At 55.9% G+C, this 230,686-nt stretch carries 174 protein-coding genes, 1 tRNA gene, 1 pseudogene and 1 riboswitch (2 of these 177 running past the window's edge); of the genes and pseudogenes, 97 read left to right on the plus strand and 79 right to left on the minus strand.

Annotated features, from left to right (window positions below; genetic code table 11):
* The 9 genes from phaC (RGW60_RS20990) to RGW60_RS21030 all read right to left on the minus strand — a co-directional run.
* On the minus strand, nucleotide 1 holds a 1-nt sliver of the coding sequence (gene phaC, locus RGW60_RS20990) for a class II poly(R)-hydroxyalkanoic acid synthase (protein WP_322206395.1). It extends 1,682 nt beyond the left edge of the window; just 1 of its 1,683 coding nucleotides falls inside the window; its start codon straddles the left edge of the window (only 1 of its three bases is visible, at nucleotide 1); its stop codon lies off the left edge, out of view.
* 174 nt (nucleotides 2-175) lie between these two features.
* A complete protein-coding gene (gene phaZ, locus RGW60_RS20995) occupies nucleotides 176-1,030 on the minus strand; it encodes a poly(3-hydroxyalkanoate) depolymerase (protein ID WP_322206396.1) in 855 nt (284 codons plus the stop codon).
* A 135-nt stretch (nucleotides 1,031-1,165) separates the two neighbouring features.
* A complete protein-coding gene (gene phaC, locus RGW60_RS21000) occupies nucleotides 1,166-2,845 on the minus strand; it encodes a class II poly(R)-hydroxyalkanoic acid synthase (RefSeq protein ID WP_322206397.1) in 1,680 nt (559 codons plus the stop codon).
* Between the two features lie 345 nt (nucleotides 2,846-3,190).
* On the minus strand, nucleotides 3,191-3,568 hold the full coding sequence (locus tag RGW60_RS21005) for a DUF971 domain-containing protein (RefSeq protein ID WP_322206398.1): 378 nt from the start codon (nucleotides 3,566-3,568) through the stop codon (nucleotides 3,191-3,193).
* Nucleotides 3,569-3,652: 84 nt separating this feature from the next.
* Complete coding sequence (gene hslU / locus RGW60_RS21010; protein WP_322206399.1) at nucleotides 3,653-4,990, minus strand: ATP-dependent protease ATPase subunit HslU; 1,338 nt, start codon at nucleotides 4,988-4,990, stop codon at nucleotides 3,653-3,655.
* Nucleotides 4,991-5,057: 67 nt separating this feature from the next.
* Nucleotides 5,058-5,588, minus strand: coding sequence for an ATP-dependent protease subunit HslV (gene hslV / locus RGW60_RS21015; protein WP_322206400.1), 531 nt, complete (start codon nucleotides 5,586-5,588; stop codon nucleotides 5,058-5,060).
* 187 nt (nucleotides 5,589-5,775) lie between these two features.
* On the minus strand, nucleotides 5,776-6,471 hold the full coding sequence (locus tag RGW60_RS21020; protein WP_322206401.1) for an SPOR domain-containing protein: 696 nt from the start codon (nucleotides 6,469-6,471) through the stop codon (nucleotides 5,776-5,778).
* Nucleotide 6,472: 1 nt separating this feature from the next.
* The gene (gene argS, locus RGW60_RS21025) at nucleotides 6,473-8,209 is read right to left on the minus strand and encodes an arginine--tRNA ligase (protein WP_322206402.1); all 1,737 of its coding nucleotides are present in this window, start codon (nucleotides 8,207-8,209) and stop codon (nucleotides 6,473-6,475) included.
* A 211-nt stretch (nucleotides 8,210-8,420) separates the two neighbouring features.
* Nucleotides 8,421-10,640 carry a primosomal protein N' gene (locus tag RGW60_RS21030; RefSeq protein ID WP_322206403.1) on the minus strand — a complete coding sequence of 740 codons (2,220 nt, stop codon included), beginning with the start codon at nucleotides 10,638-10,640 and terminating at the stop codon, nucleotides 8,421-8,423.
* Between the two features lie 165 nt (nucleotides 10,641-10,805).
* Between RGW60_RS21030 and rpmE the strand changes: the two genes are divergently transcribed.
* The 3 genes from rpmE (at nucleotide 10,806) to RGW60_RS21045 (ending at nucleotide 13,322) form a co-directional block, all read left to right on the plus strand.
* Nucleotides 10,806-11,048 carry a 50S ribosomal protein L31 gene (gene rpmE, locus RGW60_RS21035; RefSeq protein ID WP_322167238.1) on the plus strand — a complete coding sequence of 81 codons (243 nt, stop codon included), beginning with the start codon at nucleotides 10,806-10,808 and terminating at the stop codon, nucleotides 11,046-11,048.
* A gap of 21 nt (nucleotides 11,049-11,069) precedes the next feature.
* Nucleotides 11,070-11,873: a thermonuclease family protein gene (locus tag RGW60_RS21040; RefSeq protein WP_322206404.1), complete on the plus strand. Its 804-nt coding sequence runs from the start codon at nucleotides 11,070-11,072 to the stop codon at nucleotides 11,871-11,873.
* 180 nt (nucleotides 11,874-12,053) lie between these two features.
* Nucleotides 12,054-13,322, plus strand: a complete 1,269-nt coding sequence (locus tag RGW60_RS21045) for a malic enzyme-like NAD(P)-binding protein (RefSeq protein ID WP_322206405.1) — start codon at nucleotides 12,054-12,056, stop codon at nucleotides 13,320-13,322.
* 196 nt (nucleotides 13,323-13,518) lie between these two features.
* Here the strand turns inward: RGW60_RS21045 and RGW60_RS21050 are convergent, their stop codons facing one another.
* Nucleotides 13,519-15,963: a penicillin-binding protein 1A gene (locus tag RGW60_RS21050; RefSeq protein WP_407074130.1), complete on the minus strand. Its 2,445-nt coding sequence runs from the start codon at nucleotides 15,961-15,963 to the stop codon at nucleotides 13,519-13,521.
* Between the two features lie 210 nt (nucleotides 15,964-16,173).
* Between RGW60_RS21050 and RGW60_RS21055 the strand changes: the two genes are divergently transcribed.
* From RGW60_RS21055 to hemE, 12 genes are all read left to right on the plus strand, one after another.
* The gene (locus RGW60_RS21055; RefSeq protein WP_322206407.1) at nucleotides 16,174-17,238 is read left to right on the plus strand and encodes a pilus assembly protein PilM; all 1,065 of its coding nucleotides are present in this window, start codon (nucleotides 16,174-16,176) and stop codon (nucleotides 17,236-17,238) included.
* Nucleotides 17,238-17,804 carry a PilN domain-containing protein gene (locus RGW60_RS21060; protein WP_322206408.1) on the plus strand — a complete coding sequence of 189 codons (567 nt, stop codon included), beginning with the start codon at nucleotides 17,238-17,240 and terminating at the stop codon, nucleotides 17,802-17,804. The genes RGW60_RS21055 and RGW60_RS21060 overlap by 1 nt, the downstream gene beginning before the upstream one ends.
* The gene (gene pilO, locus RGW60_RS21065) at nucleotides 17,801-18,424 is read left to right on the plus strand and encodes a type 4a pilus biogenesis protein PilO (protein ID WP_322206409.1); all 624 of its coding nucleotides are present in this window, start codon (nucleotides 17,801-17,803) and stop codon (nucleotides 18,422-18,424) included. The genes RGW60_RS21060 and pilO overlap by 4 nt, the downstream gene beginning before the upstream one ends.
* A complete protein-coding gene (gene pilP / locus RGW60_RS21070) occupies nucleotides 18,421-18,948 on the plus strand; it encodes a type 4a pilus biogenesis lipoprotein PilP (protein WP_322206410.1) in 528 nt (175 codons plus the stop codon). Before pilO ends, pilP begins: the two co-directional genes overlap by 4 nt.
* A 55-nt stretch (nucleotides 18,949-19,003) precedes the next feature.
* Nucleotides 19,004-21,091: a type IV pilus secretin PilQ gene (gene pilQ, locus RGW60_RS21075; protein WP_322206411.1), complete on the plus strand. Its 2,088-nt coding sequence runs from the start codon at nucleotides 19,004-19,006 to the stop codon at nucleotides 21,089-21,091.
* A 4-nt stretch (nucleotides 21,092-21,095) separates the two neighbouring features.
* The gene (aroK, locus tag RGW60_RS21080) at nucleotides 21,096-21,614 is read left to right on the plus strand and encodes a shikimate kinase AroK (RefSeq protein WP_322206412.1); all 519 of its coding nucleotides are present in this window, start codon (nucleotides 21,096-21,098) and stop codon (nucleotides 21,612-21,614) included.
* Between the two features lie 159 nt (nucleotides 21,615-21,773).
* On the plus strand, nucleotides 21,774-22,880 hold the full coding sequence (gene aroB, locus RGW60_RS21085; RefSeq protein ID WP_322206413.1) for a 3-dehydroquinate synthase: 1,107 nt from the start codon (nucleotides 21,774-21,776) through the stop codon (nucleotides 22,878-22,880).
* Between the two features lie 10 nt (nucleotides 22,881-22,890).
* A complete protein-coding gene (locus tag RGW60_RS21090; protein WP_322206414.1) occupies nucleotides 22,891-24,480 on the plus strand; it encodes an AAA family ATPase in 1,590 nt (529 codons plus the stop codon).
* Nucleotides 24,481-24,848: 368 nt separating this feature from the next.
* Nucleotides 24,849-29,294, plus strand: coding sequence for a glutamate synthase large subunit (gene gltB, locus RGW60_RS21095; RefSeq protein ID WP_322206415.1), 4,446 nt, complete (start codon nucleotides 24,849-24,851; stop codon nucleotides 29,292-29,294).
* Between the two features lie 123 nt (nucleotides 29,295-29,417).
* Complete coding sequence (locus RGW60_RS21100; RefSeq protein WP_322206416.1) at nucleotides 29,418-30,836, plus strand: FAD-dependent oxidoreductase; 1,419 nt, start codon at nucleotides 29,418-29,420, stop codon at nucleotides 30,834-30,836.
* A gap of 258 nt (nucleotides 30,837-31,094) precedes the next feature.
* Nucleotides 31,095-34,466: a dermonecrotic toxin domain-containing protein gene (locus tag RGW60_RS21105; RefSeq protein ID WP_322206417.1), complete on the plus strand. Its 3,372-nt coding sequence runs from the start codon at nucleotides 31,095-31,097 to the stop codon at nucleotides 34,464-34,466.
* An 89-nt stretch (nucleotides 34,467-34,555) separates the two neighbouring features.
* Nucleotides 34,556-35,626 carry a uroporphyrinogen decarboxylase gene (gene hemE, locus RGW60_RS21110; protein WP_322206418.1) on the plus strand — a complete coding sequence of 357 codons (1,071 nt, stop codon included), beginning with the start codon at nucleotides 34,556-34,558 and terminating at the stop codon, nucleotides 35,624-35,626.
* A gap of 91 nt (nucleotides 35,627-35,717) precedes the next feature.
* Here the strand turns inward: hemE and RGW60_RS21115 are convergent, their stop codons facing one another.
* Nucleotides 35,718-36,980, minus strand: a complete 1,263-nt coding sequence (locus tag RGW60_RS21115; protein WP_416194839.1) for an MFS transporter — start codon at nucleotides 36,978-36,980, stop codon at nucleotides 35,718-35,720.
* Between the two features lie 115 nt (nucleotides 36,981-37,095).
* Between RGW60_RS21115 and RGW60_RS21120 the strand changes: the two genes are divergently transcribed.
* Nucleotides 37,096-37,995, plus strand: a complete 900-nt coding sequence (locus RGW60_RS21120) for a LysR family transcriptional regulator (protein ID WP_322206419.1) — start codon at nucleotides 37,096-37,098, stop codon at nucleotides 37,993-37,995.
* 17 nt (nucleotides 37,996-38,012) lie between these two features.
* Here the strand turns inward: RGW60_RS21120 and RGW60_RS21125 are convergent, their stop codons facing one another.
* The 19 genes from RGW60_RS21125 to RGW60_RS21215 form a co-directional block, all read right to left on the minus strand.
* A complete protein-coding gene (locus RGW60_RS21125) occupies nucleotides 38,013-39,239 on the minus strand; it encodes a beta-ketoacyl-ACP synthase (protein WP_322206420.1) in 1,227 nt (408 codons plus the stop codon).
* Nucleotides 39,239-39,967, minus strand: a complete 729-nt coding sequence (fabG, locus tag RGW60_RS21130; RefSeq protein ID WP_322206421.1) for a 3-oxoacyl-ACP reductase FabG — start codon at nucleotides 39,965-39,967, stop codon at nucleotides 39,239-39,241. The genes RGW60_RS21125 and fabG overlap by 1 nt, the downstream gene beginning before the upstream one ends.
* Entirely contained in the window at nucleotides 39,964-40,419 is a 456-nt protein-coding gene (locus RGW60_RS21135) for a hotdog family protein (RefSeq protein WP_322206422.1), read from the minus strand. Before RGW60_RS21135 ends, fabG begins: the two co-directional genes overlap by 4 nt.
* Nucleotides 40,416-41,612 (minus strand): beta-ketoacyl-[acyl-carrier-protein] synthase family protein, encoded by a 1,197-nt coding sequence (locus RGW60_RS21140; protein ID WP_322206423.1) that lies wholly within the window; start codon nucleotides 41,610-41,612, stop codon nucleotides 40,416-40,418. Before RGW60_RS21140 ends, RGW60_RS21135 begins: the two co-directional genes overlap by 4 nt.
* Complete coding sequence (locus tag RGW60_RS21145; protein WP_322206424.1) at nucleotides 41,609-42,097, minus strand: DUF3261 domain-containing protein; 489 nt, start codon at nucleotides 42,095-42,097, stop codon at nucleotides 41,609-41,611. The genes RGW60_RS21140 and RGW60_RS21145 overlap by 4 nt, the downstream gene beginning before the upstream one ends.
* Nucleotides 42,094-42,837, minus strand: coding sequence for a class I SAM-dependent methyltransferase (locus RGW60_RS21150; protein WP_322206425.1), 744 nt, complete (start codon nucleotides 42,835-42,837; stop codon nucleotides 42,094-42,096). The genes RGW60_RS21145 and RGW60_RS21150 overlap by 4 nt, the downstream gene beginning before the upstream one ends.
* Nucleotides 42,834-44,081 carry an NAD(P)/FAD-dependent oxidoreductase gene (locus RGW60_RS21155; protein WP_322206426.1) on the minus strand — a complete coding sequence of 416 codons (1,248 nt, stop codon included), beginning with the start codon at nucleotides 44,079-44,081 and terminating at the stop codon, nucleotides 42,834-42,836. Before RGW60_RS21155 ends, RGW60_RS21150 begins: the two co-directional genes overlap by 4 nt.
* Nucleotides 44,082-44,157: 76 nt before the next feature.
* A complete protein-coding gene (locus RGW60_RS21160) occupies nucleotides 44,158-46,485 on the minus strand; it encodes a hypothetical protein (protein ID WP_322206427.1) in 2,328 nt (775 codons plus the stop codon).
* A gap of 25 nt (nucleotides 46,486-46,510) precedes the next feature.
* Complete coding sequence (locus tag RGW60_RS21165; protein ID WP_322206428.1) at nucleotides 46,511-47,113, minus strand: outer membrane lipoprotein carrier protein LolA; 603 nt, start codon at nucleotides 47,111-47,113, stop codon at nucleotides 46,511-46,513.
* Entirely contained in the window at nucleotides 47,110-47,535 is a 426-nt protein-coding gene (locus RGW60_RS21170; protein WP_322206429.1) for an acyl-CoA thioesterase, read from the minus strand. The genes RGW60_RS21165 and RGW60_RS21170 overlap by 4 nt, the downstream gene beginning before the upstream one ends.
* On the minus strand, nucleotides 47,525-49,072 hold the full coding sequence (locus RGW60_RS21175) for an aromatic amino acid ammonia-lyase (protein ID WP_322206430.1): 1,548 nt from the start codon (nucleotides 49,070-49,072) through the stop codon (nucleotides 47,525-47,527). Before RGW60_RS21175 ends, RGW60_RS21170 begins: the two co-directional genes overlap by 11 nt.
* Complete coding sequence (locus tag RGW60_RS21180) at nucleotides 49,053-49,991, minus strand: glycosyl transferase (RefSeq protein WP_322206431.1); 939 nt, start codon at nucleotides 49,989-49,991, stop codon at nucleotides 49,053-49,055. The genes RGW60_RS21175 and RGW60_RS21180 overlap by 20 nt, the downstream gene beginning before the upstream one ends.
* Entirely contained in the window at nucleotides 49,988-50,722 is a 735-nt protein-coding gene (locus RGW60_RS21185; RefSeq protein ID WP_322206432.1) for a glycosyltransferase family 2 protein, read from the minus strand. Before RGW60_RS21185 ends, RGW60_RS21180 begins: the two co-directional genes overlap by 4 nt.
* Nucleotides 50,715-52,394 carry an acyl-CoA synthetase family protein gene (locus RGW60_RS21190; RefSeq protein ID WP_322206433.1) on the minus strand — a complete coding sequence of 560 codons (1,680 nt, stop codon included), beginning with the start codon at nucleotides 52,392-52,394 and terminating at the stop codon, nucleotides 50,715-50,717. The genes RGW60_RS21185 and RGW60_RS21190 overlap by 8 nt, the downstream gene beginning before the upstream one ends.
* Nucleotides 52,391-52,936, minus strand: coding sequence for a hypothetical protein (locus RGW60_RS21195; protein ID WP_322206434.1), 546 nt, complete (start codon nucleotides 52,934-52,936; stop codon nucleotides 52,391-52,393). Before RGW60_RS21195 ends, RGW60_RS21190 begins: the two co-directional genes overlap by 4 nt.
* A complete protein-coding gene (locus RGW60_RS21200) occupies nucleotides 52,933-53,187 on the minus strand; it encodes an acyl carrier protein (protein WP_322170669.1) in 255 nt (84 codons plus the stop codon). The genes RGW60_RS21195 and RGW60_RS21200 overlap by 4 nt, the downstream gene beginning before the upstream one ends.
* Nucleotides 53,188-53,211: 24 nt before the next feature.
* Nucleotides 53,212-53,472 (minus strand): phosphopantetheine-binding protein, encoded by a 261-nt coding sequence (locus tag RGW60_RS21205; protein WP_322206435.1) that lies wholly within the window; start codon nucleotides 53,470-53,472, stop codon nucleotides 53,212-53,214.
* Nucleotides 53,447-54,259: a lysophospholipid acyltransferase family protein gene (locus RGW60_RS21210; RefSeq protein ID WP_322206990.1), complete on the minus strand. Its 813-nt coding sequence runs from the start codon at nucleotides 54,257-54,259 to the stop codon at nucleotides 53,447-53,449. The genes RGW60_RS21205 and RGW60_RS21210 overlap by 26 nt, the downstream gene beginning before the upstream one ends.
* On the minus strand, nucleotides 54,235-54,957 hold the full coding sequence (locus RGW60_RS21215; RefSeq protein WP_322206436.1) for a beta-ketoacyl synthase chain length factor: 723 nt from the start codon (nucleotides 54,955-54,957) through the stop codon (nucleotides 54,235-54,237). The genes RGW60_RS21210 and RGW60_RS21215 overlap by 25 nt, the downstream gene beginning before the upstream one ends.
* A 319-nt stretch (nucleotides 54,958-55,276) precedes the next feature.
* Between RGW60_RS21215 and RGW60_RS21220 the strand changes: the two genes are divergently transcribed.
* On the plus strand, nucleotides 55,277-56,056 hold the full coding sequence (locus tag RGW60_RS21220) for a ParA family protein (protein WP_322206437.1): 780 nt from the start codon (nucleotides 55,277-55,279) through the stop codon (nucleotides 56,054-56,056).
* Nucleotides 56,057-56,062: 6 nt separating this feature from the next.
* Here the strand turns inward: RGW60_RS21220 and RGW60_RS21225 are convergent, their stop codons facing one another.
* Both RGW60_RS21225 and trxC read right to left on the minus strand, forming a co-directional pair.
* A complete protein-coding gene (locus tag RGW60_RS21225) occupies nucleotides 56,063-56,473 on the minus strand; it encodes a PAAR domain-containing protein (RefSeq protein WP_322206438.1) in 411 nt (136 codons plus the stop codon).
* A 131-nt stretch (nucleotides 56,474-56,604) separates the two neighbouring features.
* Nucleotides 56,605-57,039: a thioredoxin TrxC gene (gene trxC / locus RGW60_RS21230; protein WP_322206439.1), complete on the minus strand. Its 435-nt coding sequence runs from the start codon at nucleotides 57,037-57,039 to the stop codon at nucleotides 56,605-56,607.
* A gap of 285 nt (nucleotides 57,040-57,324) precedes the next feature.
* Between trxC and RGW60_RS21235 the strand changes: the two genes are divergently transcribed.
* Together RGW60_RS21235 and RGW60_RS21240 are read left to right on the plus strand one after the other, a co-directional pair.
* Entirely contained in the window at nucleotides 57,325-57,774 is a 450-nt protein-coding gene (locus tag RGW60_RS21235; protein WP_322206440.1) for a hypothetical protein, read from the plus strand.
* Nucleotides 57,775-57,857: 83 nt separating this feature from the next.
* Nucleotides 57,858-58,553: a hypothetical protein gene (locus RGW60_RS21240; RefSeq protein ID WP_322206441.1), complete on the plus strand. Its 696-nt coding sequence runs from the start codon at nucleotides 57,858-57,860 to the stop codon at nucleotides 58,551-58,553.
* Between the two features lie 161 nt (nucleotides 58,554-58,714).
* Here RGW60_RS21240 and selO read toward each other — a convergent pair whose 3' ends face one another.
* From selO to RGW60_RS21255, 3 genes are read right to left on the minus strand one after another with little or no spacing between them, the layout of a single operon-like run.
* Nucleotides 58,715-60,178, minus strand: coding sequence for a protein adenylyltransferase SelO (gene selO / locus RGW60_RS21245; RefSeq protein ID WP_322206442.1), 1,464 nt, complete (start codon nucleotides 60,176-60,178; stop codon nucleotides 58,715-58,717).
* Between the two features lie 49 nt (nucleotides 60,179-60,227).
* Nucleotides 60,228-63,587 (minus strand): mechanosensitive channel MscK, encoded by a 3,360-nt coding sequence (gene mscK, locus RGW60_RS21250; RefSeq protein ID WP_322206443.1) that lies wholly within the window; start codon nucleotides 63,585-63,587, stop codon nucleotides 60,228-60,230.
* Between the two features lie 36 nt (nucleotides 63,588-63,623).
* Nucleotides 63,624-65,366: a potassium/proton antiporter gene (locus RGW60_RS21255; protein WP_322206444.1), complete on the minus strand. Its 1,743-nt coding sequence runs from the start codon at nucleotides 65,364-65,366 to the stop codon at nucleotides 63,624-63,626.
* Nucleotides 65,367-65,635: 269 nt separating this feature from the next.
* Between RGW60_RS21255 and RGW60_RS21260 the strand changes: the two genes are divergently transcribed.
* The gene (locus tag RGW60_RS21260) at nucleotides 65,636-68,758 is read left to right on the plus strand and encodes a glycosyltransferase family 32 protein (RefSeq protein WP_322206445.1); all 3,123 of its coding nucleotides are present in this window, start codon (nucleotides 65,636-65,638) and stop codon (nucleotides 68,756-68,758) included.
* Nucleotides 68,759-68,795: 37 nt separating this feature from the next.
* Here RGW60_RS21260 and RGW60_RS21265 read toward each other — a convergent pair whose 3' ends face one another.
* Nucleotides 68,796-70,598 (minus strand): acyl-CoA dehydrogenase, encoded by a 1,803-nt coding sequence (locus tag RGW60_RS21265; RefSeq protein WP_322206446.1) that lies wholly within the window; start codon nucleotides 70,596-70,598, stop codon nucleotides 68,796-68,798.
* Nucleotides 70,599-70,710: 112 nt separating this feature from the next.
* Between RGW60_RS21265 and RGW60_RS23890 the strand changes: the two are divergent.
* A pseudogene (locus RGW60_RS23890) lies at nucleotides 70,711-72,211 on the plus strand (T6SS phospholipase effector Tle1-like catalytic domain-containing protein); the annotation flags it as partial.
* A gap of 103 nt (nucleotides 72,212-72,314) precedes the next feature.
* Here RGW60_RS23890 and RGW60_RS21280 read toward each other — a convergent pair.
* Both RGW60_RS21280 and putA read right to left on the minus strand, forming a co-directional pair.
* Complete coding sequence (locus RGW60_RS21280) at nucleotides 72,315-74,120, minus strand: putative bifunctional diguanylate cyclase/phosphodiesterase (RefSeq protein WP_322206449.1); 1,806 nt, start codon at nucleotides 74,118-74,120, stop codon at nucleotides 72,315-72,317.
* Between the two features lie 279 nt (nucleotides 74,121-74,399).
* The gene (gene putA / locus RGW60_RS21285; protein WP_322206450.1) at nucleotides 74,400-78,353 is read right to left on the minus strand and encodes a trifunctional transcriptional regulator/proline dehydrogenase/L-glutamate gamma-semialdehyde dehydrogenase; all 3,954 of its coding nucleotides are present in this window, start codon (nucleotides 78,351-78,353) and stop codon (nucleotides 74,400-74,402) included.
* 448 nt (nucleotides 78,354-78,801) lie between these two features.
* Between putA and putP the strand changes: the two genes are divergently transcribed.
* The 4 genes from putP to RGW60_RS21305 all read left to right on the plus strand — a co-directional run bounded on the left by putP (nucleotide 78,802) and on the right by RGW60_RS21305 (nucleotide 83,694).
* Complete coding sequence (putP, locus tag RGW60_RS21290) at nucleotides 78,802-80,295, plus strand: sodium/proline symporter PutP (RefSeq protein WP_322206451.1); 1,494 nt, start codon at nucleotides 78,802-78,804, stop codon at nucleotides 80,293-80,295.
* A 388-nt stretch (nucleotides 80,296-80,683) separates the two neighbouring features.
* Entirely contained in the window at nucleotides 80,684-82,813 is a 2,130-nt protein-coding gene (locus RGW60_RS21295) for a putative bifunctional diguanylate cyclase/phosphodiesterase (RefSeq protein WP_322206452.1), read from the plus strand.
* Nucleotides 82,814-82,855: 42 nt separating this feature from the next.
* On the plus strand, nucleotides 82,856-83,377 hold the full coding sequence (locus tag RGW60_RS21300; protein ID WP_322206453.1) for a M48 family metallopeptidase: 522 nt from the start codon (nucleotides 82,856-82,858) through the stop codon (nucleotides 83,375-83,377).
* 20 nt (nucleotides 83,378-83,397) lie between these two features.
* Nucleotides 83,398-83,694, plus strand: coding sequence for a winged helix-turn-helix domain-containing protein (locus RGW60_RS21305; protein ID WP_322206991.1), 297 nt, complete (start codon nucleotides 83,398-83,400; stop codon nucleotides 83,692-83,694).
* A gap of 7 nt (nucleotides 83,695-83,701) precedes the next feature.
* Here RGW60_RS21305 and RGW60_RS21310 read toward each other — a convergent pair whose 3' ends face one another.
* Nucleotides 83,702-84,160 (minus strand): GNAT family N-acetyltransferase, encoded by a 459-nt coding sequence (locus RGW60_RS21310; RefSeq protein ID WP_322206454.1) that lies wholly within the window; start codon nucleotides 84,158-84,160, stop codon nucleotides 83,702-83,704.
* Nucleotides 84,161-84,444: 284 nt separating this feature from the next.
* On the opposite strand from RGW60_RS21310, the gene RGW60_RS21315 reads away from it, so the two are divergent.
* Nucleotides 84,445-85,182: a substrate-binding periplasmic protein gene (locus tag RGW60_RS21315; RefSeq protein ID WP_322206455.1), complete on the plus strand. Its 738-nt coding sequence runs from the start codon at nucleotides 84,445-84,447 to the stop codon at nucleotides 85,180-85,182.
* Nucleotides 85,183-85,200: 18 nt separating this feature from the next.
* Here RGW60_RS21315 and yccS read toward each other — a convergent pair whose 3' ends face one another.
* From yccS to RGW60_RS21345, 6 genes are all read right to left on the minus strand, one after another.
* The gene (yccS, locus tag RGW60_RS21320) at nucleotides 85,201-87,384 is read right to left on the minus strand and encodes a YccS family putative transporter (RefSeq protein ID WP_322206456.1); all 2,184 of its coding nucleotides are present in this window, start codon (nucleotides 87,382-87,384) and stop codon (nucleotides 85,201-85,203) included.
* Nucleotides 87,385-87,511: 127 nt separating this feature from the next.
* A complete protein-coding gene (locus tag RGW60_RS21325) occupies nucleotides 87,512-88,690 on the minus strand; it encodes an NAD(P)/FAD-dependent oxidoreductase (RefSeq protein ID WP_322206457.1) in 1,179 nt (392 codons plus the stop codon).
* Nucleotides 88,691-88,797: 107 nt separating this feature from the next.
* Nucleotides 88,798-90,177, minus strand: a complete 1,380-nt coding sequence (gene dbpA, locus RGW60_RS21330; protein WP_322167297.1) for an ATP-dependent RNA helicase DbpA — start codon at nucleotides 90,175-90,177, stop codon at nucleotides 88,798-88,800.
* A gap of 54 nt (nucleotides 90,178-90,231) precedes the next feature.
* Complete coding sequence (gene mdtD, locus RGW60_RS21335) at nucleotides 90,232-91,662, minus strand: multidrug transporter subunit MdtD (RefSeq protein WP_322206458.1); 1,431 nt, start codon at nucleotides 91,660-91,662, stop codon at nucleotides 90,232-90,234.
* A 7-nt stretch (nucleotides 91,663-91,669) separates the two neighbouring features.
* Nucleotides 91,670-93,004 (minus strand): TldD/PmbA family protein, encoded by a 1,335-nt coding sequence (locus RGW60_RS21340; protein WP_322206459.1) that lies wholly within the window; start codon nucleotides 93,002-93,004, stop codon nucleotides 91,670-91,672.
* Entirely contained in the window at nucleotides 93,004-94,446 is a 1,443-nt protein-coding gene (locus RGW60_RS21345; protein ID WP_322206460.1) for a TldD/PmbA family protein, read from the minus strand. Before RGW60_RS21345 ends, RGW60_RS21340 begins: the two co-directional genes overlap by 1 nt.
* On the opposite strand from RGW60_RS21345, the gene RGW60_RS21350 reads away from it, so the two are divergent.
* On the plus strand, nucleotides 94,445-94,669 hold the full coding sequence (locus RGW60_RS21350; RefSeq protein ID WP_322206461.1) for a hypothetical protein: 225 nt from the start codon (nucleotides 94,445-94,447) through the stop codon (nucleotides 94,667-94,669). The two genes, RGW60_RS21345 and RGW60_RS21350, sit on opposite strands and share 2 nt — an antisense overlap.
* Here RGW60_RS21350 and RGW60_RS21355 read toward each other — a convergent pair.
* Entirely contained in the window at nucleotides 94,666-95,361 is a 696-nt protein-coding gene (locus tag RGW60_RS21355; protein ID WP_322206462.1) for an RraA family protein, read from the minus strand. The two genes, RGW60_RS21350 and RGW60_RS21355, sit on opposite strands and share 4 nt — an antisense overlap.
* 310 nt (nucleotides 95,362-95,671) lie before the next feature.
* Here RGW60_RS21355 and RGW60_RS21360 point away from each other — a divergent pair, with 310 nt between their 5' ends.
* From RGW60_RS21360 to RGW60_RS21385, 6 genes are all read left to right on the plus strand, one after another.
* The gene (locus tag RGW60_RS21360) at nucleotides 95,672-96,493 is read left to right on the plus strand and encodes a hypothetical protein (protein WP_322206463.1); all 822 of its coding nucleotides are present in this window, start codon (nucleotides 95,672-95,674) and stop codon (nucleotides 96,491-96,493) included.
* The gene (locus tag RGW60_RS21365; protein WP_322206464.1) at nucleotides 96,490-99,804 is read left to right on the plus strand and encodes a LysM domain-containing protein; all 3,315 of its coding nucleotides are present in this window, start codon (nucleotides 96,490-96,492) and stop codon (nucleotides 99,802-99,804) included. The genes RGW60_RS21360 and RGW60_RS21365 overlap by 4 nt, the downstream gene beginning before the upstream one ends.
* Nucleotides 99,789-100,148: a hypothetical protein gene (locus RGW60_RS21370; RefSeq protein WP_322206465.1), complete on the plus strand. Its 360-nt coding sequence runs from the start codon at nucleotides 99,789-99,791 to the stop codon at nucleotides 100,146-100,148. Before RGW60_RS21365 ends, RGW60_RS21370 begins: the two co-directional genes overlap by 16 nt.
* Nucleotides 100,149-100,237: 89 nt before the next feature.
* Nucleotides 100,238-100,780, plus strand: coding sequence for a hypothetical protein (locus RGW60_RS21375; RefSeq protein ID WP_322206466.1), 543 nt, complete (start codon nucleotides 100,238-100,240; stop codon nucleotides 100,778-100,780).
* 57 nt (nucleotides 100,781-100,837) lie between these two features.
* Nucleotides 100,838-101,830, plus strand: coding sequence for a sel1 repeat family protein (locus RGW60_RS21380; RefSeq protein WP_322206467.1), 993 nt, complete (start codon nucleotides 100,838-100,840; stop codon nucleotides 101,828-101,830).
* A 57-nt stretch (nucleotides 101,831-101,887) separates the two neighbouring features.
* A complete protein-coding gene (locus tag RGW60_RS21385) occupies nucleotides 101,888-102,880 on the plus strand; it encodes a sel1 repeat family protein (RefSeq protein WP_322206469.1) in 993 nt (330 codons plus the stop codon).
* Between the two features lie 683 nt (nucleotides 102,881-103,563).
* Here RGW60_RS21385 and betA read toward each other — a convergent pair.
* The 6 genes from betA to RGW60_RS21415 form a co-directional block, all read right to left on the minus strand.
* Entirely contained in the window at nucleotides 103,564-105,258 is a 1,695-nt protein-coding gene (betA, locus tag RGW60_RS21390) for a choline dehydrogenase (protein ID WP_322206471.1), read from the minus strand.
* A gap of 125 nt (nucleotides 105,259-105,383) precedes the next feature.
* A complete protein-coding gene (gene betB / locus RGW60_RS21395; protein WP_322206473.1) occupies nucleotides 105,384-106,856 on the minus strand; it encodes a betaine-aldehyde dehydrogenase in 1,473 nt (490 codons plus the stop codon).
* Nucleotides 106,857-106,934: 78 nt separating this feature from the next.
* Complete coding sequence (gene betI / locus RGW60_RS21400) at nucleotides 106,935-107,528, minus strand: transcriptional regulator BetI (protein ID WP_322206475.1); 594 nt, start codon at nucleotides 107,526-107,528, stop codon at nucleotides 106,935-106,937.
* 235 nt (nucleotides 107,529-107,763) lie between these two features.
* Nucleotides 107,764-108,942, minus strand: a complete 1,179-nt coding sequence (gene choV / locus RGW60_RS21405; RefSeq protein ID WP_322206477.1) for a choline ABC transporter ATP-binding protein — start codon at nucleotides 108,940-108,942, stop codon at nucleotides 107,764-107,766.
* A complete protein-coding gene (gene choW, locus RGW60_RS21410; RefSeq protein WP_322206479.1) occupies nucleotides 108,939-109,784 on the minus strand; it encodes a choline ABC transporter permease subunit in 846 nt (281 codons plus the stop codon). The genes choV and choW overlap by 4 nt, the downstream gene beginning before the upstream one ends.
* A 66-nt stretch (nucleotides 109,785-109,850) precedes the next feature.
* Nucleotides 109,851-110,798: a choline ABC transporter substrate-binding protein gene (locus RGW60_RS21415; protein WP_322206481.1), complete on the minus strand. Its 948-nt coding sequence runs from the start codon at nucleotides 110,796-110,798 to the stop codon at nucleotides 109,851-109,853.
* Nucleotides 110,799-111,285: 487 nt separating this feature from the next.
* On the opposite strand from RGW60_RS21415, the gene RGW60_RS21420 reads away from it, so the two are divergent.
* Nucleotides 111,286-112,662 carry an L-serine ammonia-lyase gene (locus RGW60_RS21420; RefSeq protein ID WP_322206482.1) on the plus strand — a complete coding sequence of 459 codons (1,377 nt, stop codon included), beginning with the start codon at nucleotides 111,286-111,288 and terminating at the stop codon, nucleotides 112,660-112,662.
* Between the two features lie 469 nt (nucleotides 112,663-113,131).
* Entirely contained in the window at nucleotides 113,132-114,241 is a 1,110-nt protein-coding gene (locus tag RGW60_RS21425; protein ID WP_322206485.1) for a GlxA family transcriptional regulator, read from the plus strand.
* A gap of 109 nt (nucleotides 114,242-114,350) precedes the next feature.
* On the opposite strand, the gene RGW60_RS21430 is transcribed toward RGW60_RS21425, so the two are convergent.
* Nucleotides 114,351-114,611 (minus strand): hypothetical protein, encoded by a 261-nt coding sequence (locus RGW60_RS21430; protein WP_322167316.1) that lies wholly within the window; start codon nucleotides 114,609-114,611, stop codon nucleotides 114,351-114,353.
* A gap of 180 nt (nucleotides 114,612-114,791) precedes the next feature.
* On the opposite strand from RGW60_RS21430, the gene RGW60_RS21435 reads away from it, so the two are divergent.
* The gene (locus tag RGW60_RS21435) at nucleotides 114,792-115,628 is read left to right on the plus strand and encodes a 23S rRNA (adenine(2030)-N(6))-methyltransferase RlmJ (RefSeq protein WP_322206487.1); all 837 of its coding nucleotides are present in this window, start codon (nucleotides 114,792-114,794) and stop codon (nucleotides 115,626-115,628) included.
* A 132-nt stretch (nucleotides 115,629-115,760) separates the two neighbouring features.
* On the opposite strand, the gene msrA is transcribed toward RGW60_RS21435, so the two are convergent.
* The 4 genes from msrA to aceE all read right to left on the minus strand — a co-directional run bounded on the left by msrA (nucleotide 115,761) and on the right by aceE (nucleotide 124,078).
* Entirely contained in the window at nucleotides 115,761-116,408 is a 648-nt protein-coding gene (gene msrA / locus RGW60_RS21440) for a peptide-methionine (S)-S-oxide reductase MsrA (protein WP_322206489.1), read from the minus strand.
* Between the two features lie 164 nt (nucleotides 116,409-116,572).
* Complete coding sequence (locus RGW60_RS21445) at nucleotides 116,573-119,281, minus strand: putative bifunctional diguanylate cyclase/phosphodiesterase (RefSeq protein WP_322206490.1); 2,709 nt, start codon at nucleotides 119,279-119,281, stop codon at nucleotides 116,573-116,575.
* Nucleotides 119,282-119,617: 336 nt separating this feature from the next.
* The gene (gene aceF, locus RGW60_RS21450) at nucleotides 119,618-121,279 is read right to left on the minus strand and encodes a dihydrolipoyllysine-residue acetyltransferase (RefSeq protein WP_322206491.1); all 1,662 of its coding nucleotides are present in this window, start codon (nucleotides 121,277-121,279) and stop codon (nucleotides 119,618-119,620) included.
* Nucleotides 121,280-121,432: 153 nt separating this feature from the next.
* Complete coding sequence (aceE, locus tag RGW60_RS21455; RefSeq protein ID WP_322206493.1) at nucleotides 121,433-124,078, minus strand: pyruvate dehydrogenase (acetyl-transferring), homodimeric type; 2,646 nt, start codon at nucleotides 124,076-124,078, stop codon at nucleotides 121,433-121,435.
* A 383-nt stretch (nucleotides 124,079-124,461) separates the two neighbouring features.
* Between aceE and glnE the strand changes: the two genes are divergently transcribed.
* The 6 genes from glnE to RGW60_RS21485 all read left to right on the plus strand — a co-directional run bounded on the left by glnE (nucleotide 124,462) and on the right by RGW60_RS21485 (nucleotide 133,125).
* Nucleotides 124,462-127,410, plus strand: coding sequence for a bifunctional [glutamate--ammonia ligase]-adenylyl-L-tyrosine phosphorylase/[glutamate--ammonia-ligase] adenylyltransferase (gene glnE, locus RGW60_RS21460; RefSeq protein WP_322206494.1), 2,949 nt, complete (start codon nucleotides 124,462-124,464; stop codon nucleotides 127,408-127,410).
* Nucleotides 127,411-127,537: 127 nt separating this feature from the next.
* On the plus strand, nucleotides 127,538-128,572 hold the full coding sequence (waaF, locus tag RGW60_RS21465) for a lipopolysaccharide heptosyltransferase II (protein ID WP_322206495.1): 1,035 nt from the start codon (nucleotides 127,538-127,540) through the stop codon (nucleotides 128,570-128,572).
* Nucleotides 128,573-128,583: 11 nt separating this feature from the next.
* Entirely contained in the window at nucleotides 128,584-129,645 is a 1,062-nt protein-coding gene (gene waaC, locus RGW60_RS21470) for a lipopolysaccharide heptosyltransferase I (RefSeq protein ID WP_322206992.1), read from the plus strand.
* Nucleotides 129,645-130,769 (plus strand): glycosyltransferase family 4 protein, encoded by a 1,125-nt coding sequence (locus RGW60_RS21475; RefSeq protein WP_322206496.1) that lies wholly within the window; start codon nucleotides 129,645-129,647, stop codon nucleotides 130,767-130,769. Before waaC ends, RGW60_RS21475 begins: the two co-directional genes overlap by 1 nt.
* Nucleotides 130,766-131,572, plus strand: a complete 807-nt coding sequence (gene rfaP, locus RGW60_RS21480) for a lipopolysaccharide core heptose(I) kinase RfaP (protein WP_322206497.1) — start codon at nucleotides 130,766-130,768, stop codon at nucleotides 131,570-131,572. Before RGW60_RS21475 ends, rfaP begins: the two co-directional genes overlap by 4 nt.
* A gap of 116 nt (nucleotides 131,573-131,688) precedes the next feature.
* Complete coding sequence (locus tag RGW60_RS21485) at nucleotides 131,689-133,125, plus strand: lipopolysaccharide kinase InaA family protein (protein ID WP_322206498.1); 1,437 nt, start codon at nucleotides 131,689-131,691, stop codon at nucleotides 133,123-133,125.
* A 27-nt stretch (nucleotides 133,126-133,152) separates the two neighbouring features.
* On the opposite strand, the gene RGW60_RS21490 is transcribed toward RGW60_RS21485, so the two are convergent.
* Nucleotides 133,153-139,203, minus strand: coding sequence for a membrane-targeted effector domain-containing toxin (locus RGW60_RS21490; RefSeq protein WP_322206500.1), 6,051 nt, complete (start codon nucleotides 139,201-139,203; stop codon nucleotides 133,153-133,155).
* A gap of 282 nt (nucleotides 139,204-139,485) precedes the next feature.
* On the opposite strand from RGW60_RS21490, the gene RGW60_RS21495 reads away from it, so the two are divergent.
* The 7 genes from RGW60_RS21495 (at nucleotide 139,486) to RGW60_RS21525 (ending at nucleotide 148,055) form a co-directional block, all read left to right on the plus strand.
* Complete coding sequence (locus RGW60_RS21495) at nucleotides 139,486-141,243, plus strand: carbamoyltransferase (RefSeq protein ID WP_322206501.1); 1,758 nt, start codon at nucleotides 139,486-139,488, stop codon at nucleotides 141,241-141,243.
* Entirely contained in the window at nucleotides 141,227-142,357 is a 1,131-nt protein-coding gene (locus RGW60_RS21500) for a glycosyltransferase (RefSeq protein ID WP_322206502.1), read from the plus strand. The genes RGW60_RS21495 and RGW60_RS21500 overlap by 17 nt, the downstream gene beginning before the upstream one ends.
* Nucleotides 142,357-143,253, plus strand: coding sequence for an antimicrobial resistance protein Mig-14 (locus tag RGW60_RS21505; protein WP_322206503.1), 897 nt, complete (start codon nucleotides 142,357-142,359; stop codon nucleotides 143,251-143,253). The genes RGW60_RS21500 and RGW60_RS21505 overlap by 1 nt, the downstream gene beginning before the upstream one ends.
* An 8-nt stretch (nucleotides 143,254-143,261) precedes the next feature.
* Complete coding sequence (locus RGW60_RS21510; protein WP_322206993.1) at nucleotides 143,262-144,668, plus strand: PIG-L deacetylase family protein; 1,407 nt, start codon at nucleotides 143,262-143,264, stop codon at nucleotides 144,666-144,668.
* A gap of 30 nt (nucleotides 144,669-144,698) precedes the next feature.
* On the plus strand, nucleotides 144,699-145,655 hold the full coding sequence (locus RGW60_RS21515) for a glycosyltransferase (RefSeq protein ID WP_322206504.1): 957 nt from the start codon (nucleotides 144,699-144,701) through the stop codon (nucleotides 145,653-145,655).
* 292 nt (nucleotides 145,656-145,947) lie between these two features.
* Nucleotides 145,948-146,829 carry a glycosyltransferase family A protein gene (locus RGW60_RS21520; protein ID WP_322206505.1) on the plus strand — a complete coding sequence of 294 codons (882 nt, stop codon included), beginning with the start codon at nucleotides 145,948-145,950 and terminating at the stop codon, nucleotides 146,827-146,829.
* Complete coding sequence (locus RGW60_RS21525; RefSeq protein WP_322206506.1) at nucleotides 146,829-148,055, plus strand: O-antigen ligase family protein; 1,227 nt, start codon at nucleotides 146,829-146,831, stop codon at nucleotides 148,053-148,055. The genes RGW60_RS21520 and RGW60_RS21525 overlap by 1 nt, the downstream gene beginning before the upstream one ends.
* A gap of 3 nt (nucleotides 148,056-148,058) precedes the next feature.
* Here RGW60_RS21525 and RGW60_RS21530 read toward each other — a convergent pair whose 3' ends face one another.
* Nucleotides 148,059-148,709 carry a toluene tolerance protein gene (locus RGW60_RS21530; RefSeq protein ID WP_322206507.1) on the minus strand — a complete coding sequence of 217 codons (651 nt, stop codon included), beginning with the start codon at nucleotides 148,707-148,709 and terminating at the stop codon, nucleotides 148,059-148,061.
* Between the two features lie 106 nt (nucleotides 148,710-148,815).
* Here RGW60_RS21530 and msbA point away from each other — a divergent pair, with 106 nt between their 5' ends.
* Complete coding sequence (msbA, locus tag RGW60_RS21535; RefSeq protein ID WP_322206508.1) at nucleotides 148,816-150,615, plus strand: lipid A export permease/ATP-binding protein MsbA; 1,800 nt, start codon at nucleotides 148,816-148,818, stop codon at nucleotides 150,613-150,615.
* A gap of 193 nt (nucleotides 150,616-150,808) precedes the next feature.
* Complete coding sequence (hldE, locus tag RGW60_RS21540) at nucleotides 150,809-152,230, plus strand: bifunctional D-glycero-beta-D-manno-heptose-7-phosphate kinase/D-glycero-beta-D-manno-heptose 1-phosphate adenylyltransferase HldE (protein WP_322206509.1); 1,422 nt, start codon at nucleotides 150,809-150,811, stop codon at nucleotides 152,228-152,230.
* A gap of 99 nt (nucleotides 152,231-152,329) precedes the next feature.
* On the opposite strand, the gene RGW60_RS21545 is transcribed toward hldE, so the two are convergent.
* The 4 genes from RGW60_RS21545 to RGW60_RS21560 are packed head-to-tail and all read right to left on the minus strand — an operon-like array spanning nucleotide 152,330 to nucleotide 155,696.
* On the minus strand, nucleotides 152,330-153,277 hold the full coding sequence (locus RGW60_RS21545) for a metal ABC transporter ATPase (RefSeq protein WP_322206510.1): 948 nt from the start codon (nucleotides 153,275-153,277) through the stop codon (nucleotides 152,330-152,332).
* 39 nt (nucleotides 153,278-153,316) lie between these two features.
* The gene (locus RGW60_RS21550) at nucleotides 153,317-154,126 is read right to left on the minus strand and encodes an aldo/keto reductase (RefSeq protein WP_322206511.1); all 810 of its coding nucleotides are present in this window, start codon (nucleotides 154,124-154,126) and stop codon (nucleotides 153,317-153,319) included.
* Nucleotides 154,123-155,313 carry an NAD(P)/FAD-dependent oxidoreductase gene (locus tag RGW60_RS21555; RefSeq protein ID WP_322206512.1) on the minus strand — a complete coding sequence of 397 codons (1,191 nt, stop codon included), beginning with the start codon at nucleotides 155,311-155,313 and terminating at the stop codon, nucleotides 154,123-154,125. Before RGW60_RS21555 ends, RGW60_RS21550 begins: the two co-directional genes overlap by 4 nt.
* Nucleotides 155,314-155,363: 50 nt before the next feature.
* A complete protein-coding gene (locus tag RGW60_RS21560; protein WP_322206513.1) occupies nucleotides 155,364-155,696 on the minus strand; it encodes a multidrug efflux SMR transporter in 333 nt (110 codons plus the stop codon).
* A gap of 92 nt (nucleotides 155,697-155,788) precedes the next feature.
* Between RGW60_RS21560 and RGW60_RS21565 the strand changes: the two genes are divergently transcribed.
* Both RGW60_RS21565 and waaA read left to right on the plus strand, forming a co-directional pair.
* Nucleotides 155,789-156,673 carry a LysR family transcriptional regulator gene (locus tag RGW60_RS21565; protein WP_322206514.1) on the plus strand — a complete coding sequence of 295 codons (885 nt, stop codon included), beginning with the start codon at nucleotides 155,789-155,791 and terminating at the stop codon, nucleotides 156,671-156,673.
* A gap of 14 nt (nucleotides 156,674-156,687) precedes the next feature.
* Nucleotides 156,688-157,965 (plus strand): lipid IV(A) 3-deoxy-D-manno-octulosonic acid transferase, encoded by a 1,278-nt coding sequence (waaA, locus tag RGW60_RS21570; RefSeq protein ID WP_322206515.1) that lies wholly within the window; start codon nucleotides 156,688-156,690, stop codon nucleotides 157,963-157,965.
* Between the two features lie 84 nt (nucleotides 157,966-158,049).
* Here the strand turns inward: waaA and RGW60_RS21575 are convergent, their stop codons facing one another.
* Nucleotides 158,050-159,489 carry a TolC family outer membrane protein gene (locus RGW60_RS21575; protein ID WP_322206516.1) on the minus strand — a complete coding sequence of 480 codons (1,440 nt, stop codon included), beginning with the start codon at nucleotides 159,487-159,489 and terminating at the stop codon, nucleotides 158,050-158,052.
* 141 nt (nucleotides 159,490-159,630) lie between these two features.
* Nucleotides 159,631-159,735, plus strand: a riboswitch (TPP riboswitch).
* Between the two features lie 157 nt (nucleotides 159,736-159,892).
* On the opposite strand from RGW60_RS21575, the gene thiC reads away from it, so the two are divergent.
* Together thiC and cytX are read left to right on the plus strand one after the other, a co-directional pair.
* Nucleotides 159,893-161,782, plus strand: coding sequence for a phosphomethylpyrimidine synthase ThiC (thiC, locus tag RGW60_RS21580; RefSeq protein ID WP_322206517.1), 1,890 nt, complete (start codon nucleotides 159,893-159,895; stop codon nucleotides 161,780-161,782).
* Nucleotides 161,783-161,867: 85 nt separating this feature from the next.
* Nucleotides 161,868-163,160: a putative hydroxymethylpyrimidine transporter CytX gene (gene cytX, locus RGW60_RS21585; RefSeq protein WP_322206518.1), complete on the plus strand. Its 1,293-nt coding sequence runs from the start codon at nucleotides 161,868-161,870 to the stop codon at nucleotides 163,158-163,160.
* Here the strand turns inward: cytX and RGW60_RS21590 are convergent.
* Complete coding sequence (locus RGW60_RS21590; RefSeq protein WP_322206519.1) at nucleotides 163,129-163,878, minus strand: DUF3298 domain-containing protein; 750 nt, start codon at nucleotides 163,876-163,878, stop codon at nucleotides 163,129-163,131. The two genes, cytX and RGW60_RS21590, sit on opposite strands and share 32 nt — an antisense overlap.
* Nucleotides 163,879-164,084: 206 nt before the next feature.
* On the opposite strand from RGW60_RS21590, the gene RGW60_RS21595 reads away from it, so the two are divergent.
* From RGW60_RS21595 to RGW60_RS21650, 12 genes are all read left to right on the plus strand, one after another.
* A complete protein-coding gene (locus RGW60_RS21595; RefSeq protein WP_322206520.1) occupies nucleotides 164,085-164,702 on the plus strand; it encodes an NUDIX domain-containing protein in 618 nt (205 codons plus the stop codon).
* Complete coding sequence (locus tag RGW60_RS21600; protein ID WP_322167351.1) at nucleotides 164,693-165,145, plus strand: DUF1249 domain-containing protein; 453 nt, start codon at nucleotides 164,693-164,695, stop codon at nucleotides 165,143-165,145. The genes RGW60_RS21595 and RGW60_RS21600 overlap by 10 nt, the downstream gene beginning before the upstream one ends.
* A gap of 201 nt (nucleotides 165,146-165,346) precedes the next feature.
* Nucleotides 165,347-165,826, plus strand: a complete 480-nt coding sequence (locus tag RGW60_RS21605) for an Hcp family type VI secretion system effector (protein WP_322206521.1) — start codon at nucleotides 165,347-165,349, stop codon at nucleotides 165,824-165,826.
* A 2-nt stretch (nucleotides 165,827-165,828) separates the two neighbouring features.
* Entirely contained in the window at nucleotides 165,829-167,301 is a 1,473-nt protein-coding gene (locus RGW60_RS21610; protein WP_322206522.1) for a hypothetical protein, read from the plus strand.
* A gap of 455 nt (nucleotides 167,302-167,756) precedes the next feature.
* The gene (locus tag RGW60_RS21615; RefSeq protein ID WP_322206523.1) at nucleotides 167,757-168,143 is read left to right on the plus strand and encodes a hypothetical protein; all 387 of its coding nucleotides are present in this window, start codon (nucleotides 167,757-167,759) and stop codon (nucleotides 168,141-168,143) included.
* Nucleotides 168,144-168,293: 150 nt separating this feature from the next.
* Nucleotides 168,294-169,103: a 3',5'-cyclic-AMP phosphodiesterase gene (gene cpdA, locus RGW60_RS21620; protein WP_322206524.1), complete on the plus strand. Its 810-nt coding sequence runs from the start codon at nucleotides 168,294-168,296 to the stop codon at nucleotides 169,101-169,103.
* Nucleotides 169,104-169,210: 107 nt separating this feature from the next.
* The gene (locus tag RGW60_RS21625) at nucleotides 169,211-169,816 is read left to right on the plus strand and encodes a YqiA/YcfP family alpha/beta fold hydrolase (RefSeq protein WP_322206525.1); all 606 of its coding nucleotides are present in this window, start codon (nucleotides 169,211-169,213) and stop codon (nucleotides 169,814-169,816) included.
* Between the two features lie 38 nt (nucleotides 169,817-169,854).
* Nucleotides 169,855-171,759: a DNA topoisomerase IV subunit B gene (gene parE / locus RGW60_RS21630; RefSeq protein ID WP_322206526.1), complete on the plus strand. Its 1,905-nt coding sequence runs from the start codon at nucleotides 169,855-169,857 to the stop codon at nucleotides 171,757-171,759.
* A complete protein-coding gene (locus RGW60_RS21635) occupies nucleotides 171,759-172,736 on the plus strand; it encodes an esterase-like activity of phytase family protein (protein ID WP_322206528.1) in 978 nt (325 codons plus the stop codon). The genes parE and RGW60_RS21635 overlap by 1 nt, the downstream gene beginning before the upstream one ends.
* A complete protein-coding gene (locus RGW60_RS21640; protein WP_322206529.1) occupies nucleotides 172,733-173,257 on the plus strand; it encodes a retropepsin-like aspartic protease family protein in 525 nt (174 codons plus the stop codon). The genes RGW60_RS21635 and RGW60_RS21640 overlap by 4 nt, the downstream gene beginning before the upstream one ends.
* A gap of 7 nt (nucleotides 173,258-173,264) precedes the next feature.
* Complete coding sequence (gene parC, locus RGW60_RS21645) at nucleotides 173,265-175,523, plus strand: DNA topoisomerase IV subunit A (RefSeq protein WP_322206531.1); 2,259 nt, start codon at nucleotides 173,265-173,267, stop codon at nucleotides 175,521-175,523.
* A 182-nt stretch (nucleotides 175,524-175,705) separates the two neighbouring features.
* On the plus strand, nucleotides 175,706-176,410 hold the full coding sequence (locus RGW60_RS21650) for a PqiC family protein (RefSeq protein WP_322206532.1): 705 nt from the start codon (nucleotides 175,706-175,708) through the stop codon (nucleotides 176,408-176,410).
* A 245-nt stretch (nucleotides 176,411-176,655) separates the two neighbouring features.
* Here the strand turns inward: RGW60_RS21650 and RGW60_RS21655 are convergent, their stop codons facing one another.
* The gene (locus tag RGW60_RS21655) at nucleotides 176,656-178,215 is read right to left on the minus strand and encodes a histidine kinase (protein ID WP_322206533.1); all 1,560 of its coding nucleotides are present in this window, start codon (nucleotides 178,213-178,215) and stop codon (nucleotides 176,656-176,658) included.
* A 130-nt stretch (nucleotides 178,216-178,345) separates the two neighbouring features.
* Here RGW60_RS21655 and serB point away from each other — a divergent pair, with 130 nt between their 5' ends.
* The gene (serB, locus tag RGW60_RS21660; protein WP_322206534.1) at nucleotides 178,346-179,560 is read left to right on the plus strand and encodes a phosphoserine phosphatase SerB; all 1,215 of its coding nucleotides are present in this window, start codon (nucleotides 178,346-178,348) and stop codon (nucleotides 179,558-179,560) included.
* A 38-nt stretch (nucleotides 179,561-179,598) separates the two neighbouring features.
* Here serB and RGW60_RS21665 read toward each other — a convergent pair whose 3' ends face one another.
* From RGW60_RS21665 to RGW60_RS21680, 4 genes are all read right to left on the minus strand, one after another.
* The gene (locus tag RGW60_RS21665) at nucleotides 179,599-181,386 is read right to left on the minus strand and encodes a molecular chaperone (RefSeq protein ID WP_322206535.1); all 1,788 of its coding nucleotides are present in this window, start codon (nucleotides 181,384-181,386) and stop codon (nucleotides 179,599-179,601) included.
* A gap of 187 nt (nucleotides 181,387-181,573) precedes the next feature.
* Nucleotides 181,574-182,437, minus strand: a complete 864-nt coding sequence (asd, locus tag RGW60_RS21670) for an archaetidylserine decarboxylase (RefSeq protein ID WP_322206536.1) — start codon at nucleotides 182,435-182,437, stop codon at nucleotides 181,574-181,576.
* A gap of 49 nt (nucleotides 182,438-182,486) precedes the next feature.
* Complete coding sequence (gene rhdA, locus RGW60_RS21675; RefSeq protein WP_322206537.1) at nucleotides 182,487-183,302, minus strand: thiosulfate sulfurtransferase; 816 nt, start codon at nucleotides 183,300-183,302, stop codon at nucleotides 182,487-182,489.
* A 168-nt stretch (nucleotides 183,303-183,470) separates the two neighbouring features.
* Nucleotides 183,471-185,006 (minus strand): HDOD domain-containing protein, encoded by a 1,536-nt coding sequence (locus tag RGW60_RS21680; protein WP_322206539.1) that lies wholly within the window; start codon nucleotides 185,004-185,006, stop codon nucleotides 183,471-183,473.
* Nucleotides 185,007-185,213: 207 nt separating this feature from the next.
* Here RGW60_RS21680 and motA point away from each other — a divergent pair, with 207 nt between their 5' ends.
* The gene (gene motA, locus RGW60_RS21685) at nucleotides 185,214-186,065 is read left to right on the plus strand and encodes a flagellar motor stator protein MotA (protein ID WP_322206540.1); all 852 of its coding nucleotides are present in this window, start codon (nucleotides 185,214-185,216) and stop codon (nucleotides 186,063-186,065) included.
* Between the two features lie 3 nt (nucleotides 186,066-186,068).
* The gene (gene motB, locus RGW60_RS21690; RefSeq protein ID WP_322206541.1) at nucleotides 186,069-187,100 is read left to right on the plus strand and encodes a flagellar motor protein MotB; all 1,032 of its coding nucleotides are present in this window, start codon (nucleotides 186,069-186,071) and stop codon (nucleotides 187,098-187,100) included.
* 98 nt (nucleotides 187,101-187,198) lie between these two features.
* Here the strand turns inward: motB and rsgA are convergent, their stop codons facing one another.
* Nucleotides 187,199-188,230 carry a small ribosomal subunit biogenesis GTPase RsgA gene (rsgA, locus tag RGW60_RS21695; RefSeq protein ID WP_322206542.1) on the minus strand — a complete coding sequence of 344 codons (1,032 nt, stop codon included), beginning with the start codon at nucleotides 188,228-188,230 and terminating at the stop codon, nucleotides 187,199-187,201.
* A 99-nt stretch (nucleotides 188,231-188,329) separates the two neighbouring features.
* On the opposite strand from rsgA, the gene orn reads away from it, so the two are divergent.
* Both orn and RGW60_RS21705 read left to right on the plus strand, forming a co-directional pair.
* Nucleotides 188,330-188,866, plus strand: a complete 537-nt coding sequence (orn, locus tag RGW60_RS21700; RefSeq protein ID WP_322206543.1) for an oligoribonuclease — start codon at nucleotides 188,330-188,332, stop codon at nucleotides 188,864-188,866.
* Nucleotides 188,867-188,956: 90 nt separating this feature from the next.
* Entirely contained in the window at nucleotides 188,957-189,571 is a 615-nt protein-coding gene (locus RGW60_RS21705) for a trimeric intracellular cation channel family protein (RefSeq protein WP_322206544.1), read from the plus strand.
* A gap of 118 nt (nucleotides 189,572-189,689) precedes the next feature.
* Here the strand turns inward: RGW60_RS21705 and queG are convergent, their stop codons facing one another.
* Nucleotides 189,690-190,769 carry a tRNA epoxyqueuosine(34) reductase QueG gene (queG, locus tag RGW60_RS21710; RefSeq protein WP_322206545.1) on the minus strand — a complete coding sequence of 360 codons (1,080 nt, stop codon included), beginning with the start codon at nucleotides 190,767-190,769 and terminating at the stop codon, nucleotides 189,690-189,692.
* Nucleotides 190,770-190,832: 63 nt separating this feature from the next.
* On the opposite strand from queG, the gene RGW60_RS21715 reads away from it, so the two are divergent.
* The 12 genes from RGW60_RS21715 to RGW60_RS21770 all read left to right on the plus strand — a co-directional run bounded on the left by RGW60_RS21715 (nucleotide 190,833) and on the right by RGW60_RS21770 (nucleotide 205,828).
* Nucleotides 190,833-192,332, plus strand: coding sequence for an NAD(P)H-hydrate dehydratase (locus RGW60_RS21715; protein WP_322206546.1), 1,500 nt, complete (start codon nucleotides 190,833-190,835; stop codon nucleotides 192,330-192,332).
* Nucleotides 192,320-192,787: a tRNA (adenosine(37)-N6)-threonylcarbamoyltransferase complex ATPase subunit type 1 TsaE gene (tsaE, locus tag RGW60_RS21720; RefSeq protein WP_322206547.1), complete on the plus strand. Its 468-nt coding sequence runs from the start codon at nucleotides 192,320-192,322 to the stop codon at nucleotides 192,785-192,787. Before RGW60_RS21715 ends, tsaE begins: the two co-directional genes overlap by 13 nt.
* An 18-nt stretch (nucleotides 192,788-192,805) precedes the next feature.
* On the plus strand, nucleotides 192,806-194,224 hold the full coding sequence (locus RGW60_RS21725; protein ID WP_322206548.1) for an N-acetylmuramoyl-L-alanine amidase: 1,419 nt from the start codon (nucleotides 192,806-192,808) through the stop codon (nucleotides 194,222-194,224).
* On the plus strand, nucleotides 194,221-196,131 hold the full coding sequence (gene mutL / locus RGW60_RS21730) for a DNA mismatch repair endonuclease MutL (protein ID WP_322206549.1): 1,911 nt from the start codon (nucleotides 194,221-194,223) through the stop codon (nucleotides 196,129-196,131). The genes RGW60_RS21725 and mutL overlap by 4 nt, the downstream gene beginning before the upstream one ends.
* The gene (gene miaA, locus RGW60_RS21735; RefSeq protein WP_322206550.1) at nucleotides 196,131-197,102 is read left to right on the plus strand and encodes a tRNA (adenosine(37)-N6)-dimethylallyltransferase MiaA; all 972 of its coding nucleotides are present in this window, start codon (nucleotides 196,131-196,133) and stop codon (nucleotides 197,100-197,102) included. The genes mutL and miaA overlap by 1 nt, the downstream gene beginning before the upstream one ends.
* 92 nt (nucleotides 197,103-197,194) lie before the next feature.
* Nucleotides 197,195-197,455 carry an RNA chaperone Hfq gene (gene hfq / locus RGW60_RS21740; RefSeq protein WP_299828917.1) on the plus strand — a complete coding sequence of 87 codons (261 nt, stop codon included), beginning with the start codon at nucleotides 197,195-197,197 and terminating at the stop codon, nucleotides 197,453-197,455.
* A gap of 12 nt (nucleotides 197,456-197,467) precedes the next feature.
* Nucleotides 197,468-198,769, plus strand: a complete 1,302-nt coding sequence (gene hflX, locus RGW60_RS21745) for a ribosome rescue GTPase HflX (RefSeq protein ID WP_322206551.1) — start codon at nucleotides 197,468-197,470, stop codon at nucleotides 198,767-198,769.
* A gap of 96 nt (nucleotides 198,770-198,865) precedes the next feature.
* Nucleotides 198,866-200,047: an FtsH protease activity modulator HflK gene (hflK, locus tag RGW60_RS21750; RefSeq protein WP_322206552.1), complete on the plus strand. Its 1,182-nt coding sequence runs from the start codon at nucleotides 198,866-198,868 to the stop codon at nucleotides 200,045-200,047.
* Entirely contained in the window at nucleotides 200,047-200,916 is an 870-nt protein-coding gene (hflC, locus tag RGW60_RS21755) for a protease modulator HflC (protein WP_322206553.1), read from the plus strand. The genes hflK and hflC overlap by 1 nt, the downstream gene beginning before the upstream one ends.
* 291 nt (nucleotides 200,917-201,207) lie before the next feature.
* Nucleotides 201,208-202,395 (plus strand): ATP phosphoribosyltransferase regulatory subunit, encoded by a 1,188-nt coding sequence (locus tag RGW60_RS21760; RefSeq protein ID WP_322206554.1) that lies wholly within the window; start codon nucleotides 201,208-201,210, stop codon nucleotides 202,393-202,395.
* Between the two features lie 54 nt (nucleotides 202,396-202,449).
* On the plus strand, nucleotides 202,450-203,742 hold the full coding sequence (locus RGW60_RS21765; protein ID WP_322206555.1) for an adenylosuccinate synthase: 1,293 nt from the start codon (nucleotides 202,450-202,452) through the stop codon (nucleotides 203,740-203,742).
* A 151-nt stretch (nucleotides 203,743-203,893) separates the two neighbouring features.
* Nucleotides 203,894-205,828 carry a methyl-accepting chemotaxis protein gene (locus RGW60_RS21770; protein ID WP_322206556.1) on the plus strand — a complete coding sequence of 645 codons (1,935 nt, stop codon included), beginning with the start codon at nucleotides 203,894-203,896 and terminating at the stop codon, nucleotides 205,826-205,828.
* Between the two features lie 136 nt (nucleotides 205,829-205,964).
* Here the strand turns inward: RGW60_RS21770 and RGW60_RS21775 are convergent.
* Nucleotides 205,965-206,051, minus strand: a tRNA-Leu gene (locus tag RGW60_RS21775).
* 236 nt (nucleotides 206,052-206,287) lie between these two features.
* Here RGW60_RS21775 and rnr point away from each other — a divergent pair.
* The 11 genes from rnr (at nucleotide 206,288) to RGW60_RS21830 (ending at nucleotide 223,201) form a co-directional block, all read left to right on the plus strand.
* Nucleotides 206,288-208,915: a ribonuclease R gene (rnr, locus tag RGW60_RS21780; RefSeq protein ID WP_322206557.1), complete on the plus strand. Its 2,628-nt coding sequence runs from the start codon at nucleotides 206,288-206,290 to the stop codon at nucleotides 208,913-208,915.
* Complete coding sequence (gene rlmB, locus RGW60_RS21785) at nucleotides 208,912-209,670, plus strand: 23S rRNA (guanosine(2251)-2'-O)-methyltransferase RlmB (RefSeq protein WP_297838593.1); 759 nt, start codon at nucleotides 208,912-208,914, stop codon at nucleotides 209,668-209,670. Before rnr ends, rlmB begins: the two co-directional genes overlap by 4 nt.
* Nucleotides 209,671-209,926: 256 nt before the next feature.
* Nucleotides 209,927-210,352 (plus strand): 30S ribosomal protein S6, encoded by a 426-nt coding sequence (rpsF, locus tag RGW60_RS21790; protein WP_322167388.1) that lies wholly within the window; start codon nucleotides 209,927-209,929, stop codon nucleotides 210,350-210,352.
* Nucleotides 210,353-210,380: 28 nt separating this feature from the next.
* Nucleotides 210,381-210,611, plus strand: a complete 231-nt coding sequence (rpsR, locus tag RGW60_RS21795; protein ID WP_002551829.1) for a 30S ribosomal protein S18 — start codon at nucleotides 210,381-210,383, stop codon at nucleotides 210,609-210,611.
* 36 nt (nucleotides 210,612-210,647) lie between these two features.
* Nucleotides 210,648-211,544: a hypothetical protein gene (locus RGW60_RS21800; RefSeq protein WP_322206558.1), complete on the plus strand. Its 897-nt coding sequence runs from the start codon at nucleotides 210,648-210,650 to the stop codon at nucleotides 211,542-211,544.
* A gap of 19 nt (nucleotides 211,545-211,563) precedes the next feature.
* The gene (rplI, locus tag RGW60_RS21805) at nucleotides 211,564-212,010 is read left to right on the plus strand and encodes a 50S ribosomal protein L9 (protein ID WP_322167390.1); all 447 of its coding nucleotides are present in this window, start codon (nucleotides 211,564-211,566) and stop codon (nucleotides 212,008-212,010) included.
* Between the two features lie 109 nt (nucleotides 212,011-212,119).
* Nucleotides 212,120-213,514 (plus strand): replicative DNA helicase, encoded by a 1,395-nt coding sequence (gene dnaB / locus RGW60_RS21810; protein WP_322206559.1) that lies wholly within the window; start codon nucleotides 212,120-212,122, stop codon nucleotides 213,512-213,514.
* Nucleotides 213,515-213,740: 226 nt separating this feature from the next.
* Nucleotides 213,741-216,041, plus strand: coding sequence for a YgiQ family radical SAM protein (locus tag RGW60_RS21815; RefSeq protein ID WP_322206560.1), 2,301 nt, complete (start codon nucleotides 213,741-213,743; stop codon nucleotides 216,039-216,041).
* Between the two features lie 386 nt (nucleotides 216,042-216,427).
* Nucleotides 216,428-219,718, plus strand: coding sequence for a transglutaminase family protein (locus tag RGW60_RS21820; protein WP_322206561.1), 3,291 nt, complete (start codon nucleotides 216,428-216,430; stop codon nucleotides 219,716-219,718).
* 94 nt (nucleotides 219,719-219,812) lie between these two features.
* Nucleotides 219,813-222,299, plus strand: a complete 2,487-nt coding sequence (locus tag RGW60_RS21825) for a circularly permuted type 2 ATP-grasp protein (RefSeq protein WP_322206562.1) — start codon at nucleotides 219,813-219,815, stop codon at nucleotides 222,297-222,299.
* Entirely contained in the window at nucleotides 222,299-223,201 is a 903-nt protein-coding gene (locus tag RGW60_RS21830) for a transglutaminase family protein (protein ID WP_322206563.1), read from the plus strand. Before RGW60_RS21825 ends, RGW60_RS21830 begins: the two co-directional genes overlap by 1 nt.
* Nucleotides 223,202-223,296: 95 nt before the next feature.
* Here RGW60_RS21830 and RGW60_RS21835 read toward each other — a convergent pair whose 3' ends face one another.
* Together RGW60_RS21835 and RGW60_RS21840 are read right to left on the minus strand one after the other, a co-directional pair.
* Nucleotides 223,297-223,482: a hypothetical protein gene (locus RGW60_RS21835; protein ID WP_322206564.1), complete on the minus strand. Its 186-nt coding sequence runs from the start codon at nucleotides 223,480-223,482 to the stop codon at nucleotides 223,297-223,299.
* 107 nt (nucleotides 223,483-223,589) lie between these two features.
* Complete coding sequence (locus RGW60_RS21840) at nucleotides 223,590-224,177, minus strand: TIGR00730 family Rossman fold protein (RefSeq protein ID WP_322206565.1); 588 nt, start codon at nucleotides 224,175-224,177, stop codon at nucleotides 223,590-223,592.
* Between the two features lie 362 nt (nucleotides 224,178-224,539).
* On the opposite strand from RGW60_RS21840, the gene azu reads away from it, so the two are divergent.
* Nucleotides 224,540-224,986 (plus strand): azurin, encoded by a 447-nt coding sequence (gene azu / locus RGW60_RS21845; protein ID WP_322206566.1) that lies wholly within the window; start codon nucleotides 224,540-224,542, stop codon nucleotides 224,984-224,986.
* 87 nt (nucleotides 224,987-225,073) lie between these two features.
* Here azu and RGW60_RS21850 read toward each other — a convergent pair whose 3' ends face one another.
* The 4 genes from RGW60_RS21850 to RGW60_RS21865 form a co-directional block, all read right to left on the minus strand.
* The gene (locus tag RGW60_RS21850) at nucleotides 225,074-226,093 is read right to left on the minus strand and encodes a 2-oxoadipate dioxygenase/decarboxylase family protein (RefSeq protein WP_322206567.1); all 1,020 of its coding nucleotides are present in this window, start codon (nucleotides 226,091-226,093) and stop codon (nucleotides 225,074-225,076) included.
* A 145-nt stretch (nucleotides 226,094-226,238) separates the two neighbouring features.
* Nucleotides 226,239-227,066, minus strand: coding sequence for an ammonia-dependent NAD(+) synthetase (gene nadE / locus RGW60_RS21855; protein WP_322206568.1), 828 nt, complete (start codon nucleotides 227,064-227,066; stop codon nucleotides 226,239-226,241).
* A gap of 3 nt (nucleotides 227,067-227,069) precedes the next feature.
* Nucleotides 227,070-228,329 (minus strand): nicotinate phosphoribosyltransferase, encoded by a 1,260-nt coding sequence (gene pncB / locus RGW60_RS21860; RefSeq protein ID WP_322206569.1) that lies wholly within the window; start codon nucleotides 228,327-228,329, stop codon nucleotides 227,070-227,072.
* A gap of 69 nt (nucleotides 228,330-228,398) precedes the next feature.
* Nucleotides 228,399-229,301: a LysR substrate-binding domain-containing protein gene (locus RGW60_RS21865; RefSeq protein WP_322206570.1), complete on the minus strand. Its 903-nt coding sequence runs from the start codon at nucleotides 229,299-229,301 to the stop codon at nucleotides 228,399-228,401.
* 192 nt (nucleotides 229,302-229,493) lie between these two features.
* Here RGW60_RS21865 and RGW60_RS21870 point away from each other — a divergent pair, with 192 nt between their 5' ends.
* On the plus strand, nucleotides 229,494-230,686 hold the 5' portion of the coding sequence (locus RGW60_RS21870; protein WP_322206571.1) for an aldehyde dehydrogenase family protein. 298 nt of this gene lie beyond the right edge of the window; only the first 1,193 of its 1,491 coding nucleotides appear in the window; its start codon is at nucleotides 229,494-229,496; its stop codon lies beyond the right edge, outside the window.

Here is a 230,686-nt window from a genome sequence, read left to right on the forward strand (position 1 = left end):
TCGCGACAACACTCCTTCGTCAGGCCATCAACACATAAACGCGCACATATCAGCCGCTGCACAAGCGTACTGGGTTGCGAGATTCTGCGCCGCAGAGCACTCCGGCCTGGGCGCGGTGGGTGAGCAATTTCTCCTGTAGAGCTACTTCAAGGGCAGTTGAGCCAAGGTGGTTCGGTTATCGCACCAGTGGTGCAGGCTGCGGATGCATTACCGCGCGCTGTCGTTCTTCTTGGAGGAACTTCATGATGATCGGCGCCACAGCTTCGGCCCGAGTGATCAAAAATAAATGACCATCGTCGATTATGTGTAGCTGGGCATTGGGTATCCGCCAAGCTAGCAGGCGCATATTTACCAACGGAATGAGGGGATCGTCATCGCCCGCCAGCACCAAGGTTGGCTGATGAATTTTGTGCAGCCAATGAATACTGGTCCAACCCATCCCAGCGAACAGTTGCCAGTAATAGCCGAGCTTTCCGGACGAGCGGACTTTGGCCGCGTGGCTAGCCGCTAGACTAGGATTGCGCCGAAACGATCCGCCGTAGATTTCCGGTGCAATTCGAATCACGTGGGAAGGTTGGATATAGCGCCGTGGGCTGGCCATCAGCCACAAGACACGCGGTTTACCCGGCACCATTACCATTCCTGCCGCCGTCGCCGCCAGTACCAGTTTTTTGCAGCGCTCTGGGTAGTCGTAAGCAAACTGCTGAGCCAACGCACCGCCCCAGGAAACGCCGATTACATTAACTTGGCCGTAGTTAAGGTAATCGAGCATACGAGCCGTCAGCTTGGCCAAGCCTGCAAAACGAAATGGCCTGTTGGGCGTTGAAGACCCGCCGACCCCAGGCACATCGAACGCGATCACTTCAAGGTCGGGATCAAGTGCGTCCACGAACGGAAATACCAGCTCCAGGTTGGCGCCAATACCGTTGAAGATCAGCAGCGGCGTCATATGTTTCTTGCCCGCGCGCACGGCGGTGCGGAGGGTATGGCCATCCAGGTCGACGGTACGAAAAACAAACGGTTGTGGCATGCGCGAAAGCCCTATGGGTTATACCGCTGACAAAGCTGTCCATCGCTTTGACAGATCAGGTCGGAGTTGTCCTCATGCTACTTGGTCACGTAATCGCGCATCGGAAGCCGAGCATCCGGCCCCCCTTATTGTTGTCTAGCGTTCGTGTACGTATGTGCCCGGTGACGCTTCGCCGGCCGCGTAAATCTTAGTACCCAGGCTCGTCGGCGACTTTTTCAATTTGCCTGAGCGGTCGGCCAGCCAAACCTGCCAGTGCAGCCACCATGAGTCCGTATGTTTGGTCCCGTTCTCTTGCCATTCTTTGGCATCGAGCGGCAGTTCTGAATTGGTCATGTAGCGTGACTTTGGATTGCCCGGCGGGTTAAGAATGCTTTGGATGTGACCGCTGCTGGACAGTACGAATTCGGTTTTTCCACCGAATAGACGTGCCGATTTGTAGCAAGACCCCCACGGTGTGATGTGGTCGTTGGTACCCGCGAGGCAGAATACGTCGCTGGTGATTTTCTTCAAATCGATGGGCGTCCCGCTGACTTCCAATGCATTTGGGCGAGTCAGCGGGTTGTTCTTGAACATCTCGATCAGATCGCCGTGGAAGGCGGCCGGCAGCCGGGTAGTGTCGTTATTCCAGAACAAAATATCGAATACCGGTGGCTCATTACCCAGTAGGTAGTTATTAACCCAGTAGTTCCAGATCAAGTCGTTAGGGCGCATCCAGGCAAAAATTTTCGCCAGATCACGACCTTCCAATACGCCAGCCTGATAGGAGTGACGCTTGGCTGATTCAAGGGTCTTTTCGTCAACGAATAGTGCGACTTCGGTCTCCATAGTGGTGTCGAGCACGCTGACCAACAATGTCAACGCGTGGACCTTCTGCTCGCCCAACGCGGCGTAATGGCCTAACAACGCGGTGCAAGTGATACCTCCCGAGCAGGCGCCGAGCATATTGATGTCTTTGCAACCGGTGACGGCGATAACCACGTCAACCGCCTCCTTGAGGGCATCAATATAGGTCGATAGCCCCCATTCGCGCTGTGCCTTGGTCGGGTTGCGCCAACTGATGATGAACGTCTGGACGCCGCCACGCAGGCAAAACCGTGCGAGGCTTTTTTCGGGGCTAAGGTCGAACACGTAAAATTTGTTGATTTGCGGTGGGACCACCAGCAGGGGACGTTCAAGCACTTGTTCGGTGATGGGCTTGTACTGGATCAACTCAAGTACGTCGTTGCGAAATATAACCGAGCCTTCAGTGGTGCCCAGGCTCTTGCCGACTTCGAACGCATCCATGTTGACCTGGCTCGGCATCCCGCCGTTGTGTACCAAGTCCTTAGCCAAATGCGATAGGCCGTCCAGAACGCTTTTGCCACCGGTTTCGAAGAAGCGTTTAAGCGCCGCTGGGTTAGCCACTGTGTTGGTCGGTGACATGGCTTCGGTCATTAGGTTGATGACGAAGTGACCGCGGCTAATATCTTGCGGCGAAAGGTCACTGTCGCCGATCCAGTCGTGCAGTTCTTTGCGCCAAGCAAGATAGGTCTGTAAATAACGGCGGTACAGCGGGTTCTGGCTCCACGCAGGGTCGGCGAAGCGGCGGTCGTCGGAGGCAGGTTGTAGAGTGGACTTACCGAGTAAAACGTTCTTCAACTCTATGCCGAAATGGGCCACATGCTTGACGCTATGGATAGGTTGTCTGAGGGCCTGGCTTAGCACCATGCGGGCAGTCGTCAGCAAATCTTTACGTCGCAGTCCCACAACAGGATTCAAATTCAACGTGCTTTCAGAGGCTTGACGCTGCAGGTCATCGTTGTTGTTGCTACTCATCTATGACTCTCCATTGTCCTGAGACGAGTACTGAGCATCCCCGTGAAAGGCAGCAACACAGGTCAATTCCAGTACTACTGCTCGGGTAATCGATGATGGCTAAACCAGACGTTCCCAGCTGGCATTTACAATAACGAACAGCCCTAAACGAACACGGCAGCGGGACTTCATTCGTTACGTATATGCACGCATTGGTGCTGCATGAAGTAAATGCAGGGAACTTGCCAGATCTATTGGTTACCCGAGATTTCACAAAATCGCAAGCAGGGCCAGTCATTGGCCTCTGCAAGGGACATTAGAACAAACAGAATTAGAATGGTCGCCCTAAAAGGCTAGACGGTTGAGCTAGAGCATCAGCTTGACGATTTGCTCGGAAGGGTCGCGGGATTTTCCAGCCGCTTTTAGCTCAGCAAGATAATCGTCCCATAACTGCTCTTGGCGTTGCGCCAATTGGTACAGATATTCCCAAGTGAACAGTCCGCTGTCGTGGCCATCGTCGAAGGTCAATTTTAGTGCGTACTGCCCGGCCGGTTCGATTTTACTAAGGCCAACACCCAGCTTGCCAAATTGCAGTATAGGATGACCATGGCCCTGAACCTCCGCCGACGGCGAATGCACGCGCAAAAATTCTGCGGGCAGTTGGTACTCTTCATCAGGCGCATATTTCAGCGTCAAGATTTTCGAGGCTTTGTGGAGATTGATAGCAGAGGGAAGTTTGAGCATAGGGGAGAGCTTAAAGGGGCAAGCTTCAAGCTACAAGAAGAACGCAATCCACTTGCAGCTTGCAGCTTGCAGCTTGCAGCTGACTCAGAGAATGTAACGCGATAGATCTTCGTCTTTGGCCAGTTCGCCCAAGTGAATGTTGACGTACTCGGCGTCTATTCGGATGGTCTCTGCGCCTTGAGCAGCAGCGAGGTCACCGGCGCTAAATGAAACTTCTTCAAGCAAACGTTCGAGCAGCGTGTGCAAACGACGCGCCCCGATATTCTCGGTCTTCTCGTTGACCTGCCAAGCAATCTCGGCGATGCGCTTGATGCCCTCGGGCAAGAACTCGATGTTCAGGCCCTCTGTCTTAAGCAGCTCACGGTACTGTTCGGTCAGCGACGCGTGAGGCTCGCTGAGGATGCGTTCAAAGTCTTGCGGCGTTAGGGCTTTGAGCTCGACGCGTATTGGCAAACGACCTTGCAGTTCGGGCACCAGATCGCTCGGCTTGCTCAAGTGGAACGCGCCAGACGCAATGAACAGGATGTGATCAGTCTTGACCATTCCCAGTTTGGTGTTCACCGTGCAGCCTTCGATCAGCGGTAACAGGTCACGTTGCACGCCTTCACGGGAAACGTCGACGCCACCCGTATTGCCGCGCTTGGCGACTTTGTCGATCTCATCGATGAATACAATGCCATGTTGCTCTACGGCTTCCAGCGCTTTGGCCTTGAGTTCTTCTTCGTTGACCAATCGCCCCGCTTCTTCGTCACGCACCAGCTTCAACGCATCTTTGACTTTGAGTTTGCGGCTTTTCTTTTTGCCTTTTCCCATGTTCGCGAACAGGTTTTGTAACTGATTAGTCATCTCTTCCATGCCAGGCGGCGCGGAAATATCGACACCCACCGTGTCGGCAACTTCAATATCTATTTCTTTGTCATCCAACTGCCCCTCTCGCAGTCGTTTACGAAACAGCTGACGAGTATTGGAGTCGGAGGCTGGCGCGGCATCTTCGTTGAAGCCCACTCGTGCAGGCGGCAGCAAGGCATCGAGGATGCGGTCTTCAGCAGCTTCTTCGGCGCGATGTTGAACCTTGGTCATTTCCTGTTCGCGCAGCAGTTTTATTGCGGCATCAGCCAAGTCACGGATGATTGATTCGACGTCGCGGCCAACATAGCCCACTTCTGTGAATTTGGTGGCTTCGACCTTGATGAACGGCGCGTTGGCCAGCTTCGCCAAGCGACGGGCAATTTCAGTTTTACCAACCCCGGTCGGGCCGATCATAAGGATATTTTTCGGCGTCACTTCAACGCGCAGCTCCTCAGGCAGTTGCATCCGGCGCCAGCGGTTACGCAATGCAATGGCGACGGCGCGCTTGGCATCGTCCTGGCCAATGATGTGCCGATTGAGTTCGTGGACGATTTCGCGGGGAGTCATAGACATGATAGTGGCGGACCTCTAGCTGAAAAAAACGCTCGTGCCGCACACTTGAGGCGGCTTGGGAATCGGCTTAGACGGCGAGGTCCTGCTCCTCAATGGTGATGTTGTGGTTGGTAAACACGCAGATATCGGCAGCTATGCCCAGTGCGGTTTCGGCTATCTCACGCGCTGAGAGTTCGGTTTTCATCAGCAGAGCGCGGGCAGCGGCTTGAGCGAAAGCACCGCCGGAGCCCATAGCAATCAAGCCATCTTCGGGTTCAACGACGTCACCGTTGCCGGTGATTATCAGTGACGCGTCCTTGTTAGCAACCGCGAGCATCGCCTCAAGGCGGCTCAAGGACCGGTCGGTACGCCATTCTTTGGCTAATTCAACAGCGGCGCGTACCAAGTGGCCCTGATGTTTTTCAAGCTGACCTTCGAAACGCTCGAACAGCGTGAAAGCGTCAGCGGTGGCCCCGGCGAATCCGGCGATCACTTCGCCGTGATACAAGCGCCGCACTTTTTTTGCGTTGCCTTTCATGACGGTATTGCCGAGGGAAACCTGGCCGTCGCCGGCCATGACGACTTTGCCGTTACGGCGCACTGAAACGATGGTGGTCAAGGGAGAGTCTCCACGCAGCGGGGCGAAAATGCCCTAGTGAAAACTCATATGGGGGTGGGGACTGGCATTTCAACCGTGGGGGATGAATGGTGACCCAATGATGAGCGTCAGACTGGATACCGAGCTTAAGTCAAACCGAAGCTCGGCGGGAGCAAGCTTCGGAATCTGACGCCATATCCTCCAGCCGTTATTTACCTTGGCGTTGCTGTAACAACAAGTTATTAAAACCACTGCCAGCCAATTGCTTTTGCGCAATGGTCAGCTGTTCGCGGTTGCTGAAGGGGCCGACCAGTACCCGGAACCAGGTTTCGTCTTTGACCGTGCCGGACTCAACTTGCACCGCTTGCCCGAGCAAAATTATCTGCGCGCGGACCTTATCTGCGTCGGTTTCCTTGCGAAACGAGCCTGCCTGTAAGAAGAACTTGGTCACGGCTGCCGGGCCGGGTTTGAGCACCGGTGGCGCAGGCGGTGGGACTACTCCACTGAGGGCCGCTTGAGCGCGGGCCGTGTCGATTTTCGCTGCCTGCTCCGGGGTGACCGGCGCGACAATTGGCGCAACAATCGGTGGGGTTTTTTCCGGCACCGCTTCGTTGGGCACTATGACTTCAGACTCAGGCAGCAAGGTATAGAAATCGTATTTTGGCTTCGCTGGCGCCTGAGGGCTAGGCGGTACTTTATTAGCTTCGGCGATTTTTGCGGCTTTTGTCTCTTCTTTGACGCGCTTGACCTCAGCGCCACTGGGTCCGATTTTCATTAGTACGACCACGAAGGCCCCTACCGCAAGGCCAATTGCAAGCCACAACCATCCTGGGATCGGCTTCTTTGCAGGTGCCTGATAACGGCTGGCGCCGCGCTTGGGAGCAGGTTTTTTCTTCACAGCCAACTTACATGCGCTCCAGAGTGTCCAGACCCAAGAGTTCCAGGCCTTGCTTGAGGGTGCGGCCGGTCAGCGCGGCAAGGCGCAGGCGGCTTTGCTGTTGTTCCGGGTTTTGCGCACTGAGGATCGGGCAGTTTTCGTAAAAACTGGAGAACAAGCCTGCCAGGTCGTAGACATAAGCGCACAACACATGCGGCGTGCCTTTTTCAGCGACGTTGTTCAAGGTTTCGCCAAATTGTGCCAACCGTGCTGCCAGCTCTGTTTCTTGCGGCGCTTGAAGGACGATTTGCCCCAGCGTGACGTCGAACGGCTTACCCAGTTTGCGAAAGATACCGGCCACACGGGTGTAGGCATATAGCAGGTAGGGGGCAGTATTGCCTTCGAAGCTGAGCATCTGGTCGAAGTTGAAGCTGTAGTCGCTGGTGCGGTGTTTGGATAAATCCGCGTACTTTACTGCGCTGATGCCGACGGCCTTGGCGATGCTGCGCAACTCGTCTTCAGCGACTTCCGGGTTCTTTTCTTTAACCAGCGTGTAGGCGCGTTCTTGCGCTTCATCCAGAAGATCGACCAGCTTCACGGTGCCGCCGTCACGAGTTTTAAACGGACGGCCATCGGCGCCATTCATGGTGCCGAAGCCCATGTGTTCCATCTGCATGCCATTGGTCACAAAACCGGCGCGGCGTGCGACTTCGAACACCTGCTGAAAGTGCAACGCTTGGCGTTGGTCGACGAAGTACAGTGCGCGGTCCGCTTTTAATAAGTTGCTGCGATAGCGGATCGCCGCCAGATCGGTGGTGGCATACAGATAGCCGCCCCCATTCTTCTGCACGATTACTGGCAGCGGGGTACCTTCGGCAGTTTTAAACTCTTCAAGGAATACGCACTGCGCGCCGTTGCTTTCAACCAGCAGGCCGGCAGTTTTGAGATCTCGGACAACCTTCGGCAAGTCATCGTTGTAGGCACTTTCGCCCATTACGTCAGCCAGAGTCAGTTTGACGTTGAGGCGTTCGTAGGTTTGCTGGCAGTGCAGTAACGAGATGTCTCTGAAGTGCGCCCACAACGCGAGGCAATCAGGGTCACCCGCTTGTAGTTTGACCACCAGTCCCCGAGCGCGATCGGCAAACTCCTCGGATTCGTCGAAGCGGCATTTGGCGGCGCGGTAGAAGTTTTCCAGATCTGATAATTCGTCGCTGGCCGCCGGTTTTTCCTGCAAATAAGCCAGCAGCATACCGAACTGCGTACCCCAGTCACCGACATGGTTCTGCCGAATAACGGTGTCGCCGAGAAACTCCAGCACATTAGCCACCCCGTCGCCAATAATGGTCGAGCGTAAATGTCCGACGTGCATCTCTTTGGCCAGGTTGGGTGCGGAAATGTCGACCACTACCCGTTGTGCAGCGCCGACCTTGCGCACCGATAGATGCGAATCGGCCAGCGCGCCATCGAGGCGTGCTGCCAGTGCTTTAGTGTTCTGAAAGAAGTTGAGGAAGCCGGGGCCAGCAATATCCACTTTGGTGACCTGCGGATCGGCAGGTATCGCGGCGACCAGTTTTTCTGCCAAGTCACGCGGCTTCATACCGGCAGGTTTGGCCAGCATCATCGCGATATTGCTCGCGAAATCACCGTGGGTTTTATCCCGCACGTTTTCCACTTGAATCGCCGGGGTCAGCCCTTCAGGCAGCACGCCTTCGTTGACGAGTTGTATCAGGGCTTGCTGGATCAACTGGCGAATAGTGTCTTTCATGATGCTCTCTTTCGACCGCAAGCGCGGCGGCGCTTGGATGCGCGGGTGGAAAAACTGGGCATTATCCGTTGCGACGGCGGGCTTGCCAACCATGATGGATATGCGGTCTCACAGATGACCCCGTTTGTTAGGGTTTAGCGAGACAATACCCGCACTGGCACACAGACCCTCACTAACCCGCTGACTATTAAAAAAAGATGTAGGGAGTCGCTCAATACAAATCCACCGGGTCCACATCCAGAGACCAGCGCACTTGTCGGCCACTGGGCATTTGTTCAAGCACCAATAACCACGCACTGAGTAGCCGGTGCAGCGGCGCACGGGCGCTGGCTTGCAACAGCAACTGCGCGCGGTAGCGTCCGGCGCGGCGCTCCATGGGAGCAGGAACCGGGCCTAGTAGTTCAATGGCGCCCAGGTTCATTTCCGCGAGCAAGCGCTCGGCTTCGGCGCAAGCGTTGTCGAGAAAGCTTTCGGCTTGGCCTGGTTTGTGCGCTTCAGCTCGCAGCAATGCCAGGTGGGAAAACGGTGGCAAACTAGCTGCACGGCGTTCGCTAAGCGCTTGTTCGGCGAAGGCAAAATAGCCTTGTTCCGTCAGTTGAATTAGCAGTGGGTGGTCGGCCAAATGGGTCTGGATGATGACTCTTCCAGGCTCTTCAGCGCGCCCGGCTCTACCGGCGACCTGGACGATTAACTGCGCCATGCGTTCGCTGGCGCGGAAGTCGCCAGAAAACAGCCCACCATCGGCATCTAAAATTGACACCAAGGTCACCCGTGGGAAGTGATGCCCTTTAGCAAGCATTTGCGTGCCGACTAAAATACACGGATGACCGCGCTGAATGGTGGCAAACAACTGATTCATTGCGTCTTTGCGCGAAGTGCTGTCGCGATCCACCCGCAACACCGGGAAGTCTGGAAACAAAATCCCCAGGCGCTCTTCAGCGCGCTCGGTACCCGCGCCGACCGGACGTAAATCGACCTTGCCGCACGATGGGCAGCGACGCGGCGTGCGCTCGACATGGCCGCAATGATGACAACGCAGTTCGCCGGAGCGTTGATGCACGGTCATTCGCGCATCACAGCGCGGACACTCAGACAGCCAACCGCAGTCGTGACACAGTAGCGTCGGCGCAAACCCACGACGGTTGAGGAACACCAACACTTGCTGGCCTGCCGCGAGGGTTTGGCCAATCGCCTGCTGCATTGGCCCAGAGATGCCGCTGTCCAGCGGCCTGCTTTTTACGTCCAAACGCAAAAACTTCGGTTGCTGCGCCCCGCCTGCTCGTTGGCTCAGACGCAAAAGCCCGTAGCGGCCGGTGTAAGCGTTATGCAGGCTTTCCAGTGAAGGCGTGGCAGAGCCGAGCACAATCGGAATGTTTTCCTGCCGCGCGCGGACCAACGCCAGATCACGGGCGTGATAACGCAGGCCCTCCTGCTGTTTATAAGAACCGTCGTGCTCTTCGTCAACAATGATCAGACCTGGATTCTTCATCGGTGTGAACAGCGCGGAACGGGTGCCAATAATAATGTCAGCTTCTCCGTCCCGAGCTGCCAACCAGGCGTCGAGGCGATCTCGATCATTGACCGCTGAATGTACCAACGCGATGCGCGCGTTAAAACGCTGCTCGAAACGCGCCAAGGTTTGCGGGCCAAGGTTGATCTCGGGGATCAAGACCAGCGCTTGCTTGCCGGCTTCAAGGGTTTCGCGGATCAACTGTAAATAGACTTCGGTCTTGCCGCTGCCGGTGACGCCCGCCAGTAGAAACGCATGAAAGCTGTCGAAGCCGGCACGGATGGCTTCATACGCGGCGCGTTGTTCCGGGTTCAGCGGCAACTCTGGCTGCGCCAGCCAGCGTTCGTGGCGTTCGCTGGGCGCATGGCGACGCACCTCGACCTTGACCAATTCTTTAGCTAGCAGCAGATTGAGGCTCTCGCGGTTCAGCATTAATTTGCTGAGCAACTGATGCGCGACGCCGTGGGGGTGCTGCGCCAGCGTGGTCAGTGCTTCCCGTTGTTTGGGCGCGCGGGCGATTCTCGGGTCGTCCAGTCGAGCGCCGGGGGTCACCTGCCAGAACCGCTCTTGGCGAGATTCCGCGGGTTCGCCCTGGCGCAACAATACCGGCAGCGCCCAGCTCAAAGTGTCGCCGAGGCTGTGTTGGTAATACTGCGCGGTCCACAGGCATAACTTGAACAAAGACGGCGGCAGCGGCGCTTCGTGGTCCAATATGGCCACGGCAGGTTTGAGCTTCTCAGCGGGCACCTCGCTGTGATCCACCACTTCGATCAATATGCCGATCATCTCCCGCCGACCGAATGGAACCCGTACCCGCATGCCGGGTTGCAACGCGCTGCGCAGCACGCCAGGAGGGGCGCGATAGTCGAATAAACGTCTTAGCGGCGAGGGCAGGGCGAGGCGCAAGATGGCGTCGGGCACGCGGAGGGTTCTCTGTAACGGTCTGTGACGAAGCAGCGATCTTAGCAGACGGCCGGTTTAAACGTTCGCTTGCGTCTTAGCAATTGTCTGGTAGTATCCGCAGCCTTATTACGTGCGGTATTCAACAATAGTGTTGGGTGGCGGCACGCTAGCCGAGGAAATACCATGAAAGCTGATATTCATCCAGTATACGAAGCCATTGTCGCCACTTGCAGCTGCGGCAATGTGATCCACACTCGCTCTAACCTCGCCAAGCCAATGAGCCTTGACGTGTGCAACGAGTGCCACCCGTTCTACACCGGCAAGCAGAAGACTCTTGATATCGGCGGCCGTGTCGACAAGTTTAAGTCGCGTTTCGGTGCATTCGGCGCTACAAAAGCTCCTGCCGCAGAAACTGCTGCAGAGTAAATGGTGGGTCTGGGAGGTCCGATGGGCTTCTCCAGACTGCTTAAAAAGGCGTCCCTCGCGGGCGCTTTTTTTATGCCTGCGATTTGGTTGTCTACGGCTCAGGCGCTATGTCCTGCACCTAATACCCTTCCGGTATTCGCCGTTCAGCGGGTGGTAGATGGCGACACCGTGCGCCTTAGTGACGGACGCAGCGTGCGGATGATTGGCTTGAATGCGCCCGAGACCGGTAAGAAAGGCCGTGCTGCCGAGCCATTCGCCGATGCTGCCAAGCGTCGGTTGCAAGCGCTGATCGACGCCAATGACGGTCAAGTCAGTGTGCGGGTCGGGCAGGATCCGAAAGACCATTACGGCCGTACACTGGCCAATATTTTTGGTCGTGAGGGTGAGAACCTTGAGGCGCAGTTGCTGGTCGAGGGGTTGGGCTATCAAGTGGCAATTACGCCGAACGTCGCTTTGTTGGCGTGTCAGCAGGCGGCGGAGCGGGTTGCCCGTCAGGCAGGATTGGGCGTGTGGCGAGTATCCCCGGTGCAGCGTGTCGGGCAAATCAACGCTGGTGGATTTACCCTGGTTACTGGCCGGGTCGCCGATGTTCAGCGTAATGGCGGCGGGCTGTGGATCGGGTTGGAGGGATCGCTGGTTTTGCGCATCGCGCCCAAGCTCCTGAGTCAATTCGATGTTGCGCGGCTGCTGCGTTCTAAAGGCCGAACCGTCGAAGCGCGTGGCTGGGTCATTGACCGTTCCCGCCGTGGTGGTCAGTTCGCAGGTCAGGCGCGATGGATGCTGCCCATCACTCATCCTTCAATGCTCTATCTCCCCGATAGATAAAATTGTAGACAGTCTTGATAGCGGATTGTGAACACTGCAGGCCTTGTGTTCCGTGGCCCTAGGCGTAAAGTCGTAAGCGCTGGGGCTTGACACAAGTGACTGACCAGTCTTGTTAGGACTTTCCATCTTGCGTATCCTCGGCGACCCGTCATCCAACAGTAAAAAAAGCGGAATGCCCACATGTCAGATCTGAAAACTGCCGCTCTCGAATATCACGCCTATCCTCGCCCAGGGAAACTGAGCGTCGAGCTAACAAAGCCAACCGCAACTGCCCGCGATCTGGCCTTGGCTTACAGCCCGGGTGTTGCTGAGCCTGTGCGCGAAATTGCCCGTGATCCTGAACTTGCCTACAAGTACACCGGCAAAGGAAATCTGGTAGCAGTGATTTCCAACGGCACCGCTATCCTTGGCTTGGGTGACCTTGGCCCGCTGGCTTCCAAGCCCGTGATGGAAGGTAAGGGTGTTTTGTTCAAGCGCTTCGCCGGGATCGACGTTTTCGACATCGAAGTCGATGCGGAAAGCCCGCAAGCCTTCATCGATACGGTTAAGCGTATTTCCATTACGTTCGGCGGCATTAACCTCGAAGACATCAAGGCGCCTGAATGTTTTGAAATCGAAAAAGCCCTGATTGAACAATGTGACATTCCGGTGTTCCATGATGACCAGCACGGCACGGCTATTGTGACTGCGGCCGGTATGATCAACGCTTTGGAAATCGTCGGCAAAACCCTTGAGAGCGCGAAAATCGTGTGCCTGGGTGCTGGCGCTGCGGCCATCTCATGCATGAAGCTACTAGTAAGCATGGGCGCAAAAATTGAAAACGTATTCATGGTCGACCGTACCGGGGTGATTCACTCCGGTCGCACCGATCTGAACCAGTACAAGGCTGTATTCGCTCACGCTACCGAAAAACGCACGTTGTCCGATGCCCTGCTGGATGCTGACGTATTCGTGGGCCTGTCGGGTCCAAACTTGCTTAGCGCCGACAACCTGAAGCTGATGGCGGCTAATCCGATCGTGTTCGCATGCTCGAACCCAGATCCGGAAATCGCGCCAGAGTTGGCTCACGCTACACGTGATGACGTGATCATGGCCACTGGCCGTTCGGACTACCCGAACCAGGTCAACAATGTGCTTGGCTTCCCGTTCATCTTCCGCGGTGCGCTGGACGTTCGCGCCAAGCGCATTAATGAAGAAATGAAAATTGCCGCCGCCAATGCCCTACGTGAACTGGCCAAGCTGCCGGTTCCTCAGGAAGTTTGTGACGCTTACGGCGGAATCAAACTGGAATTCGGTCGTGGGTACATCATCCCGAAACCGATGGATGCCCGTTTGCTGGGCGTGATTTCCGATGCCGTAGCTAAAGCCGCCATCGAGACCGGTGTTGCCACGCTTCCCTATCCAAAGAATTACCCGCTGAAAAGCGTGGATGACGTTTTCAACAGCTAGGTTCTCATCGCGATCCACAAAAAACCCTGCAGCGATGCAGGTTTTTTTGTAGGAGCAGATTCATCCGGCTGTAGGGGCAAACTTGGTGGCGAGAGGCTTGATCCCAAGAATCAGTCACCTGCCTTTACTGCAAGTTGGTTCTTAAGAGTCGTGCAATTATCCCGACTTTTTGGAGCTTGCCGCTCGCCGATGCTGTTTAGAATAAATCTATCGGCGCTGACTCATCCGCTGGCAACGGGCTGTTAGGCCCGGTGCCGCTGCCGCCGATTTCGTTCACGCTCGGTGGTGTGTCTTCGCTTTTGAACAGTTCAAAATAGGCGTTTGGTGTTCCAGGCGAGGCCGCGCGTCCGCTGATCGGGTCAACCCGCAAGCTAAGTATGCCTTCCGGTTCGGTCTGAACGTGCGGCGGCTTGTTTTTCAGCGCAGCGCTCATGTAGTTCATCCAGATTGGCAGCGCGACAGTTCCGCCAAACTCCTGACGGCCCAAGCTTTCTGGCTGGTCGAAACCGGTCCAAACGGTAGTGATGTAATCAGCGTTATAACCAGTGAACCAGGCGTCTTTAGATTCGTTGGTTGTCCCGGTTTTGCCCGCAATGTCTGGACGATTCATCGATAGCGCGCGGCGGCCGGTGCCTTTCTTGATCACGTCTTGCAACATGCTGTTAAGGATGTAGGTGGTGCGGCCGTCAACAATACGTTCTGCAACTGCAGGCACCTGAGGATCGGTCGGTGCGGGTGTGGTCGAAGGCACAATGCTCGGACTGTCTTTTGCCGCAAAGGTGGAGGTGTCGACCGCGACCTTGGCGTCGTTGGCCGGCACGCTCGGAGGATTAGCCTCGAACAGCGTTACACCGTCACGATTTTCGATCCGTTGGATCAAGTACGGGGCGACTTTGTAACCGCCGTTGGCGAAGGTGCTCCATCCCGTGGCAATTTCCATCGGCGTCAGCGTTGCGGTGCCCAACGCCAGTGACAAGTTTCTCGGCAAGTCCTGCTTATTGAAGCCGAAGCGAGTGATGTAATTAATCGCGTTCTCCACACCCAGGCTTTGGAGCAAGCGGATGGACACCAAATTGCGCGATTTATAGAGCGCTTCACGTAACCGGATCGGACCAAGGAACGTGTTGGTGTCGTTCTTTGGGCGCCAGACTTTGTCCAGGTATTCGTCGACAAATACAATGGGCGCATCGTTGACCAGGCTTGAGGCGGTAAAGCCGTTATCCAGCGCCGCGCAGTACAGGAAAGGTTTGAAGCTGGAGCCCGGTTGACGCTTGGCCTGCAAGGCACGGTTGTAGTTACTTTGTTCAAACGCGAAACCACCAACCAGTGCGCGAATGGCGCCGTTTTGCGGGTCAAGCGACACCAGTGCGCTCTGGGCTGCCGGGATCTGGCTAAACTTGAGGGCGTCATTGGATTGACGTTGGACGCGAATCAGATCACCAACTTGTGCAACGTCGGAAGGTTGCGAGGGTGCTTTGCCCAAACTATTAGTGTTTAGGTAGGGTCGAGCCCATTTCATGCTATCCCAGGCAACGATTTCTTCTTTTTCGCCGTTGCGAGTCAACACGTGTAGTCCGGCTTTATCAACTTGGGTCACGATGGCAGGCTCCAGCCCACTGACCGTGCGCTGTTTGGTCATTTCCAACACCCACGCTTGATGGGTCTTGCCCGCCAGACGTGTTTCCGGACCACGGTAACCGTGTCGTTGGTCGTAGCTGATCAACCCTTCCTGAACCGCTGTGTTGGCATCTTCCTGAAGGTTGCTTGGCACGGTAGTGGTAACGCGGAAGCCCTCTGTGTACGCTTCGCTACCATACCGACCGACCATTTCAGCTCGGGCCATTTCAGCGATGTAAGGTGCGTTCACTTCTGGTGTAGGGACGTGGTAGCTAGCATTGATTGGCTCAGCCAACGCAACTTGGTAAGCCTTCTGATCAATTTTGCCCAATTTGTACATGCGACCGAGAATCCAATCGCGGCGTTCTTTGGCGCGCACCGGGTTGGCTAGCGGGTTGAAGCGGGATGGTGCTTTAGGCAGCCCGGCGATCATGGCCATTTGCGCAATACTTACATCGCGAATTGATTTGCCGTAATACACCTGCGCGGCAGCTTCGATGCCGTACGCGCGGTTACCCAGGTATATTTTGTTGACGTACAGCTCCAGGATTTCGTCTTTCGTCAGTTGGCGCTCAATTTGCAAGGCCAAGAGGATTTCATTGGTTTTTCGTGAAAAACTGCGTTCACTCGTCAAAAAGAAGTTTTTTGCGACTTGCATCGTGATAGTGCTGCCGCCGGATTGGATATGCCCACTTCTGATTAATTGCGACGCCGCGCGCATTAAGCTACTTGGATCTACGCCGTAGTGATTCTCGAAGTTATCATCTTCGGCAGAAAGCAGCGCATTGATGAAGTTTGGAGGAATATCGGCGAAACGAATGGGCGAACGGCGCATTTCGCCAAACTCAGCGATCAATTTGCCATCGCTGCTATAGACCCGAAGCGGGATCTGTAGCTGAATGCTCCGCAGCGCGTCCACAGACGGTAGGCCAGGGGTCAGGTAGAGGTAGGCGCCGCTTAATACGAGCAGGAGCCCGCAAAATACCGCGACGAAGGACCACCAGAAAAACTTCAGCAGGCGTATCAAGGCTTTTGGATTTCCAGATAAAAGAATGGGTTAAGCGAAAGCATCAAAAAAGAGGTATGCCTTGAAGCTTGGCTTTACGAAAAAAACGCTGGGCATTATAAGCATTTTTCGTCTCCGAGCGTTATTTGCGCTACTGTCTCGGCAGGTGCAAAAGGCATAAGGCGCTAAACAGTCCGTAAGTGACGGAAACTCATAGGGAATCGGTTTGTGTTCGAACTCTTTAGTAAGAAGGCCAATACCCTTCTAGGGATCGATATTAGCTCCACCTCGGTAAAACTCCTTGAACTGAGTCGCTCCGGCACCCGCTACAAAGTTGAGTCGTATGCAGTTGAACCACTGCCGGCCAACGCTGTAGTTGAAAAAAATATTGCCGAGCTCGAAGGGGTTGGTCAGGCGTTGTCACGACTGCTGATCAAGGCCAAGACTAATGTCAAAAACGTGGCGGTTGCGGTGGCCGGTTCTGCGGTTATCACCAAAACCATTGAGATGGATGCCGGCCTTACAGACGATGAGATGGAAAATCAGCTGAAAATTGAGGCTGATCAGTACATTCCCTATCCTCTAGAGGAAGTCGCTATTGACTTTGAAGTCCAAGGTTATTCTGCGCGTAACCCTGAGCGCGTTGAAGTATTGCTGGCTGCATGCCGTAAGGAAAACGTCGAAGTCCGTGAAGCTGCCTTGGCGCTGGCAGGCCTGACAGCCAAAGTGGTTGATGTTGAGGCCTATGCGTTGGAGCGTTCCTTTGGCCTTCTTACCGCGCAGCTCGGCCATGATCACGACCAACTGACCGTTGCAGTGGTCGATATCGGCGCCACGATGACCACCTTGAGCGTCCTACATAGCGGTCGGATTATTTATACCCGCGAGCAACTGTTCGGTGGCCGTCAACTTACCGAAGAAATTCAACGACGCTATGGCCTTGTGGTGGAAGAGGCAGGCCTTGCGAAGAAGCAAGGTGGGCTGCCGGATGACTACGTCACTGAAGTGTTGCAACCGTTCAAGGATGCGGTGGTTCAGCAGGTGTCGCGTTCTTTGCAGTTCTTCTTCGCCGCCGGTCAATACAACTCCGTGGACTACATCATGTTGGCTGGCGGTACCGCCTCGATCGCGGGGCTGGACCATCTGATCCAGCAACGAATTGGCACGCCAACCCTGGTAGCCAACCCCTTCGCCGATATGGCGCTGAGCAGTAAAGTCAATGCCGGGGCGCTCGCCAGTGATGCGCCGGCATTGATGATCGCCTGTGGCCTCGCGCTGAGGAGTTTCGACTAATGGCGCGAATCAACTTACTTCCGTGGCGCGATCAGCTGCGTGAAGAACGGAAAAAGCGCTTTCTGACTGCCCTTGTCGGCATTCTGGTCATCGCTGTTGGCGTTATTTTTCTCTGCGATCAATACATCACCAAGTCCATCGAGCATCAGGCTGCCCGCAACGCCTATGTGCAAAAAGAGATTGCTCAACTCGACGAGCGAATCAAAGAGATCAGCGAGTTGAAAGCGCGACGCAAGCAGTTGCTGGAGCGGATGAAAATCATCCAGGACCTGCAAGGCAATCGTCCAATTATTGGTCGGATTTTCGATCAGCTGGCGCGAACGCTGCCGGATGGCGTGTATTTCACTGAAGTAAAAATGACGGACAAGCTCATTAGTATTTCCGGTGCTGCGGAATCGAACAACCGCGTTTCGGACCTGATGCGTAATCTTGAATCTTCTGACTGGCTTCAGGGTGCCAGTTTGACCGAGGTTAAGGCCACCACTGCAGGCGGCGTCGACCAGGCGAATACGTTTCAGCTGACCGTGCGTCAGACGCTGCCTAAGGTTGAGGGGGGCAAGCGATGAATCCTAGAGAGTGGCTGGACAGCCTGCGCAAGATAGATTTCAACGACCTGGACCTTAACAATCTTGGCTCGTGGCCTGCGGCAGTCAAAACCATCGCCGGCATGCTGGTTTTAGCTATCGTGCTGGGATTGGGTTACAACTTTTACCTGAAGGATTTACAGGACCAGCTCGACCAATCATTGGCCAGTGAGGTCACGCTCAAAGAACAGTTTTCCACCAAGGCCTATCAGGCGGCAAACCTGAATGCCTACAAAATACAAATGAAGGAAATGGAAAACTCTTTCGGTGCACTGTTACGGCAGTTGCCCAGCGACACGGAAGTTCCGGGACTGCTTGAGGACATCACCCGTACGGGGCTGGGCAGTGGTCTGGAGTTCGAAGAGATCAAGTTGTTGCCTGAGGTCACCCAGCAATTCTATATAGAGCTGCCTATCCAAATCACCGTCGTAGGGGCTTATCACGACCTTGCAACCTTTGCCAGCGGGGTTGCCAGCCTGCCGCGAATTGTGACGTTGCATGACTTCCAGATCAAACCAGTCGAGCCCGGCGGTACGCAAAAATTGCGCATGAGCATTCTGGCAAAGACCTACCGATACAACGATAAAGGGCAGCAGAAATGAGGGCCACTGGACTGTTGTGCATCAGCGTGGCCTTGATGAGCTTGGCCGGTTGCGACAACTCTAATCAGTTTAGTGACCTGCAGACCTATATGGACGAGGTACGCGCTCGTCCTACCGGCGCGATCGAACCTCTCCCCAAATTTCGTCCTTATGAAGCGTTTTCTTATAGCGCCGCCGCGCTGCGCAGCCCGTTTCAGCCGCCGATCAAGATTGACCTGACCCGGCGTCAAAAAAGTTCGAAACAGGTCAAGCCAGATGAAACCCGGGTCAAGCAGTTCCTTGAAGGGTTCAACATAGAGCAATTTGAAATGGTCGGCACGATGGCCAACCCTTCGGGAATCTTTGCCTTGATGCGTGGTGCCGGGGGCGTCTATCGGATGAAAGTCGGCGATTATCTGGGGCGCAATGAAGGACGCATCGTTGCGATCAGTGATTCGCAGGTCGACGTCGTTGAAATAGTTCCTGATGGAGAGGGCGCATGGCTAGAGCGGCCACGCATTATTTCCCTCAAAGAGAAATCATAAAAGGGTGGAGCCAAGCATGTACAACACCCTCGGATCAGCACAACGGAATTTGATCATGAACAGAATTCTCTCGGTTATTGGCGTTTCGCTTTGGGTCGCGATGATATCGCCGATGGTTGAGGCTGCCAGCTTGAAAACGCTGGATGTCGCGGCGTTGCCGGGAGATCGCGTGGAGTTGAAGCTGGCCTTCGACGGCCCTATTCCAGTTCCGCACGGCTACACCACTGAACAGCCCGCGCGAATTGCCTTGGACTTGCCGGGCGTGACAAGCCAGTTGGTGACCAAAAGCCGCGAATTGGGGGTGGGTAATGCTCGAAGTGTTGTGGTGGTCGAGGCGAAGGACCGTACGCGGGTGATCATTAATATGACGACGCTTGCGCCTTATAGTACGCGGGTCGACGGCAACAACTTATTCGTGGTCGTCGGTCAAGGTGCATCAACGGCTCAACGCTCCCAGCCAAGTACTGCCAAGGGGGCCGCTCGGGTTTCAGTGCCAGCTGCCGCTCCAGCAAAGACCTATGCCGCGATAGGCAAGGCGATCAAAAACATCGACTTCCAGCGCGGCGAATTGGGCGAGGGTAACGTTGTAATCGAGTTGAGTGACCCGAGCATCGCTCCGGACATTCAGGAGCAGGGTGGTAAGATTCGTGTGGATTTTGCCAAAACCCAATTGCCGGACCCATTGCGTGTTCGGCTTGACGTAAAAGATTTTGCAACGCCGGTGCAGTTCGTCACAGCCAGTGCGACGGGTGATAAAGCCAGTATCAATATTGAGCCAACAGGGGCATTCGATTACTCGGCCTACCAAACGGATAACAAATTGACCATCAGCGTGCGGCCGTTGACCATCGATGATGTAGAGCGTCGAAATCTCGATAAGCTGGTCTATACTGGCGAAAAACTCTCTCTTAACTTTCAGGACATCGACGTTCGGTCGGTTCTACAGCTGATTGCTGATTTCACCAACCTCAATCTGGTTGCCAGTGACACAGTGCAGGGCGGAATTACACTGCGTTTACAGAACGTGCCCTGGGATCAGGCGCTGGACTTAGTGCTGAAGACTAAAGGTTTGGATAAACGCAAGGTTGGCAACGTATTGTTGGTCGCCCCGGCAGAGGAGATTGCAGCACGCGAACGGCAGGAATTAGAATCGATGAAGCAGATTGCCGAGCTAGCGCCGCTGCGTCGCGAGCTGCTCCAAGTGAACTATGCCAAAGCGGCTGATATCGCCAAGCTGTTCCAGTCGGTTACCAGCGCCGAGGCTAAAACCGAGGAACGTGGCTCGATCACCGTGGATGAGCGGACCAACAATATCATTGCCTACCAGACTCAGGATCGACTCGATGAGTTGCGCCGCATCGTCTCGCAATTGGACATCCCGGTGCGCCAAGTAATGATCGAAGCGCGGATTGTTGAAGCCAATGTCGGTTACGACAAAGCACTGGGTGTTCAGTGGGGCGGTTCGACCAACGTTAACGGTAGTAGTGACGTGACGGTAGGTGGTCGCGGTTTAGTGACGAGGCCCTCAGGTACAGCGCCTAACCTTAACTCTCCGTATGTCGATCTGGGGGCAGCCAATGCGACCTCAGGAATTGGCATTTCCTTCTTGTCCGATAACGTCTTGTTGGACCTTCAGCTCAGCGCCATGGAAAAAACGGGTAATGGCGAAGTGGTATCGCAACCCAAGGTTGTTACCTCAGATAAGGAAACGGCGAAAATCCTTAAGGGTACTGAAGTCCCGTATCAAGAAGCCAGCTCTAGCGGCGCGACGTCCGTGTCCTTTAAAGAAGCGGCTTTGTCGCTAGAAGTAACGCCGCAGATCACCCCAGATAACCGCATCATCATGGAAGTTAAGGTCACTAAGGATGAACCGGACTACGTTAACACCGTACTCGGTGTACCGCCCATCAAGAAAAACGAAGTGAATGCCAAGGTTCTGGTGGCGGATGGTGAAACGATCGTTATTGGTGGCGTATTTTCCAACACACAAAGTAAAACCGTTGAAAAGGTGCCATTTTTGGGTGATGTGCCGTATGTTGGCCGCCTTTTCCGGCGCGACATCGTGTCAGAGGCGAAATCCGAACTGCTGGTGTTTCTTACCCCGCGGATCATGAACAACCAGGCGATTGCCGTGAGTCGTTGATTCTGTGCGAAATTTAATACTTGTAGGGCCGATGGGGGCGGGTAAAAGCACCATCGGTCGATTGTTAGCTAAAGAGTTGCGCTTGCCGTTCAAAGATTCCGATAAGGAAATTGAACTGCGTTCCGGCGCCAATATCCCGTGGATTTTTGACAAGGAAGGTGAGCCTGGTTTCCGTGATCGCGAGCAGCAAATGATTGCTGAATTGTGCGAATCAGAGGGAATCGTTCTTGCCACAGGAGGCGGCGCAGTGATGCGTAGCGAAAATCGCCACGCGCTGCATGCTGGTGGGCGCGTGGTGTATTTGCATGCTTCGGTAGAGCAGCAAGTCGGACGTACTGCCCGCGATCGCAACCGACCTTTGCTGCGAACCGCCGACCCTGCCCGCGTGCTACGCGAACTGCTGGAAATCCGTGATCCGCTCTATCGAGAAATCGCCGATTTAGTGGTAGAAACCGATGAGCGGCCACCGCGATTGGTGGTATTACACATCCTCGCTCGATTGGCCGAACTTGCTCCCCGTTAAAGCGTAGGGCGAAATGCGCTATTCTCCGTGGCTTAACCTGGACGTTAGAAAATAGTGTTGTGATATGGCTTAAAGCCATGATTTTTATAGCGGTCATGGTTTGATAATCAGATTTCAGAGATGGCGCAGCAGGCGCACTCTTCATCAGCGTGGGGATACATGCAGACACTTACGGTCGAGCTGGGCGAACGAAGTTACCCGATTCACATTGGCGAAGGCTTGCTAGATCGGTCTGAACTGCTGGCGCCATATATTGCCGGACGGCAAGTGGCGATAGTCTCCAATGCGACCGTTGCGCCCCTTTACCTTGAGCGACTGACTCGCACGTTGAGCAACTACAGCGTGTTGCCGGTGGTGCTTCCTGATGGCGAAGCCTTCAAGAACTGGGAAACCTTACAAACTATTTTCGACGCTTTGCTGACCGCGCGGCATGACCGGCGCACTACCGTTATTGCCTTGGGTGGTGGCGTGATCGGTGACATGGCTGGCTTTGCGGCCGCTTGCTATCAGCGCGGTGTCGATTTCATCCAGATCCCGACCACTTTGTTGTCCCAGGTTGACTCATCCGTAGGCGGAAAAACCGGGATCAATCATCCTTTGGGCAAAAACATGGTTGGGGCGTTCTATCAGCCTAATGTGGTACTGATTGACACCTCGACTCTCAAAAGCTTGCCTGAGCGTGAGCTGTCGGCCGGATTGGCGGAAGTCATCAAATACGGCCTTATTTGCGATGAGCCGTTTCTGACCTGGATCGAAGAAAATGTAGATCAGCTGCGCGCCCTCGACCAGGCAGCGCTAACAATTGCTATCGAGCGCTCGTGTTCGGCGAAAGCGGCAGTCGTCGGTGTAGATGAGCGCGAGACAGGCAGTATTCGTGCAACGCTTAACTTGGGTCATACGTTTGGCCACGCCATTGAGACCCACATGGGTTACGGCGTATGGCTGCATGGCGAGGCCGTTGCCGCAGGCACGGTCATGGCGCTTGAGATGTCCATGCGGTTGGGCTGGATTACCCAGCAAGAGCGTGATCGCGCAATTCGACTGTTCCAGCGGGCTGGACTGCCTGTGGTGCCGCCGGAAAACATGGCTGTCGAGGATTTTCTCGAACACATGGCCATTGACAAGAAAGTCATCGACGGACGTTTACGCCTGGTACTGCTGCGGCGGATCGGCGAAGCCATCGTGACTGCCGATTATCCGAAAGAAGTATTACAGGCCACGTTGGGGGCGGACTACCGCACCCTGGTGGACCAGCTTAGAGGTTAATGAAAAATCGATGACTAGTTTGCATGCCGACGAGGCCTTTCTCGGCCATTACCAGTTGAGTCATGACCCCTTTGCAACGCGGGTGCCTGGCTTCAAGTTTTTCCCGGCGCAGCGTAAACCGGTGCTCGGTCAGCTCCACCACTTGGCGCGCTATAGCGAATTATTGTTGGTAGTCACAGGTCCCCAAGGCAGTGGCAAGACGTTGTTGCGTCAAGCGCTCGTGGCCAGCACCAATAAGCAATCAGTGCAAAGCGTCGTCATATCAGCACGCGGTGCCACCGATGCTGCCGGTGTAATTCGTCAGGTCGCCCAGGCGCTTGGCGTGGTTCAGCCGGAGATCCGCGCAATCCTTTCACAGGTCTTGCAACTGGGGTTGACCGGGCAAGAAGTTTATTTATTGGTCGACGATGCCGAACAACTTGGCGAATCGGCACTCGAAGCCTTACTTGGTTTAGCTGTGGGGACGCCAGAAGGCCGTCCGCATGTTTTCCTGTTTGGCGAGTCGTCGTTGATCGACCGTCTGGATCAGCTCACTGCGGAGGAAGAGCAAGAACGCTTCCACGTCATCGAGTTGCAACCCTACACCGTAGATGAAACGCGCGAGTACCTGGCTCAGCGACTGGACGGTGCCGGACAAGGCATTGAACTGTTCACGGCTGATCAGATTGCCGATATTCACGAGCATTCCAACGGCTGGCCGGGCGCTATCAACCTGGTGGCCCGCGATGCAATGATCGAAGCCATGATCGCTAGCCGCACCGCGGTTAAGCGTCCAAGTATGGGGTTCAAGATGCCAAAGAAACATGTACTGGCCTTAGGAGCCGTGGTCGTTGTCGGAATAATGGCTGCATGGCTGATGCCGGGCCGTAGTGCCAACAACACAGCCACTGCGCCGGCCGTCACCTCACCTGCCAATGCCCAAGCGCAATTGCCCCTTGGTCAGGGACAACCCGGCGCTCAGCAGTCAAACAATCAAAGCGGGCCGGCGATTGAGTTCGCTGGTAACTCGCAGCCGATGCCGTTGCCCCTGGTGGGCAAGTCGCAGCCGGTAATGCGCGGCCCGCTAGCTGAGGCAGCGGGTAATAGCGATGGGGACGAAAGCGGCCCAGCGGGGAATCTTCAGCCCCCCACTGTGACCACCACCGCCCCACCGGTAGGCGTTCCTGCTGGCCCAGCCGCAGCCGTCGCGCCGGCACCTACTCGCACTGCACCGGTCGCGGCGACCAAGCAGCCGACGGTTCAAGTTGCTACAGCCAGGCCAACGCCAAAGGTGACCGAGAAGCCAGCGGTCTCTGCGGCCAAGCCTGCTCCTGGCAGCAGCTGGTACGCGGGTCAGGCGCCGGGCAATTACGTTGTGCAGGTTCTAGGTACCAGTTCCGAAACTACCGCTCAGACGTTTGTTCATGAGCAAGGCGGCGAGTACCGTTACTTCAAGAAAACCCTGCAAGGTAAACCCTTGTATGTGGTGACCTTTGGTAGCTTTTCGACCCACGCCGCAGCGAGCGCGGCAATCAAGGTCTTGCCAGCCAAGGTACAGGCTGGTAAACCTTGGCCTCGTACTGTCGCCAGCATCCAACAGGAACTGGCCGCAAGTCGCTGAAGTTCCGGCGGCCGGCGCCTTAAAAAAGGTGGGCCGCCAGTATTGATTCCCGGGATCTTTCGTCAGCGTGCTGCTTAAAGCAGCGCGCTTTTTAGTGCCTGCGTTACAGGCATTGGTGAAGGGTTAGGGCGCTCTGGTCGATTTCGAAAAAAAAGACTTTGACTACCACAACATCTGGCATTAAACCTTTCAATAATGCGACATAGATTTGCGACTGTTCGTCGCCAAGTTTGTGAGCCTTTGTGTCGGTGTGTACAATGACCTCCCTTTTTCCACCGCAAAGCTGGCAAACGTCTGGCGCGGCCGGTAACTGGTTGAATTAAAAAGAAATTTACCTCGAAATGAGGCAGCCTGGTGAGAAAGTGTCTATGAAAGCAGGTCTGTACCATCCAGATGAGTTCAAGGATAACTGTGGTTTTGGCCTGATCGCCCATATGCAAGGCGAGGCGAGCCATAACCTGTTGCAGACGGCTATTGAAGCGCTGACCTGCATGACCCACCGTGGTGGGATAAATGCAGACGGCAAGACCGGCGACGGCTGTGGACTGCTGATTCAAAAACCCGACACGTTCCTGCGGGCGATGGCCCAGCTACATTTTGATGTCGATTTGCCCAAGCAGTACGCGGTCGGCATGGTGTTCCTCAATCAGGACACGGCCAAAGCCGATGCCGCGCGCGCGAACATGAATCGAGAGATTCAGGCTGCCGGCCTGCAATTGATCGGCTGGCGTAAAGTCCCGATTGATACCAGCGTACTCGGGCGTCTAGCCCTGGAGCGTCTGCCGCAAATCGAGCAGGTGTACATTGGTGGCGAAGGCCTCAGCGATCAAGCATTCGCGATTAAGCTGTTCAGCTCCCGTCGTCGCTCTTCGGTGGCCAACGCCGCTGACACTGAGCACTACGTGTGCAGCTTTTCGCACAAAACCATCATTTATAAAGGCCTGATGATGCCGGCCGATTTGACGGCCTTCTTCCCAGACCTTCGCGACGAGCGCCTGCAAACCGCAATTTGTGTATTCCACCAGCGGTTTTCGACCAACACCTTGCCCAAATGGCCGCTGGCACAGCCTTTCCGCTTTCTCGCCCACAACGGTGAGATCAACACCATTACCGGCAACCGCAACTGGGCTCAGGCCCGTCGCACCAAGTTCGCCAACGAACTGATCCCGGACCTGGAAGAGCTGGGCCCGCTGGTCAATAGCGTAGGTTCGGACTCATCGAGCATGGACAATATGCTTGAACTAATGGTGACCGGCGGTATCGACCTGTTCCGTGGTGTGCGGATGTTGATTCCGCCTGCGTGGCAAAATGCCGACACCATGGACGCCGAACTGCGCGCTTTTTACGAATACAACTCCATGCACATGGAACCGTGGGATGGCCCGGCTGGTGTCGTAATGACCGACGGTCGTCACGCAGTGTGCCTGCTCGACCGTAACGGTCTGCGTCCAGCGCGCTGGGTTACCACCAAAAACGGCTACATCACTCTGGCATCGGAAATCGGTGTCTGGAATTACAAGCCCGAAGACGTAATTGCCAAAGGCCGCGTCGGTCCTGGGCAGATTTTTGCGGTGGACACCGAGACCGGTCAGATCCTCGATACCGATTCCATCGACAACCGCTTGAAGTCGCGTCATCCCTACAAACAATGGCTGCGCAAGAACGCCCTGCGTATCCAGGCCAACTTGGTCGATGACCAAGGTGAAGCCAGCTACGATTCGGACCAGCTAAAGCAATACATGAAAATGTTCCAGGTGACGTTTGAAGAGCGTGATCAGGTGCTGCGTCCTTTGGCTGAACAAGGTCAGGAAGCCGTCGGCTCCATGGGCGATGATACGCCGATGGCTGTGCTGTCCCAGCGTGTGCGTTCGCCTTACGACTACTTCCGTCAGCAGTTTGCGCAGGTGACCAACCCGCCCATCGATCCGCTGCGTGAAGCCATCGTCATGTCTTTGGAGATCTGCCTCGGTGCCGAGCGCAACATCTTCCAGGAATCGCCTGAGCATGCGTCCCGCGTGATTCTCAGCTCGCCGGTTATTTCCCCGCCGAAATGGCGTGCGTTGATGACTTTGGAGCGTCCGGGTTTCGAGCGTTATTTCATCGACTTGAACTACGACGAGAGCGTCGGTCTTGAGGCGGCGATTTTGAACATCGCCGATCAGGCCGAAGAAGCTGTGCGTGCCGGCAAAACTCAGCTGGTGCTGAGCGATCGCCATATCGCCCCGGGTAAATTGCCGGCTCACGCGGCGTTGGCGGTCGGTGCGGTCCACCACCGCTTGACCGAAAAAGGCCTGCGTTGCGACAGCAACATCCTGGTTGAAACCGCCACGGCCCGCGATCCGCACCATTTTGCGGTGCTGATCGGTTTCGGGGCGTCGGCGGTTTACCCGTTCCTCGCTTACGAGGTATTAGCCGACTTGATCCGTACCGGCGAAGTGCTGGCGGACCTGGACGAAGCGTTCAAGTATTACCGTAAAGGCATCTCCAAAGGGCTGCTGAAAATTCTGTCGAAGATGGGTATCTCGACGGTTGCGTCCTACCGTGGAGCGCAGTTGTTTGAAGCTATTGGCTTGTCCGACGAGATCGTTAGCCAGAGCTTCCGTGGTGTACCGAGCCGGATCAAAGGTGCGCGCTTCAGCGATCTCGAAGCCGAGCAAAAATTGCTCGCCGCCGAAGCCTGGAGCCCGCGAAAGCCGATCCAACAAGGCGGACTACTCAAGTTTGTACACGGCGGTGAGTACCACGCCTACAACCCGGAAGTGGTGACCACCCTGCAAGCCGCCGTGCAACAGGGCGACTACAGCAAGTTCAAGGAATACACCACACTGGTTGACACCCGTCCGGTGTCGATGATTCGCGACATGTTTAAACTCAAGACCCTCGACCAGCCGTTGGCGATTGACGAAATCGAGCCGCTGGAAAAGATTCTCAAGCGTTTCGACTCGGCCGGCATTTCCCTCGGCGCGCTGTCGCCGGAAGCTCACGAAGCCCTGGCCGAAGCCATGAACCGCCTGGGTGCGCGTTCTAACTCGGGCGAAGGCGGTGAAGACCCGGCGCGTTACGGCACGATTAAAAGCTCGAAGATCAAGCAAGTCGCGACCGGCCGGTTTGGCGTCACCGCGCAATACCTGGTCAATGCTGAAGTCATGCAGATCAAAGTCGCTCAAGGCGCCAAGCCCGGCGAAGGCGGCCAGTTGCCCGGCGGCAAGGTCAACGGTTTGATCGCCAAACTGCGTTATGCGGTACCGGGCGTGACCCTGATATCGCCGCCGCCGCACCACGACATCTACTCCATCGAAGACTTGTCGCAGCTGATTTTTGACTTGAAACAAGTCAACCCGGCGGCACTGGTTTCGGTCAAGTTGGTCGCTGAAGCGGGCGTCGGTACCATCGCGGCCGGTGTCGCCAAGGCTTACGCGGACCTGATCACTATTTCCGGCTACGACGGCGGAACCGGTGCATCGCCGCTGACGTCGATCAAATACGCGGGCGCTCCGTGGGAACTCGGCTTGGCCGAAACTCACCAGACCCTGCGTGGCAACGACTTGCGCGGCAAGGTCCGGGTGCAAACCGATGGCGGTCTGAAAACCGGCCTCGACGTGATCAAGGCCGCGATTCTCGGCGCGGAAAGTTTCGGTTTCGGCACTGCGCCCATGATCGCCCTGGGTTGCAAATACCTGCGTATCTGCCACTTGAACAACTGCGCCACCGGTGTTGCCACTCAGAACGAGAAGCTGCGTAAAGATCACTACATCGGTACCGTCGACATGGTGATTAATTTCTTCACCTTCGTCGCTGAAGAGACCCGTGAGTGGTTGGCCAAGTTGGGCGTGCGTAGCCTCGAAGAGCTGATCGGTCGCACGGACTTGCTGGAAATCCTGCCGGGCGAAACTGCCAAGCAGCAGCAGTTGGACCTGACACCGTTGTTGGGCAGCGATCACATCCCTGCCGACAAAGCTCAGTTCTGCACCGTGGACCGCAATCCGCCGTTCGACAAAGGCTTGCTGGCCGAGAAAATGGTCGAGCTGGCCAAACCAGCCATTGTCGAACTCAGCGGCGCCGAGTTTTCACTGGATATCTGTAACTGCGACCGCTCCATCGGCGCGCGGATTTCCGGTGAAGTGGCCAAGTTGCACGGCAACCACGGCATGGACAAGGCCCCAATCACGTTCCGCTTTAAAGGCACGGCCGGGCAAAGCTTCGGCGTGTGGAACGTCGGCGGCTTGAACATGTACCTCGAAGGCGACGCTAACGACTACGTGGGTAAAGGCATGGCTGGCGGCAAGCTGGTCATCGTTCCACCAGTTGGCAGTGCGTTCAAGACTCAGGACAGCGCCATCATCGGCAACACCTGCTTGTACGGCGCAACCGGTGGCAAGTTGTTTGCTGCTGGCACCGCAGGCGAGCGTTTCGGTGTACGTAACTCCGGCGCCCACGCGATTGTCGAAGGCACTGGCGATCACTGCTGCGAATACATGACGGGCGGTTTCATCTGCGTGCTGGGCAAAACCGGTAACAACTTCGGTTCCGGCATGACCGGTGGTTTCGCCTACGTGCTGGACCAAGACAACACCTTCGTCGACAAGGTTAACCACGAGTTGGTGGAAATCCAGCGGATCAGCGGTGAATCGATGGAAGCCAACCGCAGCCATTTGCAGCGTGTATTGGCCGAATATGTCGAGGAAACCAACAGTGAGTGGGGCCGTAACCTCTCGGAAAACCTCGATGACTATTTGCGTCGGTTCTGGTTGGTGAAGCCAAAAGCAGCGAGCTTGAAATCGCTGCTGTCCAGTACCCGAGCGAATCCGGAATAAAAGCAGCCATAAGCTTCAAGCCGCAAGCTGCAAGTTAGAAGCAGCGTGCGGCGTGTCGGCTTAATACGATTTTCTTGCAGCTTGAAGCTTTGCGCTTGGAGCTGCAATTTGGAGTTTTCAAGAATGGCTGACCGTCTGAGTAATGACTTCCAGTTCATCGACGTTGGGCGCAAAGATCCGAAGAAGAAGCTCTTGCGTCAGCGCAAGAAAGAGTTCGTCGAGATATATGAACCGTTCAAGCCCCAGCAGTCGGCCGACCAGGCCCATCGTTGTTTGGGCTGCGGTAACCCGTACTGTGAGTGGAAGTGCCCAGTGCACAACTTTATTCCCAACTGGCTCAAGCTGGTTGCGGAAGGCAACATTCTGGCCGCCGCTGAGCTGTCGCATCAGACCAACACGCTGCCGGAAGTTTGCGGCCGTGTGTGTCCTCAGGATCGTCTGTGTGAGGGCGCTTGCACCCTCAACGACGGTTTTGGTGCGGTGACTATTGGTTCGGTCGAGAAATACATCACCGACACCGCCTTCGCCATGGGCTGGCGTCCGGATATGTCCAAAGTCGTTTCGACCGGCAAGCGTGTTGCAATCATCGGCGCAGGGCCTGCAGGCCTTGGTTGCGCCGACGTATTGGTGCGCGGCGGCGTGGCTCCGGTGGTGTTCGACAAGAACCCGGAAATCGGCGGTCTGCTGACCTTCGGTATCCCTGAATTCAAGCTGGAAAAAACCGTACTGAGCCACCGTCGCGAAGTCTTCACTGGCATGGGTATTGAGTTCCGTCTCAATACCGAAGTCGGTAAGGACGTGACCATGGATCAACTGCTCGAAGAGTACGATGCCGTGTTCATGGGCATGGGCACTTACACCTACATGAAGGGCGGTTTTGCCGGTGAAGACCTGCCGGGCGTGCATGACGCGCTCGACTACCTCATCGCTAACGTCAATCGCAATCTTGGCTTTGAAAAGTCGTCGGAAGACTTCGTCGACATGAAGGGTAAAAAGATTGTGGTGCTGGGCGGTGGTGACACTGCGATGGACTGCAACCGTACTGCAATTCGTCAAGGCGCCAAGTCGGTGACCTGTGCTTACCGTCGTGACGAAGCGAACATGCCGGGCTCGCGCAAAGAAGTGAAGAACGCCAAGGAAGAAGGGGTGCGATTCCTCTACAACCGTCAGCCGATTGCTATCGTGGGTGAAGACAAAGTTGAAGGCGTGAAAGTGGTCGAGACGCGTCTTGGCGAGCCTGATGCTCGTGGCCGTCGTAGTCCCGAGCCGATTCCGGGTTCGGAAGAGATTATTCCGGCAGACGCCGTGGTGATCGCTTTCGGTTTCCGTCCAAGCCCAGCGCAGTGGTTCGAAGCGTTCAGCATCCAGACCGACAGCCAGGGCCGCGTCATCGCCCCGGAACAGGCGCAGTTCAAGCACCAGACCAGCCACCCGAAAGTCTTCGCCGGTGGCGACATGGTTCGTGGTTCTGACTTGGTAGTAACCGCAATCTTTGAAGGCCGAAACGCGGCCGAAGGAATTTTGGACTACTTGGGCGTGTAAACTTTTTCCCGCATTCGGCAGCTTCTTTTAGGCGCTGCCGAAGGCTGCGGAAAGGATCGGTATGCCTTCGACGGTCTCTAAAGACTGGGCGGTTTTCGATGGGTCGCAGCCCTCGACGGTTTCTACAGGGGATGTGATTTCCTGATATTTCAGTGTGTTTTTTAGTCCAAATTCAATGCTAGTGTTCACCGTTCACGGCAGGAGATTCACCGCAACCGGTGTACTCCCGCGATTAACGTTATTTGCAAGGATGCAAATATGACCACTTACAGCGCTTCACTTCATACTCCCGTATTTTTCGAAAACGCGTCCGCCACCGCCACTGAATCCGAAAGGTTCAGGCCCAGCTCGGTATCAGCACGCGAGCAACGCGCTCGAGAGAAGGCCGATCGGACGATCAATCAGTTCATCGAAGGGTTCACGGAAAAATGTTTTTTTCCGTTGGATTGCGAGTCACTGATTTTTTCGTTACTGCCTCAGTTGGCTGAATGGCCTGCAGTTTTGCAGCTCAAAATCGTTGACGAACACGGCGATGCTGTCGCGACCTATCTCAAAGGTAACAACCCCAGCGTTATCCAAAACAGCATTTCGGTAGTGCGAGATCGCTTTGGCGAATATGCCACGTCGACCGTCCATGGCGAGGAAACATTATTTCAAACCATAATTGACCAACTTCCCCAGGGCTCAAGACTGGGTATGGGTGGCAACTTCTCGAATAGTTCCAGTACCGCCGGGCGAATTGTCACGCTGCGCAAAGAGTTGTCCGAGTTGCTCAAGTCTGAGCAAGCAAACGCGTTTGAGGCATTGCTCGCCGACGATGATGCGATGAAGTGCGATCTAGGTTTCAGTCGGTACAACCGCCTTCTACCCCTTTGGAGGCGGCAAACTACCGAGCGGCCTCCTGCATTAAACCTGTTAAAGGCTATACATCCTGAAGTGCCGGTTGAGCGCCTCAATGTGCTGTTGGAGCGATTTCCTCTGTCGGAAGCGCAAGAACATGACTTTCTGGAAGACGAAGAGTTGCCAGCTGCGTTCATTGAGGCCTTGGATCAGTCCTTGGAGGAATGGCGCAAGGACCGAGGACTCGATGGCTTGTTTCATACCAGAACTTACAACATTGACGCGGATGTGCTGGCCAGAACCTTTGGCCAACAGGTGTTGAGAGCTCGATTGGGCTACGAGCTATTGATCGCTGAAGTGGACGCGACGGGTCAGTACCCCCGTGATCTTGAACTTTCGCAGACCTCAATTCTCTTGTTACATAGCGCCGATGGTCATTACGCAGTTAAAAACCTCAATGATGATCAGGTCAACCGTTTCAATGTGGGTACCGATAGCTTCTATCGGGCGATTGCTTCGGTGCTGCAACCTCATGAGCGTACCGCTTTGGGAATGCAGTCCGAGACGGATGTCGCAGGCTTTCGCAGAATACTCGGCGATGCGGCGGCTAACGCCAGCGGCGGCTGGTTTGACTCGCAAAGCCCGCTTCAGGCGAAGGTTGAACTGTTTCCTGATTGGTTAAGGGACGCTTCTTCTGCCGACAAACTCATGTGGAACACAGCGCTGCATAACTATCGGCAAGCGTTGATAGAGGCGCAGGCACCGGATCTTCCAGACGTCAGCGAATACGGCGATCTTGAGCAGCTGCGCGTCTATGCCGGGAATCAGCTTAAGTACCGGCTAGATCTTGATCTCGGTTTGCAACTGGAGCCCGAAGAAATAACTGTCGAGATCACTACAAACCAATGGACCGGAAATCAGGAGGTGCCACCCATTCTGGATCTGGACGTATACAGTCCAGAGTCTGGTGAAGATTTTGAGTACACCCCCACATACCGCAGCCTTCCCCAGCTCTGTTTGGAGAATATATTAATAACTGATGGGGACTTCTGGTTGACGGCGCGCTTTCTGGATAAGAACGGTCGTCCAATCGCGGGATTGAGTAAACGTTATATACATGGCCTAGTGCGTGAGTTGGATGTGGGTACCAGCTACACGGCGTTTCTCAAACAGCGCTTGCTAGCGTCCTCTTTTGGACAGTGGAGCCGCGATCAATATGCTCAGGTAATGGACACGCAGATGCGGCTGGACGTCATCGAAGCCAAGATGGCGAAGGATTTTCTCGATGACGGTAGCTTGCCATCTGCGCTCGCCGACCGAGGTTATAAATGGGTGATGGCGGTCCTTGACCGCGCGCTCGATAGCGCTACCAGCGCGGTGGTTGAAGGCCATCGTATTCAGGTGTGGACTCTTAAACTCTCCGATTCGGCGCCGACTAACCTGCATTATTACGGCCCGCCTGGCGTTTATTCTCCAGGCCAATTCGATGGTCTGACGTTGCGGGGCATACTGATGATCGCTCCCGAATCCAGGCAGAGTGTTCCGAGTGTGGTGGTCTATACACCTTTGGCTCCGGACGGCGTGAGTTTCCGTGAGTATGCAAGCGAGCAGGAAATGCTCGAGAAGCTATTCACTAACCCTCTGGTAGCTGACTACTTGATAAGCCGGCTGCCTATAGAGCAAAAGGCCTCATTGGGTGAAGTGTTCGGCACCCTCATCGTTGATGGTCACTTGAAGATCGTACCTACATTATTGCGTACGGATAACTTCTACTTCGCCAGTTACGAGGACGAAGTTCAGCGTGTGATCGCGCAAATCGATGCGCAAACGACCAGCACTGGCGAAGCCAACTGGCAGAGCGCATGGAATATTGCTAGTGCATTCGCCGAACTGGCGCTTGAGTTCACGCCATTCAAGGTGAGGTTGCCAATCGCCGCCGCTCGTAGTTTGTACGCGCTCTCACAAGGCGCCCGTGCGGTGGGTGAGCAAGACAGCAGCGCTGCATTGCATTTTGTACAAGCAGCACTGCTCCTGACGGATGGTCTGCCGGGAGTGAAGAAGCCTAAGGTGAAATCGGTGTCCTCTGGTGGTCTGAAATCCGCAATGGCGCTGGCATCTACACCACAGGGAATGAAATTGCGTACCGACGGCGTTTATAGCGGCGTGTACGAAAAAGTGAATGCTGCAAACTATTTGGATTTCTATGCCCAAAACGCAGGGAAAACCTTTGCCATTCGCTATGATGCGCAAAACGCGACGTGGCGAATGATTGATCCCCGACGGCCAGACGCTTATTACCAGATGCCGATTCGTTTCGATGAGCAGGGGCAATGGAGTTACGACAACATCGCGTTGCGGGGTGGGGGAAACGACAATAAACCCAAAGTACCTAAAAGTCGCAAAGGCGCTAACGCCAGCGACACGCCGGCAGCATCCAGTTCGGTCAATATCCGGCCACCGGGCATGAAGCGGGCAAGAGTTGATGTGAAAAACTTTGCTGAAACCGATGCGTTTGCAAAGGCTGTAAAGGATACAAAGGTCGATAAGAAGACGCTTGAAGATGCTATCGAAGCGGCCGCTGAAAAGTATATCAACGACCGTGCGGGCAGCTCCCATGTTCTGCTGGGTGCTTTCAAAGGGGCTGTAAGCATTGATCTTCCAGGCATCGGGGGAAGTACGGGGCGAGGTAAATGGCGCTTAATTTTACAAAAATCCAAAATTAAGGATGCCGATGGAAACTCTGAAACGGTGCTGATCTTCCATAGTGTGGCAAATACCCATAGAGGTTAATCGCCGTCATTGATAAAAGGCATGGCTCTGGCCGTGCCTTTTTCGTCTGGCTCTGAGAAAATGCCCGCACTTTTTAAACGGATACCGACATGACTGTCCTTAAGAATGATCGTTTCCTTCGTGCCCTGCTCAAGCAGCCCGTCGATGTTACCCCTGTGTGGATGATGCGTCAGGCTGGTCGTTATCTGCCAGAGTACCGCGCCAGTCGTGCCAAGGCCGGCGACTTCATGAGCCTGTGCATGAATCCGGAATTCGCTTGTGAAGTCACGCTGCAACCGCTTGACCGCTATCCACAGCTGGACGCGGCCATCTTGTTTTCCGACATCCTGACCATTCCGGACGCTATGGGCCTGGGCCTGTATTTTGAAACTGGCGAAGGTCCACGCTTCAAAAAAACGGTCAGCACCTTGGCCGATATCGAAGCGTTGCCCATTCCAGATCCGCAGAAAGACTTGGGTTACGTAATGGATGCGGTCAGTACCATCCGTCGCGAGCTCAACGGCCGTGTACCTTTGATCGGCTTCTCTGGCAGTCCATGGACCTTGGCAACATATATGGTCGAAGGCGGTTCATCGAAAGATTTTCGCAAGTCCAAAGCCATGCTCTATGACAATCCACAGGCCATGCACTTATTACTGGATAAGTTGGCGCAGTCCGTGACTTCGTACCTGAACGGTCAAATTCTCGCTGGCGCACAAGCGGTGCAGATTTTTGACAGTTGGGGCGGTAGCTTGTCGTCGGCGGCCTACCAGGAGTTTTCACTTGCCTACATGCGCAAAATCGTCAATGGCCTGATCCGTGAACACGACGGGCGTAAAGTGCCAGTGATCCTGTTCACCAAAGGCGGCGGCCTGTGGCTGGAGAGCATCGCTGACGCGGGCGCTGATGCACTGGGCCTGGACTGGACGTGCGACATCGGCGAAGCCCGTCAGCGCGTCGGCAACAAAGTCGCCTTGCAAGGCAACATGGACCCTACTGTGCTTTACGCAAACCCTACCGCGATACGCAGTGAAGTCGCACGTATCCTCGCCAGCTACGGCAGCGGCACCGGCCACGTCTTCAATCTCGGTCACGGTATTACGCCAGAGGTTGACCCGGCCAACGCGGGCGTCTTTATGGAAGCCGTGCACGAGATGTCTGCCCAGTATCACGCCAACTAAGTCGCGCCCAATCCTGCTGCCGCATTCGCCGTGGCAGGTTTTTGTTGGGTATGTCCCGTCCTGAATAAGGTTTACACCTTCTGACCTATCTTCAACCCTTAATACTGAGTTCCAACGGCTGCAGTTTCGCCAAACGTAATGCCACAGCCAATGCGACGAGCAACAACACTCCTATGAACCCGCCGATACCATTCCAACCTGCGTAATGCCAAAACGCCCCACCTGCGGTGCCTGCGATGCTTGAACCCGCGTAGTAGCAAAACAGATACAGCGACGACGCCTGCCCTCTGGCTTTGATTGCCCGGCGTCCGATCCAGCTGCTGGCTACGGAGTGCGCGCCGAAGAAGCCGAACGTGAATAACAGCACCCCGAATATGACCATCGATAACGGGCTGAACATGGTCAGAGCAACGCCCATTAGCATCAAGACGATGACCGACCAGAGCACTTTGCGTCGACCGAGCTTATCGGCCAGAGCACCAACTTTCGCCGAGCTATAGATACCCGACAGGTAAACCACTGAGAACAGTCCGACGAATGACTGACTCATCTGATAAGGCTCGGCCAGCAAGCGGTAGCCAATGTAATTGAATAGCGTGACGAACGCGCCCATCAGCAGGAATGCTTCCAGAAACAGCCACGGCAAGCCAGCGTCTCGAAACTGCAACGCGAAACCGTCAAGCAGGCTACGGGGGTGCATTGAGCGCGGGCGGAAGTTGCGTGACTCCGGAAGTATCTTCCAAAACACCCCGGCGGCGATCAACGCCAAGCCGCCGATGAAAAGCATTGCGGTATGCCAGCTAACGTAATCTACCAATACCCCGGTGATCACCCGACCACTCATGCCGCCGATGGCGTTGCCGCCTATATAAAGCCCCATCGCCAAGCCAATGTGTTGCGGGTGTATTTCTTCGCTCAGGTAGGTCATTGCCACGGCCGCCAAACCGCTGAGCGACAGACCAACCAGCGCGCGCATTAACAGAATACCTTCCCATGTCGGCATCAACGCGCCGAGTAAAGTGAATAGCGCGGCGCAAAACAGCGCCGTTACCATCACTGGTTTTCGCCCGAGTCGATCCGAAATCGGCCCGGTAATTAGCAGGCCAAATGCGAGCATGCCGGTAGCGACCGACAATATAAGGCTGCTTTGCGCTGCATTAATTGAGTATTCGTGGGACAGCACCGGCATTAACGGCTGTACACAATACAGCAGCGTAAACGTCGCAAAACCACCGGAGAATAATGCCAGCACCGTGCGCAAGAATAACGGGGTGCCTTTTTCGATATAGACATCTGCCAGCGTATCGACACCATCGCTGACGTGCGTGGGGGCTGGGGCAACAGCAGTTTTCAATATGAACCTCGATGAACGTGGCGGCGAACAATCTGAAAAGAATATAGTTCGCTAATTATTCTTTCCAATATATTGTTCGACCTATTTGATATTTAAAAAGACTTAATGGGGAAATATGGAGTTACGTCATCTGCGGTATTTTATCGCGGTAGCTGAAGAGCTTCATTTCGGCAGGGCCGCGCTGGCATTGGGTATTTCGCAACCTCCCCTAAGTCAGCAAATTCAGGTACTGGAAAAAGAGGTGGGCGCGCGATTATTTGATCGGACCAATAGACGGGTTGAGTTAAGCGAAGTCGGCCGGTTATTTCTTGATGAGGCGCGTTTGGTCTTGGCTCAGGTAGGCAAAGCCGCCGATGTAGCACGTCGTGCGCAGTTGGGGCAGCTGGGCGAACTGAAAATTGGATTCACGGCGTCGGCACCGTTCAACTCCAGCATCCCCCAAGCTATCTTCGCGTTTCGTCAGGACTTTCCAGCCGTCCATTTGGCACTGCAGGAAATGAGTAGCATGGAAACCGCGCAAGCATTGGTGGAAAACTCGGTGCATGTCGGGATCATGCGACCGTTGCCGTTGCCCGACTCATTGGTCGCCGTCGAGTTGTTCCGTGAGCCGTTGGTAGCCATTATTCGTGCCGATCACCCACTGGCGGCGGGTAGCGAAAAAGGCCTGTACCTCTCGGCCTTGGCTGCTGAACCCTTTGTTTTTTTTCCTCGCACCTACGGCAGCGGTTTGTATACGCAGTTAATGAGCCTGGCACGACAAGCCGGATTTAGTCCGTTGATTACACAAGAGGCGGGTGAACCGATGACCATTATCGGATTGGTCGCAGCGGGATTGGGCGTAACCGTGTTGCCGGCGTCTTATCAGCGCATGCGAATTGACAGCGTTGTCTATCGGACGGTGCTGGACGAAGGCGCTAACACGGCGGTGTGGCTGGTACAGCGTAAAGAGCAAAATTCGCCGATGGCCAAGGCGTTTGTTGAGTTGTTAACGCAGCGGTCAGTAGTCCAAGGCTAACGCTGCTCTGTGTCAACTCACGCCCAACGTTTGAAAATCAGCGATGTATTCACCCCGCCAAAAGCAAAATTATTGTTCATCACGTATTGATTACTCATTTGACGCATCTCACCGCGTAGGTAATCCAGTTCGCCGCACTGGGGGTCGATAACGTCGAGGTTGAGGGTGTGGACATAACGGTCGCGGTTCATCATTTCGATACAGAACCATGATTCCAACGCACCACAGGCGCCTAAGGTGTGCCCCAAGAAACTTTTTTGCGAACTGATGGGCATCCGCGCGCCAAACAGGCTACTAGTGGCCAGGGTTTCGGCCATGTCGCCTTGTTCCGTGGCGGTGCCGTGACCGTTTACGTAACCGATGGCATCGGGCGTCAGGCCGGCGTCTTCCAGGGCCAACTTCATGGCGCGGCGCATGGTGACTTGCTCCGGGCGGGTGGAGTGAGCGCCGTCAGCGTTGCTGCCAAAGCCCACGATCTCCGCATGGATGTGCGCACCGCGGGCCAAGGCATGTTCCAGCTCTTCGAGCACCAGCATGCCGCCGCCCTCACCAATCACTAAGCCATCGCGACCGCTGTCGTAGGGGCGTGGTGTAGTGTGCGGGGCATCATTTTTCAGGCTGGTGGCGTACAGCGCATCAAACACCATGGCCTCGGTTGGGCATAACTCTTCAGCGCCGCCGGCGAGCATCAATGGCAGGCGCCCGAATTTGATCGATTCATAGGCATAACCTATCCCCTGGCTGCCGCTGGTGCAGGCGCTGGAGGTAGGAATCAAGCGCCCGGTCAGGCCGAAAAAAATGCTGATATTCGCTGCGGTGGTGTGGGGCATCATCCGCACATATGAGTTGGCGTTCAGCCCTTCGGCCACGGAATTGAGCAACATGTTGCCAAAGGCTTTGATTTCGTCGGTGCTGCCGGTGGACGAGCCGCAGGCCACGCCCATCCGCCCGTCCCGAATGATCGCGTCGCCCAACAACCCGGCGTCCAGCAACGCTTGTTCGGCGGCACCCACGGCCAGCCGCGAGACTCGGCCCATGCTGCGTAGTTGCTTACGGTTCCAGTGTTTGGGCACGGCGAAATCATCGATGGGCCCCGCGAGTCGAGTGTTGAGCTCAGTGAAGCGGTTCCACTCATCCATCCGCCGAATGCCGCTGCGATTGGCGATGAAATTGGCCTCGATACTCGCCCAATCACTGCCTAGCGAGGTAATGCCGGCCATGCCGGTAACGACGACGCGTTTCATCAGCACAGGCCTCCGTTGACTGCCAATACCTGGCGGGTGATGTAAGACGCTTCAGCCGACATCAGAAAATTCACAGCACCGGCGACCTCTTCGGGGGTGCCCATGCGTTGTGCCGGGATCATCTTTATCAATTCCTCCACCGGCACGTGCTCGTCTAGCATCGCAGTATCGATCAAGCCGGGTGCGACGCAGTTGACGGTGATCTTGCGTTTGCCCAGTTCGATGGCCAGTGCTTTAGCCGCGCCAATGATCCCTGCTTTCGACGCGCTGTAGTTGACCTGGCCACGGTTGCCGATCATCCCCGACACCGAGGTGATGCAGACGATACGTCCGGCAGCGCGACGCCTAATCATCGGCATCATCACTGGATGCAGCACGTTGTAAAAACCATCGAGATTGGTACGCATTACTATGTCCCAGTCTTCATCGGTCAGTGCCGGAAACGCACCGTCTCGAGTCAAGCCGGCGTTGCAGACTACCCCGTAATACGCGCCGTAGGTCTCCACGTCGGCTTCTAAAACAGCTTTGGAGGCCGCTCGGTCGGCGACGTCGAATTGCAGGATGCGTGCGGAGCGCCCCATGGCCTGGATCTCAACCTGCACCGCTTCAGCTTCAGTTCGACCGTTGCGGCAATGCAGAATAAGGTCATACCCGGCTTGAGCCAGACGCAGGGCAATGGCGCGGCCGATTCCACGGCTAGAGCCGGTGACCAGTATCGATTCAGTCATGCAGGAAGTCCTTCGGCAAGATAGGCGGCGGCTTGAGGCGGGCAGTACACGTTGAGGCGCGCCGTGGCGTGAATGCCGAGGCCCGTCAGATGGCATTCAAATACCGCCATGCCATTGTCATCCTGCAAAGAGCGCAGGGCGTGGATCGTCAATTCAGTGCGGACGGGAAAGTGTTCGACGTTGCATTCAAACTTGCGTGTTCCCAGCAGAAACCCCAACTGCACCGGATTGCCTTGTTGCCGAGCTCGACAGCCGGCGAACGCGGCCACGCTCTGCGCCATGAGCTCAACGCCAACCCACGCCGGAAGGCTGCCATCGACGCGGTTGAACAATCCACTGGGGCGCACCGTCAACTGGGTGCGGATTTGCTCATCGTCGAACGACAGCACTTGATCGATCAGGATCATGTTCCCCGAGTGGGGCAGCAGTTCGGCAATTGGCCAGTCGATCATGGGGCGTCTCCAATAATCAGGCTGATGTTGTTGCCACCGAAAGCGTAGGAATTGCTCATCAAGTGGCGTGGGCGAGTAGGCGTCAGGCGCTGCCCTGATTCGACCCACTGCAACGCAGGCAACTGTGGGTCTGCCTGACCGTCCCATATGTGCGGGGGCAGCGCGTTTTCGCTATTTTCAGGGGCCAGGCACAACCAGCAAAACGCAGCTTCCAGTGCCCCGGCGGCACCGAGGGTATGGCCGCTCAACGGTTTAGTTGAAGAGCAGGGCACGCCTTGCGGGAAAACCGCGTCCATCGCGAAGCTTTCCATAGCATCATTGTGTAGCGTCGCAGTGCCATGCAGGTTCAGGTAATCAATGTTCTCGACCGTCAACCCGGCGTTGGTCAGCGCTTTATGCATGGCTTCGCGTGCGCCTCGACCGCTGGGTTCTGGCGCGGAAATATGGTGCGCGTCCGACGTGGCGCCCGCACCTAGCAGAGCAATCGAGTGGGTGTCGCTGGCTTGGCGAGTCATCAAAAACAGCACGGCGGCTTCCCCGATATTGATCCCATTGCGGTTGCTTGAAAACGGATTGCAGCGTTGTGCCGAGATCGCTTCCAGCGCGGAAAACCCACAGAGTGTCAGCTGGCACAAACTGTCGACGCCGCCGCACAACACCGCATCGCACAAGCCCATGTCGAGCAAGCGCCGGGCACTGAGTAAGGCTCTGGCGCTGGATGTGCAGGCCGTAGAAATCACATAGGCGGGACCGCTGAGGTCCAGCCACGCCGCGAGAAAGTTCGAGGGTGCGCTCAGCTCTTGTTGCTGATAGTCATAATCGGCGGGAAATTTCTGATCCCGCAGATAGGAGGCGAGGCCACGGCTTGCTTCATCGATACCCGAGGTACTGGTGCCGAGAACTACGCCAACCCGTGATGGGCCGAAATGTTTGATCGCCTGCCGGATTTCGTCTTCGATTTGCAGCGCAGCCGCCAACAACAGTTGATTGTTGCGGCTGCTGTGCTCGGCCAATTCGTTGGGAATAGATGGCAGCTCCCCCTGAACAGCCCCGATTGGGAAAGAGCGCCCAGTCCCCCGGCTACTGTCGTCAAGCATGCCCGAACAATCCCCCGAAAATAGAGTGCGCGCAACGTCGGGCTTGTTATTGCCAAGCGCGCAGATAACCCCCATCGCATTGAGGTATGCCGTCATGGGCTGACCTCGTCATCCAATGGGCTGACGTGATATACCAACCTTGGATCCATCCGCATCTCGAACACATCGGGTCGGCGGTACTCGACGTGCCAACGGCTGCCAAGGTCGCGCTGCCCGTCTTTAGTTCGCGCTTGCGGATAGTTAGTACGCAGTTCGGCGGCAGGCGTCAGGGCGAACAGCAATGCAGCAAACAGTTCGCGGGCTTGAGGGTTGGGCGGCAACAAACCATCGGCCTGCCACTTACCGTTAATCAGGCGTTGGCGCGCCACGGGAATCCCCAATGGGTCGATCAACGACCAACGCAAGCCGCCGCTTTCCTGTTGGATCACCAATAACCAGTCCTGACGCTGCTCAGCCTGTTCGCGCAAAATATGCAGCTGCATCGGCAGCGCCAGTTGTGGGGAGTGCTCAGGCAGTGGCGCATGGCTGGCGCAGGCACACAGCAGCAGAAGGCCAACACTGAGCAGCAGACGACGGATCATCCGGCAGCGCCTTGCATGGGTTTGCGCGCCACCACGTTGACCAGCGTTTCATCACGCTGGCCAAAGGGTGGAGGACGCTTAAGGCCGAAACGTTCTAACAAACCGAAATCCTTGGCGCGACTCCACCACAGGTACGGGTATGAAACGTTTTGCGGGCCGAACTCAAATCCTTGGCCGCGTAGCATGTCCAGGTATTGCGCCGCGCTTTTTTGTACCTGCATGGGATGGCGAAAAAGCCAACGGATGACCCAGGTATCGATGTAAGACTTGGTCGATTCAGCGAACAGCAGATAACCACCCGGTTTCAGCACCCGATAAAATTCGGCGAGGGCTTTTTCCTGTTCCACCAAATGGTGAAACGTCTGATGGCAAAACAGCAGGTCAACGCTGGCGTCCGGCATCGGCAGTTGCGCGCAATCACTGCCAGTCAGCTCGACGCTAATACCCTGCTTGCGCGCTTCGGTCCGGCTGAGGGTCAGGCTTTTCGGATCGGCGTCCACGGCCAGTAGGCGAGCCGGGGCGAACACTTGTTTCAAGCGCAGAAACGATTTGCCCTGACCACAACCCACATCAAGCAACACCGGGTCGGCGGGTGGGGGCGTGCCAGAGTCATTGAACAGACGCTGCAGGTCATTGATTGCGACGCGCAACACATGATGCTGCCACGTGTGGCTGCGTAGAAACCACAAGCCGAAACGGGTTTCCTCGACGTAGGTTTCGCTTAAGTAATCGGTGCTCATTGGGCAGTGCTCGCGCAAATTTCAGCGATCATGCGCAAACGGCGCTTGGGTTCGCTGACAAACGGGTTGCGTTCGTCCCAGGCATAACCCGCGAGAATCGAACTGATCATGCGTCGAATCTCATGAGAGCTGCCGGGATGGAAAATGACGTCTTGAAAGCTGCCGTCATACCAACCTTCCACGTAGGCGCGGAAGGTGTCGACACCGCGCTTGAGCGGCACAGCGAATTCGCTTTCCCAGTCGACGGTTTCGCCCTGCAACTGACGATTCAATACGGCGGCGGCCATGCTCGCGGAGCGCATGGCGATGGTGGCGCCCGACGAGAACACCGGGTCGAGAAATTCAGCGGCATTGCCCAGCAACGCGAAGCCCTTGCCATGCAGGGATTTCACGTTAGCGGAGTAGCCTGCGATGGTCCGTGCCGGGGTATCCCACACGGCGGCGTGCAGCAGTGTTTCCAACACTGGCGCTTCGGCGATGAACGCTCGTAGGCACGCATCGAAGTCTGCGGGTTTATCTTTGATCTTTTCGACCGCCCCGACCACGCCCAGTGAGCAGCGGCCGTTGCTGAAGGGGATCAGCCAAAACCACAGATCGCGATGTTCGGGATGGGTGGTGATAAGAATCTTCTGACGGTCGAAATGTGGGTCATCTATACGGTCTTCGATGTGGGTGAACACCGCGTGGCGAACCGGAAAGCTCGACGGTGCTTCGAGGTCCAGTAAACGCGGCAAAACGCGGCCATAACCGCTGGCATCGAGAACGAAATCTGCTTCTATGCTGTACACGCGGCCATCTTCACGGCGCGCACGAAGGGTGGGTTTTACTGCGTCGAAATCGACCGCAATGATTTCTTCCTGATAACGGATTTCCACCCCTTGCAGCGCAGCCTGATCGGCAAGTAGCTTGTCGAAGCTGGCGCGCTCTACCTGAAAGGTGGTCGGTTTGCCGTTGCTGAACGTGTCGCCAAAGTCGAAATGAGAGTAACGATCTCCCCAGGCAAAAGCCGCGCCGTTCTTGATTTGAAACCCGGCCGCGTTTACCGCGTCGAGCATGCCGGCTTCTTCGACGAAATCCAGGCAATGCGAAAGCAGGCTTTCACCGATGGAAAAACGCGGAAAAAGCTGACGCTCTATGATCAGTACGTCGTGACCTTGGCGTTTGAGCAGTGCAGCGGCAATTGCACCGGAAGGCCCCGCCCCGATGACCACAATCTGGCGTCGCTCCATTTCAGCTATTGGCACAGAGGCTCCCTTACCTGTTCGGCAATCTTGATAAAAGTTCGGTTCATGCCCGCCAGTGCAAACAGCCGCACGATCATCATATGGCGGGCTCATTAACAGTCTGGGTATCCGCTGGACGCCCGGCCCACGGCGCGAGCATGAAGCTGAAGGCCAGGCCGAGGCTGACCGACAGACCGAAATTGCTCACCGCAGGCGTACTGGAAATCGCCAGCAAACCAAATGACAGCCACGTGGTGACCGCCGCCAGCAAGGTTCCGAGCAAACTTACCGCTGCCCCGCCGATCTGCTCGCGCATCAAAATGGCGTAATCGACACTGATGGCGGTGACCAACAACAGCCCGAACACGCTGAACAGAGTCAGCGGCTGACCCATCCAGCCGAGACTCGCCAAACTGCACAGCGCCGCCAGCAGCGGAAGCGCGATGATCCGCAAAGCTCCTTTGAGACCAAACGGCAGAATCAGCAGCAGTACGATCAACGCGCAGGACAGCAATTTCAACTCCGCTGCACTGATTTGTGTGGCGGCAAAAACGTTGTTCAAGTCGCCGAGACGATCAACCAACTGTACGCCTTCGATGTCCAGCGTCTGTACGCGTAACAAGTTGGCATCGTTTAAGCCTCGCAGGCTGACCATGCCTGCAACGCCATCGGCGGTCGAACCTAGCCATAACGTGCGCCAAGGTTCGCCGAGTGGTCCGGCCAGCGCAGCGTCGATGTCTTGGTCCGGCAGCATCTGCAACCGGGTCAGTTCTGCTTGCAAGTTGGCTTCGGGAACACCGACGTCTATCAGCGGCTGCCAAAACAAAGGCAGTTTACCTAACGCATTCCGCACTCGATGTTGTTCAAAAGGCGAGCTCAGCAGCTGGTTCAGCGCCAAGTAACCCTGCAACTTGTCCAAGCTGACCAGTTGATCGAGGCGCTTGCTTAACTCGGCTTGACGTTCTAGCAATTGCTGTTGGTTGGCTGCACGCACCAAATAGAATTGACTGGTGGGTTGATAGCCGGTGATGCGCGCGATGGCCTGCGCTTCGGCCTGCAACTGCGGCGGTGCACCGACCCATTGGCGGATGTCATTTTTAGTGGTCAGTTGCCACAACCCTGCGGCACAAAACATCAGCAACAGGGTTAATAGCACGGGTGTGCCAACGCGGAGGAGCAAGGCTTCACGCCAGCTCATCAAGCGCTCGGCGATAAGTAACGGCCATCGGGCAGGGCGCAGTTCCAGGTTATTGAGCATTGCTGGTAACAGGCACACGGCGGTCAAATAAGCGCCTACCAGACCGGCTGCCGAGAACACTGCAATTTGCGTAAGTGCCGGAAACGGTGTCCAGGCCAAGGCCAGATAACCGATGCAACTGGTGGCTAAACTCAGGCTCAGGCCGCTTAGTGTAAGGCGCAGCGCGCCCCAACTGCGCCAGGGTTTCATGCTCCAGCTTTTCGACAGCGAGTGCAGCGGGTAATCCACCGCCACGCCGATCAGGCTTGAACCCAACACCAGCGTCATGACGTGCATATGACCGAACAGCGCGACACAGGCCACCGCGCCGAACAGCATGCCGACCGCCACCGGCACGAATGCCAGCAGCACTCGCCAACGACGGAACACCAATAAAAGCAGCAACAGAATTCCAAGCGTTGCACCGCCGCCTACCCAAGTGATTTCACGAGTGGCCTGACGCTGTCCATTAGCGGCATACAGCAGGCCGCTGGCAGCGAGCAATTGCGCATCGGCTTGATGGGCCTGCAAACGTGCAGCGCTGAGCAAGTCCGCGACCTTCATCGGTAAGTGCATGTCGAACGCATTGCCCTTGGTTCGTGCGCGCAGCAACACCCAGCTTTTGCCGGCTGCCGTGGCGATCAACGCACCGCTGCCGACGTCGAGCTGTACCGAACCCTGTTGTGGCTGGCTGTTTTGAATACGTCCAGTCAGACCCAGCCAGTCATCCTGACTTGCGACCAGGCTGAAACCTGTGAACGGGTCAAACAGGCTTTCCACACGTTGCTGAATAAACGCTTGAGGTTGTTCGATCAACTGGTTGCGATCAGCCGGCGCCAGCATCGCCAATCGCCCTTGCAGCAATTGTTGGCGTAGGCCCGGCAAGTCCGCCTGCAGGTTCCACTGGACCTTTTCGAACAGACCACTGGCCTGCCATTGTTCGCCGAGTTTGTGAGCGAGATCGATTGCCTGTTGGCGGTTGGTGTGGCCCACCAGCACCAGCATTTCGCGGTTGAGTGGCTCTTGCATGCGCTCTTGCGCACGCAGTTCCAAGGCGTCCGGGGTCGAGCCGGGAACCAGCTCCATCAAGTTGGCCGACAGCGGAGGACCGTCGCGCCATTGCCAGCCTGCGAGTGCTAGCACCGCCAGCAAGCCGAGCAGGAATAAGCGCGGCAGCCAGTATTCCATCGAGCTATGTTTTATCGGGCCGCGACTAGTCAACAAAGTCGTGGTGCTCCGTGTCGCTCAACGGCTCTGTGCCGGTGCTGTTGACCATCTGCAGTAACGTGCTGTCGCCTTGGGTTTCCAGCAGTTCAATACGCTGCACCAGTGCGCCGCCGTCGATATTTATTTGCTTGAACACCTGCTGCAGTAGCAGTGAGCGCGGGATCAAGGTCAGCTGCCATGCCTGGGCGTCACCCTTTAACTGCAAGTCGAAATCGCGTTGTAGGCCGCTGCTGTCGCCTTGCAGCACCGCTAGAAATAAGCGGTTCTGTTCCGCTCCGGCGTTTTTATTTGGCAACAATTGCCAGCCGTGGGCATCGCGTCGGGCAATACCGGCAGTGTTGATTCGATAATCCTGTTTCAGCGGCGTCGCCAGTAGCCAGAGCAGGCCAAAGTCTTTAGCCAGGACGAATTTGCCTTTGCTGGTCAAGGGGTGCGGCAGGGCACGCAGGTGTTTTTCCTGAATGAAATCGCCGTGAATGATCGAAGGTTTGCCCAACTGCGCGCTGAGCTGCTGCAGGTCGAAAGCATTAGCGACCGATGACAGGCAAACCAGCGCTGCGGCGCAGAGTATTTTTAAAACAACCGTCATGGCAGCGCTCTCAGTACCGCATCGATAAACACCTTGGGCGAGGCCAGTTGCATCTCGCGGCTGGCAACCTCAACGGCCACTTGAACTGTGGTGGCGCGGGTCAGGCGCTCACCGGTGAGGGCGTCGGAGATCAGGTAATTGATCTTCAGGCGGTTCTCCCATTCGATCAGGTTGGCCCGAACATTCAGTCGTTGACCGAACACCGCGCCGCGCACGTAGCGCAGTTGCAGGTCGATCACTGGCCAGGCATAACCGGATTCCAGCATCTGCATGTAGTTGTGGCCGAGTTGGTCGAGCAGTGCGCAGCGGGCGACTTCAAGGTATTTGATGTAATGGCCATGCCAGACGACGTTCATCATATCGATATCGAAAAAGGGCACCACTACTTCAGTGTCTGCGTAAATAGGGCCATTACTGCGCATGCAGCCTCCAATGGCGATCGGCGATTCGCTTGAGGCACAGGCGTAACTCACTCTCAAGCGCGCGGTCTTCGATCACCGGCGCAAAGTCTTCCTGCAACTGCTGATGCATTGTCGCAAGTGCAGGCGGCAGTGGCCGTGCGTCTGCTGCCTGACTGCGCAGCCATAGGCCTTGGTTCGCAGCAATCAAGGTGGCAGCCGCGACCTGTTCGGTCAGCTCCAGCACCCGAATCGCGTCGCGGGCAGCGATGGTGCCCATGCTCACTTTGTCTTGGTTGTGGCATTCGGTGGAACGCGAGAACACGCTGGCCGGCATCGTATTTTTCAACGCTTCGGCGGTCCAGGCACTGGTACCGATTTGCACCGCTTTGAACCCGTGATTAAGCATCGCCCGTTCAGCGCTGGCGCCTGACAGGTTACTCGGCAGTCCATGGTTGTAACGCATGTCCACCAACAGCGCCAATTGCCGGTCCAACAGATCGGCGACGTTGGCGACCAGCGTTTTCAGGCTGTCCATGGCGAACGCGATGTGGCCGCCATAGAAGTGTCCGCCGTGCAGCACGCGTTCGTCTTCGGCGTCGATGATCGGGTTGTCGTTGGCGCTGTTCAGTTCGATTTCAATGAACGAGCGCAACCAATTCAGGCTATCGGCCAATACCCCCAATACATGCGGCGCGCAACGCAATGAGTACCTATCTTGCAAGCGGTGCAGCGGCGCGGTCGGCGCATCAATGGCCAAGTCCCGGCGCAACCAGGCGGCAACTTGCATTTGGCCAGGGTGTGGCTTGGCGGCAAAAAGGCGCTCATCGAAATGCTCAGGGTTTCCTTCCAGCGCAACCACGTTCATTGCTGTGATGCGAGTCGCCAGTTGCAGCAAATAGTCGGCCCGGGCGAACGCGAGGCAGGCAATGCCGGTCATCACCGCCGTGCCATTCATCAGCGCCAAGGCTTCTTTGGGCCGCAGCACCAAGGGATCCCAGCCCAACTGACGATGCACGTCGCTGGCTTCACGGCGTTCGCCACGGAACATCACTTCCCGTTCACCGCACAACGTGGCGGCGACGTAGGACAGAGGGGTCAAGTCGCCGCTGGCGCCCACTGAACCTTCCTCCGGGATCAGCGGCAGAACGTCTTGGTCGAGAAACGCTTGCAGGCGTTCAAGTAATTCGACCCGGACCCCGGAAACCCCTTGGCACAAGGACTGTAAACGCGCGGCCAGCACGGCACGGGTGGTTTGTGCGTCAAGCATCTTGCCCAAGCCACAGCCGTGGAATGTGTACAAATGGCGCGGTAGCGCCTCAACGTGATGCAGTGGAACTGCCACTACGCACGAATCGCCATAGCCGGTGGTTACACCATAGATCACGCCTTCCTTGCTTAATAGGGAATCAAGAAATTGCGCGCCTTTGGCTATTCGCTGGCGAAAGGCAGCGTCATTTTGCAAGCGGGTTGGCGCTTGGCGCTTGGCCAGTGCCAGGACATCTTCGATCTGCAACGGCCGTTCGCCGAAGGTTACCGATTCAAGCGCTTGGGTCGTCATGGGTTTTCCAAAAGGAATAGAAATTGAACCACTGCTGTGGCGCCTCAAGGCAGTAAAAACCCAGGCGGTCGGCGTAGCGCTGAGTGTGTTCGGCGATGACCTGCTGGCGGTCGCTGCGACGCCATAGAATGGCCTCTGCGAACGGCTCGAGAATGACTCGATAGCCGTGGGCGCCTTTCAAGCAAAAAATCAGATTAATTGGGCATTTCAACAATCCGGCCAACAGCCATGGACCTTGCGGGAACAGTGCCGGGTGGCCGAGGAAATCCACTTGCACGTTGCGCCCGCCGCGCAGCGCAACGCGATCACCCGCGATGGCCAGCCACTCGCCACGTTCCAAGCGCTGGCTCAGTTGGAGCATGATCGCTGGGTCAAGTTCGCTGACTTGGATTAAACGCAGGTGGGGCGCGCCTGCTTCTCCCAGCAATCGATTGAAGTGTTCTGCGTGCTTGGTGTGCACTAACACGTTCATGGTGACTTTTTCGCCCAACTCGGCCAGTGCGCGGCAGACCTCAAGGTTACCCAAGTGAGCGCCCACCAGCATTTGCCCACGCTTACCACGTAGATCCTGGCGCAATAAGGCGGGGTCGACGATTTCAATGTGCTCGACTTTAAGTCTGCCGTTCCATATGTCGAGCTTGTCCAGCAGCGAGTCTGCAAACGCCCTGAATTGTTTGAACACGCGCCAGCGGGTGGGGCGTAGCAACGCTTGGTTGCTCCAGTCGGCCAAGTGTTGCTGGTATTGCCAGACACTTTTTCGCGCGGTGTGCCCGAACACGAAAAAGTAAAAAACAATCCCGTGCAGGACGGGGCTCAATACCCTCCGGCCGACATGACGCACGGCCCAGGCGGTCAGTTTCATCAGTAAAAAGCTGCCACGTTCCCGGTGATTAGCCCAATGGTGTTTGGTGTCGCTCATGGCAGCCACCGCCGCCAGAGGATCAACGGCAGCCGACCCAACATGCCGATGAACAGTTTGGCGTGCATTTTTGAAATCAGCGCATTGTCATGGAGCAGTCGAAAATGCGACACGCCGTCTTGGGGGTAATGCACCCGAACGGGCAGCCAGCGCATAGGCTGATTACGCCATGACAGGCGCACCAGGATTTCCGAGTCGAAATCCATACGCTGACCGATCTGTACCGAGTCCATCAGGTTGAGTACCGGTTGCAGGGGATAGATCCGAAAGCCACACATGGAATCGATAATCTCCAACGACAGGCTATTGATCCAGACCCAGACGTGGGTCAGGTAGCGTGCATACAAACGACCCTTTGGCACGCTTGCGTCGTACCGCGGGTAGCCACAAATCAGCGCCTGCGGATTGGCGCGGGAAGCATCGAGAAACAGCGCCACATCCTGCAGGTCGTGCTGGCCATCGGCATCGACCTGCAACGCATGGCTGAACCCCAAGCGCGCCGCTTCACGAAATGCGACCATCACCGCACCACCTTTGCCCCGATTGGTGGACAGGCGCAGCAGATAGACGTTGGGTTGTTTTGCCAGGGTCTGTAGTACCGCGGCGCAACGTGGGCTGCTGGCATCATCCACCAATACGCAGGGTAAACCAGCGCTTAACAACTCCTGCACGACAGCAGACACCGCCCGTTCGTGGTTATAGACCGGGATCACCGCGCACGGGTTATGCATGCGCGGCCTCCAACAAGATCCGGCCACTGGAGCAGGCCGCATCGGCGTTGCGGTAGGTGAAATACAATTTGCTGCGTTCGGCATCGAAACGCAGGGTCAGGGAAATCTCATCGCCGGGGCGTACCAGTTGTTGGAATTTCAACACTTCCATGCCTGCAAATCGGGTTGGAAGGCCCAGCAGGCGTTGGCCCATGCTTATCGCCCAATCCACTTGCACCACGCCGGGTAACACGGGGATCTGCGGGAAGTGCCCGCTGAAATACGCCAAATCGGGTGGGACGACCAATTCGAGGTGCCATTCGCTGTTTAGTTGGCGTTGACTGAGCAGCTCGGGCCCTAGTGGACGAGGAGCGTGCAGTAAGGCGTCCACATCAGCCTGAGCCAGTTTGCCTTGTGCATTGAAGGGCAATTGGCGCAGCAGCCGCCAGCGACGGGGCAGGGCGAGCGCTTCGCAATGTGGGCGTAAATGCTCGCGCAGTTGCTCGGTTAATGACCGTCGGCCTTGATTGCGCAAGGCATGCAGGCCGCTTGGGCTGAGAACCAATAACGCCCCCAGCGATGCCCGTCTCTCTTGAACGACGCCCAGCCGAGCTTCGCTGACCCAGCCGTGTGTTTCCAATGCGCGTTCCAGCAGCGGCAGTGAGATACGCTTTTCTTCGAGCTTGACGATGCGATCCAAACGGCCCAGCAGTTCGAAACGGCCGTCGGCGGCGAAGCATACTGCGTCGGCGGTCTGTTCGATGTGACCTGACGGGAGATAGGGCGAATCAATGCGCAGCGCGCCATCGCTGCTTTGGCTCAGGTTCACGCCCTCAAAGGCTTGCCACAGGCTATCGCTCTGACGCCAGGCAATACCACCGGTTTCTGAGCTGCCGAAAATCTCGGTCGGCCACTGCCCCAAGCGTCGATGAAGGATTTGAGCTGCGTCGGCCGGCAACGCGCCCCCGGATGAAAACACTCGTCGCACGGCGCTCAGTTCCGGCCAGTCCAGATTGTCGCCCATGCGCTTGAGCAGGGCAGGGCTGGCCACCCAAGCAAATGTCGGGTATTGGCGGCTAGCGCGCTGCAAGTCTTCAGGGAAGGGCAGTTGATGGCGGACAAAGGTGCGACCGGCACACAGTGGCCACAGCAGCCGAAACAGCAAGCCATAGATATGTTGGGTGGCGACGCTGCCGATGATGCAGGCGCTGCCCAGGTTTGCGCCCCACAGTTGCTCCAGCGCCTCGACTTCATTGGCTAACTGGCGCAAACACTTTTTGATCAACTTCGGTTCGCCACTGGAACCGGAGGTGCACAGGCTTAGATGGCAGGTGTCCAGGTCCAGCAGAGCAGGCGGCAGCGGTTCAGCCCGCAGATCGTTTAACTGGGTGTCTTCGACCTGATCGCTTAACCATAGATCGACTTCACTCGACCAGCGCGCCCGAGTTGGCGCTTGCAAGTCGGCCGGCATCAACACGCTAACGCCGGCACGCCAAGCGCCAAACAGCGCCACAGCCAATTCGCCCGCATCCTCCAAATGCACCGCCAATCGTTTGATGCCTCGGATTTCAAGCCCGGCAGCAAGGCTCAGCGCTTGTTCGCGGAAGTGAGCGTGATCAAGGGCTGGGGCCCGGGTCAGCTCACGGCCCGGCAAAGCGTCGAGTAACTGACGCTCAAGGGTTATCCAGTTCATGCGCGGCCTCTTACGCGCTGGCGTACTAACCATTCGCCAGCAAACAACAGGCCCATCAGCCCGTATGAAATCAATCCGTTGTACAGCGTCCACCAACTGAGCGGCGCCCACAGGGTCAATGCGCTCGCAATCAGCCCATTGCCGAGGAAAAACAGGCACCAGACTTTGGTCACTGTGCGGGTGTAGCGAACGGCGACGTCAGACAATTGCGGGTCGCTCAGGCGTGCCAGTCGCTCAACGATTGGCGGCTCATAGATCAGGCTTGCGCCAAACAAAGTCAACATGAAAGCGCTGCTCAGCACCGGATACCAGCTCAACAGCGCGGGGCTGTCGGCCCAACCCAATAACAAGCAAAAACCGATGGCAACCCCCGCCATCCACAGGCTTCCCGGTTTTCGTTCCCCGGTCAGCCCCCGGAGCAGCCACAGGCAACCCAGCAGCAAGGCGAACTGCCACGGCGCGATGTGGCCCAGACCGAAATAAACGGCGAACGGGTACAACATGCCTGCCAGCAACAGCACCAGGCCGATCAGCCGACTCATGCGGCGGGGTGAACCAGGCGATAGACAGCCTCGACCACATCGTTGACGGTGCGGACGGCTTTGAACTCTTCGGCAGCGATTTTTTTACCGGTTTTGCGTTTGATGTGATCAATCAGATCAACAGCGTCAATGCTGTCGATTTCCAGGTCCTGATACAGGTTGGATTCCAGGGTGACACGCTCGGGTTCAAGTTCGAACAGTTCAACCAGCGCAGTGCGCAGGGTTTCAAAAATGTCTTCACGTGTTTGCATCACATGCTCTTGAGTGGTCATGCCTCAAGCCGCCCGTCGGGCGCTGACGAACGCCGCTAGGCTGTCGACGCTGATGAAATGGTTGCGGGTGTCCTTGGCGTCGGCGTCGATCTTGATACCGTAGTGTTTCTGGATAGCCAGGCCGAGTTCCAGTGCGTCTACCGAGTCCAACCCCAAACCTTCACCGAACAGAGTCTGGTCGTTGCCGATGTCTTGGGTGCTGATGTCTTCGAGGCCTAGGGCATCGATGATCAGTTGCTTAATTTCCAGGTGCAGATCGCTCATCTATGGCGAGCTCCTTGATGAAGTATTGATGCAAATAGTCGTTTAGCTTGCGCGACGCCACGGGTGCCGGGCCAAGCGCAACAAAGGCTTGTGGGTCTATATCGGCACCTACTTTCAAACTGAAGTGAAAGCGCCGTTGTGGAATTCGATACCAGGGTTCAGCCTTGGTCAGGGTGCTGGGGTTAACTTGGATAGTGACCGGGGTGACGAGTTTCGCACCCCGCAGAGCAATTGCGGCACCACCGCGATGAAAGGCCGGTGCCTGTCCGGGTTGGGTGCGGGTGCCTTCCGGGAAAATGATCAGTGTCTGTCCGTCTTGTAGTGCGGCGGCGGCAGCATCAAGCATGTCCATGCTGCCGTCGTTACTGATGTAGTGAGTGGAATTTACTGGCCCACGGGTAAAGGGGTTTTGAAACAGACTTTGTTTGACCACGCAATTGGTGTCAGGCACTAGGCCGATTAAAAATACCACGTCGATCAGCGACGGATGGTTGGCGATGATTAGTTGTCCCGGCCGACCCAGGCGCTCAGCGCCTTGAACGTCATACGTCAACACGCCGGTTCGGGCCATGAGTCGAATAAACAGCCAGAACAGTCGGCTAACCGTGCGTCGAGCACGTCGCCGGTGGCTAATTACCGAGCCCGGCAAGCACCTGAGGATCGGAAAAATCAATAATTGCAGACACAGGCCTACGATCCCGAAAAGGGCAAAGCTCATGGCGGTTGCCAGTAGACGCCAATAATAGGCGTCGCGGCTTTTGCTTAAGTTTGTCGTTGCCAGTTCCACAGGCGGTTCTTCCATGAATGTTGGCAGCAGGAATGCTCGCTCAATAAAGTGCGCAGCAGGTTCAGGGTGTGCGGTAGCTGCACGCGCGGCTGTTCTGCCTCGCATGTGGTGCTCAGCGACAGTTGCCAGTCTGTGCCCGGTGTCAGTAACAGACCGACGGCGTAAGGAAAGGGCACGTCGTCGACCCAAGCGACGTAGGCCTCTGGCGGCTGTTCTTCGGTGATGATGAGCAATACCGCCGACGCACCTTCAGCGAGCAGCGCACCCGCTTCGATCACGCCATGTTCAAGGCCGTCGCCAGCCGCAGCCAATGCGGTCATTTCGCTGGTTTCGCCACGCATGATCGACCACAGGCCGATCACCGCGTTGTGCACCGATAGGCTGAACTGAGTCGGTGACAGCGGTTGCTCGGCAGCCAGTTCGCTAAGAATTTCGAAAGTGCGCGGGGTTTCGCCATGGCGGGAGACGAAGACGAGAGGCAGCTGCTCTCGCCCGTCGGCCAGTGGCCAGCCGACGCTGAACGCCATCCTTGCCAGACGGCTCAGGCGTCGGCGCTGCATGGCTGGCAAGAACGAGACGTCAGGCGCCGTGTCGCCAATATCGACATTGGCCTGGCCGATGTTCCACTGTTGCCAGTCCTCGGTCGTTTTCAGGCCGGGAGCCCAGGCACGCCACTGTGCGATGTTGAAGGTGATCACGATTCTCTTCCCGTCCCTGCGGACTACTTCTTGTACAGCTTCCCGAACGGGGCCAGCCTTGGCGCGACGTTTAGCCGAGTGGCGCGCATTATCCCGATGGCGATGATCAGTAGCAAATTCTGTTACAGATAGTTTATTTAAATCAGCTTTCTCCTACGTTTATTCGCTTTCTGTTCTGACGTTGTGCTGTAGGAAATTCGCTTTACGGGTGTCACTCTGTGCCACTACTGATGTCCTTAGATCATTCACTCGCCCTAGAGAGCTGCTTTGCATAGACTCGGGCGATTCTGGACTCATTTCAGAACCAAGGAGTTTTCGCATGCGGCGTGTGGTGTTCAATCAAAAGGGTGGCGTGGGTAAATCCAGCATTGCCTGCAATCTTGCGGCAGTCAGCGCCTCTGAAGGGTATCGGACGCTGTTGATCGATCTTGATGCCCAAGCCAATTCAACCCAGTACCTTACTGGTTTGACCGGCGACGATATCCCAATGGGGATCGCCGACTTTTTCAAACAAACCTTGTCTTCCGGGCCGTTCGCCAAGAAAAACAAGGTCGATATCTACGAAACGCCTTTCGATAATTTGCACGTAGTGACTGCCACCGCTGAGTTGGCTGACCTTCAGCCCAAGCTCGAAGCCAAGCATAAAATAAACAAGCTGCGCAAACTGCTGGAGGAGTTGGATGAGGACTATGACCGTATCTATCTGGATACGCCGCCAGCGCTTAACTTTTACGCTGTTTCAGCGTTGATTGCTGCGGACAGAGTCCTGATTCCGTTTGATTGCGACAGCTTTTCTCGCCAGGCGCTATATGGCTTGCTCAAGGAGATTGAAGAACTGAAGGAAGACCATAATGAGGGCCTGGAAATTGAAGGCATTATCGTCAATCAGTTCCAGTCTCGAGCCAGTCTGCCGCAGCAAATACTCGATGAGTTAATTGCTGAAGGTTTGCCAGTGTTGCCGGTCTATCTCAACAGCTCGGTAAAAATGCGTGAGTCGCATCAAGCCAATACGCCGCTGATCTACCTCGATCCTCGACACAAGCTGACTCAGCAATTCGTCGAACTGCATAGCTTGCTGGAGAGCGCTTCGCCGCATTGATAGGCGTTAGGGCTCAACGAGTGGCCGTAAGGGTGAAAACAACTGTGCGCGGAGCGTGCCGGCCTGAATGGCGCTCAACAGCTGTTCTGCAGCCATGCGTGCGACCTCGGCCAAGTCAGGCGGGATGCTAATGGTCGCGTCCATGTCTGCGGCAATACTGTCCGCGCTTGCCAGCAGCCGATGACTGCCCGGTGGGCACCCGCACTGTACAGCTTGGCCTTGGGTCGCGACGGCCACATAGTGGTCAATGCACGTCGGATTTCCTTCGGCGATGAAGCCGACTCGCTCGCAACCGGGACACCAGACGAGGTCTCCCATCCGCGCTAACTTGCGCGATTGCACGACGACCTTGCCCGAAGCGCTGATGACGAATCCGTCTGTGGTTGTGCGATCACCTTCCCTGATGACATACGTCATGACTGCTCCCGGCCGTTGCTCAATTTGAGTCGATAAGGCTAGAGCAGAAAAATGCCGGTGAGTATGCGAAAAAGCTGTTTGGGAAATGCCCTACGGAAAACTCAGCGCGTGCCACTGGGCCTGTGCAAGGCTCAAGTACCCTGGCTTTTCAACCAGGCCAGCAGTTGCGGCAACGGGAAGGCGCCGCTTTGACGTGCGAGTTCTCGGCCATCTTTAAACAGGATCAAGGTAGGGATTGAACGAATGTTCAACTGCCCGGACAACGTCTGATTGGTTTCGCTGTCCAGCTTCGCCAGTCGGCATCGCCCCAACAGCTGAGTTGCTGCTTGCGCGAAGGTCGGCGCAAATGTCTTACACGGCCCACACCACTCGGCCCACACATCAACCAGCAGCGGCAAATCGCCTTTAATCTGGCTGGCGTAGGTGGCTTGGGTCACCGCAAAGGGCGTGCTGAGCAATACCGGGTCCTTGCAACGCCCACATTTGGGCTGATCGCCAACGCGGTCGGCAGGAATGCGATTGAGCCCGTTGCAGTGCGGGCAAGGGATCGTTAGAGGGTGGGGCATGATGGTATCCGATAGTTGGCCAATAGGATTGAGTTGGAGTCCAATAGCGACGTTATCAAGGTGGGAACGCGTAGATATTCATTATGTGATGTGGGATCTACAAGCGTATTACCTCCGTATTTCTTATTTCTTTGGGCCTACTCGTTCGGGGAGTAGTGCTCACTGCTAATGCTCCGTAATCTCCAATGACTTATTTAGTTGACGAGATTGTTATCCGGCCAAACGACGAACTGTTCGATATTTTTAAATCGATTTTTTGGCAATTGTTAAGGTGGGGATCTCAACATGAAAATAGTTAAGCCTATTGCGTTTTCGATGGCGTTGGCTGCCTCGGCGCTGTCGACACTTGCGCACGCAGGGCCGCCCGTACAGGTCACCTTTAAAAATCAAGGTTCAGCAGGCGCTGTGTACTCGGCTTCTGGTCGTAATGAAATGGGTACTCATACTAATGCTTCGCCCAAACCTAGAGCCACTGTAAAGTCTGGAGGTAGCAGCAGCTACACGGTGCAAAGTGGCCTTTCTCCCGATTCAAATTACGCCACTGTTCGTTACCAGATAGGCCAAAAAAGTTGTCAGTTTACAACGACATTCGTCAACACGATGCTTCGGGGCGGGGTCAAAGTTCCGAAGTGGAAGAAAAACGCAATTGCTGGGGGCGGCGCTGTCTGCACCGCGACTATTACGGCTACTAACTATTCAAATTATGGATGGTCGGCCGAGTTTACGATGAAATAAGACGTGCCCATTGAACTCCATAACCTTGTTGGGTCCACACTTTCACTCGACAAGGTTATGGTTCGGTGCTCTAAGGAGTGGCAGTGATTAATAATATACAAGCCCCGATGTTAAACAGTACCGTGGTCGACTCCATCACTACGGCCCGCCTCAACCCGCAAAAGGCGGCAGACCCGACTGCAATTGATGGCGTTGCCTACAATTTGCCGACGATTTCAACACTTTCCCGTCAACTGAGTGATAGCGCAACGCGCGCTGAACTACGGGATGAGCGTTTGAGTCGAAAACAGCTCACCGAGTTGGGCAATACACTGACCAACACTTTTTCGGGTGAGGGCTATTTTTCTCACAAGGCCCAACATGACCGTGAAGCCCCCGATTCTAATGATCCTGAATTAATCGCTAGAGCCCAACAGGCCACTGAATACGTGAACAGTGCTGCTGTAGGGGGCAAGACAGTGAAAAACCCTTTTGATGGCCTGTCACGGGATCAGCTTGCTCTTATCACTTTTGACGACAGTGGCTTGTATACGGTGAATGAGCGACGTGCCGCTTCTTACTGTGCTGACCACATTGAGGAGGCATGGTGCAAAAAGGTTGCCGACATGGCCATGGAAGAATACAACCGAACCGGAACCGCGCAGACCCCCAAAGTGCTGGCTGAAATGCTCTCTCATTACCGAACCTTACCGCGTATTGAACAAGCGCAGTTTCCTGAGGGCTATGCGACCGACCTGCAGAGTAAAATTGGGCCCGGATCTATTGCAACTAATAAATAATATCGCGAAATTTTCGCGGCCTTCGGCAGCTCCTACAGTCACTCATTATTCTGTAAGAGCGAACTTGTTCGCGAGGCGGCTTAGCTGAAATACCGCGTCACCGGATCAGGCGCTTCGCCAACAAGTTGGCTCCTACAGAACGAACTGCGCCGCAGATGGGGTCACGACGAACAACTGATCTCCAAATGCTTGCCCCACTCCGGCGGCCGCTCAGCGTAGCTTTCCATTCCTGGCTGAGCCTCGAAGGGTTTGGTCAGGACACTGTGCAAACGACGGACCTCTTCGTAGTCACCGTTCTCGGCAGCGTCAATGGCCTTTTGTGCCAGGTAATTGCGCAGGATGTAGAGCGGATTGACGGCGTGCATCCGGGTTTGGCGTTCAAGTTCGCTGCCGTTGTTTTCCCGTCCGATTCGCGCTTGGTAGTCGCTGGCCCAGGCGTCAAAACCTTTAATGTCGATGAAGTCATTCCGCAGCCGACTGCACGCCACTTCAGCCGATTCATCACCCAGGCGCCGGAAGAACAGCGTGTAGTCGACGCCACCGGTTTGCATCAGTTTGAGCAGGCGCTCGATCAATGTGGCGTCTTCGTCTTCAGCGCTGGTCAGGCCCAGACGACGGCGCATGAGGTCAAGGTAATGAGCCTGGTACAGCGGTAGGAACAAAGCCAGGGCTTCACGCAATGCCTCTACGCTGATGAACGGCGTCAGGGCTTGGGCGAGGGCGCTGAGATTCCACTGACCAATGGGCACCTGATTGCTGAAGGAATAGCGGCCATCATGGTCGGAGTGGTTACAAATGAAGTTCTGATCGAAGTCATCGAGAAAAGCAAATGGGCCGAAGTCGAAGGTGATGCCTAGGATCGACATATTGTCGGTGTTCATGACGCCATGGCAAAAACCGTAGGCTTGCCATTTCGCAATCAACTCGGCGTTGCGCTCGACGATCTGGCGGAACATCGCCAAATACGGTTCGGCGTGCTCCAAGCATTCGGGGTAGTGCATCGCAAGTACATGCTCGCCCAGCGCCTTGAGTTCATCCGGCTGCTTGGTATAAAAAAAATATTCGAAACTGCCGAAACGAATGTGGCTCGGCGCCAGGCGCAACACCATGGCCGCGCGCTCCTGCTTTTCACGCCAAACGGGCGTGCTTGAACCGATCACGGACAAAGCGCGGCTTGTGGGAATGCCCAGCGCATGCAGGGCTTCGGACGCCAGAAATTCGCGAATCGACGAGCGCAATACCGCTCGACCGTCACCCATTCTTGAATACGGCGTTTGCCCGGCGCCTTTGAGGTGCAGGTCCCAATGTTCGCCTGCGTCGCTGTAGACCTCGCCCAGCAGCACGCCGCGGCCGTCACCCAAACGTGGGTTGTAAGAGCCAAACTGATGACCGGAATACACCATTGCCCGAGGCTCGGCGGTGGCCCACAGTTTATGGCCGCTAAAAATTTCGGCGAAGACCGGCAGTTCGGCTTGGGCCGGATCGAGGTCAAGCAACGCCATGGCCGCCGCGCTTGACACGACTAGCCGTGGGTCAGCAATGGGTTCAGGCAGCACCGACGTTGAGAACGCGTCCCCCAGTCGGGCGAAGCGGTTGTCGAAGGTCAGTTCGTCGAGGGCTTTCAAGGGCCATCTCCCAGCAGAATGTCCGACCATTCTGCTGGGATTAAAGCCATCAGTCGAGCTTAGCCTCTGGTGGCTCGGGTACGTCGCTGATCGCAGAGGGGGCTGGAAGCGAGGGTTTGCCTGCGTCGCCCGGTTCGTCGGTGGGCACCAACCTGTATTCCTGCCCATGCAGATTTTTGAGGTGAATCTCCATCTGCCGGAACGAAATGTTGATGTTGTTGGCTTTGAACTCTTTATTGATGAAGCGGTTAATCTCATCGACTGCCGGATTGCGGTCACCTAAGTCACGTACGTGAATGCGCAATTCGTGGTCGAGGGTGCTCTCGCCAAAGTTCAAAAAGTAAACTTGCGGCTCCGGTTCTTTCAGTACCCTTGGGTTGTCTTTGGCGGCCTGTAACAGCAGGGTGCGCACGAGTTCCAGATCCGAACTGTAATCGACGCCTACTTTGAGCGTCACGCGGGTGATGGTATCGGTCAGTGACCAGTTGATCAGTTGCCCAGTAATGAATGTTTTGTTCGGGACGATAATGTCTTTGCGGTCGAAATCAGTGATGGTTGTGGCACGGATGCGAATTTTGCTGACGGTTCCCGACAGGCTGCCAATAGTGATGGTGTCGCCGATACGAACCGGGCGCTCGAACAGAATCATAATGCCAGAGATGAAGTTGGCGAAAATTTCCTGCATGCCGAAGCCTAAACCGACCGAAAGTGCAGCCACCAACCATTGCAACTTGTCCCAGCTCACGCCTAATGCTGACAATGTCGAAACAAAACCAATGCCCGCGATGGTATATGACAGCAACGTGGTGGTGGCGTACGAGCTGCCTTGGGCAAGATTCAAACGCGACAGGACAAGCACTTCTAGCAGTCCGGGCAAGTTGCCAGCCAACACTGCGGTGGTGCCGATGATGATCAGTGCACCCACCAGGTCACCTAGGCTCAGGGGTACCATGCTCATCGTGGCGCCCGTGCCACTGGTGTATTCGTATAGCGTGATGTTGTCCAGGTACGAAAACACGCTGATCAGGTCCGACCAGACCCAATACAGGGCGGCGATAAAGCCAGCAAGCAGCGCTAGCCGAATCAGACGCAATGATTGATCGTTGACCTTTTCAATGTCCAGCGCTGGCTCTTCCACCACATCGCCATCGCCGTTTTCTCTTGCTGCCAGACGTTTGCTTTGGGCGCGCTGGTAAGCCAGTCGCCGGGCGGCAACGCTCAGCCCGCGAACGAACGCGGCTTCGATTACCAGCCACAACATCAATAAATAAAGGGTGTCGATCAATCGATCGCTCAGTTTCAGTGCGGTGTAGTAATAGCCAAAGCACACTGCGAGAAAGAGCGCTACCGGCAATGCGGTGAACAACACGCCGATGATTTTTCGAAAAAATGAGGCGCTATGCTGCGTGGGACTGCGGATCAGCAAGCGACTTAGTAGCCAAGTCATCAAGGCATAGCAGGCCAAAACCACAGCGATGCCAAGCACGTCATCTGCTAGCGCCGCCGGTTGGTGTTCTGCCACGGCCACTACGGCAACCAAGGCCAACACAACCAGCCCCAAGCGCCGAATCCAACCCTGAAGAAATTCAACCTGTGGCTTTTCCCAGCGGAAGTGCAGTTGGGCAACCCCACCTGGCGCCAGGACGCGATAGGCGGTGTAAAACATCAGCCACGCCAAGGCAATTTGCAGCAATGCCGAGCCCAAATTGACGTTTTGACCGCGTGCGTCTATCTGCAAGGCGTATCCACACAGCGCCAATCCGAGTGCTACCGGTACGGCAAGCAAAATATTGATAAGAATTGCCAGCGGCGTATGCCATTGGCTGTCGCGTTTGAAGTGGCCAATATCCGAATGCAATCGAGTGAGCTTTTCGTAAAGCGCCTTTCGTTTCCACACCAAAGCCCCGATCAGCACCAGCAGTGGCAAAAATAACAGGGGGCGTTGTGTCAGACCATCGGTCAGCTCACTCACGCTAGAGGCCCAGGGCAGGGTGGTGATTTGTTTGCTGAGGCGCGGTGGAATACCCTCAATCCAGTCCAGATCCAGTGGTTTGTTGCTCGGGATCCAGAACATTTGCTCGTCAAGGGTTGCGCGTAGGCCGACGGCGGTACCGACCAGTTGCTTTTGATTGAGCTGCAGGGTGATGGATTCGTTGAGCAGCGAGCTCAATTCTTTGTTCAGGCGTTCCAGCAAATCGGTGCGAGTCACCGCGAGATCGAGCAAGGTTTTGCGCAGCGCCGGGGTCGCGTCTTCAGGCGGTTGCGTAGCGAGTAATTTGTCGACATACGCGCCAGGGTTGCTCATCACTTCCCGTTGTTGGTTGACTTCGAATTGATACAAACGGATGTCAGCAATTTCGTCAGCCAGACCCCTGTCAAGGGTTAACAACGGCAGGGCTTGTTTCTGTTTATAGAGAATTTTGGACAGCAACAAACTGCCGCGAAGCACGTTGATTTGCTCGTCGAGTGCCTGATCGCTTTGAGTCAGGCTGTCCAGTTGCTGCTTGGTCTTGAGGTTCTGCTGTGTTAGCTCATTGAGCCGGTCGGTACCCCGCAACAGATAGTCGGACAGCTTGAGGTTGGTTGCGGTCTCGGTTGCCAGCAGGCTACTGCTGCCCGCTTTCTGAGCCTCCAAAGACAACTGGGTTACGGTCTGTTGTGATTGAGCACGACGCTTGTCGTTGATTAGCGTTTGCAGGTCTTGGATGTCCTGTTCTTGCCGGTTGACCTTCTCGGTAAGTAAGTCTCGCTGGCTGTTGCCCAAGTCTTGCAATTGACTGTTGCCTGCCAATTCTTGACGGCGAAGCAGGGTGAGCGCATTGAGCGAAGCTAATTCGGCGTTGAGTTGGTCGCGTTGATCGGCATTGATACTTTTGCCGCTGTCTTTGCCGGATTTCAGGATGTTATTGATTTGCTGACTGCGTGTCTGATTGGCGCTGATTTCGCCTTGAGCTCGCTCCGGACGAGTCTGTGCAGTAATGGTCAGACTGTTGGCATCGTTGAGTGCTTTTTGCAGATCGGCTAGCTGGGTGCCGCGTTCAGCGAGCATTTGTTCAAGTTGAGCCACGTTGAGGTTCGCGAAACGCTGAACAATCGGGACCACTTTGCTGACTTTCAATCGCGCTAAATCACGCTGATTGTCCGTGGTCTGGCGCGGTGCCTGGCTCAATTGCTGTTTGAGTTCGCTCAGCCGCTTTTCGGTGTCTTCTTTGCTCGAAATAAAAGAAAGGGTCTGCTCCAGGACTTGCTGCAGGGCTTTTTGATCAGCATCAGCCAATTTACGGTCAGCAATTTTGGCCAAGCTTTGCTGCACAGCGGCGCTTGTGGGTGGGTCGGCAGCCTGAACGGTGGTAATGAAAAGGCAAAGTCCAATTAAGGCGGCAGTAAAAAAAGGTCGCAAGGTCAACATAAATACCGGTCGAACCGAATGAAGAAAGAGGGGAGTTTAAAGGAACAATCCAGGGCCTGGGCGGCTTCCTTCGGGAAATTTGACGCCGACTTTAAGGATCTTGTTCCCGTCCATGACTGCGACAGTCCACAGGGTGCCATTCCACTCGATCTGGTCACCAACAACGGGCTCGCCACGATTCTTTTGAGTGATGAATTGGCTAAGCGGCATATTGGCGTCCAGTCCGTCGAGCTTCAATCCGTACAATGCCGCGACAGCCCCGAGCTGAGCGTCTCCCTGGAGAACGAAGTCGCCGAAGAATCGCAGATCGAGGCCGCGTTGTGGGGCTTGGCTGAACAACTTGCCCAAGGCCGATAAATTGTGTTCATGGCCGATTACGCACAGTAAATCGTCCACCTCCAACTTCGTACTACCCGACGGATGGAGCAGTTGCTGGCCACGAAACAGGGCTGCAATTCGAGTTCCTTCGGGCATTTTCAGTTCACGCAACGCTGCGCCGATGCACCATTTTTCAGCGCCCAGGCGATAAACGAACAGTTCCCACTCGCTTGTGACATGCACTTCCAGCGCAGAGCGGGAAATCGGTGCGGGCTCTGGGGGGACAGTAACTTTTAGCAGTTTGGCAATCCATGGCAGGCTCGTGCCTTGGACCAGCAGCGACACCAGTACGATAAAGAACGCCAGGTTGAAATACAGCTGAGCATGAGGAAGGCCGGCCATAAGCGGGAACACAGCAAGAATGATCGGCACCGCGCCGCGTAGTCCTACCCAGGCAATAAATGCTTTTTCTCGCGTGTGAAACGCTTTGAATGGAAGCAGTCCGACCAGCACCGACAGCGGCCTGGCCACTAGAATCATCCACAGGGCCAATCCCAGTGCAGGCAACGCGATGGGTAGCAAATCATGAGGTGTGACCAGCAAGCCCAGCACCAAAAACATGCCGATCTGCGCCAGCCAGGCCATGCCGTCGAGCATGTGCAAAATTCCGTGGCGGCTACGAATTGGCTGATTGCCCAAGACTAATCCGCACAGGTACACCGCGAGAAAGCCGCTGCCGTGAATGGCGTTGGTCAGCGCAAAAACCACCAGCCCCCCCGCTACTACCAGTATTGAATACAAGCCGGTTGCCAGGTGAATTCGGTTGACCAGTTGCAGCATTATCCATCCGCCGCCCAAACCAATGATTGCGCCGATGCCGAACTCTTGAATCAAATGCCCTAGCAGGCTCCAGTGCAAACCGGTTTCGCCGCTGTGCAGCATGTCGATCAGGGTCACGGTCAAAAACACCGCCATGGGGTCGTTGCTGCCGGACTCAATTTCCAGGCTGGCGGTTACGCGCTCATTGAGGCCTTTGCCGCCCAGCAGTGAGAACACCGCAGCAGCATCGGTCGAACCGACAATGGCGCCGATCAACAAGCCTTGAATCAAATTCAGGTTAAACAACCATGCGGCGACCATGCCGGTCAGTGCAGTGGTGATCAGTACGCCAACCGTGGCAAGTGACAATGCCGGCCATAACGCCACTCGGAAACTGGCGACACGGGTACGCAGTCCGCCGTCGAGCAGGATGACTGCCAGTGCGAGGTTGCCGACTAAATAGGCTGTGGGGTAATTATCGAAAACGATGCCGGCACCATCAACACCTGCCGTCATCCCGACTGCGAGGATGATCACCAGGATCGGGATGCCGAGGCGCGAGGACAGTGAGCTGACCAGAATACTTGCACTCACCAGCAACGCGCCGATCAAGAACAGGCTGTTGATGGTGTTTGCATCCAAAAGGCGGTACTCCAAATCGAAATCGAGAAAGCAAGGCGGGGACTGGCCATGCAGTCCGCGTGCCAAGGGATTCTAACCTGTTGAATTGGAGAGCTGTCAAAGCTTTGTATCTTGATCCCCGGTAATGGGCTGCTGCGAAGCCGTTGCCGTGATGCTCAGCGGGCATTGAAGACGCGAGCAATAAATTAATGAGGAGATAAGTATTTACCTCATCGAGGCAGCAGGCGTTATTTATGGTTTCTGTCCAACTAACGACAGGATGTCAAGTTATGTACGAAGTACACGCTCCGGATGCTCTCGCTGACGAGGTTTTTAAAAGCCTGAACATCAAGTACGAATCGCCAGAAGAATACGCGAAGGAAACAGTTCGCACTTACGCGCAGCAGAAATGGGGAGTTCTTCTTGATCCGGACGAAATGGTCATTGCCACGCTCTACATTGAAACGGCAGGCAGGCAAGCTCCGTTCAACGCAGACGTAGCGTTTTCCATGACGCTAACCCAAGCGATGCTGCGAAATTGGCAGCAAAAGGGCAGTGGCGAATTTTTTGAGCACCTCAGCAGGCTTGAGGGTTACAGGCCAGGAGGCTATGCAGTCAATCTCGTGAAGAGTCCGCTACCGCTTTGGGACTGCGTTGCCTATGAAGCTGTTTACCGCAAAACCACCCCACAGCGTTATGACGCTTCCACCCATCTTTATATTCGAGCAGACGAATTCAAGCAGTACGTGTGGGACTGTAATCTTCAGGCTCACTATAGAGCCAGGCTTGCCCAATTCTGGAAAGAACATGAGCCCCATTACAACCTTCTGATCAAAGGTTCGTTATTAAAGGTCGTTTATGCGCAGGCGACGGCGGGGGAATTAACGGTCGCGGACAAAAGTTTTTTATTGAATGCCTTGGGACTGGACGAAGGCCAGACATGGGAAAGCCTCACCTGGGATCAATTCGTTAACGCCCCCATTTCTAGTAATGCCACATTTCGCGAGATGATTGTTTACCGTTACACGGCCACCGACATACTGGCTATCAAAAACGAACTAACGGGTCGCGTCATTATTTATATTCCCGGTAATTCATCTCCATTACACGGTTTTGATTCGGAGCGCTTGGCCAAGGATTGGTTGGGGCGGCAGTGCCGGGATCCTCGGAAAAGGAAAGCGTTGGAAAGCCATTTCAGAATGGAAGATGACGGCGATGGAGTGTTTTTAAGCGGGTTGCATGCAGCGTTAGCCGGCATGGCGGTTTATCCAAAATTTTTGAACCAAGCCACGGGTTACTGGCCCCCTCAGTCCACCATCAAGTTTGGGGCCGCTATCACGCTCTGGCCGTTTAGCCATTTCCGGGAACGTCTCAAAGAGCGGCTCGGCTCTGACGCGGTGCAATCGATACATACCCAAAGTGATTATTGGAAAGCTGCGTCTGCTCACGGGATAACCGACGCTATTTTGGTTTTGGGAGGGGTCGTTATGGTGGCGCCTGAAGTTGCTCCACTTCTCGGCGCGTTATCGATCGCGTTAGTGGGACTGGGCGTCGACGAAGTGGTTGAGGGGCGAGATGAGGCGGAAAAAGAGCAAGGGCTTAGGCATATCCAATTTGGTGTATTAAACGCTTTGCCTCTTATCGGAGAGGGTGTTGTTAGCGTGATGGAAGCTGGGCGAGCGGTTAGGGATAGCGCCGAAGCCGTTAGGTGGGGGGCCAAGATCGACGTCGCTACTGTTAAATGGGGGGACTCAGTAGACGTAGATGCTGAGACCCCCGCAAGCCTCGCCGCCAGAGAAGAACAGGCGCGACTCGCAGAGCAAGCCCGGCATAAAACCATTGATGACACTGAGCGTAGTTTCGGTATTGAACCTGCAGGTCTACGTTCATTGCAACCGCAAATGCGATTGAAGCTTAAGGCGCTCGAGTATTCGCCACCGCTGAAAAACGGTGCATGGTCATCTGCTAACGGCACTAATGAGGTTTATCAGGCGTTCAATTTTCAGGCGAACACAACTGAGTATTTCATTCGGTTGCATTCCAGGATTTACCGGGTTGAATGGGTAGAAGCGGCCAGCCAATTTCGTATTCGTGCGCCGTATAGCGAAGGTCTCCCAGGGCCATATGTTAAGGAGCTAAGCCTTGGTCGATGGGACGTGGATTTGAAGCCAGGATTGCGCGGCGGCGAAAGTTTTGACGGTTCATCATCACTAGCGCCTCTTGATCCAGGTATTGCATCCGTTCAGCCGCTACCAGATGTGCCGCTCATTTTTCAGCCGGACATTCCAAAAATTCAAATAGAACTGCCCATGGATGGAGTTGAAAGCGCAGAAGATAAGTATTTTATCCACCTGAAAGGTAAAAGGACGCCGGTTTACTATGACGCTGATCCGGAGCTACCCGGCTGGACGTTGAATACGGGTGACTACGTTTGGAGAGATGCGAAAGGCGAATGGCGTAGCGTAGACGCGAAAGTGTATAGAAAACTCGAAGACAAGATTCCTCAAAGTAAGGAACACCAGATCTACACGTTTGCGCGACTGCCACGACTACCCACCAATACCACACCTATCGCACGGGAAGTTCACTACATTTGGATGGGTGATAGACTGCCCGGCGAAAAATTATTAATTAACCTTTCAAGAAACGCGGCAAAAAGTTCGGACCTGACTTTTATCCTCCATATCGATATAGATAGCGATCTGGCCTTTCATGATCTGTCTTCGCGTTTCACCAACCACCCTAATATTCATATTTCCAGGTTGAGAGATGAGGCTTTTTATTCGGACTTCCTGAAAAGCGAACTGGCACCAATGTTTAATTATTTCCGCTATGGAGACTATCAAAACCTGGCGGCGGCGTCCGATGTCCTCCGCTATCGATTGATTTACGAATACGGCGGAATCTACATGGATTGCGACGACACCATCGTGAGTTCTTTTGAAGGGATCAGCCTCGACGCGGGGCCTTGCGATGTGTTGATGGGGAACGAAATCAGTGCCCCATCAGTTAATTATGTCGGACCCAACACGAGTCACTTTGCCAGCCATCCTCGAAATCCGGTATTGAAAGAACTGATGCGGGAAATGCACGGGCGTTTCGTCAGTGAAGACCCTGTGTTTTTCACGACGCCGCGGCCCCATATAGACAGATCAACGGAAGAGCTGCGTGTTGGGTCGAAAGCGGCAATGGCCCCTTATATGACCAAGATCTTTGAATTGACGGGGCCAGGCTTATTTTCTGATGTCATCAGGAAGCTGCGGCCGGATTATTTTGATCTGTTGGCACGAAGCCTCAAGCCAGAGGTGATTATTTCCGCCGCCTATACCGAGCGTATGGAGGCTGCGCGGGACTTCTACTTCCCCTTCAAACGCAAAACCCGGATCCTGGCAGGGAGCGCAAACGAATGGTGAGTCGCCATACGATGAGCTCCACGCTTAGTCTTAAGGGCTAAAACCAGTCATCCTGCATAGCCAGGCACGTATCGTCGCGTGCTTCCAGTATCGTTAACTCATGATGGCAGCCCGGTATTTCCCATGTCAGAAAGTACCGGGCTGCCTGTAGTTTGCCTTTATAGAAACTCGCGTCAGCTGGGTTACCCTTGGTTAAACCTTCCTCAGCACGAATTGCTTGTTCCAGCCAGCGCCAGCCAATTACGGTGTGACCGAAAACTTTCAGGTACAAAGCTGAGTTAGACAAGCTGCTGTTGATTTTGCCTTCGCTCAGATCGGTCAGAAGGCCAATGGTTACCGTTTGCAAGCGCGCGACCAGTTGTTCCAACGGCTGGCGTAGCGGAGTTAATCCCTTGTACACCTGCGCCCGGGCAGTCGTATCGGCAATCAAGCGAATCAACTGCTGGAGTCCGGCGCCGCCGTTTTGCGCGAGCTTACGACCCAGCAAATCCAGCGATTGAATGCCGTGAGTGCCTTCATGAATCGGGTTCAGACGATTGTCGCGGTAATACTGCTCCACCGGATATTCACGGGTGTAACCATGCCCACCGAGAATCTGAATTGCCAGCTCATTGGCCTTGAGGCAAAACTCCGAAGGCCAGGACTTGACGATGGGTGTCAGCAAATCCAGCAACTCATGAGCCTGTTTCCGAACCTCGTCAGTTTCGCCGGTCGTTGTGTCATCGAACAAACGAGCGGCGTAGAGGCCAAGGTCAAAGGAGCCTTCGACGTAGGCTTTTTGCGTCAACAACATCCGTTTGATGTCGGCGTGTTGAATGATCGAAACCGGTGCGGTATCGGGATGTTTGTTGTCGGGCAGGCGCCCCTGTGGTCGTTCGCGGGCATATTCCAACGAGTACAAATAACCGGCGTAACCGAGCATTACAGCGCCCATGCCAACGCCGATTCGCGCCTCGTTCATCATTTGGAACATATAGCTCAGGCCCTGATGCGGTTTGCCCACTAAGTAGCCGATGCATTCGCCGTTGTCGCCGAAATTAAGCGCCGTTGACGTCGTGCCGCGCCAGCCCATTTTGTGAAACAGACCCGCCAAGAGCACGTCATTGCGTTTGCCCAAGCTGCCGTCATCGTTCACCAAAAATTTAGGCACGATGAACAGCGAAATGCCCTTCACCCCTGAAGGCGCATCCGGCAGTTTTGCCAAGACCATGTGCACGATGTTTTCAGACAGCGGATGGTCGCCACCCGAGATGAAAATCTTGTTGCCGCGCAGACGATAGGTGCCGTCCGCCGATGGCTCGGCCCGGGTACGAATGTCCGACAGCGACGAACCTGCATGGGGCTCGGTCAGCGCCATGGTGCCAAAAAAGCGCCCGTCGATCATGGGCTGCAAAAAGCGTTGCTTCTGCTCATCGCTGCCGAAGCTTTCAATCAGGTTGGCCGCGCCCATGGTCAAGAACGGGTAAGACGTTGACGCCGCGTTAGCCGACTGAAAGTGTGCAAAGCAGGCTTGAGACAACAGCGTGGGCAATTGCATGCCGCCCGCTTCAAAGCTGCGCGCGGCGTTCAGAAAGCCAGCTTCAAGAAACGCATCCACTGCCGGTTTTACTTCCGGGATCAGCACCGCTTCGCCGTTTTCATAGCGAGGCTCGTTTTCGTCACCCTTGCGGTTATGTGGGGCGAAAAACTTTTCGGCGATGGTCCGTGCGGTTCCGATCGCAGCATCGAACGTTTCGCGATTGTGCTCAGCGAACCTCTCGCGCTGGGTCAAGGCTTCGGCGTCCAGCACTTCATACAGCTCGAAAGCCAGGTTGCGTGAACTCAGAAGCATCTCGGACATGGCGGCCTACCTATTTTGGAATGGCTGAAGTCTAGGCGCAGACGCGAGAGGCTGAATAGCAAGATTGATGTGGGTGATGGAGGGGTAAAACGTGCAAGTGCGCAAGACCGTCCCGCGCATCATCGGCATGCGCCTGTGGATCTATGGTTTCTCTCGGGGCGCTGCCGAGGCCCGGGCGTTCGCCAACTGGCTGGAGGCACTGACCAAGGTCGAAGTGGAGGGCGAAACCTGTTACCTGTTCGCCGGAATCCCCATCAGCATTGGCTTCATGGGACTGTTCGATACCGTGGCCCCGTTTGCCGCCGGGCACATGGGTTGGGCCGATGACTCCATGCGTTTGCCGGATTCAGAGAAGTTTCTGGAGCGCTGCGTGCATTTGGTCGCGGCTCATGAACAGCGCGGCTGTTTTCCACTGGATTCGATTCGGCGCAAGGACAATCCTGACGATCCGAACGGCGGGTCAACCTACCGTAATGGAACGTTTGAATACCTGTACCCCGGCGTCCACTCGGATGTGGCGGTGGTTATGCGCCGGGTGAACAGGGGAAGGCGATAGCGGGAAGTCAGGATGTACTGTCGCAAATTCCGCTGCAGCATATGTATGCGGAAGCCTATTCCGTCGGAGCCCCATTGCAAGCGCCCTCGATTGCGCTCAGCGCTGAGCAGAAAGAAAACTGGCCATGGAACAGCTGGCGATCAAACTGGCCTACGAACAACGTATCGGTGCTGAAAAACCGACGACGTTCAACATGCGCAAAGCCTTCGAACCCAGCCTTGACCAAGCGCAAATGGACAACGCCATGGACGAGTTTCGCCGTGACTACGTGCCCTCTTTTTGGGGGCTGTCGTGGGACGCCGATACCGTTAGCCTTGCCACCCTCGCCCACGTCACCCTGGGCGGCTGGGTGTACTTGACCAACGAAGAGGACGAAGCCGAGGAATACATTCGAATGCGCCGAAAGGCCAATATCGTCTTCAACAAGCTCTACGCCCCCCGCAGTTTTGAAATCCTCAGCGATAGAGCGCAGACCCTGACCGATTTTTTCGACGAGCAGGTCCACGACTCCCGCGCCTGGTTCATGAACGCCGCCCTGGGCGAGCGCGAGTTATTCACCGATTACTTCCGCTACCGCTGCATTTTCTTCGACAACGAGTCGAGCAAGGCCCTGTCACCTCTGGTGTCCACTGAGCAAGTGATCGGCGTCGCTGTCGCGGTCGCCAGCATTGGCCTGAGCATCAAGCGTCATGACCCCCGTTATCTGGTGGGGTTGTTGGCACCGTCGTTTGGGATTCCGGTGTTTCGAGGCAAAGTCGGCCTGCCGGGCATCAGCGCCTTCGACACCCTGACCGGCATGGCCCTGCCCATGCTGAGCAACCTCGACAACCTCCGCGCCTTCACCCAAGACACCGGCGACGTACTGAAACTGGTTAACGCCTTGCCGATTCCGCCCACCCTCAGCGAAGAAACCGCCACCACGCCAGAGCTTAAAGCCCTGCTCAACGCCCACAAAACGGCGAAGGTCGCAGAAATGGCCAAAGACTTGTTCGACAGTCTTCCCGCCGAAGAGAAAACCAGTTGGCTGGACCAAATCAAAGGCGCCGTGGGTGGCTAATCCACCCACCTGTGGGAGCCAACGTGTTGGCCAAGGGGTTTGACGCGGTATGCCTGACAAAACGCCTCGCGAACACGTTCGCTCCTATAGGTCAACTGAACCTTCAACGCTGCGCAGCCAACAACTCTGCCAGCTGTTGCGGCGGCATTGGATACGCAAGCAGGTAACCTTGCGCCGAAGGGCAGCGCAATTCTTTAAGCCGCTCCAGTTGCGTTGGGGTTTCGATGCCTTCTGCCGTGATATCAAACCCGAGTTTTCGACCCAGCCACAAGATGCTTTGCACAATCGCCAGGGTCCGGCTATGGGTCATCATGCGTGAGACAAATGAGCGGTCGATTTTTATCGCGTCGATAGGATAACGATCAATGTAAGCCAATGAACTGTACCCGGTGCCGAAATCATCCAGCGCAACACGCACGCCTAATTCACGTACTTTTTTGAGTATCAAACCGATGGCTTCGGGCTCTTGGAGAAAAATATTCTCGGTAACCTCTATCTGCAGGCGGTTGGCAGGGAAGTGAGTATTGTGCAGAACCTGTTCCAGCTGGGCGATGAATCCGGAGTACTTAAGCTCTCGTCCGGAGACATTGACGTTGAGTTGTAAATCCATTTCCGGGTATCTGCTTTTCCATTCTTGAAGCTGCCTGCACGCTTCGCTCATGACCCAATAGCCAATTTCCTGAATGACGCCGATTTCTTCGGCGAAGGGGATGAACAGGTCAGGTCTCACCAGACCGCGCTGTGGGTTATTCCAGCGAATCAGTGCCTCGACCGCTTTCATATTGCCCGTCAGCAGGTCGTAGATCGGTTGGTAATGCAGCACGAACTCATTGCGAGCGATGGCTTGTTTGAGGGCACTCTGTAGCGATAGGGCTTCAATGGCTTTCTCGCGCATTGAATGGTCGAAAAGTGCGTATTGACCTCCGCCTTTGGACTTGGCGGTATACATGGCGACGTCGGCATCGCGCAGTAGCTCTTCGGGTGTCTCATGGCTTTTATTGATGCTGACGATGCCAATGCTGCAGGCGGTAAAGATGTCCTGCCCACAGATATGGAGCGGTGCCTGTAATTGCTCGATGATTCGCATCGCCAGAGCGGCAGCATCAGCGTCGGTTAATTGGCCCTCGACCAGAAGAACGAACTCATCGCCGCCGAATCTCGAGAGGATTTCAGATGGGCGCAAACACTGCTCAAGTCGACGAGCCACGGCAGAGAGCAGAAGGTCTCCAGTGCGATGCCCCAGGCTGTCGTTGACCAGCTTGAAGCGGTCCAGGTCCATGAACAAAATAGTGGCGTGAGGATGCCCTTTGAGTTGTCGCCGCTCGAACACCTGGCTTAGCCGCGCCATGATGAATGCGCGATTGTTTAGCTGGGTGAGGGCATCATGTGACGCGGCGTAGGACAACTCCTGCTCGATCTGTTGCCGCTCGACCAGCCTTATTTCCAACGCATTTTTTTCGGCCAATACCACGTGTGCTTTATGAGCGAGCTCTTCGGCCTCCTTTCGTTCGCTGATATCGCGTTGAACAGAGATCCAGTGGGTAAACCAACCGTGTTCATTGGCCACAGGAACGATACTCAGTTGAACCCAGAACTCGCTGCCATCGCGCCGCTTGTTCAGCAACTCGACTTCGATCGGTTGCCATCCTCCAAGGGCTGTCCTTATCTGGTTCAGGGTTTCGCGATTGGTGTTATCGCAGTGAAGTATGCGAGGTGTTTTTCCCAGCACCTCGGCTTCGCTGTAGCCGGTGGTGGCAGTAAAAGCGGCGTTGCAGTAGACGATTCGGGGTCCTGGTAGATCGACGGGTTCGGCCTCGGTGATCAGAATCGCGTCCTTGGCATGAACCACGACAGATTCCAGCAGCCGCAATCTTTCCATGATGTGTTCATCGAGATACGGTTGGGTCACGGGGGGGGCTCATTTCTTATGTACAACGTCCAGTTCGTACGGCGCGCACGATTCTCGATATCGAGTCTCGTCACGACAGGGTCACCCGGCCTAAAGACGCAACATCGCTGATGGCGCTTTGATGTGAGTGCATACCAACTTGTACATACTTACACGATAAACTTATACATAAATAAATCTATGTAAAAGCTTTGTATTAGTAAAAATCGCTGCTTCGTGACAGGGGAGGAGGGGCTAAACATGAAAAGGGGAGACGAAGCTCCCCTTTTTTCGTGCGCATCAGCCAATGGTCATTAAGCTCGCATTCCCTCCTGCGGCGGCGGTGTTCACACTCAACGCTCTCTCAATCACCAAACGTTCAAGCGCGATATTGGTTTCCCCGTGGGACAGTCCGTGAACCCCAATGATGGCACCATCGCGTTGGGCGATTTGCTGACAGACGGTCTGGAGCTGATCCGAGTCGCCATGATGCAGAACCGCATCAATGACCACGTCGTCTTTGTTCCAATCTGCTACCAGTTGGATGCGCGCTTGTAGGTCTTTAGGCAAACGAGTACGCAGGGTTTTGCCCAGTTCACTGTCAGGCCAGACAGCCGTGCTACCGACTGCCAAAACGGCTGCCAATTGAGTCAACAAGTCAGCTTCGCTTTCGGCCAGGCACAGCACATGCTCGCGCGGCAGAAGGCTGTAGCTGTTGCGTTCACCTGTTGGCCCGTTCAACACCCGAGTGATGCCGCTTTGCGACTGTGCTGCGAACTGATTGCACAGGGCGCCAAGCGGTTCAAGCTGTTGGCTGGCGGCCCAGGTTTGCAGTGCCTTGAGCGGTTTGCTCATGGCATCGCGCATTTGGGTGTTGGGTGTATTGAGCGCATCGCCACGGGCGAAGGATTGTTCGATGGCGTTCACGGGGCGCGTGGATAACAAACGATACAAGTACAGCGGGCCACCGGCTTTCGGGCCAGTGCCAGACAGACCTTCACCGCCGAAGGGCTGAACGCCGACTACCGCGCCCACAATGTTGCGGTTTACGTAAACGTTGCCCGCGTTGACGTTATCGATGACTTTGGCGATGGTTTCGTCGATGCGTGTGTGAACGCCCAAGGTCAACCCATAACCGGACGCGTTGATCTGACCTATTAACAGGTCGAGCTCTTTGCGCTTGTAGCGAACAACGTGCAACACCGGACCGAAGATCTCGCGCTGCAGTTCGTCGAAGCTTTCCAGTTCAATCAAGGTCGGCGTGACGTAGGTGCCACGTTTGATTTCATCACTGTCGGCAATGGCTAACTGATAAACGTTGCGGCCTTTGTCGCGCATGGCCTGAATGTGCCTCTCGATACCGGCCTTGGCTTCGGCGTCGATCACTGGGCCGATGTCGACAGACAGGCGTTCCGGATTGCCGAGACGGCATTCGGCCATGGCACCCTTGAGCATTTCGATCACGCGATCGGCGGAGTCTTCCTGCAAGCAGAGTACGCGCAAGGCCGAGCAGCGTTGACCCGCGCTGTCAAATGCCGAAGACACAACGTCGGTGACCACTTGTTCAGTCAGCGCCGAGGAGTCAACGATCATCGCGTTTTGTCCGCCGGTTTCGGCGATCAGCGGGATCGGTCGGCCTTGTGCATCCAGGCGTCCGGCAATATTGCGTTGCAGCAGGCGGGCAACCTCGGTTGAACCGGTGAACATCACGCCTTTGACTCGGTCATCACCCACCAGACGCGCACCGACTGTTTCACCGGGCCCTGGAAGCAATTGCACGACGCCTTCCGGAATGCCGGCCTCGAGCAGTAGCCGAACTGCCTGCGCAGCAATGAGCGGCGTTTGCTCGGCAGGCTTGGCCAGCACTGGATTGCCGGCGGCCAACGCAGCGGCGACCTGGCCACTGAAAATAGCCAGTGGGAAGTTCCACGGGCTGATACAAACCACCGGACCCAGCGGGCGGTGGGCGTCGTTGGTAAAGTCATTGCGTGCCTGTACGGCGTAATACCGCAGGAAATCTACCGCTTCGCGGACCTCGGCGATGGCATTGGCGAAGGTCTTCCCGGCCTCGCGGGCCAGTAGGCCCATCAGCGGCTGAATTTCGCCTTCCATCAAATCGGCGGCACGCTCAAGAATAGCGGCGCGTTCTGCAGGCGGGGTTGCTTGCCAAATAGGCGCAGCATTTAAAGCACTTTGAATGGCGTTGTCGACGTCTTCCAGATTGGCTTCCTGGACGTGGCCAACGACGTCGCGCAAATCCGAGGGATTCAGCACGGGAGCAAATATGCCAACGCTCGCAGGACTGCCCAGCATTGGTCCGGCTTTCCAATCGTTATGTGCGGTGGCCAACAATGCCGAAGACAGTGATGCCAATCGGTGTTCGTTGGCCAGGTCGATACCGCTGGAGTTGGCGCGGTCCGGGCCATAAAGATCACGCGGCAGAGGGATGCGCGGGTGCGGCAAGCCGAAGCCGCCTTCCTGCGTCGCCATCTGCTCGATGCTGTTCACTGGATCAGCCACCAATTCCTGTATGGAAATAGACTGGTCGGCGATGCGGTTGACGAACGAGGTGTTGGCGCCGTTCTCGAGCAAACGGCGGACGAGATAGGCCAGCAGTGTTTCGTGCGTACCCACCGGCGCGTAGACCCGGCACGGTCGATTCAACTTGCCGTCGGCCACTGTGCCCACCACCTGCTCATACAGCGGTTCGCCCATGCCGTGCAGGCACTGGAACTCGTATTGGCCAGGGTAGTAATTCTGACCGGCGATATGGTAAATCGCGGCCAGGGTATGGGCGTTGTGTGTCGCGAATTGAGGATAGATAACTTCCGGCACCGACAGCAGCTTTCTTGCGCAAGCGATGTAGGAAACGTCGGTGTAAACCTTGCGGGTGTATACCGGGTAGCCTTCCAGTCCATCGACTTGGGCGCGTTTGATTTCGCTGTCCCAATACGCGCCCTTAACCAGACGAATCATCAAGCGATGGCGGCTGCGGCGCGCAAGATCAATGACGTAGTCGATAACATACGGGCACCGCTTCTGGTACGCCTGAATGACAAAACCGATGCCGTTCCAGCCAATCAACTGCGGCTCGAAACACAAGCGCTCTAGCAGCTCCAGTGACAGCTCAAGGCGGTCAGCTTCTTCGGCGTCGATGTTCAGGCCAATGTCATAGTGTTTGGCCAGCAGGGTCAGCGATAACAATCTCGGGTACAACTCGTCCATAACGCGTTCGTATTGCGCGCGGCTATAACGGGGGTGCAAGGCGGAAAGCTTGATCGAGATGCCTGGGCCTTCATAAATGCCACGACCATGGGACGCTTTGCCAATGGAGTGGATGGCCTGCTCGTAGGAGGCAAGGTATTTCTGCGCATCGCGTTCGGTCAGCGCTGCTTCACCGAGCATGTCGTAAGAGTAGCGGAAACCCTTGGCTTCAAAGCGGCTGGCGTTAGCCAAGGCTTCGGCGATGGTTTCGCCGGTAACAAACTGTTCGCCCATCAAGCGCATGGCCATGTCCACGCCCTTGCGGATCATGGGTTCGCCACTTTTACCGATGATGCGGCTCAGGGATGAGGTCAACCCGGCTTCGTTGTGGGTGGCGACCAGTTTCCCGGTCAGCAGCAGACCCCACGTAGCCGCGTTGACGAACAGCGACGGGCTATTGCCCAAATGCGGGTGCCAATTACCGGTGCTGATCTTGTCGCGGATGAGCGCATCGCGAGTGCCTTTATCCGGGATGCGCAGCAGCGCTTCGGCCAGGCACATCAGGGCTACGCCTTCTTGGGACGACAGCGAGAACTCTTGCAACAAGCCTTGAACGATGCCCGCACGACCAGTAGCACTTTTTTGATTGCGCAGTTTCTCGGCAATGCTCGCCGCAAGCTTCTGGGTGGCTTCGGCCATGGCCCCTGGCAGACGCGCCTGTTCTAACAGCATGGGCACAACTTCAGGTTCGGGGCGGCGATAAGCGGAAGTGATCGCGGCACGAAGAACTGATTGTGGAAGGATGCTTTCGGCAAATTCCAGGAAGCACTGATGGGCAACATCGGCGTGATGGTCGACCAGTTCGTCGGGCTCTTTTCCGGTCAGGCCATTGAGCTCCATGAGGGTCGCGCCGCCCTCAAGCTTCTCAAGGTAGTTGAAGATGGCCTGCTTGATCAGCCAGTGGGGGGTTCGATCAATGGACTGCGCGGCGGCTTTCAAGCGCTCACGGGTAGCATCATCGAGTTTGACACCCAAGGTGGTTGTCGCCATTTCTCATCCTCTAATCGCCACCATCGTGTGGCATAGCCGACGCTCAGGTTAATCTCGAAATTCTACTGGTGCAACCCGGTGCAACCCGTTTTTTTTCAGAAATATTATTGATCCGTCCCTGCAACGCTTGACCCCATATTAAGGGCGCTAGAACGGTGCTTTTTAGCCCTTGATTACAGCGCGAGGCTCTGAAACGGAGCAAAACATGAGGTAACTAAAAATACCTTACAGGTACAACTTGATGGGAAAAATGGGTTGCACCCTATTTGCGTTGTTGACTAGGATTCCAGCCTTCGAGGTGATGCGTGTTCATTCTCGGTACATCAGCTGACGTTTTCCTGGGGAAACTTCAGTCCAGCGTGCGGCTAGTTATTCATCCGTGTGGAACGTTTTGATCGTTGCGCACCGATTGATTGCCGTGCAAATAATAACGCCAGGGCGCCATTTTATGACTGTCAGTAATCCCACTCTGATCACCTTCGTGATCTACATCGCGGCAATGGTTCTAATCGGCCTGATGGCCTATCGCTCTACGAATAATCTTTCCGACTATATTCTTGGTGGCCGCAGCCTCGGCTCCGTAGTCACTGCCTTGTCGGCCGGTGCATCGGATATGAGCGGATGGCTATTGATGGGGCTGCCAGGCGCTATCTATATGTCGGGCCTATCCGAAGGCTGGATCGCCATCGGCCTGGCCATGGGTGCTTATCTGAACTGGCTGTTTGTCGCCGGCCGCCTTCGCGTACAGACCGAGCACAACGGCGATGCACTGACTTTGCCGGATTATTTCACTAGTCGCTTTGAAGACAAAAGTGGGGTGCTGCGGATTGTTTCGGCCGTGGTGATTCTGGTGTTTTTCACCATTTATTGCGCTTCAGGTATTGTTGCCGGCGCTCGCCTGTTTGAAAGTACATTTGGTATGTCTTACCAAACTGCCTTGTGGGCCGGTGCTGCTGCAACGATTGCCTACACTTTTGTTGGGGGGTTCCTCGCTGTGAGCTGGACCGATACGGTGCAGGCCACTCTGATGATCTTCGCGCTGATCCTTACACCGATCATTGTGTTGCTGGCCACGGGCGGCATAGACGCCACCTTGCTGGCTATCGAAGCGAAAGCCCCAACCCATTTCGACATGCTTAAGAATACGTCGTTTATCGGCATCATTTCTCTGCTGGGCTGGGGCTTGGGGTATTTCGGCCAGCCGCATATCCTGGCGCGGTTCATGGCAGCCGATTCGGTCAAGTCGATTGCCAAGGCACGTCGTATTTCCATGACTTGGATGATTTTGTGCCTGAGCGGCACAGTCGCGGTGGGCTTCTTTGGGATTGCCTACTTCTCAGCGCATCCAGAGTTTGCCACGCCGGTCACGGAGAACCCTGAGCGGGTGTTCATCGAGCTGGCCAAATTGCTGTTCAACCCATGGATTGCCGGTGTGCTGTTATCGGCCATTCTGGCGGCGGTAATGAGCACGTTGAGCTGTCAGCTATTGGTGTGCTCCAGTGCGCTGACTGAAGACTTCTACAAGGCTTTCTTCCGCAAGCGCGCATCAGACTCCGAGCTGGTGTGGGTGGGTCGGGCAATGGTGTTGTTAATTGCCGTGATCGCGATTTTCATTGCGTCGAACCCGAACAATCGTGTTTTGGGTCTGGTGAGTTATGCGTGGGCAGGGTTCGGCGCTGCATTCGGCCCGGTAGTGCTGATTTCAGTGTTGTGGAAAGGCATGACGCGCAATGGCGCGCTCGCGGGCATTCTGGTTGGCACCGTTACGGTTGTCGTCTGGAAGCAATCCGCGTTGCTAGGGTTGTACGAAATCATTCCGGGTTTCCTCTTCGCCAGCGTCGCAATCCTGGTGTTCAGTCTGCTGGGTAAAGCGCCGACCGAGGGCATGCTGACACGCTTTGCGGCGGCGGAAAAAGAGTTCAAGGCCGCTACGCTTGAATGAGTGAACCGCTACAAACGGCCCATGCAATGAGCCGTTTTACTCGAGGTTATTGGTCCTTTACGTGATTAATAACCCTGTTGTAGAAAGTCGCTTATCTCCTTCGCCCTCCGACCCCAGAGGTACAAAGAGCGCTCGCGCTTGATTGACCGCTGGGCTGCTCGGGTTCAATGTTTTCGTCCAACAGCTAAGGTCTTTTTTTGTGAAAAAACGGATTTGGTGTGTAGTGGCCTTGTGCAAACATCTACCGTTAGTCGGGTGGACGGCATTTAGCCACCAGATGATGCGTGCCTCGCTTCTGCTTTTGTTTTGCCAGGGCTAGAGTAAGCCGCTAGTAGAATTCTGGCCTCGCCCTACGCCCTGGCGTAAGGGCTATAGGAAGAGAAGCAGCATGGAATGCCTGCAATTAAAGCCGTTGGACGCTACCTTTGTTCTGTTGGTAGTTGATGATTACCCTGAAAATCTGATCACCATGCGTGCCGTCTTGCATCGACAGGATTGGCATGTCGTCACGGCCGCTTCCGGGGCCGAAGCTCTGAATGTCCTGCTTACAATGGACGTCGATCTAGTGTTACTCGATGTTCACATGCCGGGCATGGATGGTTTCGAGGTCGCTCGATTAATGCGTGGCAGCCAGCGGACCCGTTTCACACCGATTATTTTCCTGACCGCCAGCGAATACTCTCAAGAATCTGTCCACAAAGGCTATGCCAGTGGCGCTGTGGATTATCTGTTCAGGCCTTTCGATCCGCAGGTGCTTAAGCCGAAAATCCAGGCGTTGCTGGAACATCAGCGTCATTGTCAAAACCTGAAAACCCTCACCCACGATCTGGAAGCTGCTCGCGCTTTTAATGCATCAGTGCTGTCGAACGTTGCCGAAGGTATCTTGGTTGTCGACGAAGGGGGAGTAATCAGTTTCGCCAACCCGGCGATTTGTCGATTGCTCAATGCAACCGTCGATGAGTTGCAGGGCGCTGAAGTGATTGATTACCTAAGCAAGCCGCACATTGTGCAATGGTCGGAATCGGATTTCTATCGCAGTTATCGCAACGCGGATACGTACCGCATGCACGACGCGGTACTGCGCACGGCTGATGGTTCTAAAGTACCGGTGGCCTTGTCCTGCGCGCCTTTGCCCGCTGAGCATCGGTCGATGGTGCTGAGTATTCTCGATATGTCGGTGGTGCGCGACTTGTGCCAGCAACTTGAGCAGCAGGCAGTGACCGACCCGCTCACAGGGCTACTTAACCGCCGCGGATTTTATCAAACGGTTGAAAACACGTTGGCGCGTTCCGACCGTGTGGAAAAATCACTGGTGGTGTTGTACTTGGATCTTGATGGGTTCAAGCGTGTCAACGACTCACTGGGTCACGATGCGGGCGACCGGGTGTTGCTCTGGGTTGCTGAACAGCTCCGGGATTGTCTGCGCCCTTATGACATTTTGGCGCGCGTGGGCGGAGATGAATTCACCGCAGTGATAGACGGTTTGGATTATCCAGAGCAAGCGGCGATCATCGCCGAAAAACTGATTGAGCGCGTGTCTGTGCGGCAGCAGATCGACGGTCTGGATATCACTTTGGGCGTCAGTATCGGTATTGCAACGTACCCGGACTGCGGCGCTGATATCGATGGCTTGCTGCGCGCCGCCGACATTGCCATGTACGAAGCCAAACGCGCAGGGCGTCAGCAATATCGTTTTTATGACCATGAAATGAACGGTCGCCCTCGCTCGCGATTGATGCTCGAAGACAGTGTGCGAAAGGCCATTGAGGGGAATGAGTTCTTGTTGGTGTACCAGCCTCAGGTCTCTATCGCGAGTGGCTGCGTGCGTGGCTTTGAGGCATTGCTGCGTTGGCAACATCCCGATGTTGGCGATGTGCCCCCCGGGCTGTTTATCCCGCTGCTCGAAGAGACGCGTTTGATCAATCAGCTAGGCAGCTGGATATTTGAGCAGGCTGCGCAGCAGCGCCAAGCCTGGAACGTCATTTTTCCGCAACATTTAGTGCTGGCCGTGAGCGTGAGCACAGCGCAGTTCAGCATGCCTAACCTGGCCACGGAACTTGAACGCGCTATCGACCGTTACGGACTCTTACCACATCAGCTTGAGGTTGAAATTACCGAAGGTTCGTTAGCGCAAAACCCTCATCACTCACGCAAGCAATTAAAAGCGCTACGTGACGTTGGGGTACGTATTGCGATGGATGATTTTGGCGTCGGTGAATGCTCGCTATCCCTCCTGCACACGCTTGAACTGGATACGTTGAAGATTGATCGCCAGTTTGTGGCCAGGCTATTCGATTCGCCGCGCGGGACAGCGGTGGCGCGCAGCGTAATTCAGCTCTGTCGTGAGTTGGGCATATTGATCATTGCCGAGGGTGTTGAGAAAGCAGAGCAGTATCACTGGCTGGCAGAAAACGGCTGTCACCTGGTTCAGGGTGCCTGGGTCGCACCGCCGCTGACGGTTGAAGATGCCCGACAATTTGTTAAGCCGTTCGACTGGAACGAGTGCAAGGGGATTTGAATTCGGTACACTGGCGCCCTTTGAAATCTTCGTTGCGCCCATATGATCGCGCCTGCTCTTGCTCCGTTGAAATACCTGCAAGCCTATCCGCCTGCTCTCCAGGAGCAGGTGCAGCAATTGATTGCGCAAAATCGACTGGACGCGTACTTAAAACAACGCTATCCCGAGCGCCACGCGGTGCAGAGCGATAAAGCGTTGTACGTTTATGCGCTGGCATTAAAGCAAGAGCATCTGCGCAACGCGCCGAATATCGATAAGGTGCTGTTCGACAATCGTCTGGACCTGACACACCGTGCGCTGGGGTTGCACACGACGATTTCTCGTGTTCAGGGCGGCAAGCTTAAGTCCAAGAAAGAAATTCGTATCGCTTCGCTGTTTAAGGACGCCGCGCCCGAGTTTTTAAAAATGATCGTCGTTCACGAGCTGGCGCATTTCAAAGAGTCAGATCACAACAAAGCGTTTTATCAGCTGTGCGAGCACATGCAGCCTGGCTATCACCAGTTGGAGTTCGATCTGCGCATTTACCTCACGTACCGTGATCTACAAGGCAAAGCTGCCCAATGAACCTCCCAAAGGCCCAGGCGATGGATGTTAACAAGACTAAAAGCAGTTTTTATCGCCGTCTGTACGTGGCGTATTTGATTGATAGCGGCACCGCCGTCAGTGTTCCGGCGCTGTGTGAAGCAACGGGAATGCCCCGCCGCACAGCCCAAGACACCATCGCGGCGCTGGCAGACCTTGACATTGTGTGTGAGTTTGAGCAGCAAGACGGCGCGCGCAATCATATCGGCAGTTATCAGATCAGAGAGTGGGGAGCCCTCGACAAAGGCTGGATCGCTCAAAATCTGTCCGCCATAAAAACGGTATTGGGCTACCCGTAAATAAGCACTAGTCCAGGTCGCGGCGCATGCCGATGTGAAGGATTTCGTCCTCCAGGTACACCTCGCCAACAGGCCTGAAGCCATAGCGTCCGTAGTAGCCCTGTAAATGAGCTTGAGCTGAGAGGTAGATCGGCTGATCAGGCCACTTCTTTTCGGCATGTAGCAATGCCTGAACCATCAATGCGTGGCCCATGCCCCTGTTACGCGCAACGGGTGCGGTGACAACGCGGCCGATGACGACATCACCGCCTTGTTGGATCGGATCAAGCAGACGCAAATAGGCCACCAGTATTTCGTTTTCCCACGCCATTAGGTGGCAGGTGTCACCCGCCAGATCCTGGCCGTCGACGTCCTGATACCAGCACTTTTGCTCAACCACAAAAACTTCTGCACGCAAACGCAATATGGCGTAAAGCTGTTCTTTGCTGAGGTCGGTGTGGTGTTTGCATAACCAGTTGATAGACATGTGACAGACCTAAGAATGAATTCTGGGCGGATACTAAAACCAGTGTCCGATTAGATGCCAGATAGAACTGTAGCGTTTTAATACAAAACGCTACGAGTGGGGCCGAAAAGAAAAAGTTTTTGATCGAGACGACGGGCCCTCAGGACTGTTGGTCGCAAGGTTTTCGATTGTGTAATCTGCACGCCGTCTCTGGATTTCGGTGGGGTAAAAGCGGGTATTAGTTCGGGCCGTGATCCAATGCGTCCCCCGTATGGCGGGCAGTTGTCCGCCTCAGGATTTTGAGCATGCCACGATTGCTTCGAGCCATGGGTTTGCTGGGATTGTTATTGATGGCACACGGCGCCCACGCGGCACCGTTGCGCTTGGTCGCTGATGCATGGCCACCGTTTACCGACATCAATTTGGTTAACGGTGGATTGGCTACGGACATTGTCAGTACGGCATTAAAGCGTGCTGGATACTCCACAGGTTTTGAACAAGTGCCCTGGGCGCGTGCGTTATTTGGGTTAGGCGAGGGGCGCTATGACGTGCTGGTCGATGCCTGGTTCAGTCATGAACGTACCCTTTTAGGCGAGTTTTCCAACGAATACCTGCTCAACCGCGTCCGCTTTCTTAAGCGTAAAAATTCCCCTATCGTCTTCGATAGCGTGCAACAGCTTCACTCATACCCCATCGCTGTCGTGCGGGGATATGCCTATTCGGTTGAGTTTGATAGCGATGTGCAGCTGCAAAGAGTCCCGGTCCACAGTTTTTCCATGGCGTTGCAAATGCTGCAAGCAGGACGGGTCGCGCTGACGTTGGAAGATGAATATGTCGCCCGTTACAACTTGAGTCACGAGCCACAGCAGGTGCGAGACAGCGTCGAATTTCTGCCCAAATCACTGCGCGAAAACAGCCTGCATATTCTGGTCAGCCTGAAGAATCCCGATCACACGCAAATCGTTGCGAACTTTGATCGCGAGATAGCCGCGATGAAAGCTGATGGCAGCTACGATCGTCTGTTCCGTGAGCACGGCCTGTAATTGAAACTGATGATCTTTTCAGGCCGCGATGGATTCTTTGATCAGGTGCGCGGCCAACGTTCGCAGTGGCCCCAATTGACGACCAATTAACGCGAGCTGGGTTTGTACCAATCGCTGACCGTCGTCTATTTCATCAGGAATCTGTTCAAGTTCATTAGCCAGTGCTTCCTCCGCGTCACTCTGAATCGCGACGGGTTGCTTGTTGGCCAAGCTTTGGGCGATTTCATCAATGCTCGCCGCCAGGCTGGCACCGGCGCCATTGATCAAATGCTCGCGGGTCTCGGACGGCAACTGCGTTTCGCGGTGCGCCCCCAGCCCTGATAGATAACTCAACAGCGTGTGGGACAGCACTAAAAAGCGGAAGCCTACATCAGCGTCTTTGCGAAAGTGTCCTGGCTCCATAAGCATGTTGGCCAAGGTGGTCGATAGTGCAGCGTCGGCATTATGGGCGTTACGACGGGCCAGGCGGTAAGCCAAGTCGTCATTCTTGCCGTGCGCATACTGCTGCATTATTTGCCGCAAATAAATACTGTTGCAGGTGAGTGTGTTCGCCAGCACCTTATTGAGTCGTCGCCCTTGCCAGTCCGGCAGAAAAAGGAAAACGGCGAGGCCGGCAATCAGACTGCCAAGTAAGGTATCGAGCAAGCGAGGCAGAAATAGCCCGTAACTATCACCGGTCTGGTTGAAGCAGAACAGAATCATCAAGGTCATCGCCGCGGTGGCCAGGGTGTAACGCGAGGTGCGATTCACGAAGAACACAATGCCCGCCGCAATGGCAAACATTGATTGAATCAAAGGGCTCGGAAACAGATCAAACAATGCCCATCCGGCTGTCAGACCAATGGCCGTGCCGCTGATTCGCTGCACCAGCTTACGCCGCGTCGCGCCATAGTTGGGCTGGCAGACGAACAGCGTCGTCAAAATGATCCAATACCCCTGCGATGGATGCACCAAATGCACCATGCCATAGCCGACGCTCAACGCCAGCGGTAGTCGTAAGGCATGGCGGAACAACAGCGACGTCGGCGTCAGTTGCAGCCGGACTCGGTTCCACACGTCCTTAAGACCGCTTGGAGAGCGGTCGAGCAGGCTGCTGTCAGAGGCATCTGCCAAACTGTCGGGATTGCTGGCGTCTCTAAGTAGACGGTCCAACGTTCCTAAATTTGCAGCCAAGGCACGCAACGAGCGCAATAGTCCACGCCACGCCGGATTACTCTGAATGCGCAGATGCTCTAGCGAGGCATGCAAGTCTTCCAGCGCATGGGCGAAGCCTTCGTCGTAAACAAAGGGCTGACGTAGCTGGATGGTTTCTGACAATCGACGGCATGCGATCCCTTGCTGGCGCAGCAATCGAAGGCAACGGAACAGCACGTCGCTGTGGAAAAATGCATCGGCCAGCGCGTTGTACGGGTAGTGGGACGAGCTGGCACGCTCATGGATGTCTTGTGCCAGAAAATACAGCTTCAAGTAGCGACTGACCTTTGCCCCAGGTCGACCATCGCCCACGCGGTGCAGGATGATTTCCTTAGCAGCATTGAGCGCGGCGACGACGCGACCATTTTGTTGCGCCAACGCCAGGCGCCGACCTTCGAGGTCCAATTGGCGGATGGGCTCAAACAGCGTCGACTTGAGTTCCAGATAATGTCCCAGTTCGCTAAACAGCTTGGCCAAGCTTTGTTGGACCGGCTGATTGGAAAACAACATCTGCCACAGCACGGACAATAAGCCGTACCAGGCAGCTCCAGCGACCAGCAACATTGGCTCATGCCAAACGTCCGTTACCTCACCGCCGCGCTGATCGACGCCGATCATGGTATACACCGACAAAATCAAGGTGGCGGACGCAATGGCGCCATAGCGCCCGCCCAAAGCGCCAAGCATGGTCAGGCAAAAAGCTGCGATGGCCAAGGCACAGACGAAAAATAGCGGGTAGGGAAACAACAGTTCGACCGATAGAGAGGCGATGCTGAAACACACTAGCGTCACGGCCAGAGCATTCAAACGGCCTTGCCAGCTGTCATCGGTCTCGGCCAACGCGCTGGCAATAATCCCCAGAAACACCGGGATCAAAAGAGCCATTTCGTTTTGATACCAACACAGCGCCATTGCTCCGGTCAGGGCAATGAAAACCCGCAGGCTATAGCTGAACTTATCCAGCGCCCACAAACGACGGAGCGTATGACGAAAAGTAGGTGACGGCATAAGGGGCTAACGGCCTTCTTCGCTGTTGATTCAGACCACATAAGTATCTACAGCGCTAAGTGTCAGCTGTACATAAGGTTCAGCAAAAATCTTTTTGCAGCCAACAGGTCACCACCCTCTGTTGTCTTCAGACAAACTGCGCAGCCGCGTAGGCCGAGGCCCAGGCCCATTGGAAGTTGAAGCCGCCCAAGTGGCCACTGACGTCGAGCACTTCACCAATGAAATACAGCCCCGGTGATTTCAGCGACTCCATGGTCTTGGACGACACCTCGCGGGTGTCGATACCACCGAGTGTCACTTCTGCCGTGCGATAGCCTTCGGTCCCCGCAGGCACCACATTCCAGCAGGCGAGCTTTTCAGCGATGTCGTTGAGTTCGCCCGGTGTGTATTGCTTCATCGGTTTGGAGGCGAACCAATGCTCGGCGATCAGGTTGGCCATCTTTTTGGTGAAGAGTTCACCCAGCAAGGTTTTGAGTTCGCTGTTAGGCCGTTCCGCTTGCTGCTGCAGTAACCATTCAAGCGCATCGTGATCCGGCAGCAGGTTGATTTCGACGGTTTCGCCGGGGTGCCAGAACGAGGAAATCTGCAAAATCGCCGGTCCGCTCAGGCCCCGGTGAGTGAACAAAAGGTTTTCGCGAAAGCTAATGTCATTGCAACTGACCAGACAATCCACCGAAGTGCCGGACAGTTCGGTACACAGTTCTTTGAGTTGGTCGGTGATGGTAAACGGCACCAGTCCGGCGCGGGTCGGCAGCAAGGTATGACCGAACTGTTTGCCGACTTGATAACCAAACCCGGTCGCGCCCAGCGTCGGGATCGACAGGCCTCCGGTGGCGATCACCAGCGATTGGCAATTCAACGTGCCCAGCGCCGTGCCGAGGCTATAGCCGTCGTCGGTTTTTTCGATGTCTTGTACCGATGTGTCCAGATGCAGGCTGACACCGGCTTGTTCGCATTCGTTAAGCAGCAGCTCAAGGATGTCGCTGGATTTGTTATCGCAAAACAACTGGCCGAGTTTCTTCTCGTGATACGGCACACCGTGTTTGGCGACTAGCGCAATGAAATCCCACTGGGTATAACGCGCCAGCGCCGATTTGCAGAAGTGCGGGTTTTGCGAAAGGAAATTTCCGGGTTCGGTGTACATGTTGGTGAAGTTGCAACGTCCACCGCCGGACATGAGGATTTTTTTGCCGGCCTTGTTCGCGTGATCAATCAGCGCCACCTTGCGCCCGCGATTGGCCGCCGTGAGGGCGCACATCAAACCTGCGGCGCCAGCGCCGATGATCACAACGTCAGTAACGGGCAAAGCGAAATCCTCAGGTAACGGTTAAAACTTTATGGTCCGACATGGCCCCTTCCCGAATTCAATCGCCCCCTGTAGGACCGAATTTATTCGGGAAGCTTTTTGGGGTCTTACAAAATCCGAACCCGCAACGAGCGACCTTTGATTTTGCCGTTGTTCAAACGCTCCAGCGCTTGCATGGCCACGACGCTTTCGACGGCCACGTAGGCCTGGAAATCAAAAATGGCGATTTTGCCGACCTGGGTGCCTGGAATGCCGGCATCGCCGGTCAAGGCGCCAAGAATATCCCCAGGGCGAACCTTGTCTTTACGGCCTGCGCCGATCACCAGCGTGGTCATGGTCGGTTGCAGCGGTGCGCCGCCTTTGCTTTTCAAATCGTCCAGTTGTTCCCACTTCAGCGGGGCTTTCTGCACGTCTTCGATGGCTCGGGCGCGGTGCGCTTCGGACGGAGCAACCAGGCTGATGGCCAGGCCTTTCTCACCAGCGCGACCGGTACGGCCTACACGGTGGATGTGCATTTCGGAGTCACGGGCCAGCTCAACGTTGAGCACCATGTCCAGCGCATCGATGTCCAGACCGCGAGCAGCGACGTCGGTGGCAACCAATACCGAGGTGCTGCGGTTGGAGAACATCGCCAGCACTTGGTCACGGTCACGCTGTTCCAGATCGCCGTGCAGGCCGACTGCGGAAATGCCTTTGGCGGTCAGGTGGTCGACTACTTCCTGGCACTGCTGCTTGGTGAAGCAGAACGCAACGCAGGACTGTGGACGGAAATGCCCAAGCACTTTAACCACAGCGTTGAGACGGTCTTCCGGGGTGATTTCATAGAAGTGCTGCTCGATCTGGCTGTCGGCATGCAGCGCCTCGACCTTGACCGTTTGCGGGTCTTTCATGAACTTCGAAGACAGCTGCTTGATGCCGGCTGGGTAAGTTGCCGAGAACAGCAAGGTCTGACGTTTTTTTGGTGTCTGATCAATGATGTTTTCGATGGCGTCGTAGAATCCCATGTCGAGCATGCGGTCAGCTTCGTCGAGGATCAGCGTGTTCAGGCCGTCCAATACCAGCGAGCCTTTGCGCAAATGCTGCTGAATACGCCCCGGCGTGCCAACGATGATGTGCGCGCCGTGCTCCAACGAACCGATTTGCGGCCCGAAGGAGACGCCGCCGCACAAGGTCAGGACCTTGATGTTGTCTTCCGAACGCGCCAGACGACGAATTTCTTTCGCCACTTGGTCAGCCAGTTCACGGGTAGGACACAGCACCAATGCCTGGCAACCGAAGAAGCGTGGGTTGATCGGGTTGAGCAAGCCGATGCCGAACGCGGCGGTTTTGCCACTGCCGGTCTTGGCCTGAGCAATCAGGTCCATCCCCTTGAGAATCACCGGCAGGCTCTGCGCCTGAATCGGCGTCATCTCGGCGTAACCAAGGGACTCCAGGTTAGCCAACATGGGGGCGGAAAGAGGCAGTGAGTTAAAAGCGGTGCTAGTCACGGGACGGGCCTGCAAAACAAAATGTCGCGCAGTGTATCAGGTCGCGGTCCCGTCCTAGTCGTGGATCTCGGGTTCCTGACGAGGAACACTTCGTCCGCCTTGAGGGGGTAGCTGTAGAAAAATCCCCGCAGCCAGCATCGACAGCACCCCAACGCTAAGGAACGTCTTTTGGAACGCCCCCAATAAGCCGCTCACTGCACCGCCGGTAATGTCGTCGGTGAAACCGCCGAGTAAGGCTGCGGCACAGGCCACGCCCAGGCTCAAGGACAGTTGCGCCACCACTGACAGTAGGCTATTGCCGCTAGCAGCACTCGCATCGTCAAGGTCTATCAGGGTTACCGCATTCATGGCGGAAAATTGCAGCGAGTTCACCGCACCCACAAATCCGAGGTGGATCAACAGCAACCAATACGGGGTCTGTGCATCCACCAGACCCAGGCTGGCCAGCAGCAAGCCCAGCAGAAACGTATTGCCGGTAAGTACGATGCGAAAACCCAGACGCTCAATGAGCGGCCGCGCCAATGATTTGGAAATCATCGCGGCAACCGCCAGCGGGATCATGCTCATCCCCGCTTGGGACGGCGAATAGCCCAGCGCCACTTGCAGCAACAGCGGTACGAGAAACGGCAGGGCGCCACTGCCGAGGCGCGAGAATAAATTGCCGAAAATACCCACGGCAAATGACCGCGTGCGAAACAGCGCGGGGGCGAACAAGGGATAGTTGATATTCCCGGCCCTTAGCCAGTAAGCCGCCAGGCACGCCATTCCGCCAAACAACAACAGGACCACGCGCATATGCGGCAGGTGCAATTCGCCCAAGCCTTCAAGTGCGATAGTAATCAGGACCATTGAGGCGCCGAACAATAGAAAACCAACCCCATCAAAACGCGTGCGACCGCCGCCCGGCAAGTTCGGCACCAGTGCGTTGATCGCGTAGCAACCGATCAGACCTACCGGAATATTGATCAGAAATATCCAATGCCAGCTCAGGTATTCGACCATCCAGCCACCCACGGTCGGGCCCATCAGCGGCCCCAATAAAGCGGGTACGGTGATGAAACTCATGATCCGCACCAGATCTGATCGCGGGTAGGCGCGTAACACAATCAAGCGCCCGATGGGCACCATCAACGCGCCGCCCAGGCCTTGAACCACTCGCGCCGCGACTAGCATGCCCAACGAACTGGACAGCGCACACAGCAGCGAGCCAAGGCTGAACAACAGGATCGCGCTAAAGAAAATCCGCTTGATGCCAAACCGGTCGGCGATCCAGCCCGAGGCCGGAATCAACAACGCCACGGTGAGCATGTAAGCAATGACCACCGACTGCATGCGCAAGGGGTCTTCATTCAGCGAGCGGGCCATGGCCGGAAGGGCGGTATTGAGAATCGTGCCGTCGAGGCTCTGCATGAAAAACGCGATGGCGACGACCCATGGCAACCAGCGCAGGGTTCGGGCGTCCAGAATCGGTGTGCTGGTTGGCATACGTTCCTTAGAGCGTGAGGGTCAAGCGACTGATCAACGCGCCTGGCAGCAGGCTTGAAGCGGTTTGACGTTGACTGTAAGTGCTGGCGGACAGAATCAGTTCCGTTTCGCGGGTTAATTGTTCGAGTGCGCTGCCCAGCAGACTGTAGACGCTGTCGTCGAAACGCATGGTATTGACCGGCGCTTGTATTTCGCCGTTTTCGACCCAGAACGTGGCAAAGCGGGTCATGCCGGTCAAGCGTGCAGCGGATTGATCAGAGAAATTCAGGTACCACAAATTGCTGATGTACAGCCCGGTGCCGAGTTGCTTGAGGATATCTTTCAGCGCCAGGGTTCCGCCGGCCATGCTCAGGGCGCTGGGAGATTCGCCGCCGCCCGCACCATTGGCGGTCAGGCCATATTCCGCCGCGCTGCGCGAACCGACCAGTTGTTCGTGGGCGCGGCCTTCGCTGATCAGCGACAAGTCACTGCGCGGATAGCCTTCGCCGGAGAACGCAGGCGACAACGAGCCGGTGACCTGTTCGTTCAGGCTCACCAACGGGCTGAGGTGCGCGTCGCCGTTGTACAGCCGCTGTAACGGGCTGGTTTTACTGGCGATGGCGTCGGCGGAAAAGCCACCCCAGCAGAGCATGCCGATCACTTCTTCAAGTGCCGCAGGAGCCAGGTACGCGCGGTATTCGCCGGGCGCTAAGGCATGCAGGGGTCGACCAAGAAACTCGAGTTGTTTCCGGGCTTGCTGGAAGCGCTGGGCGAACGTCTGGTCGTCCCAGTGATCCCCGGCATAGCTCGCTTTCACCGCCTGACCGTTGGCGTGAAACAGGCTCCAGTCGAAGTTGAAACTATTCGCCTGATGCCAACCCAGCGCGCCCCATGAACTGGCGAAACCCCGGTACAACGGGCCTGCGGCATAAAATCCCACCAGGTCCAGGCCTTCGGCCAATTCGCTGATTTGCGCCAGCACCCGCGCGCTGTCTGGCAGGGGTTGATGCTGAGTGTTGCTGATCTGCCAATCGTCAGTGTTGGGCAGCAAGTACGGGTCTTGCGGCAACAACACCAGGGTTTCCCGTAACTGTTGCAAGGCCGCCGCCAAGCGACTTTGATCAACCTCGGCGTCCCCCGACAAGGTCAAGCGCAAGTCAGCATGACGGCCATCGTTGATCAACTTGAGGTTCAAATCAGCCTGCTGCACATGCCCGGCCTGACGCACTTTGGCATGGTTGAAACGAATGAATTCTGAGGCTTCGGCGTTGTAGCCCAAGGTGAACGCTTCGGGGGCGGCAATCGCGCCACGCAGCCAATCGACCAGCGCGGTGAATTGTTGTTGCTGAGTCAGGTGTTCCATTAAGCGTCCCCTCCGAATACATCAACCTGCGAGAACACGCAGGCGGGTGAGGCGTGGCCGACACGCACCACTTGGTTGGGTTCGCCTTTGCCGCATTTAGGCGTGCCCAGGACCTCGAAGGTGCTGGCATCGCCCACGGCGGCGAGGTTGCGCCAAAACTGCGCGGAGATCGCTCGATAGTTCGGATTTTTCACCACGCCTTTGAGTTCGCCGTTCTCGATCAATTGGCCCCACTCGCAACCGAACTGGAACTTGTTGCGTGCGTCATCGATGGACCATGAGCGATTGGTTGACATCATGATACCGTGCTCAATGTTGCCGATCAGTTGGTGAAGGGGCGTGTCTCCGGGTTCAATGTTCAAGTTGGCCATGCGGTCGATGGGAGGACGGTTCCAGCTGCATGCGCGGCTGTTGGCAACGCCTTCCATGCCAGATCGAAATTGCGACAGCGCACCGCCCAATGGTCGGACCAGCACACCGTCGCGGATCAGAAATTGTTTGCTGGCGGGGGTGCCGTCATCGTCGTGGCTGTAACTCGCCAGCTGTTCGGGGATGTCTGGATTGAACGTCACGTTGAGCAGTTCGGAGCCGTATTGCAGGCTGCCAAAATCACTGGCTTTGACGAAACTGGTGCCAGCGTAATTGCGTTCATCACCGAGAATCCGGTCCAGCTCCAGGGGGTGACCAATGGACTCGTGGATTTGCAGGATCATTTGGTCGGGCGTCAACAGCAGGTCTCGCGGCCCGGACGGGGTATTCGGCGCCATGATCAGTTGCAGCGCTTGATCGGCGACCTGTGCAGCGGCGCCGATCAATCCGCAGTTGCTGATGACCTCTGCGCCGCCCTGTTGGCCGAAATTATCGCGGCCCAGGCTTCGGGTTTGGCTGTCGCTGCCGTCATACGCCGTGACGCTCATGCCCGGATAAACGTAGCGCTGGGCCAGACGAACCTCGGCGCCTGCGGTGTTCAAGTAGATTTGCTCGACGTTTTCCAGCCCAAGACTGACTTGCCAGCTCACCAGGCGTTTGTCGCTGGGCACCGCTGACGATTCGGTTGATAGCAGTTGATAGCAATCGCCCAATGATGGAAACACATCGGCCAGGTGCGGCGACAGGTAATCGGCGCAGCTGTTGGAGACCGGCTGATCGCGGAGGTCGAGCAGGGCGTAAGGCGCCAAACGCCGGGCGTGTTGCTCGGCCTGCTCAAGTGCTGCTTGCAGCCCGCGTTGCGAGAGATCGTTGGTCGCCGCATAGGCTTCGACGCCATTGACGCGCACGGTCAGCATCGCGCCTTCATCAGTACTCAGGTAAGGCGGCTCGGCGACGTTCTTGCGCACGGACAAGTGCTGACTGGTGTGTCGGACGTAACGCAGGGAGAAAAATTCGGCAGGGCTGCGCAGCGCGCTAAACCGCTGCTTGAGCTGAGCGGAGAAATCGAACATGCAGAATGGCTCCGTCAAATGGGCTGATGCCGTCGCGGATGAATTGGTTTCACAGGGGCTTACGCTGATCTGTGGGAGCGAATTCATTCGCGAAGGCCGCGACGCGGAGTATCAGATACACCGCGTTGACCGTTTCCCGAATAAATTCGGTCCTACAGTGTCCCCCGCAATTGCGCAAATCTACTGTGGGAATGAGTTCATTCGCGAAGGCCTGATCGCTTAAACCGGGCAACCCTTGCTGCGCAGAATGGCGTCAAAACGATCCGGGTCCAGCGTGCCTGATTCGATGGCCGCCAAGGTCGCTTGTTCCCGCGCCAGCAAATCTTTGCAGCGCTCCAGCAACTCAGGCAGCTCGGCACGGGCGGCAGCAACAACGCCATCGCCGTCACCAATCATCAAATCACCGGGCATGACCAGCATGCCTGCGCAGGAAATAGGTACGTTGATTTCGCCGCCGCCGTCGGTGCTCGGACCCCGATGCACGCCGCCGATGGCATAGGCCGGAAGCTCGCCGGTTTGCCATTCGTCCAGGTCACGCAGGGCGCCGTTGATGACCACGCCAACAATACCGGCCTTGAGTGCCATGGCGCGCATGATGCCGCCGAACACTGCGCGGGTCAGGTCGGCACTGCCATCAATCACCAGCACATCGCCGGGACGGGCCATCTGCATGGCTTTGAGAATCATCAAGTTGTCGCCGGGACGAACGCGAACGGTCAAGGCGCTGCCAAGCATTGGCGCGTTGCCGTGGAACGATTTGAGTCCCAGGCCGCCCACATTGCGGCCCAAGCAGTCACTGACGGCGGCGGCGGGAATTTTGCTAAAAGCTTGAAGCCACATCGGATCGAGGGGTTCAGCGTTTGGGTTGATCAGATAGCCCGTGGGCCATGTGCTCGAAGACACTACATCAAACATGGAGAAAGCCTCGTGGCCAGTCATTGCCGGCTTGTCGAATAGAGCGGGGGGTGATCGTTTGCGTGGCGATAGATTAGGCCCGCGCACCCGTCGGGATCAAGCTTGACTCGTTTGTTGCGCGCCAACCGGGCCTGCGAAATCCTAGCGAGCAGCCCATACGCTGTGGGTGCGCTGTCTTTTCTTTATCTTTGTAAGACTAATCCTCAAGCCATACAGGAAACGTCTCTTTCGTGTCCCCCCGCATTGAAGCGGCGCTTTATTCACGGCATGTTTCGCCCTTTCTGACACTTCATAAGGACGAACCGTTTTTATGCCTGACGCGATCCCCCGGTTTCTTAACCGCCCCACTCTGGACTGTCCTCGCCTGGAACATGGGCAGAAGATGGCGTTCCTTATCGAAGCTGCCCACGCCACTGCCGCATGGGCGGTACTGATGCAAAAAGGTGCGCAGTTCAAGGTTGAGCCCCTGTGGTCCGGCACGCCGTTTCAGGCGCAGATGGCCCAAGGGCCTTCCTGGTTTGTGGTCAATGCTCAGTGCGTCGATGGGCTGGCGAAGGTATGCCATCAACGTCCAGCCGGTATAGCCCTTGCCTGCGCCGACCCGGTTCAGGCACTGGCGCACGCTCGCACATTGTTGAGCATGACCCCGTCCGGTGTATTGGCCATTCACGACCCCGTTATCTGGGCCGCGCTGGCCATGGAGAACGTTGGGCAACATGCCTGCCTGTTTGGTCCGTGGCATGAGGTCTACACCCCGGTCCCTGCCGTTGATCCCACCGCCCATCAGTGGCATGTCTGGGAAGCCGAAACGCCGGCCACCGGGCCTTGCCAATACCCCCTCACTTTCCCTGACACCCTGTACTCGACCTACACCGACATCCGCTGGCTGCACTGGCTGCGGCAGTACCCGCAGCACTTTGCTCAGGTGCCAGACCCCGAGCTGCCCCGCGTTATCAGCAACCTCGATTTTTTCGTGAAGCACGGCATCGGCGCTGACGGTCACCTGTTGCAGCTGTCTGCGCTGGTCACCCATGGCGATCTGCGTGAGCGCGAAGACCTGCTCCCCATACTCACCTCGCACCAACGGCCACACCATCGGGTCGAGCAATTGCTTCAGGAGTTACAGCCATGACCACGCGTCTTTATACCGTCCAGCAAGGGGACACCCTCAGCGCTATCGCGCAACGATTAAGTAGCAGCGTTAACGAATTACGGCGCCTCAACCCCTTTATCAATAACCCGAACTACCTCCGCACCGGGTGGACGCTGAACGTGCCGGACACTACCGACGTGCCCGTGGCGCCTGTGCCGGACAGCCCACCGCCCGCAGCAGATAGCAACGCCCAGGGGGTGTTGCACCTGGACCCCATTGCCGCGCCGCCTGAACAGTGCAGTATCAATTTCTGTGGCGAGCAGGCGTGTAAAAGCCCCGGGCACTACGCGGATATTATTTATGAGGTCGGCCAGGAGCGCTTCTGGCTGCTGCGCGAACACACGTTAAATACGCTGGTCGAAGCCGCCGATGACCTGAAAAAGAAACTGCTGACCAGTGATCCGGATTCGCGGGTTAGCGCGTTGAATGACGCGGACTTACTGGAACCCTTTCTGGAGCCCAAAACCAGCAGCTTTCTGGATGCGCAGGACAGCCAGCGGTATTTGCAGATCGAGCATGAGTTGGAGCAGATAGGGCACGACCTCGGGCGTTTCGGGGTCCGCGAAGAGGGCTTGCAGGACGTCAAGCACGTACCGAATCTCACGGTTGAGCAGCTCAAGCACGTCAACCAACAGCAACAGGCCGCCTTGCCGTTACGCCGCGAGCAGGCCGTATTCGACGCTCTGGGCCATAAAATCGCCCTAGAACGCGGCTACAGCTTTGAAGGCGGGCGTCTGTACAGCGCCGAGGCGATGAATGCGCGCGAAATTATTCAACGCTACCTCAAGCAGCGCCAGGTCTTCGTCGATCAGGGCAAAGCACACTTTAGTCCCGCAGAACTGGAGAAGTATCAACAGGAATACACGGAAATCATTGCTGAGTTGCAGTACGCAAATGCCCACCGCACCGAGCCGCGACGGGACGTTGAGCTGTGGCTTCTTCAGTCCAGAGGGCAATTCCACTATTCCGAACTGGTTAAAACCTTTCTCGAAGCCGCCGCTTACGGCCTGGCCTTGCCCGAATACGCCCTGCAAGGCGACCACGGGAATATTGAGCAAGGGTTCGAAGCGTACGAGAAATACCACGCGTTGCTCAGGCAAAAAGCAGCCCTGAATCAACACGTGGAAAAATCCTTCGACAATTGGGTCGACGTCGCCAAACAACAGCCGCCGAGCAGCCTGTTCACCACCGAAGCCGTGCAGTGGCAGGCGCTTGACGCCCAGGAACAGGCGCTGAAGAAACAGGCCCAAGCATTCGTCAGACACTCCAGCCCCCAACGCCACCTGCTTTGGAACCCTGAGAACTTCGCGCCACAACCGCAACAACGGCTGGTGCGCACAAACTTCCCGCTGCGAGAAATCAGCGTCCCCACCGAGCGCACGCGCCTGCGCCACTTGAGCCTCACCGACGTATTCAAACACCTCAATCAACGCACCCGGGACCTGCTCAAGGAAGACCTCAAAAAAACACTGGCCCAAGCCAAAGATCCCACCTTAAAACTGGCGGCGGGCACTGCCTCTGCCGACCCGGACCTGTTCACCTCGTGGCTGAGAATGAACGACGCTCGGCCCCTTGACATCCAGGACGGCTGGTTCGACCGCAACGGCTTCTTTCAGCCTGAAACGTTCAAGCGTTACATCAACACCGAAAAAATCTACATCGAAAACCTGCGCGACGACGCCACCTTCGACGCGTGGGGTAAAGACCTGCGGCAAATGCTTTTCAAACACAGCACCCTCGGCCCCCTGCGCCTTTACGACAACAGCCCGCAAGCGCGCTTGATCCGGTGCTTGACCCAGGGCCAGAGCGACGTGCAACTTGCCAGCCAAGTACTGGCCCCCAGCGTCAGCATGAAAAAAGGCCTAGGCGCGTCGGCCAACGTGACGCTGGACGTCAACCTGGCGCAGGGCGAAATCGAGGTGGCCTCGTTTGAGCTGCCAAGCCGGGCCGAGGCGAAAGCGTTAACGCTGAGTTACACAAACGAGAACGACGACCAGGGCCAGAAAGTCGCGAACGGCACTGTCTCGATCGGGGCGTTTTGCCTGAGCGGCAGCCTCAAAGCCTGGGGCTTCGCCGGCGCCTCAATGATGCTCAGCGCCAACCTGCGCGTGGGCCCGAACAAACAGGAAAACGACGAACTCGGCCTCGACACCGGGCGTGATGCGGAACGCCGTCTCAGTCGCGCAGAATCCGGCCTGAGGCCCCACATCCGCCACGACGAGGTGCTTGGTGGACAGTTCAACCTGTTCGCCGGCGCGCAAGCCGGGATCAAAATCAACGGCTCACTGCTTTGGACCCCGCCCGACGACTTGCTGACCCTGCGTCACCCGGTCTTCAAAAAGCACGTAGACAACGACGGTTGGCTGGAACTCGCCACCCTCGGGATTGACGCCTCCGCCGCCTTGGGTGTCGGCACCAATGCCGGGCTAACCCTGTCCCTGCAAAACGGCTACGTGATCCTGCGCATGAACGCCACCATCATCGCCGGCCCCGGCGTGCAGGGCGCCTTCAACTTCATCGTGGGCTACAAGGCAATTATCCAGATCCTGGACATCTTCAATAAGGCACTGGTTGAAAACAACTATAAAAAAATGGTCTGGGTACAACCGGAAGCTTTCGCTTACTTCAGCAAACTGCAACTGCTCAGCGCGCTGGGCGTGGACATACAGTGGGTGTTCTTGAGGGGGTATAACATTGTTAATCGGATGTATGACGCGATAAAGGCCGGCGGGCGGGCGGGACCGATGGCGCGGGAGCTTGTAATAAACGTAAAAAACGTCGATTTTAAACAGTGGTATTCCAGGTTGACGCCCGAAGGATTGGGGTCGTTGCTGGATACGCTGCTTAGCACACCGACAGCCTTTACTGTCGAACAGGGAGGGTACAAAAAAGAATACAACCGTCGAGAGGCTCACTTAGTTCAGCAGCAAGCGATCGAAATCATTTTAACGTCCATCTATGAGAACGCCACGGCAAACGCACACAACAAGATCGGCTATGAAAGCCTGGCGTCGGCGCAGGAGCGGTTTGGCAAAGCAGTATTGCGTTTTGCATCTTTTGACAAACCTGTTCGCTCCGATCGGATTTATTGCCGGAATGTATACCGAATGAGTAATTTTATGGCGGCAAATGCTGGTGAAAAAATAGAAGATAGAGGTATGCAAGAACGTTATATAAAAGTGCGGCGTCGATTGGGCGAGGCGATGGATAACACCTGTGGATTTTCAACAACGACACAATTCTGGAAACCAGAGGCGGGGGCGGAGTTGGCACCATGGCCAAAGTATTGATTGTCGCGCGAAAAATATCCGGCCTATTATTTCTATTAAGTAATTGTGCATGGGCTGAATTAACATCAGAGCAAGAGGCGGCTCGGGTTAAGGGCATCTTTCTTTACAATATGAATGATGGCTATACGTCGAAGCCGTTTCTTGAAATTGCTGCCAGGGCTGGCGATGGAGAGTCGCAATATTATTTGGCAGAACTTATACGGCTCCGAAAAAAATATATCACCGCCGAGGCGCAAGCATTGTACGAAGCTGCCGCCGAAAAAGGCGATATTTACGCCATGATGCGGTTGGCCGAAAAAAAGATGATCTTTGTCACATTATGGAGAACTGCCCGCCTGATATAAAAACACCTCAACAGTGGTCGAAAGCTGCTCTTGAACTTGCTAAGGAACGGGCAAGTCGAGGCAATGCCGAAGCGATATACCAGCTTTTTTTGCTGACCGGTAAAATCGACTGGCTAACCCAAGCAGCAGAGGTCGGTTTTCCAAGAGCTCAATACAGGCTCGGGGGTATATACGAAGATGGGTTTGGCACTTTCCTGATTCCCGGTAACCGGGAAAAAGAAATTGAGAAATGGTACAAGGCCTCGGCGGAAGGTGGCTATGTGCCAGGGATGAGTAGTTATGCCGATAAGCTAAAAAAGCTTAAAGATCTTCAAGGGGCTGGTTACTGGACGGAAAAAGCAGCGGAGGCCGGTCACTTTGGCTCCATGTCCGACTACGCTGTCTGGACCGCGCACATGCCCGACGAAGTCGGCTACCCGCTTGATCTGGTAAAAGCCTATGGCCTGACACTGCTCATGGCAGAAGCGGACCCCGGCAGTGGGCCGTCATCGCCCGGGTACGGAGGGCGGGCACTGCCAAAGGTCGCCGCTAAAATGACCCCCGAACAAATCGAAGCCGGCAAAGCCTACGCCAAAGAATGGGCAAAAACCCATCCGCCGCTGTCGAGATTTCCACCTAAGTTCGGGTTTTAATAGTTGCTGGGCGCTTCATTTGAAAATGAAGCGTCCATTACTGTGGAGGGTAACTGCATGCATAAACTGTTTGTTTACATCACAACGTCGATCTTCACGTTGTTCATTGTCTGTAACAGTGCTTGGGCTGAATTAACGCCCGAGCAAGAAGAGGCGCGCAGCCAGGGTCTATTTTTCTTGAATATGATCAGTAGTGCAAAGGCAAGCCCTTTCCTTGAAATATCAGCCGAAGCTGGGGACACGGAATCGCAGTATTATTTAGCTGAAATTCTTAGGCGGAACAACAAATTCATAACGCCGAAGGCACAAGCGCTGTACGAAGCTGCCGCCGAAAAAGGCGATATCTACTCGATGATGCGATTAGCCAATAAAAAAAACGACCTTTGCCACATTATGGAGAACTGCCCACCGGATATAAAAACACCTCAGCAATGGTCGGAAACCGCTCGCGCACTGGCCAAAGAGCGAGCCGCTCAGGGGGATGGTGAAGCCATGCAGCAGCTTTTCTTGATGACCACTCATCTTGATTGGTTAATCAAAGCAGCGGAGGCTGGTTTCCCTGAAGCGCAGGAGTTTCTCGGTTCTTTATACAAAGAAGGTGTAGGCACTTTTCTAATCCCCGGCAACCGAGAAAAAGAAATCGCTAAATGGTACAAGGCCTCGGCGGAAGGCGGTTATCCACCGGGTATGAACCGTTACGCCGATCTGCTGAAAAAGCACGGAGACCGCCAAGGGTTTGCTTATTGGATTGAGAAATCGGCCAAAGCCGGTGACTTTGGCGCCATGTCCGACTATGCCGCATGGGCCGCGCATATGCCCGACGAAGTCGGCTACCCGCTTGATCTGGTAAAAGCCTATGGCCTGACACTGCTCATGGCAGAAGCTGACCCCGGAAGAGGACCGTCATCGCCAGGCTACGGAGGGCGGGTACTGAAAAAGGTCGCCGCCAAAATGACCCCCGAACAAATCGAAGCCGGCAAAGCCTACGCCAAAGAATGGGCAAAAACCCATCCGCCGCTGTCGAGATTTCCACCTAAGTTCGGGTTTTAATAGTTGCTGGGCGCTTCATTTGAAAATGAAGCGTCCATTACTATGGAGGGCAACTGCATGCATAAAGTGTTTGTTTATTTAATAAAGTCGATCTTTACGTTGTTCATTGTCTGCAACAGTGCATGGGCTGAATTAACGCCAGAGCAAGAGGAGGCACGGGTTAAGGGTGTCTTTCTTTACAATATGGATGATGGCTATACATCGAAGCCTTTTCTTGAAATAGCAGCCGGGGCTGGCGATGGAGAGTCGCAATATTATTTGGCAGAACTTATACGGATCCGAAAAAAATATATCACTGCCGAGGCACAAGCGCTTTACGAAGCTGCCGCCGAACAAGGTGATATTTACGCCATGATGCGATTGTCCGATAAAGGTGATGACCTTTGCCACATCATGGAGAACTGCCCGGCGGATATAAAAACACCTCAAGAGTGGCTGGAAAGGGCCCGCTCGTTGGCTAAAGAAAGAGCTGCTCAGGGGAATGGTGAGGCCATGCAGCAACTTTTCATGATGACCGGTCAATTTGATTGGTTGATCAAAGCTGCGGAGTCCGGCTTCCCTGTTGCACAGGAATGGCTCGGCTCGTTATATAAAGAAGGTGTCGGCACTTTTCTGATCCCCGGCAACCGGGAAAAAGAAATCGAGAAATGGTACAAGTCCTCGGCAGAAGGCGGCTATCCACCCGGCATGAACAGTTACGCCGATCTGCTGAAAAAGCACGGAGACCGCCAAGGGTTTGCGTATTGGATTGAGAAATCGGCCAAAGCCGGTGACTTTGGCGCCATGTCCGACTATGCCGCATGGGCCGCGCATATGCCCGACGAAGTCGGCTACCCGCTTGATCTGGTAAAAGCCTACGGTCTAACACTGCTCATGGCAGAGGCGAACCCCGGCAGGGGGCCGTTATCGCCAGGCTACGGAGGGCGGGAACTGCCAAAGGTCGCCGCCAAAATGACCCCCGAGCAAATCGAAGCCGGCAAGGCCTACGCCAAAGAGTGGGCGAAAACCCATCCGCCGCTGTCGAAATTTCCACCTAAGTTCGGGTTTTAAGGCCGGCTGACGGATCGCTTCCGTGCGCGAAGGCTTGACGCGGTGTGCGTGGCTCGCCGCATCAAGCCTGTCGCCAACACATTGGCTCTTATCAAACTACTTTTTAATCTTTTAAAAACAATGGGTTGGTGCTGGGTTTGGCGTGTATATCCGGCATTTGTGAGGGCTGAAATTATGGTTTCGCTTTTACTGCGAGGAACCTTTTTCAACCGTCGGGGCGCCGAACCGCAAAAAGGTCCCGCCAAAAGAGCTTGCCCCACCACGCGGGCCCTCGCTTAGGCTCGGTCTTCCCTCACTCCGGCGTCGCTCCGGGGGTCGCCGTGAGCGGCCATCCCTGGCCGCGCACGGCTTACTTGGCATCCTTGCCTCGTTACCCCCTGCGCAACGCCTGCGTTCGGCCGCATGGTTTCACGGGGCCTCTTTCCGCAATTCGATATTCAATTCACAGACGATCTGCGGGCAGGCGGCCATCTGTAGGAGCCAACTTGTTGGCGAAGGTCCTTCGGACCTGATCGCAGCCTTCGGCAGCTCCTACAGAATCTGTGCAGCGCCAAAATGTGGGACCGAATTCATTCGGGAAGGCTTCAGTCTTGACACCCTGCAACCTCAAACCACACAAAGTGCCACACAGTTTGCTGCGCGACAGCGCGGCGTCGAAGACGTGGCGGACCCTCCTACAGAGGTTAGCGGCTCACTTCCCGCAGCGGTTTGCCACGGGCGGGCGCATTGCCGGCCACGTAGTAATCCGCTGTGCTGCGCGGCAAGGGTGTACGACCCCGGATGTTATCGGCGATTTTCTCGGCGATCATGATCGTCGGTGCATTGAGGTTGCCGGTGGTGATCAGCGGCATGATTGAGGCATCGACCACGCGTAATCCTTGCAGACCATGCACCCGGCCTTCGCCATCGACCACGGCCATGTCATCGCTGCCCATTTTGCACGAGCACGACGGATGGAACGCGGTTTCGGCGTGTTCGCGCACGAACTGATCAAGTTGCTCATCAGTCTGCACCTCAAGCCCTGGACTGATTTCGCGACCCCGGTAGGGGTCCAGTGCCGGTTGCTGCATGATTTCCCGGGTCAAGCGGATGCCGTCACGAAATTCCTGCCAGTCCTGTTCGGTGGCCATGTAATTGAACAGGATGCTTGGGTATTCGCGCGGGTTTTTGGACTTCACCTGAACCCGGCCACGGCTTGGCGAGCGCATCGAGCCGACGTGCGCCTGGAAACCATGCTCTTTAACGCCATTGCTGCCGTTGTAGTTAATCGCCACTGGCAAGAAGTGGTACTGAATATTCGGCCACTCGAATACGTCGCTCGAACGGATGAAGCCGCCCGCTTCAAATTGGTTGCTGGCACCAATGCCTTTGCCAAGGAACATCCACTGCGCGCCGATGGCTGGCTGATTCCACCACAGCAGCGATGGGTACAACGAGACCGGTTGAGTGCAGGCGTATTGCAGGTACATTTCCAAATGGTCTTGAAGGTTCTGACCCACGCCGGGCAGGTCATGAATCACTGGAATATCCAGTTGGCGCAGCACCTGTGCCGGGCCGACGCCGGAGCGTTGCAGGATTTGTGGCGAGGCAATCGCGCCGCTGCACAGCAGCACTTCCTTGCGTGCGGAGGCTTCGATGCGTGCGTCGCTGTCGCCGACCAGGTAAGCCACGCCCACCGCCCGTTTGCCATCGAATAAAATTCGGTCGGTCAACGCGTGGGTAACGATGGTCAGGGTCGAGCGTTGTTTGGCTTGATCAAGATAGCCGCGAGCGGTGCTGGCACGCCGGCCCTCGGGGGTCACGGTGCGGTCCATTGGGCCGAAGCCTTCTTGCTGATAACCGTTGAGGTCGTCAGTGCGTGGGTAACCGGCTTGTACGCCCGCTTCAACCATGGCCTTGAACAGCGGGTTGTTGCCGGCTTTGGGTGTGGTCACGCTGATCGGACCATCGCCGCCGTGGAAATCGTTCGGGCCGATATCGCGGGTTTCGGCTTTGCGAAAATACGGCAGGCAATCGAGGTAGCTCCAGTTTTCCAAACCTGGGTTTTTCGCCCAGCCGTCGTAGTCCATGGCATTACCACGGATGTAGCACATGCCATTGATCAGCGAAGAACCGCCCAGGCCCTTGCCACGGCCACATTCCATGCGCCGGTTGTCCATGTGCGGTTCCGGGTCGGTTTCGTAGCCCCAGTTGTAGCGGCGACCTTGCAGTGGGAAGGCCAGCGCAGCAGGCATTTGTGTGCGGAAATCGAAGCGATAATCCGGGCCTCCCGCTTCCAGCAATAGCACGCTGACGCCGTGGTCTTCGGTCAGGCGGGCGGCCAGGGTATTACCAGCGGAGCCAGCTCCGATGATGATGTAGTCGAATTCTTGGGACATTAAATGCACCCTCGATGAATGGGTGGGGTGGGTCAGTTAGGCTATCTTTGCCAATGAGTTTTCTCCCACAGGTGATATTCATTTCTCTGTGGGAGCGAAATCATTTGCGAAGATGCCAGTAGGGATCAAAACACCGACGTGTATTCCCCAAGCTCTACCTGCACCGACTTGATACGGGTGTATTGCGCCAACGAGCTGATCCCGTTTTCACGGCCGACACCTGATTGTTTGTAACCTCCTACCGGCATTTCTGCCGCTGATTCGCCCCAAGCGTTGATCCAGCAGATGCCGGCTTCAAGCTGGTGAATCACGCGGTGGGCGCGGTTCAGGTCTTTGGTGACGACGCCCGCCGCCAAACCGAACTCGGTGTCGTTGGCGCGGCGGATGACTTCTTCTTCGGTGTCGTAGCTGAGGATGCTCATGACCGGGCCGAAAATTTCTTCGCGAACGATGGTCATGTCGTCAGTGCAGTCAGTGAACACCGTGGCCGAGACGAATGCGCCTTTGGCGAACTCACCGTCAGTCAGCCGTTCGCCCCCGCACAGCAGGCGGGCGCCTTCTTCTTTGCCTTTGGCGATATAGCCGAGCACGCTTTCCATGTGCGCAAAACTCACTAGCGGACCAAAGTTGGTGTTCTCATCTTGCGGGTTGCCAACCCGAATGCGCTTCACGCGTTCGAGGATTTTTGCCTCGAAAGCGGCCTTCAACGAGCGCGGTATGAACACCCGTGTGCCGTTGGTGCAGACTTGGCCGGAGCTGTAGAAGTTGGCCATCATCGCCGTATCGGCGGCGCGATCAAGGTCGGCGTCGTCGAAGATAATCAGCGGTGACTTGCCGCCCAATTCCATGGTCACGTCTTTGAGCGACGAGCTCGACGCGCTGGCCATGACTTTTTTGCCAGTGTCGGTCCCGCCGGTGAACGAGATTTTTTCAATGCGCGGGTGTTCAGTCAGCCATGTGCCTACTTCACGGCCGCTGCCGGTCAGCACGTTGAACACGCCATCTGGAACGCCGGCTTGGGTGTAGATCTCCGCCAGCTTCAGCGTGGTCAGCGACGTGACTTCGCTGGGTTTAAAGATCATCGCATTGCCCGCCGCCAGCGCCGGTGCGGATTTCCACAGGGCGATTTGGATCGGATAGTTCCAGGCGCCGATCCCGGCCACTACACCCAGCGGTTCGCGACGGGTGTACACGAACGAGGTGCTGCGCAGAGGAATTTGCTCGCCTTCGATGGCGGGCACCAAGCCTGCGTAATATTCCAGCACGTCAGCGCCGGTCACGATGTCGACGTAACGGGTTTCGGAAATCGCTTTGCCGGTGTCGAGGGTTTCCAGGTCGGCCAGCTCATCGTTGCGTTCACGCAAGATGTCCACGGCGCGGCGCAAGATCCGCGAACGCTGCATGGCGGTCATGGCGGCCCAGATTTTTTGGCCTTTTTCGGCACTGACCACGGCGCGTTCGACGTCGTCTTTGCCTGCGCGCTGCACGGTAGCCAAGATTTGGCCGTTAGCCGGGTTGATGGCGTCGAACGTAGCGTCGCTACTGGAATCGACGTAACCGCCATCGATGTAGAGTTTTTGAAGTTCGAATCGGGGCATGGTGTCCTCGCAAGTGCGGTATGTCTGGGTTTCAAGGCTACTGAGCACAGGGCTGATATGCAGATGCGCAAGAACGCACTAGCTCGCCTGTTTTGCCAGTTGGAAGTCCATATATTCGTAAGCGATTTGCTGCGCTTGCTCGGTGTCGAATGCATCGCCTGACAGCGCGCCGCGTAACCACAAACCGTCGATCAATGCCGCCAGGCCGCGAGCAGCGGTGCGCGCCTCGCTCAATGACAGCACTCGGCGAAATTGGCAGCACAGGTTTGAATAAAGCCGGTGATCGTTGATCCTCTGCAACCTGTGCAATGACGGCTGGTGCATGCTGGTGGCCCAGAAGGCTAACCAGGTTTTCATTGCCGGGCCGTTGACTTGGCTGGCATCGAAGTTACCTTCGATGATGACTTGAAGATGAGCCCGTGGGTTGTCGTCGCCGAGTGCCAGACGGCGGTCGTGAACGCTCTGGCTCAGGGCATTCATCAAATGACGCATGGTCGCTGCGATCAGGCCGTTTTTGTCCTGAAAGTAGTGACTGATGATGCCGTTGGACACACCCGCCAAGCGAGCGATCAGCGCAATGCTGGCGTCTCCCATTCCAACTTGATCAACCGCCTCTAGAGTGGCGTGGATCAGCTGTTGACGGCGGATGGGTTGCATACCGACTTTGGGCATATCAAGCGTCTCCTTTGGTCGCTCAATGGTCCTGAAGTGACCGTTTCTGCGATGGCCAGTCTATTTAGTTTTAATTGAACGTTCAATCAATAAAAAATGATGGGCGGATAGTTGGGCAGCTTTGCGAAGGTCGATAAGGGGAAACTGCAGACACCCACTTGTTGGCAAGGCGATGTAATCGGTACACCGCCCAAAGCCTCTCGCCTACAAGTTGGCTCTTACAGAGAATAAGGTGTCAGCCGAGACTTTTGCCTAGCAATGCGTGGTATAGCTCGCTGTCACCCAGGATACCGACCACTTTGTTGTCTTCCTGTAGGACCAGTTTATTGCCGGTCTGGTAGCGGATTTGCAGCGCGTCGCGCATGCCGATGTTGGAATGCACCAAGGTTGGACGGCGGCCTAGGGTTTCCACCGATTGTCCCGGAGCCCAATTTTGAAGGTCGATATTGGCTGCACCTTGTCGAGCGCCAGTGACGGAATTGCCTTCACCCAAGCCAATCCACGAATCACCGCCCGGATCGAGACACACTTCACCGTTTACGCGAGTGCAGTTATCCAGTGTTCGCATCAGGCTGCGGCCGCACAACACGTTGAGGGGATTGGTGTGAGCAACGAAGGTTCTTACGTAGTCATCGGCCGGGTTGAGGACGATTTCTTCAGGCTTGCTGTATTGGACAATCCGACCGTCTTTCATGATCGCGATCCGGCTGCCTAGCTTTAGGGCTTCATCAAGGTCGTGGCTTACGAACACGATAGTTTTGTTCAGCTTGCGTTGCAGTTCCAGCAGTTCGTCTTGAAGGCCTTGGCGGATCAGCGGGTCGAGCGCGGAAAACGGCTCGTCCATCAACAGAATATCGGCGTCCATGGCCAGCGCGCGAGCTAGACCGACACGCTGTTGCATGCCACCGGAAAGCTCGTTGGGTTTCTTATTGCGCCATTGGACAAGGCCTACTAGCTCGAGTTTTTCATCTACCAACTTGTTACGTTCTTGAGGCGCACGGTGCTGCATTTCCAAGCCGAAACTGATGTTCTCGCGAACCGTAAGCCAAGGCATTAGCGCGAATTTTTGGAAGACCATGGCGATACGCTTAGTACGCATCAACTTCAGTTCAGCGGGTGTGCACGAGGCGATATCGATTTGCGCGCCCTCGTGTTCAACAAATAGCTTGCCGCGGCTGACCGTGTTCAGGCCATTGATGCAGCGCAGCAAGCTGGATTTGCCAGAGCCGGAAAGCCCCATCAAAACGCAGATTTCACCTTTCTCAATGTCCAGGCTCGCATTTTCAACGCCGACGATCTGCCCGGTCTTCTTAAGGATTTGGTCGCGAGTCATCCCATTGTCGAGAAGCTTCAGGGCTTCACGGGGGTCTCTGGCAAAAACAACATCTACGTTCTCAAAGCGAATTATGCTCATGCGTCACCCGGTATTTTTGCATCAGGTTGTTTGCAGATACGATCGAGCATGATCGCTAGCAATACGATTGCCAGGCCTGCTTCGAAGCCCAAAGCGATGTCCGCCGTGTTCAGCGCATTGACCACGGGTTTGCCCAGGCCGTCCGCGCCCACCAGTGCCGCGATTACCACCATCGACAATGACAACATGATGCATTGGGTGATGCCTGCCGCGATGCTTGGCATAGCGTGGGGCAATTCGATGCGAGAAAGCAGTTGGCGACGTGAGCAGCCGAAGGCTTTGCCAGCGTCCAGCAACTCTTGCGGTACGTCGCGAATACCCAGGTAAGTCAGGCGGATCGGCGCGGCTATCGCAAACACCACTGTCGAGATCAGGCCAGGTACTACACCCAGACCAAATAGGGTCAGAGTAGGAATAAGGTAAACGAAGGTTGGTACGGTCTGCATTAGGTCCAGGACCGGACGCATCAGGGTGTAGAACAAGGGTCTGTGAGCAGCGACAATGCCTAATGGCACCCCAATGATGACGCACACAAAGGTCGCGAATAGCACCTGTGCCAAGGTTTCCATGGTTTCTTGCCAATAACCCAGGTTGAGGATCAGCAAAAACGAAAGGATGACGAATGCGGTCAGGCCCCACTTGCGCTGAATATAGTGCGCGAGCAGCGCGATCAGGCCAATCAATGCCAGCGGATTGAACCACGTCAGGGCAAATGTTACCCCGTGGATCAATGATTCCAAGGTCGAGGAAATCAAATCGAAATAGTTGGCGCCGTGTTTTGTCAGCCATTCAACAAAGGCGGCGATGTACTCGCCCAGAGGGATTTTGTGTTCAGTCAGCATGGTATTGAATGTCCGCATGCGGGGAATAATTACAACAGCAGACGGGCGAACCCGTCTGCATACCAGTTACTTGGCCAGCTTGGCTTTAACGGCCTCCAGGCCTGGTTTACCGTCTACTGTGGTTACACCGGCTAACCAGGCATCCAGCACCTGGGGGTTTTTCTTCAGCCAAGCGGTAGCCGCTACATTGGGTTTCATCTTGTCGTCCAAGACATTGCCCATCAGCGAACTTTCCATATTCAACGTGAACTGCAGATTCTTCAGCAACTGACCGACGTTGCTGCATTCCTGGGTATAACCTTTGCGGGTGTTGGTGTAGATGGTTGCTTGACCGAAGTTCGGGCCGAAATAGTCGTCCCCACCGGTCAGGTACTTCATTTTAAAACGAGTGTTCATTGGATGCGGTTCCCAGCCCAGGAACACTACTGCAGTGTTGCGGCGCTGAGCGCGATCCACCTGTGACAGCATGCCCGCTTCGCTGGATTCAACGACTTTGAAGCCCGCATCTTTGAGGCCGAAGGCGTTTTTGTCGATCATGCTCTGGATCAGGCGGTTACCGTCGTTGCCAGGTTCGATGCCGTAGATTTTGCCGTCGAGTTCTTTCTTGAATTTGGCGATATCGGCAAAGTCATGTAGACCCTTGTCGTAGAGCTCTTGAGGAACGGCCAAGGTGTATTTGGCGTTTTCCAGGTTGGCGCGAACGGTTTCCACGGTGCCTGCGTCGCGGTAAGCCTTGATGTCGTTCTCCATCGTTGGCATCCAGTTGCCAAGGAACACGTCCATGTTTTTACCGTCGGCCAACGACTTATAGGTCACTGGAACGGAAATCATCGTGGTCTTGGTTTTGTAGCCTAGAGCGTCGAGGATCACGCTGGTGGTCGCGGTAGTAACCGTAATGTCAGTCCAGCCGACATCTGAAAAGTTGACGGTGTCGCACTGGGCGGGTTCTGCGGCTTGCGCCAACAGGGGGAGACTCAGTGCGGCGGCCAACAGCAACGTTTGAGAACCTTTCATCGATGCACTCCTAGGTATTTTCTTCTCGTCATCAGCCTGTAACGACTGACGCTGTTCATGTGGTTTAGCGTGTTACAGCTGAATGGCGAGGCGTTTCACGCGACAGCTCTACCACTGCGCCTGGCAATCGAGTCGAGACTGATCATGTAACAGGGGAAAACAAACGCCTACAGGGGTAGTCGTATCCAGTACATAGTGGGTCGCATCCAGTGTCGGCAAGGTCGCTTACAGATTTATTAGCGGGCGAAAAGACCCTTTTCAAGGGTCACTGCGCAGTTCGAGTGGTCAAATCGGTCGGAAATCCTGTTGCGTGAAAACTCCTGGTCAATACGACGTTGGTGGGTATGGGTGAGTCGGTGTCAGACGACGTGCGCCTGGGCAAAAGCCCGATGATGCGCCCATCTCGGCGGATAGCAGCTTCAGCGTAGCAGCTCCGTCACCGGACGCTTTGGGCGTCGGGAGTCTTGACTACAGAGGGTTTGCGATAATGGCTATCAGCGTGTTCGACCTGTTCAAGATCGGTATCGGTCCTTCCAGCTCTCACACCGTAGGACCGATGCGCGCCGCCGCGCTGTTCACCCAAGGGTTGCGTGAACGCAACGAGCTGGAACAAGTTCGTCGCATCGAAGTTCGCCTGTATGGCTCCCTGTCCGCTACCGGTATCGGCCACGGCAGTGACAACGCAGTGATCATGGGGCTGATGAACCAGTGGCCAGACTCGATTGATCCGTCTCAAATCGGCTTGAGCATTAAGACGCTGAAAGAAACCGGAACGCTATTGCTCAATGGCGACCTGCCGATCCCTTTTGAGTGGCAGCGCGACATGTTGCTCATCGATGAAAACCTGCCGTTTCACCCAAACGCCATGACCCTGATCGCCGAGGGCGAGAGCGGCGATGTGCATCGCGACACGTATTACTCGGTCGGTGGCGGTTTCGTCGTCGATGAAGCGCAGGCCGCCAGCGGAGTATTGGACATGGACTCCACCGTATTGCCTTACGACTTTTCCAGCGCGGACGAACTGCTTCGGCTTTGCAATCAGCACGGTTTGCGCGTTTCGCAATTGATGATGGCCAACGAAAAGGTCTGGCGCAGCGAAGAAGAAATCCGTAGCAGCCTGATGCGTTTGTGGGCAGCCATGCAGGATTGCGTCGAACAGGGTCTCAAGCACGAAGGTATTTTGCCCGGCGGTTTGAACGTTCGCCGTCGCGCTGCACGTTTGCACCGCAGCCTGCAAGAATTGGGTAAACCTAACGTGATCGGCTCGACGCTTAGTGCCATGGAATGGGTGAATTTATTTGCCTTGGCAGTCAACGAAGAAAACGCCGCTGGCGGCCGCATGGTGACGGCTCCGACCAATGGTGCCGCAGGGATTATCCCGGCAGTCCTGCATTATTTCGTCAAGTTCAGCGACGAAGTTAGCGAGGCCAATGTGGTCGACTACCTTCTAGCGGCGGCAGCCATTGGCATTCTGTGCAAAAAAAACGCCTCGATTTCAGGGGCTGAAGTCGGTTGTCAGGGCGAAGTCGGTTCCGCCTGTGCCATGGCCGCAGCGGGGCTCGCGGATATTTTGGGCGCAACACCGGAGCAATTGTGCAACGCGGCGGAAATCGGTCTTGAGCATAACTTGGGCCTGACCTGCGATCCGGTCGGCGGTCTGGTCCAAGTACCGTGTATTGAACGCAATGCAATTGCCGCCGTGAAAGCAATCAACGCCGCGCAGATGGCATTGCGCGGCGACGGTCAGCATTTCATCTCGCTGGACCGGGTGATTCGTACCATGCGCGACACTGGTGCTGACATGCACGACAAGTACAAAGAGACCTCGCGCGGAGGTTTGGCGGTAAGTGCGGTTGAGTGTTGAGCCCTTACTGATGCCTTTGTGAATGAATGGGTTCCCACAGCTGATTTCTCTGTGGGAACCTATTCATTCGCGATTAGGAGTTGTTTAAAACACGGCTGCCCGGTTATCGATCATTTGCTGAAGCCAGCGCCACCTTTTGGCGCGCAATACCTCAAACGCTGACCGCCAGTCTGTTCGTGCACCGCAGTGACACTCTTTTAGTCAGACCCGGTACGCGCTTCACACATGTGATACCGAACTGCTCAACCTCCCTAAACCCTTGCTTTACGCGGCGTTTGTCGCCTTATAGCCTGTGGTGGTAAACCTCCTTATATAGACACATCACGACGTCGTTTTCAGGTTTTATTGAATGCCCATTCAACTTAGGCATGGCAATTGCGTTGTGATATCCAAAACCCTCCACGAATGGGGGAAATAACAAGAGCCTCTTCCTGAGGCCATTAACCGCCTAGTGTGAGGAGATACCGCGATGACTTCGTTCAACTCTGGTGCTCAGTCCCAGAACCAGAACCGCACGCCTCAATCCATCGGCTTTTTGCTGTTGGACAACTTCACGCTGATCTCGCTGGCTTCAGCCGTAGAGCCGCTGAGAATGGCCAATCAGCTGTCTGGTCGCGAGCTATATCGCTGGTCCACTCTGAGTGCGGATGGTGGCCAAGTCTGGGCTAGTGATGGTTTGCAAATCACCCCCGATGCTTCTATGCATAAAGCGCCAGTCCTCGATATCGTGATTGTCTGCGGCGGTGTGGGCATTCAGCGCACGGTAACCCGCGAACACGTGAGCTGGTTGCAGAGCCAGGCACGCCAATCCCGTCGTCTAGGCGCGGTTTGCACTGGCAGTTGGGCGTTGGCATGCGCGGGTCTGCTGGATGGTTTTGATTGCAGCGTGCATTGGGAATGCTTGGCGTCGATGCAGGAAGCTTTCCCGCGCGTTTCCATGAGCACTCGTTTGTTCACCCTCGACCGAACTCGCTTTACCAGTTCGGGCGGCACCGCACCGCTGGACATGATGCTGCACTTAATCAGTCGTGATCACGGTCGCGAGTTATCGGCAGCGATCTCCGAGATGTTTGTCTACGAGCGTATTCGCAACGAGCAGGATCACCAGCGTGTGCCGCTCAAGCACATGCTCGGCACCAATCAGCCCAAGCTTCAGGAAATCGTCGCGTTGATGGAGGCTAACCTCGAAGAACCGATTGATTTGGACGAGCTGGCGGTGTACGTCGCGGTGTCCCGTCGTCAGTTGGAGCGACTGTTCCAGAAATACCTGCACTGCTCGCCGTCGCGTTATTACCTCAAGCTGCGCTTAATCCGTGCCCGGCAACTACTCAAGCAAACGCCGATGTCAATCATCGAAGTGGCTTCGGTCTGCGGTTTTGTATCCACCCCACACTTCTCCAAGTGCTATCGCGAATACTTCGGGATTCCACCACGCGACGAGCGCGTAGGTTCAAATACCGCACAGCAAGTGGCGATGATGCCTATTCCACAATCACTGCTGCTGACACCTTTGTCTGGCCCTCTATCAGCGCTGAGCCAGGCGCGGAATGAATCTACCTTTGCGAGTGTGAGGTTGTAGTTGATGTAACGACAAACTCACACTGTGGGACCGAATTCATTCGGGAAGGGGGTGTGTCAAATACGGCCCTTTCCCGAATGAATTCGGTTCCACAGGTTTGCCAATGCGTTTACCCTCGGCTCTGTTTATAGACCGCCAACGCCGGTAATAACTGCTGATCAATCGCCTGGCGCACGGCCGGTAAAATCATTGCGCTGCCTGTCAGCATTTGCTCGATCATTCGGCGTAATGCCGTGGCGCGGGCCTCTGTTAGGCCGCACACCGCTTGGGCGCACGCTTGTTCAGCGGTGGCGCCAGGGGGCATATCGAAGCCCAATGCCCTGAGTTGGCCGAGCAGGTCTTCTTGGTCAATTAAATCCGCATGCATCATGTGATCTGCTCCTTTATTCGGTATGGGTCGATTCTGGTTCTGCTCTTGCTCGGCGGCAAGGCCCAGTGAGTGCAATGGCCGGTATACCTATAAACAGGTCGTTTTCAGTTAACTCGCTGCCTTTGCGTTTTTTTGCCTGAGGCAAATTCATGTAGACTTTGCGGCCTTCCAGGAGCCGCCATGAATTACCGTCACGCTTTCCACGCTGGCAACCACGCCGATGTGTTCAAACACTTGACTCTGACTCGCTTGATCGCCCTTATGGCGCGCAAAGAGCAACCGTTCGCTTACATCGACAGCCACGCCGGGATTGGTCTGTATGATCTTAAGGGCGATCAGGCCAGCCGCACGGGTGAATGGCTTGAAGGTGTTGGTCGTTTGTGGGGCGCCTCGGACCTCCCGGCGCTCACTGCCGATTACATGCAAGTGCTGCACGACATGAACCCGGATGGCGAATTGCGCTATTACCCGGGTTCTCCGGAAATCGCCCGCCGCCTGACCCGTGAGCGCGAGCGCATCCTGCTAAACGAGAAGCATCCGCAAGACGGTCGCTTGCTCAAAGAGAACATGCGTGGTGATCGACGTGTTGCCGTGCACTTAGGCGAAGGCTGGCACGTGCCGCGTGCGCTGCTGCCAGTGGCGGAAAAGCGTGGACTGCTGCTGATTGACCCGCCGTTCGAGCAATTGGATGAGATGAAACGCTGCACGGTGGCCTTAAAAGAAACCATCGGTCGTATGCGTCAGACGGTGGCGGCCATATGGTACCCAATTAAAGACACGCGTCTGCTGCGTCGTTTCTATCAGGATTTGGCCGAGACGGGCGCGCCGAAGCTGTTGCGTGTCGAGTTGTTCGTGCATCCGTTGAACACGCCGCAGAGTTTGAACGGTTCGGGTTTGGTTATCGCTAATCCGCCATGGGGATTGGAGGAAGAGCTGCTCGAGTTAATGCCATGGCTGGCCCAGACCTTGGGGCAAACCCAAGGTGGTTGGCAGATGGATTGGTTGATTGCGGAGTAGCGCGTAACCAGACAAATCGTTGGTGCTTGATCGGCCCTTTCGCAGGCTTGCTGCTCCCATCGATGTGTGCAGGGCAAAACCTGTGGGAGCCGGCTTGCCGAAAAAATGCGGGTTATTGGGCGCCCCTGGCTCTCACGCCGGCAAACAAACCCCGGTCCCACCCAGCCCGCAATAACCCGCCGGGTTCTTGGCCAGGTATTGCTGGTGATAGGCTTCTGCGTAGTAGAACGTCGGCGCTTCTTCGATTTCAGTGGTGATTTTGCCCAAGCCTGCTTTATCTAATTCAGCTTGAAACGTTTCTTTGCTGGCTATCGCTGCTTCCAGCTGTGACTCTTTTGTGCAGTAGATAACCGAACGGTATTGCGTGCCGATGTCGTTGCCTTGGCGCATACCCTGAGTTGGGTTGTGGGCTTCCCAGAAAACTTTCAACAACGCTTCGTACGTCGTTTGTTCGGTGTCATAAACCACCAGCACCACTTCGCTATGGCCGGTCAGGCCGGAGCATGTTTCTTCATACGTTGGATTCGGCGTAATACCGCCGGCGTAACCCACTGAAGTGCTATAGACGCCGGGTTGCTGCCATAGCCGACGTTCGGCGCCCCAAAAGCAGCCCAGACCAAAGATCGCAAAATCAACACTGCCAGGGAATGGACCCAGCAGCGGATTGCCGTTGACGAAATGTTTTTCCGGAACGCTCATAGGAGTTTCGCGACCCGGTAGTGCTTGTTCGGAGGTAGGCAGTACGTTTTTGTTCACAAGTATCTCCGAGCGCAAAGCCATGATTCATGTCCTCTTGTCAGCGCGAGGTAACAGAATGGGGATGGTCGATGACGTCTTAATGGGGGTGATAGATGAAAGACCGACAGTTTGCCCGACAGTTCAGCTATGAGGGAAGGGGAGAAGGAGGAATCAGGACGAACGTAGTATTCAGAGCGGCAGCGGTATCAGCAGGACTGGAGATCAACCAGTGGGCCGCGAGGGTAACGTCGGAGCTTTTCGATTAGATCACTGCCTGGAATGGGGCGGTCGAACAAATAGCCTTGGCCGACGTCACATCGGTGTCGGCGCAGGAATCTCAGTTGTTCAACGGTTTCGATCCCTTCGGCGACCACTTTGAGTTTAAGGTTGTGAGCCATGGCGATCACCGCGGATGTGATCTCCATATCGTCTTGGTTATCGGGTATGTCACGGATGAAACTGCGATCAATCTTGATCACATCAATCGGAAATTTTTTCAAATAGCTCAGTGATGAATAACCAGTGCCAAAATCATCCATGGCAAGACTCAGGCCCAGCTGTTTCAAAAAGTCGAGTTGTTGGCGAGTGTCATCGGTCGCTTCCAGCAGCAGCCCCTCGGTAAGCTCAAGCTCAAGCATGGTTGCAGCCAAGCGTTCTTCCTTGAGGATGTTGGCAATCGAAGTCACTAAGTCTGGATCAGAAAACTGTTTGGGTGAGACGTTGATTGCTACGTGCAGGTGGTGCAGCCCTGCGGCAGTCAGCTCTTTGCTCATGCGGCAAGCTTGGCGCGCAACCCATTTCCCGATAGGGATAATCAACCCGGTTTCCTCCGCAACGCTGATGAACTGGTCCGGGCGGATCATGCCTTTTTCCGGATGATTCCAGCGTAACAGCGCTTCCATTCCTAGCAAGCGGCCGCTGCGCAGGCACAGTTTGGGCTGGTAGAAAACTTCCAGTTCATTCTGAGTCAGTGCACGACGCAGGTTGTTTTCGACGAACAGCTTATAGCTGGCTTCTGCGTCCAGTGCTTCGGTAAAGACCTGCACCTGATGCTTGCCGTTTGCTTTGGCTTTGTGCAGCGCCAAGCCGGCGTTCTTCATCAATGTTTGTGGATCGCGCCCGTGAATCGGCGCACTGGCCAAGCCTACGGAGCCGGTGACGCTGATCAATTGGTTGTCGACGAACATTGGTTTGTCCAGGGTCTTTAGTACCTGGACAGCGATTTGTATACCGGCCTCGACATCAGTGTCATCTAGCAGCACGGCGAATTCATTGCTGGCGAAACGCGCAAGGCTGCCACGGGGGCTCAGGCTATTGCGCAGGCGCCGGGCAAGACTGATCAGCAATTTATCGCCGGTCTGGTGGCCAAGGCTGTCATTAATGCGCTTGAAGTTGTCGATGTCCACCAGCAAGAGGCTGATCGGCGTGTCGCTGTCTCTGGCAAAACGCTCATCAAGGTTGCGGATGAACGCCGGCCGGTTACCCAGGCTGGTGAGATTGTCGGTGTACGCCAAGCGTTCAATGCGCTGTTGTGCCGCCTTGGTTTGAGTAATGTCTTCGTAGATGCCGATGTAGTGGGTCAACTCTCGGTCGTCGCCATACACCTTGGAAATTGAAAGCTGACCCCAGTAAGGTTCGAGATTTTTTCGGCGGCTCTTGAACTCACCCTGCCAGCTGTTGCTTTTGTCGAGGCTGGAGTTGGCGTCGATCAGCAGTTCATTGAGATTTTCTAACGCCGGAAGCTCGGACAGTCGGTGACCATGTACTTCTTCAGTGGTGTATTGAGTGATCGCGGTGAAGCTAGGGTTGACGTACTCGACCACACCGTTGCAGTTGACCAGCAAAAACGCGTTGGCACTTTGCTCCACGGCACGCTGAAACAGGTGCAGGGCGCTGGTAGCGGTGCGTCGGTTGTGGTTGTTGATGACTTGGGCAAACTGGTCAGCCAGCTCGCCAGCGAATGCAATTTCATCGGATTGCCACGGGCGCGCTATGCCGATCTGTTCAAGGCACAGTACGCCAACCACCAAGCCATCAATGCGGATGCTTGCGTCAAGTATTGCATTGATGTCTCTGGGCCTCAGTTTGTCGGCTAATTCGCTTGTGCGCGGATCGTGCATGACATCGTTGGCATCAATGGCTCGACTGGTGTGCAGCGCTTCGAGGTAATTCGGGAAATGGGCAAGATCAATCGCTTTGGGCTGTACGAAATCACCAGTGTCGAGGTGGTACGCCGCGATGGGCTCCAAATGACTGCCGCTGAGATTCCAGATACTTGCACACGAGATATCGTATATCTCGCAGGCGCTTTGGGTGATCAACTTGGCTGCTTCTTGTACTGAGTCATGTGTGCTGTAGCGATGACGGGCCAGCCGTAGAATCAGGCTTTGCTGGGCGCGTACCCGCTCCAGGTGCTGCAACTGTTCATGCTGAGCGCGCTGGTTAAGTTCAAGCGCGATGTGCAAACGGTTGTTTTGAGTGTCCAGATCTTGGGCGGCGCTCGGATCGTTGTTGTCGAATAGTCCTTGCACCACCATCAAGTAACCGCGCAGCAAGTCGCGGTTGTGTTGTCGGTATCCTTCACCAACCTCTAGCAGGCTTATCTCGCCTTTTGCAGTGTGCAGTGTGTAGCGAATCAGATAGAACGGGCTGTCTTTCAATTGTGCTTGTACGGCTTCGTGCATCTGATGGCGCGCTTGCGGCTCCATCAGGTTTGCATACGGCGAGCCAACCAGCGCACACAGCTCTACTGCGGGCAAGCCGAACTGTTTTTCGCAATTGGGATCAAGGTACAGCAGCGCCCAGTTAGCTTCGTTCAGCCGTTCGAAACGCAACATACCGAGCCGAGAAGGCACCGGTAATTGCGTCACTACCTCGGCCGCGGTTCGACCGACGGCATCGGGTTGGCTTTTCATCAAGGGCTCGCTTTCAGAATGCTGATCGCGCACGGGCTAAAGCCCTCTTTTATGTCGCGTGCCGCAAGGTTGCATCATGCAGCTCTGGCTGACAAGTGAGCGCGGTGGCTTAGTGCTATAAATCTATCGGTTTAGTGCACGAGATCTGACGTAATACTGTTTAGCGCTTCTTTTTAGGCAAAAAAAGCCCCGCCAAGTTGGCGGGGTTGAGGTACGAGCGTGGCAGCTCGGAAATAGTGCCTGTCGGAACCAACTTGTTGGTGAGGCGAGTTTTCAAGAAAACCGCATCAATCCTCCCACCAGTAAGTTGGCTTCTACAGGTTTTTGCACCGTTTGTTACAGCAGCATCGTTCGGATGTCCGCTAGCAGCTCGCTCAAGCGTTTGGTGAAGCGTGCAGCAGCAGCGCCGTTGATAACACGGTGATCGTAGGACAATGACAGCGGCAGCATCAGTTTCGGCTGGAAGACTTTGCCATCCCATACGGGTTGGATGGTAGCTTTTGATACGCCAAGGATCGCCACTTCTGGTGCGTTGACGATTGGCGTGAACCCGGTACCGCCAATGTGCCCAAGGCTTGAGATCGTGAAACAAGCGCCTTGCATGTCGTCAGCAGACAGCTTCTTTGAACGGGCTTTTTCGGCCAGTTCAGCGGCTTCAGCCGCCAGTTGCAGCAAGCTTTTCTGATCGACGTTCTTGATGACCGGGACAAGCAAACCTTCCGGTGTGTCCACGGCAAAGCCGATGTTCACGTATTTCTTGCGGATGATGGCCTTGCCGCTTGGCGCCAACGAGCTGTTGAAGTCCGGTAGTTCCTTAAGCAGGAAGGCACTGGCCTTGAGCAGCAGTGGCAATACGGTCAGCTTGACACCGGCCTTTTCTGCAACGGATTTTTGCGCGATACGGAACGCTTCAAGCTCTGTGATATCAGCCTGATCGAACTGAGTCACGTGCGGAATATTCAACCAGCTGCGATGCAGGCTGGCAGCACCCAGTTGCATCAGGCGCGTCATCGGCACTTCTTCGGTTTCGCCATAACGGCTGAAATCAACCACCGGAATCGGCGGAATACCTGCGCCGCCGGTAGCACCGGCAGCGGGTGCAGCCTTAGCTTTCTGCATCATGGCCTGGACGTAAACTTGCACGTCCTCCTTGAGCACGCGACCGTGTGGGCCCGTTGCTCCGACAGCGCCCAGCTCTACGCCCAATTCACGGGCCAATTGGCGCACAGCCGGTCCCGCGTGAGTCTTGGCCCCGTCTTTAGCAGGTGCGGGTGCAGGCGCTTGAGAGGCAGGTGCTTCTTCCGTTTTTGCTACTGACGCAGGCGCCGCGTCAGCCTTCGCTGGAGCTGCTGGTGTTGCGGCTTGAGCCGGTGCGGAGGGTGCAGCTGCGCCGGCCACTTTCAACTTCAGGATCAGGTCACCGGTACCGACTTCATCGTCCAGCTTGATAATGATGCTTTCCACTACGCCGGCGGACGGCGAAGGGATTTCCATACTGGCCTTGTCAGATTCGAGGGTGATCAGTGATTGATCCGCCACGATGGTGTCGCCGACCTTAACCATTACTTCGATGATTTTGGCTTTGGCGGATGACCCAATATCAGGAACGTGGATGTCCTGAATGGTTTCGCTGGCCGCAGCCGCAGCCGCAGCCGCAGGAGCAGCTGCCGGTTCAGCCGCAGCTGGAGCGGGCGCTGCTTTTTCTGGAGCCGCGGCCGCAGCGGGTGCGGCGGCAGCTGCTTCGGCGGCAGGCGCAGCTGCGTCACCTTCTACTTCCAGCTCAAACAGTTCGTCGCCTTCTTTAAGGCGGTCGCCCAGTTTCACTTTCATACTTTTGATGACACCGGCTTTAGGCGCAGGGATTTCCATGCTCGCCTTGTCCGATTCCAGCGTAAGAATGCTCTGTTCGGCTTCGATGCGATCGCCGACCTTGACCATTAACTCAATGACTTCGCCTTCACCGTTGCCGATGTCGGGTACTCGAATTAGCTCACTCACAATGTCTCTCCTTCGGAGAACCTGTTCACTCTCGACTGCACTGTGTTGGTTGCGACGAACACAGCGTCGGACGCTCATTTACGTGGGTAAATTCCGCATCCTCAGCTGTTCCGCGCTTCTTGTCAGCGCCCTTTGCGATCTTGAGACAGACTCTTAACAGTCCAGTGGGTTACGTTTTTCAGGATCGATGCCGAACTTGGCAATGGCTTCAGCCACTACTTTAGGTTCGATGTCGCCGCGATCAGCCAAGGCTTCCAAAGCCGCCAGCACCACGAAGTGGCGGTCAACTTCAAAGAAGTTACGCAGCTTCTTGCGGCTATCACTGCGGCCGAAACCGTCAGTGCCCAGGACTTTGTATTCTTTGGTCGGTACCCACTGACGAATCTGGTCAGCGAACAGTTTCATATAGTCGGTCGATGCAATCACCGGACCCTTACGGCCAGTGAGGCATTCTTCCACGTAGCTCAGGACAGGTTTCTGACCTGGGTGCAGACGGTTACTGCGTTCAACGGCAAGACCGTCGCGACGCAGTTCGTTGAAGCTAGTGACGCTCCAGACATCTGCACCGACGTTGAACTGCTCGCGCAGAATCTTCGCCGCTTCGCGTACTTCACGCAGGATAGTGCCCGAGCCCATGAGTTGGACGTGGTGCGCCGCTTCCTTGGTGTCCTCCTCAAGCAAGTACATACCCTTGATGATGCCTGCCTCGGAACCCGCCGGCATGGCCGGGTGCGCGTAGGACTCGTTCATCACGGTCAGGTAGTAGAAAACGTCCTGCTGCTCTTCGAACATCAGGCGCATGCCTTCACGGATGATCACCGCCAGTTCATAGCCGTAAGTCGGGTCGAATGTGCGGCAGTTCGGGATGGTCGAGGCCAGAATGTGGCTGTGACCGTCTTCGTGCTGCAGACCTTCACCGTTGAGCGTGGTTCGACCGGCCGTGCCGCCAACCAGGAAGCCACGGGTGCGGCTGTCGCCAGCGGCCCAAGCCAAGTCACCGATCCGTTGGAAACCGAACATCGAATAGAAGATGTAAAACGGAATCATCGGTTGGTTGTGGCTGCTGTACGAGGTACCGGCAGCAATGAAGGAGGACATAGCGCCTGCTTCGTTGATGCCTTCTTCGAGAATCTGACCTTTCTTGTCTTCGCGGTAGAACATCACTTGTTCTTTATCGACTGGCTCGTAGAGCTGGCCGACGGACGAGTAGATGCCCAACTGACGGAACATGCCTTCCATACCGAAAGTACGGGCTTCATCCGGGATAATCGGCACGATACGCTGGCCGACTTCCTTGTCCTTGACCAATTGCGACAGAATCCGCACGAAGGCCATGGTGGTGGAGATTTCGCGGTCGCCAGTACCGTCAAGCAGTGCTTTAAGGCTTTCCAGCGGCGGCGTCGGCAAGCTGAAGCTCTTGGCGCGGCGCTGAGGGACGAAACCACCGAGTGCAGTGCGGCGCTCGCTCAAGTAACGGGCTTCGGCGCTGTCTGGTTCTGGTTTGAAGAACGGCAGGGTATCCAATTGATCATCTTTGATCGGAATGTCGAAACGGTCGCGAAAGCTTTTCAGGCTGTCGACGTCAACTTTCTTGGTGTTGTGCGCGGTGTTTTTCGCTTCGCCGGCGCCAGTGCCATAACCTTTGATGGTCTTGGCCAATACCACGGTCGGTTGACCCTTGTGGTTGACTGCCTGGTGGTAGGCCGCATACATCTTGTACGGGTCATGACCACCGCGGTTGAGCTTCCAGATTTCGTCGTCGGACAAATCAGCAACCATCGCCTTGAGTTCAGGCGAGTTGAAGAAGTGTTCGCGAACGAATGCGCCGTCTTTGGCTTTGTAATTCTGGTATTCGCCGTCGATGACTTCATCCATCCGGCGTTGCAGGATACCGTCGGTATCTTTAGCCAGCAGTGGGTCCCAGAAACGGCCCCAAACGACTTTAGTCACGTTCCATTGAGCGCCACGGAACACGCCTTCGAGTTCCTGGATGATCTTGCCGTTGCCGCGAACCGGACCGTCAAGACGCTGCAGGTTGCAGTTGACGACGAAAATCAGGTTGTCGAGTTTTTCACGACCGGCCAAAGAGATTGCGCCCAGCGATTCTGGTTCGTCAGTCTCGCCATCTCCGAGGAAGCACCAGACTTTTTGCTTGCCTTCAGGGATGTAGCCGCGATGTTCCAGGTACTTCATGAAGCGTGCCTGGTAGATCGCCTGAATCGGGCCCAGGCCCATGGAGACGGTCGGGAACTGCCAGAAATCCTTCATCAGCCACGGATGCGGGTATGACGACAGGCCTTTGCCATCAACTTCCTGACGGAAGTTGTTCATTTGGTCTTCGGTAATCCTGCCTTCCATGAATGCACGGGCGTAAACGCCTGGTGATGCGTGACCCTGGAAGTAGATCAGGTCGCCGCCGTGTTCATCGGTCGGAGCCTGGAAAAAATAGTTGAAACCGATGTCATACAGGGTTGCGCTTGAGGCGAAGCTGGAAATATGGCCGCCCAGATCGGGGTCGTTCATGTTGGTTTTGACCACCATGGCCAAAGCGTTCCATCGCACCAACGAGCGAATGCGGCGTTCCATGAACAGGTCGCCAGGCATGCGTGCTTCGTGGGTAACGGGAATCGTGTTGCGATATGGCGTGGTGATGGCGTAAGGCAGCTGTGAGCCACTTCTGGTGGCAAGCTCGCCCATACGGGTCATCAAATAGTGGGCGCGGTCTTCGCCTTCTTTGTCGAGAACCGATTCCAGGGCGTCCAACCATTCCTGGGTTTCGACGGGATCGAGGTCTTGCATGGCTTGCTCCAGGGCGGAAAGGCTTCCAGAATCGGTTGCCTGAGTTAGCGACTGGCCTTGTGGGCAGACGACATAAAATTCTTGGATGACCGGAGGTTGTACCGGCGTTGTGTAGTTTTACTACAAATCGTCGGCCATTTCAGCCTTTCGACTTTGTCTCCTAGTAGTAAAACTACAGAAGAGCGTAAGTGCAGCTCCTATTGTGTTGTGATGTAAATCGATAATGTGAGTGCGAAGTGAACTGTAACAGGTTAAAAGTTGATGTTAGCTGCCAATAAATTCTGGTTTTTAGCTATTTCTAACTTTTGTTCGACGATTCTGTCAGTTATGCATTTGTTCCTGCCACTGCGGCGGTCCCTCCCCACGCCGACCAAGGATAGCCCATGAGTCTCCCTTTGCTGGCCGAACTGCCGGCCATCCTCCTTCCGTTTGTCGGTCGTGCGCAACTGACTTTACGCACTAATGCCACCGCTTTATCGGATGCCGCCCTGGCTCAACTTGATGCATGGCCCGACTCCCGCCGTGTAACGTTCGAACGGGTGTGCGCGGCCAGCGATTTTGTGGCCGAGCAAATGTCTCGCGACACCTCAATGTTTTTGGACTTGATGGACTCCGGGCAACTGGATCGCAGTTTTTGGGCAGGGGAGTTACGCGAGCAAATAGCCGCCGCCGTGCAGACCGCCGAAACCGAAGACGACTTGGGCCGCCTACTGCGCAGACAGCGCACCCGCCACCAAATTCGCATTGTCTGGCGTGACCTGAGCCGCCAGGCCGACCTTATAGAAACCTGCCGTGACCTGTCAGACATGGCGGATGCCTGCATCGATTTGGCTTATCAGTGGTTGTACCTGCGTCATTGTCAGCAGTTCGGTACGCCGATGGGTCGTCGCAGCGGGGAGCCGCAACAGATGGTGATCCTCGGAATGGGCAAGCTAGGCGCGGTGGAGCTCAACCTGTCGTCCGACATAGACCTGATCTTCGGCTACCCCGAAGGTGGCGAAACCCAAGGGGTCAAGCGGTCTATCGACAACCAGGAATTTTTTATCCGGTTGGGTCAACGGCTAATCAAAGCCCTAGATCCGATCACGGTGGACGGCTTTGTGTTCCGCGTTGACATGCGTCTGCGGCCTTACGGTTCATCCGGCGCGCTGGTGCTTAGCTTCAATGCGCTAGAGCAGTATTACCAGGACCAGGGTCGTGACTGGGAGCGCTACGCCATGATCAAGGCGCGAGTGGTAGGCGGAGATCAACAGGCCGGTGCCCTGTTGATCGACCTGCTACGGCCCTTTGTATATCGGCGTTATTTGGACTTTTCAGCCATCGAAGCGCTGCGCACGATGAAGCAGCTGATTCATCAGGAAGTCCGCCGTAAAGGTATGGCCGACAACATAAAACTGGGCTCTGGCGGTATTCGAGAAGTCGAATTTATCGCCCAGGCGTTCCAACTAATCCATGGTGGTCGCGACCTCAGCTTGCAGCAACGACCTTTGTTAAAAGTGCTCAATACCTTGGAAGGCCAAGGTTACTTGCCGCCGGCGGTGGTCGGTGAGTTGCGCCAAGCTTATGAGTTCTTGCGGTACACCGAGCACGCAATCCAGGCAATCGCTGATCGTCAGACCCAGATGCTGCCCGATGGCGAAGTTGATCAAGCGCGTATGGCTTTCATGCTGGGCTTTGCCGACTGGGCAAGTTTTCTCGAGCGACTAATGTATTGGCGCGGCCGAGTGGCGTGGCATTTCCGTCAGGTCATCGCCGACCCGGATGAGGAGGACGGCGATGAAGGCCGGGTAGTAGTGTTGGGCACAGAGTGGTTGCCGTTATGGGAAGATTCTCAGGATGAAGGCGCAGCCTGTCGGCAGCTGGAAGATGGCGGTTTTGCTGACGCCGCTAATGCGTTGAAACGTCTGTCGGGATTGCGCAATAGCCCGCAACTGCGTGCCATGCAACGCCTGGGTCGCGAGCGTCTTGATGCGTTTATTCCGAGGCTGCTGGCCCAAACGGTTGAGCACAGTGATCCGGACTTGGTGCTGGAGCGCGTGCTGCCGCTGGTCGAAGCTGTTGCTCGACGTTCGGCGTATCTGGTGTTGCTAACTGAAAATCCGAGAGCTTTGCGGCGCCTGTTGACGCTATGTGCGGCCAGTCCGTGGATCGCCGAGCAAATCGCGCGTTTTCCACTATTGCTCGATGAGCTGCTCAACGAGGACCGTCTGTTTAGCCCGCCTTTGGCCCCGGAGCTGGGCGCTGAGTTACGCGAACGGCTGACGCGTATTCCTGAGGACGACCTGGAACAGCAAATGGAAGCCCTGCGCCATTTTAAGCTGGCGCACAGCTTGCGGGTGGCGGCCTCGGAGATCAGCGGTAATCTGCCATTGATGAAAGTCAGCGACTACCTGACCTGGCTGGCGGAAGCGATTCTTGAACAAGTACTGGCGCTGGCTTGGCGACACACCGTGGCTAAACACGGTACACCTAAGCATTCTGATGGCACGTTGTGTGATCCGGGCTTTATCATCGTAGGCTATGGGAAGGTCGGCGGTATCGAATTGGGTCACGGCTCGGACCTGGATCTAGTGTTCATCCATGACGGTGATCCCCACGCGGAAACCGATGGCGCCAAACCCATCGACAGCGCGCAGTTCTTCACCCGACTGGGTCAGCGAATTATTCATTTGCTGACCGCCCAAACTAATTCTGGCCAGTTGTACGAGGTTGATATGCGCCTGCGACCCTCGGGCGCATCTGGATTGCTGGTCAGTTCATTGGGCGCGTTCGATCGCTATCAACAAAGCGAAGCCTGGACCTGGGAACATCAGGCGCTGGTTCGTGCGCGCGTATTGGTTGGGAGTCATGAGGTCGGCTCGGCGTTTGAGGCAGTGCGCGCAGCGGTGCTGAGTCGTGAACGTGATTTAACGGCCTTACGGACCGACGTCAGTGAGATGCGCGCCAAGATGCGCGGCACCCTCGGCAGCAAGGCTACCGTGGCCGGAACCGCCGCCAACGCCTTTGAAGCCACGGCACCGTTCGATCTCAAGCAGGATGCCGGAGGTATCGTCGATATCGAATTTATGGTGCAATACGCCGCCTTGGCATGGTCCTGGGAGCACCCGGAGCTGCTGCGCTACACCGACAACATCCGCATACTCGAAGGGCTGGAACACGCAAGTCTAATCCCGAGCGCAGATGCAGATCTGTTGCGGGAGGCTTATAAAGTCTATCGTGCAGCCGCGCACCGTCAGGCTTTGCAGAAGCAAGCCGGGGTGGTCAGTGGTGATCAGTTTCATGCCGAAAGGCGCGAAGTGCTGCGGATCTGGGCGGGGTTGGGTTTGAGTTAACAGTCTTATCCGGCGTGCCAAGGGTGGTATGCCTTTATAGCTATGACAGGGAGGCGTCAGGTTGTGTGGAACCGCTCCGCAACCTGATAAGCCTCCCTGATCGTTTCTGATGGTTTTTGGATTAAGCATGAGAATTCTGATCGTAGGGCCAAGCTGGGTCGGCGACATGGTGATGGCACAAACACTGTTTCAATGCTTGAAGCAGCGTCATCCCCAGTGTGAAATCGATGTGCTGGCGCCCGAATGGAGTCGGCCCATCCTTGAGCGCATGCCGCAAGTGCGTAGGGCCTTGAGCTTTCCGCTCGGCCACGGCGTACTTGAATTAGCCACTCGGCGCCGGATCGGCAAGTCACTGAAGGGGCAGTACGACCAGGCGATACTGCTGCCCAACTCCCTGAAGTCAGCGCTGGTCCCCTTTTTTGCGGGCATCCCCAAGCGCACCGGTTGGCGTGGCGAGTTTCGCTACGGATTGCTCAACGACGTGCGCACCCTGGACAAACAGCGTTACCCGCTGATGATTGAGCGGTTTATGGCGCTGGCCTTCGAAGCTGACGCTGAGATTCCACGGCCTTATCCACGCCCGAGCCTGCAAATCGATGCCGCTACCCGCGACGTCGCACTGCAGAAGTTTGGCTTGAGCCTGGATCGTCCGTTGTTGGTGCTGTGCCCCGGCGCTGAGTTCGGCGAATCCAAGCGCTGGTCAGCCGAGCACTACGCCAAAGTGGCTGAGGCGAAGGTTCGAGAGGGATGGCAAGTGTGGCTGTTTGGCTCAAAGAAGGATCATCCGGTCGGCGAAAGTATTCGCGAACGGTTGATTCCGGGTTTGCGTGAAGAGTCAATCAACCTCTGCGGCGAAACCTCGCTGGCCGAAGCCATCGATCTGATGTCTTGCGCCGACGCGGTGGTGTCCAACGACTCAGGGCTGATGCACGTGGCTGCAGCGCTCAACCGGCCATTGGTGGCGGTCTACGGCTCTACCTCGCCAGCTTTTACGCCACCACTGGCTGAACACGTCGAAATCGTCCAATTGGGCATCGAGTGCAGCCCTTGCTTCGAGCGTACCTGCCGTTTCGGTCATTACAATTGCTTGCGTCTGCTTGAACCCAAACCTGTGGTCGAGGCGCTGAGTCGCTTGGGCGGCACCCCGGTCGAGGTTTCCTGATTTTGTGTAGTTTGCGGGTACTGTTGATTAAGACTTCCTCTTTGGGGGATGTGATTCATGCGTTGCCAGCGTTGACCGACGCTGCTCGTGCGTTACCGGGCATTCAGTTCGATTGGGTGGTTGAAGAAAGCTTCGCCGAGATCCCGTCTTGGCATCCTGCGGTGGCTGAGGTCATTCCGGTGGCGATTCGTCGCTGGCGTAAAAACCTCTGGCAAACCTTCAGGAACGGCGAATGGCGCGGCTTGAAGAAACGCTTAAGCGAAACCCGTTACGACTTGGTAATTGACGCCCAAGGGCTGGTAAAAAGTGCCTGGCTTACTCGTTACGTCAAGGCGCCGGTAGTTGGCCTTGATCGGCTGTCGGCCCGCGAACCATTGGCGAGCCGATTCTATGATCGGCATTTCCCCGTCAATCCTGAGCAGCATGCGGTGCAACGCTCGCGGTTGTTATTTGCCCAGGCGTTGGGCTATGAGGTGCCGGACGATATCGGCGATTACGGCCTTGATCGTTCGCGCTTGATTGATGCGCCGGTGGACGAGCCGTTTGTGCTGTTTTTACATGGCACCACGTGGGCCACCAAACACTGGCCGGAGCTCTACTGGCGGCAGTTGGCTGAGATCATGAGCGGGCGTGGGCTGCAAGTGCGCCTGCCGTGGGGCAATCCCGCCGAGTTGGCCCGCGCAGAACGCATCGCACTTGGGCTCGATAACGTTGTGGTGCTGCCCAAACTCAACTTGGCGGGTGTCGCGCGGGTGTTGGTTGGCGCTCAGGCATGTGTGGCGGTGGACACCGGCCTCGGCCATTTGGCGGCTGCGCTGGACGTGCCGACCCTGTCACTGTTTGGTCCCACTGACCCGGTATTGACCGGTGCTTATGGTAGATCCCAGGTACACATGGCCAGCGACTTCCCCTGCGCGCCCTGCCTGCAAAAGAAATGCACCTATCGCCCGACCGTTGAAGAACAGCGTCGTTTCGATCTAAGTAGCGAGTGGCCGTTGTGCTTCACTCGTTTGAATCCCGAGCGAGTAGCGAGCCAGTTGGGCTCGCTGTTGCTGGCAAAGGAACCCAACTGATGCAATTGGCGTTTGTGTTGTACAAATACTTTCCGTTCGGCGGTCTGCAACGCGACTTCATGCGCATTGCCCTGGAGTGTCAGCAACGCGGTCATGATATTCGCGTTTACACGCTAACTTGGGAAGGTGAAGTACCGTCCGGATTTGAGGTGGTGATGGTGCCGGTCAAGGCGCTGTTCAATCACACGCGTTACGAAAGGCTCAGCGCGTGGGTCGAGGCGGATCTGCTCAAGCGTCCGGTGGACCGTCTGATCGGCTTCAATAAAATGCCGGGGCTGGATGTGTACTACGCCGCTGATGGCTGCTTCGAAGACAAAGCGCAAAACCTGCGCAGTTCGCTGTATCGCCGCTGGGGCCGCTATCGTCACTTCGCTGCTTACGAGCGAGCGGTATTTGCCAAAGACGCTAAAACCGACGTGCTGATGATCTCCGAAGTACAGCAACCGTTGTTCGTCAAACACTACGGCACCCCTGCTGAGCGCTTTCATCTGCTGCCGCCGGGGATTGGGTTGGACCGTCGAGCGCCTGCGGATGCGCCGCAGATTCGTGCCGAGTTCCGTCAGGAGTTCGGCCTTGCCGATGACGACTTGCTGGTCGTACAAATTGGTTCAGGGTTCAAGACCAAGGGCGTGGACCGCAGCCTTAAGGCGTTGGCCGCATTGCCGCCTGAGCTGAAAGCGCGCACGCGACTGTTTGTAATCGGTCAGGACGACCCCAAAGTATTCCAGGTGCAAAGCGCCACGTTGGGGATCAGCGAGCAGGTGCAGTTCCTCAAGGGGCGCAGCGACATACCCCGCTTCCTGATGGGTGCCGACCTATTGATTCACCCGGCATACAACGAAAACACCGGTACTGTTTTACTCGAAGCCTTGGTCGCGGGCCTGCCGGTACTGGTCAGCGCTGTATGTGGTTATGCGCATTACATTGCCGAAGCTGACTGTGGGCGGGTGCTGACCCACCCGTTCGAACAGGCGCAACTCAATCAATACCTCGCTACCATGTTGGCTGATGATTCGGCGCGTGCAGCCTGGAGCCAGCACGGTTTGGTCTTTGCCGATACAGCGGACCTTTACAGCATGCCGCAGCACGCGGCCGATGTAATTCTGGCGGAGCACCACGGATGAAACTGATTCTCGCTGAACCGTTCAAAAGACTTTGGGATGGTCGCGATGCGTTCGCCGAAGTCGAGGCTTTGGACGGTCAGGTTTATCGTGAGCTAGAAGGTCGACGCACTTTACGTACTGAAGTCGAGGGTCGCGGTTATTTCGTCAAGATTCATCGGGGAATTGGCTGGGGCGAAGTGGCCAAAAATCTGGTAACCGCCAAGTTGCCGGTGCTGGGTGCCGGTCAGGAGTGGCGGGCGATCAACCGTCTGCATGAAGTCGGCGTGCCAACCATGACCGCCGTAGCCTACGGTGAGCGCGGGAATAACCCTGCCGCACAGCATTCGTTCATCGTCACCGAGGAGCTGGCGCCTACTGTCAGCCTGGAAGATTTCAGTATTCATTGGCGTCAGGAGCCACCGGCACCGCGCCTCAAGCGTGCGTTAATAGCCGAAGTTGCGCGCATGACCGGCATCATGCACCGCGCTGGTGTCAACCACCGCGATTGCTACATCTGCCACTTTCTGTTGCACACCGACAAACCGGTGACCGCCGATGACTTCAAGCTGTCGCTGATCGATCTGCACCGCGCCCAGACGCGCAAGACGATTACCTTGCGCTGGCGCAACAAGGATCTGGCCGCCCTGTATTTCTCGGCTTTGGACATTGGGCTGACCTCGCGCGATAAATTGCGCTACATGTGCGGATACTTTCAACTTCCGTTGCGTCAAGTCGTCGCACAAGAGTCGGCATTGCTCGCTTGGCTGGAGACTAAAGCCAGTAAGCTTTACGAGCGCAAACGACGTTACGGTGATGCACTCTGATGGCCGCAGGCAAACGTGGATAGCTGGACTGACCTGAGCACGTGGATACAGCGGCGGCCGATGCTGTTCGCCCACCAGGGTCTGACAAAGTGCAGTAGTTATAAAGAGGTATGTTGATGCAGTTGTCTGATCTGAAATTCGCCGGACGTACGCCGATACTGCCCATCAACCTGGCGCTGGCCGATGCTGCTGGCCCAGCCGAACTGCAATTGTTGACGTTACTGCGTGTTTTGCCGGGGCAACGTTATGTTGGCGCCGGTATCTGGCGCGGCCGTACGGTGCTGGCGAAACTGTTGGTCGGCTCTAAGGCGGCTCGACGCTTTCAACGCGAGCGTGATGGTGTCCACCACCTAGCCGAGCAGGGCATGACGACCCCGTTATTGTTGGTCGAAGGCCTCAAAGAAGGTCAGGGCGGCTGGCTATTATTCGAGTTTCTGGAAGGCGCGCAAAGCCTCGGCGATAGTTGGGCTGAGGTCGAAACATTGCCCCCCCTCGCGTATGAGCAGCAAACGGTATTGGGGGAGGCACTGTCAATAATCGCAACGCTACACAGCAAAGGGTTGTGGCAAGAAGACCTTCATTTGGACAACCTGCTGCGTTATCAAGGGCAGTTGTATCTGATTGATGGGGCGGGCATTCGCGCCGAACAGGCAGGTAATCCGTTGTCGCGGCAGCGGGTGTTGGAAAATCTGGGTGTTTTTTTTGCTCAGTTGCCAAAGGCCTTGGAACCGTTCACCGAAGAGCTGTTGGTGCATTATTTGCTGAGCAATGGCGAACACGCCTTGCCCATGCAAGCACTGCAAAAACAGATCAACAAGACCCGCAACTGGCGTTTGAAAGACTTCCTGGGCAAAGTCGCGCGCGATTGCAGTTTGTTTAGCGTCTACGATGGTCCTTTCAGTCTGCGCGCTATTCGTCGCGAAGAAGAGGCCGCAATGTCGCCGGTGCTGGCTGACGCCGATGGGTTGCTTGATCACGGTCATTTGTACAAGACCGGAGGAGCGGCCAGCGTAGGGCGAGTTGAGGTGGCAGGTCGGCAGCTTGTGATCAAACGCTACAACGTTAAAAATTTCGCTCACTGGCTCAAACGTTTTTGGCGTCCGAGCCGCGCTTGGCATTCATGGCGCGAAGGCAATCGGCTGGCGTTTCTTGGTATTGCAACACCTAAGCCGCTGGCGATGCTGGAGCTGCGATTTTTCTGGCTGCGGTTCAAGGCATACCTGATCACTGAATATTTGCCGGGGCCGGACATTATTGAGCAGTTTGCGCCGCATGTGGCCTCGGGCGATGTTCCGCAAGCGGAGTTGTTGGCGCTTGACCACCTGTTCGCTCGGCTGATTGACGAGCGAATCAGCCATGGTGATCTCAAAGGACACAACGTGTTCTGGCATCAAGACCGTTGGGCGCTGATCGATCTCGACGCCATGTGTCAACACACCTCAGCTTCTTCTTTTTCATCTGCATTTGCGCGAGATCGGGCACGATTCATGCGCAACTGGCCACCCGAAAGCGCGCTGCACCAATTGCTGGAGCAGCGCTTGCCTCGGTGTTGATTTGCCTACACGTTATCTCTGGATTAATCAGGCGACCCGGATCAAATTCAACCCCTCAAGCGCCTGAATCAAATCCCACAGATCAGCGTAAGCATGCTGATGAACCGATTCCCACGCCGGATGCTCGACGTACAACTGGCCGTGTTCATTCCGGTCAATGAGCATGCGCTCAACGCCGCCCTCTTCTGATCGATATACGATCACCGGGCGGTCCGATACTGACTCATCGATGAGGAACATTCCTGGCTCGGTCAGCTCTGCTTCAGCGGGCAAAGCGAGGGGCGGTCTGTTTACGATTATCGACTCGGCCGCACTATCTAGCGTCGGTATATCCAAGCGGTAGTCGCTCTGCAGAAAGACGCTTGTGCTGGCATGGTTTTCGACCAGTTGTTCGCCCAGATCCCTGAATGGTGCACGTCCCTGCCCCGGGCCGACGTCGACGACACGAACCCCGATAGCTCCCTCGAGCTCGGCAACGCCGGGCACGATTTTTTGGAAGGTATTGGCATGGGTATTACCCACCAACGCAATCCAGTTGTGCGGCCCCATTACCTCTTGATGCTTGCGAATGGTCCGCGAGGCGAAGAAATTCATCATTTGCTGGCGAGTGGTGGGTGCCGAACGACTTAGCCCTTCCAGGTAGTAACTGGCTGAACAATCGATGGCCCTGACTTCCAGACCTTGCTTGCGCGCGCTAATGACCAGGTTTTCAAAGGTATAGACCTTTTTTGGATCCGTGCGGTAATCCTGATCCAGTTTTTTCAGGTCGTGCAGCAGGGTCTTGCTCATCTGCCCGGTGTCGGCGAAGCGATCGAGATCTGCTTGATGCAGGTCCGTCAGCAGATGCTCCATGTATAAGGTTTTTACCTGCCTGCGCGAGAGTTGCGGCAAGTGGTCGATGATAAATTTTTTACTGCCAATGGAGGCATGCGCTTCGCCGACCACCACGCCCGAGGTGTTCTCGTACAGGTTATCTATGAAGTCTGGAATCGTTGTGCCCGCAGCTACCTCGGGCAGGGTTGGACGCGGCGGTAGGTCGCCGGAAATGACCTGTCGTGAATCTTTTTGCAGTTGCCTGCGCAGGTCGAAAAATACTTCCCGGGCCTGAGTCAGATGGTCGGCGGTAAAACCATAGTCTTCATGAATACCTCCATCACGGAAGTTCGCCAGCTCATGCAGCGTCGGTCGCAGTTCAATGGGCAGATCATATCGGGTGTCGAGTAACGAGTGTTGAATGGCTGTTATAGAGTGTTCCGTCGGCCATGAGTCAGGGTCCGCTCGTTGCCAATGACCGGCCTCATCCAATTGAAAGCCATGAGCATCGACATACGGGTGAACACTGTCCGCAGTCGTTCTCATCCTGCCTTCGAGCAACGAATATAAAGCATCGTCCAGACGCGTAATTGAGGTCGTCGTGGGGAAAGCCGCGAGTGCTGCAATCCTGAAATCAGCCATTTGCAATGTAAAGTCGGCCTTGGCCAGCGGATCACCCGCAATTGATCCAGCGGTATCTCGACGCACCCGCGAAAGACTGCCGGTGGGCAGGCCTTCAAATCGTAGGCTGATTGCGCCGCTCAAGTCAGCTATACCCGGAACCTGTCGCCAGGTGTTCGCCATTTTTTGGTCGAGCAACGCGATCCAGCGCTTTTCTGGCCGTGCCCTCATGTCCGCACTGATCAGCTTGTGACCGAAAAAGTTACTCATTTTTTGTGCGGCTGCAGGGTCATTCGCTGCAATCGCTACCGGGTTGTTATTAAAGGGGTAGCTGACCGCTGAGTTCAATGGTTTAACCTCAATACCGTATTTGTGCGCCGCTTTTATCAGGTGGTAGTAGTCGTACTCCTTGCTCTGGTTATCCAGTGCGCCACCACCAAGATGTTTAAGGTGGAATTTGATTTCCCTCGATCCAGATTTTGTCTTGTTGCCCACTTTTTTGTACTTGGCCAGCTTGCTCTGATGGAGATCAGTGAATAGATGTTCGATGTACAGGATCTCGATTTTTTGCTCGGCGAGCAGGGGCATGTTGTCGATCAGCCATTGTTTGCTGACAACTGCCCGGGGCGCCTCGCTGATGACCAAGCCATTGGTTTTTTCGAAGATGCTGCTGAGTAGCTTCTCAGGGCGCACCGTTTCGTCAAGCATGGGCAGTTCGGGCCGAATAGGAGGTGTTACCTGATTAAAAAACGCGTTGGCGTCGCTGTAGAGGATTTTCCTGAATTCGGCGTAAGTTTTTCGCAGGTCCGTCAACATCGGCCCCATCCATTGCTCAATTCCGAGGCCGCTGACGCCAAGATCGTCTGCTGCCGTGGGGTCGACGATGCTGTGGGTGTAAGGCCGCATTGCCGCGGGCAGTTCATAGTTGCTCAAGTCGCTGGCTGCAGAGTTTTGGCCGGCAATTTCCTCCTCAAACGGATGATATTTCGGCCGGCCGCCGCCCCGCAGGTTTAGGTCCACCAACTGCCATTGACCTTTGTTATTGAGGCAAACCGGCTGCTTGCCGAAAAACGCAAAAGGGTTGTTGCTATCAACGATGTGCCAGCAACGAATTCGAGCGTCGAACTGGACCTTGAACGTCAGCCCTTCCAGTTCGATGTAATGCTGACCCTGAAGCAGCGTGACGCCTTTGGCATGTCCGTTGGCGATAGGCGCGGTTTCTCGCAGCGACACGCCCACGGCATAGCTCCGATTGAGCGTGCCTTGGGGAGTTGCCTGGTCGGTTTCGCGGCGTAACGGTTGCCAGACGCCGGCGATATCCTTCTCCGCGAATTGACCGCTGGGAATCAGCGTGTCGGGGTGCCGGACATTTACTCTGAACAACGGCGCGTGTCCGTTCGTTGTCGAGGGGGTGGTCCAAAACACCTCGCCATGAACCTGCATCGGACGAAGGTTTTTCAGGGGTGGCAAAATTCGTTGGAGGTGTGTGGCGCTGTCGAGAATCTGACTTTTTCCCGCGTTGCGGGACGCGGTGCGCAGAACATGGGCAAAACCCTTGAGGCCCGGATGCAGATCGCCCGCCGCACCGAGGCCATTGAGCAGGGAACTAAGAATGTAGCCACTGGCGGCTTCCTGATCGCCATCGCTGAATGCTTCTAGCGCGTGGAGGCTGTCGCGCATCGACAATAAGGCACCTACCGCGAAACTGGCGGGGGGGAACGGCAGGGTGACTGCGGTGGCGATCAGTTCGACACTGGTCCAGATCAGCTTCTGAAGCATGTCGTTGCGTCCGGTGGTGGCGTCTTCGACGTCGTGGATTTTGCGTTGGATGATTTGGTTGAAGTGCTGATCGTGAAGGTCTGTCAGCGGTGAGTCTGGTAGTGCTGGCGGCTGACTGTTGCCGCCTGCTTTCATGTCTGCCAGAAAAAACGCCAGCTTGCGGTTGGCGCGAATGCGGCAGCGATCCTTGTAGTAGTCGCTCATGCCTTCGCGTTTGAGCGTGTCGACGAAGTTGCCGAAGGGGCGAAAGTCCACGTCATCCGGTGCATTTGGCGTATAGAGCAGGGCGTCTCGAGTATTGGCGGAGAGCTCGGGAGTTAGCACATGGCAGCCTTGTACAGTTTCTATCTGGGTGCCAGGCAGCGGCAGAAAATCCAGTAAGCTGCCAAGTTCAGCTACGTTGGTGGCGATCAACGGGTTGTCCAATTTGAACTGCAACGGGTATAGGGGGTAGCGACGACGGGTTGCCGGGTCGCTTACATGCATCTGCTCAATGGATGCCTTGAGCCATTGATACTGCTGAGCATTGATCTCGCTTTTAAGATAACTGCGCAGGGCAGCGGCGTTCATCTGCAGTTGAGCAATAAGCAGGCTGGTACGGCGACGGTATGTGTATCCCGTGGTGTCCGCGTTGAGCAGGGTGTTTTTGATGTGGGCCACGTATTGATCACTGAGCCACGCACCGTGTACCGAGCGCGCTACTTTCTCTGCAGTCAACGGAGTCAGGTCGATACCGTCTGGACCCTTGAATCGTGCATCGGCAACAGGGTTAGTGTTGACCGGGTTGATGCTGTCGTCATAGCCGTTGCGCAGCATCTGGGTGTAGTTCAGCGTTTCTCGGTTCGTGGTGATGATGATCTTGTCGGGGTCGACCTGGCCTTCGGCGGTGCCGAGCAACTCATTAATCTTCTGCATAGCTCTTTTATGCACGTAGTCATCAAATGTCTGAACCTGTGCATGGGCTTTGGCCTGGTAATGTGCTTGCGCGGCATTGATAGCATCCTCCAGAGCAACCAACTGTTGACGTTGGTTTGTATTGGCATTCAAGTACCAATTTGGAGTGTGATGTTCCTGGTCGGAGAGAATCACACCAATGCGCTTGTTCACCAAAGCGCGTAACGCTTCCTCATAAGGCAACGGTGGAGCAAGGTTAACGAAGTCGGCCGGCGGTTGAGGTTTTTGTTTCAGCGCTGATAACTGCTTTGCCAGGGCGGTACGGTGGGTGGAGCTGACTTGCGTGAGCAGGTAGTCGCTCATGTCAGCAAAGGCGCTCCAGCCCACCAGTTCCTGACACAATTGGCGTTCGTTGTCGAATCCCTGAAATTGGCGGCCTCGCGGGTTGTCGGACATGAACATCACCAAACGTTCGAGCCGACCTTGGGCATCCTCTTGACGAAACAGCAGCACGTTGCTCAACACATGGCGATTGTTCAACGTCACCTGTTGCACACGGGTCGCGCCGCCTGTTGTTTCGCGCTCGGGTTGGCTCAAAGCGCTTATCAGGTCGTAGTCCCGAGGTGAAATGTGCCCTTTCAGCTTTGCAGCGTAGGCCATGGCCTTCACCTGCTGTCGAGTAACGTCGCGCATGATCCTTTGGGCGTGAGGCGAGCCGTAGGCTTCGCGCTGAGCCGGGCCAAACGCCCTGCGTAGATCCAGTGTCTGGATCAGTCCACCAATATAGGCGTTGGTCAGTCCTGGGTAGTCAGAGGCCAGTGGCTGCCCCTGAAGGTTGATGGTGCTCCAGGTCAGGAAAACCGAACCAGTGTCCATGTCGCCGGGGTGCAGTCCGTAGAGCGCCAGCTGAGTCAACGAACGGGTAACCTTATATGGCTCGTTGCTGAGCGGTAACTGGCGCCATGTGGAAATCATCAAATGTTCCGGGCTCAGATCATGGCCCAGATCATTTTCGATTTGAGCACGCAGGCGCTGAGTGGCGAATTGTTCTGGTGACGAAGCGCCGCCGAGCATGCTCGATAATGCGCCACGTATTTGCTCGTACGCTCTCAAGCTTTCAACGTAGCACTGGAGTTCCTCCCGGCTAGCGATCGAGAGCCAGTCCGGCAGAGCTTTGCGCTGCTCGCTTGCGTTATGGCTGACCTCACGCAGTTCGAGCATTGCCGCCGGGCCAAATCTTCCGCCCATGCGTATGGCCTGATTGATCTGACGTGCATTGCCCTCGAACGCATAGCTAATATCAGCGCGTTGTTTGTCCAGTTGTCTTTCGAAAGCGTGCTCGAAGGGCTTATCAGCGATAAAGGTCAATTGCCAATCCAGCGCATCATCGGGTTCAAGAAACAGGTCAGGATCGGCTTCAATGTCGAGGAGCATGTTCTGCACGCGTTGCTCGGCGTTGTTAAGCAGCAGACTGCGCAGGGCGGAGTCGTTGGCCCAATTCGTAAGGGTCTCAACCAGCAACGCATGGCTGGCAAAACCTTCCACGCCATACCCCGGCAGTACCAGTAAAGTCGGGCCTTGATGGTTGATGATCACGAGGGCGCCGGCTAACTCAATGGTGTTTTGATCATTCAACTTCAGTTGCAGGCTGTGGAATGCAGGTGCGAGGCGCTCGCCACTGTCCGCTGCGGGCAATGGCAAGCAGTCTCGGTAGGCAGGGTGTAAGCACCCGTCGGAAATCTTGAGCGCGACTTCATCGCGCAGGGCTTGCTCGATACCCGCAATAAACACTTCCCGTCGTGGCGTGCCTTGGGCGCTCGGCGCGACCCAGAAAAAATCGATGCGGTTCTGCATTTCTTGCAGTGTCAGGTCTTGCGCCTCAGGCAAGTACACAAGTTCTTTAGTCAACGTGGTGCTTAGCGCTGTCAGACGGGTGAGGAGTGTTGAGCGATTATTCGATGGTGTTTGCATGCGGAACTCTTTTGATGGCTGTATGGGTGTTCGCCTCAATCCAACCAAAAAACGAGCCTGTGTAGTGTTAGATAGTTATCAGGGTTTGGGGGCGGAAACCTGAGCGAGAAAACCGGCCAGACAACTTAAGTTCTCCTCGGTATTCCGATGCTGTCGCCACCCGACCACATACAGTCTCATTACGCTATAATCTCGCGCTTTAGCTGTTCCTCGCGCCTGTTGCGAGGGCATATTTTCTCAGGCGCACGTCGCCTGCATACAGACTCATGAGGCTAGACCCCTTTGGCATTGACGATTCTTGGCCTGTCCGGCGCCCTTAGCCATGATCCTTCCGCAGCCCTATATATCGACGGCAAGCTGGTAGCGGCCGCTGAAGAAGAGCGCTTCGTTCGCGATAAGCACGCAAAGAACCGTATGCCGTACGAGTCGGCGAAGTTCTGTCTGGAGCAAGCGGGTATCAAGCCGTCAGACGTTGACGTGGTGGCGATTCCGTTCGCGCCGGTCAGCCTGTTTGGCAAAGCGCGTTGGCATTACGCCAAGCGCTATTGGTATGCGCCTGACCGTGCCCTCGACGCGCTGTTGATGGGTAACCGTCGCTACAAACGCTATCGCAACAAGATTGTGTTCTGCTTGGAGCAGCTCGGCTTCGATCCAAAGAAAATCAAGATCGAACCGGTTGAACATCATTTGGCTCATGCCTCTAGTGCTTACCATTGCTCAGGTTTTAAAGAAAAAACCGCGATCATGGGCATCGACGGCAAGGGTGAATACGCCACTACGTTTTTCGGTTACGGCGAAAACGGCAAAATTCACAAGATCAAAGAATTTTTCGATCCAGATTCCCTCGGCGGCCTGTACGGGGCGATTACCGAGTTCCTCGGGTTCGAAATGCTCGATGGTGAATTCAAAGTGATGGGCATGGCGCCGTATGGCGATGCCAGCAAATACGATTTTTCGCGTCTGGCGACCTTTGAAAATGGCGAGCTGGTGATTAACACCGATTACGCCAACGTCGTCGGCCTGCGTCGCTATAAAGAGAATGGCAAGGGTTTCTACTTCTCGCCGAAACTAATCGAATGGCTAGGTCCGCGCCGTCAGGGCGACGTCGCTGACGAACCGTATATCCACTACGCGGCCAGCATTCAAGCGCTGTTCGAGAAGCTTTCGTTGCAGATGATGGATTTCTATCTGGGCGACATCCTCCGGGAAACCGGTAAGCTGGCCTTCGCAGGCGGCTGCGCGCTGAACGTCAAACTGAACCAGAAAATCATTGCTCGCCCGGAAGTCAAAGAGCTGTTCGTGCAGCCAGCGTCCGGTGATGCCGGCACCGCAGTGGGTGCTGCTGCTTATGTATCTCACGCCCGTGGTGTACCGGTCGAGAAGATGGAGCACGTTTACCTCGGCCCGGAATACAGCAACGAAGACGTGATCGCTGCCTGCGCCCGTCATCCGAGCAAGCCGGTGTGGCGCCAAATCGACAATACCCCGCAGCGCATCGCCAAGATCATGGTCGAAGGAAATCCTGTGGCTTGGTTCCAGGGACGTATGGAGTTTGGTCCGCGTGCACTGGGCGGCCGTTCGATTATTGGTTGCCCGAGCATTCCTGGCGTGGCCAACCGGATCAATGAACAGATCAAGTTCCGCGAGCGCTGGAGGCCTTTCTGCCCGTCTATGCTCGATACGGTTGGCCCACAGATGATCAAAGTCGATCATCCCGCGCCGTTCATGACCTTCACCTTCGAAGTGGCTGACGAGTGGAAAGCCCGCGTGCCGGAAGTCGTCCATGAAGATGGCACTTCTCGCGCACAGGTGCTGGAGCGCAGGTTCAATCCGCGCTATTACGACATGATGAAAGCGCTGGAAGAATTGACCGGCAACGGTGTGTCGCTCAATACCTCGCTCAACCGACGTGGTGAAGCGATGATCTGTTCTCCGACTGACGCGTTGAACATGTTCTTCGGTTCCGATCTGGAATACCTGATTATGGAAGACATCTTGGTCCTCAAAGACGGTGTAGAGGCTTATGACACGTTCGGCTGATCGCCATGTGCTGCAGTTTTGTCACGGCTATGACGGGCCGTTTCTCGACTGCGCCCGGCAATACGCCAGCTTGTTTGCCGGTAAAGGGTATCGAGTGACCACGGTATTCCTGACCGGAGCCGCTGATCCTGAGGTGGCAATTGCTTGTGCTTCGGACGAAGTGTTATTTCTCGAATACAGCTCCAAGGCCATTCGTGGCCTGAAGCTAGGGGCGATCCGCGATCTGCGAAAAATCGCCGCTACGCGTTCTTTTAGTTTTTGCATCGCCCATCGTTTCAAACCGGTTTACATCGCATTGTTGGCGACGCGCTTGCCAGTGATCGGTATCCACCACGCGTTTGGCGACTATCACCGCCGTACCCGCAAGCTGTTCGCGTATATCTTCCGCCGGCGCTTGAGCCTGCTGGGCGTGTCCGACGCAGTGCGCGATGACATGCGTAAAAGCTTGCCGAAGTGGCCAGTCGGGCGTATTCAAACCCTGTACAACCGTATCGACGTTGAGCAGTTACAGGTTACTCAGTTGTCTGCCGCCGAGGCGCGTGTTGAATTGGGCTTGCCGCTCAGTGCATGGATCGTCGGCAACGTCGGTCGTCTGCACCCGGACAAAGATCAAGCGACGTTGCTGCGCGGTTTCGCTTTGGCGCTGCCGAACCTGCCTGCCGAGAGCCAGCTGGTAATTCTCGGCACCGGGCGGCTGGAACAAGACCTCAAAGCGTTAGCGCTGGAGTTGGGCGTTGGTTCGCAGGTGCTGTTTCTTGGGCAGATCCGTGAAGCTCACCGTTATTACAAAGCGTTCGATGTGTTCGCGTTGAGCTCGGATCACGAACCGTTCGGTATGGTGCTGCTTGAAGCCATGGTCGCGGGTGTTCCACTGCTGGCAACGGCGGCGGGTGGCGCCAAGGAAGTGGTTGAAGGCGTCGGCATCCTGTTTCCGTTGGGCGATGACCAGCGTTTGGCCCAAGGGCTTATTCATCTGGCGACACTGGATGAGGCACAGCGAACGGCTTGCGCCGAGTTGATGCTGCTGCGATTGCAAGAGCGGTTCTCCGATCAATCTGTACGCGAGGTGTTCTGGCGCTTGCCGCAAGTCACCAGCCTGATCGCGGAGTCCTGATGCTCAACCGATTTCAACGCTGGCGTGAACGTGGTTGGACTCTTATCGATGCCCCAACCTATGCCCAGGCTTGGCAACGCTTTGGCGGCAGCGTCGCAACCCATCCCTTGGTTGTCGAACGCTTGGCTGCGCTGGCTGATATCCCGGTGCGTTATTTAGGCTGGGAGCAGAGCGGCGAATTGCAGGCCGCGATCCCGACGTGGGGCCGCTCATTGGCCCTCTCAAAAGACGTGCTCAAGCGCCAGGGCAAAAAAGGTCTGTTCGATTTGGGCAATGCCGAATTGATTTTGCCTGTGGCTGCTGGCGCGCAGGTTGCGTTGCGCCATAGAGCGCGCTATCTATCGGCCCTGAATGAAGGCCGGGTCAGTACCCTGAAACCTCAGCCAGAATCGCTGGCCATGTCCCGTGCGCCGGAAGAGCTGTCGAAAAAATTCCGCTACAACCAACGCCGTGAGTTGCGTCTGTTGGAAGAAGCGGGCGGCGTAGCGCGCCCTGTGGCTGAGTTCACCAGCGCTGAATTAGCCGCTATGTATTGCGACCTGTTCCAGCGCCGCTGGGGGTTCCCTGCTACCGGCGCCGAACGGATGGCGGACGTGATTGAGTTGTTGCGTGAGCTGATGATTGGCTCGGTGCTGTTCCTTAACGACTCACCTATCGCCATCCAGTTGGTGTATCGGGTCGAAGCGCCGGAGTGGATCAGCGTGGAATACATCAACGGCGGTGTCGATCCGGAAAACCGCGGTTTTAGTCCTGGCAGCGTCCTCAGTTTTCTTAATACTCAAAGTGCTTGGGAACAGGCGCGTGCTAATAACAAACCGCTGCGTTTCTCTTTTGGGCGTGCTGATCGCGAATACAAGGACCGGTGGTGCAGCCAGGTGCCGGTGTTTCAAGTATGAATTCGGGCGTGAACCGCAAGCAGCAATTGCTTAAGCGCCATCGTCGCAACAAACGCGCGGTGCTGCTGATCGGCCTGTTATTACTAGTCGTAATAGGCATTCTGGTAGCGTGGTGGTTGCCGCTGCTGTTGGCGGTCCTCGCATGGGTGGCCCATGAAGCCTGGTTTGCCGACCATTTGTTTTACTCCCCCAAAGACGATTATCACTACCGTTTTCCGGATGACTGCGAACAGCCGAATGTCCGTCTGGAGGGCGAATTTTTGCAAGTGGGTCAACCGTTGGCGTTGACCGGCGATGAAACCTTGGTCCTTGGGCTACGGATTAAAAGTTCGTGGATTGGACGCTTTCTTGACCCTGCCATCAACCTGCTGGGCACTGACCTACGCGACCAACAAGCCTTCGAGCGCGGGGTCGACGGTTTGCGCTACCTGAATCTGACTGGCCTTGGCGCCGCGTTGGCGGATGGTTCGCTTCGTGTGCGCGGTCGGTTTTGCCGTTTGCAGGGGCTGCCGAGGTTGTGGGTGTTTCGTCACACTGACGTCAGACGCCAGCGAGTCATGGTGATTGCGCCTCACGCTGACGACGCCGAATTGGCCGCGTTCGGCTTATATAGCCAAGCCGCCGAAGCCTGGATCGTGACCCTCACTGCTGGCGAAATCGAAGCCGAGCATTATCGGCAAATGGGCATGCAACCTGCCGAAGCCGCCCGAGTCAAAGGTCGTTTGCGTGCATGGGACAGCGTCGCCGTGCCGCGTTGGGGTGGGGTGCCGGAAGCGCACTGCGTACAGCTCGGGTATTTCTGTCTGCAGCTCCCGGCAATGCAGGCCGCGCCGGAGCAACCTATAGCGTCCCGCGAAGCCGAGTTAAGCGATACCCGACTGTTTCGGCAGTTCAATCCGATGCTGCTGCCTGGCGATTCGGACGGTGCGCCGACTTGGAACAACTTACTCGCCGATCTGCGAGCTTTGTTGTTGACGGCTCGTCCTCAAGTGTTGGTCATGCCGCATCCATCAATTGATCCGCATCCCGATCATATTTGCGCTCAGGCAGCAGTGCTTGAGGCGCTGCATGGATTGGAATGGCAGCCGCAGACGATTCTCGGCTATGCCAATCATCTTTATGATAACGACCGTTGGCCCATGGGTAACGCCTACACTGGCGTGAGTTTGCCGCCTTATTTTGCAGGCGTCGATTTGATCCCTTACAGCCTTGAGCTTTCGGCCTCGGCACAACGTGACAAGGCCATGGCGCTGGGCATGATGCACGATTTGCAGCCGTTACCGCCGTTCAAGCGCCGGGTTCGCCGTTGGTTGCAACAGTTGCTGGCTGGCCGACGTTGGCCGGCTGAAGGTGAAAATGAATTTTTTAGAAAAGCTGTTCGCCGACACGAATTGTTCTGGCGCAAAGACCATTGATTTAGCCTGCAGCGCGCGTTGGGGAAAACGATGAAAGTTCTATTTTTGGTGCAAAAGGAACAGCGTGCCATTCTGGATCGTCTATATGAAGGCGTCGCGGAGCATTGTGAGTGTGATTTACGCTGGCTGACCTCTGCTGAACAGCGAAATCTGCGAGGCTACTTTCGGCGTGAAGTGGATATCACACGCTACGATCGCATCGTTTTCTTTCTCCGCTTCAAACAAGAGATTCGCCAAGTCCCGTTCATTCGTACGGTACCTAATCTGGTCATTCTTGAACACGATGCCTATCAAAATTATATTCCCTGCAAATACACCGGCAAATTTAGCGCGCATTACCGCAAGCTGCCGTGGGCGCGGGTTATAAGTTCAGGGTTTATGGTCAGCAAGCGCCTGCGCGAAGAAGGTTTCGACGCAGTGTTCGTCCCCAAAGGCTACGATCAGAACTTATTGCAGGACCAAGGGCGCGAGCGGGATATCGAACTGGCCTTCGTCGGCAGCACTGACAGCATTGCCTATAGCGGCCGCAAGGCTCTGCTTGAAGAGTTAGGCCGAGTTGAAACACTTGTGGTGACCCGTACCAAATCCGGTGAGGAATACTGTGACACGTTGAATCGGATTCGGTTTTTTGTAAGCGCTGATGTTGGCATGGGCGAATACATGATCAAGAACTTCGAAGCTATGGCGTGTGGCTGCGTGCTGTTGGCCTTCGATCAAGGGGCGGCCGAAAACGACGCATTAGGTCTGCAAGATATGCATAACGTGGTGTTTTACAGCACTATTGCCCAGTTGCAGCAAAAGCTCGCATTGTTACGCGCTGACCCCCAAATGGCTGGGCGCATAGCGATCAGCGGTAGAAATCTTGTCTCATCCCAATTCAGTTTCGCAGCTATTGGTAAACGCATTGTCCAAGAGCTCGAGCCTGCGTTGGGTGCTCAAACGCCGCTCACCTGGGTCGACCGTCTACGTGGGAAGTTTGGTATTTAACGCGTCGGATGAACTCTACATTGGTTTGACGGGCACCGTTTCTAAGGGGATGCTGCTTTGGTTTTACGTGCTTTGCATGGAGACGCAAATGCGTGGGCGAGGGTGGTTTGGCGTAAGCATGCAGTCTTTTATATGAAATGTCGGCTTTAACAATAATGATGGCAATAAGCTGTGCGCTGCGTGAGGATGCGCACTTATTTCCAGGCGAGATTGCTGTTTTTGCAAACTCCAAGCAGATGCGAACCACCACTGCAACCAAGCAGCGGCATTAAGCGAAGGATTGGATGTAAACATGAAATGGCCTTTGGTCTCGATTTTGGTGCCGTGTTTTAATCACGAGCGATACATCGAAGAGTGCCTGTTGAGCATCCTGCGGCAGGACTATGACAACTTTGAATTGATTGTCGTTAACGACGGATCTACGGATTCCAGCGCTCAGAAAATCGAGGCGTTGCGCCAGATCCATGGCTTCCAGTTCTATCAGCAGGAAAACCAGGGTGTCAGTGCCGCGCTGAATACGGCTTTGAGCCATGCCGCTGGCGAATTCATCATTACCCACGACTCCGATGACGTGATGCTCGAAGGCCGTTTGCGTCGTCAGGTCAGTTATTTGCAAGAGCACCCGGACGTTGGCCTGCTCGGTGCCAGGGTCATCTATATCGACGCCGAAGGGACGCTCCTCAAACACAGCGAGGCCCCCAAAAAATCGGTGCAGCGCTGGACGTTCGATCAACTTCTCGCAGAGGCCTACGCGGTAGGTGCGCCAGTTGCCATGTACCGCCGTGCAGCAATCGACAGGGTTGGCGGCTACGATCCATCCATCAAGGTCCAGGATTTTCAGATGACCCTGAAAATTGCGCATTTGGATTATCGCGTTGATATCCTGCCTGACTTCGTCACCTTATACCGTCGACACGATACAAACATTTCGAAGGTGGCTTACAAGAGTCAGTTGATTTACGACTTGCAGGTCATTGAGTTATACAAAGAAAACCCAGCTTATGCGTCAGCTAAATTAGCAATCGTCAATAAAGCGTTAAAAGAGTCGGTGGTCGCCGACAAGGCATTCGCTCGCGGATTGTTTTCCAGCATTCCGGTTTACCGCTGGAACAGGCTCACGTGGAAACGCTTTAGGCATTTTCTCTTCAAAACTAATAAAGTTAAGGGTGTTTAGTGAGCCGCAATATTCAACATTCCAGTAATTTCATCGACGGCTTCAGCGACATCCAAACGCAATTGAGGGCGCTCCGCAATCATTTCGGAATCGCTGGCCTACTGCTTGGCTTTGGTTTGTTTTGGAGCATCGCAGGGGTGCTGTTGACACCCTCAATGAAGCTTTTTGATTGGTTGTTAACCGCGTTTGTGTACTTACCGTCTATCTATTTGCTAATCAAACGTTTTGGGGATTTTCGCGATACCGTCCAAGGTCGGCATGAACTGTGGCTGTTTCTCCTTTTGTTTTGCTGGTCAGTCATCTCCCTGAGCTGGAGTGTTACGGGTGAAAATTATCTGACGTTGATCAAGCGCGAACTGCTTTTTCTGTCGCTGGTATTGGGCTGGATCGTTTGGGGTCGGATGTTCAATAGGCAGTTGCAAAGTCTGCTTATTATTTGGGGCGCGATGGCTGGCGTATACGCTCTGGTGTCGATCATTGCATTTCCAATGCGCGGTCTGTCGAGAATGTATGGCTTCGGCAGCTATATGGATAATCCCAATCCAGCCGGTTATACCATCGGGTTTTTGCTGGTTCTAAGTTGCACTTGGTGGCCTCAACGCATGTGGGCACGGCTGGCGTGGGCCGCTTTGCAAGCATGCTCACTATCATTTGTGATCATGACCGGCAGCCGTGGCCCGCTTCTTTCATTGGTGGCGGTTGCTGGTGTGGTGATGTTGGCGGGAGGAAGACCGCTCTACAGAACCCTTGCAGTGGTATTGGTGATCGCTGCAGGTTTTCTGTTTTTACTTGAGCCTTCCTTGTTACAGCGAGGTGATTCCGAACGGCTGGCGTTAATAAAGAGCGCAGTAGAGCTTACTGCGCAGCACCCTTGGCTCGGCATAGGTCTTGGCGCCAGTTATGCCGTATCTGCCGGTGGTGTGATCTTCGACCACTGTCATAATTTCGTGCTGGATACGACGTTGCAATATGGCGTGATTTTTACCGCGCTTTGGGTGTTTCTCTGGGGCTGGGTTGGACTGCGCGCCTGGCGTTGTCGCGATCAGGCGCTTGGCATGGCGGTGCTGCTGGCGTGGGTCTTTGCCTCGGTGGCCTTGCAGTTTGATGTGTTTGTATTGTTCGGGCGCGCGCGCGCGATGTGGATGGTGGTCTGGGTGCCGTTTCTGCTCAGTTTATGCCTGAGTAGGACGCCGGTCAGCGAGCGGACATTGAGTAACCGCCTCTGAATCCTAAAGCGCTAGCTTTTCTGCCAAGGTACTGCGCTCCCAGCCATGACTGCTGTGGGCGCTGTAACTGTTAAAGAAATGTGCGCCGTGCTCTTGAAGTAACCACTCATGGTCGCTCCGATAGCGGCGCATATGCTGGAAGTTTCTTAGGCACATGCTCTTGCGCAATGGACCGCGCAAGGTCCGCAAATCGGCAATATCGATCAACCCCAGTTCGTTGTCTGGCGTCATCACCACGTTGCCCAAGTGCAGTGAGCGGAAATAAATCCCCAAATTGTGCAGTTTCGCGACGAAACGGCCAAACGCCTGGAGTAACTCAGGATCGCTGAAGTGCGCGGGATCAGCGATTATTTGCCGTAATGTCAGGCCGGGTAATGGTTCGTAATGCACTACGTCACGGGCGATATTAGCGACCCGGTAGGTGGCAAGAATATCCGGACAGCGCACGCCACGCTTTTTTAACTCAAGTGCGTTATCGGAAAACCGTTGGGCATAGGGGAATAGCGCCGCGGACGAGATCAGCCGTTTGCGCCGAAATAATTTCATGAAGTTGCCGTCTTCGAGGCGCAACACCTTGTCTCCAAAAAAATCAGCCTCGATCACCTCCGCATCTTTGCGTAAGGCCTGGTAGTCAGCGTAAGCGAGTGCGAGCATGCGGGCTCCTTCAAAATGGCGGCCATCATACCCCAGCCGGGTGGCCTAGGGTTTAATGGCTCCGGGCTGTGATAGTATTCCGGCTCTCTTTTCTGTACCGATGACTATGAGCAACCCAGAACAAAGCTCCAGTATAAAAATCTATTTCCGACTGCTGACCTATGTCATGCCTTATATCGGCATCTTTGTCATCAGCATCATCGGTTTCGTGATCTTTGCTTCAACTCAGCCGATGCTGGCCGGTATCCTCAAGTATTTTGTCGATGGCCTGAGCAATCCGGAAGCCGCATTATTTCCCAATGTTCCGTATCTGCAAGACTTGCAGCTTTTGCAAGCGGTGCCGTTGTTGATCGTGTTGATTGCTGCCTGGCAAGGCTTGGGTTCGTACTTGGGCAACTATTTTCTGGCCAAAGTCTCGCTAGGCTTGGTGCACGATTTGCGCGTCGAATTATTCAATAAGCTGTTGGTGTTGCCCAATCGTTATTTTGATACGCATAACTCGGGTCACCTGATTTCACGCATTACGTTCAACGTCACCATGGTTACCGGCGCGGCTACCGACGCAATTAAAACTGTAATTCGTGAAGGCTTGACGGTGGTGTTCCTGTTTATCTATTTGCTGTGGATGAACTGGCACCTGACCATTGTCATGTTGGCAATCCTGCCTGTGATCGGGATTATGGTGGGCAGTGCCAGCAAAAAATTTCGCCGTCAAAGTAAAAAGATTCAAGTCGCCATGGGCGATGTGACCCACGTGGCCTCGGAAACCATTCAAGGTTACCGCGTGGTCCGCAGCTTTGGTGGCGAGCACTATGAAGAAGCGCGTTTTCGGGCTGCTAGCCAAGGCAATACCGATAAGCAACTGAGGATGAACAAGACCAGTGCCGTGTATACGCCAATGTTGCAACTGGTGATTTATACCGCCATGGCGGTGCTGATGTTTTTAGTGCTGTACCTGCGTGGCGATGCGACCCCCGGTGATCTGGTAGCTTACATAACTGCTGCGGGCCTGCTACCCAAACCGATCCGCCAGCTGTCGGAAGTCAGTTCGACCATTCAGAAAGGTGTGTCTGGCGCTGAAAGCATCTTCGAGCAATTGGACGTTGAACCAGAACTCGATACCGGGACTGTTGAGCGTGACCGTGTTAGCGGCCATCTTGAAGTGCGGAACTTGAGCTTTACCTACCCTGGTACAGATCGGCAGGTGCTAAACAACATCAGCTTCACGGCAGCACCTGGGCAGATGGTTGCATTGGTTGGGCGTTCGGGCAGTGGTAAGTCAACGTTGGCGAGTCTGATCCCGCGCTTCTACCATCATGGTGGCGGTGAAATCTTTTTGGACGGCGTTGACATTGAAGAGTACCGCCTGCGCAATCTGCGTCGGCACATTGCTCAGGTCACTCAGCACGTCACGCTGTTCAACGACAGCATTGCAAATAACATTGCTTATGGTGACCTGGCGGGTGCACCGCGTGCGGACATCGAAGCCGCTGCCGCCGATGCTTATGCGCTGGAATTCGTCGAGCAGTTGCCGGAAGGTTTCGACACTCAAGTGGGTGAAAACGGGGTGTTGCTTTCCGGTGGGCAGCGCCAGCGTCTGGCGATTGCCCGGGCCTTGCTCAAAAATGCGCCGCTGCTCATTCTGGACGAAGCAACCTCGGCGCTTGATACCGAGTCAGAGCGTCATATTCAGGCGGCGCTGGATCAAGTCATGAAAGGCCGGACCACGCTGGTCATCGCGCACCGTCTATCGACTATCGAAAAGGCTGATATGATTTTGGTTATGGATCAAGGCTGCATTGTCGAGCGCGGCACTCATGCGCAATTGCTCGCCCAGAATGGCTACTACGCTCGTCTGAATGCTTTGGGTCTGGATGATCCAGTAGTGGTAGCGGGTATCGCCTGACCGTCAAATCCTTCGCGAATGAATTCGCTCCCACCGGGGCATATGCAATCCCCACTGGGAGCGAATTCATTCGAGAAGCTTTATGCCTCGCGCCTCGAGCATCCTGAGTCATCGGCCGTTCAGCCATCTAGAGTCCCCTTTCCAACCCTGTGCTAAGATTCCGCCCTTGTTCATTCTAGTAACGGGTTGTTTGATGAAGTTGTCCATGCCGCGTTTCGATCAGGCGCCTGTCTTGGTGGTTGGCGATGTCATGCTCGACCGTTATTGGCATGGCGGAACCTCAAGGATTTCACCTGAGGCGCCTGTGCCAGTGGTCAAGGTCGAGCAAATCGAGGATCGCCCAGGCGGTGCCGCTAACGTTGCCTTGAACATTGCTGCCTTAGGCGCGCCGGCCTCTTTGGTCGGGGTGACAGGGGAAGATGAGGCGGCCGACAGCCTCGCCAATAGCCTTAAAGGCGCAGGTGTAAATGCGCGTTTCCAACGCATTGCCCATCAGCCGACCATCGTCAAGTTGCGGGTCATGAGCCGTCACCAGCAACTGCTGCGTATCGACTTTGAAGAACCGTTCGCCACTGATGCGCAAGCGCTGAGCACCGATGTTGAAGACATGCTCGACGGTATCAAAGTCATGGTGCTGTCCGACTACGGCAAAGGTGCATTGCAAAACCATCAAGTCCTGATTCAGGCGGCACGGGCGCGAGGTATTCCGGTACTGGCCGATCCCAAAGGCAAGGATTTCTCGATTTATCGCGGCGCCAGTGTGCTTACCCCGAACCTCAGCGAGTTTGAAGCGATTGTTGGTCATTGCACCGACGAGGCTGAACTGGTCGCCAAAGGCGCGCAGTTGATGAGCGAGCTGAACCTAGGAGCGCTGTTGGTCACCCGAGGCGAGCACGGCATGACCCTACTCCGTCCTGATCAGCCCGCCTTGCATTTGCCCGCCCGTGCCCGTGAGGTTTTTGATGTCACCGGGGCTGGCGATACGGTGATCTCTACTCTGGCGGCTGCCATTGCCGCAGGCGAAGAGCTTCCTCACGCTGTTGCACTGGCTAATTTGGCTGCGGGGATTGTGGTCGGCAAGCTAGGTACTGCGGCCATCAGCGCACCGGAATTGCGTCGTGCGATTCAACGCGAAGAGGGATCTGAACGAGGTGTTCTTAGCCTCGAACAACTGCTGCTAGCAATCGATGATGCGCGCGCGCACAAAGAGTCGATCGTTTTCACCAATGGCTGCTTTGACATTCTTCATGCCGGGCATGTGACTTATCTGGAGCAGGCCCGCGCTCAAGGTGATCGCTTGATCGTAGCGGTTAACGATGACGCGTCTGTCAGCCGCTTAAAAGGGCCGGGTAGACCCATCAACAGCGTTGACCGGCGCATGGCCGTATTAGCTGGCTTAGGGGCGGTGGATTGGGTGATCAGCTTCTGCGAGGGAACGCCGGAAAATCTGTTGTCGCAAGTGAAGCCGGACGTATTGGTCAAGGGCGGTGATTACGGTATCGATCAAGTCGTTGGCGCCGAGATTGTTCAAGGGTACGGCGGCACGGTCAAAGTGCTGGGCCTGGTCGCGAACAGCTCAACCACGGCGATCGTCGAGAAAATTCGTAACCAGTGATTTGAAGGGTTATCTGGAGCTAACTTGTGGCGAGGCGGTGTATCAACCGCGTCAGGGCATTCGCCAACACGTTGGCTCCACAGACTATCGGCGCGTAAATTACAAACGCCCGCGGGCGAGTTGCATCAGTTTGCCGGTCAAGCGTTTAAGACCGGTCTTTCTCGGCGGCGGTGTCATGCCTTGCTGCCTTAGCCAGTCCTTCCAGCGAATTCGTTCTTCTCTTACAACCCAGCCCTGTTGCTCTGCAAAGCTTTCTGCCAAGTAAAGTCCGCGGGTTCCTGCCGGTTGCAGCTTGTCGCGCTTGAGCGTGTACAACTCGGCTTTGGGCACGCCGTCTTCTAGCGGCATTAAATACAGGTCCGGCTTGCTGCGGTTCAGACGTGCCACCAGTTCGTCGTTTTCCAAGCTCTCATCGACATGGAACAGGCTAAGCGGCCGTGCATCTTTGGGCACTTCCAGGCGCATGTCATAGATCAATTGCAGTGATGAAGTGGGTAAATGCACGTATGCGCGCGGGCGTTCCATCAGCATCATGTTGCCACAGCGCACTGGTCTTGCAGCCCCGGATAACGGACTTAAGCGAAAGGGTAGGGCCTCACGGTAGTGCAACGCCGAAGCATAGGGCGCCGGCAGCCACGTGTCGCCGAATCGCCCGCTAAGCCAGCCCTGCGGGGTTTCGATCAGGCATTCTTCGGCGACTTCTTGAATGGCGGTGTGTAGGGGCAAATTTAATTCATGGGCGGGCACATAGCCGGAAATTAACTTGAGCACTACGTCGCCACGGTCTTGCCGACGCTGGCGGACCAGCACCCAGTAATCGCGATTTTGCCAATTCAAGGTCAGCCGTACTGAGACCCCAAGATTGGCCAGCTCCACCGAAAATCGATCGGCATCGGGTACGTCGATCTTGCGACGACGCTGCAGTGTCTGGGAGAAATTCAACGGCATGCCGACGCTCTGGTAACTCAAACCTTCAGGTGTGGCATCGACAATTAATGGCAGGGTTTTAAAGTTGCTGGGGTTTTTCCGAATCAACGTTCGCGGCATTGCGGCTCCTTCGTTCGTTGGGGTCGGCTGTCGCCAGACTCAGGTTTTGCCAAGAATCACGGCGGCAGCAATTGCCACGTTATGGGCCAAGTGCAGAGGATTAATCGTTCCGACAATAGCACTGGCGACACCTGGATGTGCAAACAGCAGCTCGAAGCTGGCCCGAACCGGATCAATTCCCGGGCTTAGACAGGCATGCCCGCTGGCCAACGCTTTCTTTACCAGAACGGCTTTTCCATGGCTGGTGGCATAGTCCAGAACCGGCCTTTCAGTTTGCTCGTTGAGATTGTAGGTGACCATTGCGCAATCGCCTTCGCGCAACGCCAGCAAGGCGCCCTCGACGGTTTTTCCGGAGAAACCAAAACCGCGAATTTTGCCCTGTTGTTTCATTTCGGCCAGCGCTTCATAGACACCAGAGTCATTAAGTACGGCTAAATCATTGCCGTCGGAGTGAACCAGCACTAAATCGATGAAGTCGGTTTCGAGGCGTTGGAGGCTGCGTTCAACTGACAGACGGGTATGTGCCGCGCTGAAATCATGACGTGACCGGCCGCTTTCGAACTCTTCACCGACCTTGCTGACGATGACCCACTCATGACGTTGTCCGCGCAACAGCGGCCCGAGACGTGCTTCGCTGGAGCCATAAGCCGGTGCGGTGTCGATCAGGTTGATGCCTAAATCCCGCGCCAATTTAAGCAGCATCCGTGCTTCATGGTCATCCGGGATTTTGAAACCGTTGGGGTATTTGACCCCTTGATCACGGCCCAACTTCACGGTACCCAGACCCAGCGGAGAAACGCTCAAGCCCGTGCTGCCCAATGGGCGATGCAGTTCGTGCAGGGTTTTCATGGCAGTAATTGATCCCACACAGGTATCGCCATCGGCGGTTTTGGCAAGCCAACCAAAGGCAGCTGCGGCGTTGGGTGAACACCATCGCGTGCCAGCGCTGCCAGTACTCGATCTGCAAAGTCAGGGGCCAGGGCGAGTTTGGTGGGCCAACCCACCAGTAGGCTTTTTTGTGTCGATAAGTAGGCGTTGTCTGGCCTGACAAGGCCTGACTGCGAGGGCTCTGCGCGATCAACACGCAGAGTCGCCCACTGTGCCTGGCTCAAATCGACCCACGGGAGCAAATTGCCTAGTTCTTTTTTTGCCGCCGCAATCTGTGCTTCCGGTTTGCGAGCAACGCCATCAGCTTCAGATAGATCGCCGCCCAGGTACCAAACCCACTGACCGTCAGCTGCCAAATGAGTCGTGACTGTGATCCGAGGTTTTGGCCCTGCGCCGAGGCAGTGGGCGTACAGCGGTTTCAACGTTGGACCTTTGACCATCACCATATGCAGTGGGCGGCGTTGCATGATCGGGAAGGTGACACCCAGAGATTTGAGCAGCTCTGCGTTGCCTGCTCCTGCGCTCAAGACCACCCGCTGAGCATGAATCTCCCGGCCATCGACCCGCAGTCCGACTAACTCCTCCCCTGCATACAGCGGCTCGATTTTTTCGCCGGCCAGCAAGCTGTCGCCCGACAGCTCGGCAAGGCGTTCAATCAGGCTGGGCACGTCGATCACTAGCTCAGCCAGCCGATAGACCTTGCCTTTAAATGCGGGGTTTTGCAGCGCAGGTGGCAAGTCAGCGCCGGTGACTTGGTCGACGCGGCCACGCACGGCTTTACTGGCAAAAAAACTGGTGAGGTTGCCCGCGAGGGTGCCTGGAGACCACAGATAATGGGCTTCGGACAGCAGGCGCACGCTGGACAGGTCAAGCTCGCCTTTGCCTGACAATGCTTCACGCCAGCGGCGAGGCATGTCGGCGATTGCTTCCGATGCCCCGCTCAAGGCGCCATGCAGCGCGTATTTGGCGCCGCCGTGGATGATCCCTTGGGATTTTGTGCTTTGTCCGCCGCCCAGGCTGGCGTTTTCCACTACAACGGTCGAGAACCCTTGGCGCCGCAAACGCGCATTCAGCCAGAGACCGGCAGCGCCAGCTCCGACAATCAGTACGTCAGTGGTCAGGATGGAGGGAGTGGACACAGATGGCATGAGCGACCTCAGTGGCTATACGAATGCCGCCATTATAGAGGATCGCGTTTTCAATGCCCGGCGGTTTTTGAGAACAGCTGAATCACAACCACACCAGCCACAATCAGGCCCATGCCAAGCATGGCGGGCACATCGAGTTTTTGTCCGTAAACGAACAGTGCAGCGATGCTCACCATGACAATCCCCATGCCGGCCCAGACCGCGTAGGCAACGCCCACTGGAATGCTGCGAACTACCAAGGTCAACATCCAGAACGCAATGCCATAACCCACGATGACTAATAGCAGCGGTACTGGTGTGCTGAGACCTTTAACCGCTTTCATGGAGACGGTTGCAATAACTTCGGCGCAGATGGCAATGGCCAGATAATAATAAGCGGTCATGGTGTACTCCTTTTCATAAGCTGCTCATTCTAGAGCTTCAACAGATGGGGTAAAGTCATTACCCATCTTCAAAATCGATAGGCTGAACAGTCTTGCAGTGGAATCTTGAGCAAATTCGATTGTTCGTCAGCGTCGCCGAACAGCGTTCGTTCTCCGCGGTGGCGCGTGACATGAAGCGCGCGCAATCAGCCGTCAGCAGCGCCATTGCATTATTGGAAGCGGACTTAGGTGTCAGCCTGTTCGACCGCAGCAGCGGCCGACAACCCCGGTTGACCGAAGCTGGCGGGGCATTGCTGGAAGAAGCGCGGGAGTTGTTGCGCCAGTGTGATCGCCTCGATGGCCGGGCGTTGGCGTTGATGCGCGGTCAAGAGGCGCGCTTGCGGTTGGCCCACGATGAAGCCATGCCATATCAACCAGTGCTGGACAGCCTAGAAGCCTTGGCCGAACGTTTTCCGACGTTGGAAATGCAGCTGGCCAGCGGCGCCCAAGGTGATGTGGCGCGCAAGCTGGTTGAGCGTCGGGCGGATTTGGGCCTGCTGTTCCATCATGAGCAAATGCCCGAAGCCTTGGAACGACGGGCATTGGGTAGCGTTGAGATGGTCACGGTATGCGCGGTAGGGCACCCATTGGCCAGCGAGCTTCGCGTGAGTCGCCAGTTGCTAGGTCGTCACCGTCAGCTATTGATCGCGCCGCAGCAAAGCGGTTACCCCGGAGGCGAACAGATCAGCGCGCAGGTCTGGCGTGCCGACAGTTTCTACGTGATGGCCGAACTGTTGATGCGCGGCCTCGGTTGGGCTTGGCTACCAAGACATGTGGTGCAGTACCCGGCGTATCAAAATCTAATGGTCGAGCTGATCAGCGACTGGACGCCGCCTGCGCTGGTCGTGGAAATGGTCTGGCGCCGGGATGAGCCTCTGGGCCCTGCGGCGAGGTGGCTGGCCGATAGCTTTGCCCAGCATCTTCAAGCGATTGGCTGATAAACTCCGCCGCCATGAATAGATTCCTTTATAGCGTGTTGTTTCACGTGGGTTTGCCGCTGATAGCCCTGCGTCTTTGGTTGCGGGCGCGCAAGGCGCCTGCCTACGCGCAGAGGATCGGCGAGCGTTTCTCGTTCGGGCTGGCGCCTATGCAAACCGGCGGGATCTGGGTGCATGCCGTCTCCGTTGGAGAAAGCATCGCTGCAGCCCCAATGATCCGAATTCTGTTGGCGCGCTACCCGCACCTGCCGATTACCCTAACCTGCATGACGCCCACTGGCTCAGAACGCATCAAGGCGTTGTTCGCAGGCGAATCCCGGATTCAACATTGTTATTTACCCTACGATTTGCCTTGGGCGGCTGGGCGCTTCCTGGATCACGTGCAGCCTCGGTTGGCTGTGATCATGGAAACCGAGCTGTGGCCCAATCATATTCACCAGTGTGCCAAGCGTAGAATTCCGGTAGTGCTGGCCAACGCCCGATTATCTGAGCGTTCGGCACGTGGCTACGGACGTTTCGCCAAGCTGACGCGGCCGATGCTGGCTGAAATGAGTGGTTTCGCAGTGCAGACTGAAACGGAAGCGCAGCGCTTTCTTGATCTGGGCGCCCGACCGGAATGTGTCGAAGTCACCGGATCGATCAAGTTCGATTTGAGTATCGACCCGCAGTTATTGCTTCGAGCGGCAGATTTGCGTGAGCAATGGCAATCCAGGGAACGCCCTACATGGATCGCGGCCAGCACCCATGCTGGCGAAGACGAAACCGTGTTGTCCGCTCATCGGCAACTGCTGATCAGCCATCCAGACGCATTATTGATTTTGGTACCGCGCCATCCTGAGCGTTTCAACAGCGTTTACGATTTGTGTCTGCAGCAAGGGTTCGAAACGGTTCGCCGCTCAACCGCGCAGCCCGTCACCTCCACCACCTCGGTGTTGCTGGGCGACACCATGGGCGAGTTGCTGTTTCTTTACGCAGTGGTCGATTGTGCGTTTGTCGGCGGCAGCCTGGTGCCCAACGGCGGGCATAACCTGCTGGAACCGGCTGCTCTGGCGAAGCCGGTGTTAAGCGGTCCTCATCTGTTCAATTTTCTGGAAATAGCAGCACTGCTGCGCTCTGCCGGAGCGTTAGAAGAGGTCAGCGATGCGACGGGACTGGCAGCTGCGATCCAACAGTTAGTCGATCAACCCGCTAAGGCCCAGCAAATGGCCGTCGCCGGGCTGAAAGTGATGGGCGCCAACCAGGGCGCGTTGCAGCGGTTGTTGGACATGTTGACGCGTGTGGGAGGCCTTTGACAGGCCTGCCTGCCCAAATCCCTTCAACGTTGTGAAGAGCTTTGGGATGGCGGTATTGGGCACACCAGCACGTCATTCAGCCAATCACTTCTGCGTAGGCTTTTGAAAGTTTTTCGCCGCTTCTGTAGCCAAGTCGGGCGGCAGGAAGTCTTTGTCCGGGTTGTAGTCAGCTTTCAAGTAGCGCGACAAATCCTGCAAATCTCCAGGGTTCAAAGTGCCTGCTGCCTGTTTCAAACGCAGGTTGTCGAGAATGTAGTCGTAGCGCGTGTTGTTGTAATCGCGCACTGAACTGTAGAGCTGACGTTGGGCGTCAAGCACGTCGACGATGTTGCGGGTGCCCACCTGATAACCGATTTCAGTGGCTTGCAGCGCACTCTGGTTGGAGATGATCGACTGCTTGCGCGCCTGAACTTGCTCAACATCGGTGTTCACCGCGCGGTGCAGGTTTCGGGTGTTCTCCACAACCTGACGGCGCAGGCTTTCACGACGTTGTTCGCTCTGGTTTAGCCGTGCGTAAGCTTCTCGCACTTGGGAACTGATCAATCCGCCGCTGTAGATCGGAATGTTCAGTTCTACACCGACGCTGCGCTGCTCAACGTTGCCGCCATAGTTCTGGCCGGTAAAGTTCGGATTGCTGAAACCGAACGCATCATTATCACCGCGCTTATAACTTGCTACCGCATCGAGGGTGGGAGCGTGACCGGCCTTGCGCTGGCGCAGGGTTTCTTCTGCAGCCGTCACTGCGTAGTTGCTGGCGAGCAGATTCAGATTCTGTTGCGAGGCCGTGTCGACCCACGCTTTTGCGTCATTTGGAGTCGGCGCAAGCACCGGCAGCGTATGCACGATGCCTTCGATGGAGTTGTACTCGCGGTTGGTTAATGTCACCAGTGCTTCGAAGGCATTGTCTACCTGTCGTTTAGCAACGATGCGGTTGGCTCGTGCTGTGTCATAGCTGGCTTGCGCCTGCAGCACGTCGGTCTTGTCTGAAAGGCCGACATCGAAACGCTCATTGGACTGATCTAGCTGACGTTTGAACGCCGCTTCTTCGGCCTTGGTAGACGCCAGATTGTCTTCGGTACGCAAGACCGTAAAGTAGTCTTGAGCGCTTTGCAAAATCAGGTTTTGCTCAGTGGCAGAAAGCTCCAACACCGCTTGCTCATTGACGTCCTTGGCTGCTTGAAACTGGTACCAGCGGTCCGCCCGAAAGATCGGTTGGCTCAAGGTGGCCTGATACACCGTGCCGCTACGGGTGAAGTTTGTCGAAGGCTGGTCGATTTGGGTGCGGGTGGTTTGAACGTTAGCACCTGCCGACAAGTTCGGTAGCAGGCCAGCCCGCGCCTGAGGCACGATTTCTTTGCGAGCCTGGTAGTCAGCGCGGGCAGCGGCCAGGTCTGAATTGTTATCCACAGCCTCCTGGTAGACGTTGACCAAGCCCGTCTTGGTCGGCAAAGGCACGTCAACGGCCCAGACCATTCCATTGGAAGCACAAGACACGGCGAGAGCCAGTGAAAGTTTGCGCAGCATGAGGCGTTTCCTAGAGAGAGTAATAATTCGCGTAGCGAGTGTAGTGCCCGGTGTAGTTCGCAACAATCCTGCATATCAGCCATTTATCGAGTGATATTCAACGTTATTGGCGTTCTGCCCATCTCTTGCACTAGACTGGCGACGTTCTTGTCGGGGTGCCTTGCTATGAGGCTGAGATCGGTTAATCCGGATCCCGTTGAACCTGATCAGGTTAGCGCCTGCGTAGGGAACAAGATTTCTCGTCTCCCGGCGAGTCCTCTTGAGTATCGTCCGGGGTCTATTGTTCATGAAATGAGCAGCAGCGCTTCCTTTCTATGCTCAGCACCGTTCTTGGTGCACCCGTGCCTTTCAGGTTTCACTCCGACAATAAATCCGCCGCTGGATGATGTCTGGAGTGCCTGTGATGAGTACAAAATCAAAAAACACCGCTAACTTGAGTGAGTCGGCCCAAGTCGATTCAGGATCAGTTCAGCCGTTCACCCGTTCGCAAAAAATCTACGTTCAAGGGTCGCGCCCAGACATTCTGGTGCCGATGCGTGAAGTCAGCCTTGACATAACACCGACCGATTTCGGCGGCGAGATTAATGCGCCCGTGGTCATCTATGACACCTCAGGCCCCTACACCGACCCCAACGTGATTATTGACGTGCGCAAAGGCTTGGCTGACATTCGTTCGCCGTGGATAGACTCGCGCGACGACACCGAGCGCCTGTCGGGTTTGAGTTCTAACTTTGGCCAACAGCGCCTCAGCGATGCCGAACTGACCAAACTGCGCTTCGCCCATGTACGCAACCCGCGTCGGGCTAAAGCCGGTGCCAACGTCAGCCAGATGCACTATGCGCGTCAGGGCATCATTACTGCCGAGATGGAATACGTCGCCATTCGTGAAAACATGAAGCTGCAGGAAGCCCACGCGGCGGGTCTGCTGACTCAGCAACACGCCGGTCACAGCTTCGGGGCCAGCGTTCCGAAACACATCACCGCTGAATTCGTCCGTGACGAAATCGCCCGCGGTCGCGCCATCATTCCGGCCAACATCAACCACGTTGAGTTGGAGCCGATGATCATCGGCCGCAACTTCCTGGTGAAAATCAACGGCAACATCGGCAACAGCGCACTGGGCTCTTCGATCGAAGAGGAAGTGGCCAAGCTGACCTGGGGCATCCGCTGGGGTTCGGACACGGTCATGGACTTGTCCACCGGCAAGCACATTCACGAAACCCGCGAATGGATAATCCGCAACTCACCAGTGCCAATTGGTACCGTGCCGATTTATCAGGCGCTGGAAAAAGTCGATGGCGCGGCCGAAGACCTGACCTGGGAATTATTCCGCGACACGCTGATTGAGCAAGCCGAGCAGGGCGTCGACTACTTCACTATTCATGCCGGCGTGCTGTTGCGCTACGTACCGCTGACCGCCAAGCGCGTCACCGGTATTGTTAGCCGTGGCGGCTCAATCATGGCCAAGTGGTGCTTGGCGCATCACCAGGAAAACTTCCTGTACACGCATTTCGAAGACATCTGCGAAATCATGAAGGCCTATGACGTCAGCTTCTCGCTGGGCGATGGCCTGCGTCCGGGTTCGATTGCCGACGCTAACGACGCAGCACAATTCGGCGAGCTGGAAACCCTTGGCGAGCTGACCAAAATCGCCTGGAAGCATGACGTACAAACCATGATCGAAGGCCCAGGCCACGTGCCGATGCAGTTGATCAAAGAGAACATGGACAAGCAGTTGGAGTGCTGTGACGAGGCGCCGTTCTACACCCTCGGGCCGCTGACCACAGATATCGCGCCTGGCTACGACCACATCACGTCGGGTATCGGCGCGGCCATGATTGGCTGGTTCGGTTGCGCGATGCTCTGCTACGTCACGCCGAAGGAACACTTGGGCCTGCCAAACAAGGATGACGTCAAAACCGGGATCATCACCTACAAAATCGCGGCCCATGCGGCGGACTTGGCCAAAGGACACCCCGGTGCCCAAATTCGCGACAACGCCTTAAGCAAGGCACGGTTTGAATTCCGTTGGGAAGACCAGTTCAACCTGGGTCTCGACCCCGACACCGCACGCTCGTATCACGACGAAACCCTACCGAAGGACTCGGCTAAAGTCGCGCACTTCTGCTCCATGTGCGGGCCGAAGTTCTGCTCGATGAAGATCACTCAGGAAGTCCGCATCTATGCGGCTAACCAAAAGATCGACACCGTGGATGCTGCCGTGCAGGAAGGTTTGCGCGAGCAGGCCGAGCGCTTCAAGCAGGAAGGTAGTCAGTTGTATAAGAAGGTTTGATTTGAACCGATGAAAAATCCCCTGTATGAGCCAGCGTGTTGGCTCCTACAGGTTTTGGATAAACCGCTCCTCCGAGATCACACCCGTGACTATTGCATCCAACACCTACTCTCCCGACATTCCTGTGCCTCTGGGCAAGCGTGTGTTCGGCGGCCGAGATCTGTTTTCCCTGTGGTTTTCCCTCGGCATCGGCCTGATGGTCCTCCAAACCGGTGCGTTGTTGGCGCCGGGGCTGGGCATGTCGGGTTCGATGCTGGCTATTTTTCTCGGTACGCTGGTTGGCGTATTGCTGCTGGCGGCCGTTGGCGTGATTGGCAGCGACACCGGACTTTCAGCCATGGCGGCGCTTAAGCTCAGCCTGGGCACTCACGGCGCATCGCTGCCGGCGATATTGAACCTGGCGCAACTGATTGGCTGGGGCGCTTTCGAGATCATTGTGATGCGCGACGCCGCTAGTTTGTTGGGTGCGCGGGCATCTGCCGAAGGCAGCTTGTGGGCGAATCCACTGGTCTGGACCGTAATTTTCGGTGCGCTGGCGACCTTTCTGGCCGTCAGCGGACCATTGACCTTCGTCCGCAAGGTGCTGCGTAAGTGGGGCATTTGGCTTTTGCTGGCGTCGTGTGTGTGGCTTACCTGGAACCTGTTGACCAAGACCGATCTGACCGCGCTGTGGGCGCATGCCGGTGACGGGACGATGCCGTTTGCCGTCGGTTTCGACATCGCAATCGCCATGCCACTGTCTTGGCTGCCGTTGATTGCCGACTACTCACGTTTCGGCAAGCGCGCCAGAGGCGTGTTCGGTGGTACTGCGTTGGGTTTCTTCATCGGTAATTTCTGGCTGATGAGCTTGGGCGTCGCCTACACCTTGGCCTTCGCGCCAAGTGGTGAAATGAGTCCGCTGTTGCTTGCCTTGGCTGGCGCCGGGATGGGCATTCCGCTGCTGCTGATTCTGATCGACGAATCGGAAAACGCTTTCGCCGATATTCACTCGGCGGCGGTCTCCAGCGGAATTCTGTTGCGGATCAAGGTCGAACACCTGGCGTTGGGCATTGGTGTGATTTGCACATTGATCGCCTGTTTGGCGCCGTTGGCGCAGTATCAGAATTTCTTGCTGCTGATTGGCTCGGTATTCGCGCCGTTGTTCGGCGTGGTATTGGTTGATCACTTCATTCTGCGCCGTCGCAACCTACCGACCGCCACCCTTGGTTTGCGTGGAATGAGCCTGTTGGCGTGGTTGGGCGGCGTCAGCACTTATCACCTGTTGGCGAATCTCTACCCAAATGTGGGTGCAACACTGCCAGCGCTGGTGGTGTCTGGCGTGCTGCAATTGCTGCTGGGTCGCGTATTTAACCGCGGCGCGGGAACAGCTCCGGCTTGAGGATGCCATTGAGCTGGAGGTAAGACATCTTCAGCTCAATGTGGCCCATGTCGTACGGCGCTATCGTAGTTACGCCATATTTGAGGATGACCCCGCCATACGTCAGTGCGACGTTTGGCGTTTTCTGAAACGTCCAAGCGTGCACGAACGCGGGATCTTGAGCGACTTTGTTGTTGATCATCCATTCTTTATGCGCTTGCTGCGCCGTTAACCAGAACGCCTCTTCCTGACCGGGCAACAACATGTCTTGTAGCGTCAGGGCTTTGTGCAGCGGGCGGGAATAGTTGATGAACGCGCGCCCCGGCGTGCCATGTTCATTGCCGTTTTCCAAATAGCTGGACAGTTCGATGATCACCAGACCGTCATGCTGCTCACGTACTTTGGCCTGCAAATAGCTGTTGGTACTGTTCGGTGCTTGCTGCAGGAATTGCTGTTCATAGGCTTTGAGCGATGCCGGTAATGGCGTAGCCCCCGGTGTATTGCGGGCCATCTGCAGCAAGGTGTTCTGGATCAGGCTGTCCAGGTTCGGTTCGTCAGGAAAATGCACGGTGTCGACATTCACCAACGGGCAGTCTGGCGTTGCGCAGCCCGGTTTGATCTGTTCCGAGGCGTCACGCTGTGCTTCCAGCGGTGAGTTGTAGTTGGGTTGAAACAAGCTTTGGCAGGCGCCCAGCGCCAGTGCGAAGCAAGCCAGTGTAGTGATCCTCAACAATGACATGGTGATCCTTGGCAAAAACAAAAAAGACGGGTCGACGTGCTTGGACTGCAAGCGGCTCGATCAGTTCGCCACTACGCTAACCTGAAGTCGTCTGCGGGCAAGCAGTCTACCTTGGTTGCTTCAATGGCAGTGTTGGGGGGCTGCATCTGGCGGTAGGGCGCGTTAGGATGTTGCGAAGCCGGTTCAGGCTCTGTAGCGAGAAACTTATGACTGACACGAACAACTCCGTCCCTTCGGCGGTAGAGATTACTCGACGCGAAAATTGCTATCAGGGGTTTTACCGCCTGGACCGCGTACACCTGCGCCACGAGCTGTTCAACGGGGGCATGAGCAAGGAAATCAGTCGTGAATTGTTCGTTCGCCATGATGCGGTGTGCGTGCTGCCCTACGACGCCAAGCGCGACAAAGTGGTGTTGATCGAGCAGTTTCGCGTGGGTGTTCTGGGCAAAATCGACAATCCCTGGCTGATTGAATTGGTCGCCGGGCTGATCGACAAGGATGAGCAGCCGGAAGAGGTTGCCCACCGCGAGGCAGAAGAGGAAGCTGGTCTGGTCTTCAGCGAAATGGTGCCGATTACCAAGTACTTTCCTTCCCCGGGTGGCAGCAGTGAATACGTTCACTTGTACTTGGGGCATTGTGACAGTGAAGGGGCGGGTGGCTTGCACGGTCTGGAAGCGGAAGGTGAAGATATTCGCGTATCGGTGTGGGCATTTGACGATGCCCTAAAAGCCATAAACGATGGACGAATTTTTAATGCCGCTACGCTTATTGCTTTGCAATGGCTGGCATTGAACCGAACTGAAATCAGGGGGCTATGGTCGTGAGACTTGTGCGCGAGCGCTACCGGGTTGACCTCGTCGGGCTGCAAGCCGCCTGCGAGGCCAACTATGCGCGCTTGATGCGGTTGCTCCCGGACATGCGCAATCAACAACGTTCGCGCCGGGTCGCGGTTACCCAGGGCGATCAAATGCTCGGCGTGTTGGCGGTGGAAGTCCTGCTGGATTGTCCTTACACCACCACCTTACAGGTCCGCCAGGAGCACAGCCTGCCATGGCTGCCGGTGCCCAAGCTGGAAGTTCAGGTGTATCACGACGCGCGCATGGCCGAAGTCATCGGCGCCGAACATGCCCGCCGTTTTCGTGGCATCTACCCGTATCCCAATGAAGCGATGCACCAGCCGGATGAAAAGGCTCAACTCAACTTGTTTTTGGGTGAGTGGCTGAGTCATTGTTTGGCGTGTGGGCATGAGTTTGAAGTGGTGCGTTGAGAGTTTCCATTTTTATAAGTGGGTTCTTGAGTTGCGCAATAAGTTGCGCAACACCGTACGAAGAATTGCCCAACATAGTGCTGAAAGTCGATGTGATATAAATCTGAGTCTATTTGTTATCGCTTGATTTTCAGACGCGTCCTACAGCCTGCCGGGTTCACTTTCCAATAAACTACCCTCCAATCAAAAGGAGAGGTAATTATGGCTAACCCTGCATACATGACGATTACCGGCAAGGCTCAAGGATTGATTTCGGCAGGCTGCTCCAGTAAAGAGTCGATCGGCAACAAACACCAGTTAGCGCATACCGACGAAATAATGGTGCTTTCTTATACTCGTAACCTGGCCAATTTTGAAAATAACAACCAGTCAACTCATGGCCCTATCATTATCTCCAAATATGTTGATAAATCTTCGCCTTTATTGGAACAAGCCCTGACCCGAAGAGAGGAGCTAGACTGCACGTTTGATTTTTATCAAACAGCTGCCTCGGGCACGCAGGAGAAATTTTATTCGATATCGATCAAGGGCGGACTCATTGTCGACCTGACGCAGGATATGCCCGATGTGATTTTTCAATCTGACGGTGAAATGCGAGAACAAGTCGCTTTTCGTTACCGTGAGATTAATTACACGAACCTCAAAGCGGCTACCAGCGGCTATAGCTTTTGGGGTGAATAACGATGAGCGCCAGCCGTGATGATATCTGGGATGTCCACCAAGCAGCAGGACAACTGCAAGGACAAGCCATTAGTGTTAGCGCCCGACACCTTGATCAAGGTAATGGGCGCGTGTGGTTTATTCGGGAAGTGTCCTATTACGCCAAGCGTATTATTGATGACGTTGAACTCGGTCGTAAAACCCCCACCCAGGGCATAGACGCCCTATTGAAAGAGCACCGCAGTCTCGCGAGTCAATCGCAGGCGTTGGCGCGTGATCGCCAGCGTGCCATAAGCAACAGCGTCAAACGCATTCCAGTGCCACGGCTCATCCAACCGGTTATGCGACCTGATCCTGAACGCTTACTGCGATATGTCTTTGCTCAACATCTCAAGGTAAGCAATGAAAAGACCCTGGCAACCCTGCACCTGCCCGTCCCGACGTCCATTTATAAACGTTACAGGCTTTTTCCTCCAGAGCTGCAATCAGAACCCATCGAACTGCACGACCCCGGGTTCTATATTGTCCCCAGAAGCACCACGGTTGAACGACTGGAAGCGCAGTTGTTCACCTCAGCCAGTTCTGCGGTCATTGCTAAATTCAGGATCCTAAACCCTGGGTTGGATCAGATAAAAGCCGGGCAAATGATCGTGCTCAGTGATCCCAATAATGGACAATGCACTGAGGAAGAAGCGCGCCTGATGGACGCGGCAAAAGTGGTGAATATGGCGTTGGAGGATCTTAGTCCTGAAGAAGCCGACTTCATGGTTCGCCACCGCGACGAAATCGAGTCTTTAATCAAGTACGGCTCTATTGGGACCAGCATGGCCGCGGCGGTTTACAAGGACAACATAGACGCGGTAGGAGAAATCCTGGAAGCCATAGAAGACCTGCACAAGCGCACCTTCAACCAACACGGGCACCTGCGATCCCCCGAGTTCTTTGCTGAACGCAAAGAACTGTTTGCTCAACTCGACACCCATCTCACCAAACTGACCAAACATACCATCGACTACCCTGACCACCCGAAACTGAAAACCGCCCTGGGTATTTCCAGCCGTAGTTTGGTGCATCGCTGGGGCCGGGCCGGTGCCCATGACATGAACCCTGGATATGCCACTCATCTGGCCAAAGTGGCCAAGGCCTCCAAGTACATAAATTACGGTGGTTGGGTGGGCACCGCTATTGGCGGCGGGGCTTCTTATATGAAAGTGCAGGATGTATGCCGTGCGGGGGATGCTGAGGCGTGTGAGAAGGTGAAGTTTACGGAGGCAGGGGGTTTTATCGGCGGGGCTGCGGGCGGTTTTGTCGCAGGCGGAGTTTTAAGCGCCGTCGGAACTGGAGCGATCTGCTTTGCTATCGGGGTTCCGACTGCTGGGGTGGGAACACTTGTATGTGGTCTTGTGGTAGTGGGGGGAGGGTCTTTCGCCGGAGGGTATTTTGGTGGAATGACTGGTGAAGCGCTAGGCGAAGTGATTTACGAGGTCAATAAATGAATGTGAGTACCGCTGACAAAATTTTTCTTTGTGTGGGCCTAGTAAATTTTGGAGGTATTTTCGTTTGGCTTGGAATAGCGTCGCATCTCGCTTACACCAAAATGGATCTGATGCTGGGTCATATGAGGAATAGTTCAATAGTTATGATTCGCGTGTTTTTGATACGTGCGGGTTTATGGGGGCGGCTTCATGTCTTTGGGTTAATAATGGGGCTGATGGTCATTCATGGTATAGCGCTCCGGAAGGGAGTCGTTAGTGCCGAGGATCTGAAGAATTTTCCCGCCGATCTGAAACGTAAACTAATTGTTATGCAGTGGGTTAATTGGGGACTGATATTGATTATGTGTGGACTTGCAGCGTATGCTAAGTTCGGCCGTGGCTAGCTTTTGCGGTTACTTACTCGCCCTCATCAACCGCATTGAAGCGATAAGCGAAGTGATTTACGAGGTCAGTAAATGAGCGTGAGTACCGCTGACAAAATCTTCCTCTGTGTTGGCCTGATTGATTTTGGAGGTATTTTCATTTGGATCGCCATAGCGATGTATCTCGCCTACACCAAAATGGACCTGATGTTGGGCCACATGAAGAATAGTCCGATAGTTATGATTCGCAGGTTTTTGATACACGCGGGTCCTTGGGGGCGGATGCATGTCTTTGGGTTAATAATGGGGATGATGGTCACGCCTGGTATGGCTCTTCGGAGGGGGGCGGTTAGCGCCGAGGATCTTAAGAATTTCCCCGCCAGTCTGAAGCGCCAACTGATTGTTATGCAGTGGGCTGGTTGGGGGCTGCTATTGGTTATGTGTGGACTTGCAGCGTATGCCAAGTTTGGTCGTGACTAGTTTTGATAACTGCCGGAGCGCACGCACAATGATCTATGACCGATACGAGCCATCGGCTTACCCATGATGTGACCCATTCGCCACCCCAAGGTTTGCCGACCCGTGCGCTTACGACCATAATCGCCTGACTTCGCTTTAAGGAGACGGCCTTTGCCGAGCGCATCCCATCCAGCATCGTCGGTGCTAGTAGTCCAACTGTCCGACAGCCACCTATTTGCCGACGCGGACGACAAGCTGCTGGGCATGAAGACCCGCGACAGCCTGAATGCCGTGATCGAGCGTGTCTTGGCCGAACAACCGGCTGTTGATTTGCTAATAGCCACGGGTGATTTGTCCCAAGACGGGAGCGTTGAGTCTTACGAGGCGTTTCGTCAGGTCAGTGCGCAAATTTCGGCACCCACTCGCTGGATTCCCGGTAATCACGACGAGCTACCGGAGATGGCTGAGGCCGCCCGTCACAGTGAGTATCTGGAGCCGATCATCGATCTCGGCCATTGGCGCATTACCTTGCTGGATTCCGCCGTCCCCGGCTCAGTACCCGGTTTTTTGCAGGACGCGCAACTGCAATTGCTGGCCCGCTCATTGAGCGAAGCGCCGGAACGCCATCATCTGGTGTGCCTGCACCACAATCCGGTTCCCATTGGCTGTCAGTGGATGGACCCCATTGGCCTGCGTAATCCTGAGAAGCTGTTTGCGGTGCTTGATCGATTCCCCCACGTGCGTGCGGTGCTGTGGGGGCACGTTCATCAGGAATACGATCAATTGCGTAACGGCGCGCGCTTGCTGGCATCGCCCTCGACCTGCATACAGTTCGCGCCGGGCAGTGTCGAATTTAAGGTCGACACGACAGCGCCGGGTTATCGCTGGTTGCGCTTGTATGCCGATGGCCGACTCGATACAGGGGTTTCCCGGGTGGAGGGGCTGGATTTCGAGGTGGACTACAGCGGCGAAGGTTATTGAGCGACTTCTCCTTAATTTAGCGGGAAATGTCTGAGAGTGAGTCATCGGGCGATTGTCCCTGTAAACTCCGCGTCTTTACGTGTGATCAATTGTTTACAGGAGCGATTATGACCGGCGAACCCTCCACACTGTTGTATATCCACGGTTTGAACAGCTCGCCGCTGTCGAAAAAAGCCAGTCAGTTATCAGCGTTGATGCACAAGCTGGGACTTGCCGCACAGCTGCGCGTGCCTGCACTTCATCATCATCCGCGTGAGGCCATCGCCCAGCTTGACGCTGCAATTGCCGAACTGGGTCGGCCACTGCTGGTCGGCAGCTCCCTCGGCGGCTACTATGCGACTCACTTGGCTGAGCGCCATGGCCTCAAGGCCGTACTGATCAATCCAGCGGTCAACCCGCATCGATTGTTCGACGGTTTACTCGGCACCCAGCAGAACCTGTACAGCGGCGAAAGCTGGGAACTGACCCACGATCATGTGACGGCCTTGGCCGAGCTGGAAGTACTGCCTCCGCAAGACCCGCAGCGTTTTCAGGTATGGCTGCAAACCGGGGATGAAACCCTTGACTACCGCCGCGCTCAGACGTTTTACCGAGCCTGTGCTTTGCGCATTCAGGCGGGCGGCGACCACAGTTTTCAGGGCTTCGCCGAGTGCTTGCCGGTGTTACTGATACTGGCCGGTTTCGCGCCAGAGCTTGTAAATGTAAACAGGTAAGATCCCGAATTTTAATGAATAACTGACGACGAGACCCCATGGCCAATCCCAGCGCTAGCTCTTATAACGCAGACGCCATCGAAGTCCTCTCGGGCCTCGACCCGGTTCGCAAGCGTCCGGGCATGTATACCGACACCACGCGGCCAAACCACCTCGCCCAGGAAGTCATCGATAACAGCGTCGATGAAGCCCTCGCCGGGCACGCGAAGTCAGTTCAGGTCATCCTCCACGCCGACAATTCGTTGGAAGTGTCCGATGATGGTCGCGGCATGCCGGTAGATATTCACCCGGAAGAGGGTGTTTCGGGCGTCGAGCTGATTCTCACCAAGCTCCACGCTGGCGGCAAGTTCTCAAACAAGAACTACCAATTTTCCGGCGGTTTGCACGGCGTAGGTATTTCCGTGGTGAACGCGCTGTCAAATCACGTTCGGGTGCGGGTAAAGCGCGACGGCAACGAATACGAAATGACCTTTGCCGATGGCTATAAGGCCAGTGAGCTCGCGGTCATTGGTGCCGTCGGTAAACGCAATACCGGGACCAGCGTGTATTTCGCGCCGGACCCTAAATATTTTGATACGCCGAAATTTTCGGTCAGCCGCCTCAAGCATGTGCTCAAAGCGAAAGCGGTGCTGTGTCCGGGACTGTTAGTCAGCTTCGAAGACAAAGCCACCGGCGAAAAAATCGAATGGCATTACGAAGATGGCTTGCGCTCCTATCTGGAGGACGCGGTCAGTGGTTTTCTGCGCCTACCCGACGTGCCGTTTTGCGGCAGTTTTGCCGGCAATAAAGAAGCCATCGATTGGGCGCTGCTGTGGTTGCCCGAGGGTGGCGACAGCGTTCAGGAAAGCTACGTCAACCTGATCCCGACTCAGCAGGGCGGTACTCACGTCAACGGCTTACGCCAGGGGCTGCTGGATGCGATGCGCGAATTTTGCGAGTTTCGTAGCCTGCTGCCGCGTGGCGTCAAGCTTGCGCCGGAAGATGTGTGGGAGCGGATTGCGTTCGTCTTGTCGATGAAAATGCAGGAGCCGCAATTTTCTGGCCAGACCAAAGAGCGGTTGTCCTCCCGTGAGGCTGCGGCGTTTGTTTCCGGTGTCGTCAAAGATGCATTCAGCCTGTGGCTCAACGCCAACTCCGAGCTGGGCATGCAACTGGCCGAACTGGCGATCAACAACGCTGGTCGCCGCCTGAAGGCCAGCAAGAAGGTCGAGCGTAAGCGCGTCACCCAAGGGCCTGCGTTACCGGGCAAACTGGCTGATTGCGCTGGTCAGGACCCTATGCGCTCTGAACTGTTTCTGGTGGAAGGCGATTCCGCTGGCGGGTCGGCCAAGCAGGCGCGGGACAAAGAGTTTCAAGCGATTCTGCCGTTACGCGGGAAAATCCTGAACACCTGGGAAGTCGATGGTGGTGAGGTGCTGGCCAGTCAGGAAGTGCACAACATTGCCGTCGCTATTGGCGTGGATCCGGGTGTCGCCGACATCAGCCAATTGCGTTACGGCAAAATTTGCATCCTCGCCGACGCCGACTCAGACGGCCTGCACATCGCAACTTTGCTCTGTGCGTTGTTCGTTCAGCATTTCCGTCCGCTGGTTGATGCGGGTCATGTTTACGTTGCAATGCCACCGCTGTACCGGATCGACCTTGGCAAAGAAATTTATTACGCACTGGACGAAGCCGAGCGCGACGGGATTCTTGACCGTCTGGTGGCTGAGAAAAAGCGCGGCAAGCCCCAAGTCACACGCTTTAAAGGTCTGGGCGAAATGAACCCACCGCAGCTGCGGGAAACCACCATGGACCCGAACACTCGTCGTCTGGTCCAGCTTACGCTGGATGATTACGCGGCCACATCTGAAATGATGGACATGCTGCTGGCGAAAAAACGCGCGGGTGATCGCAAGACATGGCTCGAATCCAAAGGCAACCTGGCTGAGGTTTTGACTTGATGCGACGTTGGTTAACCGGATTATTGTTGATCGCGCCGTCTGTGTTCGCTGCCCCTGTGCCACAGCTGAAAATGCTTGCCGAGCATGCGGTTGACGGCATGGTGGGCGGTAACTTATCAGGGTTGGCGTCTTGTAATGGCGTGCTGTGGACCGTCTCGGACCGCGACGATGCGTTGCTCTATCGCCTCGACACGTCGGCTACCGTATGGAAGGCAGAAGGTCAGGCGATTCAGGTGCCCCCAGTACCAGACAGCGGTCTGCCATTTACCTTGGTTTCGATGGCCAAAGCCTCCTCGCTGGTTCGAGGCGGTAGCCTGGATTTTGAAGGCGTGACGTGTGATGCCGCAGGCAATCGATACCTGGTTAGCGAAGGCTATGCCTCTGTATTGCAAGTGCCGGTGACAGGGGCGCCGAACTGGTTGCCCCTTCCCAAGAGCGTGGTTCAACAGGCACGGGACAGCGGCCTGTTGCAGAATTTCAATGCGATCTTCGAGGGCATTGCGATCAGTCCGGGTGGTGATCAACTTTGGCTTGCAGCAGAGCGTGAAAAGCGCGGCTTGCTGTTGGTGCGCCGCGAGCAAGGTGCCTGGGACTGCAAAGGCAGTTGCGTGGTGCTCAGCGAGGGCGGTAAACAGACCATGCCTGCACAAATGGGCAGTCGTAGCGCTTCGAAAGATTTCTCCGATATCTCGCTGTATGAAGGGAAGCTATTTACCTTGGAACGTGCGGCTTACCAAGTGTGCCGCCGTGATCTCGACACCGGGGCAGTCGAGCGCTGCTGGTCGTTCGCTGACGACGCGCTGGTGCCGGAAAAACGTTACGCGCAGAAATTCGGCTTGGCTGAAGCGTTGGTCATAGATGCCGAGGGCGCCTGGATCGGCGTCGATAACAACTTTGGTGCGCGGGCAGATGGTGAGACCCGGCCGATTGTCTGGCGGTTCGCGGCACCCAAGGAAGGTTGGAGCGCCAAGCCTTGAACCAGTCGCCTCCGGGCAAGCGCGCCGGGCGTGTGCTTCTGATTCTTGCGTGGTGTGCCGGTTTGTTTTTGGCGACCCGCTATTTTGGGTTGTGGGAACAGCGTCAGGAAAATCCGAATCCGGTCGTGACGTCGCAGCACGGTGATGGCTATATCCAGGTTTTATTGCAGGGCAATGCCCAGGGCCATTTTGTCGGCAACGCCCAGATTAATGGCAAGACCGTGGAATTCTTGCTCGATACCGGCGCCACAGATGTTGCGATCCCTGCGGAGGTGGCTGACACCTTGCAGTTGAAACGCGGCATGCCCGTGACCACCAGCACCGCCAACGGCATGGCTCAGGGCTTTCGGACTTCGCTGGAACGTTTGCAGATTGGCGACATCGTCCTGCATGACGTGCGTGCCATGGTGTTGCCCGGCCTTGACGGCGAACAGATACTGCTCGGTATGAGTGCAATGAAACAACTCGAATTTACCCAGCGCGGCGGCACCATGCTGCTGCGCCAGACCACACAACGATGAGGCTTGCATGAGCGATTCCCTTGACCTCAGCCTGGATGGCGTAGAACGTCGATCACTGGCTGACTTCACCGAACAGGCCTACCTCAACTACTCCATGTACGTAATCATGGACCGTGCCTTGCCACATATTGGCGACGGTCTGAAGCCCGTTCAGCGGCGCATTATTTACGCCATGAGTGAGTTGGGCCTTGATGCCGACTCCAAGCACAAAAAGTCAGCGCGTACTGTCGGCGACGTCCTTGGTAAGTTTCACCCCCACGGTGACTCGGCCTGCTATGAAGCCATGGTGCTGATGGCCCAGCCGTTCAGTTATCGCTATACCCTGGTAGACGGCCAAGGAAACTGGGGTGCGCCGGATGATCCCAAATCATTCGCCGCCATGCGTTACACCGAAGCCCGGTTGTCTCGCTATTCCGAAGTGCTGCTCAGCGAGTTGGGCCAAGGCACAGCGGATTGGGTGCCCAACTTCGACGGCACCCTGGATGAACCCGCCGTTTTGCCGGCACGTTTGCCGAATATTTTGCTCAATGGCACTACGGGTATTGCGGTAGGCATGGCCACCGATGTACCGCCGCATAACCTGCGGGAGGTCGCGTCGGCGTGTATCCATTTGCTCGACGAACCTAAAGCCACCATTGAAGAGCTTTGCGAGCACATCAAGGGTCCGGATTATCCCACCGAAGCAGAGATCATTACTCCGCGTACCGACCTGCTGAAAATGTATGAAACCGGCAAGGGGTCGGTCCGCATGCGGGCGGTATACCGTATAGAAGATGGCGATATCGTCGTGACTGCGTTGCCGCATCAAGTGTCCGGCGCCAAGGTGCTGGAACAGATCGCCGCGCAGATGCAGGCCAAAAAACTGCCGATGGTTGCCGACTTGCGCGACGAGTCAGACCACGAGCACCCGTGCCGGATCGTGATCATTCCACGTTCCAACCGTGTCGAACTCGATGAGCTGATGCAGCATTTGTTTGCCACTACCGAGCTGGAGTCCAGCTACCGGGTGAACATCAACATCATCGGCCTGGACGGTAAACCCCAACTCAAGAACCTGAAAGCGCTGCTCAGTGAGTGGCTGGTGTTTCGCATCGGCACGGTTCGTCGACGCTTGCAGTTTCGCTTGGACAAAGTCGAACGCCGCTTGCATCTGTTGGACGGCTTGCTGACGGCTTATCTGAACCTGGATGAAGTGATTCACATCATTCGGACTGCCGAACATCCTAAACCCGAGCTGATCGCACGGTTTGGGCTGACCGAAATTCAGGCTGATTACATTCTCGATACGCGCTTGCGGCAGTTGGCTCGTCTGGAAGAGATGAAGCTGCGGGCTGAGCAAGACGAATTGCGCAAAGAGCAAACGCGTCTGCAGTCGTTGTTGGGCAGCGAAACCAAGTTGCGCAAGCTGGTCCGCACTGAACTGATCGCCGATGCTGAAACTTACGGCGATAACCGTCGCTCGCCCATCGTTTCCCGTACCGAAGCCAAGGCGTTGTCTGAAAACGAGCTAATGCCGACCGAGCCAGTGACCGTTGTGTTGTCGGAAAAAGGCTGGGTGCGTTGCGCTAAAGGCCACGATATCGACGCCACAGGGTTGTCCTATAAAGCTGGCGATGGTTTCAAAACCTCGGCAGCGGGGCGTTCTAACCAATTTGCAGTGTTTATCGATTCTACCGGGCGCAGCTATTCCTTGGCGGCCCACACATTGCCTTCGGCCCGCGGCCAAGGTGAACCGCTGACCGGCAAGTTGCAGCCACCGCCGGGCGCGACCTTTGAGTGTGTGCTGCTGCCTGATGACGATGCGTTGTACGTCATTGCTTCTGATGCCGGTTATGGCTTCGTGGTCAGAGGCGAAGACTTGCAGGCCAAAAACAAAGCAGGTAAAGCCTTGCTCACCTTGCCTAAGGGCGCAAAAGTCATCCTCCCCCGTCCGGTTTCCGATCGTGAACGGAATTGGCTCGCAGCGGTAACAACCGAGGGTCGTTTGCTGGTCTTCAAAGTCAGCGATTTGCCGCAGTTGGGCAAAGGCAAGGGCAATAAGATCATTGGCATCCTCGGTGAGCGTGTGGCTAGCCGCGAAGAGTACGTTACTGATCTGGCTGTCGTACCAGAAGGCGCAACGTTGATTCTGCAAGCGGGTAAACGCACGCTGTCGCTCAAGGCTGATGATTTGGAACACTACAAAGGTGAGCGCGGTCGTCGCGGTAACAAGCTTCCACGTGGTTTCCAGCGCGTAGATGCGTTGCTGGTTGAAAGCGCATCATAAAGGCGATATTGGGCGTCTGATCTTCGTTTTGACTGGAAGATCGACGCATAATCGCTGGAGTCATGATCAATATTCACGGATGATATGGCGTCTCGCCTCGTCAGCATGGCTGAGTGCCTTCATATTTATTGTGAATATTTTTAGACTGTGGCCCGCGTTGTGGCGGCTATGTGGATGTGATGATGAATTTTGCGCGCCTATCTTTTGTAGTGTTAATGACCAGCGTACTGGGCCTGGTCGGTTGCAGCGTTCAGCAGCCTACTTCTCTTTATCAACTCGATGCCGGGCAACCGGGTCAGCCTAAACAAAGCGCTGGAGTGGCCGTTTTATTGGGTCCAGTTTCAGTGGCCGATTACCTGCAACGGGAAACTTTGTTGCAGCGTCAACCAGATGGCAGCCTGACTGCATCGACTGACGGTCGTTGGGCGGGCAGTCTGTCTTCAGATATCGATCAATTGCTTTTGCGCCAACTGGCTTGGAAACTTGACAGTCAGCGCGTGGTACTGGCCCCGGCTACCACCAGTTTCACTCCTGATGTGCAAGTGGTGCTCTCCATCACCCGGCTTGACTCAGGCGTGAACCAACCTGCAATTCTGGACGCTCAATGGCGTTTGCTGGATCGCAGGGGTCAAGTTCGTGACAGCAAATTGGTGCACATGGAAGAGCCGCACTTGGGCAGCTCAGCCGCTCAGGTGAAAGCCCAAGGCGTATTGTTACAGCGATTGGCCGATCAGTTGGCTGTTGCAGTTAAACCCTTGGCAAGCCAGCCGTTAGACGAACCTAAAAAAGCAGCTCCCGCTCAGGTCCGAAATATTAAAGACCACGACAAGCCAAAGATGCCCATGGCCTCGCCGATTCGCACAGATATGGAAATATTCCGCTTTTAGTCGAACGGACGGAAAGTCTGCATACGCAGTGGGTTGATCAAAGCGTTCAAAAGCGCAATTACGGGACGAAAAACCCCGACGCCTCGGGTTCATCATGCCTGCTCTGATCGATATCAGCGAATGCCCTGCGACCACGGGATCACCTGTTCGATGACAGATGCTATGACAGCATGTCAAGTCTAGACACCCCATAGCCTTAAGGCTGCGCGACGGGGGTAACTCTTTAAGGCATAGCGGCGTTGCGGTTAGACCTTGCCGCGACTCTCGTGCATCCGTGACAGCTGGCGTTCAAGCATCGAGGGGTACGGCTCCATCAGGCGTTCGACACAGCAGGCGCCTTCCGGATTGGCGATAGGGCGTATTCGGGCGCGTTGATGTACCAGCGGGTCATCAATGATCCTGCGTTCTACCAACAATAAGTTACGGCTGTGTTGCGAAAGGGCCAATGCGCTTTGCGCCGTGTCGGTGAGCAGCAGGTCGATTTGGCTGAGGTCTGACAAGTCATCACCTTGGGTCAGGCCTAATTGCAGTTGCAGCGTAATACCGCTATCAGCGACTTCTATTTGCAAGGCATGACTAAGCGCCCTGAGCAGTTCGCCGCAGCAAATCGCATTAGTCAGGTAGTCATCACCGCTTTGTTGGCTGTGAAACAGCATCAGCGTGCTGCCGTCATTCAGCGTGTGCACTTCGCTCTCATAGAGCGAGGCGGCCTGATCGATACAGTCGCGGTAGCGTTGCAGCAGGTCTGTCAATCGTGCACGGGGTAGGCGACGTAGCTGATCTTGCGCCCCGAGTTGCACTGCCAGGACCGCGCTGTGCAGTGGTTGAACCGGTACAGCGGGCGCTATCACGATAGGTCTGATCATTGGGGCTGACACGGAGTGATCACGCAGATCAGCAAAAGGATCTTCTTCGTCCTCTTCATCTTCGTCTGCGAGGATGCGCCGCGGCACTGTGCCTGTCACCCGAGTTTTGGGTGCTTTGTCAAAGCCTCGGTCGTGTAGTTCGTTGCTGGCGAACATTGGTTCAACGTCGTCTTGCGTTTCTAGGTACGGATCGTGGCCTTCACTTTCGTTATGCTCAGGTTCGCGTATTGGCGGAGGCTCAGGTGGTTCGGGCGCGAATGACGCGTGCAGCTGCCGAGCCAGATCACCGATTTCATCCTGACGGTCAGTGGCTGGCGTGTGTTCGTCAATATCGCGAAGCCACACGCGCAATTGCAGCAGCGGCGTAGAAATATTTCGGCCAAGACGCAAACTCAGCGCCAGCGCCAGCGCCAGCAAAATTCCGCTGAGAATCGCCATGCTCTGCAAGCTGATGGTCATCGGCTGCTGGAATTGAGTCATGTCCAGACTGATACGCAAGTGCCCGGCCGTTACATCCTGGAAGGTGATTTTTATCTCGTACAACCCGCCCGCTTCACCCAGTAGGCCATTTTTCGGACGATTTCCGGCTTCGGCGAGAATGCGATTGTCCACACTGTAAATAGCGGCATGGGCTACCAACGGGTTCTTCACCAGGTTGCCCAACAGCACGTTTAGGCTGAGGATATCGTTGGACACCAGCAGTTCAGTGGCGGAGGTGGCTGTCTGCGTTGTCAGCGCTTGGCCAAGTGCGTCGGCCTGTTCGTGCATGGCCTGCTTGAATTGCAGGCCCATGACACAGGCGTAGATCAGCAGCGCCAAAGCGACAAGGATCACGTTATGGCTAGCGATACGCAAGGCAAGCGGTACACGGCGATGGCGCAATGCCCGAAAGATCAGCAGGAAGAAGTTATCGGTTTTAACTGGCGTGGGCCGGTTCACTGAGCACGGCTCTTTTGGTGAAGTTGCCGGGCAGTATAACGATCGACCCTTGAGCGGCAAAGCGCTTGCTGTGCCCGATGGTCACTGAAAGTGGTTAGAATGCGGTTTTTTTCCACTGCGGGGGTGCGCCTTGCGCGAAATCGTCCTGATAAACATCACGGGTGAAGACCGTCCCGGTCTCACTGCGGCCATCACTGGGGTACTTGCCCAGGGTGGAGTCAACATTCTTGATATTGGTCAGGCGGTGATCCACGACACGTTGTCGTTTGGCATTCTGGTTGAGATTCCGAGAACTGAGCAAGGTTCTTCAGTGCTTAAAGATATTTTATTCACGGCCTACAAACTCGATCAGCAAGTGCGCTTCACGGCTGTCTCCGAAGAAGACTATGAGCAGTGGGTTGACGGCCAAGGCAAGGCGCGGCATATCGTGACGTTGCTGACACGCAAGGTGACGGCGGAGCAGTTGCAGCGTGTCAGTTCGATCACGGCTAAATACGGTTTGAATATTGACCAGATAGATCGACTGTCCGGGCGGATGCCTTTAAACACGCCCGCCGACAAAGGCAAAGGTTGTATTGAGTTTTCGGTGCGGGGCGAGCCTGCAGATCCGAAGGCGATGCAGGCTGAATTTTTGAGTGTCGCGCAGGAGTTGAATGTCGATATTGCTTTCCAACAGGACTCTTTATTTCGGCGTAATCGGCGTCTGGCGGTGTTCGACATGGACTCGACATTAATCGAGGCCGAAGTCATCGACGAGCTGGCCAAGGCCGCCGGCATCGGAGAGTTGGTGTCTGAAATCACAGAGCGCGCGATGCGCGGCGAGCTGGACTTTCGCGCCAGTTTCAAAGAGCGTCTGGCGTTGCTCAAAGGTCTGGATGTCAGCGTGCTGGATGAAATCGGCGCCTCGTTACGCTTGACCGAGGGCGCCGAAACATTGTTCGCGGAGCTCAAGCGACTGGGTTACAAAACCGCGATTTTATCGGGTGGTTTCACGTACTTCGCAAAACAGCTGCAAGCGAAGCTCGGCATCGACTATGTGTTTGCCAACGAGCTGGAAGTGGTCGACGGTAAAGTGACTGGCGTGGCCATTGAGCCCATTGTCGATGCACAGCGCAAAGCTGATCTGCTGCGTGAATTGGCGCAAAAGGAAGGCTTGAGCCTGGAGCAGACCATTGCCGTTGGAGATGGCGCCAATGACCTGCCGATGCTGGCGATCGCGGGTCTAGGCGTAGCATTCAGGGCCAAACCGTTAGTGAAACAATCAGCAAGGCAGGCGATCTCTACATTGGGCCTGGACGGAATTCTTTATCTGCTGGGCTTTCGGGATCGCGACGGGCGAGGTTGATAAAATATTGCGGTGCTTTGGCCACGCCGCATGACCGATCATAATAATGTCCACAACGAATCAAATTCTTCTTCGGGCACCGTATCGAGCGATGGCGACTTACGTGGCATTTCGATGGTTTTATATTCGAACTGGTTGAAACTGCCCGTGCCTGCGCGGCGTTTACCTAGAGCTGCGCGATGCTCATCGCCGCTGTTGTTGATCATTACGCTCAGGCCTTCCTGAAACGGTAATCGTGGCGCAAGCAAGGTCGCTGGCTGATCGATTGCCCGCACTTCGGGCAGCAATAACGCGCGCAGATAGGGGCTGGCGGGGTCAGTGTTACGCATCAACTGCAAGCCGCAGGGCTGGGCAAACGGTGCCACCAGCTCAATACCCATTTGCGTGCCGCCGCTACGTACCTGACGAATCCAGCGCACGACGGCGATGCTCCAGCCTTGACCGCTGCCATCCTGAATGCCGACCATTTCCCCAGCCTGCAATTGGCTGGGAACGTCTTTCGGCCATGCCAAGCAGTAACCGCCGGGGCTGTGGTTAATGACATTCAGTGCGAACGTAGGGAATGTGTGCTGAGTATTCGAAGCTAAATCACCACCGTCGACGTCGACGTGCTCGTACCGAATTTCTTCATATGGCTGTGCAGAAGACTCCCGGGCGGCGTCGAAGGCGGCTGACCAGGGATCGATCGTCGCATTAATCGAAAGTTGGGTATGAAATTGCGCGGCTTTGTTCATGGCGGGGATTTTAAGCATTTCGCTGAACGACTTTTGGCCACCCAGGTAGTAGTGCAGTGCACTCATGCCGATGCACAGCGTGAGGTGGCCTTGCCCCGCAGTGCGCTGAAATGTTCTTTCCGAGACGTCGCCCCACGCAGCAGCCAAATGTTGTAGCAGGTCGAGAGAAAAACCGTGGGGTACCAGAAGCTCTGAGCCTGCGCGCTTATCGACGGGCAAATCGAGATATGCCTTGATTGCTGACGCCAAAGACAGTGGGTTGATACCCAGTAGACTTGGCATTTGCTCCTCCAGGTAGAGCGACTTATAGCGTGGAGGGGCATCAGCATCCTGTGCTACAGCGAACAGGCTGGAAGGCTCGGCAGGAGATTGCAGCTTTACCAGTCGGCTCCAAGGCTCTAGAACCTCGGCGAGTCGACCGATGTTGAGTTGGCGCATTTGATTGCAGCGTGAACAACCCAGCAAGACGGCCACTACATAGGTTTGTTCTGCGCTCATCGTCTTAGTGTGGCTGGCGAGAGGGTCGGGTATCGCAATGTTGTGCAATTGATGGTGGCGAGCAATCAGGTAAATCTGATGCAGTTCCAGCCATAAGCCTTCCGGCACGGGACAGTACAGTTGGCTCGCTCGAATGAGCGTGCCATTTAGGCTGTGTAGTGCACGCTGCGTTGCCGTGGCCAGCAGCGTGGTGCGGTCTTTGGAAAAGCGCGGTGAGATACGGACAATGATCTGTTTGTAGCCCGCCGCCAGCTGGTTCTGAAGTGCTTGGCACAGGTTGGCGACTTTGCGTGGGCGCTCGTCGAGCACGATGGCCTGACTTAGGAAATGCCGCTCAAGGTTCTTGCAGACGTAATAGACCTCTGGGCGCAGTAGTTCAAGCAGCTGTAGGCGGTTTTCGCTGGGTGTCAACAGATGGTTAAGTTCGCCCAAGGCCTGATAAAGCAAGCGAGCGGTCTCACCTAGATTGGCTTTGGGCAGAACGGCAATCCAGCGTTTCAAGTCACGCGGCGTAGGCTCGCAAAACGACAGACTCAACTGCGTCGGCGAAGGCATAGGCGCGCGCAACGACAGATGAAGACTTGAATTACTCATTTGCTCGGGAAACTCCAATCACGCAATGGCTAGAGCGGTTGCTCATTCTAAACAAAGCCAAGTCCGACAACCGACTCTAGCAGCATCGGCTTGCGCTGGCTGCTTTCTATGGTCTTTTATCCGCCATGGCTGTCAGATTGTTCCTAACAGCCTATCGGTGTGATGCTGCTAACGGCGTGACTTGATGTCATGCCTGGTTAGCGTGGCCGAGCGCTTGACCCATTTGAACCGAGCTGAGAGCGCCCAGTTGTCCCGCCCAATTCACCTGATTGGGTCCAAACAACACAATGGCAGTTGAGCCGAGTTTGAAGCGTCCGAGCTCTGCTCCCTTTTCCAGGTGAATCGGTGCACGAGCGGTTTCGTCGTAGCGTACTGTTTTCAGTTCGCGCTTCGGGGGAGTGACCAGACCGGCCCACACGGTCTCGATCGAGGCAACGATCATTGCACCCACCAGAACGACGGCCATCGGACCACACTCGGTATCGAACACGCAGACGACCCGTTCGTTACGGGCAAACAGCTCGGGAACGTTTTCGGCTGTGGTCTGATTAACCGAGAAGAGGCGTCCAGGAACATAAACCATTTCACGCAAGGTGCCGGCTAATGGCATGTGTACACGGTGGTAGTCTTTTGGCGACAGATAGACCGTTGCAAACTCGCCTCCCATGAATGGCGCAGAAAGATTGGCATCGCCACCCAGAAGTTCAAGCACGCTGAAACTGTGACCCTTGGCCTGGAAAATTCGACCATGCTCAATAGGGCCCATTTGGCTGATTGCTCCGTCAGCAGGGCTGAGAATCGCACCCGGAGTTTGATCCAGCGGTCGAGCACCTGGCTTTAATGCACGGGTGAAAAAATCATTGAAGTGATCGTAAGCAGTCAGGTCTTCAACCAGCGCTTGAGTCATGTCCACCTGATAGCGCCGAGCAAACCAGGCAGTGAATGCATTTTTGAACCACCGGACCCGGCATTCGGCTACGCAGCCGGCCAGACGGGACAGCAGATGGTGCGCAAGAAAGTATTGGCTGAAGATAAACAAACGCTGTTTCATTACATTTCCTAACATGTTCTTAATAAATAGCTACGGTTTGCAGCGTGTCTTATTTCTCGATTGGCGTATCGGGATGGTTGCCCCATTCACCCCAAGAGCCCGCGTAGCCTTTTACCCGGGGATAGCCCAGCGCCTTGGCCACCAAATAGGTAAAGCCTGATCGGTGGTGGGTCTGGCAGTGGGTAATGATCTCTTTGTCCGGGGTAATGCCTAGCCTTTCGAGGATTTGCGGCATGTCCTTACGAATACGCAAGTTACGTGTAGGGTCCATGCCAGCGGTCCACTCGAAGTTCACTGCGCCCGGAACGTGACCGGCTTTAGCCGCGAGGACTTTTTCACCGGAATATTCAGTAGGTCCGCGTGCATCCCAGACGGCCAGATCTGCCGCACCCAAACGACTCTGTAAATATTCGCGAGTTGCAGTGGGTTCCCCGTGCAAAGTCAGTGGCACCGGGCCGCCAACGGTCTCTGGAGCCTCGGTCGACAGGGGCAGGTCTTCACCCAGCCAAGCGTGCAGGCCGCCATCCAGATAGTGGTAGTGCGAGTGACCAATCACATCTAACAACCAAATGAAACGTCCGGCCCACCCGCCACCCTCGTCGTCGTAGACCACATAAACTGCTTTGGAGTTATGCCCTAGCTCGCCGAACAACACTTCCAGTTGGGCGAGCGAGGGCAGTAACCCCGGTGCCGGTGCCTGCCCCTGTTGGGTGCGTTTTGGGTCAACAAAATGTGCGCCTGGAATATGTCCGGCGCCATAGCGAGCGCTGCTGGTCAGGTCGATGAGGATCAACTCAGGCGCGTCAAGACGGGACAGCAAGTCGCTGGGCTCTATGACTAACGGCAAGCTAGAGAATTCAGACATGTGAGATCTCCAGAAAAAAGAGGCGAATTGTAGCTTAGAGATCCCATCCCCGTCTCTGACAGCTGTGCCTGACGCCCGCGTAGGCGCACCGGGCTTAACTTAATTACGTTACAAGATGCCGCCCGGCCTTCGACGCCGCCCGTGGGGCAACCGCCTGATTCGGAGACTTCAGACTTTGCGATTGCTGAAGCTGCTAAGTGCGCGTTCGATGCATTGCGAGGTTTTGCCGAATGCCTGGACGCTGATTTCCGAAAGAGGTCCACCACCCTGATCCGCAAACACCAACATCACCACTCGCTCTTTGCTGCTGAGCGAGCGCAACAATAAATGGTCGCCGCTAAACAGGCTTTTTAATCTTGCGGGCAGCAAAGCTGAAAATTGAGCATTATTCGCGGGCGTCAGGCGTAATTGAGTCGGCTGAGCCAATAGGCGCTGCAACACCGTACTCTGCGCGATGTCCAGTGTCAGGTGCATGGCGTCCTTTTCCAACCCGGCAATTTGATGGACACGTAAAACAGTCATATTACGATCAATCATCAGCAGCATGACGCGCTGCATACCGCAGGCAACCAGTGCGTCGCGGGCAAGTGTTGTGAGGTGCATGGCATTATTGAATCGACTAGGTTCCTCCAATAGCTCGGTGCAATACTTTCGCCACTGGTGTAGAGCTTCGGCTGAGGGTGGAGGGGCGGGTAACATTCCACGATGAATACGCCGTGTTTCCGCTGGCCAAATGAGCGCCTCGGCAGGGTGCCATAGCCCTGTCGCATAATGTTTTCGAGCGCTTTGTACTGCTTGTTGATGTACTTGCTGTTGAAGTTCATCCAGCGAAATTTGCAGGTAAAGGCAGGTCAGCGTTTGCCAGCGCAGGCTGTGCGGGCTGTCCCAGGCTTGTTGTGCAGACAATGCAATGCCGTTTGCGAGAAGGATTGTATTGGCGGGCTGATTAAGCCAGCGACGCAGTGCGGGGTCTGCGTCGAGGCATTGCCTCTGATGCAATGGATTCAGATGGTCGCGAGCAATATGCAATGCTTTAACCAGCAGCCGACGCTCATTGATCAGCGCGTTATAGCCCTGAGTTACCCAGATGGGTAGACGCCATGCGACGGCCAGATTTTGGCATAGCTTGAGCAGGCTAACCCCGAACAATGCGTTCTCGACAATGCGCGCCGACTCACCTTTGTGAATTACGCGTAGCTCCCATTCTTCAAGCAGTTTCGGGTGCGCGAGAGCCATCGGCCAGAGCGGAGACAAAAACAGCAGGCTACCCCAATGTATATCCTGCCATAGCCGCGCCAGGCGGCCCGCGAACAGACCGTTGGCCTGCTGCATTGCATGTTGGCTGATCATTTGAAATTGTCGCAAATTCGGCGAAATATCTTCGAACTCCAGGGCCGGTAGACGTTGCAGGAGCTCTTCTGTCCGCTTCAGACCCAGACGGTTAATTGCCACCTCTAGACTTTCCGCTGGCTCGCTCAAGCCCATGCTGTGATGGTTGACCTCGCGCAAAACGCTGAGGACCAACGAAGGGCTTTCCTGCATCAATTCAGCGATGTCGCGTAGCGACCGACGGTTATCACCAAGCGCGCTCAGTACTTGGGCGTGGCTGTCGATTGGTACCGGCAGGCGAATCGCGTCCAATTGTTTGTGCCATGCGTCAAGGGTGCGTGGAATGGGGAGCGGTGCTGATGCTTCTGGTGGCATTGCAGGCGGCCTGTACGGCTAATAATTAGGACAAATATTGGATGCAACACTCATGGCATGTCAGTGCAAGCGCCCTGCTACTAGGGTCGAACTGGCTTTTCGCCTGAACTGACTATAGTCTGGCGCACTTACGCCGATAAGTAGAAGAAGAGTTTCAAGAACTTCCACTCATGATCTCGAACCCTACTCAGTAAGAACTCTCTCTATATGGCTAAAATTATCGGCATTATTGTCGTTTTCGCGAGCGTTCTCGGCGGATACGTCCTGTCACACGGCAAGATCGGGGCATTGATCCAGCCTTTCGAGGTCATGATCATCGGTGGCGCCGCCTTTGGAGCATTTCTTCAGGCCAACCCCGGTTACATGACCATGCATGTGATCAAGAAATCGCTGAAGATGTTCAGCTCTCGATTTTCTCACACGTTTTATCTGGAAATCCTGGGTCTGGTCTACGAAATTCTCAACAAAAGCCGCCGCGAAGGCATGATGGCGATTGAAGGTGACATCGAAGACGCCTCGGCCAGTCCCATTTTCGCTAAATACCCTGGCGTGCTCAAAGATGAGCGTATGACCGCTTACATCTGCGACTACCTGCGGATCATGTCATCAGGGAATATGGCGCCGCACGAGCTTGAAGGCTTGTTCGACATGGAACTGCAAAGCATGAAGGAAGAGCTTGAGCATCCTTCGCACGCGGTTACCGGTATTGCTGACGCCATGCCCGGTTTCGGTATCGTTGCGGCCGTGCTAGGTATCGTGGTGACCATGGCGTCGTTGAGTGATGGTGATCAGGCTGCTATCGGTACGCACGTGGGTGCGGCGCTGGTGGGTACGTTCTTCGGTATTCTTGCTGCGTATGGTTTCTTTGGCCCGTTGGCAACGTCCTTGGCTCACGATGCCAAGGAAGAACTTAATGTGTTCGAGTCCATCAAGGCCTCGCTGGTTGCCTCAGCGTCCGGTATGCCGCCTTCGCTGGCGGTGGAATTCGGTCGCAAGGTCTTGTACCCCAAGCACCGACCTAGCTTCAGTGAGCTTGAACAAGCGGTTCGCGGTCGCTGAGTCATGGAAAATAATCAGCCAATAATTGTCAAGCGCGTCAAGCGCTATGCCGCTGGGCATCACGGCGGCGCATGGAAAATTGCATTCGCCGACTTTGCGACGGCGATGATGGCGTTCTTCCTGGTGTTGTGGCTGATGTCCTCTGCAACCCCTCAGCAAAAAATTCAGATTGCCGGGTACTTCAAAGACCCTATAGGGTTCACCGAAAGCGGCACGCCTTATGTTATTGATTTGGGCGGCTCGCCCGCGCTGGCGCCGGACAAGACTCTCAACCCTGAGGTCAAGTCCGAACCGCAGCCGGATAAAATCAAGACCGAGACCGACCAGTCTGAAACACTGGCGGAACAAGTTGAGCAAGAACGCTTGGATATGCTCTTGCAAGAGCTGCAGGCTAAGGTCGATGAAAATCCGCAGTTGAAGAAATTCAAGGACCAGATTCAATTCGAGATTACTCAGGATGGTTTGCGCATCCAAATAATGGATGCGGAAAACCGGCCGATGTTTGACATTGGCAGTGCGCGCTTGAAACCATATTTCGAAGACATCTTGTTGGCCATGGCCGACACCATTAAAGCAGTGCCGAACAAGATCAGCATTAGCGGTCACACCGACGCGACGCCCTACGCAGTCAGTGGCGAGTTCGGTAACTGGGAGTTGTCGGCGAACCGGGCTAACGCGGCTCGTCGGGCGTTGGTTGCAGGTGGTTATCCGGAACCGCAGGTGGCAAGGGTTGTAGGCTATGCCTCGTCATCCTTGTACGACAAGGAGCATCCGCAAAGCGCGATCAACCGTCGCATCGACATTATTGTACTGACGAAGAAAGCTCAGCAGCGTATCGACGGAACATTGTCACCGTCGCTGAACGGTACCGCTCCCGCGCCTTCACCCGCTACCGGACCCGTGACGCCGGACGCTCCTGCCTCAAGCGCGCCGGTTCCGGTTAATCCCGATGAGGCTGTGCAGCCACATGAGCTTCGGCAAAAGCTCAACATTTTTGAAGACAACGCATTGAAGATAGATCAGCCCAAAAAGTAGTTCTTGTTCCGTTTCTCTGTAGAGCCAGCTTGTTGGCGAAGGGCAGTGACGTGGTGAGGGTCAAGGCGGCATCTACAGAAAACGTTGGACAGGCCGAGTCAGTAACTGTTTTCCGGCAGGCTGGCGATGATTGAGCGGTAGCTGTTCATCCTCTGCTGCTGCACGCGACCTTCTTCCAGGGCCTTGAGCAGTGCGCAGCCGGGCTCACGGTCATGTTTGCAATCGCGGAACCGGCAGGTGCCGATCAAGTTATTGAACTCGATAAAACCGGCTTCCACATCTGAGCGACTGACGTGCCCCAAGCCAAACTCGCGAATACCAGGGGAGTCGACCAGATCGCCGCCACGCGGGAAGTGGAACAGGCGGGCAGTGGTCGTGGTATGCGTACCTTGGCCGGACTGTTCCGAAAGCGGCCCTACACGTGCTTCGACTTCTGGCAGCAAGCTGTTTACCAGCGATGATTTGCCCACCCCGGACTGACCCACAAACACGCTGATTCGCCCATCCAGCTGATCTTGCAGCTGTTGCATGCCGTCGCCTTGGTGTGCAGACACCTCCAGTAATGGATAGCCCAACTGCCGGTAAACCGCCAGCAATGCGTTCAGCGCCGGGGCGTTCTGATCGTCGATCAGGTCCGCTTTGTTCAGCAGTAACAGGGGGCGGATGCCTGCATGCTCAGCCGCAACCAGATAACGGTCGATCAGGTTGGCGTGAGGTTCAGGCAAGGGTGCAAACACGATCACGATCATATCGACGTTGGCGGCCACAGGCTTCAGTTGGCCCCGGCTGTCCGGGCGGCAAAGCTCAGTGATGCGCGGCAATTGCGCGACGATGACGCCGATGCCTTGATTGCCGGCACGCCAGACGACTCGGTCGCCAGTAACCAAAGCGGGCAGGTTGGCGCGCAAGTGGCAACGGCAAACCTGGCCGGCCTGTTCACCTTCTTGCACTTCGACTTCGACCTGTACGCCAAAGTGCGCGATGACTAGCCCGGTCTGCTCAGGACCGAGGTCACCGCCCTCAAGGGTTTCAAGGGTTGCCGATTCACGTTTGGCAGCACGCGCAGCGCGCTCGCCTTGAATCTTTTCGATGCGCCAGTTTTGACGACGATTGAGTTGGCGTTTGGCCATGGGTGTTCCGATTTGATAAAGCAGCTGATTAGATAAACGCGAAGGAGTCTAGCACGCTCGGCTAGGCTAAACTGCGCGCCTAAGTTGAGGAGCGCTGACATGCAGAACACGCAAAATCTGATTTGGATCGATCTGGAAATGACCGGTTTGGACCCTGATACCGACGTCATTATTGAAATGGCGACCATCATTACCGACAGCGAACTGAACACGCTGGCCGAAGGTCCGGTGATTGCTGTGCATCAAAGCGACGCAACATTGGCTGCGATGGACGAGTGGAACACGCGTCAACATGGCGGTTCTGGCTTGGTTCAACGGGTTCGCGACAGCCGCATCAGTGCCGCAGAAGCCGAGGCGCAGACGTTGGCGTTCATCCAGCAATGGGTTCCAGAGCGCACCTCGCCGATTTGTGGCAACAGCATCTGCCAAGACCGTCGTTTCTTGTATCGGCACATGCCGTTGCTGGAAAACTACTTCCATTACCGTAACCTTGATGTATCCACCCTGAAGGAGCTGGCAGCACGTTGGGCGCCCGAACTGAAATATAAAAAAGGTGGCACCCATCTGGCGCTGGACGACATCCGTGAATCCATTGGTGAACTGCGCTACTACCGTGAGCACTTCATTAAGGTGTAATCGGCACAGACCGGAACGATGCAGATTCTATTCGGGACCTAACTTATTGAGTCCCAAATAGACTGCGCGCCTTTTTACAGGGACCCTGCCATGTTGCTGATGCTTTATCTCATCGCCATAACCGCAGAGGCTATGACCGGTGCCTTGTCAGCGGGGCGCCGCGGAATGGACTGGTTTGGCGTGGTGTTGATCGCTTGCGTCACGGCATTGGGTGGCGGTTCGGTTCGCGACGTCCTGCTGGGAAACTATCCGCTGACGTGGGTCAAACACCCGGAATACCTGATTCTGACCAGCGTTGCTGCTCTGATGACGATCGTCATCGCGCCGTTGATGCGTCACTTGCGTTCATTGTTTTTGGTGCTGGACGCCTTGGGGCTAGTGGCATTTACCTTGATCGGCTGCATGACAGCGCTGGAAACCGGCAACGGCTTGATGGTGGCCTCGGTTTGCGGGGTGATTACTGGGGTGTTTGGCGGAATTTTGCGGGATATTTTCTGCAATGACATCCCGTTGGTCTTCCGTCGCGAGCTGTATGCCAGCGTTTCGTTTGCCGCCGCTTGGTGTTTCTTGCTCTGCCATTACCTGGCGCTGCCGAACGAGCAAGCGATTCTAATTACTCTGTCGGGAGGCCTGCTATTCAGGCTGCTGGCGATTCGGTTCTGTTGGGAAATGCCCAAGTTCATCTATCGCGACATGCCGCAATAGCGCAGCACCGGGTTGTTATCTGTGGGACCGAATTTATTCGGGAAGGCGTCGGTGATGTGAAATCCATTCCCGAATAAATTCGGTCCCACAAGGTTCCTGCGGTGCCGAGTTCGGGTCTTCACCGACCATGCCGCCGCAACGCCCATTCAACATGCTCGCGAACCAACTCTGACGGATGATCACGCCTTGCCTCAAGCGCTTCCAGCACCGGTATGGTCGACGGTGCATTGCCCAGCCCCACCGCCAAATTGCGCAGCCAACGTTCATAACCCGCACGGCGTAGCGGTGAGCCTTCGGTGTTGCTGAGAAAGGTGCTTTCATCCCAAAGGAACAGCTCAGCCAGGCCTGCGTTGTCCAAGTTGTGCCGGGGTTGAAAATCCCCTTGGCTGGTGGCTCGAGCGAAGCGATTCCAGGGGCAGACAATCTGGCAGTCATCACAACCGAATACCCGGTTGCCTATCAGCGGGCGTAACTCTTCGGGAATCGCAGTTTTAAGCTCAATGGTCAGGTAAGAAATACAGCGCCGGGCGTCTAGTTGGTAGGGGCCGACAAAGGCTGCTGTGGGGCAGATGTCCATGCACGCTGTGCAGCTTCCGCAATGTTCGGTGGCGTGGGGCGGATCGACGGGCAGGGCCAGGTCGACAAACAATTCGCTGAGGAAAAAATAACTGCCCGCTTTGCGATTCAGTACCAGCGTGTTTTTGCCAATCCAGCCCAGCCCGGCTTTTTCAGCGATGGCTTTCTCTAGGACCGGCGCGCTGTCAACGAAGGCCCTATAACCAAACGGGCCAATAACCTGCTGAATGCGGTCAGCCAATTGTTGTACGCGCTTGCGGATTAGCTTGTGGTAATCCCGACCCAGGGCATAACGAGAGACGTAGGCCTTTTCTGATTCGGCCAAGCGCTGGACCATCTCGGTATCGCCCGGTAGATAATCCATGCGCAACGACACCACGCGCAACGTACCGGGCACCAACTCCTCCGGGTGCGAACGTTTGCTGCCATGGGCTGCCATATAGTCCATCTCGCCGTGGTGACCTGCCTCCAGCCAGCGTTGTAAATGCTGTTCGTGTTCGCCCAGCTCCAGGTCGGTAATGCCCACTTGTTGAAAGCCCAGCTCGCGACCCCAGTCCTTGATCGATTGGGCGAGGTCGGCCAGGTCGGCAGTAATTGGCTGATCGGCAGTAATAACGGGCATGCGAAAGGGGCAACCGGAGCTGAGGTGCGTATAATTCTGCCAGACATTGGAGCCCGATAACGCATGCAACTCACTAAAGCTCAATTACCCGACGCGTTGTACTGCGCCGAGCAGGTGCGAGATCTTGACGCCAAGCTGATTGCCAATGGCACGCCTGGCCTGGAATTGATGCAGCGTGCGGCCCATGCCACGTGGCGCGCCCTTCGTCGCCATTGGCCACAAGCGCGGGAGTTAACCGTCATGGCAGGGCATGGCAACAACGCAGGCGATGGCTATTTAGTCGCCGTATTGGCTCGGCAAGCCGGGTGGCATGTGACTGTCCTGGCTGTGGGTGATCCGTCGCAACTGTTCGGTGACGCGGGGCAAGCACATGCGGATGCGGTCATCGCAGGCGTTGTCATTGAACGTTGGACCGCCGAACAATCCTTGAGCGGTATCGTGTTGGACGCATTGCTGGGCACCGGCCTGAGCGGCGATGTTCGCGAACCCTATCTCGGTGCGATCAACGCGATCAATGCCAGCGGTCTGCCGGTTGCGTCGGTGGACATACCGTCCGGATTGTCCGCCGACACTGGTGCAAGGCTCGGCGTTGCTGTGCGAGCGCAGCTCACGGTGACGTTTATCGGGCTGAAGATCGGGTTGTTCACCGGAGATGGTGCGGATGAGGTGGGCGAATTGGTCTTCGACGACTTGCAAGCTGACTCGGCAATTGTCGCTTCAATGCCGGTCAGCGCCCAGTTATTAAAAGAGGTAAACGCGCCCCGTTTGGCTGCCCGTGCTGTAACAGCCAACAAAGGCATGTTTGGTCGGGTGTTGCTGGTCGGTGGGGATCACGGTTTCGGCGGCGCCATTGTATTGTCGTCTGAATGCGCATTGCGCAGTGGTGCGGGCATGGTCACCCTGGCAACTCGTCAAGCCCATGTGCCTGCCGCCCTGACGCGTCTGCCGGAGGTGATGTGCGCAGGTATTCGCTCGTCCAACGAGTTAGGTGCGTTGATTGAGCCAGCGACTGTGCTGGTCGTCGGTCCGGGGCTGGGGCAGGAAAGTTGGGGGCGCGCTTTGTTGTCTGCGGCCGCTAATGTTCAGCGGCCGCAGGTCTGGGACGCTGACGCCTTGAATCAGTTGGCACGCGGCTGGGTTTCGTTACCGTCGCACAGTGTCATCACACCGCATCCCGGCGAAGCTGCGCGCTTGTTAGGGATCAGTATTAAACAAGTTCAGGCAGATCGTCCGGCAGCGGCACGCGGGCTGGCGCAAAAATATCAATCGGTAGTAGTGCTCAAGGGCTCGGGAAGTTTGATCGCCGACGTTGATGGACGCTTGGCGCTCTGTAATCACGGTCACCCTGCCATGGCAACTGCTGGACTAGGCGATGTGCTGTCTGGACTAATTGGAGCGTTGATGGCGCAGAAGCTGCCAGCTTTTGAAGCAGCGTGCCTGGCTGTATGGTTGCACGCTCGCGCAGGTGAGCAGGCAGGTGCAAAGGGGCGCGGGGTGGCGGCCACTGATTTGATACCAACCATTCGTCGCTTATTGGAGGAGCATTCACCTTGTCTGAACTAACGCTGCATATGGTCAATGAAGACGCCATGATGAGCTTCGGTTCGCGTATCGCCCAGGTTACTGCCGGGGTGGGCATCATTTTTTTGAAAGGCGATCTGGGCGCGGGTAAAACTACCTTGTCACGAGGGATCATTCGGGGATTCGGTCATGAAGGGGCGGTTAAAAGCCCGACCTTTACGTTGGTAGAACCTTATGAAATTGGCATGATTCGCGCGTATCACTTTGATCTGTATAGGCTGGTTGACCCCGAAGAGCTAGAGTATATGGGTATTAGGGATTACTTCGATGGCGGGGCGCTTTGCCTGATCGAGTGGCCTCAAAAGGGTGAGGGTTTTTTGCCAAAGCCTGACTTGACCATTACCATTGGGCCGCATGCGGAAGGTCGAACGCTGACTTTGAGTCCAAATAACTCCCGTGGTGATACCTGGTGTGCCGCTTTGGCTTCGAAATTTTAATAAATGATGGGGTTAGGTATGCGCATGCGCGCGCTTGTTACTGTTGTAGGTCTGCTGCTCACGGCACTGGCTGTTGATGCTATAGCTGCCTCACAGGTCCGAAGTGTTCGCCTATGGCGTGCGCCGGACAACACGCGATTGGTTTTTGATCTTACCGGCCCTGTACAGCACAGCGTGTTCACCCTCACCTCCCCGGATCGTTTAGTCATCGACATCAACGGCGCAACTATGGCTGCCCCGCTGAAGCTGTCCACGGCCAATACGCCGATTATCAGCATGCGCTCTGCGCAACGCTCACCCACTGATCTGCGAGTGGTCATCGACCTGAAAAAAGCAGTTACGCCAAAAAGCTTTATGTTGGCGCCGAACCAACAGTACGGCAATAGACTGGTGGTGGACCTATTCGATGATGCCGCCGATGCCAATCCAAGTCCGACCATCCCGGACACTGCGGCCAACACAGCACCTGCCGTGCCTGTCAGTCCCGCTAAACCTGAAATCAAACTGATTCCCGTGCCCAACGGCAAGCGCGATATTGTGATTGCTATTGACGCGGGCCACGGCGGTGAAGACCCCGGCGCAGGTGGTGCACGAGGTCAGAAAGAGAAAGATATCGTGCTGTCCATCGCCAAAGAACTGCAGCGCCAGATTAACGCAGAGAAAGGCTATCGCGCCGAACTGACGCGTACCGGCGATTATTTTATCCCGCTGCGCAAGCGCACTGAGATCGCACGCAAAAAGGGCGCTGACCTGTTCGTCTCGATTCACGCCGACGCAGCCCCGTCAACAGCGGCGTTTGGAGCTTCAGTGTTTGCGCTGTCCGAGCGCGGCGCCACGTCCGAAACTGCACGCTGGCTAGCCGACAGCGAAAACCGTTCTGACTTGATCGGCGGGGCAGGCGCAGTAAGCCTGGACGACAAAGACAAGATGCTGGCGGGCGTGCTGCTCGACCTGTCCATGACAGCTTCTTTATCGTCAAGCCTAAACGTTGGGCAGAAGGTGCTGAGCAACATTGGTCGCGTTACGTCTTTGCATAAATCACGGGTTGAGCAAGCGGGGTTCATGGTGCTCAAATCCCCCGATATCCCGTCGATTTTGGTGGAAACCGGTTTCATCTCCAACGCTGCGGAGGCTGCGAAGCTGACCGGGGCTTCTCATCAGCAAGCCTTGGCGCGGTCGATCAGTGCTGGCGTCAGGCAGTTCTTCCAGCAAAACCCGCCTCTGGGCACTTATATCGCATGGTTACGAGATAACGGAAAAATTGTCCAAGGACCGCGTGATCATACTGTCCGTTCAGGTGAGACGCTGGGAATGATAGCTGTGCGTTATCAGGTAAGCGTCGGCAGTTTACGCAATGCCAATCACCTTAAGACCGACGAATTATTGATTGGTCAGCGATTAAATATCCCAAACACAACGTTGGTAGCTCAGCCATGAATGAGTTGGTCGGCGGCAGTGGCCGGATAGAGCTGCTAAGCCCGCGACTCGCTAACCAGATCGCCGCTGGCGAAGTGGTGGAGCGGCCCGCGTCAGTGATCAAAGAGTTGTTGGAAAATAGCCTCGACTCGGGTGCTAAGCGTATCGACATAGACGTCGAACAGGCCGGAATCAAGCTATTGCGGGTGCGCGACGATGGCGGTGGTATCTCTTCCGACGATTTGCCGTTGGCCCTTGCGCGTCACGCCACTAGCAAGATTCGCGCACTGGAGGACCTTGAGCGCGTCATGAGTCTGGGCTTTCGTGGCGAAGCATTGGCCTCGATCAGCTCTGTAGCACGGTTGACCCTGACTTCCCGCACCAAAGACGCCGATCAGGCGTGGCAGGTCGAAACCGAAGGCCGCGATATGGCGTCCCGGGTGCAACCCGCAGCGCATCCCGTAGGAACATCGGTGGAAGTTCGGGATCTGTTCTTCAATACGCCCGCGCGGCGTAAGTTTCTCAAGGCAGAAAAAACCGAATTTGATCACCTGCAAGAAGTGATCAAACGCATGGCGCTGGCGCGTTTCGACGTCGCGTTTCATCTGCGACACAACGGGAAAACCATTTTTAGCCTGCACGAAGCCAATGATGACAACGCCCGCGCTCGGCGTGTTTCCGCTATCTGTGGTGCGGGTTTCCTGGAGCAAGCGCTGCCTATCGAGGTCGAGCGCAATGGCCTGCACCTCTGGGGCTGGGTCGGTTTGCCGACGTTCTCTCGTAGCCAGGCTGATCTTCAATATTTTTATGTGAACGGCCGTGCCGTGCGCGACAAGCTGGTTGCTCACGCTGTACGTCAGGCGTACCGCGACGTGTTGTTCAACGGCCGTCATCCGACGTTTGTATTGTTTTTCGAAGTCGATCCAGCAGTTGTCGACGTCAACGTACACCCGACCAAGCACGAAGTTCGCTTCCGTGATGGGCGTATGGTTCACGACTTTTTATACGGCACGTTGCACCGAGCTCTTGGCGATGTCCGTCCTGAAGATCATTTGAGCGGCTCGGTACCGGTGACGGCTATCGTGCGTCCGACCGGACCAGATGCTGGCGAGTTCGGGCCGCAGGGCGAAATGCGACTGGCCAGTAATCTACTGGAGCAACCGCAAGCCGAGCCCTACGCACGGCCTGCCGGCACGGGGGCAGGGGCCGGTTACCAGTACCAATATTCGCCACCGCGGGCTGGTGCGGTATTGCCAGCGGCTGAAGCCCAGAGTGCATACAGAGAGTTCTTTGCGCCGTTGCCAGGCGCGGGTTCGGCACCGTTGCCCCATTCCCAAGACGATATTCCTCCGCTGGGTTATGCTCTGGCGCAGCTCAAGGGTATTTATATCCTCGCGGAAAATGCACAGGGTCTGGTGTTGGTGGACATGCATGCTGCCCACGAACGCATCATGTATGAGCGCCTGAAAATCGCTATGGCCAGCGAAGGGCTAAGCGGCCAGCCGCTACTGGTGCCGGAATCCATCGCTGTCAGTCAGCGTGAAGCCGATTGCGCCGACGAGCACATGGTTTGGTTCCAACGTCTGGGTTTCGAACTGCAGCGATTAGGGCCGGAAACCTTGGCGATTCGGCAAATTCCGGCGCTCCTTAAGCAGGCCGAAGCCAACCGATTGGTCCACGATGTGCTGGCTGACCTGATGGAATACGGCACCAGCGACCGTATCCAAGCGCACCTCAATGAATTGCTTGGCACCATGGCCTGTCACGGTGCGGTGCGTGCGAATCGGCGACTGGCTCTGCCGGAAATGAACGGCTTGCTACGTGACATGGAGAACACTGAGCGCAGCGGCCAGTGCAATCACGGCCGCCCGACCTGGACACAGATGGGTCTGGATGATCTGGACAAACTGTTTCTGCGCGGTCGCTGATGAGTGACTTACCCCCGGCGATTTTCCTGATGGGACCAACCGCTGCTGGCAAAACCGATTTGGCAATGGCGCTCGCCAGAGCGCTTCCGTGTGAACTGGTCAGCGTAGACTCTGCACTTGTTTACCGGGGCATGGACATCGGCACCGCTAAGCCCTCCAAAGAACAGTTGGCTGAGTTTCCGCACCGGTTGATCGATATTCTTGATCCTGTGCAAAGTTACTCGGCCGCCGATTTTCGCGCCGATGCATTGGCTGCAATGGCTGAAATCACTTCCCGCGGCAAAATTCCGCTGCTGGTAGGCGGCACCATGCTGTATTTCAAGGCTCTGCAGGAGGGGCTGGCGGACATGCCGCCGGCCGATCCTATTGTTCGTGCGCACCTTGAGGCCGAAGCCGCAGCCCTCGGTTGGCAAGATTTACACGATCAATTGGCGGAAATCGACCCGGTGTCTGCTGCCCGAATCCATCCAAACGATCCGCAGCGTCTGATTAGAGCTCTGGAAGTGTATCGAGTAAGCGGTTTGAGTATGACCGCACATCGCGAGCAACAAAGTGCGCAAAGTGCCCAAGCAGCCGCTTCGGGACGCCATCAATTGCCCTATACTGTCGCGAAGTTGGCCATCGCTCCGGTGGATCGCCACTTGCTGCATGAACGAATTACGCAACGATTTACACAGATGTTGGAACAGGGGTTCGTTGATGAGGTCTTAGCCCTGCGAGCCAGAGGTGACCTGCATGCCGGGTTGTCCTCTATCAGGGCTGTTGGCTATCGACAAGTCTGGGAATATCTGGACGGCGAAATGATGTGGGATCAGATGCAGGAGCGCGGCATCATTGCCACACGCCAGCTGGCCAAACGGCAATTCACTTGGTTACGGAGCTGGGAAGATTTGCGCTGGTTGGACAGCCTGGCTTGCGACAATCTGCCGCGTGCCTTGAAATACTTGGGATCGGTCTCCATATTGAGCTGAGACCTTGCAATTGCCGTCTATCCTTGGGGGGTGGCGGCGTAAGCCAATTTTCTTACTATTTTTTTCTATTGATCCTTAAAGGAGTGCGGCACATGTCAAAAGGGCATTCGCTACAAGACCCTTACCTGAACACTTTGCGTAAAGAAAAGGTTGGGGTTTCGATTTATCTGGTTAACGGTATCAAGCTGCAAGGCACTATCGAGTCTTTTGACCAGTTCGTGATTTTGCTGAAAAACACTGTCAGCCAAATGGTTTACAAACACGCCATCTCTACCGTTGTACCTGTTCGTCCAATTCGTTTGCCAAGCGCGACCGAAACCGAAGCGGGTGACGCTGAGCCAGGTAACGCCTGATAGGAGTCTGCTTTGTTCTTTGAGCGCCACGGTGGTGGTGAACGGGCTATTCTCGTTCACTTGGATGGCCAGGATCCTGAGGCGCGCGAAGATCCGCAGGAGTTTCAGGAGTTGGCAATTTCGGCCGGAGCCGATACGGTTGCGTTCATAACCGTACCGCGTCACAGGCCTTCAGCCAAATATTTGATTGGCAGCGGTAAGGTCGAGGAGCTTCGCGACCTGGTAAAAGCTGAACATGTCGACATCGTTATCTTCAATCACATCCTCACGCCCAGTCAGGAACGTAACCTCGAACGCGTATTCGAATGTCGCGTTCTTGACCGTACAGGTTTGATTCTGGATATTTTCGCGCAGCGTGCGCGTACTCATGAAGGTAAATTGCAGGTCGAGCTTGCTCAGCTTGATCATATGAGCACGCGGCTGGTTCGCGGATGGACTCACTTGGAACGGCAGGGTGGCGGTATCGGCATGCGCGGTCCAGGTGAAACCCAGCTGGAAACCGACCGGCGTTTGCTGCGGGTACGTGTGAAGCAAATCAAGAGCCGCTTGGAAAAGGTTCGCAGTCAGCGGGATCAGGCTCGAAGAGGTCGTCAACGCGCGGATATTCCGTCTGTTTCGTTGGTGGGTTACACCAACGCTGGCAAGTCGACGCTATTTAATTCAGTGACCGACTCCAACGTTTTTGCGGCTGATCAACTGTTCGCTACCCTCGACCCGACCCTACGACGGCTAGAGCTAAATGACTTCGGGCCAATAGTGTTGGCTGATACGGTAGGATTTATCCGGCATTTGCCGCACAAACTGGTCGAAGCGTTTCGCGCCACTCTTGAAGAGTCAAGCAATTCTGACTTGCTGCTGCATGTCATCGATTCGCACGAGCCGGAGCGTTTGTCGCAAATTGAGCAGGTAATGGCAGTGCTTGGCGAGATTGGCGCTGATGGAATACCGATTCTTGAGGTGTATAACAAGCTCGACTTACTCGAAGGCGTAGAGCCGCAGATTCAGCGGGATGCCGATGGCAAGCCGCAGCGGGTCTGGTTGTCTGCACGTGATGGTCGTGGATTAGGTCTGCTTAAACAAGCTGTGGCTGAGCTGCTGGGTGACGATTTATTCGTTGGCACCTTGCGCTTGCCCCAGCGTTTTGCTCGACTGCGCGCACAGTTCTTCAAGTTGGGCGCTGTGCAGAGCGAAGAGCATGATAACGAGGGTGGCAGTTTGCTGGCGGTTCGTTTGCCGCGTGTTGAGTTCAATCGCCTGGTGAGTCGCGAAGGAATGCAACCGCTAGAATTCATTGAGCAACACACTTTGCAATAATAGCTTGAGAAAGCGGCTGTGCCGCTAACGCAGGCATTCTGTAGCATTGGTTGGCGCGCCGTGGGCGCGTCTTTGCTTTATCAGATGGAGAGCGCTATGGCTTGGAATGAGCCGGGTGGCAACTCGAATAATCAGGATCCTTGGGGTGGTAAGCGCAAGGGCGGCGACCGCAAGGGGCCACCAGATCTCGACGAGGCCTTCCGAAAGCTACAGGAAAGCCTTAATGGGTTGTTCGGTGGTGGTAAGAAACGCAGTGGTAGTGGCGGCGGTGAAGAGGGTGGACAGCGCAAGGGCGGTGGTCTGGGTCTTCTCGGTATTGGGCTGGTCGCGCTGGTCGCGATCTGGCTCTACAGTGCTATTTACGTAGTGGATGAGCAGGAGCAAGCCGTGGTGCTGCGCTTCGGTAAATACTATGAAACCGTCGGTGCGGGCTTGAACATCTATTTCCCGCCGTTCGATCGTAAATACCAGGAAAACGTCACTCGCGAACGTGCCTACAGCAAGCAGGGGCAGATGCTCACCGAAGACGAAAATATCGTCGAAGTACCACTGACCGTGCAATACAAGATCACCAACCTGAAAGATTTCGTGCTGAACGTTGATCAGCCGGAAGTCAGTCTGCAGCACGCGACCGAAAGCGCTTTGCGCCACGTCGTGGGGTCTACTGCGATGGATCAGGTACTGACCGAAGGACGTGAGTTGATGGCCAGTGAAATCAAGGAGCGTCTACAGCGCTTCCTTGATACGTATCGCACCGGCATCACTGTGACCCAGGTGAACGTACAAAGCGCTGCTGCACCTCGCGAGGTTCAGGAAGCTTTCGATGATGTGATCCGTGCCCGTGAAGACGAGCAACGTTCGCGCAACCAAGCTGAAACCTACGCTAACGGTGTCATTCCGGAAGCTCGTGGTCAGGCTCAGCGCGTCCTCGAAAACGCCAACGGTTATCGTGATGAAGTCGTGTCGCGTGCCAAAGGTGAAGCCGATCGTTTTACTAAGCTAGTGGTCGAGTATCGCAAGGCTCCAGAAGTGACGCGTGAGCGTCTGTATCTGGACACCATGCAAGAGGTGTTCACCAACACCAGTAAGGTGCTCGTGACCGGTGGCAATAAAGGTCAGAACAATCTGCTTTACCTGCCGTTGGACAAGATGATCGAAAGTGGTCGCGCCACCAACGCTCCGACAATCGGTTCACCTGCCGCTAGTACGGATATCGGGGCACGCACTGCAACCGATACTCAACAGCAGCATGATACGCGTACAAGGGAGAGTCGCTGATGAGCAATAAATCGCTGATCGCCCTGATTGTTTGTGTAGTGCTGGCGGTCGTTGCCTGGAACAGCTTCTATATAGTTACTCAGACTGAGCGTGCGGTCCTGTTGCAATTCGGTCGTGTCGTCCAGCCCGACGTCCAGCCGGGCTTGCACGTGAAGATTCCTTACGTGAATCAGGTGCGTAAATTCGATGGTCGCTTATTGACCCTCGATGCGCCGACGCAACGTTTCCTGACGCTCGAAAAGAAAGCCGTCATGGTCGACGCCTACGCCAAGTGGCGTGTGAAGGACGCCGAGCGCTTCTACACGGCGACTTCGGGTCTCAAGCAAATCGCTGATGAGCGGTTGTCTCGTCGTCTTGAATCCGGGCTGCGAGATCAGTTCGGCAAGCGCACCTTGCATGAAGTCGTGTCGGGTGAGCGTGACGCGCTGATGGCCGACATTACCGCTTCACTGAGCGCGATGGCCAGTAAAGAGCTGGGTATCGAGGTCATTGACGTCAGGGTGAAGGCTATCGATCTGCCGAAGGAGGTTAATCGCAGTGTCTTTGAGCGCATGAGTACCGAGCGTGAGCGTGAGGCGCGAGATCACCGGGCCAAGGGTAACGAGCTGGCAGAAGGCATTCGTGCCGACGCTGATCGTCAGCGCCGTGTTCTTTTGGCAGAGGCCTATCGCGAGTCTGAGGAGGCTCGCGGTGATGGTGATGCTCAGGCCGCTGCGATCTACTCCAAAGCCTACGGTCAGGATCAAGAGTTCTATGCGTTCTACCGCAGCCTGCGTGCCTATCGTGAGAGTTTCGCAAGTAAAAGTGACGTGATGGTGCTGGACCCAAGCAGCGATTTCTTCCGTTACCTGGAAAAATCCAAGCCGTAATCGATTCACCCGCCGGGCGGCAAAACTGCTCGGTGGGGTGATCACGGGAGAAAACGTGTGTATGATGCGGCAGCCGGGAAAATCCCGGCTTTTTTGCGTCTGCACGATGGATAGGCCGCGGCGTGGTAACGCGCGGGGCAAGGTTTTTCGAGGAGAGTGGTTGCCGGGCGGGTCTAGGGCGCCAGTTCTGTTGGGCTTGTTATTGAACAGGCACGCAGAGCGTGACCACACTCTGCTTCACTCAAGGCTCGCCCTCAGGGCTGGCCGCCCGGATCATAGGGGATTGGCGTAATGGCAACGGTTGACCGCTGGCTGCTACCAGATGGCATCGAAGAAGTACTGCCACCAGAAGCTGCGCGCATTGAAACAGCGCGTCGTCAGGTGTTGGACCTGTTTCAGAGCTGGGGTTATGAGTTCGTCGTCACTCCGCATATCGAGTACCTGGAGTCGCTGTTGACTGGCGCGGGCCAGGACCTTGATTTGCGGACGTTCAAAGTGATCGATCCGCAATCGGGGCGGCAGATGGGCTTCCGTGCAGATATCACGCCGCAAGTCGCACGTATCGATGCGCATACGCTGCGTCGCGAAGGGCCAAGCCGTCTGTGTTATGCCGGCAGCGTTTTGCACGCTCAGCCGCGAGCGCTGTCATCGTCGCGTAGCCCCATCCAGGTAGGCGCCGAGCTCTATGGCGACGCCAGTCCGAGCAGTGATGTCGAAGTCATTAGCCTTATGCTGGCAATGCTGCAATTGGCCGATGTGCCGGACGTGCATATGGACCTGGGCCACGTGGGTATCTACCGTGGTCTGGCGCGTGCGGCTGGTTTGTCGGGCGAAGTCGAGCAGCAGTTATTCGATGCTTTGCAGCGTAAGGCAATAGACGAAGTCATTGCGCTCACCGCTAACTTGCCGGTTGATCTGGCAACGATGTTGCGGGCGCTGGTTGATTTGTGCGGCGGACCTGAAGTTTTGGTCTCGGCCCGTGATCGACTCGCTCGTGCGCCAGCGCCGGTATTGGCTGCGCTGGATGATTTGTTGACCATTGCGGAGCGCCTTTCTGCGCGTTTCCCGCAATTGCCGTTGTACTTCGATCTCGGTGAGCTACGGGGTTATCACTACCACACCGGCGTCGTGTTCGCGGTATTCGTGCCGGGTGTTGGTCAGTCGATCGCGCAAGGCGGCCGTTATGACGACATCGGTGCAGATTTTGGCCGGGCGCGTCCTGCTACCGGTTTTTCTACCGATTTGAAAACCCTGGTGACAATGGGGCGTGCGGAAATCGAGCTACCGTCTGGCGGTATCTGGATGCCCGACAGTACGGATGCGGCACTCTGGCAACAGGTCTGCCAATTGCGTAGCGCAGGTCACCGCGTCGTTCAGGCATTGCCTGGCCAGCTGTTGTCTGCCGCGCACGATGCCGATTGTGACCAGCAGTTGGTTCAGCATGAAGGGCTATGGCAGTTGCTGCCGCTGGCCTCTTGAGTTTTCCTGTCGGCCGCTGCCGGCACCTAGTTTGTGTGAATGAGGACAAGTGTTATGGGTAAGAATGTCGTAGTCCTGGGCACCCAATGGGGTGATGAGGGCAAAGGCAAGATCGTTGATCTGCTGACCGAACACGCTACCGCCGTGGTCCGTTATCAAGGCGGACACAACGCTGGTCACACGTTGGTCATCGACGGTGAAAAAACCGTATTGCACCTGATCCCATCCGGTGTGCTGCGCGCAGGCGTGCAGTGCCTGATCGGCAATGGTGTAGTGGTTGCGCCTGACGCTCTAATGCGAGAAATCATCAAGCTTGAAGAAAAGGGTATTCCAGTACGTGAACGTCTGCGTATCAGCCCTTCTTGCCCGTTGATTCTGTCTTACCACGTCGCGCTGGACCAGGCGCGTGAGAAAGCTCGCGGAGAACTGAAGATCGGTACCACCGGTCGCGGTATCGGCCCGGCTTATGAAGACAAAGTAGCGCGTCGCGGTCTGCGCATCGGCGATCTATTCCATCGTGAGCGGTTCGCCGCGAAATTGGGCGAGCTGCTCGATTACCACAACTTTGTTCTGGTTAATTACTACAAAGAGCCTGCCATCGACTTCCAGAAAACACTCGACGAGTGCATGGAATACGCTGAGCTGCTCAAGCCGATGATGCTCGACGTCACTGCTGCGCTGCATGAAATGCGCCGCGAAGGCAAAGACATCATGTTCGAAGGTGCCCAAGGATCGCTGCTGGATATCGACCACGGTACCTATCCTTACGTGACCAGCTCGAACACCACCGCCGGCGGCATCGCCACCGGTTCGGGTTTCGGCCCGATGTACCTCGACTACATCCTCGGTATCACCAAGGCTTACACCACACGTGTTGGCTCAGGTCCATTCCCGACTGAACTGTTTGACGACGTTGGTGCGTTTCTGGCAAAGCGTGGGCACGAGTTTGGTGCAACTACTGGCCGTGCGCGCCGGTGCGGTTGGTTCGATGCGGTTATCCTGCGTCGCGCTATCGAGATCAACAGCATCTCCGGTCTTTGCCTGACCAAGCTGGATGTGCTCGACGGTCTGGAAACCATCAACATCTGCGTGGGTTATCAGAACGAAAACGGCGCCGTCATTGACGCCCCGACCGACGCCGACAGCTACATCGGTCTGGTGCCTGTGTACGAAGAAATGCCAGGCTGGACCGAATCGACCGTGGGTGCCAAGACCTTGGAAGAGCTTCCAGCGAACGCTCGGGCTTACATCAAGCGCGTAGAAGAACTGGTCGGCGCGCCGATTGACATTATTTCGACAGGCCCGGATCGAAACGAAACCATCGTGTTGCGTCATCCGTTTGCCTGATAAGTCGTTGAAAGATATACAAAGGGTCGCTCATGCGGCCCTTTGTTTTTGAGTGATGTGATGGGTGCTGGAGCGGCACGGCACTTGCTGTGAATTCTATTATTAAAGAACGCCATCATTTTAATGGCGTCTGCAGTAGGGGAATTCCACCATGTCGGCCGTCCTTTCTCTTTTGCGGAGTCGCTTGTTGCGACCCGTGTTCATCGCCCTTGGCGTTGCCCTTTTGGTGCAGGTGGTTGTGGCAGTTGCCCTGACCCGGAGCACCGTTACTGCGCTTGAAGCCGATTTAGCGATCCGTCTAGGTGCTGATTCGCAAAACCTTACTGCTCAGTTAGAGCAGGCAAGTAGCGAAGTGACCTCCAGTCTCGACGCCCTTTCCTCCAGCACTCGCCAACGCCTAAGCGCTGGACTGTCGTCGCGTCTTAAAGACGAACAGGTGCAGTTGCGCGGCACCCTCGAAAAAGATTTGCATGATTCGGCAAACGACATGGCTCAATTGCTGGCGGCAGTCGCCCCGCGCGCCATGTGGGATAACGACACGCCAACATTGTCGGAGTTCGCCCGCCGGGCTCAGCGAAACCCCAATGTATTGTTCGTGGTTTATAACGACGCACAGGGTGAGCATCTGACCCGCTACTTGAATCGCGATAACCCGCAGATCAAGGCCTTGCTGGCCAAAGGCGAGGGCGATAGGCCTATCGATAAAGTCCTGAACGCTGCCCAGCATGACTCGTCGGTTTACTACGTCGAAGCGTCGATCAGTCCGAACGGTGTGGAAATCGGCAAAGTGGTGATGGGTGTCACCACCTCCACGGTAGAGACCAATTTGGCGGCGTTGGACACGCGGTTCTCGGCTTTAATTGTGGGTGCCGAGCAGTTAGTGTCTGACAGCTTGGTGAACGCAGCGGCGGACAGTTCGAAAGCATTACGCACGCGTTTGCAGTCGGCACAATCCGCCGCATCGGCAATGGCCGCCAATACCAGCAGCACTGTCCAGGAAGCAGCAGCTACGTTGCGCTGGCGCATAGGCTTGGGGCTGGCGCTGGTCGGGTTGGGCGTGCTGCTGCTATTAGCTGTGGTGCTCGGTCGTCGGGTTGTAAGTAAATTGCATCTACTGATCGCGGCGCTGAACGATCTTGCGGCCGGAGAGGGTGATCTGACCAAGCGTGTTCAGCTAAGCAGCAACGACGAAATTGGTGACATGGCGGCGGCGGTCAATCGCTTCGTCGACAAGTTGCAGCCCATTGTGCGCGAGGCGGGCGATGTCGCTCAGCTCACGGGTGTAGAAATTGGTGCATTGAGCCGTCGCAATGCCGGTGCTGGTGCAGCAGCAGAGTCTCAGCGTGATGAGGTGGCTGCCAGCCTACAAGCCCTTTCGCAGATGGCCGATGAAGCTCAGGCAGAAAGTCAGGCCATGCAATCGGCTTTGCAGCAGGTGGTAGGAATTCGTCAGGCCACCGACGAAAACACCCGGACGTCTGCGCAGGTTGGCGGATTGATTGAGGCACTAGCGAGCCAAGTCGACACCGGGGCCAAGGTCATCGAGCGATTGGCGCAGCAGAGCGAACAAATTGAAGTGGTACTCACGGTCATTCATGGAATTGCGGAACAAACGAACTTATTGGCGCTGAACGCAGCCATTGAAGCGGCCCGCGCAGGTGAGACAGGTCGTGGTTTTGCAGTCGTAGCTGATGAGGTTCGCGCACTGGCGAGTAAGACGCAACGCTCTACGGGTGATATTCAAGCGCACATTGGTGCATTGCAGCAGGGTGCTAAAGAGGCGGTTGCGGCTATTGGTTTAGCGGGGCGCCAAGCGAACGAGGGGTTGGCGGTGCTGCGAGACAGCGCAAAGCTGCAATTGTCGGTACAAGCCTCGGTCGAGCAAGTACATGCAGCCATTGGGCTGGCAACGCAGGCAGCTGAGCATCAGGCGCAGGGTGCGCAAGCGGTAAGAGGGCGGGTCGAAGTAATTCATGCTCAGGCACAGCGCGCAGCGCAAGCGGTGGTCGAAACGACGGCCAGTGGCAAGGTGTTGGATGGCTTGGCTGCGCAACTGAAGGCGAGCCTTGGGCAATTTCGCGCCTAAAAGAGCGTAACGAAACAAAGAGAAGGGGGGTGTTAGGGGCTCTCTTTCTCTGCGCTCTCTGCGGTGTGAAAGTTTGATATAGCGTCTCAAACGCATAAAACACAAAACCGAGCGCAGGGCTCGGTTTTGTTTAAATTGGTGCCCAGAAGAAGACTCGAACTTCCACGACCTTGCGGTCACCAGCACCTGAAGCTGGCGTGTCTACCAATTTCACCATCTGGGCAGTTCGTTGGGTTCGTCAATAAGGTCTGATTTAACTCGGAAATTATCGTTTACTTTCAACTACAACAACGTTGCCGTCGTTGTGGGGCGCATCTTACGGATGAGTTTAGGAGCTGTAAACCCCCCCGCTGTGAAATATTTTTTCCCAATAGCGGGGCAGAGTAACAAATGGTGTCTTCGCGTTTCAATCCGGTATATGCCAAACTAAATATATACAGATAAGGTGAACTCATTCTAATGGCCGATTGGCAGTCCCTCGATCCCGAGGCCGCGCGTGAAGCGGAAAAATACGAAAACCCTATCCCCAGCCGTGAGCTGATTTTGCAGCACCTTGCTGACCGCGGGTCGCCAGCAAGCCGTGAGCAATTGGTGGAAGAGTTTGGGCTGACCACTGAAGATCAGTTTGAAGCCCTGCGTCGTCGCTTGCGCGCTATGGAGCGGGATGCTCAGTTGATCTATACCCGTCGAGGCACCTATGCCCCCGTGGATAAGCTCGATCTGATCCTCGGTCGCATTTCGGGTCATCGTGACGGCTTCGGCTTCCTGATCCCTGATGATGGCTCTGATGACCTGTTCATGAGTCCGGCGCAAATGCGTCTGGTGTTCGATGGCGACCGCGGTCTGGCTCGGGTCTCTGGTCTAGATCGCCGGGGTCGCCGCGAAGGTGTGATCGTGGAAATCATCTCCCGCGCCCATGAAACCATTGTGGGTCGCTACTTCGAGGAGGGCGGTATTGGTTTTGTTGTGCCGGATAACCCGAAGATTCAGCAAGAAGTACTGATCACTCCAGGGCGCAACTCCAGCGCTAAGGTGGGTCAGTTCGTAGAGGTCAAAATTACCCATTGGCCGACTGCACGCTTCCAGCCGCAAGGTGACGTCGTAGAAGTGGTGGGCAACTACATGGCGCCCGGCATGGAAATCGATGTCGCGCTGCGCACCTATGATATTCCGCATGTCTGGCCGGAAGCCGTGCTCAAAGAAGCCGCCAAGCTCAAGCCGGAAGTCGAAGAAAAGGACAAGGAACACCGCGTCGATTTGCGTCACTTGCCGTTCGTAACTATTGATGGTGAAGACGCTCGCGACTTTGACGATGCTGTTTACTGCGAAGCCAAGCCGGGCAAGCTGCGCCTGTTCTCAGGTGGCTGGAAACTGTACGTCGCCATTGCCGACGTATCGAGCTATGTCAAAATTGGCTCGGCGCTGGATACCGAGTCTCAAGTTCGTGGTAACTCGGTGTACTTCCCTGAGCGCGTTGTGCCAATGCTCCCTGAGCAACTCTCCAATGGCCTGTGCTCGCTGAACCCGCACGTTGATCGCTTGGCCATGGTTTGCGAGATGACTATCTCGAAAACCGGCGAAATGACCGACTACCAGTTCTACGAAGGGATCATTCACTCCCACGCTCGTCTGACCTACAACAAAGTGAGCGCAATTTTGGAACAGCCGAAAACGGCTGAAGCCAAGCAGTTGCGTGAAGAGTATTCCGACGTTGTGCCGGACTTGAAGCAGCTGTACTCGCTGTACAAAGTCCTGCTGGCGGCCCGTCATACCCGAGGCGCGATCGATTTTGAAACGCAGGAAACCAGGATCATCTTCGGTACCGAGCGCAAAATCGCCGAAATTCGCCCGACCACGCGCAACGACGCCCACAAGCTAATCGAAGAATGCATGCTGGCTGCCAACGTGGCTACCGCTGCTTTCCTGAAAAAGCACGAAATTCCTGCCTTGTATCGGGTTCACGACGGCCCGCCGCCTGAGCGCCTGGAAAAACTTCGTACCTTCCTCGGTGAGCTGGGTCTGTCGTTGCATAAAGGTAAAGATGGCCCATCGCCCAAGGATTACCAGGCACTGCTGGCCAGCATCAAGGATCGTCCGGATTTCCACCTGATTCAAACCGTGATGCTGCGTTCGTTGAGTCAGGCGGTGTACAGCGCCGACAATCAGGGTCACTTTGGCCTGAATTATGAGGCTTACACGCACTTCACCTCGCCGATCCGCCGTTACCCGGACCTGCTCACGCACCGTGCGATTCGTAGCGTGATCCGCTCCAAGCAAGACACACCACACGTTCGTCGCGCCGGTGCCATGACTATTCCGAAAGCGCGCATCTATCCTTACGATGAAGCAGCGCTGGAACAGTTGGGTGAGCAGTGCTCCATGAGCGAGCGTCGCGCCGATGAAGCCACGCGTGATGTGGTCAATTGGCTCAAATGCGAGTTCATGAAGGATCGCGTGGGTGAATCGTTCCCGGGCGTCATCACTGCCGTAACAGGTTTTGGTTTGTTTGTTGAGCTGACAGACATCTACGTCGAAGGCTTGGTGCACGTCACGGCTTTGCCGGGCGATTACTACCACTTCGACCCCGTGCATCACCGCCTGGCGGGCGAGCGCACGGGCCGTAGTTTTCGCTTGGGCGACACGGTTGAAGTACGGGTCATGCGCGTCGATCTCGATGAACGAAAAATCGACTTCGAAATGTCTGAAAAGACCATCAGCGCGCCAATTGGCCGCAAGCGTCGTGGTGCTGAAACAACTCCGGCTCCGGTGGATAAAACCCAAGCACCTGCCAAGTCCGCAGGGCGCCGTGGCGCGCCGGTCAAGGCTGCGCCAGTGGCCGAGGCTTATCGCCCAAGTGACGCTGCCGCAAAAAACGCTGAAGTGCGCAAAAGCCGTGAATTGAAGCAGGCTCTGCTGTCTGAAGCGAAAGGTGGTGGAAAGGCGGCGTCGGGAAAGTCCAATAAAGCAGACTCTGCTTTGACGGGTAAGCCAACCAAGCCAAGTAAGCATCGTAAGGGGCCGCCAAAAGAGGGCTCGGTACCTGCCGCTAAAAGCGGTGGGGTGCGTAAACCTAAGGCCAAATCATGAGTTCGCTGGAAAAAATCTACGGCGTTCACGCCGTAGAAGCATTGCTGCGTCATCACCCAAAACGGGTCAAGCAAGTCTGGTTGGCGGAAAATCGTAATGATCCGCGCGTTCAGGTATTGATTCAGTTGGCCAACGAAAATCGGGTGTCGGTAGGTCAAGCTGAGCGGCGCGAGATGGACGTTTGGGTCGAAGGGGTTCACCAAGGCGTTGTAGCTGAAGTCAGTCCGAGCCAGGTGTGGGGCGAAGCGATGCTTGATGAGCTTCTCGACCGTACCGAAGGTCCGCCCTTGATCTTAGTGCTGGATGGCGTGACAGATCCGCACAACCTCGGCGCTTGCTTGCGTACCGCCGATGCGGCGGGGGCATTGGCAGTGATTGTGCCGAAAGACAAGTCAGCAACGCTGACCCCGACCGTGCGAAAAGTTGCTTGTGGCGCCGCGGAGGTGATTCCTTTGGTGGCCGTGACTAACCTGGCGCGCACTCTGGAAAAACTGCAGCAGCGTGGTTTGTGGGTTGTTGGCACGGCGGGGGAGGCGGAAGTAGAACTTTATCAGCAAGACCTGACCGGTCCGACCATCTTGATTATGGGTGCTGAAGGCAAGGGCATGCGTCGTCTGACGCGCGACCATTGCGACTACTTGGTAAAACTGCCTATGGCTGGCAGCGTTAGCAGTTTGAACGTGTCCGTCGCCACTGGTGTTTGCCTGTTCGAAGCTCTGCGCCAGCGTAGCGTGAAGGCAGCCGCCAAGAAGTAACCCTGTAGAAGCCAACTGGTTGGCGAAGGCCTGGCGCGTTGTATCGGTCATGCCGTGCTTGCCGCCTCGCCAACAAGTTGGCTCCTACAGATGTGTACACCAATCTCCTTGCGCCATCGCCCTACCTTCTCTACAATTGCGCCCCTTGCTGTCATGGCGGGTGCTTCTGTGCCTGTGCTGGGCAAGACTCACAAGTGTCATTCACTCCTTGTCTGACCGCTTTTTAGCGGCAGGCTACAACCCGTAAGGAGCATTCATGCGTCATTACGAAATCATCTTTTTGGTCCACCCGGATCAAAGCGAGCAAGTCGGCGGCATGGTAGAGCGTTACACCAAGCTGATTGAAGAAGACGGCGGTAAAGTTCACCGTCTGGAAGATTGGGGCCGTCGTCAATTGGCCTATGCAATCAACAATGTTCACAAGGCTCACTACGTGATGCTGAACGTTGAATGCACCGGTAAGGCTTTGGCTGAACTGGAAGACAACTTCCGTTACAACGATGCCGTGATCCGTAACCTGGTCATCCGTCGCGACGAAGCCGTAACTGGTCAGTCCGAGATGCTCAAGGCCGAAGAAAACCGCAGCGAGCGCCGTGAGCGTCGTGACCGTCCTGAGCACTCCGACAACGCCGATGGCGATGACGGTGACAACAGCGACGCCAGCGATAACGCTGACGAGTAATCCACGGACCTTTTGAGGAGCCAATTACATGGCACGTTTCTTCCGTCGTCGTAAATTCTGCCGCTTCACCGCTGAAGACGTGAAGGAGATCGATTACAAAGATCTCAACACTCTGAAAGCATACGTATCCGAGACCGGCAAAATTGTTCCAAGCCGTATCACTGGTACAAAAGCTCGTTATCAGCGTCAGCTGGCCACCGCTATCAAGCGTGCCCGCTTCCTGGCCCTGCTGGCCTACACCGACAGCCACGGCCGCTGAGACCAGGCAGTCGACAAGTAGTAAGGGATAGAACGCATGCGCGCCATGGCTAATTTCATCATGCGCGGCCGCGTGCAGGCCTCTCTTGTAGTGGTCGGATGTGCGGCTTTGCCGTTGTTGTTTTGGTTAAGTGCTGCCGCAGGATGCCTTGTGCTTTTGCGGCGCGGTTTGAGTGATGCCGTTGGCATCCTCGCCTGGGCTTTACTGCCAGCTTTGGTCTGGTGGTATTTCGGTGAGCCTCGCACCTTTATGGTGTTGCTCGGTTCATTGGGGTTGGCAGCGTTGTTACGCGCCAGCGAGTCTTGGGTCCGCGTGCTGTTGGTTAGCGTGGCACTGGGTCTGTTGTATGCAGTGATTTTGGGAGCGGTTTTCCGCGACCCCATCGAAGTGATGGCGCAGGAGTTGCAAAAACTTCTGCCGCAAGTCCTTGATGGGCTCTACCAGCAGTTATCGGTAGAAGAGCGAGCGCGCCTGGGAGCATTGATAGCACCAGTACTAAACGGCCTGATTGCGGCTTTGTTGCAAATCGTCAGTGTGCTGACCCTGATCCTAGGGCGTTACTGGCAAGCGTTGTTGTACAACCCTGGTGGTTTTGGCCGCGAATTTCGCAGCATAAGACTCCCGAGGGTGCCAGCGTTATTGCTGCTGGTGTTCATGCTTCTGGGGCCGAATTTCGGTCCACAGATGGCGATGTTGACACCGTTGTGCAGCGTACCGCTGATGTTCGCCGGGCTGGCTTTGGTTCATGGCCTGGTTGCTGAAAAGCGACTGGGTAGGTTCTGGCTAGTAGGGTTGTACGTAACGTTGTTGCTGTTCATGCAGCTGGTCTATCCGTTGCTGGTGGTGTTTGCCATCGTCGACAGCCTGATTGATTTTCGCGGTCGTTTTGCGTCGAAAGACGTTGGTAACGGCTCTGCGGACGGTGAAGGTTAAAAGTTAAGAGGATTTTCACATGCAACTGATCCTTCTGGAAAAAGTCGCGAACCTGGGCAACCTGGGCGACAAAGTAAATGTTAAGGCCGGTTACGGTCGTAACTATCTGCTGCCGTACGGCAAAGCAACCGCTGCAACCGCTGCCAATGTGGCTGCGTTCGAAGAGCGTCGTGCTGACCTGGAAAAACTGGCTGCAGACAAAAAAGCTTCGGCTGAAACTCGCGCTGCCCAACTGGCTGAGCTGGAAGTGACTATCACTGCCACCGCCGGTGACGAAGGCAAGCTGTTCGGCTCGATCGGCACCCACGACATCGCTGATGCACTGACCGCCTCTGGCGTTGAAGTTGCAAAAAGCGAAGTTCGTCTGCCGAACGGCACTATCCGTAACGTTGGTGAATTCGACGTAGCCGTGCACCTGCACAGCGACGTAGAAGCAACCGTACGCGTTATTGTGGTAGCTGCTTAAGCAGCACTTAACGCTTGGCGACTTGCTCGCTAGACGTTTAACATCGGGCACGATCCTGTTCACAGGTCGTGCCCTTTGTTTTTCTGTTCTCCCTGATTTTTAAGTGGCCATGAACGAAATATCCGCCCCCGAGCAATACGATCTGCAAACCGCCGCCCTCAAGGTACCGCCGCACTCCATCGAGGCCGAACAGGCCGTGCTCGGTGGTTTGATGCTGGACAACAACGCCTGGGAGCGCGTGCTCGATCAAGTATCCGATGGCGATTTCTATCGACATGATCACCGCCTGATCTTTCGTGCCATTGCCAAACTAGCTGATCAAAACAGCCCTATCGACGTTGTGACACTGTCCGAGCAACTGGACAAAGAAGGGCACACCTCGCAAGTAGGCGGCCTGGGTTATTTAAGTGAATTAGCGAAAAACATTCCGTCCGTCGCCAACATTAAGGCTTATGCGCAAATCGTGCGTGAGCGGGCGACCTTGCGACAGTTGATCGGCATCAGTGCGGAAATTGCTGATAGCGCGTTCAATCCAGAAGGCCGCAGCGCCGCCGAGATTCTCGACGAAGCTGAGCGGCAGATCTTCCAGATTGCCGAAGCACGCCCGAAAAGTGGTGGCCCGGTCAGCGTTACCGACCTGCTGACCAAAGCCATTGATCGCATCGACACGCTGTTCAACACGGATAACGCGATAACGGGCTTGTCCACCGGTTATACCGACCTGGACGAGAAAACCAGCGGCCTGCAACCGTCTGACCTGATCATTGTTGCCGGACGTCCATCGATGGGTAAAACCACGTTCGCCATGAACCTGGTAGAAAACGCCGTTCTTCGTAGCGACAAAGTGGTTCTGGTGTATTCGCTGGAAATGCCAGGTGAATCACTGATCATGCGTATGTTGTCGTCGCTGGGTCGTATCGACCAGAGCAAGGTCCGCGCCGGACGACTGGAAGACGATGATTGGCCGCGTCTGACCTCGGCGGTCAATCTGCTTAATGACCGCAAACTGTTCATCGATGACACTGCCGGCATCAGCCCTTCAGAGATGCGCGCGCGCACTCGCCGGGTGGTACGTGAGCACGGCGAAGTCGGCCTGATCATGATTGACTACCTGCAACTGATGCAGATTCCTGGCTCAAGCGGTGACAACCGTACCAACGAGATTTCTGAGATTTCTCGCTCGTTGAAGTCCTTGGCTAAAGAGTTTGCTTGCCCAGTGGTCGCCCTGTCTCAGCTCAACCGCTCCTTGGAGCAGCGTCCCAACAAGCGCCCGATCAACTCCGACTTACGAGAGTCTGGAGCGATCGAGCAGGATGCTGACGTGATCATGTTTGTATACCGGGATGAGGTCTATCACCCCGAGACCGAGCACAAAGGCATCGCCGAAATCATCATTGGCAAGCAGCGTAACGGCCCCATCGGTACGACACGGTTGGCATTCATCGGTAAATACACCCGATTCGAAAACCTCGCGCCGGGCAGCTACAACTTCGACGAGGATTGATGCGACGCTTCCCGGTCTTCTGGGACCGAATGTATTCGGGAATGGATTGCACGTCCGGCGACCTTTGTAACTGAATCAACGCCTTCCCGAATGAATTCGGTCCCACAGTGTGCCCGTATCAAATTCTTCCGCTGCTAATTCCGACTACTACCGTCGGAATTGGTCAAATTTTGTGCTATATTCCGCGCCCGCGATTTTCCAACGTGTACACGCGCAGGTTTTCGATATGCAAGCAGCCAAGCCGTTATTTGACTATCCCAAGTACTGGGCCGAATGTTTCGGGCCAGCACCTTTCCTGCCCATGAGCCGGGAAGAAATGGATCAGCTTGGCTGGGATTCCTGCGACATCATCATCGTTACCGGTGACGCTTACGTCGATCACCCCTCTTTCGGCATGGCAATTATTGGTCGGCTGCTGGAGTCTCAAGGCTTTCGCGTCGGGATTATTGCCCAGCCAGATTGGCATTCCAAAGACGATTTCATGAAGCTTGGCGAGCCGAACCTGTTCTTCGGGGTCGCTGCTGGCAACATGGACTCGATGATCAACCGGTACACTGCGGATAAAAAAGTCCGCTCCGACGATGCTTACACACCGGGCGGCATGGCCGGCAAGCGTCCGGACCGCGCGAGCTTGGTCTACAGCCAACGTTGCAAAGAAGCCTACAAGCACGTGCCCATCGTATTGGGCGGCATTGAAGCTTCGTTGCGCCGCATCGCGCATTACGATTACTGGCAGGACCGGGTGCGAAATTCGATTCTGATCGACGCTTGCGCAGACATCCTGTTGTACGGCAACGCCGAGCGTGCAATTGTCGAGGTTGCCCAGCGTCTGTCTTATGGCCATAAGATTGAAGACATCACTGACGTCCGCGGCACCGCGTTCATCCGTCGCGACACGCCGGCAGGCTGGTACGAAGTTGACTCCACGCGTATTGATCGCCCGGGTAAAATCGACAAGATCATCAACCCCTACGTCAATACTCAGGACACCCAGGCTTGCGCTATCGAGCAAGAAAAGGGCCCGGTGGATGATCCGCAAGAAGCCAAGGTGGTGCAGTTGCTGGCCAGTCCTCGGATGACGCGAGATAAAACGGTTATTCGTTTACCGTCCATGGAAAAAGTCCGCGCCGACTCGGTGCTCTATGCCCACGCTAACCGCGTATTGCACCTGGAAACCAACCCAGGTAACGCCCGGGCATTGGTACAGAAACATGGCGAAGTCGACGTCTGGTTCAACCCGCCTCCAATTCCGATGACCACAGAAGAGATGGACTACGTGTTCGGCATGCCGTATGCGCGCGTTCCACATCCGGTATATGGCAAGGAAAAAATTCCTGCTTACGACATGATCCGGTTCTCGGTGAACATCATGCGTGGTTGCTTCGGCGGCTGCACGTTCTGCTCAATCACCGAGCACGAAGGCCGAATCATTCAGAACCGTTCCGAAGAGTCGATCATTCGCGAAATCGAAGAGATCCGCGACAAGGTTCCAGGTTTCACCGGCGTTATTTCCGACCTCGGCGGCCCGACGGCGAACATGTATCGCATCGCCTGCAAGAGCGCCGAAATCGAGTCCGCTTGCCGTAAACCGTCCTGCGTATTCCCCGGCATCTGCCCGAATTTGAACACCGACCACTCGTCGCTGATCCAGCTGTATCGCAGCGCTCGTGCATTGCCGGGGGTGAAAAAGATTCTGATTGCTTCGGGCTTGCGTTATGACCTCGCGGTGGAATCGCCGGAATACGTTAAAGAGCTGGTGACACACCACGTCGGTGGTTACCTGAAGATTGCCCCGGAACACACCGAGGAAGGTCCGCTCAATCAGATGATGAAGCCGGGCATTGGCAGCTATGACAAGTTCAAGCGCATGTTCGAGAAGTATTCGAAAGAAGCCGGAAAAGAGCAGTACCTGATTCCTTACTTTATCGCTGCCCACCCCGGCACCACCGACGAAGACATGATGAACCTGGCACTGTGGCTCAAGGGCAATGGTTTCCGCGCCGATCAGGTACAGGCTTTCTACCCGTCACCGATGGCAACGGCGACGGCGATGTATCACTCAGGCAAAAACCCACTGCGTAAAGTTACGTACAAGAGCGACGCCGTTACCATTGTCAAAAGTGAGGAGCAGCGCCGGTTACACAAAGCGTTCCTGCGCTATCACGACCCCAAAGGCTGGCCGTCGCTGCGTGAAGCTCTAATCCGGATGGGTCGCGCCGACTTGATCGGTTCTGGCAAAGATCAGCTGATTCCTCTGCATCAGCCGGCCACTGACGGTTACCAGAGCGCTCGTCGTAAAAACTCGACGCCGGTTGGTAGCCATAAAGTTGCTAAGACCACGTTGATTCAGACTCAGCACACCGGATTACCTCCCCGCGCCAGCGATGGCGGCAACCCGTGGGATAAGCGTGAAGAGGCTAAGGCCGCTGCGTTTGCTCGCAACAAGCAAGCGACCAAAGAGCGTATCGATGCCGCGAAGGGCAAAGGTCCGAAGCCGCCGAAGCGTAAACCCGTCGTTCCGCGCTAAATCCATTAATTGGTGGCGGTGGAACCATCGTCGCCGGCAAGCCAACTCCTGCGTGTATTCTGCGGGGCTCAAGTTAGCGGGTTGACGCAGCACTGTGGGAGTCAGGCTTGCCTGCGAATGGCACGCCTCGGTATTTTTGACACACTGCGTCGGCTGTTTCTCGAACTAATTCGGTCTCTCGGCAGGCGAGGAGGCACTGGTGCCTCGGCGTCTCATAAAAATTAGTCTCACGTCGCCCTTTTTCTGTGCAACGCTTGCACGGTAGGTGAGTAGCAGCGCTTTAATGGTGCCGAGCGCGTTCGTTGTCTTCAGAAACCGCCCGCTTTACCCGGATGGCATAAGTCTTGCGCGGTTCCATTACCGTTCAGGCTCGCAGGAGGCACGCCGTGTCGATTCATATTGCCTTGCACCACGTTACGCATTACCGCTACGACCGAGCGGTTGAACTGGGCCCCCAGATCGTGCGCCTACGTCCGGCGGCCCACAGCCGTACGCGTATCTTGTCCTACTCCCTAAAAGTCTTGCCCGAGCAGCACTTCGTTAACTGGCAGCAAGATCCTCAGGGCAATTATTTAGCGCGTCTGGTATTTCCAGAGAAAACCAACGAGTTACGGGTAGAGGTTGATCTTGTCGCCGAAATGGCGGTGTTCAATCCGTTCGACTTTTTTCTCGAGCCTTATGCGCAAAAGATTCCTTTCGTTTACGCCAGTGATGAGCAACGCGAGTTGGCGCCCTATCTCGCGACATTGCCGCTGACGCCGAAGTTTGCTGCCTACTTGGCGAGCATCGACCGCACGCCGCTGCCGACCATCGATTTTCTGGTGGCGCTGAACCAGCGTCTAAGCCAAGACATTGCTTATCTGATTCGCATGGAACCGGGCGTTCAAACGCCAGAGTTTACGCTGGCTAACGCGTCTGGTTCCTGCCGCGACTCGGCCTGGCTGTTGGTCCAGTTGATGCGTCACTTGGGCATGGCTGCACGATTTGTGTCGGGTTATTTGATACAGCTCAAAGCCGACGTTGAAGCCCTCGACGGGCCTTCCGGTACTGATGTTGATTTCACTGACCTGCACGCCTGGTGTGAGGTCTACTTGCCGGGCGCCGGGTGGGTCGGGCTCGATGCTACCTCTGGCCTGTTTGCGGGCGAAGGCCATATTCCGTTGGCCTGTAGCCCTGAGCCTTCCTCTGCGGCACCCATCAGCGGCTTGGTTGAACCGTGCGAAACCGAGTTCACCCATGAAATGTCGGTTGAGCGGATCTGGGAAGCGCCCCGAGTGACCCAACCTTACAGCGAAGATCAGTGGCTAGCGATTCAGGCGCTTGGCCGTAAGATCGACACCGATCTGATCGCCGACGATGTGCGCCTGACCATGGGCGGCGAACCGACGTTTGTCTCCATTGATGACCGCGATGGCGATGAATGGAACACCGCCGCCCTGGGTCCGGAAAAGCGCAGACTTTCCGCCGAGCTTTATCAGCGCATGCGCAAGCATTACGCGCCGCTGGGAATCGTGCACTTCGGTCAAGGCAAGTGGTACCCCGGCGAGCAATTGCCGCGCTGGTCGCTGAACTGCTTTTGGCGTAAAGATGGCCAGCCTGTGTGGCACAACAATGCTTTGATTGCCGATGAAACTGAAGAGTACGGTGCTGATAGCGAAATGGCCGGGCGTTTCCTTGCCAGTGTTGCCGAGCGCCTGAAGCTGCCAGTACGTTTCGTGTTCCCGGCGTACGAAGACAATTTCTATTACCTGTGGCGTGAAGGTGCGTTGCCACTGAACGTTAGCGCCGAAGATTCCCGCCTTGAAGACACGCTGGAGCGTGCGCGCCTGCGCAAGGTCTTCACCCAGGGTTTAGAAAAAGTTATCGGCCAAGTGCTGCCGCTGGCTCGAGCGAAATCTGGCGATAGATGGCAAAGCGGTCGCTGGTTCCTGCGTGACGAACACTGCCGACTGGTACCGGGAGATTCGGCGTTGGGTTATCGATTGCCGCTGGCCTCGCAACCTTGGGTAAAGGCGTCGGAATATCCGTTCGTTCACCCTACCGACCATAATCAGGAGTTTCCTGAGCTGCCGAGCAGCGATCAGGTGCAGTCGCAGCTCAATAGCTTGACCGAACAGGTTGACCTTGATGGGGAGCGTGAACCCAAGGCGGCCGAGTCTGCCCATTGGCTCACCCGCACGGCGCTGTGTGCCGAAGCCCGGGAAGGGCGTTTGTATGTGTTCATGCCGCCACTGGAAAAGCTTGAGGATTACCTCGAACTGGTTAGCGCGGTGGAGGCCACGGCTGAAGAGTTGCATTGCCCAGTCTTGCTCGAAGGGTATGAGCCGCCAAGCGACCCGCGTCTGGCGAACTTTCGTATCACGCCGGATCCGGGTGTGATTGAAGTCAACGTACAGCCTTTTTCCAGTTGGGATGAGCTGGTTGAGCGCACTGAGTTTCTCTACGAGCAGGCGCGGCTAACTCGTCTAACCACCGAGAAGTTCATGATCGATGGCCGTCACACCGGCACCGGCGGCGGTAACCACTTCGTCCTCGGCGGAGCGACCCCTGCCGATTCGCCGTTTCTACGGCGGCCCGATTTGCTGCGCAGCCTGCTCAGTTATTGGCATAACCATCCGTCGCTGTCTTACCTGTTTTCTGGCTTGTTTATTGGCCCGACCTCCCAGGCGCCGCGCGTCGACGAGGCCCGCAATGACTCCTTGTATGAGATGGAAATTGCTTTCTCGCAGATGCCCAAGCTGGGTGAAGAGTGCGCGCCATGGTTGGTGGATCGGCTGCTGCGCAATTTGTTGATTGATGTCACGGGCAACACGCACCGTGCTGAATTCTGCGTTGATAAGCTTTATTCGCCGGACGGCGCGACCGGGCGTTTGGGTTTGTTGGAGCTGCGGGCGTTTGAGATGCCTCCTCATGCACGCATGAGTCTGGCCCAGCAATTACTGCTGCGAGCATTGGTTGCGCGTTTTTGGCGTGAACCTTACGCACCGGCCAAGCTGGCGCGCTGGGGCACGCAATTGCACGACCGCTTCATGCTTGCGCACTTCATCGAACAGGACTTCGCCGACGTCATCGTTGAATTGACCGCCGGGGGGTATCCGTTGCGTGCTGAATGGTTTGCGGCGCATTTGGAGTTCCGCTTCCCGAAAGTCGGCGATTACGCCGTCAGCGGCATCGAGTTGGAGTTACGTCAGGCGCTGGAGCCGTGGCATGTATTGGGTGAGGAGGGCGCGGCGGGTGGTGCGGTTCGCTATGTAGATTCGTCATTGGAGCGCTTGCAGGTCAAGCTCAATGGTCTACCGCCGCAGCGTTACATGCTGACCTGCAATGGTATTGCGGTGCCGCTGCAACCCACGGGGCGCGTCGGGGAATTCGTTGCCGGGGTGCGATACCGTGCCTGGCAACCCTCCAACTGCCTTCAGCCGAATATTCCGGTGCATGCACCGTTGGTTTTCGACCTGCTGGATACATGGATGCAGCGTTCCTTGGGCGGCTGCGAGTATCATGTCGCGCATCCCGGCGGGCGCAACTATGAAACCTTGCCAGTCAATGCCAACGAAGCCGAAAGTCGACGTCTTTCTCGCTTCTTCCGCATTGGCCATAGCCCCGGAAAATTGAAAGTGCCGTTGTTGACTGTTAATGATGAGCTGCCGATGACGCTGGATATGCGTCTTCACTAAAGCGCATTTCAAAGGATGGCGCGTGGAGTTTTAAGTCTCGGCGCGTCATTATCCTGCGCTAATTTGACGTCCTTTGTTGTCTGCCGAGCCCTCCATGCCCGACCTGCTTGACTGTTATCCGCTGACTACGGGTACATATCACGAAATGCTCGATGCCAGCGGTGCTATTCGGCCGCATTGGCGCCACTTTTATGAGCATTTGCAACGCAGCACGCCCGCTCAGTTAATGCAGCGCCAAGCGCTGCTGTCTCGGCAAATTCAAGAAAACGGCGTCACCTACAACGTTTATGCCGATCCCAAGGGCGCAGACCGGCCGTGGGAGCTGGATCTGCTGCCGCACTTGATTCCTGCGCAAGAATGGTCTTTGGTCGCCGCCGGGATAGCTCAGCGTGCGCGGTTGCTGAACGCCGTATTGGCGGATTTATACGGCCCGCAACAGTTGATCGCCGACGGCTTGCTGCCCGCCGAACTGGTGTTTGGTCATAACAACTATTTGTGGCCATGTCAGGGGGTAAAACCGCCCGAAGGGGTTTTTCTGCACATGTACGCTGTGGATCTGGCGCGCACACCGGATGGCCGTTGGTGGGTGACTGCCGACCGCACGCAAGCACCGTCGGGTGCAGGTTATTCGCTGGAGAACCGGCAGATCGTGTCGCGGGCGTTTCCCGACCTGTACCGTGACTTGCAGGTCCAACACCTGACCGGTTTTTTCCGTGCCCTGCAGGAAACCTTGGCCCGCCAAGCCCCGACTGATAAAGAGCCGCCATTAGTGGTGCTGTTGACCCCAGGCCGATTCAACGAAAGTTATTTTGAACATTTGTACCTTGCTCGACAGCTGGGTTATCCACTGGTTGAAGGCGGGGATCTGACTGTTCGCGACGCCACGGTTTATCTCAAGACTCTCAGCGGTCTGCGTCGAGTTCACGCGATCATGCGTCGTTTGGACGACGACTTTTGCGATCCGCTAGAGTTGCGTACCGACTCGGCACTTGGCGTTCCGGGACTGCTCGAAGCTGTTCGCCAAGGCCGGGTACTGGTTGCCAACGCCTTGGGTAGCGGCGTTCTAGAGTCGCCGGGGTTGCTGGGGTTCTTGCCGAAAATCAATCAGCACCTGTTTGGCGAGGAGCTGATTCTGCCGTCTGTCGCGACATGGTGGTGTGGCGAGCCCCCGGTCCTGGCCCAGGCACTGGAAAAGCTCCCAGACCTGCTGATCAAACCGGCTTTTCCTTCACAAAGCTTTGCCTCGGTGTTTGGGCGCGATCTGAGTAATGAGCAACGTCAAGCGTTAGCCGCTCGGATGCAGGCCCGGCCTTACGCCTACGTTGCACAAGAGCTGGCGCAGTTATCCCATGCGCCGGTCTGGCAGCCTGATGGTAAGCAGTTGCAACCGCGAGCCATCGGCATGCGTGTGTACGCGGTCGCTAGCGCTGACGGCTATGAAGTGCTGCCAGGTGGGTTGACCCGTGTCGCGGCCGAAGCTGATGCCGATGTAGTGTCTATGCAACGCGGTGGTGCGAGCAAAGACACTTGGGTCTTGGGCGAGCGTGCAGAAGGCATTAAGCCTTGGAAAACTCAGCGGGCACTGGGTGTTCGTGACCTTATTCGACGTGATCCCTATTTGCCTTCGCGGGTGGTGGAAAATCTGTTTTGGTTTGGTCGCTACTGTGAACGTTGCGATAACAGCGCGCGTTTGCTGCGAATCATGCTGATCCGTCACGTTGATGGTGATGATCCCTTGGCGCTGCAAGCGGCGGTTGAGCTAGGGGAAACTCTACGGTTACTGCCTGAAGAAGGAGATCTGCCCGACCGCTTGCTCGCGGCCTTGCTGGGCGAGGATTGGTCGCAAAGCCTGCGCGCCAATTTACAACGTCTACAGTGGGCCGCCTCACAAGTGCGCGGCAAACTGTCTCGAGAGAATTGGCAGACGCTGGTGGAGCTACAACGAGAATCCCTTAGCCTGGAGACTGAAGAACCCGACTTCGGCGAGCTTCTCGATTTTCTTAACCGCCTAGTGATGTCGTTTGCAGCCTTGTCGGGTTTTGCCATGGACGACATGACCCGTGACGAAGGCTGGCGCTTTTTGATGATTGGTCGACGTATTGAGCGGCTTCAATTTCTCAGTATCAGTGTGGCGGCTTTCCTGCGTGATGCAGCAGTGAACGATCAGGCCGGTCTTGAATGGCTCCTTGAGTTAGGAAACAGCAGCATCACCTACCGCTCTCGGTATTTGGCGATGCCGCAGCTCATTCCTGTGCTCGACTTACTATTGCTGGATGAACAAAATCCGCACGCGGTATTGTTCCAGTTGAAGTGGGTGAGCCGCTCCTTGAACCGTCTGAACGAAGACTTCGGCGTGCCGCGTGATATAAGGCTGGCGCTGTTGATTCAACGCCTGTCCGCGTTCGATCTAAGCAGTCTGGAGAATCCACTGTTCGGAAAAAATAGCGTCAGCGCTGTGCTGGAGGGGCTGGCCGATTTACTGCAAACCATCGGCGAAACCAGCGGGCAAGTTTCCGATCGTTTAGCCCTGCGCCATTTCGCCCACGTAGACGATGTCAGCCAGCGCACGGTGTCCGTGTGATGAGTGCCCATTACCAGATTCTTCATGACACTCATTACAAATACGACAGCCCTGTGTCTCTGGCCCAGCAGCTAGCGCATTTGTGGCCACGACCTTGCACCTGGCAACGGTGTACCCAACAAGAACTGCTGATCAGTCCTGTACCGACCAGTCGCCGTGATGAACAAGACGTGTTTGGCAATCCGCTGACTCGTCTGGCGTTCGAGCGGCCCCACGATGAATTGCAGGTAAACGCGCGGCTACGGGTCGAAGTCTTGGCGCGGCCATGGCTGGATTTCAATCTATCTGCGGGTTGGAACGCCACCAGCAGTGCACTGACCTACAGCGGTAAGGCGCTATCGCCCGCAATTCTTGAAGCGTGTCGCTATCGCTTCGAATCGCCGTACGTGCATTTAAAGCAAACGTTCGTTGATTACTCCGACAGTTGTTTTCCTCTCAATCGCCCGCTGCTGCTGTGCGTACAAGCGTTGATGGAGAAAATTTTTACTGAGTTTACATTCGACGATGAGGCAACTCAGGTTGCGACGCCATTGGTCGAAGTGCTGGAGAACCGACGTGGCGTCTGTCAGGACTTCGCTCACCTAATGCTGGCGTGCCTGCGTTCGCGTGGGTTGGCGGCGCGCTATATCAGCGGCTACTTACTGACTCAGCCACCGCCTGGACAGCCGCGAATGATCGGGGCAGACGCATCGCACGCTTGGGTGTCAGTGTATTGCCCCGTGTTGGGCTGGGTAGACTTTGATCCGACCAACAATGTACAGCCGACACTTGAGCACATCAGCTTGGCCTGGGGCCGCGATTTCTCGGATGTATCGCCATTACGTGGGGTAATTCTGGGGGGGGGCAACCATGACCCGGAAGTTCAGGTGACGGTCATTCCTATCAGCGCTGGGGCTGTTTGACGCTGATGGCGGATATTTAGAGGTCTGCCCTCGTCTGCCGCTTAAGCGACAGACGTGGCGTACAGGCCCCGTCAGTTGGCGAAGCCCAGCGGCAATCAGTTGGCAGGTGTTGGTTCGGTAGTTGCCTCTGCCTCGTCGGCAGGCTCTTGGCCTTCAACGGTCTCGCCTTCTGCGCCGGTTTCGGTCAGAGCAGCCGTTTTCTTCTGCAACTTTTCCTCTTTCTTCTGCTCTTTTGCCAGATCTCTCTGACGTTTGGCGAAGGAATAGTTAGGTTTAGCCATGGGCGATCCTCTGTATAGGCGGGAAATGCCGCTATTCTGCCTGAGAACGGCAGCGCACACACGGCGTTGTGCGCTCAACGGTCCATGAATACCCTTTGACAGTCCGATCAGGTAGGTTTTTGACCTGCCCACTTGGGAGCAATAACGGGCTTCCAGGCGTCGAGCGTGTCCAGTAGGTCAGTGGGAGAATCGCTGATCTGCAGCATATTGCGATGATCTTCGCGCACGAACCCTTCGCTGACGACATGGTCGAGAAAACCCGCCAACTTGCTGTAGAAACCGTTCACGTCCATCAGGCCTAGCGGTTTGCCGTGATAACCCAATTGGCCCCAGGTCCAAACTTCGAACAGCTCTTCAAGTGTGCCCAAACCGCCGGGAAGGGCGATAAAGGCATCGCTGAGTTCGGCCATACGGGCTTTTCGCGCGTGCATTCCGTCGACGACTTCCAAACGGGTCAAGCTGTTGTGGCCAATTTCCAGGCTGCGTAGACTTTCAGGAATCACGCCGATAACTTCACCACCGGCAGCCAGTGCGGCATCGGCAACGATGCCCATCAGACCGACCGCGCCGCCGCCATACACCAATGTCAATTGGCGCTCAGCTAACGCTCGCCCCAAGGCCATGGCCGCTTCACGGTAAGCAGGGTGAGTGCCAGCACTGGCGCCACAAAACACACATATGGACTTCAAAGACATAGCCTACTCCTTGGTCATTAATGCGCTCAGAGTAAAGACTTGGCCCGGCCAGTCCAAGGACTAGTCTCGCTGGAAGCGCTCGTAAGGGTGCTGGTAGGTGCCACTTGCACCACAGGCATAAGCGGCGAGTAGACTGCGGAAAAAGCTGTTGAGGTGCATGATGTGGCTCCTGAGTGATGACGCCATGTTATTGCGCCCTCGCTCAACTGGCCGGTTGATTCTTTCGATAGTGTCGATAGTGGCAAGCCGTACCTGCGTTGCGTTGACGCAGGTCATTGGAACTTGAGCTGGAATCAGGCAGTCTTTCTGTAGACGTTCCTCTTATTCCAAAATACTTTTAAGTCCTGCCTTGGAGATTCATCATGTTTCGTAAACTTGTCGCTGTATCCCTGCTGACACTCGCCAGTGGCCATCTGTTGGCGGCGGAGTGCAAGGTTAATATTGATTCAACGGACCAGATGAGCTACGACACCAAAGAGATCAATATCGACAAGAGCTGCAAAACCTTCACTGTGAATTTGACCCACTCCGGCAGCTTGCCGAAAAACGTGATGGGCCATAACTGGGTGTTGAGCAAAGACACTGATATGGCTGGGATCGCGGCCGACGGCATGAGCGCGGGCATCGACAAGAACTATTTGAAAGATGGGGATGACCGTGTCATCGCTCACACTAAAGTCATCGCAGCGGGCGAAAAAGACTCGGTGACCTTCGACGTCTCGAAACTGGCTGCGGGATCAAATTATGTGTTCTTTTGCTCGTTCCCAGGTCACAACAGCATGATGAAAGGCACTGTTGCGGTTAAGTGATGGGGTTTTGCTGAACACAAAGTTCCTGTGAGGGCTTGTCGAAAGCTGCGATTGCAGCCTTCGGCAACTCCTACAAGATCCGCCTCGCTACTTCGATTCGGTCATCTTGAAGATGCCTTGGGCGTTACTGCTGTCAAAACTCAAATCAAGCGTGTTATCCATTGGGTCTAACTTGCGCTGAATGAATTCGACAAACGACCCGGGCACCGGATGATCGTGCAATTTTCCGCTTGCATCCGCCATAGCCCGGCTCACCGTGCACGCTTTGTAAGCGGTTTGCATAACTCGTCCTGAGGCAGACACTTCGATACTGGCCTTCATCGGCCGATCCCGGCGCAGTTGCTCTGTAACCACCGCATCCAGATCAACCACCCGATCAGTCAGGTGATTGAAGCTGTTGCCCTCAGTGGCAATCCAAGCCATTTCCGCACTCTCACTAAGCAATTGCTGATAGTCCGCATGCCGCACCACCCCATGCTGACGGGCGAAAGCAGCGCACAAACCCGGTAACAGGCAATACGCCTCGCTCAACGAGCAGTGACGGGTCAGTTGCAGGCCTTTGAGGATGCTTAATTGCTCGTTGTTCAGCGGATCATGGCTTGAACTGACGACGCGTTCAGCGGCCGCTTGAAAGGCTTCGCTGAAACGACCGGGGTGTAATTCGGAAACGAAAAACTGCGCAATGTCTTGCGGCAGATCCTGTTGGCGATAACCCCAACCGGTCATGTTCAGTTTGGTCAGCGGGTACGTGCGCACATCGGTAAAGCCTAACGGTTCGAGCAGCCGGGCAAAGGCAAGACGGCCACGGGGCAGTTCGCCGTTGGCGAACCAATCCACCGTGCGAATTGCGCCATGATCGAATACCACTTTGCGTCGCTGCTCGGCTTGTTCTTCGACATATACCCGCCCTAAAGGCACAGCCTCCACCAATTTGTGAAACAGGCAAAGATTTAGCGCTTCGGCCAGCCAAACCCGGTGCACTTCAGTGTCACTCCAACTGAAGGCGTGCAAGCCGGTCGGCACGTCAACGTGGGCTTCAATCCACCGTGCAGCGGGTTGGCCGACAACGGATGCGACGAGGGAAAACAGGCTTTCGAAGGAGGACATAGCGACCAGCTCTGACAGTGGATGTAGGCGCCTATGAAAGCGTCGATGGCCGAACGGCACAAACGAAATAAAACGGCGGGTTCATTCCGTTTTCTATTGTTCAGCCATAGATATGGCGGCGAATTGGCTTATCAGGCAATTTGATTCATGGCGCGAACGGCAGTTCCCGCTTGTGCTGAGTCTTGCGGTAGGTGTCTCGAATGATAGTGAATGCCTGTTCACGCACCGGCTCACCGTGCAGGAATGCATCGATCTCGGCATAGGTGACGCCATGTGAAGCTTCGTCCGGTTTGCCCGGCACCAGGTCTTCAAGGTCGGCGGTCGGCACTTTTTCCACCAGCGACTGCGGTGCGCCGAAGCTGCGAGCGATGGCCCGGACCTGATTTTTCACCAAACCACTGAGCGGCGCGATGTCGCAGGCGCCGTCGCCAAACTTGGTGAAGAAACCCATGACCGCTTCCGCTGCATGGTCAGTACCGATCACCAACCCTTGGCGCGCACCGGCAATCGCGTATTGCGCGACCATGCGCATCCGCGCCTTGGTGTTCCCCGTCACGAAGTCCACAGCGCTGGCATGCTGGCCTTCGAACGCTTTGATTTGTGCGGTTAAGGCCTGCACTGAAGGGCCAATATTCACCGTGTGCGACTCGTCTGGCTTGATGCACTCAAGGCTGGCTTGGGCTTCATGCTCGTCCAGCTGGGTTTGATACGGCAAGCGTACCGCGATGAAGCAGTAGCTCTTGTCCCCAGTGCTTTGGCGCAATTGCTCGACCGCACGTTGGGCGAGCAAACCCGCCGTCAATGAGTCAACGCCGCCACTGATACCCAGCACCAGTGTTTTAAGCTGGGCGTTTTGCAAACACTGCTGGATAAAAGCGACCCGCCGCGCGACTTCGGCTTCAAGCGCATGTTGGTCGGCGAACGGTGGTTGGACCTTGAGCTCTTCGGCAATTTGGAGTTGTACGGCGTGCATGATTCACTCCTCAACAATGTGTGCGGAAACGGAAGTATTTAACGCCGGCAGCTCGGCAACAGGGCTGATCGGCACTTTGAACACGTGCCGCAGGTACGCGACGAAGTTCGGGTCTTTGCACTGGGTCTTGCCAGGCTCATCGGAGATTTTGGCCACGGCTTGGCCAGCGCAGGCGGTCATTTTAAGCACAATACTCATGGGCTCAATGCCCGGAATGTCGGCAGTCAAATTCGTGCCGATGCCGAAACTGACGTTTATCCGACCGCGCAGGGTGCGGAATATCTCCAGGGCCTTGGGCAAATTCAGGCCGTCGGAGAAGACCAGTGTCTTGCTCATCGGATCAATACCGAGGTTCCGATAATGCGCTATGCATTTTTCAGCCCACACTATCGGGTCCCCGGAGTCATGCCGCAGGCCATCGAACAGTTTGGCGAAGTACAGATCAAAGTCGTTGAGAAACGCGTCGGTGGTGATGCAGTCGGTCAGTGCGATGCCCAGCAGCCCCCGGTATTCGCGTACCCAACAATCCAGCGCGACGATTTGACTGTCGATTAGTCGTGGGCCCAATTGTTGGTGGGCCATGATCCATTCATGGGCCATGGTTCCCAGAGGTTTCAGGTCCAGTTTGCGTGCCAATTCGACGTTGCTGGTGCCGACAAATTGACCGGGGAAGTCCTGCTTGAGTACCGAAACTACTTCTTCTTGCACACGGTACGAGAAGCGTCGGCGGGTGCCGAAGTCGGCCACTTTCAAGCCGGCAAGTTCATCGCTGGCGGCATTGGCCAGCAACCAGTCGAACTTGCGGTACAGCTGATCGCGGGCCTGCACCAGCATCGTGCCGGGATGGCGAATACGGTTGCGCACTTCGCTGACGATTGCCAGCAACGGCACTTCGAACATGATCACGTGCAGCCATGGCCCGTGCAGGCGAATACGCAACTCGCCGTCTTCGATGTGGGTTTGCACATAGCGCATGTTGAAGCGAAACAGGCCAAGAAAGCGCAAAAAATCAGGCTTCATGAAACTGATGCGCTCAAGAAAAACCAACTGTTCGGAGCTCATGGACAGCTCGCACAGCAGGGCGATCTGATGGCGGATCTCGGTCAAATAAGGCCGCAGATCCTCGCCATTACGGCAGCGAAACTCCCACTCCACATCCACGTTGGGGTAGTTGTGCAGCACCGCTTGCATCATGGTCAGCTTGTAAAAGTCGGTGTCGAGCAGGTTCTGCACGATACGATCGGAGAAGGCGCTCTCACTCATTTTTGTCAGGTCTCCAGTGCTGCCGGTGGGGTTGGGGTCGCAACCGAGGCTGGGTCCGCATTGTCGCCCCTAAGTTACCGGGTTATCCAATTGTTCAGTCATCCAGCGTACAAAATTTCGGATCTTGGGCACCTCAGCCGTGTGCTCGGAGTAAGCCATGTAATAGGCGTCGTGGCTGGGCAAGGCGTGGGGCCAAGGGATGACCAGTTTGCCTTCTGCCAGCTCTTCTTCGACCAGAAATCGCGGTAGCAGCGCGACGCCACAGCCGACTTGTGCTGCGCGAATGCACATGTAAAAGGTTTCAAAACGCGGGCCGTGGTAGCTGTATTCGGTTTGATAACCCTGGCTGTCGAACCATTCATGCCAGGCTTGTGGGCGTGAGCCACTTTGCAGCAGGACCAATTCGCTCAATTGCGTTGGATCAGTGAACGGGATGGCTGGCAAGCTACCGGGTGCGCACACTGCTATCAATTCTTCGTTGAACAGTTTCATCGATTCAGCGCCGGGACGCGCGCCTTGGCCAAAATAGAACGCCAAGTCGCAGCGGCCTTGAATCAAGTCATCGGGGCCCTGTTCGCTGACCAGATCCAGGTGAATATGCGGATGGCGCAACCGCCAGCCTTTGAGCCGAGGTACCAGCCAGCGAGCACCGAAGGTCGGCGGGGTGGACACCCGCAAGACTTCGGTTTCGCCGCCATACGAGCGCAAGTAGTGTGTGGACATTTCCACCTGCATCAGTATCTTGCGCACCTCGCCCAGGTACAGTGCGCCGGCCGGGGTCAGTTGCAAGCGGCGACGCACGCGTCGAAACAGCAGGTGCTGCACAAGGTCTTCAAGTTGGGCGACTTGCTTGCTGACGGCGCTTTGGGTCAGATGGAGTTCTTCAGCGGCACGGGTAAAACTCAGGTGCCGGGTCACCGCTTCGAAGCATTGCAATGCGGTGATGGACGGCAGATGACGTTTGTTGAGCATGGTCTGGCCTATGGTTTTTCTACGCTACCAGGGCACGCGCGAAGGGCAGCATGAATAAACGGAATGATATCTCGCGTAATGGTCGTTTGTTCCTACGTCTCAGGCCAGCTATTAGTAGAGGCTGACGCTTTAGCCGCTTTTGTTTGTGCTCCCCTATTTCGGCTTTTTCATTTATAGAAACCAGGAGAAACCATGATTACCGACTTGCTCAACCGTCTCGGTGTCGATGCCTCGCTGTACCAGAATGGCAACCAAGCCGTGCACACACCCGTCGACGGCAGCCAAGTAGCCTCCGTGCATTGGGAAGGGCGAGCGGAAGTGGAACAGCACGTGACCCGTGCCGAAAACGCTTTCGAAGCCTGGCGTAAAGTGCCGGCTCCGCGCCGTGGCGAGCTGATTCGTTTGTTCGGTGAAGCGCTGCGTAAGCACAAAGCCGAGCTGGGCGAGCTGGTGTCGTGGGAAGCGGGCAAGATCACTCAGGAAGGTTTGGGTGAAGTACAGGAAATGATCGACATCTGCGACTTCGCGGTCGGTCTGTCGCGCCAGCTGTACGGTTTGACCATTGCTTCCGAGCGTCCTGGCCACCACATGCGCGAAACCTGGCACCCGCTGGGCGTTGTGGGCGTGATCAGCGCGTTCAACTTCCCCGTCGCCGTTTGGGCCTGGAACACTACGCTGGCGCTGGTTTGCGGCAATGCGGTGATCTGGAAACCTTCGGAAAAAACCCCGCTGACCGCCTTGGCGTGTCAGGCGTTGTTCGAAAGCGTGTTGAAACACTTCCCGGACGCACCGGCTTACTTGAGCCAAGTCGTTATCGGTGGCCGTGAGGCGGGCGAAGCCTTGGTGGATGATCCGCGTGTCGCGTTGATCAGCGCCACCGGCAGCACGCGCATGGGCCGTGAAGTGGCTCCGAAAATCGCCGCACGTTTTGCCCGCAGCATTCTTGAACTGGGCGGCAACAACGCGATGATCCTCGGCCCAAGCGCCGACCTCGACCTGGCTGTCCGCGCGATTCTGTTCAGCGCCGTCGGCACGGCCGGTCAACGCTGCACCAGTTTGCGCCGCTTGATTGCTCACGAATCGGTCAAAGCTGAAATCGTCAGCCGCTTGAAAACCGCTTACGCCAAAGTGCGTATCGGTCACCCGCTGGAAGGTAATCTGGTCGGTCCGCTGATCGATAAAGGTGCCTACGAAAACATGCAGGACGCGCTAGAGCAGGCGTTGAGCGAAGGCGGTCGAGTCTTCGGCGGCAAGCGGGTGTTGGCTGAGGAATTCCCGAACGCGTACTACGTGACCCCTTCCATCGTCGAAATGCCTGAGCAAAGCGACGTGGTGTGTACCGAAACCTTTGCCCCGATTCTGTACGTGGTCGGTTACGAAGAGTT

This window comes from Pseudomonas sp. AB6 (assembly GCF_034314105.1).
Taxonomy (GTDB): Bacteria; Pseudomonadota; Gammaproteobacteria; order Pseudomonadales; family Pseudomonadaceae; genus Aquipseudomonas.

Excerpts from the sequence above, each read along its gene's own strand:
- phaZ (WP_322206396.1), bottom strand. The coding sequence starts at position 1,030 with ATGCCACAACCGTTTGTTTTTCGTACCGTCGACCTGGATGGCCATACC.
- phaC (WP_322206397.1), bottom strand. The coding sequence starts at position 2,845 with ATGAGTAGCAACAACAACGATGACCTGCAGCGTCAAGCCTCTGAAAGC.
- RGW60_RS21005 (WP_322206398.1), bottom strand. The coding sequence starts at position 3,568 with ATGCTCAAACTTCCCTCTGCTATCAATCTCCACAAAGCCTCGAAAATC.
- hslU (WP_322206399.1), bottom strand. The coding sequence starts at position 4,990 with ATGTCTATGACTCCCCGCGAAATCGTCCACGAACTCAATCGGCACATC.
- argS (WP_322206402.1), bottom strand. The coding sequence starts at position 8,209 with ATGAAAGACACTATTCGCCAGTTGATCCAGCAAGCCCTGATACAACTC.
- rpmE (WP_322167238.1), top strand. The coding sequence starts at position 10,806 with ATGAAAGCTGATATTCATCCAGTATACGAAGCCATTGTCGCCACTTGC.
- RGW60_RS21040 (WP_322206404.1), top strand. The coding sequence starts at position 11,070 with ATGGGCTTCTCCAGACTGCTTAAAAAGGCGTCCCTCGCGGGCGCTTTT.
- RGW60_RS21045 (WP_322206405.1), top strand. The coding sequence starts at position 12,054 with ATGTCAGATCTGAAAACTGCCGCTCTCGAATATCACGCCTATCCTCGC.
- RGW60_RS21060 (WP_322206408.1), top strand. The coding sequence starts at position 17,238 with ATGGCGCGAATCAACTTACTTCCGTGGCGCGATCAGCTGCGTGAAGAA.
- pilO (WP_322206409.1), top strand. The coding sequence starts at position 17,801 with ATGAATCCTAGAGAGTGGCTGGACAGCCTGCGCAAGATAGATTTCAAC.
- pilP (WP_322206410.1), top strand. The coding sequence starts at position 18,421 with ATGAGGGCCACTGGACTGTTGTGCATCAGCGTGGCCTTGATGAGCTTG.
- pilQ (WP_322206411.1), top strand. The coding sequence starts at position 19,004 with ATGAACAGAATTCTCTCGGTTATTGGCGTTTCGCTTTGGGTCGCGATG.
- aroB (WP_322206413.1), top strand. The coding sequence starts at position 21,774 with ATGCAGACACTTACGGTCGAGCTGGGCGAACGAAGTTACCCGATTCAC.
- RGW60_RS21090 (WP_322206414.1), top strand. The coding sequence starts at position 22,891 with ATGACTAGTTTGCATGCCGACGAGGCCTTTCTCGGCCATTACCAGTTG.
- gltB (WP_322206415.1), top strand. The coding sequence starts at position 24,849 with ATGAAAGCAGGTCTGTACCATCCAGATGAGTTCAAGGATAACTGTGGT.
- RGW60_RS21100 (WP_322206416.1), top strand. The coding sequence starts at position 29,418 with ATGGCTGACCGTCTGAGTAATGACTTCCAGTTCATCGACGTTGGGCGC.
- RGW60_RS21105 (WP_322206417.1), top strand. The coding sequence starts at position 31,095 with ATGACCACTTACAGCGCTTCACTTCATACTCCCGTATTTTTCGAAAAC.
- hemE (WP_322206418.1), top strand. The coding sequence starts at position 34,556 with ATGACTGTCCTTAAGAATGATCGTTTCCTTCGTGCCCTGCTCAAGCAG.
- RGW60_RS21120 (WP_322206419.1), top strand. The coding sequence starts at position 37,096 with ATGGAGTTACGTCATCTGCGGTATTTTATCGCGGTAGCTGAAGAGCTT.
- RGW60_RS21125 (WP_322206420.1), bottom strand. The coding sequence starts at position 39,239 with ATGAAACGCGTCGTCGTTACCGGCATGGCCGGCATTACCTCGCTAGGC.
- fabG (WP_322206421.1), bottom strand. The coding sequence starts at position 39,967 with ATGACTGAATCGATACTGGTCACCGGCTCTAGCCGTGGAATCGGCCGC.
- RGW60_RS21135 (WP_322206422.1), bottom strand. The coding sequence starts at position 40,419 with ATGATCGACTGGCCAATTGCCGAACTGCTGCCCCACTCGGGGAACATG.
- RGW60_RS21140 (WP_322206423.1), bottom strand. The coding sequence starts at position 41,612 with ATGACGGCATACCTCAATGCGATGGGGGTTATCTGCGCGCTTGGCAAT.
- RGW60_RS21145 (WP_322206424.1), bottom strand. The coding sequence starts at position 42,097 with ATGATCCGTCGTCTGCTGCTCAGTGTTGGCCTTCTGCTGCTGTGTGCC.
- RGW60_RS21150 (WP_322206425.1), bottom strand. The coding sequence starts at position 42,837 with ATGAGCACCGATTACTTAAGCGAAACCTACGTCGAGGAAACCCGTTTC.
- RGW60_RS21160 (WP_322206427.1), bottom strand. The coding sequence starts at position 46,485 with ATGGAATACTGGCTGCCGCGCTTATTCCTGCTCGGCTTGCTGGCGGTG.
- RGW60_RS21165 (WP_322206428.1), bottom strand. The coding sequence starts at position 47,113 with ATGACGGTTGTTTTAAAAATACTCTGCGCCGCAGCGCTGGTTTGCCTG.
- RGW60_RS21170 (WP_322206429.1), bottom strand. The coding sequence starts at position 47,535 with ATGCGCAGTAATGGCCCTATTTACGCAGACACTGAAGTAGTGGTGCCC.
- RGW60_RS21175 (WP_322206430.1), bottom strand. The coding sequence starts at position 49,072 with ATGACGACCCAAGCGCTTGAATCGGTAACCTTCGGCGAACGGCCGTTG.
- RGW60_RS21180 (WP_322206431.1), bottom strand. The coding sequence starts at position 49,991 with ATGAGCGACACCAAACACCATTGGGCTAATCACCGGGAACGTGGCAGC.
- RGW60_RS21185 (WP_322206432.1), bottom strand. The coding sequence starts at position 50,722 with ATGCATAACCCGTGCGCGGTGATCCCGGTCTATAACCACGAACGGGCG.
- RGW60_RS21190 (WP_322206433.1), bottom strand. The coding sequence starts at position 52,394 with ATGAACTGGATAACCCTTGAGCGTCAGTTACTCGACGCTTTGCCGGGC.
- RGW60_RS21195 (WP_322206434.1), bottom strand. The coding sequence starts at position 52,936 with ATGAGTCGGCTGATCGGCCTGGTGCTGTTGCTGGCAGGCATGTTGTAC.
- RGW60_RS21200 (WP_322170669.1), bottom strand. The coding sequence starts at position 53,187 with ATGCAAACACGTGAAGACATTTTTGAAACCCTGCGCACTGCGCTGGTT.
- RGW60_RS21205 (WP_322206435.1), bottom strand. The coding sequence starts at position 53,472 with ATGAGCGATCTGCACCTGGAAATTAAGCAACTGATCATCGATGCCCTA.
- RGW60_RS21220 (WP_322206437.1), top strand. The coding sequence starts at position 55,277 with ATGCGGCGTGTGGTGTTCAATCAAAAGGGTGGCGTGGGTAAATCCAGC.
- RGW60_RS21225 (WP_322206438.1), bottom strand. The coding sequence starts at position 56,473 with ATGACGTATGTCATCAGGGAAGGTGATCGCACAACCACAGACGGATTC.
- trxC (WP_322206439.1), bottom strand. The coding sequence starts at position 57,039 with ATGCCCCACCCTCTAACGATCCCTTGCCCGCACTGCAACGGGCTCAAT.
- RGW60_RS21235 (WP_322206440.1), top strand. The coding sequence starts at position 57,325 with ATGAAAATAGTTAAGCCTATTGCGTTTTCGATGGCGTTGGCTGCCTCG.
- mscK (WP_322206443.1), bottom strand. The coding sequence starts at position 63,587 with ATGTTGACCTTGCGACCTTTTTTTACTGCCGCCTTAATTGGACTTTGC.
- RGW60_RS21260 (WP_322206445.1), top strand. The coding sequence starts at position 65,636 with ATGTACGAAGTACACGCTCCGGATGCTCTCGCTGACGAGGTTTTTAAA.
- RGW60_RS21265 (WP_322206446.1), bottom strand. The coding sequence starts at position 70,598 with ATGTCCGAGATGCTTCTGAGTTCACGCAACCTGGCTTTCGAGCTGTAT.
- putA (WP_322206450.1), bottom strand. The coding sequence starts at position 78,353 with ATGGCGACAACCACCTTGGGTGTCAAACTCGATGATGCTACCCGTGAG.
- putP (WP_322206451.1), top strand. The coding sequence starts at position 78,802 with ATGACTGTCAGTAATCCCACTCTGATCACCTTCGTGATCTACATCGCG.
- RGW60_RS21295 (WP_322206452.1), top strand. The coding sequence starts at position 80,684 with ATGGAATGCCTGCAATTAAAGCCGTTGGACGCTACCTTTGTTCTGTTG.
- RGW60_RS21300 (WP_322206453.1), top strand. The coding sequence starts at position 82,856 with ATGATCGCGCCTGCTCTTGCTCCGTTGAAATACCTGCAAGCCTATCCG.
- RGW60_RS21305 (WP_322206991.1), top strand. The coding sequence starts at position 83,398 with ATGGATGTTAACAAGACTAAAAGCAGTTTTTATCGCCGTCTGTACGTG.
- RGW60_RS21310 (WP_322206454.1), bottom strand. The coding sequence starts at position 84,160 with ATGTCTATCAACTGGTTATGCAAACACCACACCGACCTCAGCAAAGAA.
- RGW60_RS21315 (WP_322206455.1), top strand. The coding sequence starts at position 84,445 with ATGCCACGATTGCTTCGAGCCATGGGTTTGCTGGGATTGTTATTGATG.
- yccS (WP_322206456.1), bottom strand. The coding sequence starts at position 87,384 with ATGCCGTCACCTACTTTTCGTCATACGCTCCGTCGTTTGTGGGCGCTG.
- mdtD (WP_322206458.1), bottom strand. The coding sequence starts at position 91,662 with ATGCCAACCAGCACACCGATTCTGGACGCCCGAACCCTGCGCTGGTTG.
- RGW60_RS21340 (WP_322206459.1), bottom strand. The coding sequence starts at position 93,004 with ATGGAACACCTGACTCAGCAACAACAATTCACCGCGCTGGTCGATTGG.
- RGW60_RS21350 (WP_322206461.1), top strand. The coding sequence starts at position 94,445 with ATGCAGAATGGCTCCGTCAAATGGGCTGATGCCGTCGCGGATGAATTG.
- RGW60_RS21345 (WP_322206460.1), bottom strand. The coding sequence starts at position 94,446 with ATGTTCGATTTCTCCGCTCAGCTCAAGCAGCGGTTTAGCGCGCTGCGC.
- RGW60_RS21355 (WP_322206462.1), bottom strand. The coding sequence starts at position 95,361 with ATGTTTGATGTAGTGTCTTCGAGCACATGGCCCACGGGCTATCTGATC.
- RGW60_RS21360 (WP_322206463.1), top strand. The coding sequence starts at position 95,672 with ATGCCTGACGCGATCCCCCGGTTTCTTAACCGCCCCACTCTGGACTGT.
- RGW60_RS21365 (WP_322206464.1), top strand. The coding sequence starts at position 96,490 with ATGACCACGCGTCTTTATACCGTCCAGCAAGGGGACACCCTCAGCGCT.
- RGW60_RS21370 (WP_322206465.1), top strand. The coding sequence starts at position 99,789 with ATGGCCAAAGTATTGATTGTCGCGCGAAAAATATCCGGCCTATTATTT.
- RGW60_RS21380 (WP_322206467.1), top strand. The coding sequence starts at position 100,838 with ATGCATAAACTGTTTGTTTACATCACAACGTCGATCTTCACGTTGTTC.
- RGW60_RS21385 (WP_322206469.1), top strand. The coding sequence starts at position 101,888 with ATGCATAAAGTGTTTGTTTATTTAATAAAGTCGATCTTTACGTTGTTC.
- betA (WP_322206471.1), bottom strand. The coding sequence starts at position 105,258 with ATGTCCCAAGAATTCGACTACATCATCATCGGAGCTGGCTCCGCTGGT.
- betB (WP_322206473.1), bottom strand. The coding sequence starts at position 106,856 with ATGCCCCGATTCGAACTTCAAAAACTCTACATCGATGGCGGTTACGTC.
- betI (WP_322206475.1), bottom strand. The coding sequence starts at position 107,528 with ATGCCCAAAGTCGGTATGCAACCCATCCGCCGTCAACAGCTGATCCAC.
- choV (WP_322206477.1), bottom strand. The coding sequence starts at position 108,942 with ATGAGCATAATTCGCTTTGAGAACGTAGATGTTGTTTTTGCCAGAGAC.
- choW (WP_322206479.1), bottom strand. The coding sequence starts at position 109,784 with ATGCTGACTGAACACAAAATCCCTCTGGGCGAGTACATCGCCGCCTTT.
- RGW60_RS21415 (WP_322206481.1), bottom strand. The coding sequence starts at position 110,798 with ATGAAAGGTTCTCAAACGTTGCTGTTGGCCGCCGCACTGAGTCTCCCC.
- RGW60_RS21420 (WP_322206482.1), top strand. The coding sequence starts at position 111,286 with ATGGCTATCAGCGTGTTCGACCTGTTCAAGATCGGTATCGGTCCTTCC.
- RGW60_RS21425 (WP_322206485.1), top strand. The coding sequence starts at position 113,132 with ATGACTTCGTTCAACTCTGGTGCTCAGTCCCAGAACCAGAACCGCACG.
- RGW60_RS21430 (WP_322167316.1), bottom strand. The coding sequence starts at position 114,611 with ATGATGCATGCGGATTTAATTGACCAAGAAGACCTGCTCGGCCAACTC.
- RGW60_RS21435 (WP_322206487.1), top strand. The coding sequence starts at position 114,792 with ATGAATTACCGTCACGCTTTCCACGCTGGCAACCACGCCGATGTGTTC.
- msrA (WP_322206489.1), bottom strand. The coding sequence starts at position 116,408 with ATGGCTTTGCGCTCGGAGATACTTGTGAACAAAAACGTACTGCCTACC.
- RGW60_RS21445 (WP_322206490.1), bottom strand. The coding sequence starts at position 119,281 with ATGAAAAGCCAACCCGATGCCGTCGGTCGAACCGCGGCCGAGGTAGTG.
- aceE (WP_322206493.1), bottom strand. The coding sequence starts at position 124,078 with ATGCAAGACCTCGATCCCGTCGAAACCCAGGAATGGTTGGACGCCCTG.
- glnE (WP_322206494.1), top strand. The coding sequence starts at position 124,462 with ATGAGTCTCCCTTTGCTGGCCGAACTGCCGGCCATCCTCCTTCCGTTT.
- waaF (WP_322206495.1), top strand. The coding sequence starts at position 127,538 with ATGAGAATTCTGATCGTAGGGCCAAGCTGGGTCGGCGACATGGTGATG.
- RGW60_RS21475 (WP_322206496.1), top strand. The coding sequence starts at position 129,645 with ATGCAATTGGCGTTTGTGTTGTACAAATACTTTCCGTTCGGCGGTCTG.
- rfaP (WP_322206497.1), top strand. The coding sequence starts at position 130,766 with ATGAAACTGATTCTCGCTGAACCGTTCAAAAGACTTTGGGATGGTCGC.
- RGW60_RS21485 (WP_322206498.1), top strand. The coding sequence starts at position 131,689 with ATGCAGTTGTCTGATCTGAAATTCGCCGGACGTACGCCGATACTGCCC.
- RGW60_RS21490 (WP_322206500.1), bottom strand. The coding sequence starts at position 139,203 with ATGCAAACACCATCGAATAATCGCTCAACACTCCTCACCCGTCTGACA.
- RGW60_RS21500 (WP_322206502.1), top strand. The coding sequence starts at position 141,227 with ATGACACGTTCGGCTGATCGCCATGTGCTGCAGTTTTGTCACGGCTAT.
- RGW60_RS21505 (WP_322206503.1), top strand. The coding sequence starts at position 142,357 with ATGCTCAACCGATTTCAACGCTGGCGTGAACGTGGTTGGACTCTTATC.
- RGW60_RS21515 (WP_322206504.1), top strand. The coding sequence starts at position 144,699 with ATGAAAGTTCTATTTTTGGTGCAAAAGGAACAGCGTGCCATTCTGGAT.
- RGW60_RS21520 (WP_322206505.1), top strand. The coding sequence starts at position 145,948 with ATGAAATGGCCTTTGGTCTCGATTTTGGTGCCGTGTTTTAATCACGAG.
- RGW60_RS21530 (WP_322206507.1), bottom strand. The coding sequence starts at position 148,709 with ATGCTCGCACTCGCTTACGCTGACTACCAGGCCTTACGCAAAGATGCG.
- msbA (WP_322206508.1), top strand. The coding sequence starts at position 148,816 with ATGAGCAACCCAGAACAAAGCTCCAGTATAAAAATCTATTTCCGACTG.
- hldE (WP_322206509.1), top strand. The coding sequence starts at position 150,809 with ATGAAGTTGTCCATGCCGCGTTTCGATCAGGCGCCTGTCTTGGTGGTT.
- RGW60_RS21545 (WP_322206510.1), bottom strand. The coding sequence starts at position 153,277 with ATGCCGCGAACGTTGATTCGGAAAAACCCCAGCAACTTTAAAACCCTG.
- RGW60_RS21550 (WP_322206511.1), bottom strand. The coding sequence starts at position 154,126 with ATGAAAACCCTGCACGAACTGCATCGCCCATTGGGCAGCACGGGCTTG.
- RGW60_RS21555 (WP_322206512.1), bottom strand. The coding sequence starts at position 155,313 with ATGCCATCTGTGTCCACTCCCTCCATCCTGACCACTGACGTACTGATT.
- RGW60_RS21560 (WP_322206513.1), bottom strand. The coding sequence starts at position 155,696 with ATGACCGCTTATTATTATCTGGCCATTGCCATCTGCGCCGAAGTTATT.
- waaA (WP_322206515.1), top strand. The coding sequence starts at position 156,688 with ATGAATAGATTCCTTTATAGCGTGTTGTTTCACGTGGGTTTGCCGCTG.
- RGW60_RS21575 (WP_322206516.1), bottom strand. The coding sequence starts at position 159,489 with ATGCTGCGCAAACTTTCACTGGCTCTCGCCGTGTCTTGTGCTTCCAAT.
- thiC (WP_322206517.1), top strand. The coding sequence starts at position 159,893 with ATGAGTACAAAATCAAAAAACACCGCTAACTTGAGTGAGTCGGCCCAA.
- RGW60_RS21590 (WP_322206519.1), bottom strand. The coding sequence starts at position 163,878 with ATGTCATTGTTGAGGATCACTACACTGGCTTGCTTCGCACTGGCGCTG.
- RGW60_RS21595 (WP_322206520.1), top strand. The coding sequence starts at position 164,085 with ATGACTGACACGAACAACTCCGTCCCTTCGGCGGTAGAGATTACTCGA.
- RGW60_RS21600 (WP_322167351.1), top strand. The coding sequence starts at position 164,693 with ATGGTCGTGAGACTTGTGCGCGAGCGCTACCGGGTTGACCTCGTCGGG.
- RGW60_RS21605 (WP_322206521.1), top strand. The coding sequence starts at position 165,347 with ATGGCTAACCCTGCATACATGACGATTACCGGCAAGGCTCAAGGATTG.
- RGW60_RS21610 (WP_322206522.1), top strand. The coding sequence starts at position 165,829 with ATGAGCGCCAGCCGTGATGATATCTGGGATGTCCACCAAGCAGCAGGA.
- RGW60_RS21615 (WP_322206523.1), top strand. The coding sequence starts at position 167,757 with ATGAGCGTGAGTACCGCTGACAAAATCTTCCTCTGTGTTGGCCTGATT.
- RGW60_RS21625 (WP_322206525.1), top strand. The coding sequence starts at position 169,211 with ATGACCGGCGAACCCTCCACACTGTTGTATATCCACGGTTTGAACAGC.
- parE (WP_322206526.1), top strand. The coding sequence starts at position 169,855 with ATGGCCAATCCCAGCGCTAGCTCTTATAACGCAGACGCCATCGAAGTC.
- RGW60_RS21635 (WP_322206528.1), top strand. The coding sequence starts at position 171,759 with ATGCGACGTTGGTTAACCGGATTATTGTTGATCGCGCCGTCTGTGTTC.
- parC (WP_322206531.1), top strand. The coding sequence starts at position 173,265 with ATGAGCGATTCCCTTGACCTCAGCCTGGATGGCGTAGAACGTCGATCA.
- RGW60_RS21650 (WP_322206532.1), top strand. The coding sequence starts at position 175,706 with ATGAATTTTGCGCGCCTATCTTTTGTAGTGTTAATGACCAGCGTACTG.
- RGW60_RS21665 (WP_322206535.1), bottom strand. The coding sequence starts at position 181,386 with ATGAGTAATTCAAGTCTTCATCTGTCGTTGCGCGCGCCTATGCCTTCG.
- asd (WP_322206536.1), bottom strand. The coding sequence starts at position 182,437 with ATGAAACAGCGTTTGTTTATCTTCAGCCAATACTTTCTTGCGCACCAT.
- rhdA (WP_322206537.1), bottom strand. The coding sequence starts at position 183,302 with ATGTCTGAATTCTCTAGCTTGCCGTTAGTCATAGAGCCCAGCGACTTG.
- RGW60_RS21680 (WP_322206539.1), bottom strand. The coding sequence starts at position 185,006 with ATGCCACCAGAAGCATCAGCACCGCTCCCCATTCCACGCACCCTTGAC.
- motA (WP_322206540.1), top strand. The coding sequence starts at position 185,214 with ATGGCTAAAATTATCGGCATTATTGTCGTTTTCGCGAGCGTTCTCGGC.
- motB (WP_322206541.1), top strand. The coding sequence starts at position 186,069 with ATGGAAAATAATCAGCCAATAATTGTCAAGCGCGTCAAGCGCTATGCC.
- rsgA (WP_322206542.1), bottom strand. The coding sequence starts at position 188,230 with ATGGCCAAACGCCAACTCAATCGTCGTCAAAACTGGCGCATCGAAAAG.
- orn (WP_322206543.1), top strand. The coding sequence starts at position 188,330 with ATGCAGAACACGCAAAATCTGATTTGGATCGATCTGGAAATGACCGGT.
- RGW60_RS21705 (WP_322206544.1), top strand. The coding sequence starts at position 188,957 with ATGTTGCTGATGCTTTATCTCATCGCCATAACCGCAGAGGCTATGACC.
- queG (WP_322206545.1), bottom strand. The coding sequence starts at position 190,769 with ATGCCCGTTATTACTGCCGATCAGCCAATTACTGCCGACCTGGCCGAC.
- RGW60_RS21715 (WP_322206546.1), top strand. The coding sequence starts at position 190,833 with ATGCAACTCACTAAAGCTCAATTACCCGACGCGTTGTACTGCGCCGAG.
- RGW60_RS21725 (WP_322206548.1), top strand. The coding sequence starts at position 192,806 with ATGCGCATGCGCGCGCTTGTTACTGTTGTAGGTCTGCTGCTCACGGCA.
- mutL (WP_322206549.1), top strand. The coding sequence starts at position 194,221 with ATGAATGAGTTGGTCGGCGGCAGTGGCCGGATAGAGCTGCTAAGCCCG.
- miaA (WP_322206550.1), top strand. The coding sequence starts at position 196,131 with ATGAGTGACTTACCCCCGGCGATTTTCCTGATGGGACCAACCGCTGCT.
- hfq (WP_299828917.1), top strand. The coding sequence starts at position 197,195 with ATGTCAAAAGGGCATTCGCTACAAGACCCTTACCTGAACACTTTGCGT.
- hflK (WP_322206552.1), top strand. The coding sequence starts at position 198,866 with ATGGCTTGGAATGAGCCGGGTGGCAACTCGAATAATCAGGATCCTTGG.
- hflC (WP_322206553.1), top strand. The coding sequence starts at position 200,047 with ATGAGCAATAAATCGCTGATCGCCCTGATTGTTTGTGTAGTGCTGGCG.
- RGW60_RS21760 (WP_322206554.1), top strand. The coding sequence starts at position 201,208 with ATGGCAACGGTTGACCGCTGGCTGCTACCAGATGGCATCGAAGAAGTA.
- RGW60_RS21765 (WP_322206555.1), top strand. The coding sequence starts at position 202,450 with ATGGGTAAGAATGTCGTAGTCCTGGGCACCCAATGGGGTGATGAGGGC.
- RGW60_RS21770 (WP_322206556.1), top strand. The coding sequence starts at position 203,894 with ATGTCGGCCGTCCTTTCTCTTTTGCGGAGTCGCTTGTTGCGACCCGTG.
- rnr (WP_322206557.1), top strand. The coding sequence starts at position 206,288 with ATGGCCGATTGGCAGTCCCTCGATCCCGAGGCCGCGCGTGAAGCGGAA.
- rlmB (WP_297838593.1), top strand. The coding sequence starts at position 208,912 with ATGAGTTCGCTGGAAAAAATCTACGGCGTTCACGCCGTAGAAGCATTG.
- rpsF (WP_322167388.1), top strand. The coding sequence starts at position 209,927 with ATGCGTCATTACGAAATCATCTTTTTGGTCCACCCGGATCAAAGCGAG.
- rpsR (WP_002551829.1), top strand. The coding sequence starts at position 210,381 with ATGGCACGTTTCTTCCGTCGTCGTAAATTCTGCCGCTTCACCGCTGAA.
- RGW60_RS21800 (WP_322206558.1), top strand. The coding sequence starts at position 210,648 with ATGCGCGCCATGGCTAATTTCATCATGCGCGGCCGCGTGCAGGCCTCT.
- rplI (WP_322167390.1), top strand. The coding sequence starts at position 211,564 with ATGCAACTGATCCTTCTGGAAAAAGTCGCGAACCTGGGCAACCTGGGC.
- dnaB (WP_322206559.1), top strand. The coding sequence starts at position 212,120 with ATGAACGAAATATCCGCCCCCGAGCAATACGATCTGCAAACCGCCGCC.
- RGW60_RS21815 (WP_322206560.1), top strand. The coding sequence starts at position 213,741 with ATGCAAGCAGCCAAGCCGTTATTTGACTATCCCAAGTACTGGGCCGAA.
- RGW60_RS21825 (WP_322206562.1), top strand. The coding sequence starts at position 219,813 with ATGCCCGACCTGCTTGACTGTTATCCGCTGACTACGGGTACATATCAC.
- RGW60_RS21830 (WP_322206563.1), top strand. The coding sequence starts at position 222,299 with ATGAGTGCCCATTACCAGATTCTTCATGACACTCATTACAAATACGAC.
- RGW60_RS21835 (WP_322206564.1), bottom strand. The coding sequence starts at position 223,482 with ATGGCTAAACCTAACTATTCCTTCGCCAAACGTCAGAGAGATCTGGCA.
- RGW60_RS21840 (WP_322206565.1), bottom strand. The coding sequence starts at position 224,177 with ATGTCTTTGAAGTCCATATGTGTGTTTTGTGGCGCCAGTGCTGGCACT.
- azu (WP_322206566.1), top strand. The coding sequence starts at position 224,540 with ATGTTTCGTAAACTTGTCGCTGTATCCCTGCTGACACTCGCCAGTGGC.
- RGW60_RS21850 (WP_322206567.1), bottom strand. The coding sequence starts at position 226,093 with ATGTCCTCCTTCGAAAGCCTGTTTTCCCTCGTCGCATCCGTTGTCGGC.
- nadE (WP_322206568.1), bottom strand. The coding sequence starts at position 227,066 with ATGCACGCCGTACAACTCCAAATTGCCGAAGAGCTCAAGGTCCAACCA.
- pncB (WP_322206569.1), bottom strand. The coding sequence starts at position 228,329 with ATGAGTGAGAGCGCCTTCTCCGATCGTATCGTGCAGAACCTGCTCGAC.
- RGW60_RS21865 (WP_322206570.1), bottom strand. The coding sequence starts at position 229,301 with ATGCTCAACAAACGTCATCTGCCGTCCATCACCGCATTGCAATGCTTC.